Origin of the sequence: Janthinobacterium sp. TB1-E2 (assembly GCF_036885605.1) — a bacterium.
GTDB lineage: Bacteria > Pseudomonadota > Gammaproteobacteria > Burkholderiales > Burkholderiaceae_D > Janthinobacterium > Janthinobacterium aestuarii.
The window spans coordinates 2,527,627-2,754,427 of sequence record NZ_CP142523.1 but is presented as its reverse complement, the minus strand read 5'-3'; the positions used below and the strand labels follow the sequence as shown (position 1 = coordinate 2,754,427).

Below are 226,801 nucleotides of genomic sequence, written 5' to 3'. Positions count from 1 at the left end.
GCAAAACCCCATCGGCCTGCTGCTGGCCACCCTCTTCAGCCTCAAGGGTTTGAAGGGCGAGCGCAGCTACCGTACCCTGATCTTCCTGCCGACCCTGCTGTCCGTCGTCATCATCGGCTTCATCTGGCAGCTGATCTTGTCGCCGCTGTGGGGCGTGGGCCAGTCGCTGATGGATGGCGTCGGCATCGGCAGTTACTTTGCGCCATGGCTGGGCCAGGAATCGACGGCCCTGCTGACCATCGCTCTCATTTCCGTTTGGCAATATATCGGCATCCCCATGATGCTGATCTATGCCGCCCTGCTGGCCGTGCCCGAGGAAATCATCGAGGCGGCCCACGCGGAAGGGGCCAGCGCCATGCGCATCTTCTGGCAAATCAAGCTGCCGCTGATCTGGCCCACCCTGGGGCTGGTGACCATCCTCACCTTTGTCGCCAACTTCAATGCCTTCGACCTCGTGTATTCCGTGAAAGGCGCGCTGGCGGGACCGAACTACGCCACCGACATCCTCGGCACCTTCTTTTACCGCACCTTCTTCGGTTACCAGGCCCAGCTGGGCAGCCCCACCATGGGCGCCGCCGTGGCCACCATGATGTTCCTCGTGATCCTCGTGGGCGTGGGCGTGTATTTCTTTTTCGTGCAGCGCAAGCTGACACGCTACGAACTGTAAGGGCCGCCATGCGTAACGTTTCCACCCGCCCCCTGGGCCGCGCCGCCGTGCATGCGATCCTGGCCGGCTACACCATCATCGCCCTGTTTCCCATCGTCTTGATCCTGATCAACTCAGTCAAGACGCGGGCCGCCATCTTCGACAATCCGCTGGCCTTGCCCACGCCCTCGACCTTTTCGCTCGTGGGCTTTCACAAGGTGCTGGCCAATTCGGACTTCCTGCTGTACTTCGGCAACAGCCTGTTCGTCACCCTGCTGTCGCTGCTGCTGATCGTGCTGTTCGGCGCAATGGCGGCCTGGGCCTTGTCCGAATACACGTTTACGGGCAACCGCCTGCTGACCCTGTACCTGGCGCTGGGCATCATGATCCCCATCCGCCTGGGCACGGTCTCCATCCTGGAACTGGTGGTGCGGCTCGACCTGATCAACACCTTGACGGCGCTGGTGCTCGTGTACACGGCGCAGGGCCTGCCGCTGGCCGTGATGATCCTGTCCGAATTCGTGCGCCAGGTGCCGCGCGAACTGAAGGATGCGGCGCGCTGCGACGGCGTGGGCGAATTCGCCATCTTCTTCCAGGTGATCCTGCCCCTGATCCGCCCCGCCATCGCCACGGTGGCCGTGTTCACCATGATTCCGGCCTGGAACGACCTGTGGTTCCCGCTGATCCTGGCGCCATCGGACCGTACCAAGACCGTCACCCTGGGCGTGCAGCAATTCATCGGGCAATACGTGACGGACTGGAACTCCGTGCTGGCGGCGCTGTCGCTGGCCGTCATTCCCGTACTCGTCATGTACGTCATTTTCTCTCGTCAACTGATCCGCGGCCTGACATCCGGCGCGGTCAAATAATAGGTGCGCCATGGCCCATGTAAGCCTGCAACAACTGACCAAATCCTACGACGGCCGCCACAATGTGCTGGCCGGCATCGACCTCGACATCCGCGACGGTGAATTCGTCGTGCTGGTGGGCCCTTCCGGCTGCGGCAAATCGACCTTGCTGCGCATGCTGTGCGGCCTGGAAAGCATTTCGCAAGGCACCTTGTCCATCGGCGGCAAGGTCGTCAACGACTTGCCGCCGGCCGAACGGGGCATCGCCATGGTCTTCCAGAGCTATGCGCTGTATCCGCACATGAGCGTGTACCGCAACATGGCGTTCGGCCTGAAGATCGCCGGCGCCAGCAAGGACGCCATCGCCCAGCGCGTGCGCCACGCGGCCGCCATTCTGAAGATCGACCACCTGCTGGAACGCCTGCCGCGCGAACTGTCGGGCGGCCAGCGCCAGCGGGTGGCCATCGGCCGTGCCATCGTGCGCGAACCGCAGCTGTTCCTGTTCGACGAGCCGCTGTCGAACCTCGACGCGGCCCTGCGCGTGCAGACGCGGCTGGAAATTGCCAAGCTGCACCGCCAGTTGAACGCCACCATCGTCTACGTCACGCACGACCAGGTCGAGGCCATGACCCTGGGCGACAAGATCGTCGTCATGCATGGCGGCCATATCCAGCAGGCGGGCACGCCTTTGGAACTGTACCAGCAGCCGGCGAACCGCTTCGTGGCCGGCTTCATCGGCGCGCCGATGATGAATTTCTTCGAAGGCAAGGTCGTCGCCGCACAGGACGATGGCGTGCGCGTGGCGCTGGCCAGCGGCCAGGAAATCACGGCCCTCGTCGACCCGGCCGGCCTGCATGCAGGCGACGCCGTCACGGTGGGCCTGCGGGCCGAACACATCCTCGAAAACGGCGACGGCAGCGCCCGCTTCCAGGGCGTCGTCAGCCTGGTGGAACACCTGGGCGAAGCCAACTTCATTTACCTGGCGCTGGACAACGGCCAGGAACTGGTGATACGCGGCGACGGCAACAACCGCGTGCCGCTGGGCCAGCCATTCACGGTCTCGGCCGCCAGCAGCGCCTTCCATTTGTTCGACGCGCAAGGCGTGGCGCGCACGCGGCGCCAGCCCGGCAACCTGATTTCATCGAAACAGATATTGGCCGCCTGAGCCTTTCTGCCCAGGCAGTTCCCCGATTGGATCGGCAGCGATCCGGTACGACGTGCCCAAGCACGCATTTTGATAACGACAAGGAGACTCCATGCAACACCCGATGAAGACCTCGCTGGCGCTGGCCTGCGCCATGCTGCTGGCCTGCGGCGCCGCCCACGCCAGCGATGCCGAAGGCGAATACCACGGCTACTTCCGCGCCGGCCTCGGCTCGAGCACGGACAGCCGCGGCCCGCAAAGCTGCTACGGCCTGGGCGGCAATACCATGCGCTACCGGCTCGGCAACGAATGCGACACCTATGGCGAATTCGAATACCAGAAGGAAATGGCCAAGTCGCCCAACGGCGTCAGCTTCGTCGGCCATATCATGGTGGCCGCCTATACGCCCAGCTCCGCCGTCAGCGATTCGGACCTGAGCATGTCCAAGATGTACGTGGAAGCGAAAAACATCGAAATCCTCAACGGCGGCACGGCCTGGATCGGCAAGCGCTACTACATGCGTCCCGACATCCACATGCTGGACTTGCAATACATCAATATGAACGGCACGGGCGGCGGCATCGACCAGTACAAGCTGGGACCGGGCCGCATCAGCTATGGTTTCTTCAAGGATAACGACAAGCCCGGCAACTCGGCCATCCGGCAAAACCTCGTCTACCAGGGCATCCCCATCAACCAGGATGGCACGCTGGAAGTGCTGACCACCCTGATCACACCCGACAAGAAGGACAGCACCTCGCACAGCGGCTGGCAAGCCACCGTGCTGCACAAGCAGGACAAGGTATGGGGCGGCGCCAACACCTTCGGCATCCAGTACGGCGTCGGGCCGGGCACGGGCGCCGGCGGCCAGTGCTGCAACCGCATGGGCACGACGGGCTCGATCCGCAACGGCAGCGACGTCACGCGCTTGCGCATCTTCAATTCGCTGTGGATACAGCCGACGCCGGAATGGAGCGCGGAAATGATCGCCATCGTGCAGCGCGACAAGTCCGACGCCACGGGCGGCAGCTCGACCTGGACCACCCTGGGCGTGCGCCCCGTGTATGCCGTCAACGACAACTTCAAGCTGCAGTTCGAACTGGGCACGGACCGCGTGACCTCGCCCACGGGCGGCGCCGCGCAGCGCCTGACCAAGCTGACCTTTGCGCCCACCCTGACGGCGGGCAAGGGTTACTGGTCGCGCCCCGAGCTGCGCGCCTTCGTCACCTACGGCAAATGGAACGACGCCGCCACGGCCGCCGTCAACAAGGCCAATGAATCGGGCCCCGTATATGGCAACGCCACCAGCGGCACCTCGTTCGGCCTGCAAGTGGAGACGTGGTTTTAAGAAGCTGTCTTGATATGGCGCAGTGCATACGCCTGTCGGACTGCGCGAAATCGCGTGCCGCGCTATGCTGCACGCGATACCGCTTACTTCGGAGGCCGCATGCACGCCGCATTCCCCCGGGCCGCCGCCGCGCTGGCCCTCGTTTTCACCAGCATGGCCTGGGCCCGCGACGCCGCCGTCGCGCCGGCACCGGTCCTGAGCGCGCGCCAGCAGGCGCTGATGGCCACTGTCGTGGGCAGCGCCGCCCATCCGCGCATCCTGCAGGTGCGCCTCGATGAACTGCATCCGACCCAGCCGGCCATCGGCTACGACCAGGTGTATTACAAGCTGGGGCGCTATGCGGCCGAGGAAAAGCACATCGCCGACATCGCCAAGCCGAAGAAATTCGCCGACCTGTGCGAAGCCAATGGCCAGGGCGACGTCTTGCCCAATACAGCCAATGTACCCGGCGCCACGCTCAGCGCGCCACCGGCCGGCTACCGCTGCAAGGCGGCCGTGGGCAGCCGTCCGGGCGACATGAAGACCGTCGTCATCGGCCCGCGCGGCATCGTGTACCTGACCGATGGCCACCACACGTTTTCCACCTTCCGGGATGCCGATGGCGGGCGCAATCGGCAAATGAAGGTCTGGGTCAAGGTCAGCGACAATTTCAGCGCGCTGGGCGAAGCAGCGTTCTGGGTCCGCATGCGCGAGGAAAACAAGGTGTGGCTGAAAAACGGCCGCAACCAGGCCATCACGCCGCGGCAGCTGCCGCCCGCCATCGGCCTGCAGTCCCTGGGCGACGACCCGTACCGCTCGCTTGTCTACTTTACGCGCGAAATCGGCTACGAGCCGCCGGAACACGCCACAGAATTTCTCGAGTTTTACTGGGCCGACTGGCTACGTGGCGTTCCTGCACTGGACCTGGCACGTGTCGACCTGCGCGATGCCACCGCGTATGCGAATGTGATCCTGCTGGCCGCGCAAGCGATGGTGGCGCTGCAACCGGACGATATCGTCAGCGGCGGCAAGAGCGCGCGCGAACTGGGCGCCCTGCGGGAAGTCAACCGGGAAGCGTTCGATGAACTGATCGACGACAAGGGCAAGCTGCGCCACGCCATCGCCTATAAAAAATCGCTGGCGCAATAAGCGGCTGCGTAAACGACAACGGCCCGCCTGTCATGCGACAAGCGGGCCGTTTTTTATTGCTGGTGCAGCTTAGGCGATGCGCTCGCCGTTGGCCGGATCAAACAGGGCCGCCTTCGACAGGTTGAACGACAGCTGCATGGTTTGCCCCGGCAGCACGGCTTCGCGCGGGTGCGTGCGGCAAGTCACGGCGGCGCCGTTCAACCGCGTCGTCAGCAAGGTGTCCGGGCCGGTCGGCTCGACCAGGTCGATCAAACAACCGAGTTCCTGGCCCACGTCGCCGTGCGCGCTGCTCATGTCCGTGATCTGCTCCGGACGCACGCCCAGGATCACGTCACGGCCTGCATAGCTGCGCAGCTTGTCGGCGGCGAACGGCAAGGCCAGGCGCAAGCTCTTGCCTGCGTTCTCGATGGCAACAAACACCTCGTTGCCTTCGATGACAGGCTTGACGGTGATGAAGTTCATCGACGGCGAGCCGATGAAGCCGGCCACGAACAGGTTGGCCGGATTGTCGTAGATTTCCTGCGGCGTGCCCAGTTGCTGCACCACCCCATCCTTCATGACGGCGATCAGGTCGCCCATCGTCATCGCCTCGATCTGGTCATGCGTGACGTAGACGATGGTGGCTTTCAGGCGCTGGTGCAGCAGCTTGATCTCGGCGCGCATTTCCACGCGCAGCTTGGCGTCCAGGTTCGACAGCGGTTCGTCGAACAGGAACAGCGACGGCTTGCGCGAAATGGCGCGGCCCATGGCGACCCTCTGGCGCTGGCCACCCGACAACTGCGCCGGACGGCGATCCAGCAAGTGCGTGATCTGCAGGGTTTCAGCGACGCGGGCGACGATTTCCTCCTGCTCCGCCTTCGGCACCTTCTTGACGTTCAAACCGAACGCGATGTTTTCGCGCACCGTCATCGACGGGTACAGCGCGTAGGACTGGAACACCATGGCGATGTCGCGATCCTTCGGCGGCAAGTCGTTGACGACCTTGCCGTCGATGAGGATTTCACCGGACGTGACGCTTTCCAGGCCGGCCACCATATTGAGCAAGGTCGACTTGCCGGAGCCGGAGCCGCCGACAAGGATCAGGAACTGGCCATCCTTGATCTCGATGTCGATGCCCTTGAGGACTTCGACGCCATTCGTGTACACCTTGCGGATGCTGCGTATCGATAAACTGGACATATTCTTTCCTTAACCTTTGACTGCGCCTGCGGTCAGACCGCGCACAAAATAACGGCCTGCGACCAGATAGACCAGCAGGGTCGGCAGCGCGGCAATCACCGCGGCGGCCATGTTGACGTTGTATTCCTTCACACCCGTGGACGTGTTGACCAGGTTGTTCAAGCCCACCGTGATCGGCTGCGAATCGCCACTGGCGAAGACGATACCGAACAGGAAGTCGTTCCAGATCTGCGTGAATTGCCAGATGATGCAGACGACGAAAATCGGACCCGAAATCGGCAGCACGATCTTGCGGAAGATCAGGAAGAAACCGGCGCCGTCGATGCGCGCCGCCTTGATCAGTTCTTCCGGCACGCCGATGTAGTAGTTACGGAAGAACAAAGTCGTGAACGCCGTGCCGTACACCACGTGCACGAAGACGAGGCCCGTGGTGGTATTGGCCAGGCCGAATTCGCCCAGCAAACGCGCCATCGGCAGGATCACCACCTGGAACGGAATGAAGCAGCCGACCAGCAAGGCGGCAAACAGGATTTCCGAACCACGGAAGCGCCAGTGTGCGAACACATAGCCGTTGAAGGCCCCAAGGAAGGTCGAGATCAGCACGGCGGGAATCACCATCTTGATCGAGTTCCAGAAGAACGGCTGCATGCCGTCGCAGGTGACGCCCGTGCAGGCCGAAGACCAGGCCTTGGACCAGGAATCGAACTGCCACACGTGCGGCAAGGCCAGCAGGTTGCCGCTGCGGATCTCGTCGAGCGACTTGAACGACGTCGACAGGGTCACATACAGGGGCACGATGTAGTACACCGCGAACAGGATCAGCAGCAGATATAACACCACCCGTCCCAGGGTGAGTTTGTTGTTACGTGTAGGAGTGTGTGTCATCTCATCGCCTTTGCGCTGCGCGTTTCCAGATACATCAGCGGCACGAGCACGGCCACGATGGTGGCCAGCATCATCATTGCCGATGCCGAGCCCAGGCCCAGCTGGCCGCGGGTGAAGGAAAACTGGTACATGAAGATGGCCGGCACGGACGACGAGTTGCCAGGTCCGCCAGCCGTCAGTGCGATGACCAGGTCGAAGCTCTTGATGGCGATATGCGCGAGGATCAGCAGCACGCTGAAGAACACGGGACGCATGGCGGGAATCACGATGCGCCAGTAGATCGTCGGCAGGGATGCGCCATCGACTTGCGCCGCCTTGATGATCTCGTCATCGATACCGCGCAGGCCGGCCAGGAACAGGGCCATGACAAAGCCCGACGACTGCCATACGCCGGCGATCACCACCGTGTAGATGGCCATGTCGGAGTTCACCAGCCAGTCGAAGGTAAACGAGGTCCAACCCCAGTCGTGCATGACCTTTTCCAGGCCCAGGCTGGGATTGAGCATCCATTTCCAGGCCGTGCCGGTGACGATGAAGGACAGCGCCATCGGATACAGGTAGATGGCGCGCAGCGCGCCTTCGGCGCGGATTTTCTGGTCCAGCAGGATGGCCAGGAACAGGCCGATGGCGATGCTGCAACCGATGAACAGGACACCGAAGATGCCGAGGTTCTTGAGCGAGGTCCACCAGCGCTCGTTGTCGAACAGCTCGACGTATTGCACCAGGCCGGCGAACTCGTAGTTCGGCATCAGCCGCGATTCGGTCAGCGACAGCCAACCGGTCAAAAAGATAAAACCATAGACGAATACCAAGCTGGCGATGAGCGTGGGGCCCAACACCATCTGCGGTATCCATCGGTCGAATTGCTTGCGTATGGACATAGGAGAGCCGTAGAGAGAACTGCGTGTGGCGCCGGCCTGGTCGAAGCCAGGGCGGACGCCTGCGATGCATGCAATGCAGCGGGCGCCGGCGAGCGTGCCGGCGCCGTCGTGATTACTTCACTTTTGCCGCTTTGGCCAAAGCTGCAACCGCGTCTTTCGAGCTCATGTTGGTGTTCATGAACTTGGCGATGACGTCGGTCACGGCGCCTTGCGTGGCCGATGGCAGCGCCATGCCGTGGGCGAACGATGGCACCAGGCCGCCGGACTTGTTGGTGGCGTCCATGTCTTCCATCGATTTCAGGGCGCAGGCGTCAAACTTGTCCTTCGAAACGCCGGAACGCACAGGAATCGAACCCTTGTTCAGGTTGAAGATCGACTGGAACTTCGGATTCATGATGGCGTTGGCCAGGGCGATCTGCCCTTTCTTCGCATTCGCATCCTTTTGCGTGAACATGGCAAACGAATCGATGTTGAAGGTGTAGGCCTTGTCCGTGCCAGGCGCTGCCACGCACAGATAGTCCTTGCCCGGCACTTTGCCAGCGGCCGTGAACTCGCCCTTGGCCCAGTCGCCCATGAACTGGAAGCCGGCCTTGTTGTTGATGACCATGGCGGTCGCCAGATTCCAGTCGCGGCCAGCCGCATCCTTGTCGATGTAGGTCTTCACCTTGCCCAGGGTGTCGAACACCTTGAGCATGGTCGGGCCGGTCAATTCCTTCTGGTCCAGCTTGAGGATGGCTTTCTTGTAGAACTCCGTGCCGCCCACGCCCAGCGCGACGGATTCAAACACGGTGGCGTCCTGCCAAGGCTGGCCGCCGTGGGCGATCGCGATGCCGCCCGATTTCTTGATTTTCTCGGCTGCGTCGAAGAACGCATCCCAGGTCGTCGGGGTGGTGGCCACGCCGGCTTTTTTCAGCACTTCCGGATTGACCCACATCCAGTTGACGCGGTGGACGTTGACGGGAGCGGCAACGTAGTGGCCCTTGTACTTCATGATGTCGGCGACGACTTTCGGCAGAACGGCATCCCATTTGCCTGGAATGGCGGCATCATCGATATTGGCCAGCACGCCTTCAGCGCCCCATTCCTGGATCGATGGGCCCTTGATCTGGGCGGCTGTCGGCGGGTTGCCGGAAATGACGCGGGTTTTCAGTGCGGTCGCGGCGTTTTCGCCAGCGCCGCCGGCCACGGCGAAGTCTTTCCAGCCGAAGCCGCTTTCCTTCACGATTTGCTGCAACTGGCCCACGGACTTCGCTTCGCCGCCGGAGGTCCAGTAGTGCAACACTTCCACGTCGGTCGCAAAGGCGCTGCCAGCGAATGCCAGGGTGGTCAATGCGGCCAGTTGGGTAATCTTGAATTTCAGTTTCATCTCCACATTCCTTTTTTGATCAAGCTTTTAGGGGGCTTCGGCATACGGGGGCCGAAAAAGGTGAAATCTGCGCCTGTATCGACGCTCTTGTGCTCAGACCCGCTTGTAAACGGGCATCATCTTGGTGTAAAGACGGCGCCGTGATCCATGACATGACTACATTGCATTTATATCACGGGACGGCGCCAAAAACGCATCCGCGAAGGATGCGCCAGGTTGATCTAGACTTACGACGCCTGCAAACTTAGAACCAGGTTTCTACCTGGAAACCGTAGGAAGTGCCGCTGGTATTGTTGTTATAGATCGGGCCGCCGTTGTTCGACGCATTGACCGAGGCGGTGGCCGCATCGTTCCATTTGCCGTAGGTCACGAAAGCGCGCAGTTCAGGACGCGACCACAGGCCAGGACCGGCGGAGATCGTCGGTGCGATGGTCAGCTTGGTCAGGCGCTTGGCTGGCTGGCCGCCCGATTGCGTCACGCGGTCCGTACCCAGTTCGCCCACCAGCTTGAAGTTGTTGGTGAACGCGTACACAGGACGTACGCCGACCGAGGTCCAGGTCGAGGAACCGGTAGCATTCGACTCGTCTTTTTGCCACAGGGCGACAAATTCCATGCCGAAGTTGGCCATCGGCTGGATCGCCATGTCATTGAAGACGCGCGTACGCTTGCGGTCCGAACCGAAACCGGTGTCGCCCGAAGCGCCGAACTGGCCGTTGCCGGCACCGCCGACGCCAGGACCGACGCCGTACTGCACGCCGAAGGTATTGCCGCCGCCGAAGACTTTCGCTTGACGGTGGAATGCCGACAGCTGCCAGCCGTTATTGCGCTTGCCCAGGATGGCGTCATCCTTGCCTTCGCCGATGATGTAGGTCGCGGCCAGGTCCAGGGTACCGTTTTCATTGACGGGGATTTCGCCGTAGATGAAGTTCTGGCGCACGGCCGATTTCGTGCCCAGGTAGGCGCCAGGTACGCCGCTGCGCGAGCCTTTGTCGTCATCGCGCTGGGCGATGTCGTTGTCCTTGAAGAAGGCGTACGAGAATTTACCAGGACCCATCGGAATGCGGTCCAGGCCGGCGCCCGTGCCGTTCATGTTGATGTATTGCAAGTCCAGCATGTGGATGTCAGGACGGTAGTAGAAGCGTTTACCGACCCAGGCCGTGCCGCCGTTCAGGAAATCGAGTCCCTGCGCTTCGACATAGGCTTTGACGATGCCCAGTTTGTTGTCGCCGAAATCCGAGTTTGGCGCGTAAGCGTTGACCCAGATCGTGGCCAGGAAGTTCACGCCGCCGGATTGGGCAACGGACTTGGTGTAGCCGAACTCCGTGTAGGCGTCGCACTCATTGCCCAGACGATATTTCATGGTGTTGCCACCGAGGCCGAAGCAGCCTTGCGAACCGCCGTCGCCCGACGTATTGCTGCCGGCGCCAGCGCGCAGGTAGCCGTGGAAGCCTTCGGAGTCGGATGGGTACATTGGATCGGCGGCAGCGGAACCGCTGGCGATGGCTAAGACGATGGCAGCTGGCAGTGTCTTCAACACGGCCTTCAACATGTTGCGATGCAGCATGGTAAGTCTCCTCAGTAGTTATTTTTTATCTAGTCATTCGTGGCCGAATGTACTGGCCAGAATTCTTTCCAGCAGGGACATAGTAACTATACTACGAACAAATATCAACATATTATGTTGTAATCCTACGACTACTCTGCGACACTTTATTTGCGTACCGATATACGGGTTGACTGCCCTGCTTTTTCCCGCCGACACCGCAGCATCCGGCACTGTGGGCGGGCATTTGCGCAAGCACCCCGCATTTTTCGGCACGCGGCACGTATACGAATTAAAATCCTTGGTTTTTGCCATAACGACAGTGCGCGGCCACGACCGTGCACGCATACGAGACTAGGCACCGCCATGAAAATTGATGAAAAAATGGAAGTAGCAGGCAGCGATCCGGCGGAGCGTTTCAGTGAAGGCCCGCGCCTGCTGGCCGACATCGGCGGCACCAATGCCCGCTTCGTGCTGGAAACGCGCCAGGGCCACCTGGAAGCGGTCGCCGTGCTGCCCTGCGACGACTACGCGTCGCTGCTCGACGCCATCACCGCATATATTGACAGCGACGAAGCGCGCGCCGCCGGTTCGGCGCGCGTGCGCCATGCGGCCATCGCCATCGCCAATCCCATCGACGACGACAATATCCGCATGATGAACCATCACTGGTTCTTCTCGATCGAGGCGATGCGCGCCGCACTGGGCCTCGACACCCTGCTGGTGGTGAATGACTTCACGGCACTGGCCATGGCCCTGCCCTACCTCCGGCCCGACCAGCGCCAGCAGATCGGCGGCGGCATGGCGCGCGCCGACAGCGTCATCGGTTTGCTTGGTTCGGGCACGGGCCTGGGCGTGTCGGGCATGATCCCCGCGGAAGACCGCTGGATCGCGCTGGGCAGCGAAGGGGGCCACGTCAGCTTCGCTCCGTGCGACCAGCGCGAAATGGACGTGCTGTCCTTCGCCTGGCGCGAGCTGTCGCACGTCTCGGCCGAACGCCTCGCTTCCGGGCGGGGGCTGGAACTGATCTACCGCGCCCTGTCCGAGCGCGCCGGCAAGCCCGATGCGCCGCTGCTGCTGGCAGCCGACATCACCAGCCGCGCCCTGAACAATGAATGCGACGTGTGCCTCGAAGCGGTGGACTGCTTTTGCGCCATCCTCGGCTCCATCGCCGGCAACGTGGCCATGACCCTGGGCGCGCTGGGCGGCATCTATATAGGCGGGGGTATCGTGCCGCGCCTGGGTCCCCTGTTCGAACAGTCGCAGTTCCGCGCCCGCTTCGAACAGAAGGGCCGCCTGAACGAATACCTGGCGCAGATCCCCACCTTCCTGATCACGGCCGAACTGCCGACATTCCTCGGCATCGCCGCCATCCTGGCGCAAAAGCTCAAGCGCGCCCATACCGGCGCGCCCGTGCTCGAATCCGTGCGCCAGGCGCGCGGGCGCATGAGCCCATCGGAATGCAAGGTGGCCGACTGGGTCTTGAAGGAACCGAACGCCATGCTGACCCTGCCGATCGCGGAAATCGCCCAGCGGGTGGGCGTGAGCCAGCCGACGGTGATGCGCTTTTGCCGCTCGATCGGCGTGCAGGGCCTGGCCGACTTCAAATTGAAGCTGGCCTCCGGCCTGACGGGCGGCGCCATCACGGTGGCCCACTGCCACGTGGAGATCTCGGACTCCGACGCCGAATTGGCGCGCAAGGTGCTGGGCAATAATGCCTCGGCCGCGCTGGCCATGCGCGACATGCTCGACGTGAAAGCGCTGACGGCGGCCATCGAACTGCTGCGCGGCGCGCAGCGCGTGGAACTGCTGGCCGTGGGCAGCGCCCGCGTGGTGGCCGACGACATGCAGCACAAGCTGCTCAACCTGGGCATCGTCAGCAGCTTCTTTGCCGACCCGCAGGCGCAGGAAATGAGCGCCGCCATGCTGAAACCGGGCGACGTGGCGCTGGTCATTTCCCGCTCGGGCGCCCTGCCCGACCTGCTGCGCACCGTCAAGGTGGCGCAGGGCTGCGGCGCGCGCGTGCTGGCGATCACTGCCAGCGGTTCGCCGCTGGCCAAGCTGGCCGACGTGCTGCTGACCTTGAACCACCCGGAAGGCAACCTCAATTTCGTGCCCATGATCGTGCGCCTGCTGCAGCTGATGATGCTCGATATCCTGTCGGTGGGACTGGCGCGGCGCGATACGGCGCAGCGCACCAGCGCCGCCGAGCTGGAAGAAGGCCAATTGCACGGCATGCGTATCAGCGGCAAGCTGAAATTCGGTGGCCACCTCGAATAAGGCGGCGCACGCCGCACCAGACACCGCCAGCGGGGCCACCGTGCACGACGTGGCGCGCGTGGCCGGCGTATCGGCCATGACGGTATCGCGCGTGATCAACGGGCGCGCCAGCGTCAGCACGGCCACGCGCGACAAGGTCGAGGCGGCGATCGCCAGCCTGCGCTACCAGCCCAACCTGGCGGCCAGAGCCGCCCGTACGGGCACCCTGCGCATCGGTCTCCTGTACAGCAACCCCAGCGCCGCCTTCCTCAGCGAATTCCTCGTCGGCGCCATGGACCAGTGCCGCCAGGGCGGCGGCCAGCTGCTGCTCGAACGCTGCGAAGACCAAGGCAGCCAGCGCGCCGGCATCGATTGCCTGGTGGCCGCCGGCGTGGACGGCATCCTCGTGCCGCCGCCGCTGTGCGATTCGCCCGCCGTGCTGGCGCAACTGAACCAGATGGGCATCCCCGCCATCGCCGTAGCCACGGCGCGCCCCTCGCCCGGCGTCTCGGCCGTGCGCATCGACGACTACGAAGGCGCGCTGGCCATGACGCGCCACTTGCTCGCGCTGGGCCACCGCGACATCGGTTTCATCGAAGGCGACCCGGCGCACACGCCCGCCCTGCTGCGCCGCCAGGCCTTCGAGGACGCCATGCGGGAAGCGGGCTTGCCAGTGGCGCCGCACAGGGTGGCGCAAGGCTACTTTACGTATCGCTCGGGGCTGGACGCGGCGCGCCAGCTGCTGGCGCAAGCACCGCACCCGAGCGCCATCTTCGCCAGCAACGACGACATGGCCGCCGCCACCCTGGCCGTGGCGCATGGCATGGGCTTGCAGGTGCCAGCGGAACTGAGCGTGTGCGGCTTCGACGACACGCCCGTCGCCACCACGGTCTGGCCCGAGCTGACCACCATCCACCAGCCCATCGCCGACATGGCGCGCGCCGCCGTCAGTCTCGTCATCGACGAAATCCGCCAGCGCCGCGCCGGGGAAACGGCGACGGCCACGCATCATTTGATGGCGTTTACCTTGATGGAACGGGCCTCGACGGGACGCCCGCGCTAGCCAAGCGCATCCATGACGCTCACGCCTGCATGTCGGGCAGCTCGATTTCCGCCTTGCGCGCCGCGATCTGGCTGCCCATGGCTTCCAGATCGATTTCCGCGTCGCGCGCGCGCGGGAAAATCTCGCCCTCCTCTTCCAGCACGTGGTGATCGATTTGCTCGGACAGTACCTTGACCTTGGCGTCATACAAGTCTTCGCCGGGCGCCATGGCGACGATTTGCGCGATCAGCTCCTTGGCTGATGCGTGCTCAACGGTGGCTTCATCGACCAGGTCTTCGTTCGAACGGCTGGCGTCGCGCACGGCGGGATAGAAGATTTCTTCTTCCACCATCGCATGCTTGCTCAGTTCCTCACAGATTTTCAGGGCCAGCTTGCGCTTGCTGACGAGCGAACGGTCGCTGAGGCCCTCATACTGTTCGAACAGTTCTTTGACGGTTTGATGGTCTTGCGTCAGCAGCTCGATCGCGTCCATGTCCGGCATGCCTGCCTGTGTTTGGGAAACGGAAGCTGCCTGAGGTGATTGGGTGGCCATGATGTTGTCTCCAAGTGTCAGCACGAAGTAGACATTGTAGGCAGCACCCTGCGGTAGCCATGTAGGAGCATTGCTTACAACAAGGTAGGCCAAGCGTAAATGTGGCTACCTTGTTGATGCAGATCAGGCCAAGCCAGACTTAACTGACGACCGTGCGTGTCTCGAGCGACTGCACCAGTTCCACCGAAGGCGGCGCGGCGCCGGCCGCCAGGCAAGCACCCGCGCCGGCCGCGACGGCAAAGCGCAAGTGCTGGCCGCCGTCGGCATCCGGGCGGTACATCAGGCTGTACAGCAAGCCGCCGATGCTGGCGTCGCCCGCCCCCACCGAGTCGACTACCTCGATGACGGGTGGCGCCGCCTGCCATGTCCGTTCGCCCTGATACAGGGCCGCGCCCTGCGCGCCGCGCGTATATAAATACGTGGCGTGCGGATTCCAGCTGCGCAGCATGGCAAACGCGCCATCGATGTCGCCGTGGCGGAACAGGCCCGCCAAGTCTTCATCGGACACCTTGATCACGTCGGCCAGCTCCGTCATGCGGCGCAGGGTGGCGTCGTAGCGTTCATCCATCATGATGCGGAAATTCGGGTCGTAGCTGATCTTCACGCCAGCCGCCTTCAGTTCCTGCGCCAGGGCCACCAGCTTGCCCGCCAGCGGTTCGCGCGCCAGGCTGATGCCGCCGAAATGCACCCATTGCGCGCCCTGCATCCAGCCGGCCGGCAAGCGCGCCGCGTCGAAATGCAGGTCGGCGCTATCGTCGCCGATGAAGTAATACGTGGGCGGATGCAGTTCATGCACGATGGCCAGCAGCGGCGACTTCGCATGGCGCTGCAGGAAGCGCATGTCCAGGCCCGCCACGTCGGTGGCAGCGGCCAGCGCATCGCCGAAGACGTCGCGGCTGACGGCGCCCGCAAACGCGCTGGGCACGCCCAGGCGCGCCATCACGCGCGCCACGTTCCAGGTCGAACCGCCCACCTGGCTGCTCCACGTGTCAGGCCCCGTGCGCAGCATGTCCGTCAGCGCTTCGCCAGCCGACACAAAAGTTGGAAAAGAGGTGCTCATGCCGCACCGCCAATCGCGTTCAGCACTTCATAGCAGGCGCCCATGGTATGGTAATCGGTCTTGCCAGCCGGGCTTTTCTCCTTGCTGATTTTTTGGTTCTCGGGCGTCAGGATGCGGTACCAGGCGCCGTGTTCATGGTCGATGAAGTGCTTCCAGCTGTAGTCCCAGATCTTGTCATAGCTTTGCCAGTAGGCCTCGTCGCCCGTGCGCGCGGCCAGCACGGCGGCGGCGGCGAAGCTTTCCGCCTGCACCCAGAAGTATTTGTCGGCATCGCAGATTTCATCGTGCGGGCCGAAACCGTAATGGATGCCGCCATGCGTGCCATCCCAGGCCTTGGCCAGGGCCGTGTCGTACAGTTCGCGCGCGCGCGGCAGCAGCCAGTCGGACGGACCCGCCATGAACTTGGCGTGGCGCTCCATGATCAGCAGCAGCTTGGCCCATTCCGTGAAGTGGCCGGGCTGGTAGCCCCACGGACGGAAGATATTGCTCTTGTCGTGCAGGTTGTAATCCCAGTCGATAGCCCAGTCGGGCGTGTAGTGTTCCCAGATCATGCCGTTCGCCAGACCCGCCTGGCGCACGGTGATGTTGTGCGCCAAGGTTTCCGCACGGTGCAGATAGCGCGCCTCGCCCGTCGCTTCGAACGCGGCCAGCATCGCTTCGCAGGCATGCATGTTCGCGTTCTGGCCACGGTAGCCATCCAGAGTAGACCAGTCGGCGCTGGCCACGTCCGCGTACAAGCCGTGTTCGGGCAGCCAGAAGCGCTGCTCCATCAATTCAAACGTTTCGTCCAGGTAGGCGCGCGCTTCCGGCATCCCCGCCTGCAAGGCGTGGGCATAGGCCAGCAGCACGAAAGCGAGGCCGTAGCAGTGGTTGGCGCCGTCTTCCACCGTCTTGACGCCGTCTTTCCACGACAGTTGCCAGGCGTAGCCGCCCGTGGCCGGGTCGCGGTGCGCGTCGCGCAAGAAGGCCACGCCGTGGCGCAGGGCCGCCTGGTAATCGTCGCCGCCGAAACGGCGGTACGCCATGGCGTAATTGAAGATGAAGCGCGTGCTGCTGACCAGGTGGCGCGTGCTGGCGTCGTACACCGTGCCATCGTCGAGGAAGAAGTGATAGAAGCCGCCGCTCGCATCAATGGCGCGCGGGTGATAAAAGTGCATCGTGTGCAGGATATGCGCTTCGAGCATCGCCTTGGAGCGGAAATCGGGATTCATGGTTCTCTCATGATATTGTTATCGATAACAATGATGATAGCATGCCGTTTCCGCGCCGTCATGCCCGGTCAAGGCGTCTTGGCCAGCTTGAGCTTTTCACGCCACAGTGCGGCCTGCGCGGGGTCGGCCGCCTGTCCCAGCTCGCCCTGATCGTACACCTTGACCAGCCGCTCGATGGCTTCAGCGTCGCCCTGCTTTGCGGCCAGCAGGTACAACTCGAACGGTTTGGGCGCCGGCCCTTGCCGGGTCGGGCCGCCACGGCCCTGCTCCAGCAGCCGCGCAAAGCCCGTCTGGCCCGGCGGGCTTTTGGCGATGGCCGCCATCTCGTACCAGCCCAGGGCCGCTTCGTCGCTCTGCGGTGCGCCCTGTCCCACTTCATACGAGTACGCGACATTGTTCAAGCCCGACGGATCGAGCGCCTTGGCCGACTTCATGTACCAGCCGAACGCTTCCTTGCGCTGCGCGTCGTCCTTCGCCGTCATCATCAGGCGGTAGCCGATTTCATTGTAGGCGGGAATGAAGCCATTCTCGGCGTAAAACTTCAGCCAGTGCAGCGCGTGCGCCTGCTCTTCCGCGCTGCTGTGGATATTTTCAAAGTGCTGCGCCACCATGAAGTTGGCCAGTTCCACGCCTTGCGCGGCGCCCTTGCGCGACCAGTATTCACCCAGCTTGCGGTCGATGGCCATGCCCTGTCCCAAGGTATAGGCCACGCCCAGGAAAGCCTGCGCCGGGCCATAGCCGCCTTCGGCCGATTTCTTCATCCACGCCAGACCGGCGTCAAGGTTGCGCGGCGTGCCCTCACCTTCGTGCAGCATCTGCGCCAGTTCCAGCTGGGCAGCGGCATCGCCCCCTTCCGCAGCGATACGCGCTTTCTCGAAGGCGGCGACCTTGTCCGGCGACAGGTCGGCCGGGCGGTCGATCACGGCCTGCACCTTTGCGCGCATGGCGTCCTGGCCGGACATATCGAATTCCACGAGCGCCGGATGCTGGCGCGGTGCTTTGGCGGACGCTTGTTGCGCCAGGACGGGCTGCGCCAGCGCCAGGCTTAATACAAACACGATGGTCTTCATTTCTTTTCGCTTTCCGCCAGCTTGCCGCGCCATTCGGCCGCATCTTCGGCATTCGCCTGTTGTCCCAGTTCACCGTTGACGTACACATCGACCATGCGCCGCATGGCGGGCACAAAGTGCTGCTCGTTCGCCGCCGCCTTCAGCCAGGTGATGGCCAGCGCCTGTTCTTCGGCACTGCTGCCGCCATTGATGAATTCCAGGGCCAGGATGGTTTGCGCCAGTGCGTCGCCCTGCGCCACGCCCTTGCGCAGCCAGTATTCACCCTGCACGCGGTCGATGGGCACCTTCCCACCCACGGCATAGGCGAGGCCCAAAGCCGATTGCGCCGGCGCATAGCCGCCCTCGGCCGACTTGCGTACCCAGGCCATCGACTGCGCCGTGTCTTGCGGCGCGCCCACGCCCAGCTGCAGCATGCGCGCCAGGTCCAGCTGTGCCTCCACGTCGCCCGTTTCCGCCAGCCGCCGCGTCTCGGCAAATTCGGCGATACTTTGCGGGCTATGGCTGGCCACATCCGCCCTGGCCTTGATGGCGATCAGTTGCAGGTCGAGCAAGGTGGGCGAGGTTTGCGCCAGGACGGGCAGCGGCAGCAGAAAAGGAAGCAGACAGAGTAATTTCTTGGGCATGCGACGGTGTCGGAAAGAAGAAAACACGCATGGTAGCCGATGCCGCGCCAGGAAGGCGCGCACGGTACGGGAAGTTTGACAGGGCACCCCGGCGGGCTTACATTGCACGGGCCCGCCACTGATACAGGAACACTATGAACCATCTATCGAAAACCGCCCTGACCTTGCTCCTTGCCATCGCCGCAAGCGGAGCCGCCAGCGCCGCCGACACACAGCTGGCCGGCTGCGCCGCCAAGCGCGAAAGCATCCGCAGCGAATTGCGCCAGGCCAAAGAACAGGGCTTGTCCGACAAGGTCGCGGGGCTCACGCGCGCGCTCGACGAAGTCAATGCCCACTGCCGTGACAGCACCTTGGTCGAACGCCACAACAAGAAGATCGTCAAGGCACAGGCCAAGGTGAACCAGACGGAGCGTTCGCTGCGCCTGGCCCAGGAAGCCAATAAACAGCCGAAGAAAATCGCCAAGCTGGAAGGCAAGCTGGAAAAAGCCAGGGCGGAACTGACCGCCCTGCAGGCACAGCAACCTTAAGCTTTATCGCCCAATAGCTGATAAATGCTGGAAAAGTCCAGCGCGCCAGATCCCGCCTTGCTGTGCAAACTGTACAAATTGCGCGACAAGGCGCCCAGCGGCACGCTCGCTCCGCTGGCCAGCGCGCTTTCCATGGCCAGGCCCAGGTCTTTCAGCATCAAATCGACGCCAAAGCCGCCCGTATAGCCGCGCGATGCGGGCACGTTTTCGGCCACGCCGGGACACGGGTTGTACACGTCCAGGGTCCAGTTGCGGCCCGAGCTTTTCGCCATCACGTCCGACACCACCTTCGGGTCCAGGCCATTGGCCACGCCCAGGCGTATCGCTTCGCTGGTGCCGATCATGAGTATCCCCAGCAGCATGTTGTTGCAGATCTTGACCGTCTGGCCGCAACCCGAGCCGCCCGCATGGAAGATGGCCTTGCCCATGACGTCCAGATAGGGCCGCGCCGCCGCCAGCGCGGAGGCTTCGCCGCCCACCATGAAGGTCAGGGTGCCGTTGGTGGCGCCCGCCGTGCCGCCGGAAACGGGCGCGTCCAGCATGGGCATGCCCTGCTCCTGCGCCGCGCGGCCCACCTGGCGCGCCGCCTCGGTGGAAATCGTCGAACAGTCGATCAGCAGGGTGCCGGGCCGCGCCTGCGCCAGGATGCCCGCGTCGCCAAGGTAGGCGCCCAGCACGTGGCGGCTGGCCGGCAGCATGGTGATGACGATGTCGGCCTGGCCTATCGCTGCCGCCTGGTCATCGGAGACCAGGCCGCCGCCATCGGCAAACTGCCGCACGCTGGCCGCGACCAGGTCAAAGCCCGTCACCGCATGGCCGGCCCGCACGAGGTTTTGCGCCATGGGCAGTCCCATGTTCCCCAGGCCGATGAAAACGATATTGGTCGCCATGGCGGCCTCCTTATTTCATCGAGATGGTGGTATTGACGCCGCTGCCGCCATCGTCCGGGGCGAACCAGCGCGCCGTGACGGTCTTGGTCTGCGTCCAGAAGTACAAGGCTTGCTTGCCGTTCGGGCCCAGGTCGCCCAGTTTCGATGCGCGCGAGCCCGTGAAACTGAAGTAGGCGACGGGCACGGGAATGGCCACGTTGATGCCCACCTGCCCCACGTCGATCTCGTTCTGGAATTTGCGCCCCGCCCAGCCGGACGAGGTGAAGATCGACGTGCCGTTGCCATTCGGGTTGGCGTTGATGAAGGCGATGGCCTGGTCCAGGGTATCCGTTTCGACGACGCACATGGCGGGGCCGAAGATTTCCTGCGTGTAGACGGAGTTCGATGCGGCGACCTTCGAGAAAATCGTCGGTCCCATGAAATTGCCGCCCTCATAGCCGGCCACCTTGTGACCGCGGCCATCGAGCAGCAGTTGCGCGCCTTCGTCCACGCCCGCCTGTATCAGTTTTTCCGCCCGCTGCATGGCCGCTTTCGACACCATCGGACCCAGGTCGGCCGTGCGGTCGCTGCCCGGCCCCACTTTCAGCGCTTGCGAGCGGGCGACGATTTCCGGCAGCCAGGAGCGGGCTTCGCCCACCAGCACCACGACGGAATTGGCCATGCAGCGCTGGCCGGCCGCGCCGAATGCGGCGCCGATCAGGTTATTGATCGCCTGCTCCTTGTTGGCGTCGGCCAGCACCACGCAATGGTTTTTCGCGCCCATCATCGATTGCGCGCGCTTGCCCGATTCGCTGGCGCGGCGATACACATGCGTGCCCACATGGGTGGAACCGATGAAGGACACGGCCTTGATGTCGGGATGGTCGCACAGCATGTTGACGACGTCCGCGCCGCCATGCACGACATTCAGCACGCCGGCCGGCAAGCCCGCCTGGTACATCAGTTCAACCAGATACATCGACGAGGACGGATCCTGCTCCGACGGTTTCAATACAAAGGTATTGCCGCAGGCGATGGCGATCGGGAACATGAAGCATGGCAGCATGACCGGGAAATTGAAGGCCGTGATGCCGGCGCCCACGCCCAGCGGCTGGTAGATGTTGTACACGTCGACGCCGGTGGCCGCGTTTTCCGCGATCTCGCCCAGCTGCAGGGTGGCGATCGAGCACGCGTGCTCCACCACTTCCAGGCCGCGCATCACCTCCCCTTCCGCGTCGGGCAAAGTCTTGCCGTGTTCGCGCGTGATCAGTTCGGCCAAAGTACCAATGTTTTCGCGGATCAGGTGCTGGTACTTGAGCATGATGCGCATGCGCGCCGCCAGCGGCGTATTGCGCCAGGTCTTGAACGCCTCCTTGGCCGTGGCGACGGCCAGGTTGACTTCGTCCGGCGTGGAAAACGGCACCTTGGCGACGATTTCCTGCGTGGCCGGATTGATGACGTCGCGCCATTCGGTGCTGGTCGAAGCGTGGTGCTTGCCGGCGATGTGCAGGGGGATGGCGGGGATTTGGGTGAGGGCTTGGTTCATGGTTGAGGCTCCGGGTGTGCGATGTTCATAGGACTCGACGGAGCAGCGGAGTACTGGGGTCAGACCCGGCGGGGGAATTTCCCCCAGTGGGGGAAATTCCGATTCCGAAGGAACTGACCCCGGCCTTATGCTGCTCCGTCGATAGACTAAAATTACTTTTTAACCAAATTGCACGCCGCCGCATCCATTGGCTTGAACGCCTGGTCGGCGGGAATGGTCGACAGCACTTTCAGGTAGTCCCACGCGCCTTTCGATTCGGCCGGGGTTTTGACCTGCACCAGGTACATGTCGTGGATCACGCGGCCGTCGGGGCGGATCGAGGCGTTGTTCATGACGGCATCCTTGATCGGCAGCTCGCGCATCTTCTGGGCGACGATTTTCGAGTCGTCGCTCTTCGCGGCCGCCACCGATTTCAGGTAGTGGTAGACGCTCGAATACACGCCCGCCTGCACCATGGTCGGCTTGGCGCCCTTGTTGAGCGCTTCGAAGCGCTTGGCAAACGCGCGGCTGCGGTCGTCGTAATCCCAGTAAAAACCGTCCGCGTAGACGAGGCCCTGGGCCGTATCGAGCCCCAGCGCGTGCACGTCGGACAGGAACACGAGCAAGGCGGCCAGGCGCTGGTCCTTGCCGCTGCCGATACGGAATTCGCGCGCCTGCTTGATGGCAGACACCGTGTCCGCGCCGCCATTGGCCAGACCGATCACCTGCGCTTTCGAGCCTTGCGCCTGCACCAGGAAGGACGAGAAATCGGACGCGTTCAGCGGATGGCGCACGGCGCCCACGACTGTGCCGCCACTGCGCTTGACGACGTCGCTGGCATCCTTTTCCAGCGAGTGGCCGAACGCGTAGTCGACGGTGACGAAGTACCACGATTTTTGCCCCAGCTTGGTCAGCGCCGCCGCCGTGCCGGCCGCCTGCGAATACGTGTCGAACATCCAGTGGAAGCCGTTCGGCGAGCAGTCTTCATTCGTCAGGCGTCCTGTGGCGGGGCCGCTGAACATGGCGATGCCGCCCTTTTCTTTCATCAGCTTTTGCACGGACAGGGCCACCGAGGAATTGGTCAGGTCGGCGATGGCGTCGACCTTGTCGCGGTCTATCCATTCGCGCGCCTTCGAGGCGGCGATGTCGGCCTTGTTCAAGTGGTCGGCCGACAGGATCTCGATCTTCATGCCCTTGCATTCGGCCTTCAAACAATCCTCGACGGCCATCTGGCTGGCGACGACGGAGCCGCGCCCGCCCATGGCCGAATACGGGCCGGACATGTCGGTCAGGATGCCGACCTTGACGACGCCATCGGAAATCTGCGCGTGCGCGCCAAAGGACAGGGTAAGCGCCAGCGCGCCCATGGCCAGAACGGTTTTTTTCATGCGTGTCTCCAGGTGGATGGGTTTTTCTTATATGTGTAGATGCATTCTGCATGTGTAAAAATATGCGCTCAAGTGAAATTAATGCATAATTCCTTTGCAAAAATGCACAGAGAGGGTTTGCCATGCTCGATTGGGACAATGTACGGGTCTTCCTGGAACTGACGCGCAGCGCCGGCCTTGTCGATGCGGCGAAAAAGCTGGGCATCGATCACTCCACCGTGTCGCGCCGCATGCGCAAGTTCGAGGAGCAGGTGGGCACGCAGCTGTTCGACCGCAACTACGTGGGCTACCAGCTGACGCCCGAGGGCCACCGCCTGATGGAATACGCGGAAACAATGGAAAGCACGGTGTTTGCCGCCACCGAGGAATTGGGTGAACACAACCGGCTGCTGTCGGGCCAGGTGCGCCTGGGCGCCACCGAGGGCTTCGGCGCCATCGTGCTGGCGCCCCACCTGGCACAGTTTTGCGGCCGCTACCCGCACATCAGCGTGGACCTGATCGCCGTGCCCCGTTTCGTCAGCCTGTCCAAGCGCGAGGCGGACGTGGCCATTTCCATCGAGCGCCCCCTGTCCGGCCCGTATGTGGTGACCAAATTATCGGACTACCGGTTGAAACTGTACGCCACGCCAGCCTACCTGGCGCGCCACGCACCGATCACCAGCGTGGCGCAACTGGCGCAGCACCCGATCATCGGCTACGTGGACGACCTGGTCTTCAGTTCGGAACTGCGCTACATGGACAACGTGGCGCCCGATTCCCTGCGCGCGTTTCGCAGCACCAGCGTCATCGCCCAGTACCACGCGGCGCGCGCGGGCCAGGCGCTGGCGATCTTGCCCTGCTTCGTGGCCCAGCAGTCGAACGAACTGGTGCCCGTGCTCGACGGCGAGATCGACCTGCTGCGCGCCTTCTGGATGATCTCGCCGAGCGAGCGGCGCAATATCGCCAGGGTCAGCGCCCTGTGGAACTACCTGCGCAGCGCCATCGATTTGAACCACGCCTACCTGATGGGCGAAACGGCCACGCCCAGCTGGCCAGCTTGAGCACGCTGCCGCGCGCTACACTGTCGCCACATACTAATAAGGAGAACGCCATGCTGATGGATGCGAACCAGGCCGTACTGGTCATTGTCGACCTGCAAGGCCGCCTGATGCCGGCCATCCACGATGCGGGCCTCGTGCTGGCGCAAAACCTGCGCCTGGCAAAGATCGCCCGCCTGCTCGACGTGCCCGTGCTGGGCACGGAACAGAACCGCCAGGGATTGGGGCCGAACGTGGAAGAGATCGCCGCCCTGTGCGAACGGACCTTGCACAAGACGCATTTCGGCGCCTGTTTTGATGGCTTGCAGCAGATGCTGCCCGCCGGGCGCAAACAGATCATCGTCACGGGGTGCGAAGCCCATGTGTGCATGCTGCAGACGGCCATCGGCCTGCTGGAACTGGGCTACGAAGTGATCATCGCCATCGACGCCGTCGGTTCGCGCCAGGGAGCCAGCCGCGACGCGGCGCTGGCCCGCCTGGGCAAGCTGGGCGCCCATCTGGTGACGGTGGAGATGCTGGCCTTCGAATGGCTGCGCGACTGCAAGCACCCGCGTTTCCGCGAGGTATTGGCGCTGATCAAATAGCCATACTTTTACGCAGGATCAAGCCCGACTGCTGCCCATTTGCTAGCTTGGTAACAGCGCCGCCATTCCGGGCGGCGCGCCGTCCACATCAGCAAGGGAGCCATCATGGCCTATATCCTGCGAGGCAAGCTATGCGGCTTGATCTGTGTCGAGTGTCCTGAAGCCTTGTCCCACGTCATCGTGCGCCTGTACCGGCCGCGCGAGTCGCAAAACGTCACGGCCCTGGCCATGGCCAGCGCCAAGGAAACCTTCGCCATCCTCACCGACGAGGAAGTGCAGGCGAAAGCGCCGTTCCTGCTGGCGGAAGCGCGCACGGACGAGGACGGCAACTACAGTTTCACCCTGGACGGCGATTACCAGGGCGAGGCCGTGGAAGTCGATATCCTGTGCCCTACCGTGCCGCGGCTGAAACCGGGGCCGAAAGACCCCGTGCCGCTGCAGTTTTCCATCACCACCATCCAGCCCCGCTGGCGCCAGGTCGAGAACGACTTCCTCGCCATCTGGGACTATTGCCTGCCGCAACGCTTCTGGTGCCTGGTGCGCGCCCGCTTCGGCGCCTGGACCATCTGCGGCCGGCTGCGCACCTGCGACGCTCCCCACGCGCCCATCGCCGGCGCCACCGTGCGGGCCTTCGACGCCGACTGGCTGCAGGACGATGCGCTCGGCGTCGCGGTGACGGACGCCAGCGGGCGCTTCCGCATCGATTACCTGACGTCGGACTTCACCTTGACGCCTTTCTCTCCGTTCATTAACGTGGAATTTGCCAGCGGGCCCGATGTGTATTTCACGGCGCAACTGGGCAGCGTGATCATTCTGTCGGAAACGCAGGCCAACGGCCGCCAGCCGGGCCGCGAAAACGTGGGTCACTGTTTCTGCGTGGAATTGTGCTCGAAAGAAGTCTTGCCGCCGGACGTGGAAGGCGTGCCTCACTGGCAGCAGGTGGAAATCTTCGACATCCACCCGTTTCCCTCGCTGGCCGGTTTTTCCGCGCAAGGCTATGCGGGCGGCCCCGGCGCCTCGTATGTATTCGCCGGCGGCGTCACCCTGAAGGGCAATTGCCCGCTGCGCAACAGCGCCATGCCCGCGAACCCGCTCGAATACCGTTTCCTCATCGGCGAATGGTCCTGGCCCGGCGGCAGCGACGACCCGACGGCCATCCCCCCGGTCGCGCCCGCCAGCCTGGCGCCGTTGACGCAAATCCTCGGCACGCACGTCGGCTATGTGTTCTATACGAACGGGCTGGGCCTCGGCGATTCGGCGCCCGTCATCATCGATGCGGGCGATCTGAAACCGGGCGGCTGGATACGGGTGGACGGCAAGCCCGTCACCGTGGACATGCGCGACGGCACGACAGCCATCGTCAACGTGGCGCCCAGCATCTTCCTGCGCACCTTTGACTTGCTGACCGTGAATACGCCGGCCATCACGAGCTTGCATCCGGCCAAGCTGCCGGGCGGCTTGCCCATCCTCGACGCGGGCCGCAGCCTGACGGCGGCCGAAAGCGAACCGATACGCCGCTACCGCCTGGGCTTCGAAGTGCGCGACGGCATCAGCCTGGCGCTGGTGGCCACGGACGGGCTCGATTCCATCGTCTTCGACAACTCGCCCGTCATCGTGGCGCTGGACCTGGAAGAGTTGCGCAGCAATGCCTGCAATCCCATCGCGGGCGGCCTCGTGCATATCCTGTACACGATCGACCACCCGCATCTGCGCTTTTTCAATGTCACGATTTCCAACAACAACGGCATTACGCATCCGCCGCCACCGCTGCCGGCCGCCAGCTTCACGCCGCCACCACCGTCCAGCAACTATCTGTTCCGTGGCGGCGCGGGCGGGCCTCACCTGTCGGGCAACAATGGCGGCTTCCCCGTCAACGTGGCGCTCGATCCGCCGTGCGCCTACCGGGTGGCCATCGGTTGGCAGACGCGGCATTACCTGGCATCGCCGCACAGCATTGACCGCCTCTACTGCAAATAGGCGAGCTTAGAAGTAGCGCACCCAGGCCTGCTTCGAGGTGCGCTTGTAATTGGCGAACGCGCGGCAAGGGAAATACAGCACGGGCATCAGGGCCAGCGCGATCAGCCACACCTGCCAGATGTGCTCGACGCCATAACGGTTGCCGTGATTGGCGCCCAGCACAGCCGTCAAGGTGATGCCGATGGCCAGCAGCAGATACAGGTGCAGCAAATAATAGAACATGGGCGCGCCGCCAAAGGTGGCGCAAGCGCGCGTAAACCAGTTATCGACGCTTTCCAGCCAGGCCATGCCCAGCAAGCCCAGGCCCAGGGTAAACAGCAGGAAATCCAGCGACGGCGGATACTTGGTGAAGTTCAGCACGCTCATGGCCGTGCGCAAGGCCGTGTCGCCGGCCACCCACGGCAAAGTTTCGCCATAGAGATTGAAGCCGCGCAGCACAGCCAGCAGCAGCAAACTGCCGCCGCCCAGCGCCAGCAGCAGGCGACGCCGTCCTTCGGCAGACAGCCCGCGAGCATACAGGGGGCCAGCCGCATAGCCGAGCACGATCACGCCTATCCACGGCAGCAGCGGATAGCTGACCTTGATTTTCATGGCGCCATCGGCGACCAGATAACCGCGTTGCAGCAGCACCGTCAGCAGATAGTAGCCAAGGCTGCCCTCTTCCGCGTGCAGCCAGGTAAACAAATGCTGGCCGGCGATAATCGCCACGCCCAGCACGACCAGCACTTTCAACGGCAGCTTGTGCAGCACGGCCAGCGCCATCATGGCCAGACCGATGACCCAGATCACCTGCAGATACAGGATCGCCGGCGTGAAAGTGCCCATCCAGGCAAAGTTGACGAACACCAGTTCCAGCACGACGAGCAGCAAGCCCCGCTTGAACAAAAAGCCGGTAGCACTGCGCGGACCGGCGGCCGGATGCGCATACAGCCAGGCCGACAAACCCGTCAAAAAGACGAACATGGGCGCGCATACGTGGGCGGCCAGGCGCGTGAAGAACAGGGCCGGGTCGACGTGGGCAGCATCCATCGGGTCGCTGACCTGGTGATGCAGAAAGAACGTTTCGCGCACATGGTCGAACAGCATGATCAGCATGACGAGGCCACGCATGACGTCGATGACGGCAATGCGGGCGCGCAGGGTGGCGGGGGAAGTCAGGGGAGCGGTCATTGGTTGATGTAAAAACTTTAGTGAGTCGACAGTGTTATTTCAGCCCACAGGCAAAAACTGGGGTCAGACCCGCCGGGGGAATACGCCCCAGTGGGGCGCATTCCGATTCCGAAGGAACTGACCCCGGCTCTACGCTGCTGGGTTCAAACAATTCTGTGGCATGTACAGAGTGCCACCGTTAAAACCTGTAATGCGCATTCAACGTCACCATACGCTCCGCCCCCGGCGCCACCCACAGCTGGCTATAGGAACTCGCATAGTAGCTGCGGTTGAACAGGTTTTCCACGTTCAGCGCCAGGCGCAGTTTGGCGTTGGGAGAATACGATGCCAGCAGTTTGGCCGTCGTGTAGGCCGGCAAGGTAAATTTGCTGCTGACGGCGACGTCGCCCAGGCGCTCGCCCACATATTGCACGCCGCCGCCCACGCTGGCCGTGCCCGTACCCAGCGCGAATTGCTGCGTGGCCAGCAGATTGCCGCTGTGGCGTGGCACGTTGGCGAAGCGGCTGCCCGTCACGATCGTATTGTCGCCGCGCGTGACGGTGGCGTTGGTGTAGGCATAGGCGCCCGAGACGCGCAAGCCGCGCGCCATTTCGCCCGACACGTCGAGCTCCAGGCCCCGGCTGCCCACCTCGCCCGCCGCGATGGCGAAGTCCGTGTTGGCGGGATTGGTCGTCAGCACATTGCTCTTGCGGATGTCGTACACGGCCACGGTGCCCGTCAGCTTGCCCGTTTCCAGCTTGGCACCCAGCTCATACGAGCGGCTGCGCTCGGCCGGGAACGCCTGGTTGGCTATGCTGATGCCGCTGTTGGGCCGGAAACCCTTGGCCGCGCTCGCATACAGCGACCACGCTTTCGTCGGCTGGTAGACGAGGCCCGCGCGCGGGCTGGTGGCCGACAGCGACTGGCGGTTGCTCACCTGCAGGCGATTATTCGTCACGTCCTGCGTGTACGTATCGTGGCGCACGCCAACCAGCGCCTTCCATTGCGCACCGAGGTCGATCTGGTCCTGCGCATACAGGCCGCGCGCCCTTTGCCCTTCCTGCGTATCGATGGACAGGGCCAGCGGATCGGCCTTGCCGCCGTACACGGGATTGAAAATATCGATGGCATAGGCATTCGCGGCCGAGGGATTGCGGCGCAGCTGCACCCGGTGGTCGTCGAAATGATAGGCGTCGACGCCGGCCAGCACTTCGTGCGCCAGCACGCCCGTCCTGAACTTGCCCAGCACTTCAACGCGTGCCGACACGTCGGTGGCCGAGAAATCGCGGTGGCGGCGCTGGCGTTGCAGGGTGCGGCCATCGGCCAGCAGCTTGCTCGCCTCGGTCGAATAGCCGCTCAATTCGCTGTCGCGGTAGGACGCGCCCGCCTGCACCGTCCAGTCGTCGGACAAGGCGTGGTGGATGAACAGCTGCTGCCCCAGCGACTTGACCGTCATGGGACCGTCGCCAGGTTCGCCCAGAAAGCGTGACACGGGGACAAGTCCCAGCTGGCCATTTACGGCGACGACGCCGCGGTCGAACGGCGCGCGCTGCCGCACGGCCTCGATTTCATACGACACCGTCGTATGCTCGCCCACCAGCCAGAGGAAGGACGGCGAAAACAGGCTGCGCTCGACTTTCACCGTATCGCGGAAGCTGTGCCCTGCTTCATGCGCCGCGTTCAGGCGGTAGGCGATGGTGCCGCTCAAGGGTCCCGTCAAGTCGACGGCGGCGCGGCGCGTCTGGAAGCTGCCGAGCGAGACATCGGCGCTGTATTCCGGCGCGAACTTCGGCTTTTTCGTCGTGATGTTCACCGTACCGCCCGGTTCGCCCCGCCCGTACAGGGCCGACGCAGGACCTTTCAGTACTTCCACTGCCTGCGTATTGCCGCCGTCACGCATGCCGTTGTAGCCGCGGCTGGAACTGAAACCGTTGACCATGTAGTCGGAACCGAAATTCGGGTCGCCCGTAAAGCCGCGCATGGCGTAGCTGTCCCACAGGCCGCCCAGCGGGCTTTGTTTGGAAATACCGCTGGCCAGGTCCAGCGCGCCGGCCAGGGTCGTCACGCCCGCGTCGCGCAGCAGGTCGCCGGTCAGCACGCGCACGCTTTGCGGCAAGTCCATCAGCAAGGCGTCCGTCTTGGTGGCGCCTGTGGCCGACAGGCTGCGGTAATGCTGGCGCTCGGCCTTGACGGTAACGACGTCATCAGCCTGCGCACCATCGACTGCCAGTGACCAGGGGCTGGCGGCGGCCAGCAAGAGCGCCACGGGGCGGCGTAAAAACACGGACATGGGGATTCCTGACAATGGGCAATTCAATGCAATAGGCTTGCATTATAATTGATAATCAATTCCCATTAAAGCCTTCATCAAACATCTGCGTCAAAAACTCCACGAACACCTGCACCTTGGCCGCGCGCAGCTGACGCGGATGGAACAGCGCCCACAGGTCCGGCCCCCGCGTGCGGAACGGTTGCAGCACGGCCACGAGGCTGCCTTCACGCAGCGGCTGCAGCACGGAAACGGACAACGCCTGCACGATACCGCAGCCGGCCTGGGCGGCGGCAATCATCGATTCGATATGGTCGAAGGCCAGGGCGGCCGGCGGCGTATGCGCATATGCCGCGTCGCCCTCCTCTCCAGCCTTGGCCTGGAACAGCCAAGGCCGCACCTGGCGCGATTTCGGATACAGGAAATGCAGGCAGGCAAACTGGTCCAGCTCCTGCGGCGTGCGCGGCAGGCCATGCCGGGAGACAAAGGCGGGCGAGGCACAGCACAGATAATCCATGTTCAGCAGGCTGCGCGCGACCAGCGACGAATCCTGCGGTTCGCCGATGCGCAGCATCACGTCGATGCCCTCTTCCACCATGTCGACCAGGCGGTCGCTGACGGTCAGGCGCAGGGAAATGTCGGGATAGGCGGCCATAAAGCGGGGCAAGGCGGGCGCCACGAGGTTGCGGCTGATGCTGCTGGGCATATCCACGCGCAAGCTGCCCGATGGTTTCCCGGCCGCTTGTTCAAGACTGGACTCCAGCGCCGCCATATCGGCCAGCATCTGGCGCGCCTGCGCGTGGCATTGCCGGCCTTCGGCCGTCAGCGACATGCTGCGCGTGGTGCGCTGCAAAAGGCGCACGCCGAAGTGTTTTTCCAGCGCCGCCACCTGGTTCGTCACGGATGAGGTCGAGATGCCCAGGCGCTGCGCCGCCTTGCTGAAGCCGCCCGCCTCGACCACGGCGCAAAACACCTGCATCGCTTCCAGCCTGTCCATGCATTCCCCTCCCGTTTGCCTATTATTATCCACGATATCGAAATAGTGCATGGGGCCGCGCCCTGTTTTTCTTTGCGCCATCGCCGCCTAGACTGAAGCATCAACCACAGGAGAATCCCATGCAAGCCCTCGTCCTCACCAGCTTTGCCGCCCCTATGAGCATCGCACACCTGCCCGTGCCGCAGCCCGGTCCCGGGCAAGTCCTCGTGCGTATCGCCGCCAGCGGTGTCAATCCGCTCGACACGAAAATCGCGGCCGGCGCCGCCCCGCACGCCCGGCCCAGCCTGCCCGCCATCCTCGGCATCGACGTGGCCGGCACGGTGGAGGCCGTCGGCGATGGCGTGACGACTTTTCACGTTGGCGCAACAGTGTATGGCATGGCGGGCGGCATCGGCGGCATCCAGGGCTCGCTGGCCGAGTACGGCGTCTTTGACGCCGCGCTGCTGGCGCCCGTGCCGCTTGGGCTGAGCATGCGCGAAGCAGCCGCCCTGCCCCTCGTCTTCATCACGGCCTGGGAAGGATTGGTCGATCGTGCCCACGTGAAGGTGGGCGACAGTGTGCTCGTGCATGGTGGCGCGGGCGGCGTGGGCCACATGGCCGTGCAGCTCGCCGTCGCCCTTGGCGCCACGGTGTTTGCCACGGGCAGCGCCGCCAGCCGCGATGCCATCGAAGCGCTGGGCGCCCGTTTCATCGATTACCGGACCAGCACGGTGGACGACTACGTGGCCGAACATACGGGCGGCGCCGGCTTCGACATCGTCTACGACACGGTGGGCGGCGCCACCCTGGACGCCAGCTTCCAGGCGGCACGCCTATACGGCGGCCACGTCGTCAGCTGCCTCGGCTGGGGCACGTTCGCGCTGAGCCCGCTGACGGCGCGCGCGGCAACGTACTCGGGCGTGTTCACCCTGCTGCCCCTGTTGAGCGGTGAGCATCATGCGCGCCATGGCGCCATCCTGCGCGAAGCCAACAAGCTGATCGAGGCGGGCAAGCTGCAGGTGCGGCTCGATCCACGCCGCTTTACCTTGCACACGGCGCACGATGCGCACGCGGCGCAAATCGACGGCAGCGCGCGCGGCAAGCTGGTGGTGGAGGTGCGGGATTGAACGCGGGCTTGTTACTTGCAAGAGGAAACGTTAATATGCAAGAATAAACTTGCATATTAACGGAGCTCTTGATGCGTGAAAAGCTGGAAAAACTGCTGGCGCAGGGGCGCGACAACGCGCTGCTGCGCTTTGGCCTGGGAGATGCCTGCCTGAAAGACCATGACGCCGAACAAGCAGCCCTGCACCTGGCGCAAGCCACCGTGCAGCAGCCCGGCTATTCCGCCGCCTGGAAACTGCTGGGCAAGGCCTTGCACCAGCTGGGCCGGCTGGACGAAGCGCAGGCCGCGTGGACCACCGGCGTGACAGTGGCCCAGCAGCAAGGCGACCTGCAAGCCGTCAAGGAAATGACGGTGTTCGTCAAACGCCTGCACAAACAGCGCCAGGCGGCAGAGTAAAAAACTTAATGCGCGTGCGCCGCGCCCTTGGCGTCGAGAGGCGCAGGCGCGCCCCGCTCTTTCGCCAGGCGCTTGGCCAGCAAGCCGCCCGCTTCGGCCGCATAGGCGCGGCAGGCGCTGGCGTCGATCAGGGGATTGTCCGATCCGCTGCGCCTGGCGGCCTTGCCCAGCACGTCGGTCGTACCCGGATGCACGGGGATGATGATGTCGCATGGCAAGGCAGCCACCTTGGCGATGCTCGCTTCGAACGAGGCCGAAATATCGGGCGTGCCGCCTTTGCCCGCGCCTTTGCCCGTATAACGGAAATCGCCGCTCGCATATGGGTTCAAGCTATCCGCATACACGACGTCCAGGCAGCGCTGGCCTTCGCATGACGTCCACGTCCACGTCGTGCCGCCGGGGGTGTGGCCCGGCGTCATGTGGGCAGTCAGGGTCAACGGTCCAACCTTGACGGTATCGCCCTCACCCACCAGGCTGACCTTGCTTACCTTGGCCACATGCACGACGGGATCGGCCTGGTATTGCGGATCGTCCTTGCCATTGGTGCCGCTTTGCAGCACGGGGGCGGCCGCCGCGCTGGCCATCACGGTGGCGCCGCTGGCCCGCTGCAGCGCGGCAATGCCGCCCGCATGGTCCCAATGCGCGTGGGAATTGAGGATGTATTTCACGTCCTCGATGCGAAAGCCCAGCCCCTTGATGTTTGCGATGATCAACGGCGCCGATTGCGGCAGCGCGCCATCGAGCAGGATATGGCCTTGCGGACTCGTCACCAGCACGGCCGACAGGCCGGCCGTGCCCACATACCAGGTATTGCCAAAGACATTGAACGGCTTGACGGGCGCGTTCCATTCCTTGCAATTGTCGCAATTAACCGGTTTATCCTGCACAGTCGCCGGCGTCTTCGCCTGCCCCGTACCAGCCGCCATGGTCGCAACCGTAGCCAGCATCAACTTCGCCAATAGTGTCATCTTCATCTCCAGAGTGTAAAAAAAGGGCGCCCGCACTGGCGCGCCCGGGGGGGGTATCAATGCATGCGGCCGGTCCTGTCGGCCAGGGTGTCGCGGATGTGTCCCGCGTCGAGCGAGCGGCGCTGTGCGCCATCGGCGTCCAGCAGTACCACGGTGACGTGCTTGCCGCCGCTGCGCATGCGCATGCTCAGGCAGCTGCCCGCCTCGTGGCTGCTGCCCGTCTTGGACAGCACAATGTCCCAGCCCTTGCCACCGACAAGCGGGTTGGTGTTGTGCAAGGTACGTGTCTTGCCATTGACGGCCACGCTCGCTTGCGGGTGGCTGGTGATGCGCGCGATGTCCGGATAGCGCGCGGCGGCCGCGACGATCTTCGCCACCTCGCTGGCCGTGGACGTATTCGCGGGCGAACTGCCGACGGGGTCCAGCAAGGTGGTGTGGCGCAAGCCCAGGCTGCGGATCTTCGCTTGCAAGGCGTCATTAAAAGCCGCGCTGCCGCCCGGATAGGTGCGCGCCAGCGCGGCGGCGGCGCGGTTTTCGGACGGCAGCAGCGCCAGTTGCAACAGCGCGCCGCGCGACACGGCCACGCCATCGGCCAGCAGGCTGTGGCGCTGCAAGGACGCCTCGCCATCGGCGCGCACGATGCGTACCTGCTCATCATGATCCTGCCCCGCGTCGAGCACCACCATGGCCGTCATCAGCTTGGTGATCGAGGCGATGGGCACGACGGCGTCCGCGTCTTTCGCCATCAGCACCTTGCCGCTGGCGTCATCGAACACCAGCATGTGTTTGGCGCTGACGGGCAAGTCCAGCATGCCGGCGGCGGCTTCAGCCAGGGTCGCCCCGCTGACTTCGGGCTTGCCTTGCGTCTGCAGCAGCAAGGTGGCGCAAGCCAGCAGCAATGCGGGCACGGCCATCTTCCAGCTGCCGGTGTCAAGGCCGGGCGCCATCAAGCGTTCTATGCGCGTGAGCAACGCCCCGCCCCGGGCCGACATCAGCAAGCCGGAGTGCTGCGGCGCCGCCGTCTGCAGGGACAAGGCATGCAGCGCCGTGGCCAGCCGCTGCGGATCCTGCAGCGCTTGCGCAGCCAGGGCATCGGCCACCTGTTCGCGCTCGGCCCGCATGCGCGCCGACAGCCACCAGACGACAGGGTGAAAAAACAGCAGTGCCTCGGCCACGCTTTGCAGCAGGTTGACCAGGTAATCCCAGCGCCGCACGTGGGCCAGTTCATGCGCCAGCAGCGCTTCGAGCAAGGCGACGGGCATGCCGCTCAGCAAGGCGGCCGGCAGCAGGATGACGGGGCGCCAAAAGCCTACCGTCACAGGACTGGCCAGGCCCGCATGCAGCTTGAGCGGCGGCCGCCGGTGCAAGCCCATGCGCAGGGCCAGCGCATCGAGGCGCGCCTGCCAGATGGCCGGGGCGGCCACGGCCTGGCGGCGCAGCTTGCCGACCCACGCCAAGCCCAGGCACAGCCGCAAGCTCATCAGGCCGACGCCGGCGCTCCAGGCCAGCACCAGGGCCGGCATCCACGCTTGCAGCGCGGCGCGCCAGGCGGGCGGCGCGTCCACCGGCAGCTGGGCTGGCGATGTGCCGACCAGCAGAGACAGCAGGTGGAGCGAGGGAATACACAGGCACAGCACTAGGGCCAGCGCGCAGACGGCATAGCGCCAGCGCGCGCTGGCGTCGCGCAGCAGCCACAGCAGGACGGCGGAAACGGCGCCGACGATCACGCCCTGCCAGACAAAATACAGCAGCACCCAGCCCAGCGCAGGGACAAGCTTGCCCAACTCAACGCCCAAGCCCATGTCCAGGTTCATGGCGCGCCGCCGTCCTTGCTGCGCAGGATTTTTTCAATTTCCAAGCGTTCCGCGTCGCTCACGTGCTCGCGCAGCGCCGTCAGCACGAGCGCCTTGCCGGAACCGGAAAACACCTTGCCGATCAAGTCCTTGAGCAAGCTGGTCTGTAACTTTTCCTGCGCTTCGACGGCCGCATACAGCTGGGGACGCTGGCTTTCATCGCGGCTCAGCAAGCCCTTGCCATGCATCAGCTGCAATTGGCGCAGCACGGTGGCGTAACTGGCGTCGGCGCGCTCGGCGGCCAGGGCGTCATACACGGCGCGGGCGTCGGACGGACCGCGCTGCCACAAGATGCGCAGCAGGTCCAGTTCGGCGGCCGTGGGATGGGGAGTGGAGGTATTTTTTAACATGCCGCCAGAATACCGATTCTAGAACTCGATGTCTAGAACTTTTTTTCTAGCTCGTGAAAAACTAAAATTCGCGCAAGCGGTCGAACAAGTCCAGCAACGCCGCCTCATCGACGAGCGCCGCCCCCTGCCCGCCCAATTGCTGCCGCAGCTGCACCAGCAGCTCCGCCAGCACCGAGTAGATTTCCTCGCGCTCGACCGTCTCGATGATGCTCGCGCGCTGCTCGATCTTGTTGAATACATCGACATAGGCGGCGACCATCGCCTCCAGCGCGGCGGCAGCCGCCGTCGCGTCCATGGCGGCATCGATGCCGCGCGTCACGGCCAGCATGTTCTTGTAGGCCAGCGCCGCCTTTTTCGCATACGCAGGAGAAATATGTTCGCGGCCATCCCAGTCGCGGAAGGGGTTGAGCAGGTTGTCCGCCAGCCATTCCGGCTTGCGCGCCTTGGTCACCGACAAGTCCAGTCCCAGCGCCGCCGCCCTCTTGTAGCCGGCCTTGATGGCCTTGGCCACATCGGCGGGCAAGCTGGTCAGCCACAAGGCCGATAGCTGCGGCAATTGCGTGGCCGATGGAAACTCCTCCGCCGTGTAACCGAACAGGTCATAGGCGGTGAACATCCGCAGCTGGCTCAGTTGCGCCAGGCTGGCCATGTGCGACGCCAGCCCCGGCTTGCCCCAGATACGCAATGCCGTCAGATGGGGAAATCGCCGCGCCACTTGCGCCAGGTCGACCTCTTTCATGCTGACCAGCGACAGGCCGCCCAGTTGCTCGATGCCGTGGAACGGCGGCAGCGTCTGCGTGCACTGCAGTGTCAGATGGCGGCCATCGGCGCCATCGTCGATGCGCAGCGCCGGCGATGGCGCGCCGCGCAACGCGAGCAGGCTCAAGCCTTTGTTCAAGACCAGGCTGGTAACGCCATCGGGTTGCAGGATCAGCCGGCTCAAGCCGCTGCCGCTGAAATCGAGCGCATGCACCGTCGATGACTGCCACTGCAGCTCATTGATGAAGGGGTTGCCCTGGATAAACTCGATCAAGGCTTGCGTGCCTTCGCAGGTCTCGATCGACATCAGGCAAGGCAGTTGCTCCAGCTCGGATATGTCGCCCAGCGCCTGCAAGACGCTGTCATCGATTTTCGTCGCGTCCTGCCGCAAGACCTGGCCGCCGACGGTTACTTCACGCTCGTCCGACGCGGCCTTGAATTGCTGGCGCCGCAACGGGTCGATGCGCTCCCAGTTGCGCTGGCGCAGCACGCTGTCGCCCACGTTCCAGCCGCTGCGGTAGCTGTTGACTTCCACATCGACCAGCGGCGCGATATTGCCCACGAGGGTATGGCCAGGCGGCACGTTTGCCGTGGCATAGCAGTGGTCGTGGCGATTATTCCAGAAGAAATAGTCGCACAGCAGCGGCCGCATGGCTTGCACGGCCGCCGCATCGGGCAAGGCGTCGCCGGTCCAGTCCAGCTCCAGCACGGCAGCTACGGGCCTGGACGAGGACGCATCCTTGATGCGGGTGACCTGGCAAGCCACATACTGCTGCAGCTCGGACGAAAACACACTGTAAACATCGCCAACATTCGGTAGCACGCAACTTCCTTTCAAAACACCTGACGGTCGAATGTTGAAAGATAGCAAATATGACAGCGCAGCGTCGTCCTGTTCAGTCCGCGTGCAGCTTGTGGTGCATGCGGCGCAGGCCCAGCCAGACGGCGGCCGCCACGAACGGCACCAGGGCACCGACGAGGATTTCCGGATTCACGGGCAGCCCCATCACCTTGGCCGCCTTGCCCGTGTAGCTGAACAGGCCGATCACATAATAGGAAATGGCGGCAACCGACAGGCCTTCCACCGCTTGCTGCAAGCGCAGCTGCTGTGCCGCGCGCGCGTTCATCGATTGCAGGATTTGCCGGTTCTGCAATTCCTGCACGATGCCAACGCGCGTGCGCAGCAAGTCATTCGTGTTGGCAATGCGCTGCGCCATCGCTTCCTGGCGGCTGGCCATCGCTTCGCATGTATTCATGGCCGGCGTCAGGCGGCGGTCCATGAATTCCTCGACCGTCGGGATGCCTTCGATACGCACTTCGCGCAACTCGTCGATGCGCGCCTTGACGAGGCCCATGTAGGCTTTCGAGGCGGAAAAACGGTAGCTATTGTCGAGTGACAGCTTTTCAATGCGGGCGGCCAGGCGCGTGATGCGGTCGAGCAAGCCTTGCTCGGAGACGCCGTCGTCCGTCTTGGCCAGGCCCGGTGCGTCGTCCGTGTCGACCATGGCGGCGGCCAGGGTCGCCAGTTCGTTTTCGATGGCGTTCAGCGATGGCGCCGCCTGCATGGCGTAGGGCAAGCCCAGCAAGGCCATCATGCGGTAGGTTTCGATTTCCAGCACGCGCTGTACCAATCGGCCCGACTGCTGCGAGCGCATGCCCGCGTCGCGGATGACGAAACGGCTGAAACCGTCGGACTGGATCGTGAAATCCGTCCACAACTCTCCGCCCTGCAATACTTTGCTGCCGGCCAGGGTATTGCCCTCGAACACGCGCGACAAGCCCTGCATGAAGATCTCGGCAGGCTCGGTCGCCTGCTCGAGCACCACGTGGGCCGCCACCATCAGCTTGCCCTTCAAGCCCACCAGCCACTGCTGCGGCAATTGCTCCAGCGGCATGCGCTCGAATGCCTTTTCCAGGGGCAAGGCGGCACCAGGATGCTCGGCAAAGGTAAACGTGGCAAATTCCGTGTGGCATTCCCATTTCAGGCGGAAGCGGCCAAAGTCGTAATAAAAATACTTGGCTTCGGTGCTAGGGGGCGTGACGCCGAAATGCGTACACAGGGCCGCCAAGGTGGCGTGCTGGGCCGCCATATTCGACGCACCGGGCGCCGCGCTGTCATCTTTATACACGGCCAGATGGGTGATCAGCTCGGGGGCATCGAGTTGTAAAAACGGCCGCGAGTGGATTTCCGCAGCCAGCGGCACGCGCAAGGCGTGGTTCAAACTGGAGTTAATCAAGTGCATGATAGCCAAAGGTAAAGTTGCAAAACTGCTTAGACCCACGCGGGTGCTGCGCTGCCGCAGCAGGGGTCTGATTGTCACAGTGTAACAAAGCAGGAAGCATGCCTACCTTTTCAAACCCCGCTCATGCCGCTTTGGCAACCCCGGTAGCACCGTGCGCTGCGGTCTGGCGCGTACCCAGCCACCAGAAAAACGCGGCCAGCACCACGGCCGAGGCTTGCCCCAGCGCCAGCTTGAATGCGCTGTCGAACAGCAATGGTGCGACAAAACCGGACACCAGCGCAAACACCAGCATTTGCACGAAGTTTTGCAAGGAGGCGGCCAGGCCCCGCATCTGCGGGAATATGTCGAGCGTCGACATGGTCATGCCCGGCAAGGCCAGCGACATGCCGAACGCATACAGCATCACGGGCACGACGGCGAAAGGGATGCTGGCCGCGAACCAGTGGTTGTAAGCAATATTGAGCGCGCCCGTGGCCGCCATGGCCAGCAAGCCCCAGCGCACCAGCACGGTGCTTTTCACCGCGTGGGCCAGCCTGCCCGACAGCGCAGAACCCAGCACAAGACCGGCCACCATGGGGATGAACATCCAGCCAAACGCCGTTTCCGGCAGGTGCAGCAGTTCCAAAATAAAATGCGGTGCCGACGCGATGTACAGGGCGAAGCCGCCAAAGGCGAAGGCCACGGCCAGCGAACGCAGCAGGAACGCCCGATGGCGCAAGGCCAGCCAGTAATTGCGCGCGATGTTGCCTGGGTGAAAAGATTGGCGTTGCTCGACAGCCAAACTTTCCGGCAAGCCTTTCAGGCAGGCCAGCAACAGCAGCACGGTGACGGAAAAAGTGAACACGAACGTCGATTGCCAGCCGTAGGCCACATGCAGCCAGCCGCCGATAATGGGGGCGATGGCGGGCGCGATGCCGAACACCATCATGATATTGGCCAGCATCTTTTGCGCGGCCGCGCCCGACAGGCTGTCGCGCACGATGGCTTGGCCGATCACCCTGCCCGCCCCGGCCGAGGCGCCCTGCATGCCGCGGAAGAACAGCAGCCAGCCAAAGCTGGGCGCGAACGCGGCACCGATGGAGCCGGCCGCAAAGATCAGCAGGGAAGCGAGGATCACGGGACGGCGGCCAAACGAGTCGGACAAGGTGCCGTAGAACAAGGTCATGAAGGCATAGGCGGCCAGGTAGATGCTCAGGGTCTGCTGCACCAGCACGCTGCTGACGTCGAAATGCGTGCCGATTGCGGGAAACGACGGCAAGAAGGTATCGGTGGCGAACGGGCCCAGCATGGCCAGCCCGGCCAGCACGAGAGTCAGGTTTCTGGTCTTCATGCAAGCTCCTGCGTAACATGCTGGCGGCGCAAGCCGTCGAGGGCCGCCAGCGAAAACGCGGCGACATGCCGGGCGATATCGGCGATGCCCGCTTCGTCATAGGTGATTTCAGGTACCACCAGCTCATGCACGATGCGCGAACGGGCATAGAACACCACCTGCCCAATCACGCTGAACACGCATTTCTGCACCACGTCGTCGGACAGGGCCGGCCCCACTACGCCACGGATCAGGCGAGTGAACAGCGCATGCTGCGGCCGCACATTGCGCTCGGCCAGCTTGTGGATGGCCGCCGTCGGCTCGATCAGTTCGCGCGCCACCAGGCGGCTGAACAGGGATGCGGAACCGGAGCGCAGCATGTCGGAGACGAGCGCCTCGATAGCCAGGCGCAACTGTTCCACGGACGGCAGCTGCGCCTGCGCGCTGGCGGCGGCCACGTCCGCAGCCGAGGCGCGCGCCAGTTCGCGCGCATGGTCGAAGGCAGCCAGATACAGCTCTTCCTTGCCATGAAAATAGTAATTGACCATCGCCACGTTGACGTGGGCCGCCTCGCAGATCCTGCGCACGGACGCGAGCTTGTAGCCCTCATCGGCAAACAGCTGGACCGCCGCTTGCAGGATGCGCGCGCGCGCCGGTTCGCTTTCTCTTTCGTTTCCCTTGTCTTGCGTCATGCCATTCCCATCATTTAAACAGCTGTTTAATATTGTGCGGAATTATATCAAACAACCGTTTAACTTTCAGGCGGGCGCAAAAAAGCCCGGCGCACCGGGCTTCTGGTCAGAATGATGGCGATCAGTGCTTCATCGCCGGCATCGGGGCCGAGGTGGCGCCCAGCGGACGGGCCACGGCATTGACTTCGATGGTTTCACGGCGCTTGTCCTCGCCTTCGACGACGAGGGTCAGCGGAATCTTGTCGCCCGCCTTTACTTGTCCTTTCAGGTCCAGCAGCATGACGTGGTAGCCGCCCGGCTTCAGCTCGACCGCTTTGCCGGCTGGCAAAGCGATTTCCTTGACCTGGCGCATGCGCATCATATTGTCCGCCATGCTCATTTCATGGATTTCCGCCACGCCGGCCACGGACGAGCGAACTTCCAGCAAACGCATCGCTTTCGGCGCCGTGATCTGCATGAAGGCGCCCGTGGCTTTTTGCTGCGGCACGGTGGCGCGCACCCACGGGTCGGTGATCTGCACGGACGTCTGGGCAGCGGCGGAGAAGGACAGCACGGCCAGGGCCGTGGCCAGCAGGGTTTTCAGATGGGTCATGATTATTTCCTCGCGATGGTTATAAGGTGTATTTCGATTTCATCAGGGTCTTGATGTCCTGCACGCACTCGTCGCCCGTCAGCTGGTGTTTCAAGCCCAGGCGCATGCGCCCTTCCGTATCGAGCACATAGCTGATGGCCGTGTGGTCCATCGTGTACGAACTGCCGCTCGGTACACGGCGGTAGAAGACCTTGTAATTGAAGGCCGTCTGCGCCGTGTTCTTCGGGTCTGTGCGCAAGCCGAGGAAGCTGGGGTCGAAGGCGCGCATGTATTCACCCAGCAACTCTGGCGTATCGCGCTCGGGGTCGATGCTGATGAAGATCACTTGCAGCTTATCAGCGTCCGGCCCCAGCTTCTGGCGGATTTCCAGCGCGCGCGACAGGGCTGTCGGGCACACGTCCGGGCATTGCGTGAAGCCAAAGAAGACCATCACATATTTGCCCTTGAAGTCGGCCAGGGTGTACACCTTGCCGTCGGGGCCGCTCAACTTGAAGTCGGGCTTGTAATCGCCTCCCGTCAAGTCAAGACCGTTGTAATGGGGTTTCGGCGCTGGTTCGCAAGCGGCAAGCGTAAGCAATCCCGCCGTGCCGGCGAGAAGGAAAAGACGACGTTTCATGATAATTCCGGCCCGATGGGCGTAGTGGATACAGTTAAGACGTGGAAGGCGTGGCTGGGCGTTCAGGCGGCCAAAGGGGGACCGCGCGGGCTGGCGGCCAGCCACGCGAACGGGACTCGCGGCGCCTGGTAAAACAAGGGTGGATAGTCGTCGTGGCCCGTGATGACAGGCAGCGGCGCTGAAGACGGCGGCGGCAGGCCCACGCTGCCCGCATGGCTGATGCAGAACGGGCAATGCTCGATGTGGTGCAGCACGGAACCGGTGGTGGATGTGGCGGCAGGCGCCAGATCGGCCTGCGTGTAGACGGCGCCGCTGGCCGAGCAGATGTCGACGGCGGCATTGTTCACGTTCGCGTGCTGCGAAGCAAACGCATAGGACAGGGATGGCGACAGCGCATTGAGCAGTATCGCCAGGCAGGCGAACCACATGTGCCACTGTTTGCGCTTCAATAAAGATCCCATGGCCCCGATTATAACGGAGTCTGGCTATCCGGGCGCCTGGCCGCGCAGGAACAGGCTGGGGCGCACGCCGGCCACATCCACGCAGGCGTCGCAAAACGCGGGGATCGAGGCAAAACCGGAGCCTGCCGCCACTTGCGCCAGGTCGCGCTCGCCGTCTTCGCCATCGGCGCCCGCTTGCGCCGCCGTGTGCAGCGCGTGCGCGAGGCGCTGTTCGCGCACCAGGCTCAATAAGGCCTCGCCCTCGGCAAACAGGCGCGCGCGGGCCTTGTGCGGCGTCACTTGCCACAGGGCCGCCAGGCGCGCCGCCGTCCATTTGCCTTGCGGCGTATCAAAGATGTGCTGGGCCAGCGCCTGGCTCCAGCGCTTGCCGCCGCCGTGGCCGCCATCGGGTTCATCATCTTCCAGCGCCAAGGTGAACACGGCCGGCTTGCCCCGCCCCGGCATCACGTCGCAGGCAAAGCGCAAGAAGGCGGGCACGACGAAACTGTCGCCGCTGGCCAGTTTCTTGGTCGTGATTTCATTGTGCAAGGTCACAAAACCCTGGCGCACGGTGACGCGCAGCCGGAGCGGAAAGCGCAAGCCCAGCAAATGCAAGGGATGATCGGAAACAAGGGCCATGCGTCAGGTCAATATGGTGAACGAGCCGCCAGCATGCCACACATCGCGCAAGCAGTCTGTCATCACAGCGACGCTACGCCATAACGGCGCAAGCCGTCGAGGTCGACCACGCGGATCGACTGGTAGGCAATGCTGATGAGTTTCAATTCGGCCAGATGGCCCAGCGCCTGGTTCACACGCTGGCGTGAAATGCCGGTCAGCAAGCCGATTTCTTCCTGCGACAGCTCAAGCACGCTGGAGGTACGCGGATATAGCATGGGATGGAACAGCTGCGCGATGGCTTGCGCCACTTGCGCGTCGACGGCCAGCAGGCGCTGGTTCTGGATGGTGGCGATGAACTGGCCCATGCGTTCGTTCAGCTGGCGGATGACGAAGGCGTTAAAGGAGAGGCTCTCGGCCAGCAGCAGATGAAACAGGTCCACCGGCACGAGAACGATGCTCGACGCGCGCACGGCCACCACGTCGTAGCGGCGCAGTTCGCGCTTGAGCACGCTGCCCTCGCCGCACCAGCCGCCGGCCGGCACGCCGGAAAACGTGGCGCCGCGCCCATCGGTGTTGTAGACAGCCAGCTTGATCAAGCCCGTGTGCACGCCGATCCAGTGCACGGACGGTTCGCCGCGCCGCGTGATGACGGCGCCCGCCTCGTAATGCCGGAGCACGCTGCCGGCGCGCAACAGGGTCTGATGCCGGGGATCGAGGGCCGCGAACCAGTCGTGGCTGTCGAGTTCCGGCATCGCACGTTCTACACTATCGTTGCTATCCATTCCATCCTTCAGACCTGTCACTAAGATGACAGTGATTTTCCAGCACCGGTGCTATGCTAACCGGTATCAATCCCGAAACAGGGAGCTACAAGATTCTTTTACCAGGAGACAAGCATGACAGCTGATTTCAACACCGGCCTCGGCAAAAACAGCGCCAACTACGCCGCCCTCACCCCGCTCGACTATATCGCCAGGGCAGCCGCAGTATATGGCAATCGCCTGGCAATTGCACATGGCGCCGTGCGGCAGACGTGGCAAGAAACGTATGCGCGCACGCGCCGCCTCGCCTCGGGCTTGATCAAGCTGGGCGTGGGCACGGGCGACACGGTGGCCGTAATGCTGCCGAACACGCCCGCCATGGTGGAAGCGAGCTTTGGCGTCCCCATGGCCGGCGCCGTCCTCAATGCCTTGAACATACGCCTCGACCTGGCCTCATTGACCTTCATGCTGCGCCATGGCCAGGCGAAAGTCTTGCTGGCCGACACGGAATTTGCCGAGCTGGCGCGCCAGATGGCGGCACAGATTCCCGGCTTGCGCGTGATCCAGGTCAACGACGTGCTGGGACCGGAGGTGGAAGCATTTGCCGAGCTCGACTATGAAAGCTTGCTGGCCAGCGGCGACCCCGACTACGACTGGCAGCCGCCGGCGGACGAGTGGGACGCCATCGCCCTGAACTACACGTCCGGCACCACGGGCGACCCGAAAGGCGTCGTCTACCACCACCGCGGCGCGGCCTTGAACGCCCTGTCGAACATCCTGGAATGGGACATGCCCAAGCACGCCGTCTACCTGTGGACCTTGCCCATGTTCCACTGCAATGGCTGGTGCTTCCCGTGGACCGTGGCCGCGCGCGCCGGCGTGAACGTCTGCCTGCGCAAGTTCGAACCGAAGCTCGTGTTCGACCTGATGCGCGAATTGCGCATCACCCACTATTGCGCCGCGCCCATCGTGCACGCGGCCCTGGCCAACGCGCCCGCCAACTGGCGCGACGGCATAGCCTGGACCGTGCGCGGCATGGTGGCCGGCGCGCCACCGCCAGCGGCCATGGTGGCGAAGATCGAAGCCATGGGTTTCGACTTGATCCACTCGTATGGCTTGACGGAAGTGTATGGCCCGGCCGCCATCTGCGCGGAACAGGACGAGTGGGCGGCGCTGTCGCAGGAAGAGCGGGCCGTATTGAAATCGCGCCAGGGCGTGCGCTACCACTTGCAAAGCGCCGTCGCCGTGCTCGATCCGGAAACGATGCAGCCTGTGGCGGCCGATGGAGAACAGATCGGCGAGATCATGTTCCGTGGCAATATCTGCATGAAGGGCTATCTGAAAAATGAAAAGGCGACGCTGGAAGCGTTCGCCGGCGGCTGGTTCCACACGGGCGACCTCGGCGTCATGTATCCGGACGGCTATATCAAGCTGAAGGACCGCAGCAAGGACATCATCATTTCCGGCGGAGAAAACATTTCCAGCGTGGAAGTGGAGGACGCTTTGTACCACCATCCGCAAGTACTGGCCGCCGCCGTCATCGCCCAGCCGGACGAGAAATGGGGCGAGACGCCGTGCGCCTTCGTCGAATTGCGCGAAGGCGGCACGGTGACGGAAGCGGAATTGATTGCGTTTTGCAAGAACAACCTGGCCGGTTTCAAGGTGCCGAAAGCCATTTATTTCGGTCCCCTGCCCCGCACGTCGACGGGCAAGATCCAGAAGTTCGAACTGCGCAAGCGCATGCAGTCGGACAAGGCCATCGACGTCTAGGCGTTTAGCTGCCCTTGCCAGTCAGCCACGCCGGCTGCGCCACCACCAGGCGCGAGAAGCTGGCGATGCTGGCCATGGCGGCGAATCCTACCGCCAGGCACAGCGCATACGTCGTGCCCCGGCTGGCCGAGACCGTGAAGCAATACGCGACCAGCGCCGCGCCCGTGGCTTGCCCGATCAGGCGCGACGTGGCCACCACGCCGCTGGCGCCGCCGGCCCGCTCGGGCGGCGCGCTGCCCATGATGGCTTTCAGATTGGGCGCCTGGAAAAAGCCGAAGCCGATGCCGCACAAGGCCATGCGCCAGCCGATGTCAAAGACGCTCGGGTGCGCCGGTATCCACACCAGGGTCAGCAAGCCGCCAGCCAGCGCCGCCAAGCCAATGCCGCCCAGCACGCCCGGCGAATAGCGGTCGCTCAGGCGCCCGGCGACAGGCGCCATCACGGCCACCAGCACGGCCCATGGCGTCATCAGGAAGCCCGTCTCGACGGGCGAACGGCCCAGCGTCACTTCAAAATAGAATGGCAGAGACACAAACGCCAGCCCCTGCGCGGCAAACGTGCAGATGGCCGTCAGCGACGACAGCAGGAATAATGGACGGCGGAACAGATCGATCGGCAGCATCGGTGCAGCGTGCCCCGCCTGGCGGCGCAGCAGCAAGACAAAGAAGACCGCCACGGCCACCAGTTCCGGCAGCAAGGTCGACAGGGCCGCGTGATGGGCCGCATCGCCAAAGAGCAGAATCAGCAAGCCGAAGGCGCCCACGTTGTACAGCGCCGTGCGCGCATCGAGCGTGTGGCCAGACAGTTTTGTCGCCGGCAACATGCGGCTGGCGAGGAAAAAGCCGGCTACGCCCAGCGGCACATTGATGGCAAACAGCCACGGCCACGAGGCCGTCGCCAGGATCAGCGACGCGGCCGTGGGCCCGATGGCGAACGCGACGGCCACCACCAGCGCATTGTTGCCAAACGCGCGGCCCAGCAAATGTTTCGGGTACAGGGCGCGCAGCAGCGCCGTGTTGACGCTCATCATGGCGCTGGCGCCGACGCCTTGAAAAAGCCGCGCCACCACCAGCGACGGCAAGGACCAGGCCAGTGCGCAGGCGAGCGAGGCCAAGGTAAACAGGAACATGCCGGAGATAAACACGCGCCGGTAGCCGGCGATTTCGCCGAGTGCCGAGAACGGCAGCAAGGTCGCCACCATGGCCAGCTGGTACACGTTCACGATCCACACGGAGGCGGCCGGCGTCGTGTGCAGCTCGCTGGCGATGGCCGGCAAGGCCGTATTGGCAATCGCCGTATCGAGCGAAGCCATGCCCACGCCGATGGCCAGCGCCAGCATGGCCCATAAACGGGCGCCGGGCGGCAAGCCGTCCTCGCCCACCATGACGGCTTGCGTGTGCTGCTTCTGCATAAATACACTACCTGTTCATCTTGCTGATCCGGGCAATACACTAGCATGGATGGGCGGACTCTGCCGGGCAGGCAAGGTCCATCACTTCTGGCAGTCGATGACCTTGAAATCTTTCGAATAACAGATGCGCAACTCGCCCGAGTGCTTTTCATAGCCGAGCCAGCGGCCTTTCAGCTGTGGGTTGTGCTGCTTCATCCACTGGAACAGCTCGTTTTTCGGCATGGTGGAGTCCGGCAACTTCAAGGCCTGGAACAGTTCGCGTTCCTTCTCGAAATATTCCTTCGCCGTATCGAAATCGCAGGCGCCATGCTTTTCCCATTCGCCCTGCAGCAAGGCTTCGCCCGGCTGCATGCACATGTAGGGCAAGATGTCGGACGGCGCCAGTTTCGGCAAATTGCCCTTGCAGTAGCGCGGATGCATGTCCGTCTTGCGCGGCGGCGTCACGGAAATGTCTTCGCACGTGGCGGGATTGTTCGACTGCGCCCACAGCCCATGCACGATCCAGCCGAACTGGTTGCTCTCGGCGCACTGGAAAGCGGCCTTCTTCGACACGGCGCCACGGCGGCGCTGGCTGTCGCAAAAGCCTGGCGACCACGACAGCGCCAGCATGAAGTAATCGGTGGGCACGTTCGTGCTTTGCTTGTAGCACGTGTTTTTCTCGTCCGACGGCTTGACGTCGTAATCGTAATAGCTGACGTTGCGGGGAATGGCGCAGCTGGCGTCGGCCGCATGGGCGGCAGTTGCGGACAGGCTGAGGAAAACGGCGGCCAGCGCAGGCAAGACAGAGCGAATTTTCATCGTAATTCCTTCAAGATATAAAAACGCCGGCAACTGGGTGCCGGCGCGGTATCAGTCAAACGTGTACATCAGCAAACTTTATGCATCCAGCCGTGGGTGTCTGCGGCAGTGCCATGCTGCAAGCCCAGCAGCGCTTCGCGCAGGGCCAGGGTGACGGCGCCGTTTTCATTGTTGTTGATGGTCATTTCAAAGCCATTGGCCTTGGCCACGCCCACAGGCGTGATGACGGCGGCCGTGCCGCAGGCGAACACTTCGGTCATGCGGCCCGAGGCGATGTCGTCGCGCCATTGCTGGACGGACAATTTACGCTCTTCCGTCGCATAGCCGAGGTCTTTCGCCATTTCCAGCAGGCTGCGACGGGTAATGCCTGGCAGCAAGGTACCCGTCAGTTCCGGCGTCACGACGGTGATCTTTTCGCCATCTTTATACACGAAGAACAAATTCATGCCGCCCATTTCCTCGATGAATTCCCGGTGCACGGCGTCCAGCCACACGACCTGGTCGCAGCCCTTCTCTTGCGCTTGCGACTGCGCCATCAGGCTGGCCGCGTAGTTGCCCGCGCATTTGGCTTCACCGGTGCCGCCCGGCGCGGCGCGCACGAAGTCTTCGCTGATCCACACGGTGACGGGTTTCACGCCTTTCGGGAAGTAGGCGCCGGCCGGCGAGGCGAACAGCACGAACAGGTATTCTTCCGATGGACGCACGCCCAGGTAAGGATCGGTAGCGATCATCAGCGGACGCATGTACAGGCTCTCGCCCGTGTTCTTCGGCACCCAGTTGCGGTCTTGCGAAATGAGCGCGTCGCCCGCTTCCAGGAACAGCTCGACAGGAATGGCCGGCATGGCCAGGCGCGCGGCGCTGCGGTTGAAGCGCTCCGCGTTTTGTTCCGGGCGGAAAGTCTTGATGCTGCCGTCCGGCTGGGCAAACGCCTTGTAGCCTTCGAAGATGGCCTGGCCGTAGTGCAGGGACGAAGCGGATGGGTCCAGCATCAGCGGGCCGTAAGCCTTCAGTTCGCCCTGCTGCCACTTGCCGTCACGGTAAGGAATCACCACCATGTGGTCGGTGAAGATGCGGCCAAAGGCGGGATTGACCATGCGCGCGGCGCGCTCGGCGTCGGACAAGGGGTGGGCGGACGGGGTGACGACGAGATTCGGTGTGGAAGTGGTCATGGCAGCAATGGGAACTAGTGAACAGTATCCCTATTGTAGCGCCTATGACGCCCGATCAGGCAAACGGGGATGGCCCCCGCCCCGTGAACACAGGGCACCATCATTTGCGAATGATTCTCGTTTGCGTTAAAATATCAGCCTTCCTTCTTCCCGCCATGCCTGACGTCCTGCATGGCGGCGCTATCGAAAGCCGCCATGACCACTTCCTCCCTCCCCCAGTTGCGCGCCAGCACCGACGCCGTGCCCGCAGTGCGCCAGCCAAGCGCCGCCCCGCAACAACGGCGCTGGCACTGGACCTGGAAGCAGATATGGTTTCAATTGCACTGGTTTATCGGCATCACTGCCGGCACGGTGCTGGTGATCATTGGCCTGAGCGGCGCCACCCTGGCCTTCAAGGAGGAATTACTCGATGTCATGAACCCCGGCGTGCGCCATGTGTCCGTGGAAACCCACGCCCCGCTGACGCCGGCCCAGTTAAGTAGCATTGCCGCAGCCGAACACGGCCAGCGCGTGGCGTCGATCACCATGTATGCGCAAGCGGGCACGGCGCCACGGTTGTTCTTCGCGCCGAAGAACGGCCAGCGGCGCGGCGAGTCCATCTATGTGCATCCGTACACGGGCGCGACCCAGCCTGCGCTGGCGGGGGCGGAATTTTTCGAGTGGACGGAGTCATTGCACCGCTGGCTGCTGCTGCCGCGCGATCCGGGCCGGCAAGTGGCGGGTGCGCTGGCCCTGTGCCTGCTGGGGTTAGCCCTGTCCGGCCTGTATCTGCGCTGGCCCCGCCGTCCGCTGGACTGGCGCACGTGGCTGACCTTCGATCCCGCCCTGAAGGGCCGCTCCTTTTTGTGGAATCTGCACGCCGTGGCCGGCACCTGGTGCCTGATCGTCTACGTGGCGCTGACCTTGACGGGCATTTACTGGAGCTATGACGTGGTGCGCGACAATATCGACGCCTGGGCCGGCAAGCCGCCAAGGATGGCACAGGCACCCGCGAAAAAAGGCGGCGGCAAGGAGAAGGCGCCCGCCGCCGACATCAGCCTGGCCTGGACCAGCTTCCAGCAGCACGCCGCCGGCTGGACCCTGGCCAGCGTGCGCCTGCCCACGCGCGCCGGCGAAGCCGTGCAATTCACGTGGCTGGCGAGCGATGCGCCGCACGAACGGGCGCGCAGCCGCATGAGCATTGCACCGGCCGACGGCAGCATCACGGAAAACGAGCCGTACAGCCAGCAAGCGCTCGGTGCACGCCTCGTCAACATCATTTATCCGCTGCACATGGGCACGTATTTCGGCTTGCCGGGCCGCATCATCGTTACCTTGGCCAGCCTGGGCCTGCCCTTGTTCGCCATCACGGGCTGGATGCTGTACCTGGGCCGCCGCAAGGCAAAGCGAGCTGTCCAGGCGCAGCGCGCCATGCTGGGCGCCGGTGCGCCGGGCAAGACGGACACAGGTTTACCTACCCTCGTCGCCTACGCCAGCCAGTCGGGACAGGCCGAGCGCCTGGCCCTGGAAAGCGCACGCGCCCTGCAGCAGGCCGGGGTCGCCGTCGACGTGCAGTCGCTGGACCGGTTTGATCCCGCGCAATTGCGCCAGTACGAACGGGCGCTGATCGTCGCCAGCACCTTTGGCGAAGGCGAGGCGCCGGACGGCACGCGCCGCTTCGCGCGCCTCTTGCACGCAACATCGGGCACGCCGCTGGCGGGCCTCGAATTCGGCATGCTGGCCCTGGGCGACCGCCATTACAGCGCCTTCTGCGGTTTTGGCCATGCGCTGGCGCAGCAATTGCAAGCGCTGGGCGCCCATCCATTATTCCCGCTGATCGAAGTGGACAAGCACGACCCCGCTGCCCTGGCCGACTGGTCCCAAGCACTGGCCCGCTGCAGCGGCAGCGCCATCGACGCCATCGGCGTACAGGAAGAAGCGTCGTATGCCGAGTGGCGCCTGGCGCGGCGCGTGCTGCTCAACCCGGGGAGCCTGGGCGGCGAATTGCATGAAATCACCTTGACGGGCCCGGCCGGCGCCACCTGGGAAGCGGGCGCGCTGGCGGAAATCATCGCCTGCAACGCGGATGGCAGTGATGGCGATGCAGACCATACCCACCACGCGCCCCGCAGCTATTCGCTCGCTTCGCTGCCATCCGATGGTGAACTGCAATTGCTGGTGCGCCAGGAACGCCATGCGGGCGAGGACAACCAGGGATTTGGCGTCTGTTCCGGCTGGCTCACGCGCTTCGCCCCGCTGGGTGCCAGCATCCGCTTGCGCCTGCAAGCCAATCCCGCCTTCGCTCCCGCCCTGGCCGACGTGCCCTGCATTTATATCGGCAACGGTTCCGGCCTGGCCGGCCTGCGTGCCCACTTACGCGCGCGCCAGCGGGCGGGGCTGGCCCGCAACTGGCTGCTGTTCGGCGAGCGCCAGCAAGCTTTTGACAGCGTCTGCGGCGAAGAGTTGCAAGGCTGGCTCGACGCTGGCCACCTGGCGCGCCTGGACAGGGTCTTTTCGCGCGATGGTGAAACCCGGGAATACGTGCAAGACCGCCTGCGCGCCAACGCTGAAGAGTTGCGCGAGTGGCTGGCGCAAGGCGCCATCGTCTACGTATGCGGCAGCCTGCAAGGCATGGCGGCAGGAATCGATGCTGTACTGCAAGAAGTGCTGGGCCAGGAGGGCCTCGACGCCCTGCTGGCGGCCGGACGCTACCGCCGCGACGTGTATTGACTTAGATCAGCCTGCCGCCCGCGCCGCCCGGCTATGTGGGCAGGCGCACGGTCAGCACCAGCCATCGGACTAGAGTGGAGTCATTCCCACCCACTGTCTGCGAGGCTAGCCATGAAAAATCCCTGGATGAGCATGTACCTGAGCGCCGCCAACCGCATCGCCAACACGGCGCGCGGCCACGCCACGGCCGCCGTCAAGCGCGAGGCGGCGAAAAATACGCGGCAGTTGACGCAAGTGTGGTTCGATTCCTTCCTGCCGCCCGCAAGCAAGCCACGGCGCAGCCGCAAGGCCAAATAGGCCCCTTGCAGCAGGCGAACTGGTGCAGTGCATCACAGCAATAAGTTGAAGTTACGACCAGGTGAACTAAACTGCAAGCATGGTAGTACATAAGGAAGTGACCGGCAGGCGCCGCATCCCCGCGCCGCCGCCGGGACACCGGGAGACGACCATGTTGACGCTCAAAGTGCTGGCCTGCCTTGCCCTGTCGGCCCTGATGCTTGCACCCCTCGTGTTGAGGGATACGATGCAGCTATCCGCTGGGCAGCAGTTGCAGGTGCCTAATGTCGATGCGCATGCCATGTGGAGCCATTGGCCTCGGCAATAAGACGCGTGGCTGAGAAAACACCGCTGACCGCGTTGCCGTGCCTCGTCGTACATTCGTACTGCCTTCGGCACGGCGCCTTGCCAGCGGCGTTTTTCAGCGGCGCTCGGTAACGCGGCGCATCGCTGAAACCGCTTTATTACGGAGGGAAAATTGGTTCCTACATCCATTTGTTTTTGCTTTGTTTTCCTCGCCCCCTCTTCACCATACTTTTGATCCAGGTCATGGATTTCCCTCTTCGCTGCGCCCACACTGGAACAGTCCGCTTCGCACCGCGACGGACTTAACCGGGAGCATCGGCATGGGTAAATCGCATTGGAAGGATGAGATGGCGCTGGGTGTTCCCGTCATCGACGAGGCGCATGAGGCGCTGTTTCAGGAACTGGCGCGGCTGCAGCAATTGGGCGACCAGCATTTCAGCGTGGCGTTTCGCGAGCTGATTGCGGCCGTCGAACGCGATTTCCGCGAGGAGGAGGATTTGATGGAACAAATCGCCTTTCCCTCGCTGGCCAACCACCGCGAACAGCATGCGCGCGTGCTCAGCGGCTTGCACCATGCCTGGGCCGCCGTCGATGAAGGCGACCTGGAACAGGGACGCCATGCGCTGTCGCTGTTGCCGCAATGGCTGATCTTCCACCAGGCCACCATGGACCTGGCCCTGGCGGCGGCGCTGGAACTGGTGCAGCGCCAGCCCAATTAGACGCTACAGCAGCAGCACCGTCGCCTGCTCGGGCATGACCACGCGGTAGTGTCCCGGGTATTTGTCTTCGCCATCGAAAATCTTGCAAAACACGGGCTGGTTGATGTCGTTGACGGCCGCTTCGTTCATGGGCAAGGTGGCAATCAATTGCTCGCCATCCATCAACTGCAAGGCGCTGCCCCGCTCTGCCGCGCAGAAGGCCAGCGATTGCACGTCGCTGGCGAACGGCCGCTTGTACCACGGCGTGATGGCCCGCACGGCGCGCCGGGCGTCGTGCAAGACTTGCCCCACGCGCGTGACGTTCCACGCATCGCGCGCCACGGCGGGCTGCAGGACGATATTCGCCGTCAACTCGCCCCTGCCCTTGTTCACCAGGAAAGTACCATCCTGCGCGGCGATGTCATCGTTGAGCGGCACGACAAACACGCCGCCGTCGGACACCTTGATCGGCATGGGCGCGCCATTGCCTTGCAAGGCCACGCGCACGTCGTCGATGGTGGCGCTCAGCTTGGCAGGAATCAGGCGCAGGGCCATGACCACGCTGCCGCTCGACACTTGCCACACTTTCCTGGCCGTCAGATAACTTTCGCGGTAAGCCGTGAAGCGCACGCGCGGCGCCTTGGCGTCGCTGCTGGCCGTGATCGTCACCGTTTGCGGTGGCAGCGCCTCTTCCGCTGGCGCGGCGGGCGTGACCGGCGCAAGAGGTGCTGGCATGGTATCGGTGGCGGGCGGCACGCTGGCGCTCTGCAGCGGCGCGGGAACAGCCGACGGCGTCGCGTGTTCCTGAGCCTGGCCCAGCGACGCGACACACAACCATCCGGCACAAGCGATCCATGTACGCATGCATTTCTTTCAATGAGGAAAATATTTTGTCAGCGCCTGCATTATCGCAGAAGGCCAGACCTTACGCCGCCATGGGCTTCTGCACAGTTTTGGTGCGCACGCTTGATTATTTGGCAAATACCACCTATATTGATAATGATTCCTATTCATGAAATTGAAGGAAATCGCGCGCCCTTCCTTTCCACTGCCCGTCCGCGCCGGGCCTTGCGGTGGAACTGCTATCCAAGCCAGACCACGGGCCAGCGTCACGCCATCCCCCCAGCTACTGCGCACCTCGCCAGACGAGATAGGAACACTCACGACTAAAAATATTCCAGGAAAATGATGCAATCAACGACAGTCTCCTCTTCTTCGCGCCAGCCCACCTTGCGCCCCCTCCCCCATCTGTTACACATCAGCCTGCTGAGCCTCGCGGCCGGCGTGGCCTTGCCGGCACAGGCTGCCGATGCGGCCGCGGCCGACGTCACCATGCCGGCCGTCACCGTGCTGGGCCAGTCGACGGCGACGACGGAAGGCACGCAGTCGTACACGGCAGGCGAAGCGCGCAGCGCCACGCGCATGGAGCTGACTTTGCGCGAGACGCCGCAATCGGTCAGCGTCATCACGCGCCAGTTGCTCGACGACCTGGGCGCCGTGCGGCTGGACCAGGCGCTGGCGCAGACGACGGGTATCCAGGTGGGCCAGAACGACACCGAGCGCACGCGGTTTTATGCACGCGGCTTCGGCATCAACAATCTCCAGATCGACGGCATGGCGCGCGGCGGCAATGCGCCGCTGCAAGACACGATTTTGTACGACCGCATCGAAGTCGTGCGCGGCGCCACCGGCTTGATGGGCGGCACGGGCGACCCGTCGGCCACCATCAACATGATACGCAAGCGGCCCACGAAGGAGTTCCAGGCCAGTGTCGGCCTCATCATGGGCCGCTGGGACGACCAGCGCTTCGAAGCCGACCTGTCTACGCCGCTGAACGCGGAGGGCAGCGTGCGGGCGCGCACGGCCCTGGCCTGGCAAAAACGCGATTCCTACCTGGACATGTATCACGAGCGCAAGACGGTCGGCATGGTCATCGTCGAGGCGGACTTGCGCCCCGGCACCCTGCTGACGGCCGGTGTCGACTTCCAGGACAACAAGCCCACGGGCGCCACCTGGGGTGCCGTGCCTTACTGGAATGCGGATGGCAGCCTGGCCAACTTGCCGCGCAACACCAGTTTCACGACGCCATGGAGCACCTGGGCCAACAAGCAGCACACGCTGTTCACGTCGCTGGACCAGCGCCTGCCCGGCAACTGGAATATGCATCTGGGCTACGCGCGCACGGAAAGCACGAACCGCACCACCGTCGCCTATGCGGGTGGCGGCCATCCAGACCCGGCCACGGGCGCAGGCATGCTCCTGTGGACGGGCGCCTATGGTCCGGGCAAGACCACCAACGACAATTTCGACCTGTACGCCAGCGGCCCGTTCACCTTGCTGGGGCGCAAGCACACGGCCATCGTCGGCTGGAACGGCGGCAACCAGCGCGCCCGTTCGCTCGGTGGCGAGGCGGACATCGATTACCCGGCCTTCGTTCCCGATTACCGCAGCTGGACGGGCAACATTCCCCGCCCCGTCTTCCATCCGGACGGCTCGCACTCGGAAACCGTCACGCGCCTGGCGGGCGGCTATGTCGCCACGCGTTTGAGCCTGGCCGATCCGCTGCACGTCATCATCGGCGCGCGCACGAGCACTTACCGCACGGATACGCGCAACTACGACACACGGGGCGTGCACACGGACAATAGCGACTTTTCCGAGACGCGCAATGAAGTGACGCCCTATGTGGGCGCCGTGTTCGACATCAACAAACAATATTCGGCCTATGCCAGCTTCACGCAGCTGTTCAACCCGCAATCGAGCAAGGACCGCAACAACAAGTTCCTGGCGCCGGAAACAGGCGACAATGCCGAGCTGGGCATCAAGGGGGAATTCTATGAAGGCAAGCTGAACGCATCGGCCGCCCTGTTCCACACGAAGAAAAAGAACCTGGCGGAACTCGACCGCACGGTGCCGCCCGGCTTCTTGCTGCCCGACGGCAGCCAGGCCATGGTGGCCAACGGCAAGGGCGTGACGGCGAAGGGCGTCGAGTTCGACGTTGCCGGCCAGATCACGCCCGCCTGGGAAGCGGGCGGCGGCTATACCTATCTGCACGCGGCCGAGGCCGATGGCCGCCGCGCCGCCACCACGCAGCCGCGCCATTTGCTGCGCCTGGCCACCAGCTACCGTTTCGACGGCAAGCTGGCCGGCTTGAGGGCGGGCGCCAGCATGACGGCGCAGAGCGCCACCTACAGCGAATCGTGGTATGGCCGCCCGCCCTCGAACGCGATCACGAACATCCCGCAAGCGGGCTATGCGCTGGTCAACGCCATGGCCAGCTACGCGCTCAACCGCCACGCCAGCGTGCAACTGAACGTGAATAACTTGCTCGACAAAAAGTACTACCGCAACGTGGGCTTCTTTGACGGCGTGTTCTGGGGCGAACCGCGCAACATCAGCCTCTCCGTGCGCACTGCGTTTTAAGCACGCCAGTGCGCGGGCGCCGGCAGGGTAAATCCTTCCAGCAAGGGACCGCCCACGGGCGCCAGCACGGCGGCGGCGACTTGCTCGAAGGCGCGCTGGCCGGCCGGCAAGTCGCTGGCAACCAGGCGCAGCGCACCGTCGAGCTGCGCGGCGATGGCGGCGTCAAATGTCTGCAGGCGCCGGAACAAATGCTTGCCGCCGCCGCTCCATTCGCCGGCCGCGCGCAAGTGCAGGTCGGACAGCGCTTCGTACAGCTGGCAAGCGACGGCCAGCGCCTCGCCCGGATGCGTGCTGTCGACCAGGTCTTCCAGCGCGGTGGTGATGGCATAGCGGCGGCGCTGCAGGTTTTCCACGTCGAGCACGGGCGGTCCCGCCGTCTCGATGGCGTGCGCCAGCGCATGCAGCCGGGCGTAGGCGTCGCCGGCAGCGACAATGTTTTCCCCTTCGACCACCATCATCGCCAGCGGCACCTTGCCGCCGGGCGCATCCATTTCCTTGCAAAAATACGTAAACGTGGCCATGTCGTGCCCGAACAGTTCCACCGTGCGCCCTTCGGCGACGAGGGTGTCGCGCCAGGCGCAGTCGACGTGGTCGAACAGCAGCAGCAAGTCGATATCGGAAGTGGTCGTTTGCCGGCCCGTGGCGAACGAGCCGCCGATGATGGCCGCCACGGCCGAGGGATAGCGTTCGTGCACCAACCGCAGGGCAATCGCGCGGATATCGTCATAAGTGGGGATCGTCGTCAAAGCCTGTGCTCCATGCCGAAAACGCCATCCTACACGCAATATGCGGCATGCCGCCATCCTGCTACACTGGCGCCATCTGACCGAGGAACAAACATGGAATACGACTGCATCGTGGTGCCTTCGCCCGTGGGCGAGCTGACCCTGGTGGCGCGCGGGGAAGCCCTGACCGCCATCCTGTGGGAAAACGACAAGCCGAACCGCGTGCGTCTGGGCGCCATGCGCGTCGATGACGGTTGCGCCGTGCTGCAGGAAACGGCGCGCCAGCTGGCTGAATATTTCACCGGCACGCGCCAGCAATTCGACGTGCCGCTCGACTTTGCCGGCACGCCATTCCAGCAGGAAGTGTGGCGCGCGCTGCTGACGATACCGTACGGCCAGACGCGCAGCTATGGCGAGATCGCGCGCCAGATCGGCCGCCCCGCCGCCGTACGCGCCGTGGGTGCCGCCAATGGCAAGAATCCCATTTCCATCATCGCCCCCTGCCACCGTGTCATCGGCGCCACGGGCGAGTTGACGGGCTTTGCGGGCGGCTTGCATGCCAAGGAAACCTTGTTGGCGCTGGAAGGCATCACCCTGTCCAGCGACCGCGAAGCGCTGAAGACGGGCCATGCCCGGCGTCGCGCTGTTCAAATAGATACGGCGCAAGGCTGTCTGTTTTAGGCTGCGGCATCGCTTCCCTTGTGGGATACTCACGCCCTCCACTCAAGCCAACACATCCTATGTCCTATCTTGTCATCCTGTTCTTTGTCGTTCTGTATTTGCTGGCCACGTTCTTTTTCCACATCCCCGTCTTGATCGCCCTCGTGTATGGCGTGCTGAGCCTGAGCTGCTTTGTTGCCTATGCGATCGACAAGTCGGCCGCCAAGGAAGGCCGCTGGCGCACGTCGGAGCGCACCTTGCTGCTGCTGGGATTGTTGTGCGGCTGGCCCGGCGCCGTACTGGCCCAGCAATGGCTGCGCCACAAGTCCAGCAAGCGCTCATTCCGCGTGCTGTTCTGGATCACGGTCGCCATCAATATCGGCGCTTTCGTGTATTTCAGCATGCATTACGCGGCGCCCGATATCGGCACCGAAGTGGCGCCCATCGAGCTGTAAATCTATCAACGCGAAAATGTAACAGTTATTGCGGCGCGTTGTAGGTGAAAAGCTCGCCTGTCAGAATATCAACATATCCGGCAATCAACCTAATTCATCGACACGGGAAAGCACTTTTCGACCATGCGCACTTTGCAAATCCACAATTTCTACTTGTTCCGCCTTGCTGTTGCGATTTGTTTCGCAATCACCTTGGCCGGCTGCACAAGCTATCGCTATATTCCTCCGGATTCGGATGCGGGCCGTCAATGCGTGACGAGCTGCGGGACCAATCAGCAAATATGCATTGCCGGCAAAGAGCAGATTGCGGCGAGCCAGGCACAGGCTTGCGAAATGCGCAACACCAGTACCGTTTCCATCTGCCTGGCCGTGGCGAAAACAGATGCGGACCGCGAACTATGTGCGAAGAAACGCCAATATTGTTCATCCAGCGCATCGACATGGCAATGCGACTCCGACTACAGAGCTTGCTATACGCAGTGCGGCGGCAGGATCGAGGAAAGCCAATAAACGGCCGGAAGGCATATGCCGCTTAACAAGACGCCGGCGCGGCCGGCTAGCTTCGTCTAGTTACTCGCCCAGCAAGCGCAGCGATTCCAGCCAGTCGGCCTTCCATTCGCGCAGCAACGGTTGCGTGGCGAAGGCCTTTTTCAGATGCGCCATCGGCACGCGGTGCACGTCGTGCAAACCGAACGCCAGGGTCACCGGATGCCACAGGTGGCTGTTCTTGCCGCCGCGCGAATTCTTGCGCACGCGCGCGCCATCATCGCCAAAGATACCGACGCCACTAGCCAGCCCCTGTTCCAGGTCAACCTTGCCCACACCGGCAAAGGCAATCAGAATCTGCTCGCGCCCCAGACCCTTCAGGGCGCTGGGCAGAACGGCGGACGCCTTCTCCGCTTCCGCTTCGGCCGGCTGCGGGTGCTGCAATTCCTTGAGCAAACGCAGCAGATCGCGCTCCTGGAAATGCAAGCCGTCCAGCGGCACGCGCAGTCCTGGCGCCTTCAGTTCGATGGCGATGTTGCTTGAATCGCGCGTAAAACGCAGCCACACATCGTCGGCGCCCGAAGCCAGATGCTGCTTGTCGCCGATGAACACGACGGGCGCCGCGTAGCGCGTCACGCCGTCATGGAACAGCTCGGCCCACGCTTCGCTGTAATCGAGCCAGACGTATGGCAAGCCGCCCTGCTCCAGCAAGCGCGCCAGGCTCCAAGGCGTGCCTGTCTGTTGCGCCAGCCAGGCACAGGCCTCAAGTGCGGTGGCGCGGTATGGCAAAGGAAGGGAGGTCATGGCGGTTCCATCGATAAAAGTGGAGCGCAGTGTAGCAGACGCCGCCGCCATCGCTTCGGCAGGCGCATCCGGCGCGCCATTCCTGCACGATGTGCTAGGCTGGAAACAGCAGCACGCGCCACGGCCACCTCGGCAGCGTGGCGCACCACCGCGAGGAGATCATCATGCATTCGAGCACCAACGCCGCCACCGCACCCGCCCCGCCACCGGAGCGCGATTCACCCACGCCGGCCAGCGAAAGCCACGCCGAGGAAATCCTCGATGAAGCGCTGAAGGAAAGCTTTCCGGCCAGCGACCCGATTGCCATTGCAACACCCAAACCGCCGAGCAAGCCACCTGCCGGTAGGTCGTAAGCCGACGACACCACCGTCGCGGCCATCAATATTGTCGGATTACGCGCTTGCGCGCCTCGGCGGCCCCGCTAATCCGACCTACCTCCCCACCGCCAGCACCCCATCCGCCAGCCCGTAGGTCGGCTTAGCGCGCAGCGCGTAAGCCGACGACGCCACAATTGCAAGCTCGCAAAGCCACCACCATGGTGGTTATGCCTGCACCACATCCAAATGACGCTCCCGTGCGTAGATGGCTATGCCACCACCTGATTTGTTACCACGCGGAAAGGGAAAGCCATGCAGCATTACAGCAAAAAGACGGATCCCATGGACCAGCGCCTGTACCTGGCCCAGCGCATCGACCGGGCCGATGCGCGCCTGCGGCGGCTGAACGAGGCGCTGGCCGATGCGGCGGCGCGCGAACGCTGTGCACGCTGGATTACCGCCTGGGCCGTGGCGGCGGGTGCCGACGCGCCGCGCGGCATGAAACTGCGCATCCGTGGCGAATTCATCTTGCTGTAGAAAGCAAAAAAAGCCCCGCCGGGCATTGCGCCGGGCGGGGCTGTTCAGTCCGAACTGCGGCCAGTTGAACTAGTCGCGGTACTGCTCGGGCGTCGTGTCGCCATCGGCGATTTCATACCACATCGCATTGAGTACGGCGAAGGTCGCCGCCAGCGGCAGACCCAGTATCCAGGCGAAATACCACATAGTTAATTCCTTTCGTAAATTCTTAGTAGGCGTGACCGGTTTCGTCTTCGATGGCTTTGCCGTCAACCTTACCCCACAGCACTTTATACACCCACGTCGTGTACGCCACGATGAGGGGAATGAAGACGGCCGTGACGACCAGCATGATGAACAGGGTCATGTGGCTGGACGAGGAATCCCACACCGTCAGGCTGGCGCGCGGGTCGATCGACGATGGCAGGATAAACGGGAACATGGCCGCACCCACGCTGAGGATGATGCCGGCGATGCTGGCCGCGCTGGCCAGCAAGGCGGGCACTTCGCGGCGCGCGCGCAGCAAGGCGAACGCCAGCAAGGGCCCAAGCAAGCCCAGCGCAGGGGCGATCCAGGTCCACGGATGGGTGGCAAAGTTGAGGAACCAGGCACCCACCTGCACTTGCGCCGTTTTCAGCATCGGGTTCGATGGACCGTCGACGACGACGGCGCTGGTGATGCGGTAGCCATCGACCCACAGCCACAGGGCCACGCCGGCCAGCGCATACAGCACGACGGTGGCGATCGCCGCCACGCTGCCGTAGCGGCGCGAGCGTTCAGCCACGGCACCGTCCGTTTTCACTTGCAGCCAGGTGGCGCCGTGCATCACCAGCATGGCCACCGAGACGAGGCCGCATAGCAGCGCGAACGGGTTGAGCAGCGCAAAGAAACTGCCGTCATAGAAGATGTGCATGTCCGGCGAAAAACGGAACGGCACGCCTTGCAGCACGTTGCCAATCGCCACGCCGCAGATCAGGGCCGGCACGAAGCCGCCCACGAACAGGGCCGCATCCCAGCGGGCGCGCCAGCGCGGATCTTCGCGCTTGCTGCGGAACTTGAACGCCACGGGACGCACGATCAGCGCCACGAGGATGACAAACATGGCCAAATAAAAGCCCGAGAACGAGACGGCGTACAGTTGCGGCCAGGCGGCAAAGATGGCGCCGCCGCCGAGGATCAGCCATACTTGGTTGCCTTCCCACACGGGGCCGATACTGTTGATGATGACTCTGCGCTCGAGGTCCGTCTTGCCGGCGAACGGCAGCAAGATGCCCGTGCCCAGGTCGAAGCCGTCCGTGATGGCAAAGCCCACCAGCAAGATGCCGATCAGCAGCCACCATATCAGGCGCAGGGTTTCATACGAAATCATTTCATGCAAAATCATGGTCTGGTCCTCCTCAGGCGCGTTGAGTATGAATGGCTGCGGCCGCTGGCACGGGGGCCGGCGCCGTCTCTTCCGGCCCCTTGCGGATGGCCTTGAGCATGAGCTTCATTTCGATAATCAACAGCACGGTGTAGATGGTGGCAAAGCCGGCAATGGTGATCAGCAAGGTCGAAGCGCCCAGGTTCGAGACGGCCACGGCCGTTGGAAGCACGCCTTCGATGACCCACGGCTGGCGGCCCACTTCGGCCACGATCCAGCCCGCCTCGATCGCCACCCACGGCAGCGGGATGGCGAACACGGCCAGCTTCAGCAGCCAGCGGTGCTTGTCCAGCGTACGGCGCGTCGACAGCACAAAGAACGTGCCGGTCAACAGGATAAAGAACATGCCCAGGCCCACCATCACGCGGAAGGACCAGAACAATGGCCCAACGGGCGGCACGGTATCGAGCGCGGCCTTGCGGATCTGCTCGGGCGTGGCCTGGCGCGGGTCGTCGACATAGCGTTTCAGCAACAAGGCATAGCCCATGGACTGGCCTTTCGATTCGAACATATCCTTCGCGTCCTGCGGCACGGGCGCGCCTGGCGCCACGCTGCGGATGGTTTGCAGCGCGTCATACGCCTTGATGCCATCCTGGATCAGCAGTTCGCCGCGGTCGACCAGTTGCTCGATGCCGGGAATTTCCGTCGTCAGCGAACGCGTGCCGATCAAGCCCATCACCATCGGGATGTGCACGGCGTAATGCGTCTCGCGCGCTTTCGCGTCGGGAAAACCGATGGCCGTGAAGGCGGCCGGGGCCGGCTCCGTCGTCCACATGGCCTCGATCGCGGCCAGTTTCATCTTCTGGTGTTCCGACGACAGGTAGCCGCTTTCATCGCCGAGCACCACCACCGACAAGGTGGCGGCCAGGCCGAACGAGGCGGCCACCGTCATCGAGCGCTTGGCCAGCTGCACGTGGCGCCCCTTCAGCAGATACCAGGCGGAAATACCGAGCACGAAAATCGATGCTGCCGTGTACCCGGCCGACACCGTGTGCACGAATTTCGCCTGCGCTACCGGGTTCGTCAGCACGGCGCCGAAGTCCGTCACTTCCATGCGCATGGTCTGCGGGTTGAAGGCCGCACCGACGGGATTTTGCATCCAGCCGTTGGCGATCAGAATCCACAGGGCCGAGAAGTTCGAGCCTATGGCCACCAGCCAGGTCGTGACCAGATGGCCCCGCTTCGACAGCTTGTCCCAGCCGAAGAAGAACAGGCCGACGAAGGTCGCTTCCAGGAAGAAAGCCATCAAGCCTTCGATGGCCAGCGGCGCGCCGAAAATGTCGCCCACATAATGGCTGTAATAGCTCCAGTTCATGCCGAACTGGAATTCCATGACGACACCCGTCGCCACGCCCATGGCGAAGTTGATGCCGAACAAGACACCCCAGAACTTGGTCATGTCGCGCCAGATGGGACGGTTCGTCATCACGTAGACCGTCTCCATGATGGCGAGCAGCACTGACAGGCCGATCGTGAGCGGAACAAATATAAAGTGGTACAGAGCTGTCAGCGCGAACTGCAGTCTGGATAAAGCGACAATGTCGAAGTCCATATGATTTCCTTGGTATTTCCCTACTGTGTGTAAACTTGCTACCTTTCCAATACTGACCGGTTGCCCGTCAGTCCCCCCGCAAGCCCGCCAGAGCAGTCTCGAAGGCATCCGTGCCACGCCGCGCGTCGCCCACGATACGGCCATCTCGCAGGCTGACCAGCCGGTCCGCCAGCGCCGCTTCGCGCCGCAAGTGGGTTGCGATCAGCAAGCTGCGCCCTTCGCTGCGGGCGCGCAGGCGCTGCAGCACGTCAATCGCCGTCTGCGCATTGAGCGCTTCCGTCGCTTCATCCAGCAGCCACAAGGTCGATTCATGCAGGAACAGCCGCGCCAGCGCCAATCGCCGCGCCTGGCCGCCGGACAAGCCCAGGCCGCCCTCGCCCAGCATGGTGTCCAGGCCGCCCGCAAACGCGCGCACCTCGTCGTCCAGGCCGGCTGATTGCAGCGCAGCCCACAGCTGCGCATCGCTGGCGGACGGGTCGGCCAGGCGCAGGTTGTCGCGCAAGCTGTCCTGGAACAGTTCCGTCTTCTGCGTGAACAGGCAGGCGCGCGGCGCGGCCACCTTGCCCGACAGCGGCGCCAGTTCGCACGCGGCGATGGCCAGCAAGGTCGACTTGCCCGCGCCGCTGGGGCCGATCAAGGCGACGCGCTCGCCATCGGCGATGTGCAGCGATACGTCATGCAAGATGGCATTATTGCTGCCCGCATGCGCGGCGCTGACGTGTTCCAGGCGCAGGCCCGGTGCGGCGTCGACAGGCGGTGCAGTGATCTCTTCAACATCCAGGCGCGGCGCCAGACGCCGTACGGCCAGCAGCATGCGCCCCGCTTCCAGCGCGCCGCGGCGCAGTCCCGCAAATGGTTCCACGGCCGTCAGGGCGATCAGCAAGGCCAGGGCCGCCAGCGGCAAACTCATCGTTTGCTGCTCCACCAGCGCGGCCACGGCCAGCAGCACGGCAGCAAGAGTTGCGCCGCCGGCGACGCCATATGCGGCGCCAGCGGCCGTTTCCAGGCGCAGCAGGGCAAAATCGGCTTGCGCCAGCGAACGGTCGATCTGTCCCAACGCCGCGCATTGGGCGTCGATGCGACCCGCCATCACAAGATCCGTCTGGCCTGCCACGAGGTCGATGGTGCCGGAACGCAATTTTTCGATGGCGCGCGAGCGCACGATGGCGGGACGGCGGGCGCCGCGCGCCACGATCCAGCTGACGCCGCCACCGGCGGCCAGCAGCCACACGGCCAGGCCCAGGCCCAGCTGCCACTGCATCACGCCCAGCGCCACGCCGGCCAGCAGGGCCACGCACAGGGCCGTGAAGGCCGGCACGAGCAGGCGCAAGTACAGCGACTCAAGCGCGTCGATATCGGCCGTCAGGCGAAACAGCAGCTTGGCGGGCTGGCGCAGCAAGCGGCTGGCCGCTTCCGGGCGCGACCAGCCACGGAACAGGCGCACGCGGATGCTGGCCAGCGCGGCGAACGTGGCGTCGTGCGTGACGAGCCGCTCCGCATAGCGCGAACCTGTGCGGCCGATGGCCAGCAGGCGGATGCCGGCCGAGGGGCCGAAGACGTCGAATACGATGGCCGTCGAAGCGTGCAAGCCGGCAATCGACGTGGCCGTGATAAACCAGCCAGACAAACCCAGCAAGGCCATGCCGGCCACCGCCGTCAGGGCCGCCAGCAAGGCGCCCCCGATCAGCTTGCGGGGCTGGGCCAGCAGCAATTGCCGCAGGACGGGGTTCGATATGAGTGAAGTTTTCATGCGCGCAACTCCTGCACTTGGGCATGCGCATCGACCTGCACTGTGCGCTGCAGGCGGCCAGCCAGCACCGGGTCGTGCGTGGCGACGATCATCGTCTTGCCTTTCGCCAGTGCCAGCAGGGCGTCCGTCACGCGCGCCGCCGTTTCGCTGTCCAGGTGGGCAGTCGGTTCATCGACCAGCAGCAAATCGGCATGCGGATGCAGGGCCACGCGGGCCAAGGCCAGGCGCACGGCTTCGCCGCCGGACAAGCCCTGGCCGCCATCGCTGAGCATGACGGCCGGATGCGCCTGCGCCACCTTGGCCAAGTCCGCCAGGTGCAGCGCCTGCGTCACTTGCGCGGCGTTCGCCCCAACGCGGCCCAGGGTCACGTTCTGACTGACGGACGCGGCAAACACGTGCGGGCGCTGGCCCATCCAGGCCATACGCTGGCGCAAGGTATTGACCGTGCTGTCGGTCAGGCGCACGCCGCCGATGCGGATGTCGCCGCCGCTGGCGGGCAGCAAGCCGGCCAGCAGGGACAGCAAGGTGGTCTTGCCGGCGCCGCTGGCGCCCAGCAGGGCCATGTGTTCGCCGGCGCGCACGGTCAGGTCGAAGCCGTCGAACACGGGCGCTTCGCCGGGATGGGCAAAGCGCAATTGCCGGAGTTCCACGGCGGGCGCCGCCGCCACGGCCATAGCGGCGCTGGAAACGGCGGCCACTTCCACACCAAAACCAGGCAAAGGCACGCCATCGGCAGCCAGGTCGTGCAAACCGGCCAGGCCCGCTTCGCCGGCCGCTTTGTCGTGCCAGACGGCGGCCAGTTCGCGCAGCGGTTCGAAGAACGCGGGCGCCAGCAGCAGGATGAACAAGCCCTGCCCCAAGCTCAGCTCGCGGCCCCAGGTGCCGAAATTGATGCTGCCCAGCAGAGAGAAACCGATGAAGGCCGCCACCATGGCCACACCGAGCGCGGAAAACAGCTCGAGCACGGCCGACGACAAAAAGGCGATGCGCAGCACCACCATCGTGCGCCGGCGCACGGATTGCGACGAGGCATCGAGCCGTTCGGCCGTGGCGTCGACGGCGTCGAGCGCGCGCAAGGTAGCCAGGCCGCGCAGGCGGTCCAGCAGGAAGGCGTTCATGCTGCCCATTTCCACCATCTGCGCGCGGCTGGCCGCTTGCGCGCCCATGCCGACGAGGGCCATGAAGACGGGAATCAAGGGGGCGGCGATGAGCAGGATCAAGGCGGCGATCCACGACAGCGGCGTCACCACGGCGAGGATCACGAGCGGCACGAGCATCACTTTCCAGCGCGCGGGTTTGTAGCGCACCAGATACGGCACGATGGCTTCGGCCTGTTCGGCGATGACGCTGGCCGCCTGGCCCGACTGGGCGCGCTGGCGGTCCAGCGGCGAGCGCTGCGCCAGCGCTTGCGCCACCTGTTCCCGCAAGGTGGACAGGTGTGCGCGTGCCGCCGCATACATGCGCCGCGCGCCCCACGCTTCGCAGCCGGCGCGCAGCACGCCCAGCAGCAGCACGCCAACGGCCGGCAACAGGGCCGCGCGCCAGGGTGCACCGTCTTGCATGGCTTGCACGGCCCAGGCCAGCAAGGCCGCCTGCGGCAGCCACAGCAAGGCGGCGCCGCCTTGCGCCAGGCTGGCGGCACGGGGAAGAATAAAGCGGGGCAAGGACAAGGACGTGGTCGGCATCTTCTATACTTCTTGAGTTTTCAGAATTTTCTGTAAATTCGATATTTTGTATAATACTGCGAAACATGACATATATCAATTGACCCCACCAGTATGGCGTGAAAAAATTCAGATAATTATGAAAACTCAACATATCCAAATGACGCCGCTGATCCTGACCTTTGTCAGCCATTTCGGCGAGATGGGCAGCCGCTGGGGCTTTAACCGTACGGTAGGGCAAGTGTACGCCTTGTTATTTGTCGCGGAGCACCCTTTGCACGCAGATGAAATCGCGGAGCACCTGAGTTTTTCACGCTCGAACGTGAGCATCGGCCTGAAGGAATTGCAGGGCTGGGGCTTGATCCGCCAGTCGCGCATTCCCGGCGACCGGCGCGAGTATTTTTCCTCGCTGGGCGATGTGTGGCAAATCTTCCGTGTGGTGGCCGCCGAGCGCCGCCGCCGCGAAGTGGCGCCCACCCTGACGGTGCTGCGCGAAGCGCTGCTGGCACCGGCCACGGAACCGGTGGATCAATATGCGCAGGAACGCATGCGCGAAATGTATGAACTGGTCGACCTGGCCAATACCTGGTTCGACGACTTGCAGCGCCTGTCGCCCGAATCGATGGCGCAGCTGATGAAAATGGGCGCCAAGGTACAAAAGCTGCTCAACGCCAAGGATCGCCTGTTTGGCGTCAGCAACAACAACGACTGAAGCACCCGCCGCCCCCCTCCCAAATAAGCCGAGACGCCGCTAGCACAAGCTGGCGCGCCTTGTCACGCCGTTTCCTAACGTCATGTTGTCTATCGATAACACAAGCAGACATAGCCGTATGCGATGTTGTCAACTGAACCAATAGTATTATTTAAATTGTATTAATTTATATCAAGAGTAAGCTTGCATTTGCGTACTCTCTACGCACAAGAAATAGATAAAAACGGGCAATGGGATGACTTCCCCGGTATGTAGGGACGCGTCCCAACACTATGAAGCGACTGTCTCAAGCACAAGGGGATTTTCATGAAAAGCGTAAAGAGCATTGCCATCAAGGCATCCATGCTGGCCGCAATGACCGTACTGGCAAGTGCGGCCCAAGCCGCCACCTGGGTGGATGTGGGTCCGGCCAGCGGTTTCGTCATTGACGGCAGCACCGTCACTTATTCACCATCTCCGGCACTGCAGGTGAAATATTATGACGACAATCTCGTGCCACAAAGCCCCTCGGACATCCAGGGCTATATCAATGGCGTGTTCGGCACCAGCCTGGGCACCGCCGTCTCGTATTGCGAAAGCGCCACCTCGGGTTGCACTGCCGGCACCACGGCAGGCTTGAGCGGCGGCGTCAATTCGTATACGAGCGCGGCCGCCTATGACTACCTGGCCATCCACTTCGGCCAGGGCGAACTGGTGTTCCACTGGGCCGCACCCGTGGCTGCCGGCACCACCTTCACGATCGAAGGCCTGCCCAAGGACCTGAGCAATTACAGGGCCTTCATTTCAGCCGTGCCGGAACCTGGCACCTATGCCATGCTGCTGGCCGGCCTGGGTCTGCTGGGCTTCATGGCACGCCGCCGCCAGGGAAAGTAAGCGTCATCTGCGGCAGCGGCGCACCAGCGTCCGCTGCCGCCCTCAACGCCAGCGGCCTGTTTGGCCTGTTTACACCACGCTTGCGGCGCAGGCACCGCTTTTTACACCATCTTTAGACTTCCCTCGCTATGCTCGACGGCATCCACTGCTGACCGACGAGGGAGTACTCATGCATGAACAACCGTTTCAGCCACGCGCGCGCAGCGTGATCCGCCAGCACCTGCCCGTGCGGGAACGGCTGCGCCTGGCACGACTGACCAACAGGAAAATCATTTCGGCATGCTCGGCGCTGCTGTGCGCGGCGCCGCTGTTGTATTTGCTGAGCGTGGTGCTGTTTGCGCAGCCGTGACACGGCTTGCAGGCGAGCGAAGAACAGAGATGAAGAGTGATGGCAATGCGACAGGCTGTCGCATGCATGGCCAGCATGAACTGGTCCGCCCAGAGGGAATCGAACCCCCATTCACGGTTTAGAAGACCGTTGTCCTATCCGTTGAACGATGGGCGGAAGGTGCAGTATTTTAATCCATGCGCGCCAGCAATAAAATGCCAGCGCGAAATAGAAAACGGGCTGTCATTTCTGACAGCCCGCTTATGACTTTGGTCGGAGTACAAGGATTCGAACCTTGGACCCCCTGGTCCCAAACCAGGTGCGCTACCGGGCTGCGCCACACTCCGAAGACAAGATAATAACGCCCCCACCCAATTTCGTCAATTGCCATAGACGAATTAGATGGAAATAACTATCGTCCCTGCCCCGTGCCCGCCCCTTAAGCGCCGACTTTATCGGCGATGCGGCGCGCCATGCTCTCGGCCTTCTCCTTGTCTTTCGCTTCCACCATCACGCGGATCAGCGGTTCCGTGCCCGAAGCGCGGATCAGCACGCGGCCCGTGTCGCCCAGTTCGGCCTCGACCAGCTCTTTCTCGGCCACCATGGCGGCATTTTTCTGCCAGTCGAAACCGGGCGCCACACGCAGGTTGATCAGGGTTTGCGGGAACAGCACCAGTTCGGCCAGGCATTGCTGCAGGCTCTGGCCGCTGCGCTTGAGCGCGGACAGCACTTGCAGCGCGGAGACGATGCCGTCGCCCGTCGTGTGGCGATCCAGGCACAGCAAATGGCCCGAGCCTTCGCCGCCCAGTATCCAGCCCTTTTCCTTCATGACTTCCAGCACGTAGCGGTCGCCCACCTTGGCGCGCGCAAAGCCGATGCCCTGCTGCTTGAACAGCACTTCCAGCGCCATATTCGTCATCAACGTGCCGACGGCGCCGGCCACGGGACCCGTCGCCAGGCGGTCCTTGACCATGACGTACAACAACTCGTCGCCGTTGTACATACGGCCCGTGGCGTCGCACATGATCAGGCGGTCGGCGTCGCCATCGAGCGCGATGCCCAGGTCCGCGCCGTGCTCGACGACGGCTTCGGCCATGGCCTTGGTCGCCGTGGCGCCGAAGCCCGCATTGATATTGAAGCCGTCGGGCTTGTTGCCGATGGCGATGACTTCCGCGCCCAGCTCATGGAACACGTGCGGCGCGATATGGTAGGCGGCGCCGTGCGCGCAATCGACGACGATCTTCAGGCCACGCAAGTCCAGTTCGTTCGGGAAGGTGCTCTTGCAAAATTCGATGTAGCGGCCCTGGGCGTCATCCAGGCGTTTGGCGCGGCCCAGCTTGTCCGATGGCACGCAAGCCATGGGTTCGTCGAGCGCCGCCTCGATTTCCAGTTCCACGCTGTCGGGCAGCTTGGTGCCCTGGCCGGAAAAGAACTTGATGCCGTTGTCATGATACGGATTGTGCGAGGCGGAAATGACGACACCGGCCGCCAGGCGCAGCGCCCGCGTCAGGTAGGCAATCGCCGGGGTCGGCATGGGGCCGGCCAGCATCACGTCCACGCCGGCGGCCGACAGGCCCGCTTCCAGCGCCGCTTCCAGCATGTAGCCGGAAATGCGCGTGTCCTTGCCGATCAGCACAGTCGGGCGCGCCTTGCCGCCTTGCGACTTGGCCAGCACCTTGCCGGCTGCATAACCGAGGCGCATGACGAAATCGGGGGTGATCGGAGCCGTGCCCACCAGACCGCGGATGCCATCGGTGCCAAAATATTTACGCGTCATAATTTTCTCTTTTTGTTGTTTATAATGAATCTTACAGGGTCAGTGCGCCATGCGCCAGACCTTCAGTGCATCGGCGGTTTCCGCGACATCATGCACACGGATAATTTCCGCGCCTTGCGCTACCGCAGCCAGCGCGCCGGCCACGCTGCCGGCCAGGCGCTGCTCGACGGGACGTCCCGTGACGGCGCCGATCATCGACTTGCGCGACAGCCCGGCCAGCACAGGCAGGCCCAGTTCGCTGCGCAGCTGGCGCGTGGCGCGCAGCAAGGCATAGTTCTGCTCCACCGTCTTGCCAAAGCCAAAGCCGGGATCGATGCACAGGCGTTCGCGGGCGATGCCGGCCGCCGTCATCGTGTCGATGCGCGCGCGCAAGAAGTCGATGACTTCGCGCACCACGTCTTCATACTGTGGCTGGTCCTGCATGGTTTGCGGCACGCTTTGCATGTGCATGATACACAGCGCGCAGTCGCTGTCCCGCACGGCCTCGATGGCGCCCGGCGCACGGAAACCATTGATGTCGTTGATCATGTCGGCGCCCGCCAGGATGGCTTCGCGCATCACTTCCGGCTTGTACGTGTCGACGGACAAGGGCTTGCCGCAGTCGCGCAAGGCGTACAGCACCGGCATGACACGCGCAAGCTCGTCCTGCAGCGGCAGCGGCGGCGCGCCGGGGCGGCTCGATTCGCCGCCGATATCGATGATGTCGGCGCCGTCAACAATCATCTGCTCGGCGCGCGAGATGGCAAACTCCAGGTGTTGATACTGGCCCGCATCGGAAAACGAGTCGGGCGTGATGTTCAGGATACCCATCACCAGCGCCTGCGTGCCTTGCAGGTTGAAGCCGAAACGGCCGAATTGCAAATAATGTCGCATGTAAATCTTTGTAGTCGTCAGGAAAAAACTGCCGCGGCAACGAAAAAGGGCAAGGATTGCTCCTTACCCTCGTTCTTGCCATACCCTTGCGTGTCGCCCGTCAGGGCGGCCTTTATCAGGCTGGCGCCGTCACGTTTGGCGAGATGCCGCCCGTGCCGCTGTCGCCCGCATTGCGGCGTGGCGGAATGACTTTCGGTGGACGCGGCTCCAGGCCGGCCATGATGTCATTGATTTGCTCGGCATCGATGGTTTCCCATTCCAGCAAGGCTTTGGTCATCATTTCCACCTTGTCGCGGTTGCTTTCCAGCAAGGTGCGCGCCAAAGCATATTGCTTGTCGAGAATGTTGCGGATTTCAGCATCGACCTTTTGCTGGGTCGCTTCCGAGATCGTCTTGGTGGCGCCACCGAAGAAACCTTCGTTTTCGCTGTCTTCGTAGACCATCACGCCCATGCTGTCGGACATGCCGAAGCGGGTTACCATGGAGCGGGCCAGCTTGGTGGCACGCGAGAAGTCGTTCGACGCGCCCGTGGACATTTGTCCCACGAAAATCTCTTCGGCGATACGGCCACCGAACAGGATGGAAATTTCTTCCAGCATCTTGTCCTTGTAGGCGGACAGATTGTCGTGTTCCGGCAACTGCCACGTCAGGCCCAGGGCCCAGCCGCGCGGCATGATCGTAACTTTATGCACGGGATCGGCCTTCGGCAGCAGCTTGGCGACGACGGCGTGACCGGACTCATGGTAAGCCGTATTGCGACGCTCTTCCTCGCGGATGATCATCGATTTACGCTCAGGACCCATGTAGATCTTGTCTTTCGCATCTTCGAAGTCGATCATTTCCACCAGGCGCTTGCTGCGGCGTGCCGCAAACAGGGCTGCCTCGTTGACCAGGTTGGCCAGGTCCGCACCCGAGAAACCAGGGGTGCCGCGGGCCAGGATATCGGCTTTCACGTCGGTACCGATAGGTACTTTGCGCATGTGCACGTTCAAGATCTGTTCGCGGCCGCGGATATCGGGCAAGCCGACGGACACTTGGCGGTCGAAACGGCCCGGACGCAGCAAGGCTTTGTCGAGCACGTCGGCGCGGTTGGTGGCGGCCACGACGATCACGCCGGAGTTCGCTTCAAAACCGTCCATCTCGACCAGCAACTGGTTCAAGGTCTGTTCGCGCTCGTCATTGCCGCCGCCCATGCCGGCACCGCGGTGACGGCCGACAGCGTCGATCTCGTCGATGAAGATGATGCATGGCGAATGCTTTTTCGCGTTTTCAAACATGTCGCGCACGCGGCTTGCGCCCACGCCGACGAACATTTCCACGAAGTCGGAACCGGAAATCGAGAAGAACGGCACCTTGGCTTCACCGGCGATGGCGCGCGCCAGCAGGGTTTTACCCGTGCCAGGAGGACCGACCATCAGCACGCCGCGGGGAATGCGGCCGCCCAGTTTCTGGAATTTGCTCGGATCCTTGAGGAAGTCGACCACTTCGTTGACTTCTTCTTTCGCTTCGTCGCAACCGGCGACATCGGCGAAGGTGACGGTGTTGCTGGCTTCATCCATCATGCGCGCCTTCGACTTGCCGAACGAGAATGCCCCGCCCTTGCCGCCGCCTTGCATCTGACGCATGAAGAATACCCACACGCCGATCAACAGCAGCATGGGGAACCAGGAAACAAAAATAGTTTGCAGGAAAGACGCTTCCTCAGGCGGGCGCACATCGAAATGCACGCCATTGTCGCGCAGGTCGCCGATCAGGCCCTTGTCGAGGCTGGTGGCGGTGGTACGCACCTTGGTGTCGTCCATCAGCTTGGCGGTGATCGACGAACCTTCGATCACGACATCCTTGACGCGCTTGGCTTTGACTTCATCCAGCAAATCGGAATAAGCGATGGCCTTGCTGCCGCCTGTGGCGCCATGACTGTCGAATTGCTTGAACAGCATGAACAACAGCAGCAATACGACTACCCAGATGGCAGATTTGGAAAACATGTTATTCACGAAGACTCCTTGGATGCAGTGCGCATCTCTTTACCTATAGCTAGAAACACGATTTTACTCGCAATAAGCGGGCCGTGCCAAAGCCCGCCGATCCGTGCGCGCGAAAAAATCGCGTTCACGCAAAAAAATGCAGTATAAACAATTTAGGCTTTTATACCATCAGACGCTACTGCACTTCTCGTTCCCATGTGCGGATTCCCTCTTAAATATCAAGGGCGGAATCATCTTCTTCAACGGCATTTTTCAGCGGATTCTTGATTCCACGGCCCATCAGGAAGATTTCCGACGATTTATCGCGGCTGGCCTTGGGCTTTTTCTGCACCACGACCTTGAATTCAGCACGGAATTTCTCCACGATCTGGCTGAAACCCATGTCTTTGAAGCATTTCACCAGCAGCACGCCAGACGGCTTCAGGTGCAATTGCGAAAATTCGATGGCCAGATCGATCAGATGCTCCATGCGCGCGGCGTCGGCCGTGGCGATGCCCGACAGGTTGGGCGCCATGTCCGACAGGACCAGGTCCACCTTGCGGCCCTGCAACACCACTTCCAGCTGACGCAGCACGCGCGCTTCGCGGAAGTCGCCCTGGATGAAGTGGAAATCGGCGATCGGCTCCATTTCCAGCATGTCCAGGCCAATCAGGGTACCATTGACCCCGCCGCCGTCCTTGCCGGCCAGCTTGCGCCGCGTGTACTGAGCCCAGCTGCCAGGAGTGCAACCAAGGTCGACAATCACCTGGCCAGGTTTGATCAGTTTTTCGTCTTCATCGATTTCTTTGAGCTTGTATGCTGCCCGGGCGCGGTAGCCCTCTTTTTGCGCCAACTTCACATATGGATCATTTATGTGGTCGTGCAACCAGTTTTTGTTTAATTTCTTCTTTGCCATTCGCGTAGAATACTGCTTTTAAGGGAATTACTAAATATTATTATGCTAAAACTTACACCCGTAGAGCGCAGCGCACTGCGCGCCGAAGCACACGCGCTGAAGCCTATCGTCATCATTGGCGAAGCGGGCTTGACACCTGCTGTCCTCAAAGAGATCGACCTTGGCCTGGATTCGCACGGTCTGATTAAAGTCCGCGTGTTCGGCGACGACCGCGAAGCCCGCGTCGGAATGTACGATACGATTTGCGGCAATCTCGGCGCCGCCCCGGTACAACATATTGGCAAACTGCTGGTAATCTACCGTCCGAAAAAAGAAGTGGTTAAGGAGAAGGTCAGCGCCGGCAAAGGCATGCGCGAAGTGACCATCGTCAAGGCCAGCGCCAGCGGCACCAAGCGCCCGAGCGTGACGAAAGTCATGATCAAGGGCAATGAGCGCGTTACCGAAGGCGGTTCCATCAAGCGTGCCAAGCCACGTCAGAAAAGCGCCAAGAAAAGCGCACTGGGCAGCAAGTAAGCCTGTCGTTCAGCAGCCGCAAGGCTGTTGAAACAAGAAGCGGAGCACGGGATCTTCCCTGCTCCGCTTTTTTATTGCAATTGCGCTTGTTGGATTACGCGGCGCCAGGGCGCCGCTAATCCGACCTACCGCATCGACCGGTAGGTTGGATTAGCGCACAGCGCGTAATCCGACACACACGGAAACAATTACTGCTGTTTCCAGATCAGCACGCCCGCCAGCAAGCTTTGCACGGCAAAGATCACGGTCGACACGCCATGCAGCATGCCGAAGCGGCTGCGCATGGCCTCGTCCATGATTCCCGACGGGGCTTGCGCCTTGAGTTCGGCCATCAGCGGCGAAATACCAAAATGGCTGAGCAGCGCACACACCAGCATCGACAGCACCAGCGCCCCCAGCAGGCGGCGGCGCTTGAGTTCCAGCGCGCCGGGCGCCCATTGCAGCAAGGCCAGCAGTATCAAGGCGCAAACGATCGACAGCCAGGCCTCGGCGCGGAACATGCTGCCCGCGATATTGCCTGCCAGCACGCGGTCGCTCAAGGTAGCGAACAAGGTCGGCGCCACGATGAAGCCGATGGTCCACAAGCTGCCGGCCCACAGGGTGGCAACGAGGATGCGCACGCGGGCGAGCATCAGATGTACAGTACTTCCAGGATTTCGTATTCGCGCGGGCCGGATGGCGCCTGCACTTCCACCACGTCGCCGGCGTACTTGCCGATCAGCGCGCGGGCGATCGGGGACGTCACGGACACCTTGTTCATTTTCAGGTCGGCTTCATCGAGTCCGACGATCTGGTACGTGACTTTCTGGCCCGACTCCAGGTCTTCCAGGTTCACGGTCGAGGCAAACACCACGCGGCCTTCCGCGTCGAGCGCGGTCGGGTCGATGATTTGCGCTGCGCCCAGCTTGCCTTCGAGTTCGGCGATGCGGCCTTCGACGAATGCCTGGCGTTCCTTGGCGGCATCGTACTCGGCGTTTTCCGACAGATCACCGTGCGAACGCGCTTCGGCGATCGCATCGATGACGATGCGGCGTTCCTTGGTCTTCAAATGATGCAGCTCTTCTTTCAAGAGTTCTGCGCCGTATTTGGTCAATGGGACTGAGGTCATGTTATCTCTACTATCTGCTAGTTATCGGCGCCGTTGCAGTGTGTTGCCACGTTTAACGGCCTTACCAAGTGAAAACCACAGAGGCCGCGCGCTGCTCTGCACGGAACTCTGTGGTTGATAAGCATGCAGTGTACCGCCTAACGGCGGTCACTGCAAATGGCACGCGGACTACGCTTGTTGCAGGGTCTTGTGCAGGCCTTGCAAATCGTACACACGCAGCTCATCCAGGTGACGGATGCCTTCGACGGCCGCTTCCGCGCCCGCAATGGTGGTGTAGGTCGTCACGCGCGACGCCAGGGCCGAGGTGCGGATGGCCCGCGAATCGACGATGGCGCTGCGCTTTTCTTCCACGGTGTTGATCACCAGCACGATTTCATGGTTCTTGATCATGTCGACCACGTGCGGACGGCCTTCGATCACCTTGTTCACTGGCGTGACGGCGATGCCGGCGGCAGCGATCACGGCGGCGGTACCCTTGGTGGCGACCACGGTGAAACCGGACTCGACCAGATCACGCGCCACTTGCACGGCGCGCGGCTTGTCCGACGCTTTCACGCTGATGAAGACCTTGCCCGATTTTGGCAGGTTCACGCCGGCGCCCAGTTGCGATTTCACAAACGCTTCGCCGAACGTCAGGCCTACGCCCATGACTTCGCCCGTCGATTTCATTTCAGGGCCCAGGATGGTGTCCACGCCAGGGAACTTGACGAACGGGAACACGGCTTCCTTGACACTGAAGTAAGGCGGCACGACTTCCTGCGTGATGCCTTGCGAGGCCAGCGACTGGCCGACCATGCAGCGCGCGGCGATCTTCGCCAGTTGCAGACCGGTGGCTTTCGAAACGAAAGGCACGGTGCGCGACGCGCGCGGGTTCACTTCCAGCACGAAGACGACGTCTTTCATTTCGCCATCGATCTCTTGCTTCTGGATCGCGAACTGCACGTTCATCAGGCCGACCACGTTCAAGCCCTTGGCCATCAGCGCCGTCTGGCGTTTCAGTTCTTCAATGGTTTCCGGCGCCAGCGAGTATGGTGGCAGCGAGCAAGCCGAGTCGCCCGAGTGGACGCCAGCCTGTTCGATGTGTTCCATCACGCCGCCGATGAACGTCGTTTCGCCGTCGGAGATGCAATCGACGTCGCACTCGATGGCGTCGTTCAGGAAGCGGTCCAGCAGCACCGGCGAATCGTGCGAGACCTTGACGGCTTCGCGCATATAGCGCTCGAGGTCGCGTTGCTCGTGGACGATTTCCATGGCGCGGCCACCGAGCACGTACGATGGACGCACGACCAGCGGATAGCCGATTTCCTGCGCCAGCGCCAGGGCGTCGGCTTCCGTGCGCGCGGTGCGGTTAGGCGGCTGGCGCAGTTCCAGCTTGTGCAGCATTTGCTGGAAACGCTCGCGGTCTTCGGCAGCATCGATCATGTCGGGCGAGGTGCCGATGATCGGCACGCCATTCGCTTCCAGGTCCAGCGCCAGCTTCAAAGGCGTCTGGCCGCCGTACTGCACGATCACGCCGACCGGTTTTTCGATGGCGACGATTTCCAGCACGTCTTCCAGGGTCAGGGACTCGAAGTACAAACGGTCGGAAGTGTCATAGTCGGTCGACACGGTTTCTGGGTTGCAGTTGACCATGATGGTTTCGTAGCCGTCTTCGCGCATGGCGAGGGCAGCGTGGACGCAGCAATAGTCAAACTCGATACCCTGGCCGATACGGTTCGGGCCACCGCCCAGCACCATGATCTTTTTCTTGTCGGTCGGGTTCGATTCGCACTCTTCGTCGTACGTGGAATACATGTACGCCGTGTCGGTCGAGAACTCGGCCGCGCAGGTGTCGACACGCTTGTAGACGGGACGGATGTTCAGCGCATGGCGCTGCTGGCGCACGGCCGTGTCGGTCGTCTGCAGCAAAAAGCCCAGGCGGCGGTCCGAGAAGCCCTTCTGTTTCAGCTTGTACAGGGTGTTCTTGTCCAGGTTTTCCAGCTTCTGCGTATCGAGCCACAGTTCCAGGTCGACGATTTCCTTGATCTGGATCAGGAACCATGGGTCGATCTTGGTCAGCTGATGCACTTCTTCCAAGGTGAAACCCTGGGCAAACGCGTCGCCCACGTACCAGATGCGCTCAGGACCAGGCTCGCCCAGTTCTTCTTCGATCTTTTCGCGGTCCTTGGTCTTCTCGTTCATGCCGTCCACGCCCACTTCCAGGCCGCGCAAGGCTTTCTGGAACGATTCCTGGAAGGTACGGCCAATCGCCATCACTTCGCCGACGGATTTCATCTGCGTCGTCAGGTGGTGGTCGGCGGTCGGGAATTTCTCGAACGTGAAACGGGGAATCTTCGTGACGACGTAATCGATCGACGGTTCGAACGATGCCGGCGTGGCGCCGCCCGTGATTTCATTGCGCAGCTCGTCCAGGGTGAAACCGACGGCCAGCTTGGCGGCGATCTTGGCGATCGGGAAGCCCGTCGCTTTCGATGCCAGGGCCGACGAACGCGATACGCGCGGGTTCATCTCGATGACGATCATGCGGCCATCGACGGGGTTGATCGAAAATTGCACGTTCGAACCACCGGTGTCGACGCCGATCTCGCGCAGCACTGCCAGACTGGCATTGCGCATGATCTGGTATTCCTTGTCCGTCAGGGTTTGCGCAGGAGCGACGGTAATCGAGTCGCCCGTGTGCACGCCCATCGGATCGAGGTTTTCGATCGAGCAGATGATGATGCAGTTGTCCGCCTTGTCGCGCACCACTTCCATCTCGTACTCTTTCCAGCCCAGCAACGATTCTTCGATCAGCAGCTCTTTCGTCGGCGAAGCTTCCAGGCCGCGCTTGCAGATGGTTTCGAATTCTTCTTCGTTGTAGGCGATGCCGCCGCCGGAACCGCCCATGGTGAACGATGGACGGATGATGGTCGGGAAGCCCAAGGTGCGCTGCACGGCCCACGATTCTTCCATCGAGTGCGCCACGCCGGAACGTGCCGAACCGAGGCCGATCTTGGTCATCGCGTCCTTGAACTTGGAACGGTCTTCCGCCTTGTCGATGGCTTCCGGCGACGCGCCGATCAGCTCAACGTTGTATTTCGCCAGCACGCCATTGTTGAACAGGTCCAGCGCGCAGTTCAGCGCCGTCTGGCCGCCCATCGTCGGCAGGATCGCGTCAGGACGCTCCTTGGCGATGATGCGTTCAACGACCGACCAGGTGATCGGTTCGATGTAGGTGACGTCGGCCATTTCCGGGTCCGTCATGATGGTCGCAGGGTTGCTGTTGACCAGGATGACTTTGTAGCCCTCTTCGCGCAGGGCCTTGCACGCTTGCGCGCCGGAATAATCGAATTCGCAGGCCTGGCCGATCACGATCGGGCCAGCGCCAATAATCAGAATACTTTTAATATCTAAACGTTTAGGCATTTTTCTTTTTCTCCTCCGCAGCCATCAAGTTGATGAAGCGGTCAAACAGGTAAGCAACATCCATCGGGCCCGGCGACGCTTCAGGGTGGCCCTGGAAGCAGAAGGCCGGCTTGTCCGTGCGGGCAAAGCCCTGCAGGGAACCGTCGAACAGCGATTCATGGGTCACGCGGCAATTCGCGGGCAGAGTTGCCGCGTCGACTGCGAAACCGTGGTTTTGCGAGGTAATCAAGACCTGTTTCGTTTCCAGGTCCTGCACCGGGTGGTTGGCGCCGTGGTGGCCGAACTTCATCTTCAGCGTCTTTGCGCCGGAAGCGATCGCCATGATCTGATGGCCGAGGCAGATGCCGAAGGTCGGGATGCCCTTCTCGATCAATTCCTTGGTGGCCGCAATGGCGTAATCGCACGGTTCCGGGTCGCCGGGACCGTTCGACAGGAAGATGCCGTCCGGATTCAGGGCCAGGGCGTCGGCAGCCGTCGCTTGCGCAGGCAGCACGGTGACTTTGCAGCCGCGTGCTGTCAGCATGCGCAGGATGTTGCGCTTGACGCCGTAGTCGAAGGCGACCACGTGGTATTTCGCGTCCGCGTCAGCCAGTTGGCCATAGCCTGCACCCAGCGTCCATTCCGTTTCGCGGTATTCGTAGGCATCCTTGCTTGAGACTACCTTGGCCAGGTCCATGCCGGCCAGGCCGGGGAAGGAGCGGGCCAGTTCCAGCGCTTGCGCGGCGGATGGCTCGTTGCCTTGCGTACCGACGAGGATGGCGCCGCCCTGCGCACCTTTTTCACGCAGGATGCGCGTGAGCTTGCGTGTATCGATGCCGGCGATGGCGACGATATTTTCAGCTTTCAGGTAATCGGACAGGGAGAGGGTGGAACGGAAATTGGATGCCAGCAATGGCAGATCGCGGATGATGAGGCCAGCGGCGTGTACCTTGGAAGATTCGACGTCTTCCGGATTAACGCCCGTATTGCCGATATGCGGATAGGTCAGGGTGACCATCTGGCGGCAATAGCTTGGGTCGGTAAGGATTTCCTGATACCCGGTCATCGAGGTGTTGAAAACAACCTCGCCCGTGGTATGACCGGCGGCACCGATCGAAAAACCTTTAAAGATCGTTCCATCAGCAAGCGCTAATATGGCTGGAACGGCAGGGCCAGAAAAAAATGGCGGCAAGGGCAACTCCTGATAAAGTTACCGTAGCTGCGCCACGTCAGACCGACCGCCTAGATACCCGAGCCAGATGCACTCAGGGTGTTTCAACGGTCATTTTGAATGAGGGGATGGGTAGTCGCTACGGTATATGTGTGATTGGCTAAACCTTTGAATTATAACCAAAAGGAAGTTTTTCCACAAGGAAGAAAATACAGAAGGCCCGGCATTTTTTTGCGCAGCAGCATAAATCCTGCGCCCCATGAAAAAAGCCGCCTGGCTTGCGCGGAGCGGCTGCTTCATTCTTATGAATACGCAATTGCGGTTACTACTTAAATCACAGTTGACGTCACGACACTTGGCAAAACCGTAGCGAGCGGATGTGATTTGTGGCCGAGAAGCGCAACCGTACTCAAGTACGGTGAGCATCGCCGGCCGCAAAGCGCGCCGCGCAGTAGGTTTGGCCAGGCGTCCATCACACCAAGGCGGCGATACCTGCCTTGGCGATTTGTGCATCTTCCGCCGATTTCACGCCCGAGACGCCGACGGCGCCCACGTAGTGGCCATCGAACACGATGGGCACGCCGCCTTCGAGCAAGCCGTCGATTTCCGGCGCGCTCAGGAAGGACACGCGGCCGCCATTGATCATCTCTTCATAGATACGCGATTCGCGGCGGCCCAGCGCGGCCGTCTTGGCTTTCGATGGGGCGATGTGCGACGAGATCGGCGCCACGCCATCCATGCGCTGCAGCCACAGCAGGTGGCCGCCGTCGTCGACGATGGCGATCGTGACCGCCCAGTTATTCTTGACCGCTTCCGCTTCGGCGGCGGCAGCGATTTTCTTTACGTCGTCCAGGGTCAAAATCGGTTTCGATTGCATGGTGCATCCTTGTTATGTTGAAACAAAATTGTATACGAAATGCGGCAGGCAGCCAGCCCTTACTGCTCGCGTTTGGCTTTCAGCTTTTGCTTGAGCTGCGCCATCACGGCAAAGGTCGCCTGCTCGCCCGCCAGGATCGCCTGGTTGCGGCTGTTGAAATCGTTGCCCTTCATGGTGCCCAGGCTGGGCTGGATCACCACGTCCGCATCTTTCAATTCAAACTGATTGATGCGCTGGCCCATGATGGCGAACGTCTGCATCAATACTTCCATCGAGCTGATGGCTTTCTGGGTATCCGTTTGCGACGAAATATTCACGGCGATGATGAAATCGGCGCCCATGTCGCGCGCGAAGCGCACGGGGACGGGAGCGACGAGGCCGCCGTCGACATAGGTGTGGCCGGCAATCGTCACGGGCTGGAACACGCCGGGCACGGCCGACGAGGCGCGCACGGCCATGCCGGTGTTACCGCGCTGGAACAGGATCGGCTGGCCATTTTTCAGATCGGTCGCCACCACGCCAAATGGAATCTTGAGTTTTTCCAGCGGCACGCCGCCGACAGCCTTGTTGACATAGCTTTGCAGCGCTTCGCCCTTGAGCACGCCGGACGACTTGCCGAACAGGGGCAAGGCCCAGTCGGAAATGGCTGCCTCGTCCATGTCGAACGCCATCTTTTGCAGGGCAAAGCCGGAGTTGCCAGCCGCATACATGGCGCCCACCACGCTGCCGGCGCTGGTGCCGGTGACGATATCAGCCTGGATGCCTTGCGATTCGAGTGCCTTGATCACGCCGATATGCGCGAAACCGCGCGCCGCGCCGCCGCCCAGCGCCAGGCCGATCTTGATCTTGCGCGGCGTGACGACGATGGGTTCGGGTGGCGTCAATACTTGGATGGGTTTCGGGGCGGTGGTATCGCAGCCGGCCAGCACGAAGGCGGCCAGGGCAAGCAGGGTCAGGCGTTTAGGGAGCATGGTGGAGAGGGGAAACCGCGCGCGGCAGTGGCAATAAAGGAGAGCCGATTGTAGCGCAAGCGGGGCCGCCCGCACTGAAGCCCGTCTTAAATGTTTACAAATGACAATGTTCCGAACCGTGTGCGCCACGCCGGCTGCTAGACTGGCCCCTGGCGTCCCACCTCCCCCACTTTCATTGAGCGGCTTATGAAAACAGACCTGTTCCATCTCATCGCGCACCCATGCTTGCTCGTTGCAGCCCTGCTGGGTGCGGCCTGCGCCAACGCCGCCCCCGTCGCGGCGACGGAGCGCCAGGATAGCATCGCGGCAAGAATGGAGGGCTTTACTTGTACGGGGAACATACAAATTCCCAATGATACGCAGGAGCACACGATTGAGCTCAGCTTCGACGCCCCCGACCAGCACGGCGCGCAAGGCACCCACCTGGTTGACGGGCGCGGCAAAGCAGGCAACTTTTACGGCTGCCGGCAAAGCGGCGACAGCCTGTCTTGCACATACGACGCAGGGCCGGCCAGCGGCCCGCTGACCATGCGCTTTACTGGCAACTTGACGCAGGTAAAGGGCGAGTTCAATTCCCCTTTTGAAAACAGTGCCACCATGCAATTTTCCGCACGCTGCCAAAAATCGGCGCCGTAGCGGCGTCAAGTCGATTTTACCGAAACGGACCTGCGGAACTTGCTCAAGGAAATAGTATGAATCGACAAGCCCTCGTGACAATCGACTTGAGCGAGATCAACTCGCCGCGCCAGCTGCATGCGGCCCTGGCTACCGCGCTGGCGTTCCCTTCCTTCTATGGCATGAACTGGGATGCGTTCTGGGATGCCGTCACGGGCCTGGTGGACATGCCGCAACAGATCGAGCTGCGCGGGTGGACAGCCTTTGCTGCACGCCTGCCCCACGATGCGGCCATCCTGCAGCGCATCCTGGCGCGCATGGCACAGGAAATGCCCGACGAGGCAGCGCATGTGCTTTACATGTAGCACGGAAACGCTTGACAGCCCGGCCCGACTTCCCTTACATTGAGTGCATGTCCTCCTTCAAACATCCATCCCCTTCCCTGCTGTCGCTATCGCGACTACTGCTAGCACGCGCATAAGTTTGCCGCTTTGCTTCGCCTGGCCACACGCCGGCGTGTTTCAAAAAACCCTGGAAGGTTTGATGATGTTTGCACCATCCCCATTCGTACACGTAATCCCCACTGCGACCGCCCCCGCTGGCATCGCAGCCGCTCTGCTACCGCTACCGATCGCTTGCCTGGCCTAGTGTCTCGTGGCCGCCCGGCAAGCTTGCGCCACAACCATTGATTTCCCCCTATTTTCAGGAGTACCCGATCATGATGTTGCAAAACCCAGCTTCCAAATACCGCGCCTTTCCTCCAGTTAAATTGACAGACCGTCAATGGCCGAACCAGATCATCAGCAAACCGCCGATCTGGATGAGCACCGACTTGCGTGACGGCAACCAGTCGCTGATCGAGCCGATGAGCGCGGAAAAGAAGCTGCGTTTCTTCGAAATGCTTATCGCCATCGGCTTGAAGGAAATCGAAGTGGGTTTCCCATCGGCATCGCAGACGGATTTCGATTTTGTACGCAAGCTCGTCGATGAAGGCCGCATCCCGGACGACGTCACCATCATCGTGCTGACACAGTCGCGTGAAGAGCTGATCCGCCGCACCGTGGAATCCGTCGTCGGCGCCAAGCGCGCCATCGTCCACCTGTACAACTCCGTGGCGCCCGTGTTCCGCAAGGTCGTGTTTGGCATGTCGCGCGAGGAGATCACGAATATCGCCACCACCGGCACCACCCTCGTCAAACAGCTGGTGGCCCAGCATCCGCAAACGGAATGGGGCTTTGAATACACGCCGGAATCGTTCTCGACGACGGAACTCGATTTTTCCAAGCATATCTGCGACGCCGTCAGCGCCATCTGGAAGCCGACTCCCGCCAACAAGATGATCATCAACCTGCCATCGACCGTGGAATGCAGCACGCCCAACGTGTATGCGGACCAGATCGAATGGATGTCGCGCAAGCTGGCGCGCCGCGATTCCATCATCATCAGCGTGCACCCGCATAACGACCGCGGCACGGCCGTCGCGTCGGCCGAGCTGGCCGTGATGGCGGGCGCCGACCGCGTGGAAGGCTGCTTGTTCGGCAATGGCGAGCGCACGGGCAACGTCGACCTGGTGACATTGGCGATGAACTTGTACACGCAAGGCGTGCACCCGGGCCTCGATTTCTCCGACATCGACAGCGTGCGCAAATGCGTGGAAGAGTGCAACCAGTTGCCCGTCCACCCGCGCCACCCGTATGCGGGCGACCTGGTCTTTACGGCCTTCTCCGGCTCGCACCAGGATGCGATCAAGAAAGGTTTCGCCAAGCAACAACCGGACAGCATCTGGGAAGTGCCGTACTTGCCGATCGACCCGGCCGACCTGGGCCGCAGCTACGACGCCGTGATCCGCGTCAACAGCCAGTCCGGCAAGGGCGGCATGGCGTACTTGCTGGAACAGGAATACGGCCTGGTCTTGCCGCGCCGCCTGCAGATCGAATTCTCGCGCGCCGTGCAAGCGGTGGCCGACGCCACAGGCCGCGAAATCGCCGCGCAGGATATCCATGAAATCTTCCAGCAGGAATACCTGGAGCAGACGGCGCCGTACTCCTACGCTTCGCACCGCATGGTGGAAGACACGAGCAGCGACGAATCCGTGCAGATCGACATCAGCCTGTCGCACCGCCAGGCGCCGCTGGCCCTGCAAGGCGGCGGCAACGGCCCCATCGACGCCTTCGTCAATGCGCTCGGTCTCGACATCAAGCTGATGGATTACCATGAGCACTCGATCGGTTCCGGCGCCAATGCGCAAGCGGCTTGCTACGTGGAATTGCGCCTCGACAACGGCCCGACCCTGTTCGGCGCGGCCATCGACAGCAATATCGTCACCGCCTCGTTCAAGGCTGTCTTGTCGGCCGTGAACCGCCGCATCAAGCAGACGGACGCCGAAAAAACAACAGCGGCCGACGTGGCTGACAGCGCCGCCTGAACACGGATCAAGCTTCCCTCATAGGGAGAAAAAGCGGTACGGCTTGATCGCCGTGCCGCTTTTTCATTTCTATAAGGCAATTAGTAGTGCAAATCAGGTATCGCCAGCCGTATAATCATTTCATAACAAGACCACCGGAGACAGATCACTAGCTACCGAGGGAATCAGTATGAAATTGACGGATATGAAGATAGGCGTGCGCCTGGGCGCCGGTTTTGGCGTGGTGCTGCTGCTGATGGCAGTGCTGGTAGGCACAGGCCTTTTCCGGCTGGACAAGATCGGCGCGCTCAGCGAAGCCATCATCGAGAAAGACTGGGCCAAGGCCGACGCCATCGCCACCATCCGCAGCACCACGCGTTCGAACGCGGCACTGGTGCTGGAACTGTTCATCCATGAAGATCCGGCCCGCGCCAACGCCATCCACGGTGAAATCGACACCAACAAGGCCACCATCACCGATGCGCTGACCATCCTCGACCGCCTGATCGTGCTGCCTGAAGGCAAGGAACTGCTGGCCACGCTGAAGCAGCAGCGCAAGGCCTATGTCGTCTCGTTCAGCCAGGCCGACAAGCTGCTGGTGGCGGGACAGCGCGCGGAAGCGGCCACGCACGTGCGCGACGACACCCTGCCCGCCCTGAACCAGTTGCAAAAGACCGTGAACCGCCTGAATGAAATCCAGCGCGGCGTCGTCGTGCATGGCGGCCAGCAAATCCAGCAGAATATTTCCGCAGCCAATGTGCTGATGGCCAGCCTGGGCACGGCCGCCCTGCTGCTGGGCGTGCTCTTTGCCTGGCGGGTGACGCGCTCGATCACCACGCCGATCGCCTACGCCCTGCGCGTGGCGCAAGCGGTGGCCGGAGGCGACTTGAGCAGCAAAATCGTGGCCGACGGCAAGGATGAAGCGGGCCAGCTGCTGCAGGCGCTGCGCGACATGAACACCAACCTGGCCACCCTGGTGGGGCAAGTGCGCGGCGGCACGGGCACGATAGCCGTGGCGTCGAGCCAGATCGCCAGCGGCAATGCCGACCTGTCGGCCCGCACGGAAGCGCAGGCCAGCGCGCTGGAAGAGACAGCCTCGTCGATGATCGAACTGACGGGCACCGTGCGCAGCAACAGCGACAATGCGCGCCAGGCCGACAGCCTGGCCCGCTCGGCGTCGGCCATCGCGCAGCGCGGCGGCTCGGCCATGGCGGAAGTGGTCGGCACCATGGACGCCATCAATGCATCGTCGCGCAAGATCGTCGACATCATCGCCGTCATCGACGGCATCGCTTTCCAGACGAATATCCTCGCCCTGAATGCGGCAGTCGAGGCAGCGCGTGCCGGCGAACAGGGACGCGGCTTTGCCGTGGTGGCCTCCGAAGTGCGCAACCTGGCACAACGCTCGGCCGCGGCGGCCAAGGAAATCAAGGAACTGATCGCCGACTCCGTCGACCGGGTCGGCCAGGGCGCGCAGCTGGTCAGCCAGGCGGGCGCCACGATGGATGAAGTGGTGGCCAGCGTGGGCCGGGTCAGCGCCATCGTCGGTGAAATCAGCGTCGCCAACCACGAGCAAAGCGAAGGCATCGAGCAGATCAATGCCGCCATCATGCAGATGGACCAGACGACGCAGCAAAACGCGGCCCTCGTCGAGGAAGCGGCCGCGGCTGCGGCGGCCATGCATGAACAGGCGGGCGAACTGGAAACCCTCGTCAGCCAGTTCAAGCTGGAACAGAACGCCGGTGCCAAAGTGCCCTCACCTGCCGTCCCGCGCTTGCACTAAGCCGATTACTCCACCTGGCGTGCCAGGCGGATGCCGGAAAATTGCCAGCGCGCGCCGGCCGGGAAGAAATTGCGGTAGCTGGCACGCGCATGGCCGGCCGGCGTGGCGCAGGACGAGCCGCGCAACACATACTGGTTCAGCATGAACTTGCCGTTGTATTCACCGAGCGCCCCGGGCGCCGTGCGGTAGCCCGGATACGGCGCGTAGCTGCTGCTGGTCCACTGCCAGCAGTGGCCGAACATCTGCCGCAAGCCCGTTCCCGGTGCGCCGGCGGCCGCCGGATGCAGCTGGCCAACTTCCACGGCGACGCCTTGCGCCGCCAGTTCCCACTCCGCTTCCGTCGGCAGGCGCGCGCCAGCCCAGTGCGCATAGGCATCCGCCTCGAACAGGGACAGATGCGTGGCCGGCGCCTGCAGGTCGAGCGGACGCAAGCCGAACAAGGTGAATTCCTGCCAGTGTCCGGCATCATCGCGCTGCCAGTACAGCGGACACTCGAGCTGCTGGCTGCGTACCCAGTCCCAGCCTTCGGCCAGCCACAAATGCGCCGTGCGGTAGCCGCCCGCCTCGATGAAGGCGAGATATTCGCCATTCGTCACCAGCGCGCTGGCCAGTTCGAACGGCGCCACGTATTGCGGGTGGCGCGGCAATTCATTGTCGAAACAGAAGCCATCGCCCGCATGACCGATCTGCGCCAGGCCGCCATCGAACGCGAGCCAGGCCGTGGGCTGCGCGTGTTCTTGCGCTAGCGCAGGCGCAGTGTCAAGGTAAGCGGGAAACAGGGCGCTCTGCGCGAGCAGGTGCTTGACGTCCGTCAACAGCAACTCCTGGTGCTGCTGCTCATGCTCGAGGCCCAGCGCCAGCAGCATGGTCAGCCGTTCGCGCTCGCCGCGCGCCAGTTCGCCCGCCAGCAGGCACGCGATGCGCGCATCGACATTGGCGCGGTAAGCGCGCACCTGGGCCATGCCGGGGCGCGTCAGCAAGCCCCGCTGGGCGCGCGGGTGCTTCTCGCCCACGCCGTTGTAATACGAGTTGAACAGCACGCGGAAGGCCGGGTGAAAGGGCGCGAACGCCGCTTCCATGCTTTCCAGAATAAACGTTTCGAAAAACCAGGTCGTATGCGCGAGATGCCATTTCACGGGACTGGCGTCCGGCATCGACTGGGCACCGCAATCCTCGTCGGACAGCGGTTCGGCCAGCAGCAGCGAGTGCTGGCGCACCTTGTTGTAATGATCGATCAGCATCTTTTTCTTAGTCCCTGATCACGCGTGCGTAAATCACGGCAAACCATTGCTGCGGGTCCGTCCAGACTTGCACGGTGGAAAACCCCGCCTGTTCCAGCAAGCCGACGAAGCTGGCGCGCGTGTATTTGTAGCTGTCTTCTGTATGGATGCGCTCGCCTTTCGCGAAACGCCGCTGGCCGCCTTTCCAATGGACAAGCTGCTCGCTGCGCGCTTCCAAGTGCATTTCGACGCGGCGCTCGTCGGCGTTGAAAAAGCCATGGTGCTGCCACGCGCGCACGTCGAAGTCGGCGCCGATCAACCCGTTCACGTGGCGCAGCATGTTCAGGTTGAAGGCGGCCGTGACGCCCAGCGCATCGTCATAGGCGGCGTCGAGGATGGCGTCGTCCTTGATCAGGTCGACGCCGATCAGCAGGCCGCCATCGCCGTCCGCATTCGCGCGCAGGCGGCGCAAAAAGGCGGTCGCTTGCTCAGGCGCAAAATTGCCGATCGACGAGCCGGGGTAGAAGAACAGGCGCCGCGCGTCGCGCACGCTGTCGGGCAAGTCCAGGCGGCTGGAGAAATCCAGGCCCAGACCCGTCATCTCGATGTGCGGAAAGCGCTGCTGCAGCCGGCTCAGCGATTCACTGAGGAAATCGTAGGAAATATCCACGGCCACGTACTGGGCCGGATGCAGCAGCGGAAACAGGCTGGCGGCCTTGGCGCAATTGCCCGCGCCCAAGTCGATCAGGGTGCTGCCCGGCCCCACGGCGTGCGCGATCTCGGCGCCGTGACGGGCGAAGATGGCCGCTTCCGTGCGCGTCGGATAGTACTCGGGCAAGGCGCAGATGGCTTCGAACAACTTCGAGCCGAGCGCGTCGTACAGGTATTTGGGCGAGGTCCAGGCATCGCGCGCCAGCAGGCCGCTGCTGATCTCGGCTATCGTGGCAGGAGTGGCGCTGGCCGCTTCTGCGTTGCTGGTGGGATACAAATTGGACTGCTGTTGCGCAAGTGGCATGGTCATGGGCTGGCGTCGTCAATATTAGGTTCACGAAGGGCTTGCACGGTCAGCCAACGGGCGCGCCGCCCCTGCCATAGCGGTTTGCAGGCGCCTTGCCGATGACTTTTTTCCATCATAACGGAATCCGCACAAGCCAGCCGTGCGGCAGGTAACTTAAGGTCAAACAGGCTGCGCACAGAAAAATTGGTATTACCAAGCAAAAAGCATAAGCCTGTCGTATACTACACATTGCCGGCCAAACAATCCGCGCGCCATTGCAATTCCCAGGCCCCCCTCTCCCCCGCGTGCCTCCCTTTACGGTAACCGTTAACACCATGCTCGAATTGCGCCATCTGTCGAAGTCCTATGCCAATGCCCGTCCCGTGCTGGCCAACATTTCCTGCCGCTTCAAGGCCGGGGAATTCATCGCCATCATGGGCGACTCGGGCGTGGGCAAGTCGACACTGCTGAACCTGATCGCCGGCCTCGATACGCCCGACGCGGGTGCCGAAGCGCACCCTATCCTGGTGGACGGCATTGCCATGTCCAGCCTCGATGACGCCGCCGCGACCCGGCTGCGTCGCGCCCGCATGGGCTTTATCTTCCAGGCGTTCCACGTCTTGCCGCACCTGACCCTGCTGCAAAACGTGGCCCTGCCGCTGCTGCTCAACGGACTGCCCCAGGAGCGTGCCGCCAGCATGCTCGAGGCCGTCGGCCTGGGCGGACGCGGCGGCGACTTCCCGCAGCAATTATCGGGCGGCGAAATGCAGCGCGTGGCCATCGCCCGCGCGCTCGTCCACAAGCCGGCGCTGGTGCTGGCCGATGAGCCGACCGGCAACCTCGACCCGGACACGGCGCACAGCATCCTGCAATTGCTGCGCGCCGAAATCAAGGCCAACGGCAGTTGCGCGATCATGGTCACGCATTCGCTGGCCGCCGCCGAAATGGCGGACCGGACCATGATCCTGACGAAAAGCGGATTACAAAATACAACAATCGTCAACCAAATTGATCAAACAATCAGTTAATTTAACTGACCATCTGTCACAAGTTTTGTTATCGTAGTATTATTTAAAAAACTTGCCTGGTTATCAATGTTGTAACGCGAATGTTGTCACGTCACCCAGACAGCCGTACTGCGATGACGAACTATAGCCGGGACCATATAAAGTGGTCTCGTCCCTTGCATAACCTGAAGGAGGAGTAAATGAACGTTCGGCAAAAGAAGCTGGAAATGATTGAAGCGATGAACCGGGCGCGTGCGCTCGAACCATCGAGTTTTGTGCCCAACAAGCTGCTCGATACCTTGATCGAGAAGTTGAACTTGAAAAATGATGCGGAACTGTGCCGTGTCCTGGAAGTTCAGCCTCCCATCATCAGCAAGATTCGGCACGGCAAACTGTCGGTCGGTGCAACGATTTTATTGCGCATGCATGAAAAATCGGACATCACCATCCGCGAACTGAAGGAACTGTCCGCCACGCCAGTCCATTAACTTGCCCGCTGTTGTAATGCCATGCCAGGCACCCCAGGTTCCCGGCGCAATGAACTTTTGCCATACAATTCGCGTAGTTCGCTCACCGCACAACATCCGAGCACGATAGCGAAGAGACCCAGCCCAAACCATGCTGACCGTTTCTCTGCCCTCCCGCTCCGGCACGCCTGCTCCAGCTTCTCCCCTGCATTTCCACGCAAACTTGATCTGACACAACACGCATAGTCCGCGCAGGCATCAAGGTCAGCTTTTAACCAGCGATCCCAACCGCATGTCCAGCGATCCTCTTGCGCCGCCCGTGCTGCGCCTGACGCTCACGCGCGATCCCCTCGCCAGCGCCGGCGACTGCCCCGCCGCGCCCGGCTGGCACGCCGAAACCCATGTGCTGTCCAGCGCGCGCGGCATCGGCAGCTGCCGCACCGTGCTCGATATCGGCCCGTCCGACGTCGTGCAACTGCTGCTGTGCGACGGCAGTTCGCTGCTGGCGGGCAGCCTCGACCTGCCACGCTACCTGGGGCCGGCCACGGTGGCGCGCGACGGCGCGCCCGCCAGCATCGAAGTGGGACTGGCCCTGCGCCCGCAGGCGGCGCGCCAGCCGCCCGGCGCCAGCCGCGACGGCCTGGGCGCCTGGATGCTGCGGGCCGTGCGCGTGTACCGCTGCGGCGCCGCCGCCATGACGGCGCTGGCGGCGGCGGGCGCCTTCCAGGACCGCCAGCTGGAACAGCGCCTGGGCCTGTACCGCTGCGGCATCGAGGCGGGCAGCATGACGGCCGCCGCCAGCCTGCCCGCCGGGCCGGAACCGGTGCTGCTGCTGTTGCACGGCACGGCCTCGTCGACCCAGCGCAGCTTTGGCGGCCTGTGGCGCAACGGCCTGGCGCCGCAACTGGCGGCGCAATACGGCAACCGCATCTACGGCTATGAGCACCGCAGCCTCAGCGACAGCCCCATCGAGAATGCGCTGGCCCTCGTGCGCCAGCTGCCGCACGGCGCCGTGCTGCACCTGCTGGCCCATTCGCGCGGCGGCCTGGTCGGCGAATTGCTGGCGCGCGCGCAGCGCATCGACAGCCGCGGCGCCGTCGACCTGGCCGGCGACGGCCTGGAGCGGTTGAGCGAAAACACCGTGGGCGGCGAAGCGTTCAACAGCCACGATATCGAACACTTCACGGCCCAGGCGCGGCTGGGCGGACGCGGTGGCTACGACGAAGATGCGGCGCGCCTGCGCGCACTCAGCGTGGAACTGAAGACGCGCGCCATCCGCATCGCCCGCTTCGTTCGCGTGGCGTGCCCGGCGCGCGGCACCACCCTGATGTCGGGCCGGCTCGACCGCTGGGCCAGCGTGATGTTCAACCTGCTGCTGCATGGCGGAGTTCCCGATGGCGCCATGGCCTTCCTGCTGGCCGTGGTGCGGCAGCGCTGCGACGCGCGCATCCTGCCCGGCCTGGAAGCGATGATGCCCGATTCGCCGCTGGTGGCCCTGCTCAACGCGCCCGACGTGCGCGTGGCCAGTCCGCTGCACGTGCTGGCCGGCGCCTGCAGCGGCGATGGCTTGCTGGGCTGGCTGGGCGACTGCCTCGGCAACCAGCTGTACGGCGGGCAGAACGACCTGGTGGTCAATTGCGCCTCGATGGCCGGCGGCGCCACGCGCAGCACGCCGGTGCGGCAACTGCTGCTGCGCGGGCCGCACACGCACCACATGAACTACTTCGAGCGCGCGCCGTCCAGCCAGGCCGCCGTGCAGGTGCTCACCGGCGACGAGGCAGCCTACCAGCCGCTGCCCGGCATCGAGCACGGCCCGCTGGCGCGCGGCGGCGAAGTGCCGAAACGGCGCGCGCACGCGCCCATCGCGCTGCTGCTGCCCGACATCATGGGCAGCCACCTGCAAGTGGGCAGCAACCGCATCTGGTTCGATCCCGTCAACCTGGTCGAAGGGCGCATCGAACGCCTGGCCGTGGGCCAGCCGCACATCGTCAGCGCCGGCTGGATCGAGTCGTGCTATGAACCGTTTGCCCGCTTTCTCGCGCAAAGCCAGGAAGTGCGGCCTTTTACCTATGACTGGCGATTGTCGCTGCAGGAGTCGTGCCGCGCCTTCCTGCCCGTGCTCGACGACGCCATGCGCGACGCGGAACAGCGCGGACAACCGTTGCGCATCGTCGCCCACGGCATGGGCGGACTGGTGGCGCGCCTGGCCCTGAAAGACCGCTGGCAGCGCTTCGGCGCCCTGCCCAGCAGCCGATTGCTGCAGGTGGGCACGGCCAACCGCGGCACGCAGGCGATGGTGCAAGTGCTGCTGGGGCGCGACCGGCTGGTGCAGATGCTGGCGTGCTGGATAGGCTGGAAGCACACGCGGCGCCAGTTTCTCGGCTTCGTGCGCGCCTTTCCCGGCGTGCTGGACATGCTGCCGTGGCCGCAGGCGGGCGGCATCGATTATTTCGACCCCGAGGCCTGGGCGCAGCTGGCCGCCGGCGACGCGCAAGCGAACCTGCCCGGCGGCTGGCAGGCGCCCGAGGCCCAAGCGCTGGCTGCGGCGCGCGTCACCGTCGCCCTGCTGGAAGCGGCCCCGCTCAACGCCCGCCTTTGCAGCTACCTGGCCGGCTGCGCCGACACGCCGGTGGCGCTGCGCCTGCGCGACGGCGGCATCGAGACGGCCTGGTCGCCCGACGGCGATGGCCGCACGGCCTGGCAAGGCGCGGTGCCCGACGGCGTGGCGGCCTGCTACCTGCCCGTGGCGCATGGCGACCTGCTGCTGCAAAAAGACTACTACCCGGCCATCGCGCAGCTGCTCGACAGCGGCCAGGCCGCAGCCCTGCCACGCCACCCGCCGCACGCGCCCGGCGGCGCCCCGCCCCGCTTCCATCCCTACGTGCCCGAGGCAACGCCGCTGTACCCGCAGCCGCAGGAATTGCTCGACGCGGCCATCGGCGCCGCCGGCCCGGCCAGCGCGCCGGAAAGCCGCGCGCCGCAGCTGAGCCTATCCGTCATCCACGGCAGCATGGCCTCGGCCGACGCGCCCGTCATGAGCGGCTGCTACGCGTCCGAATCGCTGCGCGGCAGCATGAGTTTTCTCGACCGCCTGCTGGCGGGCAAGCTGCAGGAAATCCACGCGCTGGGCCGCTTTCCGCAACGCCCCGACTCCGCCCTCGTGGTGCTGCAGCCCGACGCGGCGCGCCGTCCCGGCGGCGCCATCGTCATCGGCCTGGGCGCGCTGGGCGAGCTGACGCCGGGCGAACTGGCGCGCGCCTTTGCCGGCGGCCTGCTCGAATACGCGTGCGTCTGCCTGCAGGTGCGCGCCGCCGGCCACGTGGCCGCGCCGCCGATGGGCGAACACGGCTTGCGCGTGGCCAGCCTGCTGTCCGGTTCCGGCTATGGCGGCTTGAGCATCGCCCTGTGCGCACGGGCCCTGATCGACGGCGCGCGCAGCGCCAACCGGCGCCTCGAAGACGCGGGCATGGCGTGCCGCATCGGCCACATCGCCATCTATGAACAGTCCGAGGCGCGCGCCATCGCCGCCGCCGTGGCCATCGAACAGATCATGGCCGAAGCGCGCTACCAGGGCAGCTTCACGTTCGAGCGGCGCATCCGCCACAGCCCCGGCGGCTACCGGCGCATCCTGCCCAGCCTGAGCGGCGACAATGGCTGGCGCCGCGTGCAAATCGTCGCCGCCGATCTCTCCGGCGCCCTGCGTTTCACCGTGCTGACGGACCGCGCCCACAACAGCGTCGACGAGGAGCCGAACCAGCGGCAGGCCGTCGATGGCCTGATCATGGACGCCACCGACAACACCACCGACCAGCCGGGCCTGTCGCGCGCCCTGTACGAACTGATGCTGCCCAATGGCCTGAAGGCGGCCATCCCCGAGATGCGCGGCCTGATCCTGGCCGTCGACCAGAGCGCCGCCATCTATCCGTGGGAGCTGATGCGCGACGAGGCGGGCAGCGAGGAAAGCCCGCTGTCGACGCGCATCGGCATGGTGCGCCAACTGGCCAGCCTGCGCGAGCAGCCGCCCGCCGTCAGCCCGCCCAGCAACAGCGTGCTGGTGATCGGCGACACCGATTCCGGCCTGCCCGAACTGCCCGCCGCGCAGGCCGAGGCGCAAGACGTGGCGCACATGTTCAGCACGTACGGCTACCAGGTGCGCGAGCTGCTGCGCCCGCAGGCCCAGCGCGTGCTCGTGCACCTGTTCGACGAGCGCTATTTCGCCATCCACCTGGCCGGCCACGGCGAAGTGGCCGGCCCCGGCATCGCCCATACGGGCCTGGTGCTGGGACCGAAGACGCGGCTGACGGCGGCGCAGGTGGGTAAATTGAAGCGCGTGCCGCAATTCGTCTTCATCAATTGCTGCCACCTGGGCGACATGCGCCCGGACGCCATCGCGCCATGGTCGAAACTGGCCGCCAGCCTGGCCACGGCCTTCATTGAAATGGGTTCGCAGGCCGTGATCGCGGCCGGCTGGCGCATCGACGACCAGGCGGCCAGCATCTTCGCGCACAGCTTTTATCACGCCATGCTGAGCGGCGAATATTTCGGCGACGCCGTGCGCCTGGCGCGCGAAGCGGCCTACCTGCAGTTCCGCGCCTCGAACACCTGGGGCGCCTACCAGGCGTATGGCGACGACCGCTACCGCTTTCCGAACACCCAGAGCCGCCCCTGGCAAGCGCCCGACTACCACTACCACGGCCATTTGCTGGCCGACCTGGAAACCCTGCACGCGCGCCTGGCCGGCGCCGATCCTGGGCGCCGCGCGGCCATCGAGGAAAAGCTGGCCAGCATCGAGGAAGCCGTGCGCGCCCGCTTCTTCGGCTGCGCCGACATCCGCGAAAACATGGCCGCCACGCGCGCCGGCCTCGGTGGTCTGGAGAACACCCTGCGCGCCATCGAACATTACCGGGCGGCGCACAGCGCGGCCGACGGCAAGGTGGGCTTGCGCGCGCTGGCGCACTGGGCGGAACTGGAAATACGCCAGGGCGCGGCCCTGTGCGGCCTCGATGCGGGTGCCGGCATCGAGGTGCCGGCCGTGCCCGATATGGCGCAGGGACGCCAGTTGCTGCAGGATGGAAAACAGCATATCGACCTGCTGGTGGCGCTGGCGCCCACGGCACAGCGCCTGGCCCTGCTGGGACGCTACTGGGCCTTGCAGGCACGCCTGGCCTGCCGCGAAGGAAACCCGGGCGCGCCGGCCCTGCGCGCCATGACGGATGCCTGCCTGGCCGCGCTGGAAGAAGCGCGGCGGCGCAGCGGCGTGGCCGACTGCGACCTGATTTTCCAGGTGCTGGCGGGCGCCCTGCTGCTGAAAGCCCATGGCGACGGCGGCGCCTGGCGCGCGCTCGATCCGCAGCTGGGCGACTTGCTGCACGACGCCATCGCCTATGCGCGCCAGCGCCACGCGGACGAACACCGCGCCATCGACGCCGGCGCCCCCGTGCGCGCCGCCCTGCTGGCGGCCCTGTGGCAGGTGCCGGACGGCCAGCCCTTCGACGCGCCCGCGCGCGCCGCCTTTCTGGCCCTGTACCACGACGCCGTGCGGCGCCACGGCAGCATCGGCGAACCCGAAACGATCACGACGCCGCTGCGCTTCCTGCTCGAACTGCTGCCATCCGACAGCCCGGACACCGCCTTGCGCAGCGCCGTGCAGGCGCTGGCAGGCCAGCTGCAGGCATCATTCCCCGCTATCAGCCAGGTACCACCCCGTAATGGCGCGCATAGCGTTCGTCCAGATTCGCCAGCGGCATCATCATGAACATGTCGGCGCTTTCGAAATCAGGATCCCACGCCGGTTCGCCGCAAATCCAGGCGCCCGAACGCAGATAGCCCTTGATCAGCGGCGGCACTTGCGGCTTGTGCGCCGCTTCCACCTGGTGGATGGGGAAAGGCAGGTGCGGCGTGACGCGGTATTCGCTTGGAGCCATGTGCTTTTCGGCCAGCGCCTGGTACACGGCGACGGCGTTATGGCCGCCATCGGCCAGGCTGATGCTGGCGCAGCCGACCAGGTAATCGCAGCGCTCGCGGCGCATGTACTCGGCCAGGCCCGACCACAGCAGCATGATCACGCTGCCGCCCCGGTATTTCGGGTGGATGCAGGCACGGCCCGCTTCGACCATGCGTCCGCGCAGGTTCTTCAGGCGGCTCAGGTCGAACTCGTTTTCCGAATACAGCCGGCCGATCTTGGCCGCCTTGGCCGCGCTCAGCACGCGGTAGGTGCCCACCACTTTCAGGGTGTCGGCGTCGCGCACGATCAGGTGATCGCAGTGCGCGTCGAATTCATCGCTGTCGAGGCCATCGGCGTTGGCCAGCGACGTCAGCCCCATGGTCTCGATAAACACTTTGTAACGCAAACGCTGCACTTCGCGCAATTCCGACGCTGTCGTGGCCTGGCTCAGCACCAGTTGGACCGGACGGGCCTTGGCTTCGTTTGATGCGATTATGTTTTGCATGGTTTCATCCCTGTGATCAAGACGACTCCAGCGTACTTGCCTAATATGTCAGGAAAATGACAGCCGAATGTCATTTCCGTGACGCAAGTCAATGTCATTCGGGGATCGTGCATAATTACCACACTCGCCCAGCCGAAAGAGCCCATGAAAGACCAGGACGCACCGCACATCACGCCCTACACCAAGCCGGCCGCCGGCTGGGACGCCCTGAAACACGTGGCCATCAGCCTGCGCCAGGAACGGGTCGCGCCCGAGAACCTGAAGGCGCTGCTGGCGCAAAACCAGCCGGACGGCTTCGATTGCCCCGGCTGCGCCTGGCCCGACCGCAACCACGCTTCCACGTTTGCCTTTTGCGAAAACGGCGCCAAGGCCGTCGCCGCCGAAGCGACCAGCCGCCGCGCCGGCCCCGAGCTGTTCGCCAGCCATACCGTCACGCAGCTGCTGGAGCAATCGGACTACGCGCTCGAACAGCACGGCCGCCTGACGGAACCGATGGTGTACGACGCCGCCAGCGACCGCTATGTGCCGATTTCCTGGGACGACGCCTTTGCCCTCGTGGGCCGCCACCTGCGCGCCCTGCCCGACCCGGACCAGGCCGCGTTCTACACCTCGGGCCGCGCCAGCAATGAAGCCGCGTTTTTGTACCAGCTGATGGCGCGCCTGTACGGCACGAATAACTTCCCCGACTGCTCCAACATGTGCCACGAGGCGACCAGCCGCGGCTTGCCGGCCACCGTGGGCATCGGCAAGGGCACGGTGACCCTGGCCGACTTCGAACTGGCCGACACCATCCTCATCTTCGGCCAGAATCCCGCCACAAACCACCCGCGCATGCTGGGCGAACTGCGCGACTGCGCGCGCCGCGGCGGCAGCATCGTCTCCATCAATCCCCTGCGCGAACGGGGCTTGCAGCGCTTCATGGACCCGCAAAGCGCGCTGGAAATGGCGACCCTGGGCAGCACGCGCCTGGCCGGCCTGTTCGTGCAACCGACCCTGGGCGGCGACTTCGCCCTGATCAAGGCCGTCGCCAAACGCGTCGTCGAGCATGACGATGCGGCGCAGGCGGCCAGCGCGCCCGCCGTCATCGACCACGCTTTCATCGCTGAACACTGCAGCGGTTTCGACGCCTTCCGCGACGACCTGCGCGCAGAGAATTGGCAACTGCTCGTGGCAGAATCGGGCGTGAACCGTGCGCAGATCGAGGCATTGACCGACATCTTCATCAAAGGCCAGCGCGCCATCGCCACCTGGGGCATGGGCCTGACGCAGCACAAGCACAGCGTGGCGGCCATCCGCATGCTGTCGAACCTGATGATGCTGCGCGGGCAGATCGGCAAGCCGGGCGCCGGGCTATGTCCCGTGCGCGGCCACTCGAACGTGCAGGGCGACCGCACGGTGGGCATCGAGGAAAAGCCGACGGCGGCCTTCCTCGACCGCCTGGGCCAGGTGTATGGATTCGCGCCGCCGCGCGCGCATGGCCACGACGTGGTGGCCACCATCGCAGCCATGCAGCGCGGCGAGGTAAAAGTGTTCATTGCGCTGGGCGGCAATTTCGCGGCCGCCACGCCCGATACGCCGCTGACCTTTGCCGCCCTGCGCCAGTGCGCGCTGACGGTGCAGGTGGCCACCAAGCTCAATCGCAGCCATCTGGTCATCGGCAAGGAAGCGCTGCTGCTGCCCACCCTGGGGCGCACGGAAATCGACCTGCAAGGCGGCGTGGCGCAGGGCGTGACGGTGGAAGATTCGATGAGCATGGTGCATATCTCGTACGGCCGCAATGCGCCCGCTTCGCCGCAGCTGCGCTCGGAAGTGGCCATCGTGGCCGGCATGGCCGAAGCAGCGGTGGGGAGCAGCCTGGTCGACTGGCGCGCCTATGCGGCCGACTATGCGCGCATCCGCGACGACATCGAAAAGGTGTTTGACGATTTTTACGACTACAACGCCAGGGTGGCGCAGCCGGGTGGCTTTCACTTGACGGTGGCGTCGCGCGAACGCGTGTGGAAGACGGCCAGCGGCAAGGCCAGCTTCCTCGTCGCCCCGCTGGACCTCGATACGCCGTTGCACCGCGCTCGCGCGCGCCACGGCGAGCGCCTGATGGTCTTGATGAGCACACGCTCGCACGACCAGTACAACACCACCATCTACGGCATGGATGACCGCTACCGCGGCGTGTACGGCACGCGCAAGGTCGTCTTCGCCAACGCGGACGATATCGCCATGCTGGGCTTTGCCGATGGCGACATGGTGGACTTGACCGGCGCCTGGGACGATGGCGTGGCGCGCCGCGCCGATGGCTTCCGGCTCGTCGCCTACGACATCCCGCGCGGCTGCCTGGGCGCGTACTACCCGGAGACGAACGCGCTGGTGCCGCTGGCCAGCACGGCCGACGGCGCCGGCACGCCCACATCGAAGTCCGTGCCCGTGCTGCTGGAGCGCAGCGTAAGTTACAAGGTAATGCCGGGCGTGTAGTCGACGTAGGCATCCTGGCGGCAGAATCCCGCCAGCTTCATGCCGGCCTGCGTGGCGATGGAAATGGCCAGCGAACTGGGGGCGGAAATCGTCGCCAGCAGCGGAATCCGCATGCGCGCCGCCTTGCGCGCCAGCTCGTAGCTGCCGCGGCTGGACAGGAAGACGAAGCCGCGCCGCATGTCGATACCGTGCAGCGCCAGATGGCCGATCAGTTTATCGAGGCCGTTGTGGCGGCCGACATCCTCGAACACGTGCACGATATCGCCATCGGGCGTGCACCACGCGGCCGCGTGCACGCCGCCCGTTTCCCGCATCAGCGTCTGGTGCTCGCGCAAGCCGGCGGAGGCACGCGCCAGCGCGGCCGGCAAGTCGACGCGGATCAGGGGTGGCGGCAGCGGCGCCGGCTGCAAGTCGAGCATGTCGATGCTGTCGATGCCGCACACGCCGCAGCCCGTGCGGCCCGTCAGCTGGCGGCGCCGGTCCTTCAGGCGCACGAAATCCTCCTGGGCGATGCGCAAGGCCACTTCGGCGGAATCGGGACGCAGGAACACTTCGCAATCGAAGATGGCATCGGCGGAAGCGACCACGCCTTCCGTCAGCGCGAAGCCGTAGGCAAACGCTTCCAGGTCGCGCGGGGTGGCCATCATGACGACGTGGGAAATGCCATTGAAGACCAGCGCGACGGGGATTTCCTCGGCGACGTGGTCGATGGCGGGGGTAGCAGCGCCCGCCTGGTGGCGGACGATGGCGCGCTCGACGAAGCCGGCGCGTTCGATCTCTGTATCTTCTGACATGGCAACCATGGGGGAACTTTCACAGGCCCCATGGTAAACCAGAACGGCCAGGCAGGGGGCGGCCCCTGCCCGCGCCATCAATCCTTCTTCGGACGGCCCGTTTTCAGCTGCGGCAAGCCGGCCAGCACGTTTTGCAGGGTGGCCAGGTCGATCTGGCTGATCAGCGCCACGCCGATGCGCAGCAATTCGCTTTTCTTGATCTCGAAACCGGCCTTCAGGCAGGCTTTCTTCACCTGGCCCAGGACTTCGTATTCCGCTTCCGGCATGGTGAAGCTGTCGCGCACGAGTTTCGGCTTGCGGGCTTTTTCCTTGACGGCGGCGACCTTGGCGGCCGGCGCTTTTTTCGCTGGCGCAGGCTTGGCGGCTGGTTTGGCTACCGCTTTGACGGCGGCTTTCGCTGCCGGCTTGGCGGCGGGCTTGGCAGCGACTTTGGCCGCTGGCTTGGCAACGGCTTTCACTGCCGCCTTGGCGGCTGGTTTGGCGACGACGGCCTTGGCCGCCGGCTTGGCGGCTGGCGCCTTGGCAGCGGCAGGCTTCGCTGCTACTGGCTTCGCTGCTGCCGGCTTCGCTGCGGCCGGTTTGGCGGCCACTGGCTTGACGGCGGCTTTTGCCACCGGCTTGGCTGCGGGCTTGGCTGCAGGCTTCACTGCAGGCTTGGCGGCAGGTGCGGCCTTGGCCGCTGCCGCATTGATCGAGGCGCTGGTAGGGAACATCGATACGGGCGCGCTGTCGGGCTTTTTCGCTGGGACGGTTTTGGTCATGGATTTTCCAATCTAGTAAATAATATAAACAATATATACTGTTTTTAAAAATCTTGCTTGCTGCACATCAAGTCATGCGCATGGCATGACCCAATGATCCACTACGCGCTGGCGCGGATGGTGAAATCGACTCCCACCTCGTCCCAGAATTCCTGCTCCTTCTCGATCCAGAACGACACGGTCGGATGGTGCGCCACCCAGCCGCGCTTGATATCGAGCTCGATGCGGTTCTTCATGCGCAGGCGCAGTTCGCTGAAATCGGCTTCAATGCGCGCATGCATGAGCAAAATCGACAGGCGCAGCGCCAGCACGGCCTTGGCGAAATCGGGGTCGGACAGCACTTCGCCGATCTTGCGCAAGTTGCCCTTCTGCGCCAGGATCAGCCGGCTCATGGTCTTCTGTTCGCGCGTGGTAAAACCGGGCAAGTCCGCGTTTTCCACGATGTAGGAGGCATGCTTGTGGTAGCCCGTCTGCGACACGGCCAGGCCCACCTCGTGCAGCAGGCTGCTCCAGCGCAGGCATTTCACGAGGGCGTCGGACGTGGGCTTGAGCTGCGCGTACATGGCCAGCGCCTGCTCGGCCACCCGGCCGGCGCGCTGCTGGTCGATATGGAATTTCTCCATGCAGCCCTGCACCGACTGTTCGCGGCGGTCGCGCTTGGTCGAACGCAGGTACAGATCCCACATCACGCCCATGCGCAAGCCCGCCTCGATCGGCGTCATGGCGGGAATGGCCAGTTCACGGAACAGGCCGATCAAGATCGCCAGGCCGCCGACGATGGTGCTGGCGCGGTCGGGCCGCAAGCCGGGCATGTCGATGCGGCTCGTGTGACCGAGTTCGATGAAGCGGCGCGCCAGCGCGTCGAGGCTGGCGCTCGTGAGCAAGCCGTCACCGAGCTTGTTGCGGGCGATGATGTCGGCGATCGTGCGGATGGTGCCGGAAGAACCATAGGCCGTCTTCCAGTGCTGCGGATGGTATGGCGGCGCCGCATCCTCGAAATGGCTGCGCGCCGACAGGATGGCCGCCTCGAACGACGGCGCGTCGATGCGCCCGCCGATGAAGAACGACAGGCTTTGCTTGACGGTGCCCAGGCTGAACGACTCGACCCGCTCGATATCGTTGCCGCGCCCCAGTATCAGTTCCGTCGAGCCGCCGCCGATATCCATCACCAGCCGGCGTTCGCCGGGTATGGCCAGCGCATTGGCCACGCCCATGTAGATCAAGCGCCCCTCTTCCTCGCCCGAGATGATTTCGATCGGGTAGCCGATGGCTTGCTCGGCCAGCGGCAGGAAGACGGCGCCGTTGCGCGCCACGCGCATGGCCGACGTGGCCACCACGCGCACGGCATCGAGCTCGAAGCCCGCGAGGATGGCGCGAAAGCGCTGCAGGCAGGCCAGCGCGCCCTGCATGGCCGCCTCGGTCAGGTCGCCATTGGCATCCAGGCCGGCGGCCAGGCGTATCGGATCGCGCACGCTCTTGACCACGCGGATCGTGTCGCCATCATGCTTGCCGACGTGTAAACGAAAACTGTTGGACCCCAGGTCCACCGCTGCATACATACTGGCCTCTTGTCTTGTCATTGCTGTGCCAACTGAAAAAGTTGGCAAACTCAGTTGCTAAACTATATAAATCATTTAAACAATTTAAAAATCCTACCACACTACCCCCATCGTATGACAGCGGCGTGACAGGATTGTGACAAAACGGCAGCCGTGCGGCAGCTTACGGCACGATGGTGGTAAATAAATATACGGCGAAAATCACCAGGTGCACCGTGCCCTGCATGACCGTGGTGCGGCCCGTGCCCAGCGACAGGGTGGCCACCATCAGCGACAGCAGCAGCAGCACCGTCGACTTGATATCGAGCCCCAGGGTAATCGTCAGGCCCGTGGCCAGCGACACCACGACAACGGCCGGTATCGTCAGGCCGATACTGGCCAGCGCGGAGCCGAGCGCCAGGTTCAGACTCGTTTGCAGGCGGTTGGCACGCGCGGCGCGCACGGCCGCCAGGCCTTCTGGCAGCAGAACGATGGCGGCGATGACGATGCCGACCAGGGTTTTCGGCGCGCCCATGGCGGCAATCGCCGTCTCCAGCGCGGGCGCCAGCGACTTGGCCAGCAGCACCACGGCGCCCAGGCACACGAGCAGCGCACCGGCGCTGACCCAGGCGACTGTTGGCGTGGGCGGCGCCGCATGCACCTCTTCATCACCGACGGCTTCCTTGGGCAGGAAGTAATCGCGGTGGCGCACGGTCTGCACCAGCACGAAGGTGCCATACAGGACGAGGGAAATAACGGCGATGAAGATCAGTTGGCTGGAATTGTAGAAGGGGCCGGCGGCGCTCGACGTGTAGTTCGGCAGCACCAGGGTCAGAACGGCGATGGCCGCCAGGGTGGCCAGCGAAGCGCTCACGCCCAGCAGGCCGAAGGTCTGCTCACGGTGGCGCCCGGCGCCCAGCAGCAGGCAGATGCCGACGATGCCGTTCAGGATGATCATGATGGCGGCAAACACGGTGTCGCGCGCCAGGCCCGTCGTTTCCGGTCCGCCGGCCAGCATCAGCGAGACGATCAGCGCCACCTCGATCAAGGTCACGGCCAGCGCCAGCACCAGGGTGCCGTACGGTTCGCCGATGCGGTGCGCCACCACTTCCGCGTGGTACACGGCGGCCAGCACGCTGCCGATCAGGCCAGCGACCAGCAGGATCTGGTAGGCGCCGCCGACATTGAAGGTGGAACCGAACAGAAACAGCCAGCCGGCAATCGGGGCGGCAAGCGGCCATACAGGCAGGGATTTAAGCATTTTCATTATGGGCCTGGCAAGAGTAAAAAAGGGGAACTGCGGTGCGGACAGCAAAGGACAACAAGGGCAGCCTGGCGTGCATGCCACAGCATAACTTGCCTAGCTTAAATGAAAGTTAGGGAATGCACATGTTCCGGTGAAGGCGCTCCACGCCTGGTTCACCGTTCAATCACCTTGCCGCGGCGCACGTGCTTGCTACCAGCAACTATAGTCCCTTTGGTAACATGCCGTTGCAATTTCCTTGTCTTTTTGCTTCCGGCCGCCGTCATAATGCAGGATCCGCCTTCGCGGCACCGACCAAGGACCAACCATGATTTCCATAAACAGCACAGCCATGCGCACGTTCTTCTTCGCGGGCAGCTTGCTGTGCGCCGCCGCGCACGCGGACACGCCACCAGCGGACGCCGCGCAAGTTGACGCGGACTGGGCCACTGCGGCCGCGCCGGCAACAGCGTCAGAGTCACGCTGGCAAGACAGCCTGCCGCCCGCGCCGCCCGTGGCGCCACGCGGAGAAAAGATACTGCCCAAGAGCGAATGGCTGACCGTCGAGCCGATGAAGGCGCCTGACCGGCGCTGCGATCCGGGCCTCGACGCCCTGTTCCTGCCCAAGGAATGCGGCAAGGAACCGAGCTGGCTGGGCTCGCACAAGAAGTAATCCGATTTAAATATCGAGAGTGCTGGCAGCTTGCGCCTCGACGACGCGGTTGCGGCCCGCCTGCTTGGCCGATTGTAGCGCCTCGTCGGCCCGCTTGAACAGGCTGACGGTGCTGTCTTCGGCGCGGATGGTGGTCACCCCCAGGCTGGCCGTCAGCTGCAGCACGGCGCGCTCCGTCTTGACGGGCAGCGCTTCGACAGCGGCGCGGATCCGCTCGGCCACCATCAGCGCATCGACCAGGGTCGTGCGCGGCAGCTGGATGGCGAATTCGGCGCCGCCAAGGCGGCCCATCAGGTCGCTGTCGCGCAACTGCTGGCGGCAGGTGTCGACGATGGTTTTCAGCACAGCATCGCCGACGGGATGGCCATAGCTGTCGTTGACTCGTTTGAAGTGGTCGATATTGAGCACCACCAGCGCCGTCGGCAAACCGGGCCGGCGCGCCAGCGCCATCCATGGCGCCAGCGCCTGGTAAAAGCCGCGCCGGTTCGGCACGCCCGTGGCCGCGTCGAGCACTTCCAGCCGCGCCAGCTCGCCGCCCAGTTTTTCACGCGACAGCAGCAGATAGCCGAAGGCGTTCGTCAGCATCATCAGGTACAGGGCGCCGAAGCCGGCCAGCTGCATCAGCTCCGCGTCAAAACCGGGGACGGCGGCGGCCAGCACGCCGCGCGCGGCGATCAGCAAGGACAGCAGGCCCATGCTGACGACGAGGAAGCGGCGCAGCATGCTCGCCTCGCGCCACTTCAGGCACAGGGCCGCCACGCCGGAGAGGAAGAAACCGGCCACGATCAGCGAACCGCCGGCGCTGCGCAGCAGCGGCGCCACGTCGAACAGGTAGCAGGCGGCAAACAGTCCCACCGACAGGCCCAGCGCCGGCAGCACGGTGCGGCGCCAGCCGTTGCGCCCGGCCGCCTGCCACAACGCGCCCGCATCGAGCGCCATGCCGGCAAACAGCAGGCTGTTGCCGAGCAGGATGGAGAGGAAATCGGGCAGCACGCCGCGGAAATACAGCAGACACCAGGCAATGGCCTGGCATTGCTTGGCCACCGCCCAGGTGGACATGCTGAGCGACTTCTTGCGCTCGTACTCGAAGAAGAACAGGGCGGCGCACAGGCTCAGGTTGCCGAGCGCCAGGGCCAGTACCAGGGTCTTGATGTCCATGGGCTACGCGATCGATGCGCAGGCGCGGCGCGCCAGGTCAGATTTCGTGTTCGACATTGGTGCTGCCGTCGCCGATCTTGCTGGCCCACGCCTGCACGAAATACTGCTTTTCCACTTCGCTGGGCGCCTCGTGCCAGAACACGATCAGGGTGCCCTTGTGGTCGTGAATTTGCGCCACTTTTTCAATGAATCCGACATTGGCGGCCTGGTCGGCCAGCGCCGCCGCGTAACCATACACGCGCGTCAGCCGCTCGATGCGGTCAGGCTCCGTGAAACTGTTCGTCGCCGTAATGATGGGGTGATCCAAAAACATGCTTGTCTCCATGGTGCCCGACTGCGCGGCCGTGCCGCCGCGCGCCGTACATATACGCATGCTCGGCGCGGATTAATCGGGTATGCTCACGGGAGCTTATCAGATTTCTCTGAATGCAACAAAGCATCTCCCCCAGCCTACTCAGCGAAGTCGTCCCATGCCGGAAAACAGAAGCACCACCCCACTTTCCCCGCAGGTGCATACCTGTGGCGACCGGCGCCGCCTGGAATTCCAGCCCGGCATGATCCAGAGCGAAATGCTGCTGTCGCGCCCCGACCATCTGCTGCTGCGCTATGCGCGCGCCATGATGTGTTTTACGCTGTTCGTGCCGCGCCCGCGGCACATCCTGATGGTGGGACTGGGCGGCGGTTCGCTGCTGAAATTCTGCCACCGCCACCTGCCCGAGACGTGCATCACGGTGCTGGAATTGCGCGCCGACGTGATCGCCCTGCGCGAGCAGTTCATGCTGCCGCCCGACGATGCGCGCCTGCGCATCATCGAGACGGATGCCGTCAGCTACATCCGCCAGCATCCGGGCTGCGCCGACGTGCTGCTGCTCGACGGCTACGACGAAACGGGCTTGCCGCCAGCCCTCGGCAGCGCCCGCTTCTACGCGGACTGCCTGCGCGCCCTGCTGCCCGGCGGCGTGCTGGTGGCCAACCTGTTCAGCTATGACGAGCACTACCCCGCCATGCTGGCGCGGCTGATGCTCACCTTCCGCGGCGCCGTCTGCCACTTCGATGGCATCGCCGGCAATAACCGCATCGTCTTCGCCGCCAAGCCCGGGCAGGACCCGGGCGCTGGCGGCCGCGCCGTGCGCGTGGTGCGCCTAGTGCGCTGGCGCCGGATGGCCGGCCTGGCGTTCCTGAACCGCTTTCTGCCGGCATGGCAATTGTGGCGTTTGCGCCGTCAGTCCGGCGCGGGCAGCGACTGAAAGTCATCTTCCCCGGCCAGAGATATTGTTGCTTATTTGCAGTGTTTTGGTGCAAAATCAGCATGCCGGATGTGGTTTATGACAAACTACGGCCTGCGTGGGGCCGGCAGGCGCTGCGGAACCCAAGTGACCATGAAGTGAGATAGGAAAAACCATGCTGCGTGGCCGCCTGCCATTGTCGATTTCCGCCGCGGCCGCGCTGACCTTTGCCTGCGGCGTCAGCGTGACGGCCGTGCTGTTCGCCGCCATCAGCCAGCTCGAATACGACAAGATGAGCCTGAGCCTGCAGCAGCGCGCCGGCGCCAGGGTGGCCGCCATCGAGCAGGGACTCGACGATGCGGTCGAGGTGCTGACGACGACGAACCAGCTGTTTGCCGCCGTCGTGCCCGTCACGCGCGAACAGTTCCATGACTTCACCACGCCGCTGCTGCGGCGCCACCCGTTCATCCAGGCCTTCAATTTCCACCGCATCGTGCCGCATGCGCAGCGCGCCGCATTCGAAGCGGAGCTGCGGCGCATCGTGCCCGACTACGCCATGACGGAAATGCGCGACGGCGTCGTCGTGCCCGCGACGACGCGCGCCAGCTACCTGGTGGTGGACTACCTCGAACCCTTGCAGGGCAACGGCCCAGCCTTCGGCCTGAACGTCAGCCCGAACGGCGTGCTGGCGCGCGCGCTGGAACAGGCGATCATCAGCGGCCAGACCACCGCCACCGGCTTGCTGGCCCTGGCGCAGGGACCGCGGCAAGGTTTCGTCATGGTGCATCCCGTGTACCGCCACGGCGCGCCCCTGCAGACGGTGCAGCAGCGGCGCGCGGCGCTGATCGGCGATACGGCGGCCGTCATCCTGGCCGGGGAACTGGTGCAGAAAATCCTCGCCGGCGCCGACCTGCTGGGCGACCCGCAGCTCGAACTGAGCGTCTACGCGGACGCCGGCGCCGACCCGCGCCAATTGATCTTCCGGCATGGCCAGGCGCCCGCCAACGAAGCTGGCGGCGCCTGGGAATCCTTGCCGCGCTGGCTGCACTTTGCCTACCACGACCATTATGACCGGGCCTTTACTTCCGCCGGCCGGCCCTGGCATGTGCGCGTGGTGGCCCATCCGCGCCCCTTCCTGGCCGACCATCTGGGCTCATTATTCACCGTGATCACGGGCTTGCTGTTCAGCTTGCTGACGGCCGCTTTCGTGCAGTCGCTGACGCAGCGCTCGCGCCGCGTACAGTTGCTGGTGGAGCAACGCACGGCCGACCTCAAGCGCAGCAACGAGCTGCTCAGCGCCGACGTGCGGGCGCGCCAGCGCACGGAGCGCGCCCTGCAGGAAAGCGAGAAGCGCTTCCGCCGCCTGCTGGCCCTGTCCTCGGACTGGTACTGGGAACAGGATGCCAACTTCTGCTTTACCCACATCACCAGCGGTTTCACGGACAAGTCGAACATGCCGCTGGAACGCTTCATCGGCATGACGCGCTGGGAAAACAATCCGGAGATGCGCAATTCGCGCTGGGGCAAGCAGCATATCGCCAACCTGGAAGCGCACCTGCCCTTTTCCAACCTCGAATATGCGATGCACGACCGCGACGGCCAGCTGCGCTGGTTCAGCATCAATGGCGAACCGCTGTTCAACGAACTCGGTGAATTCCGCGGCTACCGGGGCACGGGTTCCGAAATCACGGAACGCAAGCTGGCCGAGCAGCAAATCCAGCACATCGCCCACCACGACGTGCTGACGGGCTTGCCCAACCGCGCCCTGCTGCGCGACCGCCTGGCGCAGGCGATGGCCCTGTCGCGCCGCAAGAACCGCGCATTGTGGGTACTGTTGATCGACCTCGACCGCTTCAAGTTCGTCAACGACAGCCTCGGTCACAAGGCTGGCGACCTGCTGCTGAAAACCATCGCCACGCGCCTGCAGGCCAGCCTGCGCGAAAGCGATACGGTGGCGCGCCTGTCGGGCGACGAATTCGTCGCCATCCTGTGCGAACAGGCGGACGAAGTGCTCAGCAGCGCCATCGTGCAGCGCGTGATGGATGCCGTGGCCCAGCCGGTACTGTTGGATGGCAAGGAATTCTTCGTCACCTGCAGCATCGGCGTGGCCGTCTACGACATGTCGCGCTACGACGCGCCCGGCGACGTGACCCTGAATGGCGAGACGCAGAACCTGATCGAGCAGGCCGACATCGCCATGTACTGCGCCAAGAAACAGGGCCGCAACAACATCAAGTTCTACACGACGGCCATGAACCAGGCCACCCTGGAGCGCCTGCGCATCGAGACGGCGCTACGCAACGCGCTAGAACGCGAACAGTTCGTGCTGCACTACCAGCCGCAGGTGGACCTGGCCAGCGGGCGCATCGTCGGCGTGGAAGCGCTGCTGCGCTGGCAGCATCCGGACCTGGGCATGGTGGCGCCGCAGCGCTTCATCGCGCTGGCGGAAGACACGGGCCTGATCGTGCCGATCGGCGCCTGGGTCATGCGCGAAGCGTGCGCGCAGGTGAAACGCTGGCATGCGGCGGGACTCGATACCTTGCGCCTGGCCGTGAACCTGTCGGCGCGCCAGTTCAACGAGCCTAACCTGGTGGCATCGATCGCCGAAGTGCTGCTGGAAACGGGCTTGCCGCCCGCCTGCCTGGAGCTGGAACTGACGGAAAGCCTGTTCATGCACGACGTGGCGCTGGCCGTCAGCCAGCTGCACGACATGAAGGCGCTGGGGGTGCAGCTGTCGATCGACGACTTCGGCACCGGCTATTCCAGCTTCGCCTACCTGCGCACCTTCCCCATCGACGTGCTGAAGATCGACCGCAGTTTCGTCGGCGACGTGGCGCGCGACGCGGACGACGCGGCCATCGTCGTCTCCATCATCGCGCTGGCGCACAATCTGAAACTGCGCGTGGTGGCCGAAGGGGTGGAAACGGCCGAGCAGCTAGATTACCTGCGCCGCCATGGCTGCGACGAGGCGCAAGGCTATTACTTCAGCCACCCGCTGCCCGCGCATGAAGTGGAAGCGCTGCTGCATACGGCGGTGCAAGACAGCGGCGTCCTGACTTGAACATATGGCGCGGGCCTTACAGCTTGTGCTGCAGGAATTCGAGGAAGCAGCTGATGCGCTGCGCCAGCTGCGTGTTGCGGTAGTAGACGGCGTGGATCTGCTGGCGGTAGCCCGTATAGAACGGCTGCAGCACTTTCACCAGGCGGCCGGCCGCGATGTCGTCCTTCGTCATGAAGTCGGACAGGCAGACGATGCCCTGGTCGTGCAGGGCCAGCTGGCGCAGGGTTTCGCCGCTGGACGCGGCCAGCGCGGGCACGATCTGCAGGCTGTTGCCCGTCTCGTGGCGCAGCGGCCAGTTGTTCCCCAGGTCGTACTGGGCAAAGCCCAGCAGCGCGTGGCCGGACAGCGCTTCCGGCGTGGCCGGCTCGCCGTGGCGCGCCAGGTAGGCGGGCGTGGCCAGCACGTGCAGCGGGCTGGCAGTCAAGGCGCGCGCATGCAGGGTCGAATCGACCAGGGCGCCGATGCGGATGGCGATATCGGTGCGGTGTTCGAGCAGGTCGGCGATCTGGTCGTTGCTGGTCAGTTCCAGGCGGATGTCCGGGTACATGGCGCGAAATTCGGCCACGTGCGGCACCACGCAATGGAGCATGAAGGGTGAAGCGGCATCGACGGACAGGCGCCCGGCCGGCTTCTGGCGGCGGATGCGGATAGATTCCTCCACGTCTTCCATCGAGGCGAGAATGGCGCGTGCCTTGTCCAGGAACAGCTGCCCCTCTTCCGTCAGCTCCATGCGCCGCGTCGTGCGCGTCAGCAAAGAGGTGGCCAGCTTGTCTTCCAGCCGCGACAGGGCACGGCTGACGCCCGACGTGGTTTGCCCCAGGTGCACGGCGGCCGCGCTCAGGGTGCCGCTGTCGATGACGGTGACGAAGATTTTCAGATCGTCCGAATTGATATCCATTGTTGCCTTATTATTGCCGCATTGTTGCGCGATCTTCACATATCGCGCCATTATAATGGAACCATGGCAACAGTGAGGGCAGGCAACAACGTCAGGCAACGTAGAACAAAATGGCGACAAAATGGCAGCTACTGCCGGCCAGCACGAACAGATGCCAGATGCCGTGGCCATGGCGCAGCTTGTGGTCGGTGGCATAGAAAGCGATGCCGCCCGTGTAGCACAGGCCGCCAGCCACCAGCCACAGGAAGCCTTTCCACTCGAGCGCCGCCAGCAGCGGCTTGATGCCGATGACGATCAGCCAGCCCATGGCCACGTAAATGACCAGCGACAGGATGCGCGCGCCTTTCGCGTACACATATTCCTGCACGATGCCAAACAGGGCCAGGCCCCAGACGACGCCGAACAGCGACCAGCCCCACGGCCCGCGCAGGGTCACCAGCATGAACGGCGTGTAGGTGCCCGCGATGAGCAGGTAGATGGCGCAGTGGTCGAGCCGCTGCAGCACGGCCTTGGCCTTGCCCCGCACGCTGTGGTACAGGGTGGACGTCAGATACAAGGTCAGCAGCATGGCCGCATACACGCTGCAGCTGACGATTTTCCACGGGTCGCCCGTGCGGGCCGCCACGACGATCAGGATGACGCCGCCGATGGCCGCCAGCGCGGCGCCCACCGTATGGGAGATGCTGTTGAAGCGTTCGCCGTGGTACATGGCTTAATACCGCTTTGCCAAGACGCAGCAGACACCCGGGGTCAGACCCGCCGGGTCTGACCCCAGCTTTACTCTGCGGGGTTCAATCAAGCCGCTTCCGCCTTCTTGCGTGCCGGACGGCGCGCTGGCGTCTTGGCTGGCTTGTCTTCCGCTACAGGCGCGATTTCCACCGGTGCCGCTTCGACGACAGGAGCCGATTCCACGGCGTCAGCCGCCTTCTTGGCCGGCTTCTTCGCCGCTGCCGTCTTGCGGGCCGGCGTGCGCGGCTTGGCCTTCGGCTTCGCTTCGGCGACGGCTTCCACGATCGCTTCAACTACCGGCTCAGGCATGGCTTCCACAGCAGCGACTTCGACAACTTCGGCGCGCGCTTCGCGGGCGCCATCGCCATTCTTGCGGCCGCCACGGCCATTGCGGCGCGAACCGCGCTTGGCGTTGCCTTCTTCGGCCACCACCTCGGCGGCGGCTTCTGCTACTTCGTGCTGCACCTCCGGCTGCGGCGCCGGCGCATACTGTTCGACGACTGCTTCGGCGTCGGCCACCGGCACGAAGGCCTGTGGCGCGGACTCGCCGCGGCGTTGTTCGTTCTGCTTGCGGCCGCCACGTCCATTGCGGCGCGAATCGCGGCGGCTGCCGCCTTCGCGCTGATTGCCCTCTTCCGCCGCCACGCCGGTCTCGCCGGTGACGATGGCTTCGCTGGCCACTTCCCCGCTCACGGGCGCAGCGACAGGCACCAGGCCGCTGCTGCGGTAGACATAGGCGCCCGATTTTTCATCGCGGCCAAATTCCAGCAAGCCGCGCGTCTGCGCTTCTTCCAGCAGATTGCCGAAGGTGCGGAAACCGTAGTACGACTCGCTGAAGTCCGGCTTGCGGCGCTTGATCGCTTCTTTCAGCATCGAGGCCCAGATCTTGCCGCTGTCGCCGCGCTCCGAGACCAGCGCGTCGAAGGTGGCAACGGCCATCTCGATCGCTTCCGTCTTGCGCGACTCGTATTTTTCCTTGCGGCGCACTTCTTCGTCGGGCGAACGCTTGGCGGCCGGGGTTTCGCGCGCATCACGCTTGGCGGCCGTGCGGCGGCTCTCGCGCACCAGGTCATCGTAGAAAATGAATTCGTCGCAGTTGGCCACCAGCAGGTCGGAGGTCGACTGCTTGACGCCTACGCCGATCACCTGCTTGGCGTTTTCGCGCAGTTTCGACACGAGCGGCGAAAAGTCGGAATCGCCGCTGATGATGACGAAGGTGTTGACGTGGGCCTTGGTGTAGCACAGGTCCAGCGCATCGACCACCAGGCGGATGTCAGCCGAATTCTTGCCGGACTGGCGCACGTGGGGAATTTCGATCAGCTCGAAGTTCGCCTCGTGCATGGTGCCCTTGAAACTTTTATAACGGTCCCAGTCGCAATATGCCTTCTTGACAACGATGCTGCCCTTGAGCAGCAAGCGTTCGAGGATGGGCTTGATATCGAATTTTTCGTAATTTGCATCTCGCACGCCGAGCGCGACGTTCTCGAAGTCGCAAAACACGGCCATGCTGAGGTTTTCTGGGGATGACGCCATAGGGGTGAATTCTCGCTGATGATAAGGGCGGACGGGAAGCGCAACGCCTCCCTTTTCCCCTAGTATATTCGCCCATCCCCCGTTTCGGCGACAACTATCGTGCGCGGCGGCCTATTGCGCGCCGCCGGCGGCGCTCGCGCTGGCGCCGTCGACGGGCCAGACGACGCTTTCATCGACCGAATACAGCTGGCACGGCAGGCTGCTGCGCCGCTGGCACGAAGCGAGGGCGCGCACGTCGGGGCTTTCGCCCTCCTCGGCCCAGGCCCAGGCACCGCTGGCCGACAGGGCAAAGGCGCGCGGCGCGGTTTTCTCGAGGAAGTCGCGGTAGGCGGCGCGGCCCTGCTCTTCCAGATACGGCACGGCGGCAATGTCGTCCTGCGGCGCGAAATGCGTGGCCGGCGGCGACGGCGCATCGGCCACGCGGTAGACCTGGCGCACCGGCATGCCGATTTTCTGCAGGAAGCGCTCGGTGGCAGGCAGCCACACGGCCACCCCATCGCGGCTGCCCAGGGTCAGGTGGGCGTCGCGCTTGAACGGGCCATAGGCGACCAGTTGCGCCTGGCCGCCGGAACCCGTAAACGAGCGAAACAGCCGCTGCGCCAGAACCGGCCCGAAATAGGAATCGTTGGCGCCATACAGCCACAGGCTGGGAATGTGGTTGTAGGCGCCCAGGGTGGCGAAGGTCTTGGCCAGCGCCCCTTGCCAGTCGCAGCCTGGCATGTCGACGCGCAAGCCGCCGGAAAAATTGAGCACGCCGCGCACGCCGGGCACCACCCGGGTGGCCAGCGCCAGCGCCGCCATGCCGCCATACGACTGGCCCGCGACGACGATGCGCTGCGGGTCGACCCAGCTCTGGCGGCGCGCATACGCGAGCGCGGCCAGCATGTCGCGCGCCTGGCCCTGCGCGTTGCCCAGCATGTCGCAGCCGAAATCGCGGTAGGCGCCCGTGGAACGGGCAAAGCCGGCGCGCATGGGCAGCATCACCGCATAGCCGCGGCGCACGAATTCGGTGGCCATATAGATAAAGCGCTCGCGCTGCTGCAGCCGGGCCGGGCCGGCCTGCTTGCCGTGATTCATCAGCAGCAGGGGGAACGGGCCGGGGCCGGCGGGACGAAACACCGTCGTCTCCAGCACTTCGCGCAAACCGTCACCGGCCGGCACCATGATGACTTGCTCGTTCAGGCGCGCATCGAGCGGCAACGGCGAGGGGACAAGCTGGGCTTTCAGTGGCAGACAAGGCAGGCTGAGCAGCAAACCCAGCAAAATGGGGCGAAACAGGTGAAAAATGGCGGACTCCGTGGATGACTTCCCTGCCAGTCTAGACAGTGAAATGCCACAGAACAATATAAAAAAATTACGTGACGCACATATTTTTTACGGCAACCACCTGGGGAAAAATTGTTGCCTTGCACCAACCACTTTTCCTGTTGACGGGAGTACACTGGGCGCATACTGAAGGAGTTGCCATGTCCATATCCGCCCTTACCACCGGTACCTCGGGGCTGACCGCCAACCAGCGCGCGCTGGATGTGGCCGCCAACAATATCGCCAATGCGAATACGCCGGGTTTCCAGCCGCAAAAGGCCGAATTCCAGGAAAGCAGCCCGGCCGGCACGGGCGTCAGCCTGTCCATCGAAGGGCGCAAGCTGGCCGCCAGCGAAAGCGTCAGCGGCGCCAATGCGAATGCGGCCAAGGCGGCCGAAAGCCGGCCAAACGGCGTGGGCCTCGCGTCCGAACTGACGGATAACCTCGTCTACAAGGCCGGTTTTAATTTATCGGCGAATGTCGTCAAGGCAGCCGACCAGGCCTTGGGCAGCCTGATCGACGTCAAGACTTGAACCTGAAGGCTATCGATTAGGTAGCCTGGTTTTTCATTTCCAGCACCAAAGGCGCCATCGCCGGCCGTATCAGCGCCAGCAGCCGCTCGGCGGGAATGCCGTCGCGCGCCTGCACCGACAAGCCATGCAGCAGCGCCGCATAATAGTCGCCCAGCGCCTGCACGTCCGCTTCGCCTTTCAATTCTCCCGCCAATTGCGCCGCGCGCAGGCGCTCGATGACGGCTTGCGTGCGCGCGCGGCGGTGCTGCGCCAGCCAGTCGGCGATGCCCGCGTTTTCCGCGCTCGTGTTGGTGGCGGCCGTGACCACCATGCAGCCTTGCGGCTGGCCGCTGCGCGTGTACAGCAGCACGGCTTCTTCCAGCATGCGCGCCACCGCGTCGCGCACATTCAGGCTGGCGGCCAGCGCGTGCACGGCAAACGCGCCCTCACCCGTTTCATACAGTTCCACGGCTTCGCGGAACAGCTGCTCCTTCGAGCCGAAGGCCGCGTAGATGCGCGCCGAGGCGATGCCCAGCGCCGCCACCAGGTCGGCCATCGACACGCCCTCGTAGCCGCGCATCCAGAACGCGTCGCGCGCTTTTGCCAGCGCCAGCGCGCGGTCGAATTCCCTCGGTCTTCCTGCCATTTCTATCCTCTGCTTGCGAACTGGCGGCCAGTATAACGCCTGGCGCCGACGGTGCGTTCGCCAATTATTTTGCATGACCGCCTTGACCGCGGAAAAAATTTCGCCTATTCTTTGTCGATCGACAAACAATAGGAGCCGATATGAAAACCATTCAAGGACCGAGCCTGCACCTGGCCCAATTCGCCGCCGACACGGCGCCCTTCAACACCCTGCCCGCCATCGCCGAGTGGGCGGCCGGCATGGGCTTCAAGGCCCTGCAGATTCCTGCCTGGGATGCGCGCCTGTTCGACGTGGCGCAGGCCGCACACAGCCAGCAATACTGCGACGATCTGGTCGCCATGCTGGCCGGCCATGGCCTCGTCATCAGCGAACTGACGACGCACATCTTCGGCCAGCTGGTGGCCGTGCATCCGGCCTATGACGCGCTGTGCGACAGCTTCGCGCCGGCACACCTGCATGGCCAGCCAGAAGCGCGCACGGCGTGGGCCATCGAGCAAGTCAAGCTGGCGGCCATGGCGTCGAAACGCCTGGGCCTCAAGGACATGGGCACGTTTTCCGGTTCCTTCGCCTGGCCCTACCTGTTCCCGTTCCCGCAGCGCCCGCCCGGCCTGATCGAAACGGCCTTCGACGAACTGGCGCGCCGCTGGCTGCCCATCCTCGACGTGTGCGAGGAACAGGGCGTCAACCTGTGCTACGAAATCCACCCGAGCGAAGACCTGCATGACGGCATCAGCTTCGAGATGTTCTACGAGCGCGTGGGACGCCACCCGCGCTGCAAGATGCTGTTCGACCCCAGCCACTTCGTGCTGCAGCAGCTGAACTACCTGGAATTCATCGACATCTACAAGGATCACATCCGCATGTTCCATGTGAAGGATGCGGAGTTCAATCCGACAGGTCGGCAAGGCATCTACGGCGGCTACCAGTCGTGGGAAAACCGCGCCGGGCGTTTCCGCTCGCTCGGCGACGGCCAGGTCGACTTCAAGGCGATCTTCTCGAAGATGGCGCAAAACGACTACGCGGGCTGGGCCACGCTGGAATGGGAGTGCTGCCTGAAGGACCAGGAGGTGGGCGCGCGCGAAGGCGTGGCCTTCATCAACGCCCACATCATTCCTGTGACCGACAAGATCTTCGACGACTTCGCCGGCGCCCCCGTCAGCGCGCAACAGATCCATCAATTGCTGGGCATCCGGCACAACTAATCAAGGAAACCTTATGAACGACTTCATTCACGACTACGTCCGCATCGACGGCCAGCGCCTCCATTGCGTCATCGCGGGTACCGGCAACGGCAAACCCGTGCTGCTGATCCCCGGCTGGCCGCAGACCTGGTATGCGTGGCGCCACGTGATGGCGGCGCTGGCCGCCAGCGGCTACCGGGCCATCGCCATCGATCCGCCGGGGAGCGGTCATTCGGACCGCCCGGCCGGCGGCTATGACACGGGCGCCGTGGCGACCACCCTGCACCGCGCCATGCTGGCCCTGGGCCATGCGCAGTACGACGTGGTCGGCCACGACATCGGCATGTGGGTCGGCTATGCGCTGGCCAGCGACTTCCCGCAAGCCGTGACGAAACTGGCGCTGACGGAAGCCGTCATTCCCGGCCTGGCGCCCGCGCCGCCGATTTTTGTTGCGCCGTCCGACAATATCTTCCTGTGGCACTTCATGTTCAACCAGGTGCTCGATTTGCCGGAGATGCTCACGGCGGGCAAGGAGCGCGAGTACATTCGCTTCATTTTCGACCGCTGGTCGTACCGCCGCGACAAGGTGGCCGTCGACGTGTATGCGGATGCCTACGCCACGCCGGGCGCCCTGCGCGCCGGTTTCGCCTACTACCGCGCCATACCCGAAACCATCAAGCAAAACCTCGAGCGGGCCAAGCGCAGCCTGGCCATGCCCGTGCTGGCCATCGGCGCCGACCATGCGACCAACGACGCGCCCCTGCTGACCATGCAGGGCAAGGCGGACAATCTGCAAGGCGCCATCGTCGCCGAATGCGGCCACTTCATCATGGAAGAACAGCCGGAAGCATTCATCGCCCACCTGCTGCCCTTCCTGGCCGGAGAGCTGGCGTGAGCCTCGATCCGCTGATCGCCGCCTGGCTGGAGGAAACAAAGGATGCGCCGCCGCCCGCCTCGCTGGCAGCGCTGCGGGCGGCCACGGAAACGGGACTGCGCCAGCTGCACGGGCCATTGGAAGACGTCACGGCCATCAAGGATTACGTGCTGCCCGGCGAGCCTGCGCTCACCGTGCGCGCCTATGTGCCGGCCGGTGCGGACACGGGCCAGCCCTTGCCGGCCATCGTCTTTGCGCATGGGGGAGGATGGTGTCTGTGCTCGCTGGACCTGTACGACAACCCGTGCCGCGCGCTGGCCAACGCCACCGGCTGCGTGATTTTTTCCGTCGACTACCGGCTGGCGCCCGAGCACAAGTTTCCCGTGCCGCTCGACGATTTTTACCGGGCAGTGTGCTGGGTCGCCGAGCATGCGGCGGCGCTGGGTGTCGACGTGAAGCGCCTCGCCGTGGGCGGCGACAGCGCGGGCGGCAACCTGGCGGCGGCCGCCGCCCTGATGGCGCGCGACCAGGCCGGGCCCGCGCTGGCGCACCAGTTGCTGCTATACCCGGCCCTCGATTTCGCCTTCGACACAGCTTCGTATCAGCGCCATGCGGAAGGCTTTTCGCTGACACGGGAAGCCATGCGTTTTTGCTGGTCAGCCTACCTGAACGAACCGGCCGATGGCATGCAGCCTTATGCGGCGCCGCTGCGGGCAGCTTCGCTCAAGGACTTGCCGCCGGCAACCGTGCTCGTGTGCGAGTACGACCCGCTGCATGACGAAGGCGTGGCGTATGCGCGGCGGCTGCGCGACGATGGCGTGGCGGCCGAATGCGCGCAGCTCGACGGCATGATCCATGCGGCTATGCACATGCCGGGATTGACGCCAGCGGCGCGGGGATTGTTCGACGTGGCTGGCCAGGCGATGCGAACAGCGCTGGGAGTGTAAGAAAAATCCGCCGCCGGGAATGGCTCCACGGCGGCGGCCTGCTGGGCCGGCATCACGGCGTCTCCAATAGCCATGGTGTTCCCTTCCGACGTATACCGTCTAGTTTGGCGATGCTCAGGCGACAAGCGCCGAAACGCTTGCGTACGTCAATTTTTCAGACATTTCTCCCGCACCGTTCATGCACCGCACCATTTCGCTGTGCGAACGAATGTTTCACAAAACGGTTGACATGCACAATTTGGCTAGGCAAACTGGTTTCCAGGGAGCCTGAAAATGAATGCAAATATGACCAATATTCAGACCGCAGCAGATCCGGAACTCATCGTCTTCGGCGATGACGAGGAAGGCAAGGACCGCCAGTTCGTCAACGCGCTGGCGCGTGGACTGGAAGTGCTCCGTTGCTTTCGTCCCGGCGAAGTCTATCTGTCGAACGCGGACATGGCCAAGCGCACGGGCATCCCGAAACCGACCATTTCGCGCCTGACCTACACGCTCACCAAACTCGGTTACCTGAACTACTCGGACAGCCTGGGCAAGTACCAGCTGGGCGCCGGCGTGCTGGCCCTCGGCTACCGCATGCTGTCGAACCTGGACGTGCGCAAGATGGCGCGCCCGCTGATGGAGGAACTGGCGGAACACGCGCAAGCGTCAGTCTCGCTGGGCACGCGCGACCGTCTCAGCATGGTCTACGTGGAGACGTGCCGCAGCAGCGCCAACGTCACCTTGCGCCTCGATGTCGGCTCGCGCATTCCCCTGATGACGACGGCCATGGGCAAGGCCCTGCTGTGCATCCTGCCGCAGGCCGAGCGCGACTACCTGATGGACCACGCCAGGGTGCACGAGACGGAACGCTGGCCCCGTATCAAGGCCGGCATCGAACAAGGCTTCAAGGATTACCAGGACCGGGGCTTTTGCATCTCGGCCGGCGAGTGGCAGAACGACGTGCATGCCGTGGGCGTACCCATGCTGGGCGCCGACGGCGAACAGGTGATGGCCTTCAATTGCGGCGGCCCCGCCTTTTTGCTGTCGCGCGAAAAGCTCGAATCGGACCTGGGACCGCGCCTGGTGGCCCTCGTCAAGACAGTGGAAAAAAACCTGGGCCGCGGTTAGACTGCGCGCCCCCTCTCAACGACAGATCAAATCAAAGCGCCGAGGAAACCGATGATACGCGACGAAGAAACCCTGAACATCCTGCTCGACAGCATCGCCCGTTTCGTGCGCGAAGTGCTGGTGCCGAACGAGGCGCTGGTGGCTGAAACGGATACGATCCCGCCCGCCATCGTGGCGCAGATGCGCGAACTGGGCCTGTTCGGCCTGTCGATTCCGGAAGCGTACGGCGGCCTGGAACTGAGCATGGAAGAAGAAGTGCGCGTCGCTTTCGAGATCGCCCGTACCTCGCCCGCCTTCCGTTCGCTGATCGGCACCAACAACGGCATCGGCTCGCAAGGCATCGTCATCGACGGCACGGAAGCGCAAAAACAATACTACCTGCCCAAGCTGGCGGCGGGCGAGATCATCGGCTCGTTCGCCCTGACGGAAGCGGGTTCCGGTTCCGATGCGGCCTCGCTGCGCACGACGGCCGTGCGCGATGGCGACTTTTATATCCTCAACGGCAGCAAGCGCTATATCACCAACGCACCGGAAGCGAGCATCTTCACGGTGATGGCGCGCACGGACCCCGTCAAGCGCGGCGCCTCGGCCATTTCCGCCTTCATCGTGGAAAAGGATACGCCAGGCCTCTCGCTGGGAAAAGTCGATAAAAAAATGGGCCAGCAAGGCGCGCATACCTGCGACGTGATCTTTGAAAATTGCCGTGTCCCGGCCGCGAATATCATCGGCGGCAAGGAAGGCGTGGGTTTTAAAACAGCCATGAAGGTGCTCGACAAAGGGCGCCTGCACATCGCCGCCGTCTGCGTGGGCGCGGCCGAACGCATGCTGACCGACGCCCTCGCCTACGCCATGGAGCGCCAGCAGTTCGGCCAGCCCATCGCGGAATTCCAACTGATCCAGGCCATGCTGGCCGACAGCAAGGCCGAGATTTATGCGGCGCGCAGCATGGTGCTCGACGCGGCGCGCCGGCGCGACAACAAGGAAGACATCTCGACGGAGGCGTCGTGCTGCAAGCTGTTCGCCTCCGAAATGTGCGGCCGCGTGGCCGACCGCTCCGTGCAGATCCACGGCGGCGCCGGCTACATCAGTGAATATGCGGCCGAACGCTTCTACCGCGACGTGCGCCTGTTCCGCATTTACGAAGGCACGACGCAGATCCAGCAGATCGTCATCGCCCGCAACATGATCAAGGCAGCGCAAAAGTGAAGGAGGCCGCGATGGACATTCCTTCCCTGCTGGCCGGCCTGCCGGCGCGCCTGTCGGCCATCCCCGCCTACTGGGCGGCGCGTGCGCCCGATGCGCCGGCGCTGCATGAAGGTGGCCGCCACTGGACTTACGCGCAGCTGCAGCACTGTGTGGAACATGCGGCGCTGCTGCTGCGCCAGCTGGATGTGCGCGCCGGCGACCGCCTGATGGTGGTGGGCGAAAATGGCGCGCTGCAGGTGGCGCTGATCTTCGCGGCCGCCAGCATCGACGCGTGGATCGTCAACGTCAATGCCCGCCTGTCGGCACGCGAGATCGATACCATCGCTACGCACAGTTCCTCACGGCGCGTGCTGTTCCTGGCCGGCGCCTCGCCGGAAGCGGCCGCTCATGCGGCGCGGCGCGGGGCCAGCCCCGTCACCGTCGATGGCATGGGCGAGCTGCTGGCGGGCGGTTTGAACGAGACGGCCATCGCGGAAGACACGGTTCCCGGCAACGAACAGGTGGCCGCGCTGATCTACACGACGGGCACGACAGGGCAGTCGAAAGGCGTGATGCTCACGCACCGCAACCTGCTGTTCATCGCCGCCGTCTCCAGCAACTTGCGCGGCTTGACGCGCACGGACCGCGCCTACGGCGTGCTGCCGATTTCGCACGTGTACGGCCTGGCCTCGGTGGCACTGGGCACGCTGTATGCGGGCGCCGCCTTATATCTGGTGCCGCGCTTTTCCGTCGATGGTTTGCTGGCCGCATTGAAAGACGATGAATTGACCATCGTGCAGGGCGTGCCCGCCATGTACGCCAAACTGCTGCAAACCCTGGGCGGGGCCGATACGCCGCTGCCGACGCGGCTGCGCTTTGCGTATGCGGGCGGCTCGCCGCTGGCGCCATCGCTCAAGCACGAGGTGGAAAAGCTGCTGGGCACCGCGCTGCACAATGGCTACGGCATGACGGAAAGCGCGCCCACCATCAGCCAGACGCGCCTGGAAACGCCACGCCGCGACGATTCCGTCGGCATGCCGATCCCCGGCGTGGAAGTGCGCGTGGTGGACGTGGCCGGCCTGGATGTGGCGCCGGGCGAGCCGGGAGAGCTGTGGATACGCGGGCCGAACATCATGGCCGGCTATTACCGCGAGCCGGCCATGACGGCGGCCGCCATGCGCGACGGCGGTTGGCTGAACACGGGCGACATGGCGCGCCAGGATCCCGACGGCGCGCTGTTCATCGTGGGACGCACCAAGGAATTGATCATCCGCTCCGGCTTCAATGTGTATCCGCTGGAAGTGGAAACGGCCCTGAACGCCCACCCGTCCGTGGTGCAGTCGGCCGTGGTGGGACGCACCCTCGCCGATGGCAACGAGGACGTCATCGCCTATGTGGAACTCGACCCGCGCCAGCCCGCCAGCGTGGCACAATTGCAGGCCTGGCTGGCGCAGACCCTGTCGCCGTACAAATGCCCGTCCGCCATCATCGTCATGGAAGCGCTGCCGGCCGCCGCCACGGGCAAGATTTTGAAGGGGCAACTGCGGCAAATGGCGCAGAATACCCTGTGAATTAACCCTGCTGTACCAGACCCGACAATAAAACCAAGCCACATCACCGGAGGAGACACGATGAAACGCACCTACACACGCATCGCCATGGCAGCGCTGGTTGCCAGCGCCTGGATGGCAAACGCCAGCGCCGACGAATTCCTGGTCGGCGCGGAAATCCCGTTGACGGGCAACCTGGCGCGCGTCGGCGCCGGCATGCAGGAAGGGATCATGGTCGCGGCCGAGGTATTCAACAAGACCAACGGCAAGCACACGATCAAGATCATCACCGTCGACGACGAATCGGCCCCCGCCAAGGCCATCGCCGCCGTGGAAAAGCTGGCCAGCCAGGGCGTGGTGGCGATCACGGGCGGCTATGGCTCGAACAATATCTCGCCCGCCTCGGACACGGCGAATAAACTGGGCCTCGTCTACATCACTTCGGGCGGCGTGGACGACAGCCTGGTGACCAGCGGGCGCAAGAATTTTTTCCGCATCAATAACACGGCCGGCTACGAAAAAGCCATGCTGGGATTGCTGCAGGACGTGGGCGCCAAGTCCGTCTCCATCGTGTATTCGACCAAGGACGCCACCACGGGCCTGGCGAAAGACGTGGAAAAAGCCCTGGCCGCCAAGGGCGTGAAAGTGACAACGCACTCGTTCGACCCGGCCATTACCGACTTCAAGCCCATCATCAACAAGATCAAGCTGCAGGACAAATCGGAAGTCGTGGCCATGGTCGGCTACGAAAACGATTACGTGGGCATCATCCGCGCCGCGCGCGTGCTGAAACCGAAGATCAAGGCCATGGTGGGCGTGTGGTCGCTGGCCACGCCGAAGATGGCGGCCGACTTCCCCGACCTGATGCCGAACGTGTTCGGCACGGCACTGCTGCCCTTCCCCACGGAATTCAAGACAGCCGACGGCAAGGCCTTCAGCGACGCCTACAAGCAGTTGTACAAGAAGGAGCCGGACTACCTGGGCCAGTTCGGCTATGTGCAATCGATGCTGCTGTTCGAGGCGATCGCGCGCGCGGCCGACAAGGGCACCATCAAGAAAGGCGGCGTGGCCGAGGAAATGCGCAAGACGGACCGCGAAACCCTGATCGGCCGCGTGCAGTTTGCCGCCAATGGCGACAACCAGAACTTCGTGCACCGCATGGCGCAGCACCAGGACAAGAAAGTGGTCATCGTCTGGCCGAAGGAACACGCGACGGGCAAGCTGGCCTATCCAGCCCTGCCCTGGTAAACGGCAGCCTCCCGCTGCACACGCGCGCGCCCGCACGGACGCGCACCGATGAACGGCCACCCTGGCGCATCTTCGCGATGCGCCAAAGTGGCCTGACGGGATGACGACATGACAGAATTAATCTTGCAAGCCCTGTATTCGGGCTTGCTGCAGGGCGGCTCCTACGCCCTGATCGCACTGGGACTGGCGCTGGTCTTCGGCACCATGAAAGTGATCAATCTGGCGCACGGCGAACTGGTGCTGCTGGCCGCCTACATCGCCTACAGCGTGGAATCCGGGCTTGGACTCGGCCCCATGTTCGCCATTCCCATCGCGCTGGTGATCGTCAGCCTGACGTCCGTGGGCGTGTACCTGATCGTCAGCCGCATCAAGAAAGACCGCGAAATCAATTCGCTGATCCTCACCTACGGCATCGGCGTGATCCTCACCAATTTCATCCTGCTCGTATGGAAGGCGGACATCCGTTCGACGTCGTCGAGTTGGCTGCAGGAAGGCATCGAGATCGGCCCGTTTTTCAGCATGCGCAGCGAAGTGATTTTCTTTGGCGTCAGCCTGGTGCTGATGGCGGCCCTGTGGCGCTGGCTGTCGACCAGCTGGTATGGCCGCGCCGTGCGCGCCGTTTCCAGCAACCGCGACGCGGCCAAGCTGATGGGCATCGACCCGGGCCGCACGGAACTCGTGTCCTTTCTGGTCGCCGGCATCCTGGCCGCCTTCGCCGGCGTCGCCCTGTTCAGCTATGGCGTGATCCAGCCCGCCTACGGCGGCGCGCTGACGGTCAAAGCCTTCATCATCACGGTATTGGCCGGCATCGGCTCGATCCCCGGCGTGCTGCTGGCCGCCGTGCTGCTGGGCGTGGCAGAAGCGCTGACCGTCACCCTGGCCAGCTCCGCGCTGCAGGAACTGTCGGGCATGGTGCTGTTCCTGCTGGTGCTGTTCATCATGCCGAACGGCTTGTTCGGCGCACAACGGAGGCGCGGATGAAGCGCTCGACTTTGATTTCAACAACGGGCCTGCTACTGGCCGCCTATATCGCTGTGCCGCTGGCCCTGGGCGCCAACCAGTACGTGATGAGCATGGTGGTGGCGGCCCTGATCATCGGCGGCGTGGCCATGTCCTGGGCCCTGCTCGGTAACTTGGGCGGCATGGTCAGCTTCGGCCATGCGGCGTTTTTCGGCGTGGGCGCGTATGTCTCCGCGCTGGCCACCGTGAAACTGGGCTTGCCCGTGTTTGCCGCCATGCTGCTGGGCGGCGCGGGCGCGGCCATCGCCGCCGTCATCATGCTGCCCGTGCTGCGCCTGCGCGGGCCGTATTTTGCGCTGGCCATCCTCGCCTATGCGCACATCTTCCGCATCCTGGCGACGGAATGGAGTTCCGTCACGGGCGGCGCCGGCGGCATCAACAATATTCCCACCTTGCCCACCGTCTTGGGCTTCGATCTGGCCAGCAAGACGGGCGCCTACCTGGTCGTACTGACCTTGGTGGTGGCATGCGCATTTGCCTACAGCCGCATCCGCGCCAGCCATTACGGCATCGCCCTGCGCGCCATGCACGACAGCGAAGACGCCACGCGCGTCGTCGGCGTCAACAGCACCTTGCTGAAAGGCGCGATGCTGCTCGTGTCGGCGTTCATGGCGGGCCTGTTCGGCGCCTTCAACGCCCACTACATCAACTTCCTGGAACCGGACTACGCCTTCAACAGCCTGTGGGTGACCTTGCCGATCGTGGCGGCCATCTTCGGCGGCTACCGCACGATACTCGGCCCCGTGCTGGGTGCCGTGGTGGTCTACCTGGTCGACCAGCTCATTTTCAAGTCGCTGATCCCCACGGGCCACCAGCTGGTGCTGGGCGTGCTGCTAGTGGCGATGATCGTCTTCAGCCCGAACGGCTTGCTGCCGCTACTACGCAAAATGTTCAAAGCAAAGGAGAAAGCACATGCTTGAACTCGATAATGTGTCCGTGCGCTTTGGCGGCCTGACGGCCGTCGATTCCGTCACGTTGAAAGTGGCCAGCCATGACGTGATCGGCCTCGTGGGCGCGAATGGCGCCGGCAAGACCACCCTGTTCAATGCGATCTCGGGCCTCGTGCGTCCCACCAGCGGCAGCATCCGCTTCGAAGGACGCGACATCATGGCCACGCCCATGTACCAGCGCGCGCGCCTGGGACTGGGGCGTACCTTCCAGATCCCGCAACCGATGCATGAATTGACGGTGCGCGAAAACCTCGTCGTGGCGCAGCGCTTCGGCACGGGCAAGGTCGACATGCGCAAGATCGATGAAATCCTCGATTTCACGAGCCTGCTTGACAAGGCCGGGCGCGACGCGGCCAGCGAACTGGCGCTGACGGAATTGAAAGCGCTGGAAGTGGCCAAGGCGCTGGCCACCAATCCGAAACTGCTACTGCTCGACGAAGTGCTGGCGGGCCTGGAAACGAACGGCAAACGCCGCTTCATGGGCATGCTGAAGGACTTGCACGCCGCCTTTGGCGTGGGCATCGTCATGATCGAGCACGACATCGAGACCATCAGCAATCTGTGCCAGCGCGTGGCCGTGCTCAATTTTGGCCAGCTGATCGCCGACGGCACGCCCGACGCCGTCTTCCGCGACCCGGCCGTCATCGAAAGCTATACAGGGGCAGCCCATGCTTAAAATTGAAAACCTGCGCGCCGGCTATGGCGCCATCAATGTGCTGTGGGATGTGTCGCTGGCTATCCAGAAGGGCAAGCTGACCACCATCATCGGCCCGAACGGCGCCGGCAAGACGACCCTGCTGCGCGCCATCATGGGCTTGCTGCCGGTCGGCGCGGGCAGCATCGCGCTCGACGGCCAGTCCATCAACGGCACGCCGACGTGGAAGATGAGCGACGCAAGGGTCACCATGATTCCGGAAGGGCGCATGACGTTCCGCGACATGAGCGTGGAAGAAAACCTGATCATGGGCGCGTTTCCGAAGGAGCACCGCAGCCACATGCCGGCGCGCCTGGCCGAAGCCTATGCCATGTTCCCGCGCCTGCACGAACGGCGCAAGCAGCTGGCCGGATCGCTCTCCGGCGGCGAGGCGCAGATGCTGGCCATGGCGCGGGGATTGATGTCGGACCCGTCGCTGCTGATCATCGACGAACCGTCGCTGGGCCTGGCGCCGCTGGTGGTCAACGAGCTGTTCGAGATTCTCGCGCGCCTGAACGACGGCAAGCGCACCATCATCCTCGTGGAACAGAACACGGCGCGCGCCGTGGGCGTGGCCGATCACGTCTACCTGATGCAAAGCGGTAAAGTGGCGCTGTCGCAGGCGGCGCTTGACGTCGACCTCGAGCACCTGCACGAACTGTATTTTGCGCGCTGAGTGACATCGGCCGCACGCGGTTGCCATCAGTCCTCGTCGTCGGCCAGTTTGCCAAACGCCAGCAGGGCGTTCTTGTCGAGTCCGCTCGTCACGAAAGGATCGTCGGCGGGGAAGCGGCCCGTATCGGCCAGCATGCGCAGCTTGCTCAAGCGCTCACCCAGCGCCAGCGCTTGCGCCTGCGGATCGGCATCGGCTTGCCCCACCTGCCCGATCGCGCGGGTCACGGACTGGGGAAACTCCCACAATTCGGCGATCCGCACCGACAGGATGCGCGCTTGCGCAAACACCTGGGCAATGAAGGCGTCCGATTGCGGGAAGACATCGGGCGCATGCATCTGGTCGATCAGCCGGAACGCCACCACCAGGCCGACGTTGGCCATCAGTCCCGCGAGATAGGCGTCGAAGGCGTTGGCATGCATGGCCGGCGCGACGAGGCTGGCCGCCAGCGCACATTTCTCGGACTGGCGCCAGATCAGCGGCGCCGTGCGCACAGTCAGCCCGCCGCTTTGCATGCTGACGATGGGGCGGAAGGCGACGCGGGCGAGCAGCATGCGCATGCCGTTTTGCCCGAGCAGCATGATGGCGCCGTCCATATTGTTGATCGAAGGGCTGGCGTTATAGCGCGACTGATAGCAGGGCCGGTTCGCTTCGCGGTAGACCTCGGCGACCAGCAGCACGTCCTGGGCCAGCTGGGCCGACAGCTTGGCCGCGCTCATGTTTTCATCTTGCAGGGTACGCATCAACTGCGGAATGATGGCTGGAATGCGCGGTACCAGCGCAGCGCCAGCGATCGGTTCACGGACCAGGCGCGCCAGCTCGTCCAGAATCTGCTGTTCAGTCTGCTCCGGGGCCTGCGCCGCACTCGCGGCCGCCAGCCAGCGGTAGTACATGGCATCGATTTCAGTGATGGTGGCTGGCTGCCGTACCGCTTCGGCAGCCGCCGCTGCCGAGACTGCCGCAGGCTTGCTTTTTTCGTCGCCGCCGTTCAGTAATTTTCCTATCCAGCCCATTTTGCTATCCAAGCCCTATCTGCATCACTATCGCGCAATCCGCCCCACGATTTTACTTGATGATGGCAGCGCTGGTGCGGCTGGCGTGAGCGCTTTGTCCATCTGCCGCAACATGCTAAAGTGGCATTGCAAAACCCTGCCCTGCCCGACAAGCGATCCATCATGAACAATCCACTTGCGCACTACCTCACCAGCCAGGCGTACAACAACGCCTGGGCCAACCACCGCCTGCTGAAGGCGTGCGGCCAGCTGACCCAGGCCGAATTCCAGGCCACGCGCGTCAGCTTTTTTCCCACCATCCAGTTCACCCTGAACCACATCCTCACATGCGACTGGTTTTATCTCGACGCGCTCGAACGCGAGCTGCGCGGCGAAGCGCCGCATGCCGACTGCTACGTCTTCTTTGAACAGGATGAACCGTTCAGCGATTGCGCGGCCCTGCATGCGGCGCAGCGCGCATCGGACCAGCGCCTGATCGCCCATTGCCGCAGCCTGTGCGATGCGGACCTGGCGCGGCCCGTAACGATATTGCGCGATACACCACAAGTCGACACGCGCCAGCGCCTGCTGGCACACCTGTTCCAGCACCAGATCCACCACCGGGGGCAAGTGCACGCCATGCTGGCCGGCACGCGCATCGCGCCGCCCCAGCTCGACGAATTCTATTGCGCCGGGGAAGCGGATGAGCGGGCGCAGGATTTCCTGGAACTGGGCTGGACGGAAGACGACGTCTGGGGTCCGCGCTGAACTATTCCTCCGCGTGGCAGCAGACGCACAGCTTGTTGCCGTCGAGGTCGCGGAAGTAGGCGCCATAGTAATGGGCGTGGTAATGCGGGCGCAAACCGAGCGGCCCTTCGCACACGGCGCCCAGCGCCAGCACGGCCTGGTAGCAGCGGTCCACCTGCGCGCGGCTGGTCGCCAGCAAGGCCGTCATCTGGCCATTGCCTGGCGCGGCCGGCAAGCCGTCATGCGGTGCCGTCAGCACGAACAGGGGCCGCGGCGCCTGCTGCGCCATCCAGCCCGCCCAGGGCTTGGCCGTATCATGAAATTTCTCGATCAGACCGAGTTCTCCCAGCAGGGCCGTATAGAAAGCGTAGGCGCGGGGAAAGTCGTTGGTGCCGAGGCAGATATGGGACAGCATGCTGCTCCTTCTTGAGTTCAAACGGGTGTGCGGCGCAATGCGCGAGCTGATTATAATGGCGCATCGCTTTCCGACACGCTCCCATGCCAGACCTCGACCGCCTTCAGCTGCACCCGCCCTCCAGCGCCGACCTTCCCGCTTTGCTGGCCTTCGAACTGGACAACCGCGCGTATTTTGAACACTGGGTCACGGCCCGCGCGCCGTCCTACTATCACCAGGAAGCCATCGCCGCCGCCATCGAGCAGGCGCAGCGCGAACGCGAACAGGACCGCGCCTACCAATACCTGGCCAAGCTGGACGGGCAAATCATCGGCAGGGTCAACCTGACGGGCGTCACGCGCCCCTATTTCAACAAGGCAGCGCTCGGTTACCGCATCGGCGAACGGTTCGGCGGACGCGGCTACGCCACGCGCGTGGTGGCCCTGCTGCTGGACGAAGCGTTTGGCGCGCTGGACCTGTGGCGCCTGGAAGCGACGGCGCGGCCGCAAAACCTGGGCTCGGTCGCCGTCATGCAGCGCAACGGCTTTCATCAGTATGGCAAGTCGGAACAAGCCATGTTTTTCCAGAATGCCTGGTCGGACTTGCTGTATTTTGAGCGGCGCAACACGCAAACCATGGCCTGAGATGCCGCATTTTTCCGGCAGCAACGCGACTTTTATCCTATCAGGGGCGACTTTGTCACAGCGCAAAGCTGCACCATGATGGACTGATAACGTCAAGGCTCGGGAATCTTCCCAACCTTGCCAAGTCCAACATGAAACTGCGGCTACGCCTGTTCGAACATGTGCTGCTGGTGCTGGCCTTGGCCATCGTCATCTTTGCCGCCGCCATCGTGCTGGCGCGCATGACACAGTGGGCGGAAGCGCGGGAGCTGCCCGCCTATCTCGTGCAGGGCATGCACCTGGTGGGCAAGGTGCTGTTTTTCCTGGACGGCTGCATCGTCATCGCCGTCAGCAGCATCCTGGCCGCCCGGCTGTTCCGCATGCTCACCAAGGAGGATTTATGAACGATCTTCACTACCTGCTGACGCTCCGGCATCCGCGCCGCTTCTGGTGCAGCGCCATCGTCATCGCCGTGGCCTCGGCCATCGTGCTGGGCCCTTGGCTCGACAGCATTCCATGGCTGGTGGCCATCCCCTTCGTGGGTGGCGGCTTGCTGGTGGCGCTCGGTGAGCTGTGGGATGACATGCATGGCAAGCGCCTGCACAATGGCGACGATACGCAGTCACCATGCCGCCATCCTTGAAACCGGCATGGTGATGCGTGCACGCAACAGCAGTCATACCATGCCTGCCATTTGCCTGCGCAGTGCGCCTATTTAAGACTGGCTTCAGCCTCGCCGTGCATCGTGAACAGGTCGCCAGCAGCCATGGCGTTTCCCTTCACCATCACGGGCACAGCCCAGCGAAAGAGCCGACATGAGCACATGGATGCGCGCCAACAAAGGTTTTTTGATGTTTCTCCTGCTGTTCGGCGTGTTCCGCACGGCCGTGGCGGACTGGAATCCCATACCGTCGGCATCCATGCGCCCCAATCTGCTCGAGGGCGACGTGGTCTTCGTCAACCGCCTCGCCTTCAACCTGAAAGTGCCGCTCACCGATATCGTGCTGCAGCGCCTGGGGGAACCGCAACGGGGCGACATCGTCACCTTTTCCTCGCCGAAAGACGGCACGCGATTGATCAAGCGCATCATCGCCCTGCCCGGCGACACGGTGGAAATGCGCAATGAACAGCTGGTCATCAATGGCCAGCCCGCCCAGTACACGGCGCTCGACACGGCGCCTGAAACCATCGCCCACGTGGGCCAGCTGACGGCGCAGCGCATCAGCGAACGCAACCAGACGGAACAGCACCGCATCCAGGTCTTGCCGCAAATCGCAGGCGCGGCCCGCAGCTTCGCCCCCGTGACGGTGCCGGCCGACCATTTCCTCATGCTGGGCGATAACCGCGACAACAGCGCCGATTCGCGCTACTTCGGTTTCGTGCCCCGCGCATTGCTGATTGGCAAGGCCGAGCGCATCCTTGTCTCGGCCAATATCCAAGAGCATTGGCAGCCGCGGCTGCAGCGTTTCGGCATGAAACTGGAGTAATCGCCGTCCCGTGCAACAGCGCCATGCTTTTCGGTTAGCATGGCGCATCATGCAAAACTTTTCCTCAGCCAGCCTGCAGCCAGCCAGTCAGCACTACGCTCTCGATCAACTGGCCCAGTTCCTGCAGCGCCATCCCGACGTGTTGCTGCTGACGGGCGCCGGCATCAGCACGGCGTCCGGCATACCGGCCTACCGCGACACGGAAGGCGTACGGCGCGGCAATGCGCCCGTGCAAGGACCCGATTTTCGCCGCCAGGAAGCCGTGCGCCGCCGCTACTGGGCGCGCAGCATGGTGGGCTGGCCGACCCTGGCGCGCGCCACGCCGAATCCCGGCCACCTGGCCATCGCGCAACTGGCCCAGCGCCAGAGAATAGGCGGCCTGATCACGCAAAACGTCGATGGCCTGCATCAGCAAGCCGGCAGCGCCGCCGTCACGGAGTTGCACGGCAGCATACATGGCGTCGTCTGCCTCGATTGCCGGGCCCGCCACACGCGCCGCCTGATCCAGGAGCAACTCGAACGCGACAATCCCCAACTGCTGGGCGCCACGGCCACGCCGGCGCCCGATGGCGACGCCTTGCTCGAGCCGTCCCAGCTGGCCATTTTCCACGTGCCGGTCTGTCCCCGCTGCGGTGGCACCTTGCAGCCCGACGTGGTGTTTTTCGGCGATGGCGTGCCCGCCGCCTGTGCGGCCGAGGCCGAAAGCAAGATGCACACGGCCAGCGCCCTGCTGGTGGTGGGCTCGTCCGTGATGGTGTATTCGAGCTTTCGCCTGTGCCGCATGGCGGCCGAAACGGGCAAGCCCGTGGCCGCCATCAACATGGGCAAGACGCGCGCCGACCATTTGCTGGCATTCAAGGCCGATGCCCCGGCACAAGACATCTTGCCTGCATTAGCGGCCATGCTGGGCTGATCCCGTGCCGGCCCCGCGCCGCTCTGGCTATACTGTGGCATTAACGAGGAGAATTCATGCTGGAACTGTTGAGTGAACACGCCTGTTTTGGCGGCGTACAACGCTTTTATCGCCACGACGCGCAAGCCATCGGCTTGCCCATGCGTTTCTCGGCCTTCATTCCCGACACGGCGCCGGGCGCCACGGTCACCACCAGGCGCCCCGCCCTGTTTTACCTGGCGGGCCTGACCTGCACGGAAGAAACGTTCATGATCAAGGGCGGCGCGCAGCGCGTGGCGGCCGAGGAAGGCTTGATCCTGATCGCCCCCGACACCAGCCCCCGTGGCGCGAACATCGCGGGCGAAAGCGACTCCTGGGATTTCGGCGCGGGCGCCGGCTTTTACGTGGACGCCACCGAGGCGCCATGGAGCAGCCACTACCGCATGTACAGCTACCTGCTGGAACTGCACGCCCTGCTGGAGCAGGAACTGGCGATCGATGCGCAACGCACGGGCATTTTCGGCCATTCGATGGGCGGCCATGGCGCACTGGTGCTGGCCTTGCGCAACCCGGAACTGTTCCGCTCAGTATCCGCCTTCGCCCCCATCGCCGCACCGAGCCAATGTCCATGGGGCAAGAAAGCATTCACGGGCTACCTGGGCGGTGATGCCGCCAGCTGGCAGCAGTACGACGCCAGCGCGCTGATGCGCGGCCTGCAGGGCCAGCCGCCGCTGTTCCCCGAAGGCATCTTGATCGACCAGGGCCTGGCCGACAAATTCCTGCCCGAACAACTGCACCCCGATGTCTTCGAAGCGGCGTGCCGCGACGCCGGCCAGCCATTACGGCTGCGCCGCCATGCCGGCTACGACCACGGCTATTACTTCATCGCCAGCTTCATGGAAGAGCACGTGCGCTTCCATGCGAGGAATCTGCGCGCCATATAGGCGCCAGTGAAACATGTCACAGTGCCAGGACTATGGAAATTTTCGATACGGGCGAGGCGCGTGGAAAAACTCAGTCCTTGCCGCTGCCGAACACGGCGACAGAAAATTCGATGAAGCTGCGCAGCTTCGGTGTCATCTGGCGGTCTGGCGCATACAGCAAGTGCAGAGGCCTGTCAGGGGCCCGGTATTTCGGCAACACGCGCACCAGCCTGCCTGCCGCGATGTCGGCTTCCAGCAATTCCGCCGGCTGCAGCATGACACCCATGCTGGCGCGGGCGGCCATCAGGAGGGCCTCGCCGCTGTCGATCATCAGGCGGCCCGTTACCGGCACCGTCACCGGGCCGTCCGGACCGTCGAAGCTCCAGTGGCTGCGCAACTCCGTGTAGGCAAAGCCCAGGCATTCGTGGCTGGCCAGGTCCATTGGCGAGATGATGGGCGGGTGTGACGCCAGATAGGCGGGCGAAGCGCAGAGAATCAGCCGGTACGGCGCCAGGCGGCGGGCAATGCGGCTGCTGTCGGCCAGCTCGCCTACCCGGAACACGACGTCCGCCCCCTCCTCGATTGCATCGACATACCGGTTCGTGAGCGACACCTCGACCTGCACATCCGGGTAGGTCGCCATGTATTCGGTCAGGCGTGGCATCAAGGCGTGGATTCCGAAGGTGAGCGGGGCGTTGACGCGCAGGCGGCCGCTGGGACGGGCATGGCTCTCGGCGGCCAATCCCTCCGCAGCGGCCACCTCGGCCAAAATGACTTTCACCTTTTCGTAATAGCTTGCCCCGATTTCCGTTAAATGCTGGCGCCGCGTGGTGCGGTTGAGCAAGCGGATGCCCAAGTGCTGCTCCAAAGTCAGCACATGCTTGCCCACCAGCTGCGGCGACATGCGGAACACGTCGGCGGCAGCGGAAAAGGAGCCCAGCTCGACCGCCTTGGCAAACACGGTCATGCTCAGTAGTCGGTCCATCGCATCCACCCATTACAAACGCCACATTTCAAGTGACCAATTTTAATCGACATTTATCTTCTGGCGTTTATAGTCCAAAGTAGCGGCATTCTCTTTCCCGGGCATAAGCATGCACCGCTTTAATCGCTCCTCCGCAGACGGCCTTGCTTTGCCCTCGTACGCCGCCCCGGCCGGCGCGCCCCGCGCCCACCTGTCGGGCGAGGACGTCGTGTTCACCAATCCGATCGCCGGTCGGCCATCCATTTCAGATCGATCATTTCACCACCAGCGGCAGCATCAAGCCAGGCAGCACAAGTGCATACGCACCTTAAACCACTCATATCGTCGATAAAGGAGTATTACCATGACATCGGAAGCAAACAGGCTCACCATGCAGAAGTTTGTTGAGTTCATCAACACCGCCAGCCAGGCACTGGCTGACGAACTCATCTCGACAGACGCAATCTTTCACGTACCGGGAAGTCCGGAGCCCATGCGAGGGCCGGCTGGATATCTCGCCATCATCGCCATGATGCGTGAAGGCTTCCCCGACATCCAGTGGACCCTGGAAGAAATGGTGGCCGAAGGTGATAAAGTCGCCGCCCGGTTCATTATGCGCGGCACACATCAGGGAACGTTCTTCGGTGTGCCGCCTACCGGGAAGCAGATTGCGGTGCAAGCCATGAACCTCTACCGTCTGTCCGACGGCAAGTTCGTCGAGGAGCGCGGCCAGCCCGACATGCTTGGCTTATTACAGCAAATCGGTGCCGTGCCGTCGCATTGAGCAGCCATAAGTGCTGCTCTGTCCCACTACTGCGCCGTACTGGTATGCCCGTTGAAATGGCGCGTGTACCAGTCCGTGGCCAGCAGGGCGGCCTGGTGGCGCGTGTCGGGGCCGCTGGGCGCGGCGATCTGTTCCAATTGCTTGTCGCAGCGCAAGGTGGCAAATGCCATGCGGTTCAGGCCGGCCACGTCGGGGTCGCGTCCGCCCACGATCAGCAGAGACGGCACGCGCACGTTTTCAAGCGCCGCCTTGCCCGCCATTTCCACCTGCCCATCGCAAACGGCCAGCGCGGCGATTTCCGCGCTGCGCCAGGCCGCCAGTTGCATCACGACGGCCGCGCTGGTGCCATAGCCATACAGGCCGCAGGGCAAGCGCCGCGTGGACGGGTCCACTTGCAGCCAGCCCAGGGCTTTTTCCAGCTGGCGCGCGAGCAGCACGATATCGCTGCGCACGAAATACGCGTGGCCATTGCTGCCGCCGCCAGGCTCGATACCGCCCTGGTCGAAGCGCAGGGTAGCGATGCCCGCTCGCAAAAAATCCTGGGAGGTGGCGTGGCTGGAAGCGCCAAGGTAGTCGCTATCGGCGCCCGCGCCGTGGGCAAACAGGACGATGCCCACGGGCCGCTCGGGCATTTCAAGCACGCCGTCCATTTGAAGTTCATCGGCCGTGATGCTGACAAATTGTTCTTGCATGGCTGCCTCCGCTATCGAGCTGGAATGACGCTGACATCAAGCTGAAATCACGCTGCTAGTACGCTGATCGGCAAGCATCAGTGTACCAGCCTGCGCCCGTTCACGCGCGGCGCACGTCAAATTCGCCACGCGCGCCCATCAGACGGCGCCGTGCCGGTCCAGCCCCTTGAGCACGGCTTCCGGGCGGATCGGCAAATGCCGCACGCGCGAGGCCACGGCGGCAAAGATGGCGTTGCCGATCGCCGGCGCCACGGCCGTCGTGGGCGGCTCGCCCATGCCCGTCGACGTTGCCGTGCTGGCCACGAATTCGATGTCGAGCTCGGGCACGTCGGCCATGCGCAGCGGCGTGTAGGTATTCAGGTTGATATCCTTCACCTGGCCGTTGAGGAAAGCCGTGCCTTCATGCAAGGCCATGCTCACGCCCCACAGGGCGCCCCCTTCCGCCTGCGCCAGCGCGCCATCGGGGTCGACGATGCTGCCCGCGTCGATCACCATGAACAGCTTTTCGACTTTCACCATGCAAGTGCTGCGGTCCACTTTCACTCTGGCAACGCACGCCGTCCACGTGGGCATATCGCGTTCCTGGCCAAACGTGGCGGCAATGCCCAGGCCCGTGTCGGGCGGCATGGCCGTACCCCAGCCCGCCTTGTCCGCCACCCGGCGCAATACATGAGCCAGGCGCGCGGCGCCGCCGACGGCGTTCGGCGCGCAGCCCGCATTGCGCCCCGTCGCCTGCAACAGCGACAAACGGAACGCCAGCGGATCGACCTTGGCCGCCTGCGCCGCCTCGTCCATGAAACTTTCCACAGCCCAATTCGTCCAGCCGGGCCCCACGGAACGCAGCCAGCCGGGGCGAAAACTGCTGTTGGCCAGGTCGTTCGACACGGCCCGCACGCGCTGCGCACCCACCGAATACCAGTGGTCGGCGCCGGCGATGGCGAACGGGTCATACGGATGGCCCTGCTTATCCTTGGCCAGGAAGGCGGGGATCATCGCTTGCGTGGGCCAGCCCGCGCTCGCTTCGTGCACCATCGCCGACACCTTGCCTGTGTCGTCGAACGCCATGCGCACGTGCTGCACGGACGGCGAACGGGGCGAATCGAAACGGGCGTCGTCGGCCCGCGTGCATATCATCTTGACGGGGCGCCCCACGGCTTGCGCGGCCAGCGCGGCCGGCACGCAATAATCGCCATTCAGGCGACGGCCGAAGCCGCCACCGAGCAGATAAGTGTGCAGCATGACATGGCTCTCGGGCACCTTCAACGCCTGCGCCAGCACGGGCAGTATCAACGATTGCCACTGGTTGCCCGCATGAATGTGCCAGACGCCGTCGATTTCCTGCGCCAGGGCATTCACGGGTTCCAGCTGGAAATGCAACACGGTACTGGTCGTGTAGTGGCGTTCCAGCTGCAGGCTGGCCTCCTTGAACGCTTGCTCCACGCCATCGTCATCGACGACGCGGGCGCCCAGGCTCGCGTCGGCCAGCTGTTTGGTCGCGTAGTTGACAATATCCTGCTCCGCCACGTGGGCGGCCGCGCCGGCCCGCCATTTCACTTGCACGAGCTCGGCCGCGCGCATGGCGGCCGCATACGTTTCGGCCACCACCATGACCCAGCCGGGCACCGTGCCGCTGGGGTCTTGCAGGGCTACACTGCGCAGGTAGCCCGGCACCTTCCTGGCCGCCGTATCATCGATGGACACCACTTTCGAACCGTAGCGCGTGGGCGGGATCTTCGGGCGCGCAAACAGCATGCCCTCGACTTCCGCATCGATGCCGTACATGGCCGTGCCATTGATTTTCGCGGGGATGTCGAGCGCCTGCACGTTCTGGCCGATCAGGCTGCGCTGCTGCGGCGTCTTCAGCACGATGGCTTTCAATTGCTCGGGCGAGTACTGGCGCGCCAGCTTGCCACGGCGCACGATGTCGCCATAGCTGATCGACCGCCCCCGGCCATGCACGACGCCCAGCCTGGCGTGGCAGGCGGACACGGGCACGCGCAGCAGGCGCGCGCCCTCCTCGACCAGCGCGAGGCGCCCGGCCGCGCCGGCGCGGCTGAGCGGGTCGAAATTCTGCCAGACGGACCAGCTGCCGCCCGTCACCATCAAGCCCCATTTCGGGTCCGTGTCCACGTAATGCAAGCGTACTTTGCTCCAGTCCGCTTCAAGCTCCTCGGCCACGATGCGCGCCAGGGCCGTGCCGATATGCTGGCCCATTTCCGCCTTGGCGATGTTGACGGTAACGATGCCGTCGCGGCCGATCTCAAACCAGATGCTGGGATCGAACACGGGCGCGGCGCTTTGCTTAGACTGCACGGGCGCCGCCTTGCCTGCGGCCAGGGAGCTGTCGGCGCGCAGGAAGGCGAGGGTAAATCCCGTACCGGCGGCGGCGATCAGGAAACCGCGCCGTCCCAATGGGCTGGGGCGGGCAGCTGAATTTTCTTTCGGTAACTTAAACACCGGGCGCCTCCTGCATGCCGGCCGCCAGTTTGATGGCCTTGCGGATGCGCACATACGCCATGCAGCGGCACAGGTTGCCGCTCATGACGGCGTCGATATTCGCATCGGTCGGCTGCGGATAGTCTTTCAGCAGGGTGGCCGCCTGCATGATCTGGCCCGACTGGCAATAGCCGCACTGGGGCGCCTGCGTGGCGAGCCACGCCCGCTGCAACGGGTGCGTGCCATCGGGCGACAGGCCTTCGATGGTGGTGATGGCGCAGCCGGCCACGGCGGCAATCGGCGTGATGCACGAGCGCATGGCGCGGCCATCCACGTGCACGGTGCAGGCGCCGCACATGCCGATGCCGCAGCCAAACTTCGTGCCTTTTAATTTAACTTCGTCGCGCAGCACCCACAGCAGGGGCGTCTCGGCGTCGCTCTCGGTGCCGAAGGGCTGGCCATTCACGGTCATGTTGTACATAGAGTCTTTCAGTAATTACTTGCCGGCGCGGGCGCGTGCCACGGCCGCTTCCAGATTTGTCCAGGCCGGCTGGTGGCTGCGGCTGCGGCGCAGATAGGCGGCCAGCTGAGCCACGTCGTTGTCCGTCAGCGAGGCGGCAAAGCCGGGCATCAGCACGCCGGGCATGGCTTCGTCCTTGCTCAAGCCGTGCAGGATCACCTGGATCAGGTTGGCGGGATCGGGCGCGCTGACGGCGCTGTTCAGGCTCAGTTCCGGCCGCAGCGCCGCGGGCTTGCCATCGCTGTTCGAATGGCACGACGCGCAGGCGGCCACGTACAGGCTGGCGCCACGGTCGTTGTCGACCAGGCTGACGCGCTGCGAACGCTTGATGCCAGCTTTTACCACGGTATCGGTATCGACCTGGCGTTGCTCTGCACCGGCCACGCCCGCAAAATACACGGACAGCGCGCGGATATCGCTATCGGGCGAGGCGCCCATGCCTTCATGCACGACAGCCGACATGGGCCCGGCCGCCACGCCGTGCAGGGACGTCGCCCCCGTGCGCAAAAAGGCGTACAGCTCGTCCTGCGTCCACGGCAGCGGGGCCGTGTTGGCGCTGGTCAAGGCCGGCGCATACCAGTGGTCGATGGCCGCGCCCAGATAGGATGAGCCGGCAAGTTCGGCGCCCAGCGCATTGCGCGGCGTGTGGCAGGCGGCGCAATGGGCCAGGCCCTCGGCCAGGTAGCGGCCCCGGTTCCAGTCCAGCCCTTGCGCGGGATTGAGTTGATAGCTGGCCGGCTTGAAAAACAGCAGCTTCCAGCCTGCCTGCAAGGGCCGCAAGTTCAGGGGGAAAGGCACGCTGTTGGCGGGCGCTGCCGCATACACGGGCGGGCGCGTCATGAAATACGCGTACAAGGCCGCCAGGTCGTCATCCGAGACGAGGTTGAAATGGGTGTACGGAAAGACGGGATACAGATGGGCACCGTCGCGGCCCACGCCTTCGCGCATGGCCCGCTGGAAGGCGGCCTGCGACCAGCGGCCGATGCCCGTTTGCCGGTCGGGCGTGATATTCGTCGCATAGATCGTGCCGAACGGCGTGGCCAGGCCGTGGCCGCCCGCGTACTCGGCGCCGCCCTTGGCCGTGTGGCAAGCGGCGCAATTGCCCATGCCGGCCAGGATGCGGCCCCGCTCCACCACTTGCGGGGGAAATGCCGTGGCGGCAGGGGGATCGATGGGCGCCAGCGCGGGACGCCAGTAATACAGATACGCGGCCAGGGCCGCCACGATGAGCAATGCCAGCGACAGCAGCAAGCCGGTGAAGATTTTCTTGAGCAAAACAGGAGTCCGGTAAAAGGCCAAGCACGCGCCTGCCGCGCACGGACGGCGGCAGCAGGGCAGATTGTGGCAATGAATGGGAGAATCTTACCGCGATTGTGACTTGTTGTATGTACGCAATGACACGCAGGTGCCGCCTGCAGGCGGGCTGCGCCTTATAATCAGCGTTTCAGCACGCCGCCGCTCCTTCATGCATACCGTTACCATCATCCTCATCCTCGTGTTGACCGTCGTCCTGTGCGGCTTTCTCGCCCGCTCGCGCTGGGTCAAGCTGCCACTGCCCCTGATCCAGATCGCCGGCGGCACGGGATTGGCCGTGTTTGGCGTGCAAGTGCCGCTCGATCCCGACATTTTCTTCCTGCTCTTCATCCCGCCGCTGCTGTTTCTCGATGGCTGGCGCATTCCCAAGGGCGCCTTCTTTTCCGACGCGCGCTCGATCCTGATGCTGGCCATCGGCCTCGTGCTGTTTACCGTGCTGGGCATGGGCTTTTTCATCGACTGGCTGATTCCCAGCGTGCCGCTGGCCGTCGCTTTCGCGCTGGGCGCCATCCTGTCGCCGACGGACCCCGTGGCCGTCTCGGCGATCGCCGCAGGCAATCCGATCCCGCCGCGCCTGATGCACATCCTCGAAGGCGAATCCCTGCTCAACGATGCGTCGGGCCTCGTCTGCTTCACTTTTGCCGTCGGCGCCATGATGACGGGCGGCTTTTCCATCGGCGCCGCCTCGCTGAGTTTCCTGCAGGAAGCAGGCGGCGGCATCATCATCGGTCTGGCCATCTCATGGGGCGTGGGCCTGGCGAATAAATGGCTGGTGAGCAAGGTCGGCGAAGAACCGGGCCTGCAAATCCTCATCAGCATCCTGATCCCGTTTGCCGCCTACCTGGGCGCCGAGCAAATCCACGGCTCGGGCATCCTGGCCGCCGCCACGGCGGGCGTGTCCATGCATTATGCCGACCTGATCGGCCGCCCGCTGGCCGCCACGCGCACCCAGCGCAAGGCCGTGTGGGATACCGTGCAACTGGTCTTGAATGGCGTGATCTTCGTCATGCTGGGCGCGCAGCTGCCCACCACCGTTGCCGGCTTGCCGGCCGCCTCGGCCGAGATCGGCGCCGGCAGCGCCTGGAAACTGCCGCTGTTCGTCATCGCCATCACGGTGGGGCTGACCTTCATGCGCTTCCTCTGGGTCTTCATTTCCATGAAGCTGACCCTGTTCAAGCACCACAAGAAGGTGGCGGGCGAACCGAAGGACGCGGCGCTGCTGGCCCGCCCCAGCCTGCGATTGCTGCTGGTGGCGTCGTTCGCGGGCGTGCGCGGCGCGCTGACCCTGGCCGGCATTTTGACCCTGCCCTTGTTCCTGCCCGATGGCACGCGCTTTCCCGCGCGCGACCTCGTCATCTTCCTGGCCATGGGCGTGATTTTGCTGTCGCTGCTGCTGGCCAGCGTCACCCTGCCCCTGCTGACCAAGGGCCTCGTCTTCGCGCCGCCCGCGCGCCGTTCGACGGAAGAGCGCAACGCCCGCGCCGCTGCCGCCGAAGCGGCCATCGCGCGGCTGGAAAAAGTGTGCGAAGGCATCGACAAGAATGACAAGCAGCAAGTCGTCACGGAAGCGGCCAACCGCCTGATCGAAGCCTACCGGCGCCGCCTCGCGTATGGCGAAAGCAGCAACGACGAGGCGATGCGCTTGCAGGAACTGGCCAGGGCCGAACGCTCGCTGCGCCTGGAAGCGCTCAATGCGGAGCGCGATGAACTGTTCCGCCGCCGCATCTCGGGCGAGCTGGACGATACCATTCACTTGCGCCTGCTGCGCGAAATCGACTTGCTGGAAGCGACACTGGAAGAATAGCAACACTCTGGCCCGCCTAGGCAGTGTTGATAAGTAATTCTCATGGTAAAGAATGCAAGTTTTCACATTCGTGTTTATAATGCAAGGTTTATGGCGTCATGCCGTGATTTACTTTCAACATGGACTTCCGTAGAGTCTGTGTTGCGAAGTAACTATTTGAATAGCCACCGACCTGCATAAAGACACCGACGCCGTGCCCTTCTCCCCTCGCCACCGGCAGCGCCCCGCGCCGCCCGTCCTGCTCGCTGTCGTGCTGCTGGCCTCCCTGCTCGCCTGCGGTGCGCTGGCGCCGTGCGCGGCGTGGGCGCAAACGGGCGCGGCTGCCGACGCCAGGCGTCCCGCCGAAGTGGCGCAGGTCCTGTTCGGCATCATCAGTTATGTGCGCTGGCCCGTGGCGCGCCAGGAAGTGCGCGTCTGCATGCTCGGTGCGCCACGCTACGGCGCGTCCATCGTCGACACTCCCGCTTCCAGCCTGGGCCAGCGCATCCGCGTGAAACTCCCGGCGATGGCCAGCGCGGCCAGCGAATGCGACGTCGTCTACCTGGGCAGCCTGCCCGAGGGCGAACGCGAGCATCTGCTGGCGCAGATCATCGGCAAACCGATTCTATCGGTCGCCGAACCGGGTACTTCCTGCGCCGTGGGCACGATGTTCTGCCTGCGCCTGACCGAGGCGCAGATCGGTTTTGACGTCAACCTCGACGCCATCGCCCGCAGCGGCCTGCGCGTGCATCCGAATGCCTTGCAAATTGCACGTCGCAAGGGACCGCCGCCATGAGCGCCCGCATGAGCAACAAGCACGCCCGCCAGCCCCGCCGCACGCTCGACAGCGTGCTGCGGCGCGCCCACCTGAGCGTGTCGCTGATCGCCGTGCTGGCCGCCGGCCTGACCCTGACGGCCGTGGCGCTGCTGGCCCTGCGTGTGTATTCGGACCAGAACCTGCGCCTGGTGGCCCGGTCGATGAGCTACACGGTGGAAGGGGCCGTCGTCTTTGGCGACTCCATGGCCGCCAGGGAAGCGCTGGCCCTGATCGGCGTCAATGAAGATATCGACCAGGCCCAGGTAAGCGACCAGGCCGGCAAGGTGCTGGCCCGCTGGGAACGGGGCGAACACGGCACGCGCTACTACATCGAGCGTGCGTTGACGGGCTGGATGCTGCCCGATTCGCTGACCTTCCCCATCATGCGCAATGACCAGGCCATCGGCAGCATCAAGCTGGTGCCGCACAGCCGCAGCCTGCTGCCCTTCCTGCTCAGCGGCCTCTCCTGCCTGCTCGCCTGCCTGGTGCTGAGCCTGGTCGTTGCCGTGCGCCTGTCGCGCAGCATGGAAACGGAAATCACGTCGCCCCTGCGCCACCTGGCGGAAACGGCCCACCGCGTGCGGCGCGACCGCTCGTTCGAGCTGCGCGTGCCGCCCGCCAATATCGCCGAGCTGAACCAGATCAATGACGACTTCAACGCCCTGCTCGACGAACTGGAAGCGTGGCAAAGCCATCTGCAGAAGGAACACGCCTCGCTGTCGCACCGCGCCAACCATGACAGCCTGACGGGCCTGTCGAACCGCGCCTTCATGGAAGCGGAACTGGAACGCGCCATCCTCGACGCGCGGGTGGGCAATGGCAAGGTGGCCGTGCTGTTCCTCGACAGCGACCGCTTCAAGTACATCAACGACACCTTCGGCCATGCCTCGGGCGACCGCGTGCTGGTGACGATCGCCGCGCGCATCAAGCAGCAATTGCGCGAAGGCGACCTGGTAGCGCGCCTGGGCGGCGACGAATTCGCCATCGTGCTCAAGCCGCTGCGCAACAGCAGCGACGCCATGCACATCGCCGACAACATCATCGCCGCCATGGCGCAAGCCATTGAACTGCCCACCGGCAACAGCATCGTCAGCTCGCTGACCATCGGCGTGGCCGTCTTTCCCGATCACGCCATCGACGCCATCTCGCTGGTCGGCGCGGCGGACGAAGCCATGTACCGCGCCAAGCAGGCGCAGCGCGGCACGCGCCAGGTGGCGCGCCTGCCGCAACCCCATACTCACCCCTGAACCAAGGAGCAACACCATGCAATTCATCTACACGCAATTACGCCGCGGCTTACTCGGCTTGTTCATGCTGGGCCTGCTGGCCGCCTGCCAGAGCACGCCAGAAATCAAACCGCTGTTCAATGCCGAGCAAGTCGCCACCTTGAAGGAGCAAGGCTTCAACCAGACGGACGAAGGCTGGGAACTGAGCTTTACCGACAAGCTGCTGTTCGAGTTCGACGCCGCCAAGCTGATCGCGCCCAGCCGGGGCGCCATCCAGAAAATCAGCGCCGCCCTGCTGAAAGTGGGCATTACCCACATGCGCGTGGAAGGCCATACGGATAACGAAGGCACGGAAGCGTACAACAACAAGCTGTCGCTGGCGCGCGCCAACGTGGTGGCCGACGCCATGAGCGCATCGGGCATTCCGCGCGAGAACATCACCGTCAAGGGCCTGGGCATGAGCAAGCCCGTGGCCTCGAACGCCAGCAAGACGGGCAAGGCGGAAAACCGCCGCGTCACCGTCATCGTTTCGGCGCCTTGACCATGGGCGTGCCCGCCGTGCGCTGGGTCGTGATGGGCGTGTCCGGCTGCGGCAAGAGCGCCGTCGGCAGCCTGCTGGCCGGCGCCTTGCACGTGCCCTACGTCGAAGGCGACGAGGTGCATCCACCGGAAAACGTGGCCAAGATGGCGGCCGGCATTCCCCTCGACGATGCCGACCGGGCCGGCTGGCTGGCCGCCCTGCGCGAGCGCATCGCCACGGCCCGCGCGCAAGGCAGCGGCCTCGTCGTCTCGTGCTCGGCCCTGAAGCACGCCTACCGCGACGTGCTGCGCGAGGGCGACCCGGCCCTGCGCTTTATCCACCTCGATGGCCCGCGCGACGTGCTGGAAAGCCGCTTGCAGCGCCCCGGCCATTTCATGCCGGCCAGCCTGCTCGACAGCCAGCTGGCCGCCTTGCAGCCATTGCAGCCGGACGAGGCCGGCATGGTGCTCGACATCCGCCAGCCGCTGCCCGTGTTACTGGAACAAATCCTGCAGGCGCCCTGACTGGCGGCTGCGCGGCTGGACAGCCCGCGGCCCCCTGTGTAGACTGGCGCGCACTTTCATGAGGGATTTTTATGAGCACACCAACGACAAAACCAGCACCGGGCCCGGAATTCTGGGAACGCGCCGACCAGGTCATCGCCCTGGCCAATGAGCAATGCATGCACAGCGGCGGCAATGAAGTAGCCACCTCGCTGCTGTACGCGGCCGCCCGCTTCAACGCCTTCCTCGTCGCCAGCAAGAGCAACGACGTGGCCAAGATGCAGGAAGAAAAGGAAGGCGCCGTGGCCTTCTTCACGGAACAGTACAAGCGCATGCTGACCGACAACTTCAACGACTACATCACCAACTTCGACAAATACACGCAACCATCGTCGGCCCCCAAGGCCTGATGACGGCGGCCAGCCTGGATGGCCACCGCGCCCGCGCCACCCACGCCGATAGCCTGCTGCACGGCACGGTGCGCTTTGCGCCTTTACCATCGCTATGGCTGACGGCCATGCTGGCCGGCGCCGTGACGGGCGCCCTGTTCTTCTTCAGCTGGACCGGCCTGCTGCTGTTCGTGGCCGGCACGGCCATCGTCCTGCTGTTCGGCCACTCGCTGGGCAGCCACCGCAAGCTGATCCACGACAGCTTTGAATGCCCGCAATGGCTGGAATACCTGCTGGTGTACCTGGGCGTGCTGGTGGGCCTCAGCGGTCCGTTGGGCCTGCTGCGCCAGCACGAACTGCGCGACTATGCGCAGCGCCTGCCCGACTGCCACCCGTATTTGCGCCACGGCGCCGGTTTCTGGCGCGATGCCTGGTGGCAATTGTTCTGCCGCCTCGACCTCGACCACCCGCCGCACATCGCCATCGAGCCGCGCATCGCGCACGACCGCCTTTACCGTTTTCTGGAAAGAAGCTGGATGCTGCAGCAACTGCCATGGGCCCTGCTGTTCTTTGTCTGGGGCGGCTGGGGCCTGGTCTGCTGGGGCATCTGCGCGCGGGTCAGCGCCGGCGTGCTCGGCCATTGGTTGATCGGCTACTTCGCCCACAACCATGGGCAGATGCATTTTCATGTCGACGGGGCCGCCGTGCAGGGCCGCAATATCCGCCTGACGTCGCTGCTGACCATGGGCGAATGCTGGCACAACAACCATCATGCGTATCCGGGCTCTGCGAGGCTGGGCCTGCTGCCGGGCGAATGGGACCCGGGCTGGTGGATGCTGCTGCTGTTGCGGCGCCTGGGGCTCGTCTCCGGCCTGCGCCTGCCGCAAGACCTGGCGCCGCGGCCGGAACTGCGCGAAACGGCTGGCCGCAGATAGTTATTGACCAATCGTTCACCAATGCATATAGTGGTGCCAGAAACAGGGCATCCCGCCCCGTCGTACCCATCGCCTACCTACCATGGCCAGACCACGCAACTTTGACGAAGCGACCGTCACCAGCCAGGCTGCCGCCGTCTTTGGCAGCCTGGGCTACAACGCCGCGTCGATCGATGACCTGGTCAAGGCGACGGGTTTGCTGCGCGGCAGCCTGTACAAGGCTTTCGGCTCCAAACGCCATCTGTTTGAGCGCGTGCTGACACAAGCACTGCAGCCTGGCTGGCCGGCGCGGGAAGAAGCGGTCGATTTGCTGATCATCGCCTTGAAGGAACTGGCGCCCTCTGACGCCGCCATCACGGCGCTGTGCCGTGCCGCCGTACTGGACACGGGTGCCGATACGTCCCGCCTGCTGGGCGAACGCCTGTTAAGCCATCTGGATCAACCAACGAAGGAGACACCATGCCTAGCCTCGAATTGAACGACGATGCACTGACCATCCGCCTGGCCCTGTGGGAAAAACTGGCGTCCTTTCAGGGCAACCTGTGCATTCCCCTGCAACATGTGCGTGGAGCCACCGACGATGACGGTTTCCGCGGCGCGGCCCTTGGCTTGCGCGCACCGGGCACCAACCTGCCGGGAGTCATTTCGGCAGGCACGTATCACAAGGGCGGCGACCGCCAGTTCGTCTTCATGACGCGTGGCATGCAGCCACTGGTCATCGAATTGCAAGGCGAAAAATGGGCGCGCCTGGTGCTGGGCGTGCCTGATGCACGCGCCATGGCGGCGCGCATCAATGCACTGGCCATGGCGCCAGGCTGAAGCATCAGCCCGGTTCGCCAAGCAGGTAGTTGTTCTTCACGCGCACATAGTGCTCGGCCGAATAGCGCAGGTAGGCGATTTCCGCTTCCGTCAGCGCGCGTACCTTGGCGGCGGGGCGGCCCACGTACAGGTGCCCGCTTTCCAGCACCTTGCCCGGCGACACCAGGCTGCCCGCCCCCAGCATCACGTGCTTTTCCACCACCACGTCATCCATGACGATGCTGCCCATGCCGATCAAACACTCGTCGCCAATCGTGCAGCCGTGCAAGATGACGGAGTGGCCGATGGTCACGTACTTGCCGATGGTCAAGGGTGAACCGTCGGGCTTGGCCGCGTTCCTGTGCGACACGTGACCCATGGAAAAGTCCTGGATATTGCTGCCTTCGCCGATGACGATGCGGTTGACGTCGCCGCGCAGCACGCTGTTGCACCAGATCGAGCAGTCGTCGCCGATCTGCACGTCGCCAATCACTTGCGCCGTGTCATGCAGGTAGACGCGCTCGCCCACGACGGGGCGGGTATTCAGGTAGGAACTGACAGGCATCGCTTTCTCACTCTTCATTAAATTGAAACAACAGGATTCACACCCAGCCGGCGGCCAGCGCAAAAATCGCCAGGCCATGGGCCAGGGATGCGCCCAACAAGCCGGCACGGCAATATACCAGCCCCGCCACCACGCCTTCGATCACGGTGAAGACGACGATGGGCGCACCCACCTGCGTGACGGTGGTGGCAAGGAAGGCGTGGCACAAGCCAAACAGCAGGCCCGACACCAGCGCCGCGCGCCAGGCCGGCAGCCAGGCACGCAATTGCTGCTGCAGCAAGCCGCGAAACAGCAATTCCTCATAACAGTTAGCCGCCAGCGCAAAGGCCAGCAGCAAGGGTAGCAGCGATGGCGCGACGGGCGGCAGGGACGGCAAGCCGAACAGCGCCTTCAAGCCCGCCGCCAGTGCGATGATCAGTGCGGCGCCCGCCACGCCCAGCAGCACGGACAGGACCGGCCGCATGCCGAACCAGCGGATCTGGCGGCGCGCCTCGCTTTCCAGGCAGCACGTGCTGGCCACCAGCCCCAGCGACATGGCGCCCAGCGCCAGCAAGACCAGCGGCGGCGCCGTGAAGCGCAAGCCGCCCGCCGCCACTTGCCAGTAGCCATGCGCCGTCATCGCGTCGCGCGCCAGCACGAAAAACACGATGTGCACGAGCACGCGCAGCAGCGGCACCGAGCGCGGCACCGCCAGCAGCAAGGCGGCGCAGACGAGGAAGGCGGGCGTGATCGCCAGCAGATACTGCGCCAGGAAAGTCAGGTCGGCCATCGCTCACATCGGGAAAAGACGGTGCCAACGGGCACGGGCGCAGCAATTGTATGCGGCGGCTGGCAAAATGGGCAAATATCCAGGCTATGCCGCCTTGCGCCAGCCATGCGTCAGCCCATGCGCCGCCAGTCCCGCCGCCAGCCCCCACAGGGCGCCGCCCACACCCAGCAGGGTCACGTTCGCAGCCGTGGCCAGGAATGTGATCAAGGCCGTTTCGCGCATGCGCACGTCCGCCATCGCCTGTGCCAGGCTGTTGCCGATGGCGCCCAGCAAGGCCAGGCCCGCCAGCGCCGTGATGAAGGAGCGCGGCAAGACCATGAACAGGCTGGCCAGGGTGACGCCGAAGATACCCACGAGGATGTACAGCACGCCGCACGCCAGGCCCGCGACATAGCGTTTCGACGGGTCCGCATGGGCATCCTTGCCCGTGCAGATGGCGGCCGTGATGGCGGCCACGTTGAAGGCGTGCGCGCCGAACGGCGCCATGAGCAGCGAACCGAGCCCCGTCACCGTCAAGATAGGATTGGCGCTGACGTTGTAGCCGTCGTTGCGCAGCACCAGCATGCCGGGCATGTATTGCCCCGTCAGGGTGATCAGGAACAGGGGCAGCGCCACGCCCAGCAGGGACGTCACGGAAAAACGCGGCATCTCGAACACGGGCGCGGCCAGGGCCAGTTCGATGCCTTGCGCATCGATGCGCCCCTGCGCCAGCAGCAGGGCCAGGCCGATCAGCATGATGCCCACCACGGCAAAGCGTGCCGTGAAACGGCGCAGCACGGCGTACGACAGCAACACCACCACCACCAGCAGCGGATCGGCGCTGGCGCCGCCAAACGCGTTTACGCCAAACTGCAGCAGGATGCCGGCCAGCAAACCGGCGGCGATGCCGCCAGGAATCAGCCGCACGAGACGTTCGAAGGCGCCGGACATGCCCAGCAGAATGAAGGCGATGGCGGAAATCATATAGGCGCCGATCACCTCGGCATACGGCGTGTGCGGCATGACGGTGGCGAGAAAAGCCACACCGGGCGTGGACCAGGCCGTGATAATGGGCGCGCGGTAGCGGTAGCTGAGCCAGATGCCCGTCACGCCCACGCCGATGCTCAGCGACCAAACCCAGGACGCCGTCTGCGCGGCGCTCAGCTGGGCCAGCTGGGCCGCCTGGAACACCAGCACGAAGGTGCCGCCATAGTTGACGAGGACGGAAATGAAAGCGGCCATGGCGGGGGACGCCAGGTCGCGCCAGCGCGCCCGGTCGGCCATGGCGGCGGTTGTTGTGGTTGTTGTCATGTATATGCCTCTGCCATTGAAAGCCAGCATACTAATGCTCACATGGACTGCTGAAGCAGGCCAATTCAAGCAAATACAGCAGACCACTTTGACAGCATTAACCGAGCGCGCGGGCCAGGCGGACGATGCCGCTGTCGATCTCGTGCGGGGTGAGCGCCGCAAAACCCAGCAGCCAGCCGCCGCGCGCCGGCGGCGTCGCGTACAAGCGGCTCAGGCCCGGCAGCACGATGCCCGCCTGCGCCGCCAGGCGTATCGTTTCCAGCTCCACCCTGCCCTCGTGCAGCAGACAGGGCATCTGCAAGCCGCCCGGCGGCAGTTGCGCCGTGACCACGTGCGGCAGGTGCCGCTGCACGGCCTGCGCCATCGCATCGCGGCGCACGGCGTATACCTTGCGCATGGCACGCACATGGGCAGCGAAATGGCCATCGGCGATGAAACGGGCCAGTGTCAGCTGATCGAGTTGCGGCGTGTGGCCATCGAGGATGCTGCGTGCATGGGTCATCGGTTGCACCAGCGGGGGCGGCAGCACCATGTAGCCGATGCGCAGGCCCGGATACAGCGACTTGGCGAAGGTGCCCAGGTAAATCGTGCGCTGCTGCGCGTCGAGCCCCTGCACGCACGCCGTCGGCAAGCCCGAGTAGTGGAACTGGCTGTCGTAATCGTCCTCGATGATCCAGCCCTGGCGCTCGTCCGCCCAGGCAGTCAGGGCCAGGCGGCGCTCGAGCGCCAGGGTGGCGCCCGTCGGATATTGATGCGACGGCGTGACGTACACCGTGTTGGCCCCGCTCGTGTCGGCGCGCAGGCTGGCCGTGCACAATCCCTGCGCGTCGACGGGCACAGGTACGACGCGTAGCTGCGCCATCTCGAACGCCTTGCGCGCGCCGAAATAGCCGGGGTCTTCCATCAGGATCGGGCCATGTGCATCGGCCAGCACCTGCCCGCACAGGTACAGGGCCTGGCGCGTGCTGCTCAGTACCAGCACCTGGCCGGCCGTGGCCCGCGCGCCCCGCTCCAGGTTGACATAGTCGGCGATGGCCTGGCGCAAAGGCTCGGCTCCTTGCGGGTCGCCGTGCAGCAGCACATGGTGTTCGCTGGCCGCCTGGCGCCGCAAGCGCTCCCACACGTCAAGCGGAAAAGCCCGCGTTTCCGGCAAGCCCGTGGCGAAAGCTTTTACGGTCTGCTGGTCGGCCACGCCGCCGCTGGCGAGAATCTGTGCGCCGCGCGCGCTGAGCGCCACCGTCTGCGTGGACAAGGGCGGCAGCGTCATCGCAGACTTGCCCAGCAAGCTCGCGCCTATCGTCGGCGACACAAAACTGCCCGATCCCGCCTGGCGCTGGATATAACCGTCCAGGCGCAGCTGCGCGTACGCCATTTCCACCGTATCGCGCGACACGCCCAGCGATTGCGCCAGCGCGCGCGTGGCCGGCAGGCGCAGGCCCGGTGCCAGCACGCCATCGAGTATCAACTGGCGCAGCGCGCGCTGCACGCGCACGCGCAAATCGAGCGCCGCCAGTTCGGGCGCGGCGATGCGGATTTTCAGGGTATCGAGTTCGAACTGCGGCGTCATGTGGCCTTGGCGCGGACGGCATCCACGGCAGCCATGCTGCTGGCCAGCGAAAAACCGTGCTGCTGCAGCACGGCCACCAGCTGTTCGCCGGCGCAGCCCAAACGCAGGTTTTCCGCCACCCAGTCCCGCCAGGCGGCGCCGATCTCCGGCATCGCTTCCTCTTCCAGCGTAAGACCGAGTATGCACTTGGCCAGCAAGCCGTTGATGCGCTTCGTGTCGATCAGGTGCTGCACCACGGCGTGGCCCGAGTGCGGAAACGGGTGCAGGGTGCATTGACCATAGGCGGCCAGGCGCTGCGCGTGCATGGCGTCGAGGTTGACCGATTCGCTGGCGCTGGCGCCAAGGTTAGCTACATCCGGTCGGGCCGCGTCGGGCCGCGTGCCGAACACCAGGTGCAGCTGCGTATGCTCAGTTGCCCTGGCGCGGCACAGGGCCGCCAGGTCGTAATAGCCGGAGGCTGGCGGGTCTTGCGCCAGCGATTCCATCACGGGCAGCCAGCGCAGCTCATGGTACAAGCGCGCCTGCTGCACGTCGAGGAAGGACAGCGGCCCGAAGGCGACGATCTGCTGCGCGTCCAGCAGCAAGCCATACATGACGGCCGCGTACGCACCCATGGACTGGCCGACGGTCGTGACCTGGCTGGGCGCGATGCGGCGCACGAGTTCGCGCAAGGCTTGCGCCGTCTCGTCGACATGGTTGCCCAGGCCTGCGATGCGGCGGTGGTACCAGGCATTGCCCGAATCGCGCACGAGGATTTTGTTCAGCGGCTGCCCGCTGGCCTGCTCCAGCTTTCTCAGGCGCCCGTAAAAATCGAAGGCGGGACGCGTGGTCCACGAAACGAAGCCGAAGGCGACGACCAGCGGCGCGCCGGGCACGATGCGGTCGACCAGCACGTCGTCGTCAGTGGTGGCCACCAGTCGATTATCCAGCGCTTGCGCTTGCAGCATCGGCCCGGCTCCCCGATCAACGTTAAAGAAAGCATGAGTTTAATGCCAGGACTGGCAAAATGGAAACGATCACCGCTGCCGTGCGCTGAGCGGCGCAAAAAACCTGCTAGTCTGCAGGCATTCCCCCTCACAGGAGCATCCCATGCCGCATCGCCTGAAATACCTTCCCCTCGCCGCCGCCATCGCCATGGCCGGTGGCTGTGCCGCCACCAGCGACAGCGCCAAGCCGAACGCCAGCCTGGCGCCGCAGGCCAGCCTGACGAATACCTACTGGAAGCTGACGCAGCTCGATGGGACTCCCGTGGCGATGGCGCCGCAGCAGGAACGCGAAGTGCGCATCACCCTTACCGCCGATGGCAAGGTCACCGGTTTCACAGGCTGCAACCGCGTCATGGGCGGCTATACGCTGGCCGGCACGGCCCTGCGCTTCACGCAACTGGCCGGCACGCGCATGGCCTGCCCGCCCCCTTTGATGCAGCTGGAAAGCGCCGTACTGACCAATTTGAACAGCGTGACGGGCTACCAGATCGAAGGCGAGAAGCTGATCCTGCTCAAGGATGGCGCGCCCGTGGCCAGGTTTGAATCGGTGTACCTGTAGGCTGTCGTCCGGCAGCAGGTCAGATGACCTTGAAGATTTCCAGCCCCCGCTGATTGCGCAAGCAGTACACTTGCTCAGATTGAAATGAGACGACAAATTTGCAGGGGCTCGATTCCACCAGGCAGGCAACGACTTCGCGCAAGGTGCTGCTGCAGGCATTGTATTCATCGCTGTTGTAGCGGAAATTGATCCTGTACTCCACCCGCCAGTCCTGCGGCGACGGCAGAAATTCGGCAAGCACGCAGTCAGGGCTGGCGCTTCCCATACCTTGCTCAATGCTCCTGATACGGACATAAAAACTCAGGCCCGACTCGGGGAACCAGCCATTGAAGCCCCTGTCGCTCGGCTCGACGTCCTGCGCCCCGCAGCGCGTCAATACGTCGGTCAATACCCCTTGCTCCAACTGCGCATCCGCTTCCAACGAAAACTCGATTGCCACTATCTGTCCTTGTCCGTATCTTGCCGGCCACGATGACCGGTGCGCTGAATGTAGCACAGCACGCATATTGCGCTTTCACCTTACAATGGGCGCTTGCAAAAAAGCCTCAACCAACCCGCCTGGAAGGAAGCCATGTCCGCACTGCCCTCGCCGTCTTCATCCCCGACACCATCGGCCGCCGGCCGCTACCGCGCTTTTCTGTTCGACATGGACGGCACCGTCATCAATTCCATCGCCGCCGCCGAACGCATCTGGGGCACGTGGGCGCAGCGCCAGGGCCTCGACGTGGCGGCCTTTTTGCCCACCATCCATGGCGCGCGCTCGGTCGACACCATCGCCAAACTGCGCTTGCCCGGCGTCGACGCGCAGCGCGAGTCGCAGGGCATCACGGATGCGGAAATCATCGACGTGGAAGGGATCATTGAAATCGCGGGCGCGCTGCGCTTTTTGGAATCGCTGCCGCCCGCACAATGGGCCATCGTCACCTCGGCGCCGCGTGCGCTGGCGACGGCCCGCCTGAAGGCGGCCGGCATGCCGATACCGGCCATCATGGTGACGGCGGAAGACGTCAAGGCGGGCAAGCCGAAACCCGATTGCTACTTGCTTGCGGCTGAAAAACTGGGCGTGGCGCCCTCCGACTGCCTCGTGTTCGAAGACGCGTCGGTCGGCATCGAGGCGGGCGAAGCGGCTGGCGCGAAGGTCATCGTCGTCACGGCCACGCATGCGCACCCGCTGGCCACGCGCCACCCGGCCATCGACAATTATGAAGCCATCGTCGCAACCGTCGATGCCGACGGCTTTATTGTCCTGGCCGAGACGGCTGCAGCACGCGCGACAAGATAGACTGCTCCAGCGCGGCGAAGGCCGCATGGCCGCGCTGGCGCGGGCGCGGCAAGTCCACCGGCACGTCCATGGTGATCTGGCCACCCTCGATCAGCAGCACCCTGTCGGCCAGGGCCACGGCTTCGGCCACGTCGTGCGTCACCAGCACGGCCGTGAAACCGCGCGCCAGCCATAGCGACTCGATCAGCTGCTGCATCTCGATGCGCGTCAGGGCGTCAAGCGCACCTAGCGGTTCGTCGAGCAGCAGCAGTTGCGGCTCGTGCACGAGGGCGCGCGCCAGCGCCACGCGCTGCTTCTGCCCGCCCGACAGGGCAGATGGCCAGTCGTTTGCCCGTTCGGCCAGGCCCACCGTCCACAGCGAGGCGGCCGCCGCGCCGACGGAACGGGGCAGGCCCAGGGCCACGTTATCGAGCACCGTTTTCCACGGCAGCAGACGCGATTCCTGGAACATGATGCGGATGTCGGGCGCGCCCACGCCGCTGCCGATGGCGATTCTGCCGTCATCGACGCTTTCCAGTCCCGCGATCGAGCGCAGCAAGGTGCTCTTGCCGCAGCCGCTGCGCCCCACGATGGCGACGAACTCGCCCGCTTCCAGCTGCAGGTCGACGTTCTTCAAAACAGGACGTTCGCCATAGGCCTTGCTCAATTGCGTCAGCTCCAAAGGCACGCCACGGCGCGCCAAGGGAGCTTGCGGCGCGGCCTTGGCCTGCGGCGGCGCACTGGCCGGGTCGTATTGCACGAAATGCGACAAAAAATCCGTTTCGATCTGGATGGGGGCGAGCAGCATGGTGTCTTCCTTCGTCATTTCGTCACTATCGGTAAGCGGGATTCCATCGCAGGCAGTGGCGTTCCAGCCGGCGCGAGAACAGATCGGCCAGCTTGCCCAGCAAGGCGTACAACAAAATCCCCACCAGCACCACGTCCGTTTGCAAAAATTCGCGTGCATTCATCGTCATGTAGCCGATGCCGGCCTGCGCCGAGATGGTTTCGGCGACGATCAGCAGCACCCACACGAGGCCCAGCGAAAAGCGCACGCCCACCAGAATCGAGGGCATGGCGGCCGGCAGGATCACGTCGCGGTACAAAGGCCAGCCCGAGAGGCCATAGCTTTTCGCCATTTCGATCAAGCCCTGGTCGGCCGAGCGGATGCCGTGGAAAGTATTCAGGTAGACGGGAAAGAAGACGCCGACGGCCAGCAGGAACAGCTTGGCCGTTTCATCGATGCCGAACCACAGGATCACCAGCGGAATCAGGGCCAGCGCGGGGATGTTGCGCACCATTTGCAGGGTCGTGTCGAGCAGGGTTTCCGCGTGGCGGAAGCTGCCCGTCAATAAGCCCAGCAGCAAGCCCAGTCCCGCACCGACGGCGAAACCGACCGTCGCGCGCCACAAGCTCGTTTTCAGGTGCAGCCACAATTCGCCCGACACGGCCAGGTGCCAGAACGCCTTCGCCACGGCCCACGGCTCGGGCAGGATGCGGCTCGACAGCCAGCCCCACTGCGCCGCCAGCTGCCAGGCCAGCAGCAGCGCCACGGGCAAGGCCCATGGCGCCAGCGAATCACGCCATGGCGCGGCGCGTGCCCGTCGTATGGAGCCGGCCGCCATCTCAGGCCGCCTTTTTCTGCGGCGCGGCAGGCACGATATTGCTGGCCATGACTTCGCCGAAGGGCCCCGTCAGTGACTGCTCACCCACGGCCTTGCCCTTGCCCAGCAGCGGGAACACCAGTTCGGCAAAGCGGTACGATTCTTCCAGATGCGGGTAGCCCGAGAAAATGAAGGTGTCGATGCCCAGGTCCGCGTATTCCTGCATGCGCGCCACCACGGTCGGCCCGTCGCCGACGAGGGCCGTGCCCGCGCCGCCGCGCACCAGGCCCACGCCGGCCCACAGGTTGGGCGACACCTCGAGCTTGTCGCGCCGCCCGCCATGCAGGGCCGCCATGCGCTGCTGGCCCACGGAATCCATCTTGCCGAAGGCCGCCTGCGCCTTGGCGATGATGTCATCATCGAGGTGGCTGATCAGTTCATCGGCCGCGCGCCAGGCCGCCTCGTTCGTTTCGCGCACGATCACGTGCAATCGGATGCCAAACCGGACTGTGCGGCCTTTTTTTGCGGCGCGCGCGCGGATGTCGGCGATTTTCTCGGCAACGGCGGCGGGCGGCTCGCCCCACGTCAGGTACACGTCCATCTGCTCGGCCGCCAGTTCATGCGCCGGTTCCGACGAACCGCCGAAATACAGCGGTGGATACGGTTTCTGCACGGGCGGATACAGGGTTTTGGAACCCTTGACCTGGATATGCTTGCCCTCGAAATCGTAGCCGGCCGCACCGCCCTCGCCCGCCAGCGTGGCGCGCCACACCTTGATGAATTCATCGGAAATTTCATAACGCTTGGCGTGGTCGGCAAACAGGCCGTCCGCTTCCAATTCTCCCTGGTCGCCGCCCGTGACGACGTTGATCAGGAGGCGCCCGTTCGACAGGCGGTCAAACGTGGACGCCATGCGCACGGCCAGGCCGGGCGTGGACAGGCCGGGACGGATGGCGACGAGGAATTTGAGCTTTTGCGTCACGCTGATCAGCGACGACGCCACCACCCACGCATCTTCGCAGGAGCGCCCCGTGGGCAGCAGCACGCCGTCGTAGCCGAGCGTGTCGGCGGCCACGGCCACCTGGCGCAGGTAATCGGCATCGACAGGACGCGCGCCCTGCGACGTGCCCAGGTAGCGGCTGTCGCCGTGGGTAGGGATAAACCAGAAGACATTCAATGACATGGTATTCGTTCCTTATTTTGCGCTGGTGGCCAGCTGGCGCGCCGGCAGCAGCGCATCCTTGACGACAATCGGTTTCGGGATCAGCTTCAGGCTGGAAAAGGCATCCGCCACCCTTTGCTGCGAAGCGATGACATCGACCGACACGGGTTTGACGCCATACGCATAGCGCGAGGCGGCCAGCGCCACGACATCCTTGCCCAGCCCCGTCTGTGCCGACAGGATCGTCGCCACTTCGTCCGGATTGTTGCGGCCCCAGTCATCGACCTTGGCCACTTCATCGAGCACGATGCGCAGGATCTCGGGATTTTTTTCCGCATACGTGCGCGAAGCCAGGTAGAACTGGTAGTTCGCCACCAGACCCTTGCCATCGGCCAGCACGCGTGCACCCAGCTGCTTTTCGGCGGCCGCCAGGAACGGATCCCAGATGGCCCACGCATCCACGCTGCCCCGTTCAAAAGCGGCGCGCGCATCGGCCGGCGGCAGGAACACGGGCTGGATGTCGGCGTACGCGACACCGGCCTTTTCCAGCGCTTTCAATAACAGGTAGTGCACGTTCGAGCCCTTGTTCAAGGCGATTTTCTTGCCCTTCAAATCGGCCAGGGTGCGCAGGCCGGAACCCTTGGGCACGACGATGGCTTCGCTGGCCGGCGACGCCGGCTCATTGCCGACGTAGACCAGGTTGGCGCCGGCCGCCTGGGCAAAGATCGGCGGCGCCTCGCCCACGGTGCCGAAATCGATGCTGCCCACGTTCAAGCCTTCCAGCAGCACGGGGCCGGCCGGAAACTCCGTCCATTTCACGCCCACGCCCTGTTCGGCCAGGCGTTTTTCCAGGGTGCCGCGCCCCTTCAGCAGGGTCAAGGTGCCGTATTTCTGGTAACCGATACGCACCTGCACCTGGACCTCCCCTTTGGCCTGCGCCTGCGCCGCGGCCGGCATGCCGGCCGCCATCACGCCGGCAGCGGCGGCAAACAGCAGGCCCAAGGTGGTACGGCGCGAAAGTCGTTGTGCGTGGCGGTGTGTCATGGCAGTTCCTTGGTCGGTGAATAATCAGGCGGCTTGATAGTGAGGCGCATACGGCTGGTCTTGCAGCGAACGTACGGGGTGCGGGATCTCGGCTGGCGCGGGCGGACGCTGTCCCTGCAGCACGAACAGGCCGGTGGACAATTCCTCGATGCCGGCCTGCACACGGTCGGCAATCGGCGCGTCCAGGCTCAGGCCCCCTTCTTCGTGCCATGCCAGCTGCTGGGCATTGGCATAGATGCTGGTGAACACTTGCTTGGCGCCCAGCGCATGGAGCACGGGACGCAGCGCATAGTCGAGCGCCAGGGTGTGGGCATGGCCACCGCCCGTGGCCAGCGGCAGCACCAGCTTGCCGGCCAGGCCATCTTGCGGCAGCAGGTCGAGGAAGGCTTTCAGCAGCCCTGTATACGATGCCTTGTAGATGGGTGTGGCGATCACGATGGCGTCCGCATCGGCCACGGCGCGCACGGCGCGGGCGATCGCCGCATCGTCGTAGTCGGCCAGCAGCAAAGCGCGCGCCGGCAAGTCGCGCACATGCAGCTTGGCGTAGCTGTGGCCTTGCAGCGCCAGCTGTTCGCCGATATGCAGCAGCAGGCGGCTGGAACTCGATGGGAGTTGCGGGCTACCGCCCAATAACAAGATGCTCATGTGATGCCCGTCCCTGTAAGTGATCGAAAGTGGCGTTGCTCGGATGCTTGCAGCCTATCGCCATCAGAAGCCCAGTAAAACGAATGCTTTCGCGCTTTGATATGCGTTTTTTGACTATCCGGGCCTGACGCCCCGCAAGCGAAGGTGCCGGTCCCCGCATGGCTTTTTTCGCATATCCATGCGCGGTTTTCTTCGTGTACGGCGCACGCGGGGCGGTGCAATATCGGCGTCATCGTCTTTCTGGAATCTCACTCATGTCTAGCGTTTTTCTCCATGCCGCCCGTCCCCAGCCGCCTGTGCCGGAACCCCTGCAGGACGCCATCAGCATCGCCACGTCGCTGGCCGCGCGCCTGGCCGAAACGGCCAATGCCCGCGACCAGGCCGGCGGCCATGCGGCGCAGGAACGCGAATGGCTGCGTGAGTCGGGCTTGCTGACCTTGTCGATTCCCGTGGAATTCGGCGGCCAGGGCGCGTCGTGGCCCCTCGTCTATCAAGTGATCCGCATCCTGGCGCGCGCCGACAGCGCGCTCGCGCATGTCTTCGGCTTCCACCATTTGCAGCTGGCCGGCTTGCAGCTGTATGGCAGCGCGCAGCAGCAGCGCCGCCTGCTCACCCTGACCGTCGACGAGCGCCTGTTCTGGGGCAATGCCTTGAACCCGCTCGACAAACGGGTCACGGCCACCGACAGCGGCGACGGCTATATCCTCGACGGCATCAAGAGCTTCTCTTCCGGTTCCGTGGGGTCCGACTGGCTGACCGTCTCCGCCTGGCACGCGCCCACGCAAACGGCGCTGATCGCCGCCCTGCCCACGCGCCAGGACGGCGTGACCGTGCAGGCGGACTGGGACGCCTTCGGCCAGCGCCAGACGGACAGCGGCAATGTGCATTTCCACGGTGTCGCCCTGCCGCGCGACCTCGTGCTGCAGGCGCCCGCGCAAGCGGCCACGCCGCAAGCGACCGTCCGCTCGCAGATCGCGCAACTGATCATGAGCAACCTCTATCTGGGCATCGCCGAAGGCGCGTTCGACGCGGCGCGCCAGTACACGGACGAGCAGGCAAAAGCCTGGTTTGCCTCGGGCGTGGCCAGGGCAACGGACGACCCTTTGGTGCAGCACCGCTATGGCCAGCTGTGGCTCTTGCTGCGCCCCGCGCAAGTGCTGGCCGACTTGGCGGCGCAGGAACTGGAAAAAGTGTTCCGCAAGGGAGCGCTGGTGACAGCGCGCGAACGGGGCTTGCTGGCCGTGGCCGTGGCCGAAGCCAAGTGCCTGGCGCACAAGGCGGGACTCGAGATCAGCAGCCAGATGTTCGAATTGACGGGCGCCCGTTCCACCTCGGCCCAGTATGGCTACGACCGCTACTGGCGCAACGTGCGCGTGCATACCCTGCACGACCCCATCGACTACAAGCTGCGCGACCTGGGACGCTTTGCCTTGAACGGCACGGTGCCCGAGCCGACGGCTTACTCGTAAAACCACGGCTTGGGCGAATCGATACATTTACGCCGTAGGCTATTCAGCGGACTTCCGGGGTCAGTCGCTTCGCGATCGGAATACGTCCCATTGGACGTATTTCCCCCGGCGGGTCTGACCCCAGTTCTTCACTATGCAGGAGTTAACATGACCATCACCCGCCGCAGCATCATCCTCACCGCCCTGACCCTCGCCCTGGGCAGCGGCTTCGTCCACGCCAAGGACCCGAAAGACATCACCATCGGCACCAGCGCCGGGCCGTATGCGGACCAGATCAAGCTGGGCATCAAGCCTATCCTGGAAAAGCAGGGCTACAAGGTCAAGCTGGTCGAGTTCAATGACTACATCCAGCCGAACTTCGCGCTGGCCGAGGGTTCGCTCGACGCCAACGTGTTCCAGCACATCGTCTACCTGAAGAAATTCGCGCTGGAGCACAAGCTGGCCCTGACGGACCTGATCACGATCCCGACCGCGCCGATTGCCATCTACAGCAAGAAGCACAAGACCCTGGACGACGTGAAGGAAGGCACGACGGTGGGCTTGCCGAACGATCCGACCAACCAGGCGCGCGCGCTGGTGCTGCTCGACCAGCTGGGATGGATCAAGCTGCGCGCCAGCTTCGACCCCGTGCGCGCGTCGGAAAAGGATATCGCCTTCAACACGAAGAAAATCAAGCTGCTGCCGCTGGAAGCGGCGCAACTGCCACGCTCGCTGGGCGACACCGACTACTCCTTCATCAATGGCAATTACGCGCTGGCCTCGGGACTGAAACTGACGGAGGCGCTGGTGGCCGAGAAAATCTCGCCCAACTACATCAACCTGGTGGCCATCCGCACGGCGGACAAGGACAAGCAGTTCGCGAAAGACCTGGCAGCCGCCTACCGCTCGCGCGAATTCCTCGACATCACAAACAAGCACTTTGCCGGCTATTCGAAACCCGATTACCAGCAAGCGTTGCAGACGGCGGCCAAATAAGCCATGGCCAAGACGATACGCTTCAATGCCTTCCAGATGAACAGCGTCGGCCACCAGTCGCCGGGGCTGTGGACGCATGCGCGCGACCGCAGCCACCGCTACACGGATCCCGCACACTGGACGGAACTGGCGCAGCTGCTGGAAGCGGGCCTGTTCGACGCGGTGTTCCTGGCCGACGTGCTGGGCGTGTACGACGTGTACCGGGGCAGCCTCGATGCGGCCCTGGAACACGGCGTGCAGGTGCCGCTGAACGATCCGCTGGCGCTCGTGCCCATCATGGCGCAGGCGACCACGCACCTGGGTTTCGGCGTCACCTGCGCCCTCACCTACGAACACCCGTATACGTTCGCGCGGCGCATTTCCACGCTCGATCACCTGACGGGTGGGCGCATCGGCTGGAATATCGTCACCGGCTATTTAGACAGCGCGGCGCGCAACCTGGGCTTGAGCCAGCAGCTGGGCCACGACGAGCGCTACGACCTTGCCGACGAATACCTGGACGTCGTCTACAAGCTGTGGGAAAAGAGCTGGGATGACGACGCCGTCGTCAACGACAAGGCGCGCGGCATCTACGCCGATCCGGCCAGAGTCCATCCGATCAACCATGCCGGGCGCCACTACCAGGTGCCCGGCATCCATTTGTGCGAGCCGTCGCCCCAGCGCACGCCGCTGCTCTACCAGGCGGGCACCTCGCCGCGCGGCACGCGCTTCGCGGCGCGGCACGCGGAAGCGACCTTTGTCAGTGGCCCCAGCAAGACGGTGGTGAAACGCTACGCCGACGACTTGCGCGCCGCCGTGCGGCAAAGCGGGCGCGATGGCGACGCGCTGCTGATCTACGCGCAGGCGCTGGTCATCACGGGCGCCACGGAAGAAGAAGCGCGCGCCAAGCATACCAGCTACCTGCGCCACGTAAATATCGAGGCGGCCCTCGTGCTGCTGTCGGGCTGGACGGGCGTCGATTTCAGCCGCTACCCGCTCGACGCCACCATCGACTACATCGATTCCCCGGCCGGCCGCTCGGCGCTGGCCTCGTTCAGCCAGGCCGATCCGGATCGCACGTGGACGGTGCGCGAAGCGGCCGAATACATCGGCCTGGGCGGGCGCGGCCCCGTGCTGGTGGGCGATGCGCGCCAGGTGGCCGACCAGCTGGAAAGCTGGCTCGATGAAACGGGCATCGACGGCTTCAACCTCGCCTTCGCCGTGGCCCACGACAGCATGGCCGACGTGGTGGCCCACATCGTGCCGGAACTGCAGCGGCGCGGCCGCTACCGCACCCGATACGAGGAAGGCAGCTTGCGTCACAAGGTCTTCGGCCAGGGCCCGCGCCTGCCTGCCGATCACGCGGGACGCCTGGTCAGCATCGCACCCGCCGCCGACGCCCTGGCAGCGGCATGACATATCCGATTCCCCGTTCAAGGACACCATGAAACGCAGAACCATCTTGCAACTGGCCGCCAGCGGCGCCACCCTCGCCGCCTTGCCCGGCCTCACCCGCGCCGCCGCGCAAGCGCCGCTGAAGGAGCTGCGCCTCGATTACGCCTATTATTCGCCCACCAGCCTGGTGCTGCGCCGCTTCGGCTGGCTGGAAGAAGCATTCAAGCCGGACGGCACCAGCATCAAGTGGGTGCTCAGCGCGGGCAGCAACCGCGCGCTCGAATACCTGAACGCCAACAGCATCGACATCGGTTCGAGCGCCGGTCTGGCCGCCCTGCTGGCCCGCGCCAACGGCAATCCTATCCGCGCGCCGTATATTTTTTCGCGTCCCGAATGGACGGCGCTGGTGGTGCGCAAGGATAGCCCCATCCGCAGCCTCGCCGACTTGAAGGGCAAGAAGGTGGCCGCCACCAAGGGCACCGATCCGTATCTGTTCCTGCTGCGCGCATTGAAGACGGCGGGCCTGAAACGCGGCGATATCGAACACGTGAGCCTGCAGCATGCCGACGGCCGCGCGGCGCTGGAGCAGGGCAAGGTCGATGCCTGGGCCGGGCTCGATCCGCACATGGCCGCCAGCGAACTGGAAGCGGGGTCGCGCCTGATCTACCGCAACGTGGCGTTCAATACCTACGGCTTCCTGAACGTGCGCGAGGAATTCCTCGCCAGCCGCCCCGCCGAAGTGGGCAAGGTGATACAGGCCTACGAACGGGCGCGCGCCTGGATACGCGCCAACCCAGCCGAGGCGGCGAAGATCCTGTCGGAGGAAGCGAAGGTCAGCCTGCCGGTAGCGCTGCTGCAGGTGAAGCTGCGCAGTGACTTCAGCAATCCGCAGCCGTCGAACGAACATGTGAAGGCCCTGCTGGTGGCCGCGCCCATCCTCGTCGATGAAGCGCTGGTCAAGCCCGGCGCCGACTTGAACCGCGCCATCGCGGACCTGGTCGACACGCGCTTCGCCGCGCCCTTCATCGGCAAGGCGTAAGCGGCCATGGCCAGAGACACGCTCGCCGCGCCGGCACAGGCCCACGACACGGTCGTCCGGCGCAAGCTTCCTCCCTTGCCGCGCGCGGCGCTCGGCCTGCTGCTGCCCGCCCTGGCGCTGCTGGCGGCGGAACTGGGCGTGCGCACGGGCGCCATTCCCGCCAACCTGCTGCCGGCGCCCAGCGACATCGCCGCCACCATCGCCGGACTGGCACGCCAGGACCTGGCCGGCCATGTGCTGGCCAGTACCGCGCGCGTAGTCATCGGCTTTGCGGGCGGCGCGCTGCTGGCCATCGTGCTCGGTGCGGCCGTGGGCTTGAACCGCACGCTGGAGGCGCTGCTCGACCCCACGTTCCAGGCCTTACGCGCCATTCCCTCGCTGGCCTGGGTGCCCTTGCTGCTGCTGTGGCTAGGCATCGATGAAGCGCCGAAACTGGTCCTGATCGGCATCGGCGCCTTCTTCCCCGTCTACATGGGCGTGGCGTCGGGCATCCGCGACGTGGACCGCAAGCTGATCGACGCGGCCCGCATGTACCGTTTGAGCCGTCCCGCGCTGGCGCGGCGCGTGCTGCTGCCGGCCGCGCTGCCCGCCATCTTCACGGGTCTGCGCAACGGTTTGAGCCTGGCCTGGATGTTCATGGTGGCGGCTGAGCTGATCGCCGCCAGCCGGGGCCTCGGCTATCTGCTCAGCGACGGGCGCGAAACGAGCCGCGCCGACATCGTGTTGGCGGCCATCGTGCTGCTGGCCGTGCTGGGCAAGGCCAGCGACAGCCTGATGCAGCGCCTGGAGACCCGTTTGCTCGCCTGGCGCGACAGCTATGCCACCACCTGACGAAAGCACCCACGCATGACTGCCTTGCTTGACATTGCCATCCACGACAAATCCTATGGTGCGCGGCGCGTGCTGCACAATCTGCAATTGCAGCTGCACCGGGGTGAGATCGTCAGCCTGATCGGCGCCAGCGGCTGCGGCAAGAGCAGCCTGCTGTCCATCGTGGCCGGGCTCGATACGAGCTTTCGCGGCACCCTGCGCATGGGCGGCAAGCCGCTGGCCGGCGTGCACGCGGACATCGGCCTGATCTTCCAGGAACCGCGTTTGTTTCCCTGGCTGACGGTGGCGCAAAACATCGCCTTCGGCCTCGGTGCCGGTGGCGAAAATGATCCCAGGGTCGCGCAGCTGCTGGAGGAAGTGGGCTTGCAAGGCCACGCGCACAGCCTGCCCAAGCAGCTGTCGGGCGGCCAGGCCCAGCGCGCGGCGATTGCCCGCGGCCTGTTTGGCCAGCCCCGCATCCTGCTGCTGGACGAGCCGTTTTCCGCCGTCGACGCTTTTACGCGCATGAAGCTGCAGGACTTGCTGGCCGCCGTCGCCGCGCGCCATGGTTTGAGCGTGCTGCTGGTGACCCACGATATCGACGAAGCGCTGCACCTGAGCGACCGCATCGTCATGCTCGATACGCGCGCCGGACCGCGGCGCGCCCATTACGACGTGGCCGCGCCGCGCCCCCGCGTGCGCACGCCGGCGGCGCAGGCGCAATTGAAGGAGACCATCCTCGGCGAACTGCACGCCGCGCACGCGATCTGAGGCTGGCTCGCCGCCCCAGTGACAAGCCTTGTCATTCATGTTAGCTTGCCATGTTGAAAACAAACAGGCGGCTACGTGCACCTTTCCCTACTTACCGTCCTCGCCATCCTGGCCCTCGGCCACAGCGCGGCGCACGCCGATGCGCCGGCCGACACCGGCCAGGCCGTCCACGTCAACAGCATCCGCAATCCGGAATTGAAATCCTACCGCGTGATGGCTGCCGGCCTCGATGCCTTTGACGAGTACCATGCACTGGCGCCCAAGGCGCGCGAAGTGCGCTTCCAGCTGATTCCCGGACCCGACGCTCCTGCGGACGCCATGCAGGACGTGACCTTGCGCATCGCCGGCAACGACACCACGATCACCGTGCCCCTGTCGGCCGATGGCAGCTTTGTGCTGCCCCGCAGCGCGCAAGCCGACAGCGAAGATGCGGACCTGGTCACCAACAGGAAGCAAGGCCAGTTCCGCTGGCAGGCCAGCGTCCGCAGCGACGGTGTGCCGCCCGGCATGCGCCGCCTGGGCGACCTGCGCCTGCAATGCCAGGTGACGGTCGCCATCGCCAAGAAAGAGATCCCATTTTTGATACGTACCCTGGTCGCCACCAAGCTGCGCACCACCGACTGGTGCTCCGCCGACGCGCTCAAGATGGGCACGCACAGCGATCCGGCCATCGCCAGCGCCACCCTGCTCGATGGGGAGCGTCGCGTCGCGCTGCAGGTGAAAAATGGCGGCACGTCCTTCCTGGCGCCCGTGGGCGATACCCGCTATGCGGACGATACCCTGATCGAACTGGTGTACAAGGACACTGGCGATGCGCCGCCCGCATCGTTGTGATGTTTGCGTCCAGCCCCGTTCCATGTCAGCATACGCCACCTTGGCAACACGGATAAGGATCGCAATGCCCCCCACTCTTACGCGCGCGCCGGCGCTGGCACTGGCGCTGCTGCTGGCCGGCCCCGTCGCCCGGGCGCAGACGCCAGGTTGCGACATCTGCGCCACCTGGAACGCGGACCAGGCGCCGTTCCGCATCTTCGGCAATACCTATTATGTAGGCGTGAAAGGCCTCAGTTCCGTGCTGGTGACGTCGCCGCAGGGCCACGTGCTGGTCGACGGCGGCTTGCCGGAATCGGCACCCAAGATCATCGCCAATATCGCCGCCCTGGGCTTTCGCATCGAGGACGTGAAACTGATCCTCAATTCGCACGGCCATATCGACCATGCGGGCGGCCTGGCCGAACTGCAGCGGCGCAGCGATGCGCTGGTGGCGGCCAGCCCGTCGGCCGCGCTGGACCTGGCGTCGGGCGAAGTGGGCCCGGACGATCCGCAATACCACGCGCTGCCCAAGTACCCGCCCGTCAAGGACATGCGCCTGGCGCGCGACGGCGGCCAGTTCAATGTCGGTCCCGTCAACGTGACGGCGCATGCCACGCCGGGCCACACGCCCGGAGGCCTGAGCTGGACGTGGCAATCGTGCGACGGCCCCCGCTGCCTGAACATGGTCTATGCGGACAGCCTCAACGCCGTTTCGCGTCCCGGATTCAAGTTCAGCGCCAGCAGCGAATATCCGAACGCGGTGGCGGACTTGCGCCGCAGCTTCGAGACCCTGGAAAAACTGCCGTGCGACGTGCTGATCTCGGCCCACCCGGAAGCATCGCAGCTGTGGGAAAGGCTGGAAGCGAGCACCACGGCCGGCAGCGAGGCGTTTGTCGACCCGCAGGCTTGCCGCGCCTATGTGGCGGCGGCGCGCACCGTGCTCGAGTCCCGGCTGGAACAGGAAAAACAGCAGTGAACTTGCCAGCGAGCTTGTCAACCGTGCACGCTGGCGCGGCGCCGATCTGCTACGCTGGCGGCTATCATTTATCACCTTAACCAGGAAATACCATGTTCACACTCGCCAGACTGATTCCCCTCGCCGCCATCGTCGCCATCACGGCCGGCTGCGCGCAAACGCCCGTGCGCAGCGACGCTGCCGCCGCCGCGCCGGGCGCCACCTCGCCCGCCAAGCCGGCGCCGAAGCTGACGGGCACGCGGTGGAAACTGAAGGAATTGAAGGGCAAGCAAGTGGTGCGCAAGGCGCCCGAGCAGCGCGAAGTGACCCTGCAGCTGGCTGAAGGCCGCGCCAGCGGCAACAGCGGCTGCAACCAGATGATGGGCGGCTACACCAGCGATGGCGTCAGCACCTTGAACTTTGGACAGATGGCCGGCACCATGATGATGTGCCAGCCGCAGGACATGGACCTCGAGCGCCTGCTGCTGGCCACCTTGGGCGAAGTCAATGGCTACCGCTACGCCGACCAGGAATTGCTGCTGCTGAAGGATGGCGTGCCCGTGGCGCGGTATGAAGTGCTGACGGCGAAGTAAAACTGTGGGGTCAGTCGCTTCGCGATCGGAATCCGCCCTTTGGGGCGCATTCCCCCGTCGGGTCTGACCCCAGCACTAACTCTGGAGTCAAGCCCCTTCCGCCGCACCTAATCGTTACGCATCTGCGCCTGCGATACATTGCTGTTAGCTGGCACGCTCTGCGTCAGCCACACATTCCCCCCGATAGTCGATCCCGCGCCGATGGTGATGCGCCCCAACACGGTCGCGCCAGCGTAAATGACCACGTCATCCTCGACGATGGGATGGCGCGGCGTGCCCTTGATCAGCGCACCGGAAGCATCCGCCGGAAAACGCTTGGCACCCAGGGTGACGGCCTGGTACAGGCGCACCCGCTGGCCGATGATGGCCGTCTCGCCGATCACGACGCCCGTGCCATGGTCGATGAAGAACGAGGCGCCGATGCGCGCGCCCGGGTGGATGTCGATGCCCGTCAGGGTGTGCGCGATATCGGCGATCAGGCGCGCAAGGAATGGCGCACCGAGCGCGTGCAGCTGGTGCGCCAGGCGGTGGTACAAAATGGCGATGGTGCCCGGATAGCACAGCATGATCTCGGCCACCGAGGTGGCGGCCGGGTCGCCCGCGTAGGCGGCCTGCACGTCCGACACGAGCAGCGCACGGATATCGGGCAGGCTGGCGGCAAACGCACGGGTGATGTCGCGCGCCTGCTGCGCCAGGGCCGCATCGTCGCTGGCGGCATCGCCCTCATCACCGGCCGGTACGGAAAAGAGCAAACCGCGCCGCACCTGTTCGCTGAGGCGGTTCAACGTGGTATTGAGCGTGTCGCCGACAAAGTAGTCGATGCTTTCGTCCGTCAGGTTGGGCCGCCCGTAATGCGTGGGGAACAGGGCCGCCGACAGGCCGTTGACGATGGTGGTGAGCGCTTCGCGCGACGGCAGCTCGCGCACCCTGCCGTTATGACGGATCTTGTGCTTGTCTTCGCGCGAGCTGCGCAAAGCCTGGATCACGGGCCCCAGGTTCCACTGGGCCGTGTCGTCGGCGGGCGCTGCGGGATAAATGCTGTGCATGGGTATCGCTTCCAGAAAACGGCAAACAAGCCGGGTCGCCCCAGATTAGCGGCCAGGCAGCGCGATTCCAACGAAGAATTCCAAGATTGCATATACGAAAAACGCATATCGACCACGTGGCAGCCTGCGATCAAACCCGATTGTTGCCACTAGCGTAAAATGACGGACTAACAAAAACACTGTTCAACATGACTAAATTATTAACATGGATCTTGGCGGGCCTGGCGATGGTCGGACCGCTTGCAATTGACACCTATCTGCCGTCGTTCCCCGCCATCGTGCAAGATTTCAATGCCAGCCCCCTGCTGGTGCAGCAAACCCTGAGCTTTTTCCTGTTCACGTTCGCCTTCATGATGCTGTTTTACGGCACCCTGTCCGACTCGTTCGGCCGCCGTCCCGTGATCCTCGTCTCGCTGGTGCTGTATGTGATCGCCTCCGTGGGCGCCGCGCTGGCGCCGTCGCTGGGCTGGCTGCTGGCCTGGCGCGTACTGCAGGGACTCTCGGCGGGCGCCGGTTCCGTCATCGGCCGCGCCATCGTGCAAGACCGCTATTCGGGCGCCGCCGCGCAGAAAATCCTCTCGCACATCATGATGGTGTTCGCGCTGGCGCCGGCCATCGCGCCCGTGCTGGGCGGCTGGCTGCAAGTAGGCCTGGGCTGGCGCTGGATCTTCTGGTTCCTCACGGCGTTCGGCGTGCTGATGTTCGTCGTCGTCTGGCGCGCACTGCCGGAAAGCTTGCCGAAGGAGCAGCGCCAAGCCTTCCACCTGGGCGACATCGCCGTCAATTACTGGAAAGTGCTGTGCCACCGCCAGTTCCTGCTGCTGTCGACGGCCATCGGCGCCGCCTTTGGCGGCTTCGCCCTGTACATCGGTTCGGCCGCCTACTTCATCATCAACATCCTGCACCTGCCGGAAACGGCATTCGCCTGGCTGTTCATTCCCCTGATCAGCGGCATGGTGTTCGGTTCGGCCCTGTCGGCGAAAATCGCCCACCGCTACAGCCAGCGCCAGATGATCTGGGCCGGTTTCATTTTGATGCTGGTGGCGGCCGCCGCCAACATCGGCTACAACTATGTCTTTGCCGCCGAAGTGCCGTGGGCCGTGCTGCCGCTGTTCTTCTACTCGTTCGCCCTGTCGATCGCCATGCCGCCGATGACCCTGATGGCCTTGAACCACTTCCCCAATAACAGCGGCCTGGCCTCGTCGATGCAGTCGTTCATCCAGATGCTGCTGTTCGCCCTCGTCTCGGGCCTGGTGGCGCCGCTGCTGTTCGACAGCGCCTTGAACCTGGCGTATGGCGTGATGGCGGGGCTGCTGGTGAGTTTGGTTTGCTGGGTGTTTGCGCAAGGCAAAAGCGACGCGTAGGTCGGATTAGGCCCGGAGGGCCGTAATCCGACAACATTGTTGGCGGGTGACGTCGGATTACGCGCAAGCGCTAATCCGACCTACGGCCACGGCGCTGGCGTCACATCCAGGTACTGCGCCCCGCCCTGCTCCGGTTCCGCTTCATCCTTTTGCGACGGCTGGTTCAACGACCCCGCCGGCGAACGCAGACTCAAGATCTCCTTGCGCGTCTCGACGAAGTCGGCGGAACTGAGCGGGTGCTGCTGGTCGGGCCAGTGGCTGACAGCCCACTCCTGCAAGGCTTCGAAACGCCGCCACAGTTCGGCGATGAATTCGCGGCGCGCTTCTTCCTGTTGCTCGGGCGTCTTGTCGGCGCCTTCCCCGATAGGTACTTGCATGGCTGCTCCCTGGCTGATCAATCGTCCTGCCAGCCTACGCAGGGGCAAGCCATGCGTCTGTTCGCGAACGAACAAAGAACTTATTCCGGCATCTTGCGAAAGCCCACGGCCAGGCGGTTCCAGGTATTGATGGAGCCGATGGCCAGGGTGACGTTGACCATTTCCGCCGGCGTCAATTGTTCCGCCAGCGCAGCATAATCTTCATCGGACGCGTGATTCTGCGGCAGCAGGGTCAGCGCTTCCGTCCAGGCCAGCACGGCCCGCTCGCGCGGCGTGAAGAACGGCGTTTCGCGCCAGACGGACACGGCATACAGGCGGCGCTCCGTTTCGCCCGCCTTGCGCGCGTCGCTCGTGTGCATGTCCACGCAAAAGGCGCAGCCATTGATTTGCGAGGCGCGCAGGCGGATCAGCTCGAGCAGCGAGTGTTCGACGCCCAGCTTGGCGATCGCCGCTTCCAGCGCATACATGGCCTTGATGGCATCGGGCGAAGCTTGCACAAAGTCGAGTCGTTGCTGTGTCATGATGGCATTCCTTGATAAAGTAGAGATACATCATTGTAGAAGCGCAAGAAGAGTGTGCGGCAGGCCAATCTCCCCGAAAAACAGCAGACCACCAGCAGACACACCATGGAATTACATATCCTGATCGACGGCACGCGCGACCTGGGCGGCCAGCTGTACCGCCAGCTCAGCGAGGCCATCCGCTCGGGCCGGCTGACGGACGGCCAGCAATTGCCGCCCTCGCGCCTGCTGGCCAGCCAGCTGGGCCTGTCGCGCAAGACGGTGTCCGACGTGTATGACAAGCTCGGCTATGAAAAACTGCTGGTCGGCAAAGTGGGCGTGGGCAGCTTCGTGCAGACGCCGCACGCCTCGCCGCAGCGCCGCCACGCCAGCGCGCCGCTGGCCAGCGCGCAGCGCATCGCCCGCTGGGAAGCGACGCCCACGCCCTTGCGCCGCGCCAGCCAGGAAACGCCGGCGCGCTACGCCTTCATCGGCGGACGTGCCACGCCCGCGCACTTCCCGCAGGATGAATGGCGCGCCTGCATGCTGCACGCGCTGCGCCAGGGTGGCCAGGCGCGCGGCCGCTATGGCCCCGTGGAAGGCTTGCCCGCCTTGCGCGCGGCGATTGCCGGCCATGCCGCCTTCAGCCGCGGCATCCATTGCACCGAGGAGCAAGTGCTCGTCACCAGCGGCGCGCAGCAAGCCTTGCACCTGCTGGCGCAAACCTTGCTAGAACCGGGCGACACAGTTGCCGTGGAAGAACCCGGCTACCCGGTGGCGCGCGCTGTGTTCGCCAGCCAGGGCGCGCGCGTGGTGGGCATTGAAGTGGACGAGGATGGCCTGATGGTCGGGCAAATTCCGGACGGCACGCGGCTGATCTATGTCACGCCCGCGCATCAATTCCCGCTGGGCATGCCGATGAGCATGGCGCGCCGTCACGCCTTGCTGGAGCGGGCGCAACAGCTGGGCGCCATCATCATCGAGGACGATTACGACAGCGCGTTCCGCTACGAGGGCCGGCCCGAGGATGCGCTGCAAAGCATGGACCGCTACGGCATCGTCGCGCATGTGGGCAGCTTTTCCAAGATCATGCTGCCGGAACTGCGGCTCGGCTATGTGGTGCTGCCGCAAGCCATCGTGGCCGCCGTGCAGACGGTGAAATACCTGAGCGATTGCCATACGGCCAGCCTGGGCCAGCATGCGCTGGCCAAGTTCATCGGCGACGGCCATTTGCTGCGCCACATCCGGCGCTGCCACGATATCTATGCGGGGCGGCGCGAGCGTCTGCTGCACTGGTTCAACGGTCCGCTGGCGCCGTGGTTCCGCCTGGTGCCGGCCAGCGCCGGCTTTCACGTGGCGGCGCTGGCCCAGGCGCCGCTCGATATCGCCGAATTGCAGCGCCGCGCGCGCCAGGCCGACATCAGCCTGTATGCGCTGGCCAGCTTTTACCATGGCCCCGCCCGCCATGAAGGCCTGTTCCTCGGCTATGGCGCCATCGACAAGCTCGATATCGACACGGCGCTGGCCAAGGTGCTGGCGATCCTGCAGGAAATAGCGCCCGTATCCGTCAGCGCGGCTGCCAGCGGTAGTGTCCCGTGATCGGATAGCTGAACAGAATATTTTCCTCGCGCGCGCCCTCGCCGATGTTGTGGATGATCAGCGGCACGCCGCCCCACGACTGTTTGTCGCTGACGATGCCGATGTGCGTGAGGTTGCCCGGCAGGCGCCACGTGACGATGTCGCCCGCGCGGTAGGCCTTCTGTTCCTTGCTTGGCGGCAGGCTGGTGCCGTGGCGGGCAAAGTAGGTGCCCAGGTTCGGCACGCGGCGGTGGTCGATATTGCGGTCCGGTCCCTTCATCTGCCAGCGTCCCTGCTGCTGGTACACCTGCCACGCCTTGCGCATGTCTTCGTGTACGAGCACCTGCAAATCCTGCCCCAGCTGGCGGTAAGCGCGCACGACCACGTCCGTGCACACGCCCCGCTCGAGCGGCACGTCGCCGCCCGGATAGGCGAGCCGTTCGTAGCGCGGATCGTACTGCACGGTCACGCCCACCTGCTTGCGGGCGGCGGCGACGAGGGCTTGCGGGGTGGCAGGGACTGCTGACGCCAGCATGGGCGCCAGGGCAAGCAACAGGGTGGAGAGCAGTTTGGTTGGCATCAACGTCAGTGTTCGGATGGAAATGCCAACTTTACCGCAGCGGCAAGGAAAACGCCGTACGCTTAAACTGCGGCCAGCTGCGCCAGGTGGCCAGGGAAATCCACGGCCGTGCCAGCCGCATTGACGGTGTCGAAGTAATCATGCCAGCCCGTGCCGGCGATGCCCGCCAGCAAGGCGTCCAGTGCCGCCCCGTCCGGGAAGCGCCAGACGGCATAGAATTGCTGGGCAGCCGCGTGCAGCTTGCCGCCATCGATGGCGCCCATGGCCAGCGCTTCGGCGCCCATGCCGGACAAAGCCGCCATGCCGGCGCCGACCCTGTCGAAATACGCCTGGCGCGCGGCGCCGTCGAGGGCCAGCCAGGCCGGTTTCGGGCTGTACAGTTCTAACAGATAATGCATGTTTTCCTCCCAATGATTAAGAAAGCGAGCGCTGGGCGCGCTTGCAGATGCGTTGCGTCGCGGCAGCGGGGCTTTCCTGCAGCCATTGCGCGCACAGGCTGCGCACCCAGTCCGGCTGGCTCTTGGCCGCATCGTTGAGCCAGTTGGCCACGGAATCCTGCACGTAGATGGCCGGGTCGGCGCGCAAAGGCTGCAGCACGGGCAAGGCCAGCTGCGGCTGCGCCTTTAACTGGGCGATATGCGCGCACCACACGCCGCGCGGACGCAGCGCTTCGCAGGCAAAGCGGCGCACCCGCTCCGACGGGTCCGCCGTCCACGGCGCCAGCAAGGTGATGGCCTCGTCAAGATGCGCCGCCAGATGGGGGCGTAACGGCAGCCAGGCCCATTCACGCACGCCGAAGTGGCCATCGTCGGCCAGCGGCCGCATGGCAGCCAACCGCTGCGGCAAGCTCAATCCAGCCTGGGCGGCGATGGCAAAGCAGACCCAGCCCCGTACCGTGTCGGATGGGTGGGCTTGCAGCAAAGCCAGATCGGCCTTGGCGTCCAGCAGCAATTGCGCCGCCAGCGCCATGCGCCTGGTGATGCCGTCTGCCGCCTGCGCGCGCATCTGCTCCAGGCGGGCGGCGCCAATACCGGGCACGGCCGCGGCCAGCAGCTGGGCGAAATCGATGGCCAGCCCTTCCGTCAGGGTGGCGCTGGGCACATTGCCCCCGTTCAGCAGGGCCAGGCGCGCGGGCGCGATGTCGGCGATGCCGCGGCTCATGCGGCACCCCGGTCCGTCTTGCGCCAGGCTTTTTCCAGCAGCGCACTCAATAGCTGCATTTCTGCCGGCGTGAAATCGGCAAACAGGCTGGCGATCCACTGCGCGTGCTCATCGACCAGGGTCGCGGCGGCCGCTTCTCCCTTGGGGCTCAGGCGCACCAGCAGCTTGCGCCGATCAAGCTGGTCAGCATGGCGCGCGAGGAAACCGTCGCGTTCCAGGCCGTCGAGCAAGCCCGTGATGGTGCCGCGCGTCACGCCTGCCCGCTCGGCCAGTTCGTGCGGCGAAAGTCCGTCGGGCACGTCGCGCAACAGGGACAGCAGCACAAATTTCCCTTCCGACAAGCCATGCCGGCCCAGGCGCACAGCGCAATCGCCATCGATGGCGGACGCCAGGCCCAGCACTTCAAAGCACAGGCGCAAGCGCGCCGTGGACTGGATCATGTCGAGACCGCTGGCGCGGCGCTGCACGTCACCGAGCAAGGCCGTGTATTTCTGTTCGAGTTTTATCATATGGCGCAATATAATATGGCGCCATATTAAATGTCAAATGGAAAACCTCGACGGTTTTCTCTGGATGTTTAAAATCGTGCCTTGTCTCGTGCCCACGCGACGATGGCATTCGCATCGATGGCGCCCGGCTGGCGCGCCACTTCCACGCCTCTACGGAACAGGGCCAGGGTGGGAATGCTGCGGATATTGAAACGGCTGCCCAGGTCCGGCGACGCTTCCGTATTCACCTTGACGACGCGAAACGCCGGCTCCAGGGTCTTGGCGGCTTGCACATAGAATGGCGCCATGCTGCGACACGGGCCGCACCAGGGCGCCCAGAAGTCGACCAGCACGGGAATGTCGCTGCGTTCGATATGCTTGAGGAAACGGGCGCTGGCCAGGTCCACGGGCTGGCCCGTGAATAAATCCTTCTGGCACTTGCCGCAAGTGGGCTGTTCCGCGAGCCGCGCGGCCGGCAAGCGGTTGACGGCGTCGCAATGGGGGCACACGATGTGCAGGGAGTCTGGCGTGTTGGTCATGGCATTCCTGGAAAGCATAGCGTCAAGTTGACAGCTATTCTACGGGGAATTGCCGCGCGCCGCAGGCAGGCTGCGGCGCTTGTCCCGCTTACAGGAACAGCGAGGCGGCGATGGCCCACATGACGAGGGCAATGATGCCGTCGAGCACGCGCCAGGCCATGGGCTTGGCAAACACGGGCGCCAGGTAGCGGGCGCCAAAGCCCAGCAGGAAGAACCACAGGGCCGATGCCATGATGGCGCCGCCGGCGAAGTAGAAGCGTCCCACGCCTTCATGCTGGCCGCCGATCGAGCCGAGCAGGATGACCGTGTCGAGGAAGGCGTGCGGGTTCAGCAGGCTGAACGCCAGCGCCGCGCCGATCACGGCCCAGTAGCCTTCGGGCGACTTGGCGGCCGACACCGTCAGGGCCGTTGGGCGCCAGGCGGACTTCGCCGCGCGCAAGCCGTAGGCGATCAGGAACGTGGCGCCGCCGGCCTTGGCCCACAGCAGGAAATTCGGGTTGTCGGCGATGAACGTGCCCATGCCGGCCACGCCGGCCGTGATCAACATCGCGTCGCACACGAGGCAGACCAGGATACAGGTGAGCACGTAGTGGCGCTTCAAGCCCTGTTTGAGCAAGAAGGCGTTTTGCGTGCCGATGGCCACGATCAGGCTCGCGCCGAGCCCCATGCCTTTCAAGAAGATTGCGCTGTCCATATCGATTCCTTTATTGCTTTCCATCACGCGCACGGCCGCCCACGCTCTGCCGGCAAAGGCAAAGTCATCAGAGGTAGGTGGAGGGTGGTGCGGAACCAGGAGGACCGCGCGGCAGAGTGGAGTTGTTACCCTATTTCAACAGTGTAAAGAAAAAGTAAATATAAGTATAATGAATGATTCTAACCATATATAAGAGAAACTTATGCGTGTCGTCGATTACCGTGGATTGGCCGCCCTCGACGCCGTGATCGGACTGGGCAGCTTTGAAAAGGCCGCGCAGGCGCTGGCGATCAGCCAGCCGGCCGTGTCGCAGCGCATCCGCACCCTGGAAAATCTGGAAGGCACCCTGCTGATCATCCGCAGCCACCCGCCCCTGCCGACGGAAGCAGGCCAGCGCCTGATCGCCCATTACCGGCAAGTCAAGCTGCTCGAAGCGGCGCTCGACGCCCAGCCCGGCCCCACCACGCAATTGCCGGCGCTGGCCATCGCCGTCAACGCCGACAGCGCCGCCACCTGGATTCCGGAAGCGCTGGGGCCGCTGCTGTTGCCGCCGTCCTGCCTGCTTGATATCCGCCTCGACGACCAGGACCACACCCTGAGCCAGCTGCGCGAAGGGCGCGTGTTTGCCTGCGTCACCAGCGCCAACGACCTGGTGGCCGGTACCACGGCCACGCCGCTGGGCGGCATGCGCTACCTGTGCGTGGCCTCACCAGGGTTCGCGCAGCAGTGGTTTCCCCATGGCTTTACGGTGGAAGCCGTCAGCCAGGCGCCCGCCATCACGTTTGGCAGCAAGGATGCGCTGCACGAGCGCTACCTGCAGCACCGGCTCGGCTACACGGGCCGCTATCCGCACCATGTGCTCGGTTCTGCGCGCGACTTCGTACGCTTCATCGAAGCGGGCTATGCTTATGGCATGGTGCCTTTGCTGCAGGCGGAAACGGCGCTGGCCGCCGGCCGGCTCATCGACGTGGCGGCCGGGCAAGCGCTCGACGTGCCCCTGACCTGGCATGCCTGGGATATCCAGACACCCCTCACGCGCACGCTGTCGGACGCCGTCATCGCCACGGCGCGCAAATGGCTGTTACAGGATTGATTGACGCATGCAACATTTATCTATGCCAGAGAGCAACTTTCCCATGTGCGCCCTGCCCAGCCTGGCCTACACTGCAAGCATCATCCACCACCATCGGGAGCTTGCATGACGATCCTGCGCACCACCCTGCTCGGCGTGCTGGCGGCCATCCCGCTCGCTGCCGGCCTGGCCGCCTGCTCGCCCTTGACCGCCATCAATGCCTTGTCGTCCGGCAGCGCCTCGCAAGTGACGCGGGGCCTGGCCTACGGCCCCCTGCCACGGCAGAAACTCGACGTGTATGCCCCCAAGGCCCGCACGGGACCCGTGCCCGTCGTGGTGTTCTTTTATGGCGGTAACTGGACGACGGGCGAACGCGCCGACTATGCCTTCGTCGGCCACGCGCTCGCGGCGCGCGGCTACCTGGCCGTGATCGCCGATTACCGGTTGTATCCGGACGTGCACTACCCCGAGATCTTGCAGGATGCGGCTCGCGCCGTAGCCTGGGCCGCGATGGAATCGCGCCGCCATGGCGGCGACCCGACGCGCCTGTTCGTCATGGGCCATAGCGCCGGTGCCTACAACGCGGCCATGCTGGCGCTCGACGCCAGCCTGCTGGCGCGCCACGGCATGCGCCCGCACGACTTGCGGGGCTGGATAGGCTTGGCCGGCCCCTATGATTTCCTGCCCATCGAAAATATCATCACCCGGCCCGTCTTCTTTTACCCGGACACGCCCGCCGCTTCGCAGCCCATCCACCATGTGACGGCCGACGCCCCGCCCGCCCTGCTAATCGCCCCGCTGCCCGGCAAGGACAAGCTGGTCAATCCGCAACGCAACACGGGCGGCCTGGCCAGCGCCTTGCGGGCGCTGCACCGGCCCGTGACGGAAACCTATTTCGACCACGTGGGCCACGCCACCCTGGTCGCCACGCTGGCCGGCCCCTTGCGCGGGCTGGCACCCACCCTGGATGCCGTCAGCGCCTTCATCGATGCGAACAGCGGGACCGGGAGCGGTGACGCGGCCTCGTCCGCAGTCTTGTCCGCGGTCTTGTCCAATACAGCCTTGCCGGCAGGCATAGCCTTGCAGCCTCACGTATCTGGCGCGGCCATGCCGGCGCCTGAGCCGCACGCCTACGACAAAACGCCCGCCCCGTGAAGGGCGGGCGTTCTGCCTGAACCAATACGCACGATACCGCGTGCCGTCTGGCCGCATAGCAAGGCTCGGCCCTCGCGATGCGGCTCAGCTGCAAGCAGCCTCGTGCTTACTCTTTGCGGCTGGCGCCGCTCTTGCTTTGTGCAGAGCCCGCTTGCGAGGCGCTGCCGCTGGCCGAGCCTTCGCTGCCGGCCGACTGCTGGCTGCCCTGGTGGCTGGCGCTTTGCAGGCTTTGACCGTCACGGCTTTGCGCACCACGTTGCTGGTCGCGGTTGGCGCCGTTTTGCTGATAAGCCTGGAACGGTTCAGCCATGCGCTGCATCGCTTCCTGCTGCTTGCGCACGTTTTTCTCCGTTTCTTCCGAAGCGGTGCGGGCCACTTCTTCGGCCAGGGCCTTGGCGGTACGGCTCGTTTCATTCACATGACGCTCTGCCACATTGGCCAGTTCGACCTGCGTATCGGCGGCCAGGCGCGACACCTGTTGCTGGTACTTGCGCAATTGCTCGGCGGCTGGCTGGCCCGATGCGGCAGCCACCTGGAACGCATCTTCAGCGCGCTCGACCGTCAGCAGGTTCTGGCTGGTGACCGTGGTTTCTTCCAGCAAGCCTTGCGCCAGTTGCATATTCAGGTCACTGAACTGCTGCATCGATTGAAACAGCGACTTCGACAGGCCATTGAAGAAAGCCAGTTGTGCTTCCAGGTGGTTTTTGGCGGCGGGGGTAACACTACGGGAATATGGATACATGGAGTTCCTCATTAAATAGCGGTTGGGTGGACATATGGCGGCACCACCGGCTGTCGAACGGATAGGCAGACGGCCGGGCTACGCCACGAAACGCGAAAAAACATATCCGGTTGGTGGGAAGATGCTTTGCAACGCGAGTCCCAAGGCTACGTGAGCACCACAGGTGAGGGATGATCTGGATCAAAGGTGCGCCAGGCAGCGCAGAAAGTTTGTACTGGACAGCCTGCCCTTGGCAAACGTCAGTAACAGAGGGGGAAATTTGTGCCAGGCAGGCTCAGCCAACGGCGCCCGTGCCTGGCACGACGGGCTTGTAGCCATGGCTGCGCAGCGAGGCTTCCAGCCAGCGGTTGCCATACCAGCCACGCGCCAGCAGGTAACTGAGTTCCGCGCCGGCCATCAGCAGCATCATCGGGCCGATGCGCATTCCGGTGGCGAGATGACTGCCAAACCACAGGCAGGCATCCATCGCCAGCATGAGCAGCAACAGCCACCAGCGGCGCTTGGCGACGGCCCAGAACGAGCCCAGGAACAGGGCCGGCCAGGAAAAACCCGCTTTGACGTAGGCATAGCGGCCGGCATCGTCGGCAAACAGGGTGGCGCTGTGCTTCATGCTGCTCTCTTCAGGTAATGCCCGGCGTCAAGACTCGGGACGGTGGCAGACGGCTTCGACATTGTGGCCATCGGGCCCCAGCACGAAAGCGCCATAGTAATTCGGGTGGTACAGGGCGCGGATGCCTGGCGCGCCATTATCCTTGCCGCCCGCTTCCAGCGCGGCCTTGTAGAATGCGTCCACCTGGGCGCGGTTGTCCGCCGCGAAGGCCAGATGCATGCCGGCATGCGGCTTGTCGCCCACGCCGAACCAGAAATCGGGCTTGCCATCCTTGCCCATGCCAACCCAGCCCTGCTCTTCCATCACCACCGATACGCCCAGTGGCGCCAGGGCGGCCGAAAAGAAGGCCTTGCTGGCCTGTGCATCGCTGACATTCAAACCGATGTGATCAAGAATCATGGTGGCGCTCCCTGGAGGTAGTGGAATAGAAAATACAGTATGCGCCAATATTGCTTTTTAGGCAATCACGACTGTATATCCGCCGCAGTTACTCCAGGAAGCGCCATGCGCCAGCCTAGCGCAGGTTGCCCGTATGGCCGAGCGAATAGCGGCCCGGCTGCGGCCACACGGTCAGGCCGTGCGGCTCCTGGCCGACTTTGACCTTGGCAACGTCGCCGCTGTTCGTATCGATGCGGTAGACCACGTCGTCGAAACGGCCGGACAGCCACAGATATTTGCCGTCGGCGGACACATTGCCCATGTCGGGGCTGCCGCCGCCGGGTATCGGCCAGTTCGACACGACTTTTTCCGTCGCGAAATCGATCACGCTGACGCTGCCCTTGCCCTTCGGCTTGCCATGGATGCGGTGCGTGCCGCGGTTGGCCACGTACAACTTTTTGCCGTCACGGCTAGGGTACAGACCGTGCGCGCCCACGCCCGTCTGGATGAAGCCGATTTCCTTCAGGGTGGCGCCATCGACGATGTGCACGCCGTCGGCGTCCATGTCGGCGATAAAGAATTTCTTGCCGTCTGGCGAGATCCGTATGTCTTGCGGCATGCCTTTCTTGACGCTGCAGATTTCATTCGCCGGGCCGCCCACAGGACCGGACTCGGCAAAGCGCTTGGCCGGCATCTGCAATTTCAGGTAGCCGTCGACCTTGCGGCCCACCAGATCGATCTTGGCGATGGTGCCGTCGAACTCGCAGGTGAACATGGCGTAGCGGCCGTCATTCGAAAAGTCCGCATGGTTGATGCCGCCGCACTGGGGCGTGTCGATCGAATACTGCACGGCCATGGTCTTCGGATCGCGGAAATCGAGGCGGTGGCGCGCTTCGGCCACGACGATGGCGGACTTGCCATCGGGCGTGTAGTACATATTGTAGGGGTCATCGACGGGCACTTCCTTGCCCGGCTTGCCCGTCAACGGGTCGATTGGCGTCAAGCTGCCCTTGTCCGTGCGCTCGGCATTGTTCGCCACCCACAGGGTGCGCAAGTCCCACGACGGCACGACGTGCTGCGGGCCGCTGCCGACCTTGAACTTGTCGACCACTTTCAGGCTCTCCTGGTCGATCACGTACACATCGTTCGAGCGCAGATTGGGCACGTAGACGCGGCGCAAATGATCCTTGACGACGGGGCTCATATTGCTGCTGGCGATGCTGCCGTACACGTTTTTCGGATCCACCAGCGGCGGCATGCCCGGCAGCGGCGAATAGGCGGCGGCCGGCGCTACGGCGGCCGGGGCCGGCGTGCTGGCGCCGATGACCTGGCTGGCCACGCCCAGGCCGGCCAATGCGGCAGCCAGGGCGGACAAGGTGACGATGGTGCGTCGTTGAGATTTTTTCATGTAATTTCGCGTCGTTTCGTTGCAAAAGCTGGAAGTTCAGCACTTCCAGCGGAATTATTTAGTACGTTGCAGCAGCTGCTTGATGGCAGCCACCGACGTGTCCACCTGCAGCTTGATACCGATCTGGCCCAGTTCAGCCGTCGCCCGCGAGGCGTCGCCGCGCACGCCGTCCGCCACGCCGGGCTTGGGTCCGTGCGCCATGGCCTCGCTGCGCACCAGCGACGGGTCCGTCGCCAGCATCAGCGCCGCGTCCGCCAAGCCCGCATGCAGGCCGATCTCGGCGCTGCTGTGGCCGCGCTTTTGCAGCTCGGCAATATACGCCGATTGCGTGATGTCATAGTAGTCGAGCAAGGCGTAAGCGCGCGCATCCTTGGCGGTGGCGGCTTTGCCCCAGGCACGGTTGAGCTTGTTGGCTACGTTCTGCTCGTTTTTTTGATAGCCGCCATGGTCGCCGAGAAAGATGATGTCGCGGAAACCATGCTGGCGCAGGCTGGCGGCCGCCCCTTCCAGCACGGCTTCGAAGGCGGCGGGCGGTATCGAGATGGTGCCGGCAAAGCGCATATGGCCGGCCGGCGGTACAATCGCGCCTTCGGGCACATAGGAAACGACGGGCGCGACGATGGTATTGCCCAGCTTTTGCGCAATCTGCCGCGCCAGCAGCCCGGCGCGCACATTGTGCTTGCCCAGCGCGATATACGGCCCGCTCTGCTCGACGCCACCTATCGGCACCAACACGGTCGTGGCGCCGTGGTCGATACGGCTGCGCAACTCCGTGCTCGTCAGCTCTTCCAGCATGACGCTGCTGCTGGCGGGCGCAGCCGCCATCACGGACGCGGCTGGAATCAGGCAGAACAGGGTCAGGGCAAACAGGGAGCCGAGTGGCTGGGACCGACTCGATGGCGCGCAAGGCGCAAGAGGTACATTCGGCAGGGGGAACTGCAGAGTCATAAGCAAACATCTTTCCGAGGTCAAAGGCGCCGTGCCCGGCATTGCCAGGCAAGCTGGCTGCCACGCAAGAATTGTATTCCATCATGAGGGGAACGGCACGTTAATTTGACGCGGCAGTTTGCAAGGAATTGACGAGGGGAAACTATCTATCAGGCTGTTGTCGCGCTGGCCCCGCCGCTTCACCATCATGGGGAGTCTTGTTGCGCTTCTCGGCATAGGCCTTGAGCGAGCGCATCGTCCTGGGAAGCCCGTCCCGGACTTGCCTGGCAACGCCTGGCCCGAACAAAAAGGCAAGCGCTCCCGTAAACCACACGCGGTGAACGACTTCCGATCCGCCATCTGCGGCAACCACCGTGTGCTCGAAATGGATGCGGAACAAAGGGATGTAGCCTTCGACGGTGAACGAGCGGCCCGCGGAGCGCTCCGTGACGAGCATGGGAATGCCCATCCCCTTGCTGGGAACGATACGGCCATGTGTTCCCACCGCAAATGGCCCATTGAGCCGGGCTTGCTTGGTGTCCGGATCCCACTGATGCCATCGGTCAACCTCGCTCCAAATCTGATCGACGACCGTGGGCGGGACTGCAATGTGGATGCTTTCTTCAATTTGCATCAGTGGGTATCTCCCTATTAATATCAATATAATTGCATTCTGGCTGTACAAACAAATGACAAGGCATGTATCCACACCTGGGCACGATGCTACCCTAGAAACGCTGGCCAAGAGCCCTTAGATTTTGAAAATTATGAATGCAACACATTGGAGGATTCAGGAGCTGCAGCATCACTCGGCCGATATTGCCTGGCTGGATGCCGAGGAAGCTCGCCGTGCCTATGATTTGGTTGGTCTTCATGACTCGAAGACGCATCTGGGCCTGAACGTTGACACCGTTGACTCAATCGAGCGGCTCGCCTCCGGAGACGATGTGGCCGTCGCAAGCAGCTGGTTACGTGCCCGTATGCCGGGAATTCAGCAGGTCGTCGTGGTGTTTGGAGAAGACGAATGCTTCGTCTGCAGCAGTGCGTTCCTGATCGAGAACTGGCCGGATATTTTTGTGCCGTCACGTGACGACGCGATGATCTATTCGAAGGACACGCCGCTTATCCTGTTTTATTGCCATGAGAATCAATTCGAGCTGGGGCAGCGGATTGTCTTTGATTGAACGGCCATAAGCCGTCATTGAAAGGAAAAAAATGAACAGTACTGATGGGAAGTTACAAGGTTCATGCCATTGTGGATCTGTACGATTTCAAGTTCGACTTAGCGACGGACTCAAGACAGCAAGGCGCTGCAACTGCTCCTATTGCCGCATGCGCGGCGCGATAGCGGTTTCTGCGGCGCTTCAGGATATAGAGATCACTTCTGGAGAGGAATTGCTCACCCTCTATCAGTTTCACACCATGCAAGCGAAGCACTATTTCTGCTCAAAATGCGGGATATACACACATCACCAACGCCGGTCAAAACCCGATCAATTCGGGATCAATGTAGCCTGCCTGGAAGGAATCAGTCCGTTTGACTTTGAAGAGGTAGCAGTCAACGAAGGCCGACTCCATCCAAAAGACAAAAGTGCTGGAGGCGGACCTGACATCGCTGGATACCTGCGCTTTTTTCCTAATACCGCCCCTTAAATGAACCGGAGCGGTCAAAAGATTTAGCCGCGAGCACTACGTCCCGGCAGCGCCACCCGCCGGCTGGCGGCAGCTGTTGCCGGCGCCGGCAAGCCGCCCGCCACTTTCAACGCCTTCCCTTGGGCATCGCCACGCAGGCGGAACACGGCGACCACGTCGACCAGCTCGACGGCGCGGTCTTGCAGCGAGGATGCTGCGGCGGCGGCCTCTTCCACCAGGGCCGCGTTTTGCTGGGTGACCTGGTCCATTTGTGAAATAGCCTGGTTCACTTGCTCGATGCCGGCGCTTTGCTCGTGGCTGGCGTTGGCGATGTCGCCCATGATGTCCGTCACGCGGCGGATGCTGGCGACGATTTCTTCCATCGTCGCGCCCGCCTGATCGACCAGCGCGCTGCCCGTGTTGACTTTATCCACGGAATCCTCGATCAAGCCTTTGATTTCCTTGGCGGCCGCCGCAGAGCGTTGCGCCAGATTGCGCACCTCGGTGGCCACCACGGCGAAGCCACGGCCCTGCTCGCCCGCACGGGCCGCTTCGACGGCCGCATTCAGCGCCAGAATATTGGTTTGGAAGGCAATGCCGTCGATCACGCCGATAATGTCGGCGATCTTCTTCGCCGATTCGTTGATCGACCCCATCGTGCCCACCACTTGCGCCACCACGGCGCCACCCTTGCGTGCCACGTCCGAGGCGGACACGGCCAGGGTATTCGCCTGGCGCGCATTGTCCGTATTCTGACGCACGGCCGAGGTCAGCTCTTCCAGGCTGGACGCCGTTTCTTCCAGCGACGACGCCTGCTGCTCGGTGCGCACGGACAGGTCCGCGTTGCCGGCGGAAATCTGCGCGGCCGCCACGCTGACCGTATCGGCCGAAGCGCGCACGGTGGCGATCACGCCGACGATGCGCTCGAGGAACTTGTTGAAGGCCGTGGCCGTGCGGCCCACTTCATCCATGCGCTCGACGGGCATGGCGGCGGACAGGTCCAGCGAGGCGCTGACTCTTTCCAATGTATGTTCGATATTGCCCAGGCCGCCGCTGATGGTGCGGTAGATATGCCAGGCCAGCGCGCCTGTCAGCAGCACGGCCACGCCCAGCACGGCCAGCATGGTGCTGAACGCCGTGTCGTAGGCGGCCAGGCTTTCCGCCTTCACGTCATCGACCAGCTTGTTGTTGTAGGCGATATGGTCATCCATGCTCTTTTTCGCTGCGGCGGCCGTGATGGCCAGCGGCGTGCCGGCGAGCAAGGTGGCGCGCACGCCATCCATGTCGCCCGCGTAGGCGGCGGCAAAGAATGGCGCCAGCGCGCGGCGGTAGGCTTCCATGGCGGCCTGGTCGGCGTCGAGCATCTTGCTGTCCGTCGCGTCGTACAGGCGCTCGGCGCGGTAGGTGGCGATGACCTTGTCAAAATTCGTGTTGGCGTCGGCCACGGCCTTGTCCAGCGCCGTCTTGTCGGCCAAATTCGAGAACACGGACAGGCGGTAGCCGGCCAGGCGCGAATCGGCAAGGAAACCCTTGGCAGCATTCAAGCCCTGGATGCTGGGAATGATACGGTTTTGCACAGTGTCAAAACGCTCCTGGGCGCGCTGCAGCTGGATGGCGCCGCCGGCGCCCAGCAATAGCAGGGCCAGCAAGGCGATGGTGAGGGTCAGAATTAATTGCTTGGTGATATTCATGGTGTGTCACAGTAAAAAGGTAGCCTGGCAAGGCCAGGCGGGATAAGAGCTGCCGATCAGGTGGCCGGGATCGCTTGCAAGCGGCTAAGCTGCCATTGGGGCGGCGTCAGGCGCGCGGCGCAGCAAGTCGCCATGCTGTCGGCAAAACGCCAGGCCCGCCTTGTGGCCCACGTCGAACAGCAGCTGCATGTTCGAGCTGGACCAGTCCAGGGTGTCGGGCCAGTGCTGCTCCGGGATGCCGCCCATCAAGTCGAGCTTGAGCAAACGCCGCTTGGGCTGGCCCGTGCGCGCATCCGTGTTGTGCTCGAGCTCAAACAGGCGCAGCTCGCTCTTGGAAATTTTCACCAGCGGCGTGATGATGGAGCGCACCCAGGCGTCGTACAGGTTGCGCGGCTTGCGCAGCAAGCGCTCGTCACCGAGGATGTCGAGAATGACCAGGGTATCGGCGTCATGGTGCTCGCCCTTGCCTTCGATAAACGGGTCGAAATTGAGCGTATCGAGGGCCGCGCCTTCGATGTAGTCGTCGCCGGCGATGGTCGTCGGTGCATACAGGAACGGGAACGACAGGGCCGCACGCACGTGGATCGGTTCGATCTCGTGCTTGCCCCAGATTTGCATGCGGTGCTCGCTGAGGTTGTAGGCATTGATGTAGAAATCGGGACGCATGCGCGCCACGCCCGAGAAATCCACGGCTTTTTCCAGGAAGGGCAAATGCGCGCACAGGCCCAGGCTTTTCGCCGACAAGTCCGATGGCGACAGCGACGACACCATCAGCTTGCCCCAGTCCGACCAGGCCGTGGGCACGCCAGCAAACGTTTGCTGGAACGCCTGAAAAAAAGGATTGTTGGCCGGCGGCTGGAAGGCATCGCGGAAAGTGCTCGCATGCATGCCCGGCTTCTGGAAGACCTTGTAGTTGATCGGGATCATCTTGTAGATGCTGTCGGCCACGCCCGTGTCGGCCCAGCTTTGCAAGGCCTGGCGCGGCGTGGCTTCGTGCGGCGTCGTGTAAAGCAAGCCCATCAACACACCGGCGCCCGAGGCGGAAATGACGTCGAATTCGATGCCCTCATCGAGAAACGCGGCCAGGGCACCGGCGATCAAGGTGGAATTTGGTGCGCCGCCACCGAGCAGCAGACCCGTTTTGCGGGCCGGTTTCGCTGTCGCGGCTGATGCCGGATCCGGCGGTGTCGTCGTGACTGTCTTCATGCACACTCCCTGAACGGAACGGGACTATCATCCCTTAATTGTTGGTTACTACACGCTGATGGCGCCTAATCCTGCCCATGTCCCCGCAAGCGGCGAGCCGATGCAATGTTGCAGAAACAGATATGAAATTAACATAAATAAATTCCTTATGGCAATTTCCATAACGAATGATGGGTATTCAGAAAGGGTATAAGTTGATGCCGTGCGGCATAGCTTGATGCGGTGCAGCAAATATAAATTCGGCGACGTTAGGAGTAATCGCTTTAGGGTAGGAATATTCCCCAAGCAGCCGCCAGCGCGGCGGCCAGGGGCATCAAGGGAGTGGCGCGGGGCCGGGAGGGAGTGAAGAGAAATGCAAGTGGGTACACAAATGGTCAACAAAGACGCGAATCTTCGGCGACAGATGGCGGCTTGACGGCCACAGCACCCAGAACTTGCTCGAGTGCAGCAAGTAGCCGGTCAGCACGGCTTGCAGTTCGCCGCGCGCGATGGCGTCGCGCACGATAAAGTCAGGCAGATAGGCGAGGCCCACACCCTGTGTGGCGGCGCCGATCAAGGCTTCGATATTGTTGCAAGTCAAGGCGGTCGGCAAGCGCAACTCCCCGCCGCTGTCGCCCTCGGCGCGCTGCAATGCCCATTCCTGCAACTTGCCCGTGGTGGGAAATTTGTAGCGCACGCAAGCGTGCTCTTCCAGCGCGCGCGGCGTGGCCGGCACGCCATGGCGGGCGAAATACGCGGGCGAGCCGACGATGGCAAAGGCAAACGGCCCCAGTTCGCGCGCCATCAGACGCGAATCGGTCAGCGTACCGCTGCGCACGGCCACGTCGACGCCTTCGGCCACCACGTCGACAAGGCGGTCGTTGAAATCGAGGTCGAGTTCGATCTCCGGGTACAACCGGGTAAATTCCGCCAGCAGGGGCAGGATGATGCGGTAGCCGATCACGGGCAGGCTGACACGCAGCTTGCCGCGCGGCGCTTCTGCCAGGTGCGACAGTTCCGCCTCGGCATCGCCGAGGTCGGCAAGGATGCGCTGGCAACGCTCGTAGAACAGCGCGCCTTCGTTGCTCAGGCTGATGCGCCGCGTACTGCGGTTGAGCAGGCGCACACCCAGCTTTTCTTCCAGCCGCGCCACGCTCTTGCCCACGGCCGAGGCCGACACACCGAGCAGCCGCCCGGCCGCCACATAGCTGGAAGTTTCCGCCGCGCGCACGAAGGCGGCAATGCCATTCAGATTATCCATGCGATCTCGCTGTCTCTATTAGGGAATATTTGTCCGTTATGAGCGGATTTTCAGCCACTTTTTCACAGATTACGTCCATATTATCATCGGATTCCCTCTTTCTGGAATCATTCCCATGGATACGACTCTTCCCGCGCAAGCCCCGGAACCAGCGACTGCACGGCGCACGCTGGTGCTGGCAGCCGTCTGCCTGGCCGCGCTATGCATGCCGCTCAGTTTTACGGGGCCGGCCATCGCCATTCCCGCCATCGCCGCCGACCTGCACGGCACGCCGCTGGCGCTGGCGTGGATCACGAATGCCTTCATGCTCAGCTTTGGCGGCTGCCTGATGGTGGCCGGCGCGCTGGCCGACCGCTATGGCCGCAAGCGCGTCTTCCTGCTGGGCATGGCCGTGTTTTCCGCCGCCGCGCTGGCACTGGCGGCCGCGCCCGGCATTGTGTGGCTCGACGTGCTGCGCGCCGTCCAGGGCCTCGGTTGCGCCATGGCCCTGTCGAGCGGACTGGCGGCCCTGGCGCAGGAATTCGACGGCCCCGCCCGTGCGCGCGCCTTCAGCCTGATCGGCACGGCCTTCGGCGTGGGCCTGGCCTTCGGCCCCTTCCTGGCAGGCACCTTGATCACGCACACGGGCTGGCGCGCCATTTTTGCGGCCACGGCCGCGGCCGGCCTGGCCGCCCTGCTGGCCGCCGCGCGCGCCATGCGCGAATCGCGCGACCCACAGGCGCAAGGCGTCGATTGGCCGGGCGCCCTGACGTTTACCGGTGCGCTGTCCCTATTTACCTATGGATTGCTGCAGGCGCCCGATAGTGGCTGGGGCAGTGCCGCCAGCCTGGGACTGCTCGGTGGCGCGGCCTTGCTGCTGGCCGTTTTCATCCGTGTGGAGCGGCGCGCGGCGCGCCCCATGCTGGACTTGACCCTGTTCCGCCTGCCCGCCTTTGCCGGAGTGCAACTGCTGGCCGCCGCGCCCGCGTTTTCCTTTGTCGTGCTGCTGGTCTTACTGCCGGCCCGTTTCATCGGCATCGAAGGCTACAGCGCACTCGAGGCGGGACGCATGATGATCGCCCTGTCGGCGCCCATGCTGGTGCTGCCGATCCTGGCCGGCATGGCGGCGCAGCGCATCGCTGCCGCGCACATCTGCGCCAGCGGCCTGCTACTGGCGGCCGGTGGCTTGCTGTGGCTGTCCACCTGCGCACCGGGCCAGGCGCCCGCTACCTTGATCGGGCCGCTGCTGCTGATCGGCTGCGGCATCAGCCTGCCGTGGGGCTTGATGGATGGCCTGGCCATCAGCGTCGTGCCCGTCGAGCGGGCCGGCATGGCGGCCGGCATCTTCAACACGACGCGCGTGGCGGGTGAAGGCCTGGCGCTGGCCATCGTCAGCGCGCTGCTCGGTACGCTCACGATGGCGGCCTTGGGCAAGGTGCCCGGCCTCGCCCCCGAGCAGGCGGCGCTGGCGGCGCCCTTCCTGGCACTGGGAGAATTACGCCATGCAGGCGTTCTGTTGCCGCAGGCCGGCGCCGCCGAACTGGCGCAAGCGTATGGCGCCGCTTTCCGCCACTTGCTGTATGTGCTGGCCAGCATTACGACGGCCTCGGCCCTGCTGATCCTGGCCTTTTTGCGTCATCCAGCTGGTGCAGCAACGGGCACGGCCGCCCTGCCCGCCTGCAAGGCGCAGCAATAAGTCACGACCATCACCATTCCTCCTGCCGTACACGGCGGCGTCCACGCGCCGCCGCCCGCCTTGATGTTTCTCCGCAACACCTCAAAAGTTTCAAGGAATAAAACTAGTTTACTGATCAAAGCGCTTTGAACTATACTCAAAGCGCTTTGAAACATAACTAAAGCGCTTTGGTTGTGCGAAATTACGCGCGCTAATCCCACACCTATAAAAACACTGGAGACACAATGAACAAATTTTTCTTGAAAGCGTTGCCAGCGGCAGTGCTCATGGCCTTGAGCGCGTCGGCCCAGGCCGCCCTGCCGATCGACTTCGGCGGCTACATCCGTTCGGGCTTCGGCACCAGCAGCGAAGGCGGCAAGGAAGCGTGTTTCGGCCTGGCTGGCGCATCGTCCAAGTATCGTCTGGGCAATGAGTGCGAAACCTACGGCGAGCTGAAATTCGGCGGCGAAGCCTTCAAGGCAGCCAACGGCACCACTTTCCGCATCAATACCCTGGTGGCGTTTTCCGTCAATCAGAACCAGGACTGGGAGCAATCGGACCCGGCGTGGCGTGAAATGAACGTGGTCGCCGACAAGATCGGCACGGGCGCCTTCGCCGAAGCGCGCGCCTGGGTCGGCAAGCGCTACTATGACCGCCAGGACGTGCACATCACCGATTACTACTTCTGGAATAACAGCGGCCCGGGCGCCGGCCTGGAAAACATCGACCTGGGCGCCGCCAAGCTGGCCTACGCCATCGTGCGCACGGCCGACGACGGCGACAGCAATCGCATGGGTCTGTCCCACGATTTGCGCTTCTCCGGCATAAAGGTCAACCCCGATGGCGAACTGACCCTGGGCTTGCAATTCAACCAGAAACGCAATGCGCAAGGCGCGGCCCCCATCGCCAGCGGCCACTTGCTGACCATCATGCATACGCAAGGCAATCTGCTGGGCGGCTTCAACAAGGTGGCATTGCAGTACGGCAAAGGCAGCGCCGCCAACACGGGCGGCTTCAGCCTGGGCGCCGGCAAGGATGACAAGGTCGTGCGCCTGACGGAACAGATCATGATCCAGCCCAAAGGCGCCTGGTCGGGCATGGGCACCTTCGTCTACGAAGACAAGGAAACGGCAGGCGTGAGCAGCAAATGGACGTCGATCGGCGCACGTCCCGTCTACCACTTCTCGGACAACTACAGCCTGGCCGTGGAACTGGGCCACGACATCGTCAAGCCGGAAGGCGGCGAGAGCCGCAACCTGACCAAGCTGACCTTCGCGCCGCAACTGTCGGCCGGCAACAGCTTCTGGTCGCGTCCCGTGCTGCGCGCCTTCTACACCTACGCCAAATGGAACAAGGCAGCCCAGTCGGCCGCCGCCGCGGAATCGGCGCTGTCGTCGACGGGCGTGTTTGGTGGAAAAACAAACGGCAGCTCGGTTGGTTTCCAGGTCGAGTCGTGGTGGTAAGAGCATCGAACACTGGCTGACGCCGCAAGGCGCCAGCCAGTGGCAGCAGCACCGCCCGCTCATTCAGGGGCAGGTAGTAACCGGACCCACCATTTCGCCGCTGCACGCGATGGCCGGCAGCTTCAATGTAGTGATTCAGCAGTATCCTCTTTTAGCGCGGGCGCCCCTGGGTTTGCCCGCGTATTTTTTTGGGCGCCGCCGCCGCTTGCCATACCTCTGATCATTCCGGCATTTATCAGATAAACTACCCTGCATTGCACGGCACCGCACCGCTCCCGACCCACCCCGACTGCAGCATCCATGAACCTCAAAAATCTCGCCAAAACGCTAGGAATATCCGAAACCACCGTCAGCCGCGCCTTGAATGGCTATCCGGAAGTAAGCGAACGCACGCGCGAGCGGGTGCTGGCCGCCGCGCAGGCGGCCGGCTACCGTCCCAATCCCATGGCGCGCAGCTTGGCCGTCGGGCGCACGAATATCGTCGGCATCATCTACCCGCTGATGCCGAACGACCTGGCCGACCCCATGTTCATCGACATCGTGGGCGGCATGTCGGAAGCGCTGGAAGCGCAGCAGATGGACATGATGATCGCGCCCGCTTCGGCCACCAATGAATTCCACACGTATGAGCGCATGGTCAAGGGCCGCCGCATCGACGGCCTGATCGTCGGGCGCACGAAACCGTTCGACGAGCGCATCGCCTACCTGGCGCAGCAGGGCATGCCGTTTGTCGCGCATGGCCGCACGCAGCTGAACCAGCCGCACGCGTGGTTCGACTACGACAACGAGGCGGGCATGCGCCTGGCCGTCGAGCGCCTGGCGCAGCTGGGCCACCAGCGCATCGGCCTGATCAGCGCAACGCCGGACCTGAACTTCGTGCGCCAGCGCGTCGAGAGTTTCCAGCACGCCATGCAGGCGGGCGGCCTGGCCGTCGACCCGGACAACCTGGTCGACAACGCCCACGACCGCCGCGCCGGCTACCAGGCCATGCAGCGCCTGCTGGCCCGCTCGCCCCGCCCCACCGCCGTCATCGTCGACAATCACATGTCGGGCGTGGGCGCCGTGCGCGCCCTGCTCGACGCGGGCATCGCCATAGGCAGCGAGATGTCGCTGATCGTCTGGGGCGTGATGGAAGATTCCCTGGCCGGCCACAACGTCACCACCGTCGTCCAGCCCGACCCGCGCGGCGCCGGCGCAAAAATGATCAACATGCTGCTGGCCCTGATGGACGGCACGCCCGTCACCGACTTGCAGGAACTGTGGCCGTGCGAACTGTTGCCGGGCGAGTCGGCGGGACCGGTAATTAGGTAGTTAAATATTGCATTGGCCCGCAGCAGAAAGCTGGGGTCAGTCACTGCGTGATCGGAATGGGTCCCACTGGGACCATTCCCCCGCCGGGTCTGACCCCGGTCCTCCCACCTTGTTGTCCTGAATCACCCTCATAAAAAAATCGTATGTCTGGAGCGTGTATCGCTTTACTTTTCAAAGCGCTTTGAACTATACTCATTTCATACCCAAAGCGCTTTGAATTTTAAAATAAGACGTTCGCCTACCAACCAGCAGCGCCGCCCTGATAGCCAACGCTACAGGCAACTTTTAAGAAATCATTCATGCCGACCATCCAGAACAATCTTGCCCACCTGCCCGCCGACTGGTGGCGCAGCGCCGTCATCTACCAGGTGTATCCACGCAGCTTCCTCGACAGCAATGGCGACGGCATCGGCGACTTGCCCGGCATTACCTCCAAGCTCGATTACATCGCCGCCCTGGGCGCCGACATCGTGTGGATCTCGCCCTTCTTCACGTCGCCGATGAAGGACTTCGGCTATGACGTGGCCGATTTCTGCGACGTCGACCCGATGTTTGGCACCCTGGCCGATTTCGACCGCCTCGTGGCGCGCGCCCATGAACTGGGCTTGAAAGTGATGATCGACCAGGTGCTGTCGCACTCGTCCGACAACCATCCGTGGTTCGTGGAAAGCCGCTCCAGCCGCGACAATCCCAAGGCCGACTGGTATGTGTGGGCCGACCAGAAACCGGACGGCACGGCGCCAAACAACTGGCTGTCCGTGTTCGGCGGTTCCGCGTGGCAATGGGAGCCGCGCCGCGGCCAGTATTACCTGCATGATTTCCTCGTCAGCCAGCCCGACCTGAACTTCCACAATCCGGCCGTACAGCAGGCCCAGCTGGACAACCTGCGCTTCTGGCTCGAGCGCGGTGTCGACGGCTTCCGCTTCGATTCCTGCAACTTCCCGTATCACGATCAATTGCTGCGCGACAATCCGCCAGCCGCGCAGCGTGATGCGAGCAGCGTGTCGGCCATCAACCCGTACGGCATGCAGGCGCACGTGTACGACAAGACGCAACCGGAAAACATCGCCTACCTGCAGCGCGTGCGCGCCGTGCTCGACGAATACAAGGCCATCTCCATCGGCGAAGTGGGCGACGACAATGCGCTGGCCACCATGGCGGCCTACACGGGTGCCGACAAGCTGCACATGGCCTACAGTTTCAACTTGCTGACGGCGGAGTTTTCCGCCGCGCACATCCGCAAGCAAGTGGAAGAGTTCGAAGCGCAAGTGGCCGACGGCTGGGCTTCCTGGTCCGTGGGCAACCACGACAGCGTGCGCGTCATGACGCGCTGGGGCGGCGAGAACCCGTCGCCATCGCTGGCCAAGGTCGTGCTGGCCGTGCAGGCGGCGCTGAAAGGCACGCCGTGCCTGTACCAGGGCGACGAGCTGGCCCTGACGGAAGCGGACATTCCTTTCGAAGCGCTGCAAGACCCGTACGGCATCCCGTTCTGGCCCCAGTTCAAGGGCCGCGACGGCTGCCGCACGCCGATGCCGTGGGTGGCCGAAGCGCCGCATGGCGGCTTCAGCACCACCACGCCGTGGTTGCCCGTGCCGCCCGAGCATCTGGCGCGCGCCGCTGACGTCGAAGAACACGATAGCGGCTCGGCGCTGCGCTTTGCGCAAAACATCCTCGCCTGGCGCCGTACCCTGCCGCAATTGCTGCGCGGCGATATCGTCTTCTTCGATGCACCGGAACCTGTGCTGGCCCTGCGCCGCGACTTGCCCGGCCAACCGTCCGTGCTGGCTGCCTTCAACCTGGGCACCGAGGCCGTCACCTTCACTTGGCCAGACGCGGCGCCAGCGGCCGACCTGGCCGGTCATGGATTGCCAGGTAGTAAAGATAACCAACAGCTCAGCCTGCCCCCGCATGGCGGCTGGTTCGGCACTTTGGCGTAAATCGCAGGCTTTGGCGGCCATGCCGCCAATTACAATAACGAGCCCCGCGCATCAGCGGGGCCAAATTGAGAGAACGAGGACGACATGGCTGGACTGAAGTTAACAGGCCTGAAGAAGGCATATGGCGACGTGCAAACCCTGCACGGCATCGACCTGGAGATCGCCGATGGCGAATTCATGGTCTTCGTGGGCCCGTCGGGTTGCGGCAAATCCACCTTGCTGCGCAGCATCTGCGGCCTGGAAGAAATCAGCGGCGGCGACTTGTTCATCGGCAAGACCCGCATGAACGACGTGCCGCCCGCCAAGCGCGGCATCGCCATGGTGTTCCAGAGCTACGCCCTGTATCCGCACATGAGCGTGGCGCAGAACATGGCCTTCGGTCTCAAACTGGCCGGCATGAGCAAGGTGCAGATCGCCGACGCCGTGCAGCGCGCCGCGCAAATCCTGCGCATCGAACCTTTGCTCGAGCGCAAACCGAAGGACTTGTCGGGCGGCCAGCGCCAGCGCGTGGCCATCGGCCGCGCCATCGTGCGCAAGCCCGACGTCTTCCTGTTCGACGAACCGCTGTCCAACCTCGACGCATCGCTGCGCGTGCAGATGCGCATCGAACTGGCGAATTTGCACCGCGAATTGCGCTCGACCATGATTTACGTCACGCATGACCAGGTCGAAGCGATGACCCTGGCCGACCGCATCGTCGTGCTCAACGCGGGCCGCATCGAACAGGTGGGTGCACCGCTCGAGCTGTACCACCACCCCGCCAACCTGTTCGTGGCCGGCTTCCTCGGTTCGCCCCGCATGAACTTCCTCAAGGGCAAGATCCACAGCTATGCCGACGGCGTGGCCACCATCGCCACCAACGCGGGCGGCATGCTGCAAGCCGTCTTGACGCAGCCATTGGCCAGCGGCACCCCGGTCACCGTCGGCGCGCGTCCCGAACACGTACAGGCATGCGCGCCCGGCGCCACGGCCGCCATCACGGCCACCGTGCAGGCCGTGGAAAAACTGGGCGACATCAGCTATCTGTACGTGGACGTAGCAGGCGGCGACGAGCCGCTGGTGGTGCGCGCCGATGCGGAAACGGACTGGGCCATTGGCCAATCCGTGGCGCTGCAAGTGGCGCCGGCCCGCGTCCACGTGTTCGACGAGCACGGCCAGACCCGTACCTGACACCCCGGCTTTAAGGGGCCAGGCGCTACAGGCGCCGCCTGGCCTGGTTGTATCGTTTCAGCCTTGATACTCAACATAAACTTAGCATAAAAAAAGATACTGGAGATTGACATGTCCTTCACGCACCCGAAACGCAGCTTCATCAAAACCACCCTGATCGCCGCCGCCCTGGCCGGCATCGGCAACCTAGCCGCCGTCAGCATGGCGAACGCGGCCGAAGCAGGCACCCTGCTGATCTGGATCAATGGCGACAAAGGCTACAAGGGCCTGGCCAAGGTCGGCGAAGAATTCACCAAGAAGACGGGCATCAAGGTCGTCGTCGAGCATCCGGAAGATGCGCCAAACAAATTCCAGCAAGCGGCGGCCGCCGGCAAGGGTCCGGACATCTGGATCTGGCCGCATGACCGCATCGGCACCTGGATCGACGCCGGCTTGCTGCAACCATTGACGCCAAGCAAGGAAGCGCGCGCCGCCATCCTGCCGCTGGCCTGGAACGCCTTTACGGTGAGCGGCAAGACCTGGGGCTACCCGATCTCCATCGAAGCCGTCGCCCTCGTCTACAACAAGGACCTGGTGCCGACGCCGCCAAAAACCTTCGAGGAAATCGCCGCGCTGGACAAGAAACTGTCCGCACAAGGCAAGAAAGCCATCCTGTGGGATTACACGAATACCTATTTCACGTGGCCTTTGCTGGGCGCGGGCGGCGGCTTCCCGTTTGAAGTCAAGTCCGACGGCCGCTACGATGCAGCCAAGACGGGCGTGAACAATGCCGGTTCGCAGGCGGGCGTGAATGCGCTGATGACCCTGATCAACAGCGGCGCCATGCCGAAGGGCGCCGGCTACGCGGAAATGGAAGCGGGCTTCAACCAGGGCAAGATCGCCATGATGATCAACGGCCCATGGTCGTGGGACAATGCGCGCAAGTCGAAGATCAATTTCGGCGTGGCAACGATCCCTACCGTGGCAGGCAAGACGGCCACGCCATTCGTGGGCGTATTGGGCGCGATGATTTCGAAAGCCAGCCCGAACAAGGACCTGGCCACGGAATTCCTGGAAAACCAGATGCTGCAGATCAATGGCCTGAAAACCATCAACGCCGACGTCCCGCTGGGCACGCCAGCCAACAAAGTGCTGTTCGCGGAACTGAAAGCCAATCCGAACATCCAGGCAACGATGGAAAGCGCACAATCTGGCCGCCCGATGCCGAACAACCCGGAAATGGGCCGCTTCTGGTCGTCGATGCAATCGGCGCTGGAAAACATCACGCAAGGCCGCCAGACGACCAAGGATGGCCTGGATGCGGCGGCGAAGCGGATTACGACGGCGAATTAATAGAGGTTGGTTGGTCGGAATTTAATTTTCGACCATCAGCAGAAATCCGGGGTCAGACCCGCCGGGTCTGACCCCAGCTCTCCGTTGCGTACAAGTTCAACGCAAACAGCATCCATCTTCACAGGTATCCATCGTGCGCAAGTTTATCGGCCCTACGGTATTGACCATCAGCATGGCGCTGGGTCTGTATCTGCTCTTCATGTTGTACATTTCCGGCCAGACCATGCTGGCCGCCGTTTTCCTCGGCTTGCTGACCCTGACGACGTTCGTCTTCACGTCGCCGCGCGCCTATGCCTACCGTTACCTGTTTCCCGGCATCACGGCGGTGATCGTCTTCGTGCTGCTGCCGATGGTGTACACGGTGTCGATCGGCTTTACCAATTTCAGCTCGCGCAACCTGCTCACCTATGAACGGGCCACGCAATATCTGCTCGACGAAACGCAGCGGGTGGAAAGCGCCGGCTATGCGATGACCGTGCATGCCGACAATAAAGAATACCGCTTGCGCCTGGAAAGCCCGGACACGGGCGAAGTGCTCTTGACGCAGCCGCTGGCCCTGAAGCGCGCCGTGCCCCTGAACGTGGAGGTCGCACCGGTCGATCCCGTGCAGGCGCCCGTACTGGCCGCTCCGCTGGGCATCAAGGACATCATCGCCCTGCAAAAGGATTTGAAACTGCTCACCCTCGTGCTGCCGAACAAGATCGAGCTGCGCATGGTGGGCTTGCGCGAATTCGGACCTGTCGCGCACGTCTACAAGCAACTACCGAACAAGACCTTGAAGAAGATCGCCACGGGTGAACTGGTGACGCCGAACTTCAAGACGGGCTTTTATGAAATGCCGGACGGCACGAAACTGGAACCGGGCTTCAAAGTGAACGTGGGCTTCGCCAACTTCGTCAAGATTTTCTCCGATGAAGCGTTCCGCGGCCCCTTCCTGCGCATTTTTGTCTGGACCATCGTTTTCGCCCTGATCAGCGTGGCCACGACGACAGGCCTGGGCATGGTGCTGGCCGTGCTCCTGAACTGGGATGCGCTGCGCTTCCGCGGCCTGTATCGCACCCTGCTGTTCCTGCCGTACGCCGTGCCGGGCTTCATTTCCATCCTCGTCTTCAAGGGCTTGTTCAACAATAACTTTGGTGAAATCAACCTCGTGCTCGACGCCCTGTTCGGCATCAAGCCCGCCTGGTTCTCGGACACCACCCTGGCCAAGGCCATGATTTTGATCGTGAATACCTGGCTCGGCTACCCTTACATGATGGTGGTGTGCATGGGCTTGATCAAGGCGATTCCGTCGGACCTGTACGAAGCCTCGGCCCTGGCCGGCGCGGGACCGCTGACGAATTTCTTCAAGATCACCCTGCCCCTGATCATCAAGCCGCTCACGCCGCTGATGGTGGCCAGTCTCGGTTTCAACTTCAACAATTTTGTGCTGATCAGTTTGCTGACGGGCGGGCGTCCCGATTTCCTCGACACCACCTTGCCGGCCGGCACGACGGACTTGCTCGTGTCCTACACCTACCGCATCGCGTTCGAGGATTCCGGCCAGAACTTTGGCCTGGCCGCCGCCATCTCGACCCTGATCTTCTTCCTCGTGGCCGCGATTTCGCTGGTCAACATGCGCCTGACGCGCATGAACAAAGCATAAAGGACAGCCATGGCTATCGTTGTCGACCGTTCCAACCGCTGGCGCATCCTGGCGGCCCACGTCGCCGTGATCGCGCTGATCGCGCTGGTGATGTTCCCCTTCCTGATGATCTTGTCGATCTCCCTGCGGCCCGGCAATTTCGCCTCGGGCAGCCTGATACCACCCGAGATCAGCTTCGAGCACTGGCGTTTGGCGCTGGGCATGTCCTACCAGGCGCCCAACGGTGCCCTCGTCGAACCGGATTTCCCTGTGCTGCTGTGGCTGTGGAATTCCATCAAGGTAGCCAGCATGAGCGCCACCGTCACCGTGCTGCTGTCGACCACCTGCGCGTATGCGTTCGCGCGCATGCAGTTCCGTTTCAAGTCGCAGACGCTGTCCGCGCTGATGCTGCTGCAGATGTTCCCCGCCGTGCTGGCCCTGGTGGCCATCTACGCCATCTTCGACGTGCTGGGCAGCTACGTGCCATGGCTGGGCATCGACCACCACGGCAGCCTGGTGCTGGCCTACACGGGCGGCATCGCCCTGCATATCTGGACCATCAAGGGCTACTATCAAACCATCCCCATCGAGATCGAGGAAGCGGCCAAGGTCGACGGCGCCACCCAATGGCAAGCGTTCGTCTACGTGCTGCTGCCGATGACGGTGCCCATCCTGATGGTGGTGTTCCTGCTGTCGTTCATCGGTGCCATCATCGAGTACCCGATCGCTTCCGTGCTGCTGCATGAACAGAACAACCTGACCCTGGCCGTCGGCTCGAAGCTGTTCCTGTACGAGCAAAAATACCTGTGGGGCGACTTCGCCGCGGCCGCCATCTTGTCCGGCCTGCCCATCACGGCCGTGTTCCTGCTGGCGCAAAAATGGATGATCTCCGGCCTGACGGCTGGCGGCGTGAAAGGCTGACCATGCGGCGCACCCTGACTACGCTGGCCGCCCTGCTGTTGTGCGCTTCGGCGCAGGCAGGGAGCTTTGCCGAGAATCCGATTGTCTACTTCGCCGTGACAGACCGTTTCGCCAACGGCAATCCCGGCAACGACCACAGTTATGGCCGCGCCGCCGACCCGCAAGGCGGCGACGTCGGCAGCTTCCACGGCGGCGACATCGCCGGCATCACGCAGAAGCTGAAGGCCGGCTATTTCAGGGAACTGGGCGTCAACGCCCTGTGGATCACGGCGCCGTACGAGCAGATACACGGCTGGGTGGTGGGCGGCAAACAGCAATTCCAGCACTACGCCTACCACGGCTACTGGGCGCTCGACTACACGACGATGGACGCCAACATGGGCACGCGCGAGGAATTGCGCGAAATGATCAACACGGCCCACGCGCAAGGCATCCGCGTGCTGTTCGACGTGGTGCTGAACCATCCCGGCTATGCGGACCTGCGCACCCTGGCGCAGTACAAGGTGCCCGTGCTGTGGCCCGGCCACGAAAAGGCCGTGCTGCGCGACTATCACAGCTTCATCGACTACAACAACTTCGCATTCGCGCAGTGGTGGGGTCCGGACTGGGTGCGCGCCGGCTTGCCCGGCTACCCCGACGGCGGCAAGGATGATTTCACGATGCAGCTGGCCTACCTGCCCGACTTCCGCACGGAAAGCGGCAAGGCCGTGGGCTTGCCTCCCATCCTGCAACGTAAAAGCGACACGCGCGCCGTGGCCCTGCCCGACACCACCGTACGCGGCTACCTTGTCCACTGGCTGGCCGACTGGGTGCGCGAATTCGGCGTCGACGGTTTCAGGGCCGACACCGTCAAGCACGTGGAGCCGGCCAGCTGGCTGGCGCTGCGCGCGGCGGCCACCGACGCACTGAAAGACTGGAAGGCGCGCCACCCGCAGCAGAAAATCGACGACGCACCATTCTGGATGACGGGCGAAGCATGGGGCCATGGCCCCGAGCGCAGCAGCTGGCATGACGCGGGATTCGACTCGATGATCAATTTCGATTTCCAGAATCGCGCGGGCGGCGACTGGAAAAGCATCGACGGCGTCTACCGCCAGTATGCGGGCTTGCTGAACAAAGCCTCGGGTCCCCGCTACGACATCCTGTCGTATATCTCGTCGCACGACACCAGCCTGTTCCCACGCGACCGGCTGAAACATGGCTTGAGCGCCCTGCTGCTGGCGCCGGGCGGCGTGCAGCTGTTCTACGGCGATGAAAGCGCGCGCCAGCCTGGCACGGCGCCTGTCGGCGACGAACAGCAGGCGACACGCTCCGACATGAACTGGAAGACGCTCGATGCGGCCACCCTGGCGCATGCACGCAAGCTGGGCCAGTTCCGGCTGCGCCACCCTGCCCTGGCGCGCGGCGAACACCGGTTCATCAACGACAAGCCATATGCGTTCGCCCGCGTGATGCAGGATGACGCCATCATCGCCGTGCCCGAAGCGCAAGGCGCGCTCGAACTGAAGGTACACGGCGTGTTCACCGATGGTACACAACTGCGCGACGCCTACACGCATCAAACTTATATCGTCAAGGAGGGTGCCGTCGCCGTGAACGCGGCCGGCGCCGTCCTGTTAGAAAAGGCAGCACCATGAGCAACTATGACATCTTAGTGGTCGGCGGCGCCGGCATCGACACGATCGTGCGCGTCGCCGACCTGCAACTGCCCGTCGCCGACTCCGTCCACGTGCCGCCCATCCGCGATTACGTGGCGCACACGGGCAATGGCGTGGCGCTCGGTTGCCACGCGCTGGGCTTGCGCTGCAAGTTCATCGACTTCATCGGCGACGATGCACAAGGCGCGGCCATCCTGCAGCGCTACAAGGAAGCCAAACTCGATTTCTCGCACATCGTCGAACCTTCGGGCACGCGGCGCAGCGTCAACCTCGTCGACCCGCAAGGACGCCGGCTGTCGCTGTATGACGGGCGCCACCCGGAAGACGTGCGCATGCCTGCCGCCTTCTATCTGCCCTACCTGGGACCGGCGCGCCACGCGCACTTTTCCATCATGGGCTGGGTGGCCCAGCTGTTTGACGATGCACTGACGTGCGGCACGACGGTATCGACCGACCTGCACGACTGGGATGGCGTCAACCCGCACCATAAAAAATTCGCACTGCGCGCCGACCTGGTCTTCCTCAGCACGGCGGCGCTGGGCGAGCGCCGGGACGACGTCATGCACGCGATTATTTCGGAAGGCCGCGCGCAGGCCGTCATCGCGATGGCGGGCGCGGATGGGGCCTACCTGCTGGAACGGAACGGCGCGTCCGTGCGCCACTATCCGACGGCGGGCTTGACGCTGCCCGTGGTGGACACGAATGGCGCCGGCGACTCGTTTGTCGCCGCCTTTTTGCATGCCTGGCTCGATGGTGCAGGCATCGACGCCGCCATGCGCCGCGGCGCCATCGGCGGCGCGTTTGCCTGCGCCCAGCATGGCACGCATGAACGTTTCATCGGACCGGCGGAGCTGCATGACTTATATCAAGACCGCACTAGCTTATGACTTAATATTCTATCAAGCGTAGCAACGCGCTAATGGTCGCATGGCACAATGGCTGCGGATTTCACCACACAGACTATTGAAACCGGAGACCACATGAGAATCGAAACCCTGGCCGTGCACGCCGGCTATACCCCCGACCCGACCACCAAGGCGGCCGCCGTCCCCATTTACCAGACGGTGGCCTACGCCTTCGACAATGCCCAGCATGGCGCCGACCTGTTCGACCTCAAGGTGGCAGGCAATATCTATACGCGCATCATGAACCCCACGCAAGACGTGCTGGAAAAACGGGTCGCCGCGCTGGAAGGCGGCGTGGCCGCGCTGGCCGTGGCGTCGGGCATGGCGGCCATCACCTATGCGATCCAGACGATTGCCGAAGCGGGCGACAATTTCATCTCCGCCAGCCAGCTGTATGGCGGCACCTACAACCTGTTTGCCCACACCCTGCCGCAGATCGGCATCGAAGTGCGCTTCGCCGACGCGCGCCAGCCGGAGACCTTCGCCGCCCTGATCGATGCGCGCACCAAGGCCATCTTCTGCGAATCGATCGGCAACCCGCTGGGCAATGTCACCGATGTGGCGAAACTGGCCGAGATCGCGCATGCGCACGGCATCCCGCTGATCGTCGATAACACGGTGCCCAGCCCCTATCTGTTCCGCCCCATCGAGCATGGCGCCGACATCGTCGTCCATTCACTGACCAAATACCTGGGCGGTCACGGCACCACCGTGGGCGGCGCCATCGTCGACAGCGGCAAATTCCCGTGGGCCGAGCACAAGGAACGCTTCAAGCGCTTGAACGAGCCGGACGTGTCGTATCACGGCGTCGTCTACACGGAAGCGTTCGGCCCCGCCGCCTTCATCGGCCGCGCGCGCGTCGTCCCGCTGCGCAACATGGGTGCCGCGATTTCCCCCTTGAGCGCGTTCCAGCTGATCCAGGGCATCGAGACCCTGGCCCTGCGCATGGACCGCATCTGCGACAACACGCTGGCACTGGCCAAACACCTGAAACAGCATCCGAAGGTCGCGTGGGTCAATTACGCGGGCCTGGAAGACCACCCGGACCACGCGCTGGTGAAAAAATACATGCACGGCCGCGCCTCGGGCATCTTGTCCTTCGGCCTGAAACTGGCGGCTGGCGAGGATCCGCGCGCGGCAGGCGCCCGCGTGCTCGACGCCCTGCAGCTGTTCACGCGCCTGGTCAATATCGGCGACGCCAAGTCGCTGGCCACGCATCCGGCGTCCACCACGCACCGCCAGCTCAATCCCGAGGAACTGGCCAAGGCGGGCGTGTCGGAAGACATGCTGCGCCTGTCCGTGGGCATCGAGCATATCGACGACTTGCGCGAAGACCTGGAGCAGGCGCTCAACGCCGCTTAATCGCTGGCTTTGACGCCATAGCGCGATGCCGGCTTGCCGCGCATCGCGCCCGCGAACAGGGCCAGGCGGGCCGCATCGAACTGCTCCCACAAGACCTGGTCTTCCACCGAAGGCAAGGTCACCAGCTCGCCCTGGTCCAGGCCCGCCAGCGCCGCATCGACGCAGTCTTCCGCGCGCATGATGGTCGCCTGGTCCAGCTGCGACAGCGGCACGCCGCTCAATTCCCAGATTTCCGTCGCCGTCGACGCGGGCAGCACCAGCTGCACCGTGATGCCCGTGCCGGCCAGTTCCTGCTGCAAGCCCCGCGTGAAATTCATCACATAGCCCTTGGTGGCGCTGTAGATCGTGCTGACGGGCAGGATGTGGAAGGACAGCACGGAGCCGATGTTGATGATGGTGCCCCGGTTGCGCTGCTTGAACTGCGGCAGCACGGCGTACGTCAGTTGCGCCAGCGCCGCCACGTTGACCTGGTCCATCGCGGCGATACCCTCGCGTGGCGAGTCCACGACGGCGCCCAGGGTCGAGACACCCGCGTTATTCACCAGCATGGTGATGGCTGGGTTGCTGGCCAGTTCTTCGACCACGCGCTGCAGGTCGGCCGGTGCGGCCAGATCGGCCGCCATGGCGCGCACGGCCACGCCATATTTTTCCGCCAGCGAGGCAGCCAGGGTGCCCAGGCGCTCGACCCGGCGCGCCACGAGGATCAAATCGAAGCCGCGCGCGGCCAGGCGGTCCGCATACACGGCGCCCAGGCCGGACGAGGCGCCGGTGATGAGGGCCGTGCCTTGGGTAGTAACTGCATTCATGATCATTCCTTCTTGAGTATGGGGTGGGTTGAGGCCATCAAACATGATAGCCATCATGCTTCAACACATTAAATATGACGGTCATCATGTTTAATGTGTTGAAGCATGACGAACATCATGTATGATGTCAACCATTATTTTTTGAATCGCGATCAGGAGCTTGCCATGCGTTATCCCGCCGAAGAAACCGCCGAAAAGCACCAGCGCATCCTGACGCAGGCGGCGCGGCTATTCCGTGAAAAGGGTTACGACGGCGTCAGCGTGGGGCAGATCATGCAGGCGACGGGACTCACGCACGGCCCCTTCTACAACCATTTCGCCTCGAAGGAAGCGCTGATGGCGGAAAGCACCCTGCACGGTTCGGAACACTCGCGCGTGGCGCTCGATGCGGCGACCATCAGCCCGGAAGCGATGCGCCAGTACGTGCGCGATTACGTGAGCGCAGCCCACCGCGACGCACCGGGCGATGGCTGTCTGCTGGCGGCGCTGGCGGGCGACGCGCGCAAGCAGCCTGCCGTGCGCCCTGCCTTCACCTTCCACCTGAAGTCCATCATCGGCAAGCTGGCAGCGCATTTCCCGTGGAAAAAGAAAAACCATGCGCGGCAGGACGCCATCGTCATGCTGTCGGCCATGGTGGGCGCCGTGGCGCTGGCGCGCGCCGTCGACGATGAAGCGTTTTCCGATGAAATCCTGAAAGCCGTGAACACAGCTTTTACGACGTAGGTCGGATTAGCGGCGCAGCCGCGTAATCCGACAACATTGTTGACGTATGTGGTGATGTCGGATTACGGCCCTTCGGGCCTAATCCGACCTACGCGCAAGCAACTGGGCGACTTGCCTGACCCTCTCGGCCACCGTGCCTGACACATTGACATAGACAATCCCCCGCCGCGCCAGTTCGGCCTGGTACCACGCATGCTGGCGCGCACGGAAATCCTCGTCGCGGCGCGTGCCATCCTGGATGAAGGGAAAATCGGGGGCGCACAGCAGCACCAGGTCGTAGCGGTGTTCGGCCAGCTGCGCCAGTTCCTGTTCGGCCTTGCCGAACATCTCGACGCAGTAGAAATACGTGGTCATGGGCGAGGTGTCGCAAAACAGCCAGCGCCGCGCGGCCAACAGCGCCTGCGCTTCGCGGCGCAGCTGTTCCCGGCCGATCTTCAGCAGATCATCATAAACCAAAATACCATCCTGACTTTCCCACAATTCGCGGCCATACTCGGCCACCCAGGCCGTCTCGAAATGCGCCGCCAGCGCGGCCGTCAAGGTGGTCTTGCCGCTCGATTCGCCACCGAGCACGCACACGCGCGTGACAAAATCGGCGCGCACAATCGGCGACAGGAAGGCGCTGTGCGCATGCGGATCTTGCCGCGCCACGGTGCCGGACACGGGCACCAACGTTCTCGCCTGGTCCACGCTCACGTGGGCCACCGGCCCGCTCGCATAATGCCGTTCCAGCACCCGCGCGAAGCCGGGGCCGTAATCTTCGCTGGTAAACACGGCATCGACAGGCAGTTCCAGCACCGTCCAGCACAACCAGCCCATGAAGTGGCGATGCAGCTCGCCATCGTCGTCGTTATGCGGCAGCGAGCGCGCAGGCACGCCGCGCGCCGCACACAGGGCAGCCAGGCGCGCATCGTCCAGTACGACGATCTGCGCCTGCGGGAACTGCGCGCGCAGCCAGCGTTCCCGGCGCGTCGGCTCGCAGCCGGGAAATTCAGGTTTCGTGTAGCTGACCACCAGCAGTTCTTCGCTGGCGTCTTGCGCACGATGAATCAACAGTTCGTGGCCTTGGTGCAGCGGGCAGAATTTGCCGACCACGAGACCGCGCTTGTAAAGGTTCATGCTGCCGCTTCCTGCAAATCCGAGGTGTATTGAATGATCTTGTCTTCCGCCAGCAAAGTCTCGACCGTGATGGCGCCGAAAAAAGGCGCGAGCAAGGCGCGCGCCCGGTCAGCCTGCGGCATGGCGCCCGGCGCCAGGCGCAGTGCGATGGCGCCATCGCCATGCTGGTGCACGCCGAACAGGGCGATGGCCAGCGGTTTCAGGGCGTGGGTGATGTCGATATTATTGATCCATTCGCCGTTGACCGTGCGATAGCGCAAAGGGCTGCGTCCCGCCAGCCCCACCAGCACGGGGCCGTGCGGGCCATGCGCCAGCGAAGCGTAGTCGCCCGTGCGGTAGCGCACGAGGGGCAGGCAGAAATTGAAGCCGCCCGTCACCGTGATTTCGCCGCGCGCGCCCTCGGGCACGGGCTGGCCCGCAGCATCGAGGATTTCCACGTACAGCCGGTGCTGCAGCAGTACATGCCCGCCCGCCTGTTCGTCGTAGACGGCGACGGGCCCCACTTCATTGAGCGAATAGATGTCGAGCACGGGGCAGCCGAAACGCGCTTCCAGGCGCGCGCGCATGCCGGGCAACAGCATCATCGACACAGACATCAGCGCGGCCGGCTTGTGCGCCATGGGCAGGGCCAGCAGTTCGGCAAACGAGATGGGGTCGCCCGCGATCAGCTCCGGCGCCATGGCGTCCAGGTAGCGCGCGCGGTCGTCAGGGTCGCGCCAGTCGTCCACGTGCAGATTGATCTTCGCCAGGCCCGATTCATGCATCGTCGGCGTGACGGAGACATAGGTGAAGCAGCTGCGCTGGTGCCCCAGCAGCATCACGCCCACCTGTCCCGCTCCATGGCGCAGGGTCACGCCGAAGCGGCGCAGCGCGCGCTTGTGGAAGGCCAGGTAACGGCCCGCCACCAGCGGGTGCGAAGCGATCAGCAGCGGATGGCCCGTGGTGCCCGTCGTCTGGAAGTTGATCATGCGCGCCAGGTCCGCATCGTCGGGCACGAAGGCGGCGATGTCGTGCGCCAGCTCGGCGCGGCTGATGGGCGCCACGTCCGCGAGACGCGCGGGTGGCGAGCCGCAGGCGCGGTAATGCGGCACGGTGGCATAGACGGTCCTGAGAAAATCGGCCAGCCAGGGCGGCGGCGCATCGGCGCCCCAAGCGACTACCGCGTCCATGACTTCCTGCTCGTAGGTGCGCAGTGATTCCACCTCCGCTGCCAGCAGCTTGTTGCCGCTGCGGTTGCGGTAGACAGGGGCGCTAGGATGATTGCGCAAGTGCGCCAGCATGCGCGCGCCCGCCGGCGTCAGGGTGGGACAGTAGTCGCGGTCCGATTCCCAGGCGCCGCCAGGCAGGTTGACGTCAGGTTTGCCAGCGAGCGTCATTCGCGCGACCACTTGTCGGCCGATTCCTCGGCCGCCTTCTTCGCCAGCGCTTCGCGGATTTCACGCGCGCGCTGCTCGGCCAGCCGGCTCGCTTCGAGCAGGCGGCGGCGTTCCGTGCCGCTGATGGCGGACAATCTGTCCGTCGCCTGCGCCACGCTTTCGTCGCGGGGCCGAAAACCGAGGCGCGCCAGCACGATGCGCGCCAGTTCCTCGCGCCGCTCGGGGTCTTGCGTGAACTGGTGGGCCGGCGTGGCAGCGGCCAGTTCGCGTGCCGCCTCGCCCAGCACCTGCAGCAAGGCTGGCTGCGGCAATTGCTGGCCGGTGAACCAGTCGTCGGCCAGCAGCCAGCACACGATCATGGCCAGCGCCAGCCGGTTGCGGTCCGCCTTCACCTGCGCGCCGATAAACCCGTGCAGGGACGCGGCCGGCGCACGGGCGCCATGCAGCAGCAAAATGTCGTTGACGAGCGCGGCAACGGCCACGGCCTGCGCATTGGCGACGCCGGCAATGCGGGGCTCGGCGAGGAATTCGACGGGCGTGTCGGCCAGGCGGTGGGTCAGGGTTTCGAGGTGGGGACCAGAGATATTCATGGGCCTTTTCTTAATACAGTGATGCGCAAATTTAGCCCCAAAAGCAAAGGCTGGGGTCAGACCCGGCGGGTCTGACCCCGGATTTAAACATAGTGGCGCCGGCTGAACGCCCGTGCAAAGTCCAGCAAGTCCTCGTAGCGCTCGACGGCGTGGATATCCCAGCCCTGCTCGCGGCGCGCGCGCTTCAAGTCGTCATAGGTTTTCTGCAGCCACTTGTTAGCCGCCGCGCCCTCCCATTCGCGCTCCAGGTTCAGGGCCATGGTGCCGCCCGCGCCCCCCTGCGCCAGCGCCTTGGCGGAAATATCCCAGCCGCTGTTGCCCAGTTCATCGTTGTCGAACATCGTGGTGATGCCATCGTCGGAAATCATCAAAATGTGCGCGGGCCGTTCGCGCTTTGCCGCATAGGTCTGGCGCAGGCGGTGGATGGGGAAGCATGTGCCGCCGCCGAAAAACTCCGTCAGCACGCCCAGGATCATGTCTTCATCGCGCACGAAACCCGGCGTTTGCATCACCTCGTTCTTGCCGCTCCACAGGGTCACCTGCACTTTCGCGCCGGCGCGCAAGGCCGATAGCGCGATGACGGCGCCAGCCAGTGTCAAAAACGAGGTATGCGCCTGCGGGTTCGGCATGGAACCGGAACTGTCCACGTACATATCGAGGTCGACGGGCACGGCGTCGATGGCGCGCGCCGGTTCGCGGCCATACACGCGGCGCACGGTGGTCACGCCCGGCACGGGGCGTGGCGACTGCATCACCGATTGCAGCCAGTCGATGTCTTCGAGCGGGTCACCGATTTCCCACGGTTCCAGCCCTTCCATCTGCGGTTCCTGCGATTCGGGCGCGGGGCGGCTGGGGAACGCCACCAGGTGCGGCAAGGCCCGCTCGCGGTAATAGCGGATGGCGATTTCATGGTCGCTCAGGTCCACGCCCGACGCCTTTAGAATGTCGCCCAGCTCGAACGGTTCGCGCAGCTGGCCGCCGCCCTGCCTGGCCGCCGGCTCGGCAGGCGGCTCATCCCCATCGAGGCCCGAGATGCGCTTGTCGTGCACGGGATGGATGGCACCGTCCTCCTCGTCATCCTCGATCTGCTGCGCGCCATACGTCTGGCAGCCACGGGCCGCATCGCGCGTGTCGAGCAGATAGCGGCTCGGGCTCAGAGCGTCCGTGTCTTCCACCAGGTAAGGCAGCAGCAAGGTGGCGAAGCGGCCCGCCGCCAGCATCCAGTCGTTCGCATACACGCGTATCAGGCGCGCACCAAGCCAGGCGTCCGTGTCCAGCCGTTCGTCAGCCTCGCCGCCGCCCAGCTCACCCTTTTCCAGCTGCCACAGGTTTTCATAGATGCGCATGTACAGGGTCCATACACCGCCGCTGGCCTTGGCGTCCACAGAGCGTCCCTGCTCAAGCTTGCGGTAGATATCGGCCATGCGCAGGTTCGCCTGGCGCTGCAAACGGTCGTTGATGAACAGGTCCGTGTACAGATTGGCCACCATGGGCGCGTGCTGCTCCAGGGTCGGCAAGGCGCGGCGCATGCGCGCCAGCAGACGGAACTGGTCGCTTGCGCTGCCCGGCGCGAGGATATGGTGGCCGATTTCATGGGCAAGCACTTCCAGCGCATAGTCTTGCAGGCCCAGCTCCGTCACCAGCGGCAAGTCCACCACGACGCTCTGGTCCAGCAAGCGGATCATGGCGAAGCTGCCGGACAAGCCCTGCTTGCTGGCTTCGACGCGGCTGGCGCACAGGTTCGGGTCGCGCAAGCGCGTAAATTTGCTCCACACGGCCAGGGCCTCGGGCCAGGCGGCGCGCCAGCTGTCGATCAGTACCGTGTCGGCGGTCGTCTTCATGCGAGCGGCAGCAGGCGGATCGCGTGCGTCCACGGCGACGTGATGGCGAGCGTGTGCGCATTCGCGGCAAGCGCGATGTCGCCGGCCGGCAGGTCGAGCGCGATACTGCGCGCGCCGACGTGCACGGTCGCCCCATCGAGACGCACGGACGATGGCATGCCGGTAGTGGCCTGCTCATACTCCTGCGCCGTGGCGCTGTGCAGCACGGCGCCATAGGCGTCGGCCACCAGCAGGTAATGGCGCTCGGCGCTGCGCACGACAAAACCGTCGTTTGTTGCACGCACCTGCGGCGGCGTGCCGAAGTCGCCACCGAGGCCGCTGAAGCTGCCGAACTCCCTGCCCTCTGGATTGCCGCGCCAGGGATAGTCCAGCAACTGCGCATGCACTTGCGGCCATTGCGCACCCGGCTCGCCAAACGCGGCCAGCGCCAGCGCGGGCGGCAAGGTGTCGGCGGCGGCCAGCGCGCCCTGGCGGAAATGCGCGACGCCGGCGCGCCAGGCCAGCACCTGGCCCATGGCGCGCAGCTGCGCGACGCTGCCGACTTGCGGCGCCACGGCGGCCAGCTCGCACTGCCACTGCGCGGGCCGCGCGCCAGCCACAGAGGCGATGTGGATGGCGGCGTTGCTGAGCATGCCCAGCACGTCGACGGGGGCCGTCGCCAGCAGCGGAGCAAACAACGGCGCCAGTTCGCACCACACGGTATTGAGGAACGGGTTTTTCGCCGCGGGGCCGGCCAGGCCGTGGCCCACCAGTTCCAGTGCCATGTCATAGGCGGCCAGGGTGGCGCCGCCCACGCGCTCGGGCGCAGCGGCGGCCACGGCCAGCACCAGCGGATCGACGCCGTCGTGCAAGAAGGCGCCGAAGGCGGCCATGTCGAGCGAGGGGAAACGCCGGCGCGCTTCCGCCGCGCGCGCATTGAACTGGGCGCGGCCGCTGGCAAGTATCGAGGCGAAGGCAGGAGAAATCATCGCAGCCTTTCAGTCGCTGTGCGACAAGTGCAGCAGATAGCGTTCGCCATCACGCTCGAACGCGATCTCGTCCCAGTGGATCGCGTACCACATTGGCGGCGTCATCGTCACGGCGTGCAGGGAAAATCCACCGAGCGCGTCGTCGATCGATTCCATGAAGGAGGCCACCAGCTGCGCGCGGAAGCGCCCCGGTGGCGCCGCCTGCATGTGCCGCGACGAGAAAAACCAGCGCTGGCACACCTGCTCCAGCTGCGCGCGCCCGCACGGCACCGTCTTGATGTGCCACAGCGCGGCCCGCAAATCGCGCGCGGGGGCGATGACGTGCAAGGCATGATCTTCCACGCGCAAGCCCAGCGCCGTGGCGAGATCGGGCGCATCGGGCAGGCGCCGCAGCTCGTAGCTCGCGCACAGGTCGCTCGCTTCGCCATTGAGCAGGGCCAGCGCTTCCAGGAAGCCTTGACAACGCAGGACGCTCATTGCGAACGCAGCCAGCTGCGGTAGTTGGTATAGCGCTGGTGCAGGTACTTGAGCTTCAACAGGTCGTCGTACAGGGGACCATACAGTTTTCTCCCCTTCGTGCGTTCGGCGATCAGCTTTTCGATGCGGTTCAAACGCGCCAGGGTTTCGCGTTCGCTGACGCCGTCGAGGCCCAGGTCGAATTCGGCCGACAGCACGCCGACAGGATCGTCGCGGTCCAGGTCCAGGCGGTTGAATTCATCATTCGACAGGTCGAACAAACGGCGCAGCCAGCCCAGTCTGTCGCTGCGGTAGGCGGCGTTTTCCGGCAGCGCGAAAAATGGCGCGTCCGGGTCCGGCTGCAGCTTGTTATGCAGGACGAATGGCAGCACCTGGCGCAAGTCTTCCAGCTCCACCTCGCCATTGCCGCGGAAATACGCCATTGCCTTGGCGTAGATCATCAGCGCCATCAGGGTGCGCACGGAGATGCCGTTCAAGGTCTGGCAGCCCAGGTCTTTCAGGCGGTCACGCCCATTGTCGGCCGCCTGCGCCTGCCCCCGGTCGGCGCCGGCCAGGCGAGCCGTGTCCTTGGTCATGTATTCGAACTGGCCGCCGGCCGTCTCGAACAGCTCGAACTGGCTGGCGAAGAATTCCAGGCGCCGGCGCACGGCGTCGGGGATACCCACCTGGCGGATCGCTTCGCCGATCTGGTCCACCTCCCCTTCCGTGAAGATGATATCGGGCGGCACCAGCTCTTCGGGGCGCACGTTTTCTTCCACGCGCAGCAGCAGTTCATTTAAAAAACGCGGATTGAAAGCGAGCGCCTGCACCGTCACGTCGACCCGGTCGCGCAGCGCCTCGATCACCTGGTAGGTGCCGCCGCCCTGGTCGTCGTTGGCCGTCAGATACCAGGCCGCTTCCGGGCATTCGTAAATATGGTTCAGCACTTCCGCGTAATTGTCGCCCATGACAGTGAGCAGCGCGCTTTGCGTGCGCGTAGGGATGCGGTTGTATTCATCGACGATTTTCACGCGCATGCCCAGCCAGGCGCGCCAGGCGATGCGGATATCGTCCATGCTTTGCGCGTTCACCAGATCGGCGGGCAGCGGATTGCCCAGCAAATCGGCCACCGTCATCTGCGGGTGGCCATGCTGCATGGCGCGTTTGACTTCCTTGACGGTGGAGCCGGCCAGAACGCCCATCAGCAAGGCGCTGGCCGTCTTGCCCCGCCCCGGCCCGCCGACGAACAGGCATTTGCGGCGCGTGGCGAACGTCAGCAACGGCAGCAGAATGAAACTGGAATAGCTTTGCGCCGACGGCAAATTCAGGGTGCGGCGGCTATCGCCCACGGAATACGTCTGCGACGGGCCGTCGTTGTATTCGATATCGTAATGGGGACTGATGATGGCGTGGTTGACGATCCAGAAGTAGGCCTGGCGCAGCTTTTCATCGAAAGGCCGCGCTTGCGTCTCGCCTTCCGCTCCCAGCGCGATGGGTCCCTGGTACAGGTCGGCCACGTCGAACTGCCGCGCAACGGGCGCGGACTTGGGTTTGGTGGGGGCCTGGGACAGGCGCTGGAACAGATTAAAAGACGGCATGGCAATACTCTTCCGTTAAGGAAATGAAATTATTGCACAAGCCGCCTGCAATGACCGGTTCGGATGAAAGCAGATTAGCCCGCCATCGGCGTAGCCAGAAACACCGGCTGCCGCTCGGCCTGCGCCGTCAGCGCGGCCACGGCCGGATAGTCGCCGGCCGCCATCACGTCGGGCACCATCTGCTGAGCAAAACTCCAGGCCACCGCAATGGTGATGCCGGCAATACTCAGGCAGTCCGGCGCCTCTTCGCGCAATGACGCTTCCAGCTGCCGCCAGGCGCCATGCAATTGCAGCTGGATCCGGTCCAGCCAGGGCTGGTGCTGTTTTTCCTGCGGGCGCAAGCGCCGCTCATAGACGATCTGCACGGCCTTGTCGCAGGCCGCCAAAGCATAGCTGGTCTGGCACAGCGCGCGCAGGCGTGCAGGCTCCGGCCTGATGCGGGGAGCATGCTGGGCCAGCGCCTCCAGATATGCGAGGATCAAGGTCGAGTCCATCAGCACCTGGCCGTCGCCGGTGACCAGGGTCGGTACTTTGACGGCAGGATTGATCGCTTGTACCTGGTCGAAATCGGAAAACACCGACAGGGGCCGGTGTTCATATTCCAGGCCCAGCACTTTCATGCCAATGGCAACGCGCCTGACGTAAGGCGAATCGAGCATTCCGATCAATATCATGGTCCCCTCCTCTCCATCTGATGAATAAACGCGATCACTTGTGCCGCGACGGCCGCTGGCGCATCTTCCATCAGGAAGTGCCCGGCCTCGTCAAACAGGTGCAAGGTGGCGCCGGGAATATCGCGCTGCAGGCGATGGCCATACGCGACCGGCTGCCACTCGTCCTGCTTGCCCCATAAGACCTGTACCGGCAAGGTCAACTGCGGCAGTTTTTCGGTAAAGTCCATCGTATGGCAGGCGTTATAGTGCGCCACCTGGTGCTGGTAAAACGAGGGCTGCCCCACCACGCCGCACAGCGGCTCCAGGTAACACCGCAAAAGCTCGCCCTGCATCGTGTCCTTGTGAAAAACGGCCATGCCCAGCTGGCGCGCCATCGTGGCGCGATGCTCGCTGGCCGGCATCAAAGCATACCGGGCGAAGTCATCGCGCAGATGCTTCCAGGTAGGCGATGGCCAGGAATCGTAGCTGGGCGCGTCGGCGATGCTCAAGCTGCGCAGGCGCGCCGCATGGTCGAACGCCAGGCGCAGTGCAATGGCGCCGCCGATATCGTGGCCGAACAAGTGGGTGGTCGGCAGTTGCCAGTGGTCGAGCAAGGCAGCCAGCAAGGTCACCTGCGCCGCTACCGAGGTGTCGGCTTCGACGGGCCGCTCGGATCGTCCGAAGCCCAGCAAGTCATACAGGTGCACGTGGAAACCGGCATCGACGAACAGCGGCACCAGTTCGCGCCAGATAATGCTGTGCGCCGGCGTGCCATGTACCAGCACCAGCGGCGTGCCTGCGCCATGGATGCCGGTGGCGATACGCTGGCCGTGGATCAGGGCGTGGCCATTCAACAGCGGTTCTTGACTCCTCATCAGATGTCCTTTTGTTTGCAGAACCTGCAGGCTAAGGCTAGACTGGACATGACGCCAGTGACATTCTTTTTACTTTCAATCCAACTTTTGTCATAACCCATGAATTTACGTCTATCCGTCGATGCCCTGCGTGTGTTCAGGGCAGTGGTACAAACCGGCAGCATGAGCCTGGCCGCCAGCTTGCTCCATCTGAGCCAGTCGGCCGTCAGCTGGAAAATCAAGCGGCTGGAGCAGCAGCTCGATTGCCAGTTGCTGGCGCGCAGCGGCGGGCTGTTTGGCACGACCGACCAGGGAGCCGTGCTGCTGCGGCATGCGCTCAACATACTCGACGCCCACGATGACGCCGTCGCCCATTTTTCGCCATCGGCGATACAAGGCCGGCTGCGCATTGGCGTGACGGAGCAGATTTCATTGGCCGACGTGTGCGCGGTGCTGTCGCAGTTCTCGCATCACCACCCCAAGGTCGATGTGCAGCTGGTGGTGGAGCAAAGCCAGGTATTGCGCGAGCGCTTTGCCGACGGCGTGCTCGATGTGATTTTGCACCAGGATTTTGCCGGCAAGGCGGCGCCGGGTGACGCGCTGTTATGGACAGAAACGCTGCATTGGTGCGCAGCCACGGCAGAGCAGGCTTTGCCGGGAGAGACCGTCAAGCTGATCACCTACGGGCCGCACTGCTTTTACCGCCGTCTGGCCGAGGAAAAGCTGGGCCAGGCCGGCATGGCCTGGAGCGTGGGCCTGGAATGCCCATCGGTGGCGGGCATGCTGACCGCCGTTGCCGCCGGCCTGGGCATGGCGGTGGTCAATGAACGCAACTTGGGCCAGGGCGTGCACCGGCACGTGGTACTGGAACGGCTGGCACCGCTGCCCCGCGTCGACAGCCTGCTGCGGGCCAATGACAACCTGCCCGACCCGGTGCGTGACGGTTTTTGCCAGCTGCTGCTGGCGGCATTGCAGAAAGCATGATGGATCCCGTCGTTAACGATACGGCAGTTGGGGCTCCAGCTCTTTCCCTAGTTGCGTGATCACCGTTGTTGGACGATGGGCGCTGGCGTCTCGGCGCGCCAGCGCCACCAGCCCAGCGCCACGCAGGCTACCAGTAGGGCCAGCAAGCCCGCCACTTCATGGCGGATTTCATACAGCGAGGCCCCCATCTGGTTCAGCGCGACAAAACCCTGGATGCCGGCCGTCGATGGCAGCAGCCAGCGCAGCCATTGCAGCACGACGGGCATGGACGACACGGGCCAGGTCAGGCCCGCCAGGAACAGCACGGGCATCGAGGTGGCGATCATCAGCTGCGTGCCCCGTTCGCGCGTGCGGAACAGCATGCCCAGCAGCATGCCGAAGGCCGCTTCCGCCAGCGAGAACAGCACCAGCAACAAGAGCATGCCGCCGAAGTTGCCGCCACGGGGATAATCCTGGAACCAGAAGACAAAGCCGAAGAAATAGCAGCAGTTCAAAAACGCCACGCAGGCAAACGCCAGCAGCATGCCCATATATCCGCCCGCCGTGCGCGTGCCGGCCACAGGGAAACTCTTGCGCTGGTACCAGGTGCCGAACAGCATGGTCATGCCGATCAGCAAGGTCTGCTGCACGATGAGAGTAGCCACGCCCGGCACGACATACGCGCCATAGCCTTCCTTGACGTTAAACAGGGGCACGGCGTCGAAGGCGATGGGCGAGCGCTGCTCATTGGCCTGGATGCCCGACGGTGTGCCCGCCCCCAGACGTTTCAATTCGATACCGGCCGACACCGTGCCCACCACTTCGGCCAGGCCATTCAGGGCCACCTTGTTGAGCATCAGATACAAGCCGTTGCCCGCCACTTGCGCGTGGGCGGCGCGGCCGGCCAGCACGTCCGTCTGCAAGCCGTCGGGAATGATCAGCACGCCCATGACCTCGTCGCGCCACAATAAATCCTGTGCGACGGGCAGGTCCGGCGTGACGGCGATCACTTGCAGCGACGGATGGGCCATGGCAAAGCGCGTCAGCTGGCGCGACATGGCGCTGCGGTCCTGGTCGACGACGGCCACGGGCACGCGCTGGACGATTTCCGTCGAGTATGGCAGCGGATAAAAGAAGGAATAGATGATGCCGCCGATGAACAGCAAGGTCAGCGCGCCCTTGTCCGTCAGCATGGCGCGCCAAGTGGCGAGGAAGGATTTCCACATCATGTGCGTCCCCAGGCGGCAGGCGCATTCGCGCGGCGCGCCAGCAGGAACACGCCCACGGCGCCGCAGCCGATGGCGATACCGGCCAGTATCAGCATTTCCTGTACGCCATAACGCCATGGCGCACCAGCCAGCCAGTATTTCGTTTGCAGCTGCAGATAATGCGTGAGCGGCAAGGCTTCCGCCCAAGCGCGGGCCGGCGCCGGCATGGCCATCAGGGGAAAGGCCTGGCCCGCAAACGCGAAGGCCGGCGCCGTGATGAAGGCCGCGCCCGACAGCGCCAGACGCAGCGACAAGGTCGCGGCGATAAGCAAGGTGGCCAGGCCGCAATAGGCCAGCACCAGCAGCAGCATGCTCAGTAGTAACGCCGGCAAGCTGCCTGCCACGGCCCAGCCCCGCGCCAGGCTGAAGAACAGCAAGTACAGCAGCGCCAGCACGCAATAGGCGATGAGGGGAAACAGCAGCTTGGCGCCGATGGCGCGCAGCCAGCTGCCACTGGCCGAGGCCAGCCATTGCGGCGCCGTGCCGTCGCGCAACTCGCGGCCTATGCTCGTGACGACGGCGACGACGATGAAAATCTGCAGCATGGCCGGCATCAGGGCCAGGGTCAGAAACGCTTCATAGCTGATGTTTTCGTTGTATAAACTGTTCAAGGTCGTGCGTATCGGTTCGAACTGGGCGGCAGCCTGCACGCCCGACATGCCTTTTTTCGCGCGCGCCGTCATCTCGATGCCGGCCGACAAGGTCGTGCTGACCGTGCGCACGTCGCGCAGCAAGGCGCCCGCGTGCGAGGAAAACTGCGCGTTGTACAACCATTGCACGGTGGCTTGGCGTCCGCCCAGCAATTTCTGCTCGAAATCGTTCGGGATCAGCAGGTAGCCAAACGCCGTGCGCTCGCGCAAGCGATGCAAGGCTTCGTCGCTGGACGCCACTTTCGCCGCCACCTTGATGCCGGGCGAGGCGTCGAGCCAGCGCGTGAGCTGGCGCGACAAGGTGGAGTTATCGTTGTCGATGACGACGATGGGCAAGTCGCGCGCGATGCCGGCGGAAAACACCAGCCACAACATGCCGCACAGCACGACCGGAATCCAGCTGAGCATGCCAAAGTCCCAGAAGTCGCCGCGCAAGCGCCGCCACTCGCGTGCCAGCGCCGAAACCGGCTCTTTATCCGCTTCGTTCATCTAGTATCAGAGCGGTGGAAACACGACCGACATGCCCGGACGCAAGCCCTCGACCTTGATGGCGGGACGCAAGCGGATTTCAAACGTGCGCAAATCCGTGCCGCCCGGACGGGCCGCGCGCCACGTGGCGAAGTCCGGCAGCACGGCCACGGAGCTGACCTTGAAGCTGACCTGCTGTTTCAACGCCGGCACATTGGCCGTATGCGTGCTGCCCATGCCAAACGCGGCCATTTCATCTTCGCGCACCTGCAGCACGGCCCAGGCGTCGTCGAGGTTCACCAGGGTGATCACGGGGAAACCTTGCGGCGCCAGCTCGCCTGGCTGTATCTGGATCTTGCTCACCTGCCCGGCCACAGGCGCGGCAATCTTCGTTTCGGCCAGGGCGACCTGCGCTTCCGTCAGCACCGCGCCCACCTGGCGCGCCTGGGCGGCGGCCGCCGTCTTGTCTTCGGGACGGGCGCCCTTTTGCGCCATGTCATATTGCGCGCGGGCAGCCTGCGCCAGCTGGTCGGCGGCGCGCCATTGCGCTTGCGCCTCGTCGCGTTTCTGCTGGGCGATCACGCCTTGCTCGTACATATTGTTGACGCGGATGTACGTCGTTTTGGCAATGGTGGCCCCCGTCTGCGCCCGCTCCCAGTTGGCTTTCGCGGCCGCGACTTCTTCCGGACGCGCACCGGCTTGCGCCTTTTGCGCCACGGCATCGGCCGCTTGCGTGGCGGCCGTCGCTTGCGCGATCTTCGCATCCACTTCCGGGCTCGTCAGCTGGAACAGCAGCTCACCTTTCGGCACCGTCTGGCCCAGTTTGACGTACAGCTCGCCCACCCGGCCCGGCACTTTAGACGAGACATTGACTTCCTGCGCATCCATCTGTCCCTGCAAAGGCAGGCGCTGCGGCTGGAAGGCCTGGTACAAGCCCCAGCCGACGAAGGCCAGCACGATGACGGCGGCGCCGATGGCCAAGGGTTTTTTGGAGGTACTCATTATTATTTGTCCACAGGTAATTGGATATCGGCCGCGGCGGCCAGGCTGCCCAGGCGTTGCGTCTCGCCCGTCGCTTCCAGCAATTGCGCCAGCCCCATCACATAGTTATAGGCAGTCTGCGCGCGCTGGGTCTCGACCTTGGCCAGGTTCAGGCGCGCGTCGACCACTTCCAGCGACGTCACCTGCCCTTGCTGGAAAGCCACCGTTTGCAAGCGGATATTCTCGCGCGCCAGTTCGACCGACGAGGCCGTTGACAAATACTGGATGCGGGCGTTTTCCAGCGCGCGCCAGTTCTTTTCGATCAGGGTGGGAATGTCGCGCTCGGCCTGGCGCGCCACCACTTCCACCCGCTCCTGGTCGAGCTTGGCGGCGGCGATCATCTTGCCCGTATTGATGCGGTGCACGAGCGGCACGGACACGACCAGGCCGATGGCCCAGTTCGAGCGCACGATTTTTTCATTGCCTCGGTTCAAATTGTAGTTACCGATGGCAAACACGGTGGGCGCGTATTCCTTGCCATGCAGCTTCAACGCTTGCTCGGCCTGCACGCGCTTGCTGTCGATCTTTTTCCAGTTCGCATTTTCGCGCATGCCCGTGCTGATAAACGATTGCAAGGTACCGACCGGCAAGCTGTTGACGAACAGCGGCGTGCTGGGAAGCACTTGTGTGTTGACGGCAAGCAAGCGGTCGAGCGCCACCTGGGCGATTTCCTCGTCGCTGCGGGCCTGCGCCTCGTCGCTGCGGGCGCTGTCGAGAGCCACGTCGGCGCGCAGGCGTTCCGCGCGCGAAATCAGGCCGCCCTTTTCCAGCTTCGCCGCGTCGCGCTGGTGCTGCGTCACGCCGGCCGTCACTTCGGCCCGCACGGCCACCACTCTTTTGGCCAGCAGCAACTGGAAATAGCGCTGCGCCACCAGGGTGGCCAGCTGCTCTTCCGCTTCCGTGCGCTCGGCCTGCGCGGCCAGGGTCAGGCTCGATGCGAGGCCCTTGACGGCGTCCAGGCGCCCGCCCGTGTAGATGGGCCACATGCCCAGCAAGCCGAACGACGTCAAATCCGTCACCACTTCGCGGTTCAGGGAATTGGGAATATGCGGCGTGGGCAAGCCGGGAATCGGCGGCAGCACGGATTCGATGCCGCCCACCACGCCGGCCAGGCCGCTCGTATCGATATTCAAGTCCGTCGACAAACGGCCGCGAAACGCCGTCAAGTCCACGGATGGACCATCGATATTCGATAGCGCCTCGGCTTTGAGTGTTTTTGCCCGTACGTCGAGCGCGGCGCCCTGCACGGCGCCCGAAGCCTTGGCCGCTTGCTGCAGTGCTTCGTTAAAGGTCAGCGGTTCCGCCTGGGCGGGCATGGCCGCGCCCAGCGCGCTGGCCAGCAATAATGATAAGTGTCCTTGCAATCTGCCCATGTAGCGTCCAGTCAATGAATGAGGGGAAAGCACGGGGTTGCCATGTTTATACTTTCACAATAGCAATTATATCTACGGATGTCCATTCCAGCCTGCACTATTGGTTACCTGGACTGGCACATGAAAACGGGCGCCTCTTGCGGGGCGCCCGTTGCGGTCAAGCCTTTACCAAACTAATTATTTCTTCGCCTTCTTGCTACCCTTCTCTTTTTCCTTTTCAAACACGGCAAAGAACTCGGATGCCATGTTGCGGATGGCGCGGCCGATGTTGGCGTAGTCGTATTCGTTCAGGTTGGCCAGCGATACGCGGCCGGACGGGTGCGTGGTGCCGAAGCCGCGGCCCGGCAGCAGGATGACGCCCGTTTCCTCGGCCAGGCGGAACAGCGCTTCATTCGGTTTCAGCTTTTTCAGCAGCCACTGCGAAAACTCCACGCCATGCATCTGCGCGGCCAGCGATTCCATGTCCAGCAAGTGGTAATAGCGCACGGAATTGGCGTCGTGCACCATCGGCAAGCCCAGTTCGCGGTACAGCGCTTCCTTGCGGCGCAGCACGATGCGCTTCATCGACTGCTTGTACTTTTGCTCTTCATCCATCAGCGAGAACAGGGAGAACAGGGTCATCTGCGCCTGCACGGGCGTGGACAGGCCGGCCGTGTGGTTCAGCGCCACGGTGCGGCTGTCGGCCACCAGGCGGTCGATGAATTTCAGCGCGCGCGGCTCCGTCGTGATCGAGTGGTAGCGCGCATCGAGCTGCCTCTTGATGGTTTCCGGCAACTTGGCAATCTTGGCGTCGAGCACATTGTCTTCATGCGTGGCCACCACGCCCATGCGCCAGCCCGTCGCGCCGAAGTATTTCGAGAACGAATACACGAGGATGGTGTTGAACGGGCAGATGGCGAACAGCGAGACGAAATTGTCGGCAAAAGTGCCGTACACGTCATCGGTCAAAATGATCAGGTCCGGGCGCTTCTTGATGATCTTGGCGATGTATTCCAGGGTCTCGTCATCGATCTTGACGGACGGTGGATTGCTGGGGTTGACGAGGAAGAAAGCTTTTACTTTCGGATCGAGCAGCTTGTCCAGCTCCTTCTTCGTGAATTGCCAGTTGTTCGATTGCGGCGCATCGATGTGCACGGTGTTCAGCTTGTAATCGTTCAGCTGGGGAATCTCGATGTACGGCGTGAAGATCGGCATGCCCAGGGCGATCGTGTCGCCTTCCTGGATGATGTGGTTCGATTTCAGGCTGGCGAACAGATACGTCATGGCGGCCGTGCCGCCTTCGACGGCGTACATGTCGAAGTTGCCGACGAAGGGATGGTCGCCCACCATTTCGCGGTGGATATACTGGCCGACGATTTTCTCGGACAGGCGCAGCATGCGGTCGGGCACGGGATAGTTGCAGCCGAGGATGGCTTCGCACATCTCGTAGAGGAAGTCGCCCGCGCTCAAGCCCAGCTGGTCGCGCACGTACGACACGGCCGCCTCGATGAAATGCACGCCCGGGTTGCCTTCATGCTTGCGCACGAAGATTTCAAAGCGCGCCTCGATGCCGTCGCGCGTAGGGAAACCGCCCACGTCGTCCATGTACACATAGGAACGTTCCGCTTCCGTCATGGCGAACTGGCCGAACTGGAAGAAGCCGTGGCGCGGCGTGGTCGCCAGGAAATTCGGGTTGCCGCGGCCCGCATTGAGCATCAAACGGTTGCTTTGCTTGGCCGTCTGGATCAGCGCATCCTTCAATTCGAATGGGCTCAACAGGGCGAGTTTGCTTGGGTTACTGAAATCCATTTTTGCTACTCCTTTAGACAGACAATGTGCAGGGTTCTTGCAAATACGTGCAGACTCAGACGAAGGCCACGATGAGCGGCCCCAGCAAGGTCAGGAAAACGTTGGCCAAGGCATACGTGATGGCAAACGGTACGGTGGGAATCGAGTTTTGCGCCGCGTTCAGCACTTCGCCGAACGCGGGATTGGCGCTGCGCGAGCCGGACAAGGCGCCCGCGAACACGGCCACGTTGTCATAACGCAAGATGTAGCGGCCGATCAGCATGGTCAAAATCATCGGCAGGATGGTGACCACCACGCCGACGCCAAACAGTGTCAGGCCATGTTCGCGCACGGTTTGCACGGCTTGCAGTCCCGACGTGAGGCCGACGACGGCAACGAAGCCGGCCAGGCCCAAATCCTTGAGGATTTGCACGGCGCCGCTGGGCATGTAGCCGAACGTCTGGCGCTTGGCGCGGAACCAGCCGAATACCAGGCCCGACAGCAACACGCCGCCGCCGCTGCCGAGGGTCAGCGGAATCGAGCCGATGCGCGCCACCAGCAAGCCCACGAGCAGGCCGACGACGAGGCCGGCGCCCATGTAGACAAAGTCCGTCTTGGCGCTCGGCACGATCATATAGCCCACTTCGGCCGCCACGCGCTTGACGTCCTGTTCGGCGCCATAGATGGTCACCACGTCGCCCGTCTGCACGACGGTTTCCGCCTGCATGGGCAAAATCTTGCCCATACGGCTCAGTTGCACGACAAAGATGCCGTGACGCACACCCGGCGCCGTCGCGCTGCGGATCTCGCCCACCGTCTTGTTGTGGTAAGCCTTGTTGGTCAGCACCATGTCGCGGCGCTGCATCACCAGTTCCATGCCTTCGACGGCAAGCAATTCCTTGCCCAGTTGGGAAGACACGCTGAGCATGGCTTCGCGCCGGCCCACCAGCAGCACGATATCGTCGGCCGCCAGCACCAGGTCCGGGCTGACGTCGATGATCTGGCCATTGCGTTTCACGCGCTCGATGGTAATGGCCGTGTTCGGATGGGCGCTTTCGATCTCCTCGACGGAACGCCCGGCACCGGGGCCCACGTCGTAGATGCGGCCAATCAAGTCGGGTGCGGCCGGCGTCTGGCCCGGCCCCAGCACTTGCACGCCCGCCTGCAGCGCCGTTTCCGCCTTGATCGCATCTTCGCGGATGGTGCGCCCCATGAGCTTTGGCAAGATGTTGACGCAAACGATGATGGCGCCAAACGAACCGAACACATAGGTCACGGCATAGCCGACGGCCACGTTCCCCTGCAAGCGCGCCACTTCGTCGGCCGCCAGGCCCAGCTTGGTGATCGCGTCGCCTGCCGTGCCGATGATGGCCGACTGCGTCAAGCCGCCCGCCGCCACGCCGGCCGCCAGGCCCTTGTCCAGGTCGAACATCTTGGCCAGGATGACCACCGTCAGCAGCGCCGTCACGGCCAGCACGACGGCCAGGATGATTTCGCGCACGGACTGGCGCCCCAGGGAATTGAAGAACTGTGGTCCGCTTTCATAGCCGACCGCATAAATGAACAGCGCGAACAGCACCGACTTGACGCCAGGATCGATGGCGACGCCTACCTGGCTGACGAGTACCGCCACCAGCAATGAACCGGCTACCCCGCCCAGCTGAAACGAGCCGAACTTGATCTTGCCGATGTAATAACCCACTGCCAGGGAGAGAAACAAGGCAATTTCAGGCGACTTCTTGAATAACTCATGCAACCATTCCATGCGGACCGCCTTTCATGTTGAAGGAATTCTTTACTGCTTGTGCTCTTGCAAGCTGTTCATGCGTGCACCGACCCGGCCAGGGCCACGATCAGCGGCCCCAAGAGGGGCAGCACCACGTTCGAAATCGCATAGGTAATCGTGTAGCCGAGCAAGGGCGTGGAATTGCCGGCCGCGTTCTGCACGGCGGACAGGGCCGGCGTGCTGCACTGCTGGCCGGCGATGGCGCCCAAGAGCACGGGCGCTTCCAGCTTGAGGAAAAAGTGACCGACCAGCAGGGACAGCGAAGCGGGGATGACGGCGATCAGCACGCCCATCAGCGGCAGCGACAGGCCGTACTGGCGGATCAGATCGATCGCCTGCGGCCCCGACGCCAGGCCCACGCAGGCGATGAAGGTGGCCAGGCCGATATCCTTCATCATGTCGAGCGCGCTGGGGTGGATGCCGGGCATGCCCGGTTTGCGCGCCTGGTACCAGCCGAACACGAGGCCTGTGAGCAAGGCGCCGCCGCCCGTGCCCAGCGAAAACGGGATGCCGCCCAGCTTGGCACTGAAGCCGCCGATATACACACCCAAGACGATGCCGATGCTGGCGTAGACGATATTGCTGCGGTCGCCCGTCGGCACGCGCTTGCCGATGGCGGCCAACGCCGTGTTCAGTTCGCGCCCTTCCGTCGTGCCGTACAGGCGCAGCACGTCGTTGCGCTGCAGGGACAGATCGGGCAGCGGCGGCATGCTGTGCTCGCCACGGACGACGGCCGCCACGTGCACGCCCGAAGGCAAGGCCAGCTGGCGCAAGGGCTGGCCGACCAGTGCGGCTTGCTGCAGCACCACTTCGACGGCGGAAACCGCCATGTTCAAGCCCGTCGTGTCGGCAAATTCCTCGCCCAGGATGGCTTCGGCCGCCACCAGCGCGGGACGGTGGCCGATCACCAGCACTTCGTCGTTGTTGCGCAGGCGCAGCGCGGGTTCCAAGGGCAATACCTTGCCATGCCGGCGCACGCGCGTGATGCTGGCGCGGCCCGCGAAAATATGCTGCAAGGCGTCGAGACGGCGGCCCGCGCCGCGGCTGATGCGGTAGGCGCGGCCCACCATTTCCGGCGTCGCCTGCACGCCGTCGCCATCGGTCTGCGCGCCGCCCATCTTTTCCCACAATTTATCGGCTTCCTCGCGCAGATTGACGCGCAGCAGCAGCGGAAAAATCTGACTGGTGACGATGACGATGGCGATCAGGCCGAAGATATACGTGATCGAATACGCGGTGACCACGTTGGCCTGCAGCTCGGCGATGCGGCCGGCCGGCAGCGCCAGTTTCGAGATGGCGTCCGTGGCCGTGCCGACGACGGCCGATTCCGTCGCCGCGCCCGCCATCATGCCGGCCGCCGTGCCCTGGTCCAGGCCCAGGAAACGCGTGGCCAGCAGCACCAGCGCCAGCACCACCACCACTTCGATCAGGCACAGCAGGCCCAGGCGCAAACCCTTGGCATTGAGGTTGGCAAAGAACTGGGGACCGCCCGCATAGCCGAGGGCAAAGATGAACAGCATGAAGAAGACGTTCTTGACGCTGGCGTCCAGGGTGATGCCCAGCTGGCCGATCAGCAGCGCGGCGATCAGGGTGCCGCACACGCCGCCCAGCTGGATGGGACCGAAGCGTATCTGCCCTACCGCATAACCGAGCGCCAGCGCCAGGAACAGGGCCAGTTCCGGCACCTGGTGCAATACCGACGTGATCGACTCGAGCATGGGCAAACCTTCGAAAAGATAACGGATGGTTACAAGGGAACAGAGCGTTCGGCGGCTGGCGGCAGCTGGCTGTTGAACGGGCGCACGGGTCCCACACGACACCTGCGTATCACCGCTTGTGCTGGGAACGTATTGCAAAAGTGTTGCAACGTGGAATTATGTTCGGCGAAGATTCTATTTATGTCAACAGGTGTTCTGTTGAACTCGCTTTGCGTTTCATCAAACATCGTGCGCACGATTGAAGCGCTTGTTTGACACTGATCAATAAAACTATTAGTAATGTTTTGGACGATACCAAAGTGCTTTGCGCGCCAGCGGCGTCTCTTCGGGCAGGTCGGGATTGGCCAGCTCCAGCACGTAACGATGGGGCAGCTTCAGGCCCTGCGCGAGGCGGCCGAAATGGCGCTGGAACAGCTGCGCGAAACTGCCATCGGCCAGCATTTTCTCCAGCCCGATTTCAATATGGCGCGCCAGTTCCGGCCGGTGCTTGCCGACAAAAAAGTACAGCGCGGCCGGGTAGCGAATGACCAGGTGAGTATCGAGCGCCAGCGGCAATTGCGCATGGCTGGCCAGCTCGCTTTGCGCCTCGATCACGGAACGGGGAAAGTAGTCGATGCGCCCCGCCGCCAGTTGCTGGAACAGGCCTTCATAGGTGCTCGAAGTATCGAGGCGCAAGCCGTTCGCCTGGAGGATGGCGGAATCGGGCCAGTCGCTCATCTGGCCGGCCGACAGCCGCGCCAGGGCGGCGATGCTGCGCACGTCGCGCAGCAGTTGCGGCTGGCGCGCGTGGATCAGGGCCACTCGCCAGCCGATCAGGCCACGGTCGATGGGGATGCGCACCGGCAGCAATTGCGTTTCGCGCGCGCGGCTCGTCATCGTCCAGACGACGTCGACGCTGCCCGACGCCGTGGCGATTTCCTGCATGGCGCGCGTCTGCACCATGCGCAGCGCGGAGCGGCGCAAGGCATAGGCCTGGCCCGAACGGGCCAGCGCCTGCAGCAGCAGGGCCGTCACATAGCCTTGCTGCGGATCATCGATCGCCTGGTGGCGCGGATACACGAGCGGCCAGCGGCGACGACTTGCCGGCGGCGGCAGCGCCCAACGGCCACAGGGCGGCAAGCTTGAGCAGGGGGCGGCGCTGCATGGGCCCTCCTTTCCAGCGCTTTCATCAGCGTTCTTATCAGAATGACAGTATCGCGCAGCAGAGTACGCTTGTCGACTGGAATACGGCAACTGTGTATAAAACAACAGCACTTTCAGGCTGGCCAGCAGCGGTTGAAATTAATCCAGATCAATAAAACCGCAAATAGAAAATAAATCTTGCGTGCGGCTCTGGACGGCATGCTTGCCCCTCGCCTACGCTGTTTTTTTATCTGAAAAACAAGAGGAACCCATGCAGACAGCGCGCTTGAATATCATTGGAATGGATCACGAAGGCTGCGCCGACAGGCTGACGGGCGCGCTTGAAGCCGTCACGGGCGTGGCCACCGTCTGCGTCTCGCTGGCGCGCCACGGCGCCACGGTGCAATTCGACGAACGCCTGGCCACGCAGGAACGCCTGCTGGCCGCCGTCAACGATGCCGGCTTCATGGGCGAAGCGACGGATGAAGTACAGCTGGCCTCGTGCAGCGGCGCCTGCGGCCACTGCCGCCATTGAGTGCCGCCACTGCGCGCAGCCAGTTCTCCGCCTACCCTCCCCGCGCGCCCCGGTCACGCAGATGCGCCAGCACCCGGCGCGGTCCCAGCGCCTGCAGGTCGAACGGCGGCAGCTCGATGGCATCGAGCGTATTCTTGAACAGCAAGCCCAGTTCCGTATCACCCTCCAGGCTCAAACGGCGGCTGAAGAACAGCGTGTCCGGATCTTCCTGGCGCCGCGCCAGCAGCATCAAGTCATGCACGCTGGCGGCGATGCACAGGTCCGGTACGTCGACATAGCGCTCGGCCACAAACACCG

The 226,801-nt window shown here is 64.0% G+C and carries 217 protein-coding genes and 2 tRNA genes (2 of these 219 running past the window's edge); 99 read left to right on the top strand and 120 right to left on the bottom strand.

The window, feature by feature from the left end:
* From OPV09_RS12525 to OPV09_RS12505, 5 genes are all read left to right on the top strand, one after another.
* Positions 1–667 carry the 3' portion of a carbohydrate ABC transporter permease gene (locus tag OPV09_RS12525; RefSeq protein ID WP_034758088.1) on the top strand. It extends 248 nt beyond the left edge of the window, so only the last 667 of its 915 coding nucleotides appear in the window; the start codon falls outside the window, past its left edge; its stop codon occupies positions 665–667.
* 8 nt (positions 668–675) lie between these two features.
* Positions 676–1,515, top strand: coding sequence for a carbohydrate ABC transporter permease (locus OPV09_RS12520; RefSeq protein ID WP_046684851.1), 840 nt, complete (start codon positions 676–678; stop codon positions 1,513–1,515).
* 10 nt (positions 1,516–1,525) lie between these two features.
* Entirely contained in the window at positions 1,526–2,659 is a 1,134-nt protein-coding gene (locus OPV09_RS12515) for an ABC transporter ATP-binding protein (protein WP_070303052.1), read from the top strand.
* Between the two features lie 91 nt (positions 2,660–2,750).
* Positions 2,751–3,986 (top strand): maltoporin, encoded by a 1,236-nt coding sequence (locus OPV09_RS12510; RefSeq protein ID WP_034757610.1) that lies wholly within the window; start codon positions 2,751–2,753, stop codon positions 3,984–3,986.
* 99 nt (positions 3,987–4,085) lie between these two features.
* Positions 4,086–5,114 (top strand): ParB/Srx family N-terminal domain-containing protein, encoded by a 1,029-nt coding sequence (locus tag OPV09_RS12505; protein ID WP_338681948.1) that lies wholly within the window; start codon positions 4,086–4,088, stop codon positions 5,112–5,114.
* 69 nt (positions 5,115–5,183) lie between these two features.
* Here OPV09_RS12505 and OPV09_RS12500 read toward each other — a convergent pair whose 3' ends face one another.
* The 5 genes from OPV09_RS12500 to OPV09_RS12480 all read right to left on the bottom strand — a co-directional run bounded on the left by OPV09_RS12500 (position 5,184) and on the right by OPV09_RS12480 (position 10,989).
* A complete protein-coding gene (locus OPV09_RS12500) occupies positions 5,184–6,293 on the bottom strand; it encodes an ABC transporter ATP-binding protein (RefSeq protein ID WP_070303050.1) in 1,110 nt (369 codons plus the stop codon).
* 9 nt (positions 6,294–6,302) lie between these two features.
* On the bottom strand, positions 6,303–7,178 hold the full coding sequence (locus tag OPV09_RS12495) for a carbohydrate ABC transporter permease (protein ID WP_034757607.1): 876 nt from the start codon (positions 7,176–7,178) through the stop codon (positions 6,303–6,305).
* Positions 7,175–8,059 (bottom strand): carbohydrate ABC transporter permease, encoded by an 885-nt coding sequence (locus tag OPV09_RS12490; RefSeq protein ID WP_010397323.1) that lies wholly within the window; start codon positions 8,057–8,059, stop codon positions 7,175–7,177. Before OPV09_RS12490 ends, OPV09_RS12495 begins: the two co-directional genes overlap by 4 nt.
* A 112-nt stretch (positions 8,060–8,171) precedes the next feature.
* On the bottom strand, positions 8,172–9,425 hold the full coding sequence (locus OPV09_RS12485) for an ABC transporter substrate-binding protein (protein ID WP_034757604.1): 1,254 nt from the start codon (positions 9,423–9,425) through the stop codon (positions 8,172–8,174).
* Positions 9,426–9,669: 244 nt separating this feature from the next.
* The gene (locus tag OPV09_RS12480; protein ID WP_080698777.1) at positions 9,670–10,989 is read right to left on the bottom strand and encodes a maltoporin; all 1,320 of its coding nucleotides are present in this window, start codon (positions 10,987–10,989) and stop codon (positions 9,670–9,672) included.
* Between the two features lie 345 nt (positions 10,990–11,334).
* On the opposite strand from OPV09_RS12480, the gene OPV09_RS12475 reads away from it, so the two are divergent.
* Both OPV09_RS12475 and OPV09_RS12470 read left to right on the top strand, forming a co-directional pair.
* Positions 11,335–13,248, top strand: a complete 1,914-nt coding sequence (locus OPV09_RS12475; protein ID WP_070304396.1) for a glucokinase — start codon at positions 11,335–11,337, stop codon at positions 13,246–13,248.
* The gene (locus tag OPV09_RS12470; protein WP_338681945.1) at positions 13,232–14,290 is read left to right on the top strand and encodes a LacI family DNA-binding transcriptional regulator; all 1,059 of its coding nucleotides are present in this window, start codon (positions 13,232–13,234) and stop codon (positions 14,288–14,290) included. The genes OPV09_RS12475 and OPV09_RS12470 overlap by 17 nt, the downstream gene beginning before the upstream one ends.
* A 19-nt stretch (positions 14,291–14,309) precedes the next feature.
* Here OPV09_RS12470 and OPV09_RS12465 read toward each other — a convergent pair whose 3' ends face one another.
* The 5 genes from OPV09_RS12465 to OPV09_RS12445 all read right to left on the bottom strand — a co-directional run bounded on the left by OPV09_RS12465 (position 14,310) and on the right by OPV09_RS12445 (position 18,786).
* A complete protein-coding gene (locus tag OPV09_RS12465) occupies positions 14,310–14,762 on the bottom strand; it encodes a hemerythrin domain-containing protein (protein ID WP_235432905.1) in 453 nt (150 codons plus the stop codon).
* Positions 14,763–14,961: 199 nt separating this feature from the next.
* Positions 14,962–15,882: a carbohydrate kinase family protein gene (locus OPV09_RS12460; protein ID WP_034757596.1), complete on the bottom strand. Its 921-nt coding sequence runs from the start codon at positions 15,880–15,882 to the stop codon at positions 14,962–14,964.
* Positions 15,879–17,093 carry an AGE family epimerase/isomerase gene (locus OPV09_RS12455; RefSeq protein WP_338681943.1) on the bottom strand — a complete coding sequence of 405 codons (1,215 nt, stop codon included), beginning with the start codon at positions 17,091–17,093 and terminating at the stop codon, positions 15,879–15,881. The genes OPV09_RS12460 and OPV09_RS12455 overlap by 4 nt, the downstream gene beginning before the upstream one ends.
* Positions 17,094–17,161: 68 nt before the next feature.
* Positions 17,162–18,163 carry a tetratricopeptide repeat protein gene (locus OPV09_RS12450; RefSeq protein ID WP_338681942.1) on the bottom strand — a complete coding sequence of 334 codons (1,002 nt, stop codon included), beginning with the start codon at positions 18,161–18,163 and terminating at the stop codon, positions 17,162–17,164.
* Entirely contained in the window at positions 18,160–18,786 is a 627-nt protein-coding gene (locus OPV09_RS12445; protein ID WP_338681941.1) for a tetratricopeptide repeat protein, read from the bottom strand. The genes OPV09_RS12450 and OPV09_RS12445 overlap by 4 nt, the downstream gene beginning before the upstream one ends.
* 134 nt (positions 18,787–18,920) lie before the next feature.
* On the opposite strand from OPV09_RS12445, the gene OPV09_RS12440 reads away from it, so the two are divergent.
* Positions 18,921–19,313, top strand: coding sequence for a DUF1090 family protein (locus OPV09_RS12440; RefSeq protein WP_338681940.1), 393 nt, complete (start codon positions 18,921–18,923; stop codon positions 19,311–19,313).
* Here OPV09_RS12440 and mmsB read toward each other — a convergent pair.
* The 3 genes from mmsB to OPV09_RS12425 form a co-directional block, all read right to left on the bottom strand.
* Positions 19,310–20,203 (bottom strand): 3-hydroxyisobutyrate dehydrogenase, encoded by an 894-nt coding sequence (gene mmsB / locus OPV09_RS12435; protein ID WP_338681939.1) that lies wholly within the window; start codon positions 20,201–20,203, stop codon positions 19,310–19,312. The two genes, OPV09_RS12440 and mmsB, sit on opposite strands and share 4 nt — an antisense overlap.
* A 10-nt stretch (positions 20,204–20,213) precedes the next feature.
* Complete coding sequence (locus OPV09_RS12430; protein ID WP_219311272.1) at positions 20,214–21,728, bottom strand: CoA-acylating methylmalonate-semialdehyde dehydrogenase; 1,515 nt, start codon at positions 21,726–21,728, stop codon at positions 20,214–20,216.
* 152 nt (positions 21,729–21,880) lie between these two features.
* Positions 21,881–23,095 (bottom strand): ABC transporter substrate-binding protein, encoded by a 1,215-nt coding sequence (locus OPV09_RS12425; protein ID WP_338681938.1) that lies wholly within the window; start codon positions 23,093–23,095, stop codon positions 21,881–21,883.
* Between the two features lie 122 nt (positions 23,096–23,217).
* Here OPV09_RS12425 and OPV09_RS12420 point away from each other — a divergent pair, with 122 nt between their 5' ends.
* The 3 genes from OPV09_RS12420 (at position 23,218) to OPV09_RS12410 (ending at position 26,693) form a co-directional block, all read left to right on the top strand.
* Positions 23,218–24,135, top strand: coding sequence for a LysR family transcriptional regulator (locus OPV09_RS12420; RefSeq protein ID WP_034757572.1), 918 nt, complete (start codon positions 23,218–23,220; stop codon positions 24,133–24,135).
* 50 nt (positions 24,136–24,185) lie between these two features.
* On the top strand, positions 24,186–24,716 hold the full coding sequence (locus tag OPV09_RS12415) for an isochorismatase family protein (protein ID WP_219328351.1): 531 nt from the start codon (positions 24,186–24,188) through the stop codon (positions 24,714–24,716).
* Positions 24,717–24,821: 105 nt separating this feature from the next.
* Entirely contained in the window at positions 24,822–26,693 is a 1,872-nt protein-coding gene (locus tag OPV09_RS12410) for a hypothetical protein (protein WP_338681937.1), read from the top strand.
* Between the two features lie 6 nt (positions 26,694–26,699).
* Here OPV09_RS12410 and OPV09_RS12405 read toward each other — a convergent pair whose 3' ends face one another.
* The 3 genes from OPV09_RS12405 to OPV09_RS12395 all read right to left on the bottom strand — a co-directional run bounded on the left by OPV09_RS12405 (position 26,700) and on the right by OPV09_RS12395 (position 31,108).
* Entirely contained in the window at positions 26,700–27,863 is a 1,164-nt protein-coding gene (locus OPV09_RS12405) for a DUF1624 domain-containing protein (protein ID WP_338681936.1), read from the bottom strand.
* Between the two features lie 178 nt (positions 27,864–28,041).
* A complete protein-coding gene (locus tag OPV09_RS12400) occupies positions 28,042–30,132 on the bottom strand; it encodes a TonB-dependent siderophore receptor (RefSeq protein WP_338681934.1) in 2,091 nt (696 codons plus the stop codon).
* Between the two features lie 55 nt (positions 30,133–30,187).
* Positions 30,188–31,108, bottom strand: coding sequence for a LysR family transcriptional regulator (locus OPV09_RS12395; protein ID WP_338681933.1), 921 nt, complete (start codon positions 31,106–31,108; stop codon positions 30,188–30,190).
* 119 nt (positions 31,109–31,227) lie between these two features.
* Between OPV09_RS12395 and OPV09_RS12390 the strand changes: the two genes are divergently transcribed.
* Together OPV09_RS12390 and OPV09_RS12385 are read left to right on the top strand one after the other, a co-directional pair.
* Positions 31,228–32,214, top strand: coding sequence for a zinc-dependent alcohol dehydrogenase family protein (locus tag OPV09_RS12390; protein ID WP_338681931.1), 987 nt, complete (start codon positions 31,228–31,230; stop codon positions 32,212–32,214).
* A 71-nt stretch (positions 32,215–32,285) separates the two neighbouring features.
* Positions 32,286–32,609, top strand: a complete 324-nt coding sequence (locus tag OPV09_RS12385; RefSeq protein WP_338681929.1) for a tetratricopeptide repeat protein — start codon at positions 32,286–32,288, stop codon at positions 32,607–32,609.
* Positions 32,610–32,614: 5 nt separating this feature from the next.
* On the opposite strand, the gene bla (OPV09_RS12380) is transcribed toward OPV09_RS12385, so the two are convergent.
* From bla (OPV09_RS12380) to OPV09_RS12325, 12 genes are all read right to left on the bottom strand, one after another.
* Positions 32,615–33,577, bottom strand: coding sequence for a subclass B3 metallo-beta-lactamase (gene bla, locus OPV09_RS12380; RefSeq protein WP_338681927.1), 963 nt, complete (start codon positions 33,575–33,577; stop codon positions 32,615–32,617).
* A 56-nt stretch (positions 33,578–33,633) separates the two neighbouring features.
* Positions 33,634–35,391, bottom strand: a complete 1,758-nt coding sequence (locus OPV09_RS12375; protein ID WP_338681925.1) for a M56 family metallopeptidase — start codon at positions 35,389–35,391, stop codon at positions 33,634–33,636.
* On the bottom strand, positions 35,388–35,780 hold the full coding sequence (locus OPV09_RS12370) for a BlaI/MecI/CopY family transcriptional regulator (protein WP_034757543.1): 393 nt from the start codon (positions 35,778–35,780) through the stop codon (positions 35,388–35,390). Before OPV09_RS12370 ends, OPV09_RS12375 begins: the two co-directional genes overlap by 4 nt.
* Positions 35,781–35,841: 61 nt before the next feature.
* Positions 35,842–37,362 (bottom strand): hypothetical protein, encoded by a 1,521-nt coding sequence (locus tag OPV09_RS12365; RefSeq protein ID WP_338682419.1) that lies wholly within the window; start codon positions 37,360–37,362, stop codon positions 35,842–35,844.
* A 73-nt stretch (positions 37,363–37,435) separates the two neighbouring features.
* The gene (locus OPV09_RS12360; protein ID WP_338681923.1) at positions 37,436–38,782 is read right to left on the bottom strand and encodes a DUF3422 domain-containing protein; all 1,347 of its coding nucleotides are present in this window, start codon (positions 38,780–38,782) and stop codon (positions 37,436–37,438) included.
* A gap of 121 nt (positions 38,783–38,903) precedes the next feature.
* Positions 38,904–40,112: a multidrug effflux MFS transporter gene (locus tag OPV09_RS12355; RefSeq protein WP_338681921.1), complete on the bottom strand. Its 1,209-nt coding sequence runs from the start codon at positions 40,110–40,112 to the stop codon at positions 38,904–38,906.
* Positions 40,109–40,783: a CerR family C-terminal domain-containing protein gene (locus OPV09_RS12350; RefSeq protein ID WP_072454614.1), complete on the bottom strand. Its 675-nt coding sequence runs from the start codon at positions 40,781–40,783 to the stop codon at positions 40,109–40,111. The genes OPV09_RS12355 and OPV09_RS12350 overlap by 4 nt, the downstream gene beginning before the upstream one ends.
* A gap of 121 nt (positions 40,784–40,904) precedes the next feature.
* Positions 40,905–41,375, bottom strand: a complete 471-nt coding sequence (locus tag OPV09_RS12345) for a copper chaperone PCu(A)C (protein ID WP_072454615.1) — start codon at positions 41,373–41,375, stop codon at positions 40,905–40,907.
* A gap of 19 nt (positions 41,376–41,394) precedes the next feature.
* Complete coding sequence (locus OPV09_RS12340; protein ID WP_034757529.1) at positions 41,395–41,991, bottom strand: SCO family protein; 597 nt, start codon at positions 41,989–41,991, stop codon at positions 41,395–41,397.
* Between the two features lie 62 nt (positions 41,992–42,053).
* Positions 42,054–42,440 carry a DUF2946 domain-containing protein gene (locus tag OPV09_RS12335; RefSeq protein ID WP_338681918.1) on the bottom strand — a complete coding sequence of 129 codons (387 nt, stop codon included), beginning with the start codon at positions 42,438–42,440 and terminating at the stop codon, positions 42,054–42,056.
* 36 nt (positions 42,441–42,476) lie between these two features.
* On the bottom strand, positions 42,477–43,070 hold the full coding sequence (locus tag OPV09_RS12330; protein WP_051991869.1) for a hypothetical protein: 594 nt from the start codon (positions 43,068–43,070) through the stop codon (positions 42,477–42,479).
* Between the two features lie 62 nt (positions 43,071–43,132).
* A complete protein-coding gene (locus OPV09_RS12325; protein ID WP_425324044.1) occupies positions 43,133–43,834 on the bottom strand; it encodes a Crp/Fnr family transcriptional regulator in 702 nt (233 codons plus the stop codon).
* A gap of 114 nt (positions 43,835–43,948) precedes the next feature.
* Here OPV09_RS12325 and OPV09_RS12320 point away from each other — a divergent pair, with 114 nt between their 5' ends.
* Positions 43,949–45,583 carry an acyl-CoA synthetase gene (locus OPV09_RS12320; RefSeq protein WP_338681914.1) on the top strand — a complete coding sequence of 545 codons (1,635 nt, stop codon included), beginning with the start codon at positions 43,949–43,951 and terminating at the stop codon, positions 45,581–45,583.
* Positions 45,584–45,587: 4 nt separating this feature from the next.
* Here OPV09_RS12320 and OPV09_RS12315 read toward each other — a convergent pair whose 3' ends face one another.
* From OPV09_RS12315 to OPV09_RS12305, 3 genes are all read right to left on the bottom strand, one after another.
* Entirely contained in the window at positions 45,588–46,994 is a 1,407-nt protein-coding gene (locus OPV09_RS12315; RefSeq protein ID WP_338681913.1) for an MFS transporter, read from the bottom strand.
* Positions 46,995–47,075: 81 nt separating this feature from the next.
* Positions 47,076–47,792, bottom strand: a complete 717-nt coding sequence (locus OPV09_RS12310) for a ribonuclease T2 family protein (RefSeq protein WP_080698773.1) — start codon at positions 47,790–47,792, stop codon at positions 47,076–47,078.
* A gap of 68 nt (positions 47,793–47,860) precedes the next feature.
* Entirely contained in the window at positions 47,861–48,961 is a 1,101-nt protein-coding gene (locus OPV09_RS12305; protein WP_058050799.1) for a branched-chain amino acid aminotransferase, read from the bottom strand.
* Between the two features lie 195 nt (positions 48,962–49,156).
* On the opposite strand from OPV09_RS12305, the gene OPV09_RS12300 reads away from it, so the two are divergent.
* The 4 genes from OPV09_RS12300 (at position 49,157) to OPV09_RS12285 (ending at position 52,971) form a co-directional block, all read left to right on the top strand.
* The gene (locus tag OPV09_RS12300) at positions 49,157–51,670 is read left to right on the top strand and encodes a sulfite reductase flavoprotein subunit alpha (protein WP_338681912.1); all 2,514 of its coding nucleotides are present in this window, start codon (positions 49,157–49,159) and stop codon (positions 51,668–51,670) included.
* Positions 51,671–51,781: 111 nt separating this feature from the next.
* Positions 51,782–51,967 (top strand): hypothetical protein, encoded by a 186-nt coding sequence (locus OPV09_RS12295; RefSeq protein WP_139143467.1) that lies wholly within the window; start codon positions 51,782–51,784, stop codon positions 51,965–51,967.
* A gap of 151 nt (positions 51,968–52,118) precedes the next feature.
* Entirely contained in the window at positions 52,119–52,274 is a 156-nt protein-coding gene (locus tag OPV09_RS12290; RefSeq protein ID WP_161781522.1) for a hypothetical protein, read from the top strand.
* A 298-nt stretch (positions 52,275–52,572) separates the two neighbouring features.
* Entirely contained in the window at positions 52,573–52,971 is a 399-nt protein-coding gene (locus OPV09_RS12285; protein WP_070304367.1) for a bacteriohemerythrin, read from the top strand.
* Positions 52,972–52,974: 3 nt separating this feature from the next.
* On the opposite strand, the gene OPV09_RS12280 is transcribed toward OPV09_RS12285, so the two are convergent.
* Positions 52,975–53,814, bottom strand: coding sequence for a hypothetical protein (locus tag OPV09_RS12280; protein WP_338681910.1), 840 nt, complete (start codon positions 53,812–53,814; stop codon positions 52,975–52,977).
* A gap of 324 nt (positions 53,815–54,138) precedes the next feature.
* On the opposite strand from OPV09_RS12280, the gene OPV09_RS12275 reads away from it, so the two are divergent.
* Positions 54,139–56,373: a TonB-dependent siderophore receptor gene (locus OPV09_RS12275; RefSeq protein ID WP_338681908.1), complete on the top strand. Its 2,235-nt coding sequence runs from the start codon at positions 54,139–54,141 to the stop codon at positions 56,371–56,373.
* On the opposite strand, the gene OPV09_RS12270 is transcribed toward OPV09_RS12275, so the two are convergent.
* Positions 56,370–57,119 carry a nucleotidyltransferase domain-containing protein gene (locus tag OPV09_RS12270; protein WP_319992765.1) on the bottom strand — a complete coding sequence of 250 codons (750 nt, stop codon included), beginning with the start codon at positions 57,117–57,119 and terminating at the stop codon, positions 56,370–56,372. The genes OPV09_RS12275 and OPV09_RS12270 overlap by 4 nt on opposite strands.
* Positions 57,120–57,212: 93 nt before the next feature.
* On the opposite strand from OPV09_RS12270, the gene OPV09_RS12265 reads away from it, so the two are divergent.
* From OPV09_RS12265 to OPV09_RS12255, 3 genes are all read left to right on the top strand, one after another.
* The gene (locus OPV09_RS12265) at positions 57,213–57,779 is read left to right on the top strand and encodes a methylated-DNA--[protein]-cysteine S-methyltransferase (protein WP_338681907.1); all 567 of its coding nucleotides are present in this window, start codon (positions 57,213–57,215) and stop codon (positions 57,777–57,779) included.
* Between the two features lie 59 nt (positions 57,780–57,838).
* Positions 57,839–58,213, top strand: a complete 375-nt coding sequence (locus OPV09_RS12260) for a DUF1294 domain-containing protein (protein WP_034757483.1) — start codon at positions 57,839–57,841, stop codon at positions 58,211–58,213.
* 123 nt (positions 58,214–58,336) lie between these two features.
* Complete coding sequence (locus OPV09_RS12255; RefSeq protein ID WP_139143464.1) at positions 58,337–58,723, top strand: hypothetical protein; 387 nt, start codon at positions 58,337–58,339, stop codon at positions 58,721–58,723.
* A gap of 60 nt (positions 58,724–58,783) precedes the next feature.
* On the opposite strand, the gene OPV09_RS12250 is transcribed toward OPV09_RS12255, so the two are convergent.
* Entirely contained in the window at positions 58,784–59,503 is a 720-nt protein-coding gene (locus tag OPV09_RS12250) for a hypothetical protein (RefSeq protein ID WP_338681905.1), read from the bottom strand.
* A gap of 164 nt (positions 59,504–59,667) precedes the next feature.
* On the opposite strand from OPV09_RS12250, the gene OPV09_RS12245 reads away from it, so the two are divergent.
* Both OPV09_RS12245 and OPV09_RS12240 read left to right on the top strand, forming a co-directional pair.
* Entirely contained in the window at positions 59,668–59,856 is a 189-nt protein-coding gene (locus tag OPV09_RS12245; RefSeq protein WP_070304418.1) for a hypothetical protein, read from the top strand.
* A gap of 276 nt (positions 59,857–60,132) precedes the next feature.
* Entirely contained in the window at positions 60,133–60,357 is a 225-nt protein-coding gene (locus OPV09_RS12240) for a hypothetical protein (RefSeq protein ID WP_034757471.1), read from the top strand.
* 69 nt (positions 60,358–60,426) lie between these two features.
* Here OPV09_RS12240 and cydX read toward each other — a convergent pair whose 3' ends face one another.
* The 5 genes from cydX to cydD all read right to left on the bottom strand — a co-directional run bounded on the left by cydX (position 60,427) and on the right by cydD (position 66,746).
* On the bottom strand, positions 60,427–60,543 hold the full coding sequence (gene cydX / locus OPV09_RS12235) for a cytochrome bd-I oxidase subunit CydX (protein ID WP_034757467.1): 117 nt from the start codon (positions 60,541–60,543) through the stop codon (positions 60,427–60,429).
* 22 nt (positions 60,544–60,565) lie between these two features.
* Positions 60,566–61,720, bottom strand: coding sequence for a cytochrome d ubiquinol oxidase subunit II (gene cydB, locus OPV09_RS12230; protein ID WP_338681904.1), 1,155 nt, complete (start codon positions 61,718–61,720; stop codon positions 60,566–60,568).
* A gap of 13 nt (positions 61,721–61,733) precedes the next feature.
* Positions 61,734–63,311, bottom strand: a complete 1,578-nt coding sequence (locus tag OPV09_RS12225; RefSeq protein ID WP_338681903.1) for a cytochrome ubiquinol oxidase subunit I — start codon at positions 63,309–63,311, stop codon at positions 61,734–61,736.
* A 67-nt stretch (positions 63,312–63,378) separates the two neighbouring features.
* Entirely contained in the window at positions 63,379–65,061 is a 1,683-nt protein-coding gene (locus tag OPV09_RS12220) for an amino acid ABC transporter ATP-binding/permease protein (RefSeq protein WP_338681902.1), read from the bottom strand.
* Complete coding sequence (gene cydD, locus OPV09_RS12215; protein ID WP_338681900.1) at positions 65,058–66,746, bottom strand: thiol reductant ABC exporter subunit CydD; 1,689 nt, start codon at positions 66,744–66,746, stop codon at positions 65,058–65,060. The genes OPV09_RS12220 and cydD overlap by 4 nt, the downstream gene beginning before the upstream one ends.
* Positions 66,747–66,885: 139 nt before the next feature.
* On the opposite strand from cydD, the gene OPV09_RS12210 reads away from it, so the two are divergent.
* The 3 genes from OPV09_RS12210 (at position 66,886) to OPV09_RS12200 (ending at position 68,659) form a co-directional block, all read left to right on the top strand.
* The gene (locus OPV09_RS12210) at positions 66,886–67,437 is read left to right on the top strand and encodes a GbsR/MarR family transcriptional regulator (RefSeq protein WP_230517562.1); all 552 of its coding nucleotides are present in this window, start codon (positions 66,886–66,888) and stop codon (positions 67,435–67,437) included.
* Positions 67,438–67,743: 306 nt separating this feature from the next.
* Positions 67,744–68,310 (top strand): PEP-CTERM sorting domain-containing protein, encoded by a 567-nt coding sequence (locus OPV09_RS12205; RefSeq protein ID WP_051991862.1) that lies wholly within the window; start codon positions 67,744–67,746, stop codon positions 68,308–68,310.
* Positions 68,311–68,479: 169 nt separating this feature from the next.
* Positions 68,480–68,659: a hypothetical protein gene (locus OPV09_RS12200; protein WP_072454631.1), complete on the top strand. Its 180-nt coding sequence runs from the start codon at positions 68,480–68,482 to the stop codon at positions 68,657–68,659.
* Between the two features lie 81 nt (positions 68,660–68,740).
* Here the strand turns inward: OPV09_RS12200 and OPV09_RS12195 are convergent.
* The 6 genes from OPV09_RS12195 to OPV09_RS12170 all read right to left on the bottom strand — a co-directional run bounded on the left by OPV09_RS12195 (position 68,741) and on the right by OPV09_RS12170 (position 74,170).
* Positions 68,741–68,815: transfer RNA gene (locus tag OPV09_RS12195), tRNA-Arg, on the bottom strand.
* Between the two features lie 93 nt (positions 68,816–68,908).
* A tRNA-Pro gene (locus OPV09_RS12190) sits at positions 68,909–68,985 on the bottom strand.
* Positions 68,986–69,077: 92 nt separating this feature from the next.
* A complete protein-coding gene (gene glmM, locus OPV09_RS12185; protein WP_072454632.1) occupies positions 69,078–70,415 on the bottom strand; it encodes a phosphoglucosamine mutase in 1,338 nt (445 codons plus the stop codon).
* Between the two features lie 39 nt (positions 70,416–70,454).
* Positions 70,455–71,288 carry a dihydropteroate synthase gene (gene folP, locus OPV09_RS12180; RefSeq protein WP_338681897.1) on the bottom strand — a complete coding sequence of 278 codons (834 nt, stop codon included), beginning with the start codon at positions 71,286–71,288 and terminating at the stop codon, positions 70,455–70,457.
* A 115-nt stretch (positions 71,289–71,403) separates the two neighbouring features.
* Entirely contained in the window at positions 71,404–73,284 is a 1,881-nt protein-coding gene (gene ftsH / locus OPV09_RS12175) for an ATP-dependent zinc metalloprotease FtsH (protein WP_034757438.1), read from the bottom strand.
* A gap of 202 nt (positions 73,285–73,486) precedes the next feature.
* Positions 73,487–74,170, bottom strand: coding sequence for an RlmE family RNA methyltransferase (locus tag OPV09_RS12170; RefSeq protein ID WP_034757436.1), 684 nt, complete (start codon positions 74,168–74,170; stop codon positions 73,487–73,489).
* A gap of 42 nt (positions 74,171–74,212) precedes the next feature.
* On the opposite strand from OPV09_RS12170, the gene OPV09_RS12165 reads away from it, so the two are divergent.
* Positions 74,213–74,683, top strand: a complete 471-nt coding sequence (locus OPV09_RS12165) for a YhbY family RNA-binding protein (protein WP_010397237.1) — start codon at positions 74,213–74,215, stop codon at positions 74,681–74,683.
* 188 nt (positions 74,684–74,871) lie between these two features.
* Here the strand turns inward: OPV09_RS12165 and OPV09_RS12160 are convergent, their stop codons facing one another.
* The 6 genes from OPV09_RS12160 to OPV09_RS12135 form a co-directional block, all read right to left on the bottom strand.
* The gene (locus tag OPV09_RS12160; RefSeq protein ID WP_331777799.1) at positions 74,872–75,315 is read right to left on the bottom strand and encodes a DUF4149 domain-containing protein; all 444 of its coding nucleotides are present in this window, start codon (positions 75,313–75,315) and stop codon (positions 74,872–74,874) included.
* Entirely contained in the window at positions 75,315–75,791 is a 477-nt protein-coding gene (gene greA / locus OPV09_RS12155) for a transcription elongation factor GreA (RefSeq protein ID WP_034757428.1), read from the bottom strand. Before greA ends, OPV09_RS12160 begins: the two co-directional genes overlap by 1 nt.
* Before the next feature lie 168 nt (positions 75,792–75,959).
* Complete coding sequence (gene carB, locus OPV09_RS12150; protein ID WP_034757425.1) at positions 75,960–79,196, bottom strand: carbamoyl-phosphate synthase large subunit; 3,237 nt, start codon at positions 79,194–79,196, stop codon at positions 75,960–75,962.
* Complete coding sequence (carA, locus tag OPV09_RS12145) at positions 79,189–80,367, bottom strand: glutamine-hydrolyzing carbamoyl-phosphate synthase small subunit (protein ID WP_034757422.1); 1,179 nt, start codon at positions 80,365–80,367, stop codon at positions 79,189–79,191. Before carA ends, carB begins: the two co-directional genes overlap by 8 nt.
* A gap of 451 nt (positions 80,368–80,818) precedes the next feature.
* Positions 80,819–81,223 (bottom strand): GlcG/HbpS family heme-binding protein, encoded by a 405-nt coding sequence (locus OPV09_RS12140; RefSeq protein ID WP_034757420.1) that lies wholly within the window; start codon positions 81,221–81,223, stop codon positions 80,819–80,821.
* 59 nt (positions 81,224–81,282) lie between these two features.
* Positions 81,283–82,194, bottom strand: a complete 912-nt coding sequence (locus OPV09_RS12135; protein ID WP_070304351.1) for a patatin-like phospholipase family protein — start codon at positions 82,192–82,194, stop codon at positions 81,283–81,285.
* Positions 82,195–82,380: 186 nt separating this feature from the next.
* Between OPV09_RS12135 and OPV09_RS12130 the strand changes: the two genes are divergently transcribed.
* The 4 genes from OPV09_RS12130 (at position 82,381) to OPV09_RS12115 (ending at position 86,996) form a co-directional block, all read left to right on the top strand.
* On the top strand, positions 82,381–82,830 hold the full coding sequence (locus OPV09_RS12130; RefSeq protein ID WP_070304350.1) for a hypothetical protein: 450 nt from the start codon (positions 82,381–82,383) through the stop codon (positions 82,828–82,830).
* A 56-nt stretch (positions 82,831–82,886) separates the two neighbouring features.
* Positions 82,887–83,174 (top strand): barstar family protein, encoded by a 288-nt coding sequence (locus OPV09_RS12125; RefSeq protein ID WP_331777797.1) that lies wholly within the window; start codon positions 82,887–82,889, stop codon positions 83,172–83,174.
* A 353-nt stretch (positions 83,175–83,527) separates the two neighbouring features.
* Positions 83,528–85,234: a 2-isopropylmalate synthase gene (gene leuA, locus OPV09_RS12120; RefSeq protein WP_338681887.1), complete on the top strand. Its 1,707-nt coding sequence runs from the start codon at positions 83,528–83,530 to the stop codon at positions 85,232–85,234.
* Between the two features lie 169 nt (positions 85,235–85,403).
* Positions 85,404–86,996, top strand: a complete 1,593-nt coding sequence (locus OPV09_RS12115; RefSeq protein ID WP_338681885.1) for a methyl-accepting chemotaxis protein — start codon at positions 85,404–85,406, stop codon at positions 86,994–86,996.
* Positions 86,997–87,001: 5 nt separating this feature from the next.
* On the opposite strand, the gene egtB is transcribed toward OPV09_RS12115, so the two are convergent.
* Together egtB and egtD are read right to left on the bottom strand one after the other, a co-directional pair.
* Positions 87,002–88,237 carry an ergothioneine biosynthesis protein EgtB gene (egtB, locus tag OPV09_RS12110; RefSeq protein ID WP_338681883.1) on the bottom strand — a complete coding sequence of 412 codons (1,236 nt, stop codon included), beginning with the start codon at positions 88,235–88,237 and terminating at the stop codon, positions 87,002–87,004.
* Between the two features lie 7 nt (positions 88,238–88,244).
* Entirely contained in the window at positions 88,245–89,237 is a 993-nt protein-coding gene (gene egtD / locus OPV09_RS12105; protein WP_083292867.1) for an L-histidine N(alpha)-methyltransferase, read from the bottom strand.
* Between the two features lie 311 nt (positions 89,238–89,548).
* On the opposite strand from egtD, the gene OPV09_RS12100 reads away from it, so the two are divergent.
* The 3 genes from OPV09_RS12100 to OPV09_RS12090 all read left to right on the top strand — a co-directional run bounded on the left by OPV09_RS12100 (position 89,549) and on the right by OPV09_RS12090 (position 96,442).
* The gene (locus tag OPV09_RS12100) at positions 89,549–90,241 is read left to right on the top strand and encodes an ABC transporter ATP-binding protein (RefSeq protein ID WP_034757401.1); all 693 of its coding nucleotides are present in this window, start codon (positions 89,549–89,551) and stop codon (positions 90,239–90,241) included.
* 179 nt (positions 90,242–90,420) lie between these two features.
* On the top strand, positions 90,421–90,708 hold the full coding sequence (locus OPV09_RS12095) for a hypothetical protein (RefSeq protein WP_034757399.1): 288 nt from the start codon (positions 90,421–90,423) through the stop codon (positions 90,706–90,708).
* A 271-nt stretch (positions 90,709–90,979) separates the two neighbouring features.
* Positions 90,980–96,442 carry a DUF7379 domain-containing protein gene (locus OPV09_RS12090; protein ID WP_338681878.1) on the top strand — a complete coding sequence of 1,821 codons (5,463 nt, stop codon included), beginning with the start codon at positions 90,980–90,982 and terminating at the stop codon, positions 96,440–96,442.
* Here the strand turns inward: OPV09_RS12090 and OPV09_RS12085 are convergent.
* Entirely contained in the window at positions 96,375–97,136 is a 762-nt protein-coding gene (locus tag OPV09_RS12085) for a GNAT family N-acetyltransferase (protein WP_034757395.1), read from the bottom strand. The two genes, OPV09_RS12090 and OPV09_RS12085, sit on opposite strands and share 68 nt — an antisense overlap.
* A 144-nt stretch (positions 97,137–97,280) precedes the next feature.
* Between OPV09_RS12085 and OPV09_RS12080 the strand changes: the two genes are divergently transcribed.
* Positions 97,281–99,605 carry an FdhF/YdeP family oxidoreductase gene (locus tag OPV09_RS12080; protein ID WP_338681877.1) on the top strand — a complete coding sequence of 775 codons (2,325 nt, stop codon included), beginning with the start codon at positions 97,281–97,283 and terminating at the stop codon, positions 99,603–99,605.
* Here OPV09_RS12080 and fdhD read toward each other — a convergent pair.
* The 4 genes from fdhD to OPV09_RS12060 form a co-directional block, all read right to left on the bottom strand.
* Positions 99,581–100,408, bottom strand: coding sequence for a formate dehydrogenase accessory sulfurtransferase FdhD (gene fdhD / locus OPV09_RS12075; RefSeq protein WP_338681876.1), 828 nt, complete (start codon positions 100,406–100,408; stop codon positions 99,581–99,583). The genes OPV09_RS12080 and fdhD overlap by 25 nt on opposite strands.
* Before the next feature lie 68 nt (positions 100,409–100,476).
* Positions 100,477–101,160: a hypothetical protein gene (locus tag OPV09_RS12070; protein WP_338681874.1), complete on the bottom strand. Its 684-nt coding sequence runs from the start codon at positions 101,158–101,160 to the stop codon at positions 100,477–100,479.
* A gap of 101 nt (positions 101,161–101,261) precedes the next feature.
* Positions 101,262–102,719, bottom strand: a complete 1,458-nt coding sequence (locus OPV09_RS12065; protein ID WP_034757385.1) for a Ppx/GppA phosphatase family protein — start codon at positions 102,717–102,719, stop codon at positions 101,262–101,264.
* A 163-nt stretch (positions 102,720–102,882) separates the two neighbouring features.
* Complete coding sequence (locus OPV09_RS12060; RefSeq protein ID WP_034757382.1) at positions 102,883–103,965, bottom strand: calcium:proton antiporter; 1,083 nt, start codon at positions 103,963–103,965, stop codon at positions 102,883–102,885.
* Positions 103,966–104,269: 304 nt separating this feature from the next.
* Here OPV09_RS12060 and OPV09_RS12055 point away from each other — a divergent pair, with 304 nt between their 5' ends.
* Positions 104,270–104,614 (top strand): hypothetical protein, encoded by a 345-nt coding sequence (locus OPV09_RS12055; RefSeq protein ID WP_338681872.1) that lies wholly within the window; start codon positions 104,270–104,272, stop codon positions 104,612–104,614.
* A 6-nt stretch (positions 104,615–104,620) separates the two neighbouring features.
* Here OPV09_RS12055 and OPV09_RS12050 read toward each other — a convergent pair whose 3' ends face one another.
* On the bottom strand, positions 104,621–105,772 hold the full coding sequence (locus tag OPV09_RS12050) for a GGDEF domain-containing protein (RefSeq protein ID WP_219328310.1): 1,152 nt from the start codon (positions 105,770–105,772) through the stop codon (positions 104,621–104,623).
* A 37-nt stretch (positions 105,773–105,809) separates the two neighbouring features.
* Complete coding sequence (locus OPV09_RS12045) at positions 105,810–106,085, bottom strand: hypothetical protein (RefSeq protein ID WP_034757372.1); 276 nt, start codon at positions 106,083–106,085, stop codon at positions 105,810–105,812.
* Positions 106,086–106,242: 157 nt separating this feature from the next.
* Here OPV09_RS12045 and OPV09_RS12040 point away from each other — a divergent pair, with 157 nt between their 5' ends.
* Both OPV09_RS12040 and OPV09_RS12035 read left to right on the top strand, forming a co-directional pair.
* A complete protein-coding gene (locus OPV09_RS12040) occupies positions 106,243–107,019 on the top strand; it encodes a transferase spermidine synthase (RefSeq protein WP_338681870.1) in 777 nt (258 codons plus the stop codon).
* Between the two features lie 154 nt (positions 107,020–107,173).
* On the top strand, positions 107,174–110,059 hold the full coding sequence (locus OPV09_RS12035) for a bifunctional diguanylate cyclase/phosphodiesterase (RefSeq protein WP_070304342.1): 2,886 nt from the start codon (positions 107,174–107,176) through the stop codon (positions 110,057–110,059).
* A gap of 16 nt (positions 110,060–110,075) precedes the next feature.
* Here OPV09_RS12035 and OPV09_RS12030 read toward each other — a convergent pair whose 3' ends face one another.
* The 4 genes from OPV09_RS12030 to OPV09_RS12015 all read right to left on the bottom strand — a co-directional run bounded on the left by OPV09_RS12030 (position 110,076) and on the right by OPV09_RS12015 (position 114,482).
* Positions 110,076–110,957: a LysR family transcriptional regulator gene (locus OPV09_RS12030; protein WP_319992747.1), complete on the bottom strand. Its 882-nt coding sequence runs from the start codon at positions 110,955–110,957 to the stop codon at positions 110,076–110,078.
* A gap of 91 nt (positions 110,958–111,048) precedes the next feature.
* Complete coding sequence (gene trhA / locus OPV09_RS12025; RefSeq protein ID WP_070304340.1) at positions 111,049–111,666, bottom strand: PAQR family membrane homeostasis protein TrhA; 618 nt, start codon at positions 111,664–111,666, stop codon at positions 111,049–111,051.
* An 86-nt stretch (positions 111,667–111,752) separates the two neighbouring features.
* Complete coding sequence (locus tag OPV09_RS12020; protein ID WP_338681868.1) at positions 111,753–113,219, bottom strand: NYN domain-containing protein; 1,467 nt, start codon at positions 113,217–113,219, stop codon at positions 111,753–111,755.
* A 111-nt stretch (positions 113,220–113,330) separates the two neighbouring features.
* Positions 113,331–114,482: a dienelactone hydrolase family protein gene (locus tag OPV09_RS12015; protein WP_338681866.1), complete on the bottom strand. Its 1,152-nt coding sequence runs from the start codon at positions 114,480–114,482 to the stop codon at positions 113,331–113,333.
* A gap of 203 nt (positions 114,483–114,685) precedes the next feature.
* Here OPV09_RS12015 and OPV09_RS12010 point away from each other — a divergent pair, with 203 nt between their 5' ends.
* Complete coding sequence (locus OPV09_RS12010; protein ID WP_219328306.1) at positions 114,686–115,057, top strand: flagellar basal body protein; 372 nt, start codon at positions 114,686–114,688, stop codon at positions 115,055–115,057.
* Positions 115,058–115,073: 16 nt separating this feature from the next.
* On the opposite strand, the gene OPV09_RS12005 is transcribed toward OPV09_RS12010, so the two are convergent.
* Positions 115,074–115,682: a TetR/AcrR family transcriptional regulator gene (locus OPV09_RS12005; RefSeq protein ID WP_219328305.1), complete on the bottom strand. Its 609-nt coding sequence runs from the start codon at positions 115,680–115,682 to the stop codon at positions 115,074–115,076.
* Between the two features lie 140 nt (positions 115,683–115,822).
* Between OPV09_RS12005 and OPV09_RS12000 the strand changes: the two genes are divergently transcribed.
* The 11 genes from OPV09_RS12000 to OPV09_RS11950 all read left to right on the top strand — a co-directional run bounded on the left by OPV09_RS12000 (position 115,823) and on the right by OPV09_RS11950 (position 127,117).
* A complete protein-coding gene (locus OPV09_RS12000) occupies positions 115,823–116,884 on the top strand; it encodes a sugar phosphate isomerase/epimerase (protein ID WP_338681864.1) in 1,062 nt (353 codons plus the stop codon).
* Between the two features lie 13 nt (positions 116,885–116,897).
* Positions 116,898–117,758: an alpha/beta fold hydrolase gene (locus tag OPV09_RS11995; protein WP_034757345.1), complete on the top strand. Its 861-nt coding sequence runs from the start codon at positions 116,898–116,900 to the stop codon at positions 117,756–117,758.
* Positions 117,755–118,684, top strand: coding sequence for an alpha/beta hydrolase (locus tag OPV09_RS11990; protein ID WP_338681863.1), 930 nt, complete (start codon positions 117,755–117,757; stop codon positions 118,682–118,684). Before OPV09_RS11995 ends, OPV09_RS11990 begins: the two co-directional genes overlap by 4 nt.
* 285 nt (positions 118,685–118,969) lie before the next feature.
* Positions 118,970–119,794 carry an IclR family transcriptional regulator gene (locus OPV09_RS11985; RefSeq protein WP_035817702.1) on the top strand — a complete coding sequence of 275 codons (825 nt, stop codon included), beginning with the start codon at positions 118,970–118,972 and terminating at the stop codon, positions 119,792–119,794.
* Between the two features lie 51 nt (positions 119,795–119,845).
* On the top strand, positions 119,846–121,000 hold the full coding sequence (locus OPV09_RS11980) for an acyl-CoA dehydrogenase family protein (protein WP_338681862.1): 1,155 nt from the start codon (positions 119,846–119,848) through the stop codon (positions 120,998–121,000).
* Positions 121,001–121,011: 11 nt separating this feature from the next.
* A complete protein-coding gene (locus OPV09_RS11975; protein WP_338681861.1) occupies positions 121,012–122,550 on the top strand; it encodes a class I adenylate-forming enzyme family protein in 1,539 nt (512 codons plus the stop codon).
* Positions 122,551–122,610: 60 nt separating this feature from the next.
* Complete coding sequence (locus OPV09_RS11970) at positions 122,611–123,777, top strand: ABC transporter substrate-binding protein (RefSeq protein WP_072454650.1); 1,167 nt, start codon at positions 122,611–122,613, stop codon at positions 123,775–123,777.
* A gap of 108 nt (positions 123,778–123,885) precedes the next feature.
* Entirely contained in the window at positions 123,886–124,758 is an 873-nt protein-coding gene (locus tag OPV09_RS11965) for a branched-chain amino acid ABC transporter permease (protein WP_034757323.1), read from the top strand.
* The gene (locus OPV09_RS11960; RefSeq protein WP_338681859.1) at positions 124,755–125,717 is read left to right on the top strand and encodes a branched-chain amino acid ABC transporter permease; all 963 of its coding nucleotides are present in this window, start codon (positions 124,755–124,757) and stop codon (positions 125,715–125,717) included. The genes OPV09_RS11965 and OPV09_RS11960 overlap by 4 nt, the downstream gene beginning before the upstream one ends.
* Entirely contained in the window at positions 125,710–126,423 is a 714-nt protein-coding gene (locus OPV09_RS11955) for an ABC transporter ATP-binding protein (RefSeq protein WP_034757316.1), read from the top strand. Before OPV09_RS11960 ends, OPV09_RS11955 begins: the two co-directional genes overlap by 8 nt.
* The gene (locus tag OPV09_RS11950; RefSeq protein WP_338681857.1) at positions 126,416–127,117 is read left to right on the top strand and encodes an ABC transporter ATP-binding protein; all 702 of its coding nucleotides are present in this window, start codon (positions 126,416–126,418) and stop codon (positions 127,115–127,117) included. The genes OPV09_RS11955 and OPV09_RS11950 overlap by 8 nt, the downstream gene beginning before the upstream one ends.
* A gap of 26 nt (positions 127,118–127,143) precedes the next feature.
* On the opposite strand, the gene OPV09_RS11945 is transcribed toward OPV09_RS11950, so the two are convergent.
* The gene (locus OPV09_RS11945; RefSeq protein WP_338681856.1) at positions 127,144–128,139 is read right to left on the bottom strand and encodes an HDOD domain-containing protein; all 996 of its coding nucleotides are present in this window, start codon (positions 128,137–128,139) and stop codon (positions 127,144–127,146) included.
* Positions 128,140–128,289: 150 nt separating this feature from the next.
* Between OPV09_RS11945 and OPV09_RS11940 the strand changes: the two genes are divergently transcribed.
* Entirely contained in the window at positions 128,290–128,874 is a 585-nt protein-coding gene (locus tag OPV09_RS11940; RefSeq protein WP_338681854.1) for a DinB family protein, read from the top strand.
* A 1-nt stretch (position 128,875) separates the two neighbouring features.
* Here the strand turns inward: OPV09_RS11940 and OPV09_RS11935 are convergent, their stop codons facing one another.
* Positions 128,876–129,268 carry a VOC family protein gene (locus tag OPV09_RS11935; RefSeq protein ID WP_338681852.1) on the bottom strand — a complete coding sequence of 131 codons (393 nt, stop codon included), beginning with the start codon at positions 129,266–129,268 and terminating at the stop codon, positions 128,876–128,878.
* Between the two features lie 83 nt (positions 129,269–129,351).
* Here OPV09_RS11935 and OPV09_RS11930 point away from each other — a divergent pair, with 83 nt between their 5' ends.
* From OPV09_RS11930 to fghA, 6 genes are all read left to right on the top strand, one after another.
* A complete protein-coding gene (locus OPV09_RS11930) occupies positions 129,352–129,891 on the top strand; it encodes a GNAT family protein (RefSeq protein WP_338681850.1) in 540 nt (179 codons plus the stop codon).
* Positions 129,892–130,022: 131 nt separating this feature from the next.
* Positions 130,023–130,274, top strand: coding sequence for a hypothetical protein (locus OPV09_RS11925; RefSeq protein ID WP_338681848.1), 252 nt, complete (start codon positions 130,023–130,025; stop codon positions 130,272–130,274).
* Positions 130,271–130,513: a hypothetical protein gene (locus tag OPV09_RS11920; RefSeq protein WP_070304326.1), complete on the top strand. Its 243-nt coding sequence runs from the start codon at positions 130,271–130,273 to the stop codon at positions 130,511–130,513. The genes OPV09_RS11925 and OPV09_RS11920 overlap by 4 nt, the downstream gene beginning before the upstream one ends.
* Before the next feature lie 172 nt (positions 130,514–130,685).
* Entirely contained in the window at positions 130,686–131,357 is a 672-nt protein-coding gene (gene lepB, locus OPV09_RS11915) for a signal peptidase I (RefSeq protein ID WP_070304325.1), read from the top strand.
* 49 nt (positions 131,358–131,406) lie between these two features.
* On the top strand, positions 131,407–132,270 hold the full coding sequence (locus OPV09_RS11910; protein ID WP_338681847.1) for an NAD-dependent protein deacetylase: 864 nt from the start codon (positions 131,407–131,409) through the stop codon (positions 132,268–132,270).
* Between the two features lie 56 nt (positions 132,271–132,326).
* On the top strand, positions 132,327–133,193 hold the full coding sequence (gene fghA / locus OPV09_RS11905; protein WP_338681845.1) for an S-formylglutathione hydrolase: 867 nt from the start codon (positions 132,327–132,329) through the stop codon (positions 133,191–133,193).
* A 70-nt stretch (positions 133,194–133,263) separates the two neighbouring features.
* On the opposite strand, the gene OPV09_RS11900 is transcribed toward fghA, so the two are convergent.
* Complete coding sequence (locus OPV09_RS11900) at positions 133,264–134,157, bottom strand: LysR family transcriptional regulator (protein WP_072454659.1); 894 nt, start codon at positions 134,155–134,157, stop codon at positions 133,264–133,266.
* A gap of 343 nt (positions 134,158–134,500) precedes the next feature.
* Between OPV09_RS11900 and OPV09_RS11895 the strand changes: the two genes are divergently transcribed.
* Positions 134,501–134,920, top strand: a complete 420-nt coding sequence (locus OPV09_RS11895) for an ester cyclase (protein WP_072454661.1) — start codon at positions 134,501–134,503, stop codon at positions 134,918–134,920.
* A gap of 26 nt (positions 134,921–134,946) precedes the next feature.
* On the opposite strand, the gene OPV09_RS11890 is transcribed toward OPV09_RS11895, so the two are convergent.
* From OPV09_RS11890 to OPV09_RS11875, 4 genes are all read right to left on the bottom strand, one after another.
* Positions 134,947–135,612: an alpha/beta hydrolase gene (locus OPV09_RS11890; protein ID WP_338681844.1), complete on the bottom strand. Its 666-nt coding sequence runs from the start codon at positions 135,610–135,612 to the stop codon at positions 134,947–134,949.
* A gap of 138 nt (positions 135,613–135,750) precedes the next feature.
* Positions 135,751–138,069 carry a xanthine dehydrogenase family protein molybdopterin-binding subunit gene (locus tag OPV09_RS11885; protein WP_338681843.1) on the bottom strand — a complete coding sequence of 773 codons (2,319 nt, stop codon included), beginning with the start codon at positions 138,067–138,069 and terminating at the stop codon, positions 135,751–135,753.
* Positions 138,062–138,529: a (2Fe-2S)-binding protein gene (locus tag OPV09_RS11880; protein ID WP_072454663.1), complete on the bottom strand. Its 468-nt coding sequence runs from the start codon at positions 138,527–138,529 to the stop codon at positions 138,062–138,064. Before OPV09_RS11880 ends, OPV09_RS11885 begins: the two co-directional genes overlap by 8 nt.
* Positions 138,530–138,544: 15 nt before the next feature.
* A complete protein-coding gene (locus tag OPV09_RS11875) occupies positions 138,545–139,843 on the bottom strand; it encodes a cytochrome c (RefSeq protein WP_219328293.1) in 1,299 nt (432 codons plus the stop codon).
* A 190-nt stretch (positions 139,844–140,033) separates the two neighbouring features.
* Here OPV09_RS11875 and OPV09_RS11870 point away from each other — a divergent pair, with 190 nt between their 5' ends.
* From OPV09_RS11870 to OPV09_RS11830, 9 genes are all read left to right on the top strand, one after another.
* Positions 140,034–141,686 (top strand): Na+/H+ antiporter, encoded by a 1,653-nt coding sequence (locus OPV09_RS11870; RefSeq protein WP_128139749.1) that lies wholly within the window; start codon positions 140,034–140,036, stop codon positions 141,684–141,686.
* 193 nt (positions 141,687–141,879) lie between these two features.
* Complete coding sequence (locus OPV09_RS11865) at positions 141,880–142,461, top strand: YfiR family protein (RefSeq protein WP_338681836.1); 582 nt, start codon at positions 141,880–141,882, stop codon at positions 142,459–142,461.
* Between the two features lie 8 nt (positions 142,462–142,469).
* Entirely contained in the window at positions 142,470–143,729 is a 1,260-nt protein-coding gene (locus OPV09_RS11860; RefSeq protein WP_072454860.1) for a diguanylate cyclase domain-containing protein, read from the top strand.
* Between the two features lie 16 nt (positions 143,730–143,745).
* Positions 143,746–144,249 (top strand): OmpA family protein, encoded by a 504-nt coding sequence (locus OPV09_RS11855; protein ID WP_070304319.1) that lies wholly within the window; start codon positions 143,746–143,748, stop codon positions 144,247–144,249.
* A gap of 2 nt (positions 144,250–144,251) precedes the next feature.
* Positions 144,252–144,752, top strand: a complete 501-nt coding sequence (locus tag OPV09_RS11850; protein ID WP_338681834.1) for a gluconokinase — start codon at positions 144,252–144,254, stop codon at positions 144,750–144,752.
* 71 nt (positions 144,753–144,823) lie between these two features.
* Positions 144,824–145,141: a DUF3144 domain-containing protein gene (locus tag OPV09_RS11845; protein WP_034757267.1), complete on the top strand. Its 318-nt coding sequence runs from the start codon at positions 144,824–144,826 to the stop codon at positions 145,139–145,141.
* Entirely contained in the window at positions 145,141–146,055 is a 915-nt protein-coding gene (locus tag OPV09_RS11840; RefSeq protein ID WP_338681833.1) for an acyl-CoA desaturase, read from the top strand. The genes OPV09_RS11845 and OPV09_RS11840 overlap by 1 nt, the downstream gene beginning before the upstream one ends.
* 82 nt (positions 146,056–146,137) lie before the next feature.
* Entirely contained in the window at positions 146,138–146,533 is a 396-nt protein-coding gene (locus OPV09_RS11835; RefSeq protein WP_072454667.1) for a helix-turn-helix domain-containing protein, read from the top strand.
* Entirely contained in the window at positions 146,515–146,874 is a 360-nt protein-coding gene (locus tag OPV09_RS11830; RefSeq protein ID WP_034757252.1) for a hypothetical protein, read from the top strand. Before OPV09_RS11835 ends, OPV09_RS11830 begins: the two co-directional genes overlap by 19 nt.
* 4 nt (positions 146,875–146,878) lie before the next feature.
* Here OPV09_RS11830 and OPV09_RS11825 read toward each other — a convergent pair whose 3' ends face one another.
* The 5 genes from OPV09_RS11825 to OPV09_RS11805 all read right to left on the bottom strand — a co-directional run bounded on the left by OPV09_RS11825 (position 146,879) and on the right by OPV09_RS11805 (position 151,991).
* Positions 146,879–147,418 carry a gamma carbonic anhydrase family protein gene (locus OPV09_RS11825; RefSeq protein WP_070304316.1) on the bottom strand — a complete coding sequence of 180 codons (540 nt, stop codon included), beginning with the start codon at positions 147,416–147,418 and terminating at the stop codon, positions 146,879–146,881.
* A 37-nt stretch (positions 147,419–147,455) separates the two neighbouring features.
* The gene (locus OPV09_RS11820) at positions 147,456–148,187 is read right to left on the bottom strand and encodes a CPBP family intramembrane glutamic endopeptidase (protein WP_338681829.1); all 732 of its coding nucleotides are present in this window, start codon (positions 148,185–148,187) and stop codon (positions 147,456–147,458) included.
* 84 nt (positions 148,188–148,271) lie between these two features.
* Positions 148,272–149,450, bottom strand: coding sequence for a benzoate/H(+) symporter BenE family transporter (locus OPV09_RS11815; RefSeq protein ID WP_425324052.1), 1,179 nt, complete (start codon positions 149,448–149,450; stop codon positions 148,272–148,274).
* 124 nt (positions 149,451–149,574) lie between these two features.
* A complete protein-coding gene (locus tag OPV09_RS11810; protein WP_338681826.1) occupies positions 149,575–151,044 on the bottom strand; it encodes a PLP-dependent aminotransferase family protein in 1,470 nt (489 codons plus the stop codon).
* Positions 151,041–151,991, bottom strand: coding sequence for a hypothetical protein (locus OPV09_RS11805; protein ID WP_338681824.1), 951 nt, complete (start codon positions 151,989–151,991; stop codon positions 151,041–151,043). Before OPV09_RS11805 ends, OPV09_RS11810 begins: the two co-directional genes overlap by 4 nt.
* A gap of 142 nt (positions 151,992–152,133) precedes the next feature.
* Here OPV09_RS11805 and OPV09_RS11800 point away from each other — a divergent pair, with 142 nt between their 5' ends.
* Positions 152,134–152,589 carry an META domain-containing protein gene (locus OPV09_RS11800; protein ID WP_338681823.1) on the top strand — a complete coding sequence of 152 codons (456 nt, stop codon included), beginning with the start codon at positions 152,134–152,136 and terminating at the stop codon, positions 152,587–152,589.
* 19 nt (positions 152,590–152,608) lie between these two features.
* On the opposite strand, the gene OPV09_RS11795 is transcribed toward OPV09_RS11800, so the two are convergent.
* Positions 152,609–153,028, bottom strand: a complete 420-nt coding sequence (locus OPV09_RS11795) for a hypothetical protein (RefSeq protein ID WP_072454672.1) — start codon at positions 153,026–153,028, stop codon at positions 152,609–152,611.
* A 132-nt stretch (positions 153,029–153,160) separates the two neighbouring features.
* On the opposite strand from OPV09_RS11795, the gene OPV09_RS11790 reads away from it, so the two are divergent.
* On the top strand, positions 153,161–153,871 hold the full coding sequence (locus OPV09_RS11790; RefSeq protein ID WP_331777759.1) for an HAD-IA family hydrolase: 711 nt from the start codon (positions 153,161–153,163) through the stop codon (positions 153,869–153,871).
* On the opposite strand, the gene OPV09_RS11785 is transcribed toward OPV09_RS11790, so the two are convergent.
* From OPV09_RS11785 to ssuE, 5 genes are read right to left on the bottom strand one after another with little or no spacing between them, the layout of a single operon-like run.
* Entirely contained in the window at positions 153,828–154,658 is an 831-nt protein-coding gene (locus OPV09_RS11785) for an ATP-binding cassette domain-containing protein (RefSeq protein WP_338681821.1), read from the bottom strand. The genes OPV09_RS11790 and OPV09_RS11785 overlap by 44 nt on opposite strands.
* 25 nt (positions 154,659–154,683) lie before the next feature.
* Positions 154,684–155,475 carry an aliphatic sulfonate ABC transporter permease SsuC gene (ssuC, locus tag OPV09_RS11780; RefSeq protein WP_338681820.1) on the bottom strand — a complete coding sequence of 264 codons (792 nt, stop codon included), beginning with the start codon at positions 155,473–155,475 and terminating at the stop codon, positions 154,684–154,686.
* A gap of 1 nt (position 155,476) precedes the next feature.
* Positions 155,477–156,637 carry an FMNH2-dependent alkanesulfonate monooxygenase gene (gene ssuD / locus OPV09_RS11775; protein ID WP_072454674.1) on the bottom strand — a complete coding sequence of 387 codons (1,161 nt, stop codon included), beginning with the start codon at positions 156,635–156,637 and terminating at the stop codon, positions 155,477–155,479.
* Positions 156,638–156,649: 12 nt separating this feature from the next.
* The gene (locus OPV09_RS11770) at positions 156,650–157,660 is read right to left on the bottom strand and encodes a sulfonate ABC transporter substrate-binding protein (RefSeq protein WP_072454675.1); all 1,011 of its coding nucleotides are present in this window, start codon (positions 157,658–157,660) and stop codon (positions 156,650–156,652) included.
* Between the two features lie 24 nt (positions 157,661–157,684).
* On the bottom strand, positions 157,685–158,305 hold the full coding sequence (gene ssuE, locus OPV09_RS11765; RefSeq protein ID WP_338681817.1) for an NADPH-dependent FMN reductase: 621 nt from the start codon (positions 158,303–158,305) through the stop codon (positions 157,685–157,687).
* Between the two features lie 254 nt (positions 158,306–158,559).
* Here ssuE and OPV09_RS11760 point away from each other — a divergent pair, with 254 nt between their 5' ends.
* The 9 genes from OPV09_RS11760 (at position 158,560) to OPV09_RS11720 (ending at position 167,104) form a co-directional block, all read left to right on the top strand.
* Positions 158,560–159,774: an acyl-CoA dehydrogenase family protein gene (locus OPV09_RS11760; protein ID WP_338681816.1), complete on the top strand. Its 1,215-nt coding sequence runs from the start codon at positions 158,560–158,562 to the stop codon at positions 159,772–159,774.
* 147 nt (positions 159,775–159,921) lie between these two features.
* Positions 159,922–160,749: a MetQ/NlpA family ABC transporter substrate-binding protein gene (locus tag OPV09_RS11755; protein ID WP_338681815.1), complete on the top strand. Its 828-nt coding sequence runs from the start codon at positions 159,922–159,924 to the stop codon at positions 160,747–160,749.
* A gap of 3 nt (positions 160,750–160,752) precedes the next feature.
* Positions 160,753–162,144 carry an LLM class flavin-dependent oxidoreductase gene (locus OPV09_RS11750; protein ID WP_034757186.1) on the top strand — a complete coding sequence of 464 codons (1,392 nt, stop codon included), beginning with the start codon at positions 160,753–160,755 and terminating at the stop codon, positions 162,142–162,144.
* Positions 162,145–162,172: 28 nt separating this feature from the next.
* Positions 162,173–163,162 carry an aliphatic sulfonate ABC transporter substrate-binding protein gene (locus tag OPV09_RS11745; RefSeq protein ID WP_338681813.1) on the top strand — a complete coding sequence of 330 codons (990 nt, stop codon included), beginning with the start codon at positions 162,173–162,175 and terminating at the stop codon, positions 163,160–163,162.
* 6 nt (positions 163,163–163,168) lie between these two features.
* Entirely contained in the window at positions 163,169–163,993 is an 825-nt protein-coding gene (locus tag OPV09_RS11740; protein WP_338681812.1) for an ABC transporter permease, read from the top strand.
* Between the two features lie 15 nt (positions 163,994–164,008).
* Positions 164,009–164,743 (top strand): ABC transporter ATP-binding protein, encoded by a 735-nt coding sequence (locus OPV09_RS11735; protein WP_338681809.1) that lies wholly within the window; start codon positions 164,009–164,011, stop codon positions 164,741–164,743.
* A gap of 75 nt (positions 164,744–164,818) precedes the next feature.
* Positions 164,819–165,577 carry a hypothetical protein gene (locus OPV09_RS11730; protein ID WP_338681808.1) on the top strand — a complete coding sequence of 253 codons (759 nt, stop codon included), beginning with the start codon at positions 164,819–164,821 and terminating at the stop codon, positions 165,575–165,577.
* 64 nt (positions 165,578–165,641) lie between these two features.
* Entirely contained in the window at positions 165,642–166,532 is an 891-nt protein-coding gene (bla, locus tag OPV09_RS11725; RefSeq protein ID WP_338681807.1) for a subclass B3 metallo-beta-lactamase, read from the top strand.
* A gap of 92 nt (positions 166,533–166,624) precedes the next feature.
* A complete protein-coding gene (locus tag OPV09_RS11720) occupies positions 166,625–167,104 on the top strand; it encodes an META domain-containing protein (RefSeq protein ID WP_338681805.1) in 480 nt (159 codons plus the stop codon).
* A 107-nt stretch (positions 167,105–167,211) separates the two neighbouring features.
* Here the strand turns inward: OPV09_RS11720 and epsC are convergent, their stop codons facing one another.
* Entirely contained in the window at positions 167,212–168,150 is a 939-nt protein-coding gene (gene epsC / locus OPV09_RS11715; RefSeq protein ID WP_072454684.1) for a serine O-acetyltransferase EpsC, read from the bottom strand.
* A 188-nt stretch (positions 168,151–168,338) separates the two neighbouring features.
* Here epsC and OPV09_RS11710 point away from each other — a divergent pair, with 188 nt between their 5' ends.
* A complete protein-coding gene (locus tag OPV09_RS11710; RefSeq protein WP_072454685.1) occupies positions 168,339–169,514 on the top strand; it encodes a multidrug effflux MFS transporter in 1,176 nt (391 codons plus the stop codon).
* Positions 169,515–169,594: 80 nt separating this feature from the next.
* Here OPV09_RS11710 and OPV09_RS11705 read toward each other — a convergent pair whose 3' ends face one another.
* Both OPV09_RS11705 and OPV09_RS11700 read right to left on the bottom strand, forming a co-directional pair.
* On the bottom strand, positions 169,595–169,891 hold the full coding sequence (locus OPV09_RS11705) for a hypothetical protein (RefSeq protein WP_051991917.1): 297 nt from the start codon (positions 169,889–169,891) through the stop codon (positions 169,595–169,597).
* An 80-nt stretch (positions 169,892–169,971) separates the two neighbouring features.
* Positions 169,972–170,412 (bottom strand): carboxymuconolactone decarboxylase family protein, encoded by a 441-nt coding sequence (locus OPV09_RS11700; protein WP_034757156.1) that lies wholly within the window; start codon positions 170,410–170,412, stop codon positions 169,972–169,974.
* A gap of 105 nt (positions 170,413–170,517) precedes the next feature.
* On the opposite strand from OPV09_RS11700, the gene OPV09_RS11695 reads away from it, so the two are divergent.
* On the top strand, positions 170,518–171,990 hold the full coding sequence (locus OPV09_RS11695; protein WP_338681803.1) for a PLP-dependent aminotransferase family protein: 1,473 nt from the start codon (positions 170,518–170,520) through the stop codon (positions 171,988–171,990).
* Here OPV09_RS11695 and OPV09_RS11690 read toward each other — a convergent pair.
* The 6 genes from OPV09_RS11690 to OPV09_RS11665 all read right to left on the bottom strand — a co-directional run bounded on the left by OPV09_RS11690 (position 171,959) and on the right by OPV09_RS11665 (position 175,431).
* Entirely contained in the window at positions 171,959–172,549 is a 591-nt protein-coding gene (locus OPV09_RS11690; protein WP_338681802.1) for a DUF1287 domain-containing protein, read from the bottom strand. The two genes, OPV09_RS11695 and OPV09_RS11690, sit on opposite strands and share 32 nt — an antisense overlap.
* 62 nt (positions 172,550–172,611) lie before the next feature.
* Positions 172,612–172,947, bottom strand: coding sequence for a DUF6616 family protein (locus OPV09_RS11685; RefSeq protein ID WP_338681801.1), 336 nt, complete (start codon positions 172,945–172,947; stop codon positions 172,612–172,614).
* A 16-nt stretch (positions 172,948–172,963) separates the two neighbouring features.
* Entirely contained in the window at positions 172,964–173,710 is a 747-nt protein-coding gene (locus tag OPV09_RS11680; RefSeq protein WP_338681800.1) for a DNA alkylation repair protein, read from the bottom strand.
* Positions 173,707–174,216, bottom strand: a complete 510-nt coding sequence (locus OPV09_RS11675; protein ID WP_338682280.1) for a MarR family transcriptional regulator — start codon at positions 174,214–174,216, stop codon at positions 173,707–173,709. The genes OPV09_RS11680 and OPV09_RS11675 overlap by 4 nt, the downstream gene beginning before the upstream one ends.
* A gap of 71 nt (positions 174,217–174,287) precedes the next feature.
* Positions 174,288–174,737, bottom strand: coding sequence for a thioredoxin TrxC (trxC, locus tag OPV09_RS11670; protein WP_338681799.1), 450 nt, complete (start codon positions 174,735–174,737; stop codon positions 174,288–174,290).
* Between the two features lie 88 nt (positions 174,738–174,825).
* Positions 174,826–175,431 (bottom strand): LysE/ArgO family amino acid transporter, encoded by a 606-nt coding sequence (locus OPV09_RS11665; RefSeq protein WP_034757131.1) that lies wholly within the window; start codon positions 175,429–175,431, stop codon positions 174,826–174,828.
* A gap of 202 nt (positions 175,432–175,633) precedes the next feature.
* Between OPV09_RS11665 and OPV09_RS11660 the strand changes: the two genes are divergently transcribed.
* Entirely contained in the window at positions 175,634–176,524 is an 891-nt protein-coding gene (locus OPV09_RS11660) for a LysR family transcriptional regulator ArgP (protein WP_046683652.1), read from the top strand.
* Positions 176,525–176,629: 105 nt separating this feature from the next.
* A complete protein-coding gene (locus OPV09_RS11655) occupies positions 176,630–177,658 on the top strand; it encodes an alpha/beta hydrolase (protein ID WP_338681797.1) in 1,029 nt (342 codons plus the stop codon).
* Between the two features lie 106 nt (positions 177,659–177,764).
* Here the strand turns inward: OPV09_RS11655 and phaP are convergent, their stop codons facing one another.
* The 6 genes from phaP to OPV09_RS11625 form a co-directional block, all read right to left on the bottom strand.
* Positions 177,765–178,400: a TIGR01841 family phasin gene (phaP, locus tag OPV09_RS11650; protein WP_034757122.1), complete on the bottom strand. Its 636-nt coding sequence runs from the start codon at positions 178,398–178,400 to the stop codon at positions 177,765–177,767.
* A gap of 274 nt (positions 178,401–178,674) precedes the next feature.
* Positions 178,675–179,010, bottom strand: a complete 336-nt coding sequence (locus OPV09_RS11645) for a hypothetical protein (RefSeq protein WP_051991844.1) — start codon at positions 179,008–179,010, stop codon at positions 178,675–178,677.
* 27 nt (positions 179,011–179,037) lie between these two features.
* Complete coding sequence (locus OPV09_RS11640; RefSeq protein ID WP_081368210.1) at positions 179,038–179,409, bottom strand: VOC family protein; 372 nt, start codon at positions 179,407–179,409, stop codon at positions 179,038–179,040.
* A 115-nt stretch (positions 179,410–179,524) separates the two neighbouring features.
* Entirely contained in the window at positions 179,525–180,796 is a 1,272-nt protein-coding gene (locus OPV09_RS11635; protein ID WP_331777747.1) for a YncE family protein, read from the bottom strand.
* A 54-nt stretch (positions 180,797–180,850) separates the two neighbouring features.
* The gene (locus tag OPV09_RS11630; RefSeq protein ID WP_338682278.1) at positions 180,851–181,744 is read right to left on the bottom strand and encodes a creatininase family protein; all 894 of its coding nucleotides are present in this window, start codon (positions 181,742–181,744) and stop codon (positions 180,851–180,853) included.
* Positions 181,745–181,886: 142 nt separating this feature from the next.
* A complete protein-coding gene (locus OPV09_RS11625; RefSeq protein ID WP_338681794.1) occupies positions 181,887–182,357 on the bottom strand; it encodes an SRPBCC family protein in 471 nt (156 codons plus the stop codon).
* Between the two features lie 133 nt (positions 182,358–182,490).
* Between OPV09_RS11625 and OPV09_RS11620 the strand changes: the two genes are divergently transcribed.
* On the top strand, positions 182,491–182,907 hold the full coding sequence (locus tag OPV09_RS11620; RefSeq protein ID WP_338681793.1) for a hypothetical protein: 417 nt from the start codon (positions 182,491–182,493) through the stop codon (positions 182,905–182,907).
* 31 nt (positions 182,908–182,938) lie between these two features.
* Positions 182,939–183,376 (top strand): GFA family protein, encoded by a 438-nt coding sequence (locus OPV09_RS11615; protein WP_338681791.1) that lies wholly within the window; start codon positions 182,939–182,941, stop codon positions 183,374–183,376.
* Between the two features lie 23 nt (positions 183,377–183,399).
* On the opposite strand, the gene OPV09_RS11610 is transcribed toward OPV09_RS11615, so the two are convergent.
* The 3 genes from OPV09_RS11610 to OPV09_RS11600 form a co-directional block, all read right to left on the bottom strand.
* Positions 183,400–185,046, bottom strand: coding sequence for a methyl-accepting chemotaxis protein (locus OPV09_RS11610; RefSeq protein ID WP_338681789.1), 1,647 nt, complete (start codon positions 185,044–185,046; stop codon positions 183,400–183,402).
* Between the two features lie 84 nt (positions 185,047–185,130).
* Positions 185,131–186,252: a patatin-like phospholipase family protein gene (locus tag OPV09_RS11605; protein WP_070304287.1), complete on the bottom strand. Its 1,122-nt coding sequence runs from the start codon at positions 186,250–186,252 to the stop codon at positions 185,131–185,133.
* A gap of 313 nt (positions 186,253–186,565) precedes the next feature.
* Entirely contained in the window at positions 186,566–187,492 is a 927-nt protein-coding gene (locus OPV09_RS11600) for a LysR family transcriptional regulator (protein WP_219328260.1), read from the bottom strand.
* Positions 187,493–187,607: 115 nt separating this feature from the next.
* On the opposite strand from OPV09_RS11600, the gene OPV09_RS11595 reads away from it, so the two are divergent.
* The 11 genes from OPV09_RS11595 (at position 187,608) to OPV09_RS11545 (ending at position 202,829) form a co-directional block, all read left to right on the top strand.
* Entirely contained in the window at positions 187,608–189,167 is a 1,560-nt protein-coding gene (locus tag OPV09_RS11595; RefSeq protein ID WP_338681788.1) for an MFS transporter, read from the top strand.
* Between the two features lie 224 nt (positions 189,168–189,391).
* The gene (locus OPV09_RS11590) at positions 189,392–190,609 is read left to right on the top strand and encodes a carbohydrate porin (RefSeq protein WP_338681786.1); all 1,218 of its coding nucleotides are present in this window, start codon (positions 189,392–189,394) and stop codon (positions 190,607–190,609) included.
* 300 nt (positions 190,610–190,909) lie between these two features.
* Positions 190,910–191,920: a substrate-binding domain-containing protein gene (locus OPV09_RS11585; protein ID WP_319992692.1), complete on the top strand. Its 1,011-nt coding sequence runs from the start codon at positions 190,910–190,912 to the stop codon at positions 191,918–191,920.
* A gap of 299 nt (positions 191,921–192,219) precedes the next feature.
* Positions 192,220–193,857, top strand: coding sequence for an alpha-amylase family glycosyl hydrolase (locus tag OPV09_RS11580; RefSeq protein ID WP_338681784.1), 1,638 nt, complete (start codon positions 192,220–192,222; stop codon positions 193,855–193,857).
* 84 nt (positions 193,858–193,941) lie between these two features.
* Positions 193,942–195,027, top strand: a complete 1,086-nt coding sequence (locus tag OPV09_RS11575) for a sn-glycerol-3-phosphate ABC transporter ATP-binding protein UgpC (protein ID WP_338681782.1) — start codon at positions 193,942–193,944, stop codon at positions 195,025–195,027.
* A 111-nt stretch (positions 195,028–195,138) separates the two neighbouring features.
* Positions 195,139–196,359, top strand: coding sequence for a maltose/maltodextrin ABC transporter substrate-binding protein MalE (malE, locus tag OPV09_RS11570; protein ID WP_338681780.1), 1,221 nt, complete (start codon positions 195,139–195,141; stop codon positions 196,357–196,359).
* Between the two features lie 133 nt (positions 196,360–196,492).
* Positions 196,493–198,004 (top strand): maltose ABC transporter permease MalF, encoded by a 1,512-nt coding sequence (gene malF / locus OPV09_RS11565; RefSeq protein ID WP_338681778.1) that lies wholly within the window; start codon positions 196,493–196,495, stop codon positions 198,002–198,004.
* 9 nt (positions 198,005–198,013) lie between these two features.
* Positions 198,014–198,904 carry a maltose ABC transporter permease MalG gene (malG, locus tag OPV09_RS11560; RefSeq protein WP_034757081.1) on the top strand — a complete coding sequence of 297 codons (891 nt, stop codon included), beginning with the start codon at positions 198,014–198,016 and terminating at the stop codon, positions 198,902–198,904.
* Entirely contained in the window at positions 198,862–200,541 is a 1,680-nt protein-coding gene (locus OPV09_RS11555) for an alpha-amylase family glycosyl hydrolase (RefSeq protein ID WP_338681776.1), read from the top strand. The genes malG and OPV09_RS11555 overlap by 43 nt, the downstream gene beginning before the upstream one ends.
* Entirely contained in the window at positions 200,538–201,449 is a 912-nt protein-coding gene (locus tag OPV09_RS11550) for a carbohydrate kinase family protein (protein WP_338681774.1), read from the top strand. The genes OPV09_RS11555 and OPV09_RS11550 overlap by 4 nt, the downstream gene beginning before the upstream one ends.
* 93 nt (positions 201,450–201,542) lie before the next feature.
* Positions 201,543–202,829 (top strand): O-acetylhomoserine aminocarboxypropyltransferase/cysteine synthase family protein, encoded by a 1,287-nt coding sequence (locus tag OPV09_RS11545; RefSeq protein WP_070218279.1) that lies wholly within the window; start codon positions 201,543–201,545, stop codon positions 202,827–202,829.
* Here OPV09_RS11545 and OPV09_RS11540 read toward each other — a convergent pair.
* Entirely contained in the window at positions 202,826–203,635 is an 810-nt protein-coding gene (locus tag OPV09_RS11540; protein ID WP_338681771.1) for an SDR family oxidoreductase, read from the bottom strand. The two genes, OPV09_RS11545 and OPV09_RS11540, sit on opposite strands and share 4 nt — an antisense overlap.
* 165 nt (positions 203,636–203,800) lie before the next feature.
* Here OPV09_RS11540 and OPV09_RS11535 point away from each other — a divergent pair, with 165 nt between their 5' ends.
* Positions 203,801–204,358 (top strand): TetR/AcrR family transcriptional regulator, encoded by a 558-nt coding sequence (locus tag OPV09_RS11535; RefSeq protein ID WP_072454868.1) that lies wholly within the window; start codon positions 203,801–203,803, stop codon positions 204,356–204,358.
* A gap of 78 nt (positions 204,359–204,436) precedes the next feature.
* Here OPV09_RS11535 and OPV09_RS11530 read toward each other — a convergent pair whose 3' ends face one another.
* The 9 genes from OPV09_RS11530 to OPV09_RS11490 all read right to left on the bottom strand — a co-directional run bounded on the left by OPV09_RS11530 (position 204,437) and on the right by OPV09_RS11490 (position 213,834).
* A complete protein-coding gene (locus tag OPV09_RS11530; RefSeq protein ID WP_338681768.1) occupies positions 204,437–205,477 on the bottom strand; it encodes an AAA family ATPase in 1,041 nt (346 codons plus the stop codon).
* Complete coding sequence (locus OPV09_RS11525) at positions 205,474–206,853, bottom strand: capsule biosynthesis protein CapK (RefSeq protein ID WP_338681766.1); 1,380 nt, start codon at positions 206,851–206,853, stop codon at positions 205,474–205,476. Before OPV09_RS11525 ends, OPV09_RS11530 begins: the two co-directional genes overlap by 4 nt.
* The gene (locus OPV09_RS11520; protein ID WP_034757062.1) at positions 206,850–207,443 is read right to left on the bottom strand and encodes a hypothetical protein; all 594 of its coding nucleotides are present in this window, start codon (positions 207,441–207,443) and stop codon (positions 206,850–206,852) included. The genes OPV09_RS11525 and OPV09_RS11520 overlap by 4 nt, the downstream gene beginning before the upstream one ends.
* Before the next feature lie 83 nt (positions 207,444–207,526).
* The gene (locus OPV09_RS11515) at positions 207,527–209,284 is read right to left on the bottom strand and encodes a VWA domain-containing protein (protein ID WP_338681764.1); all 1,758 of its coding nucleotides are present in this window, start codon (positions 209,282–209,284) and stop codon (positions 207,527–207,529) included.
* Positions 209,281–210,252 (bottom strand): hypothetical protein, encoded by a 972-nt coding sequence (locus OPV09_RS11510; protein ID WP_338681763.1) that lies wholly within the window; start codon positions 210,250–210,252, stop codon positions 209,281–209,283. The genes OPV09_RS11515 and OPV09_RS11510 overlap by 4 nt, the downstream gene beginning before the upstream one ends.
* Before the next feature lie 9 nt (positions 210,253–210,261).
* Positions 210,262–210,729: a hypothetical protein gene (locus tag OPV09_RS11505; protein WP_338681762.1), complete on the bottom strand. Its 468-nt coding sequence runs from the start codon at positions 210,727–210,729 to the stop codon at positions 210,262–210,264.
* On the bottom strand, positions 210,726–212,306 hold the full coding sequence (locus tag OPV09_RS11500) for an AAA family ATPase (RefSeq protein ID WP_338681761.1): 1,581 nt from the start codon (positions 212,304–212,306) through the stop codon (positions 210,726–210,728). Before OPV09_RS11500 ends, OPV09_RS11505 begins: the two co-directional genes overlap by 4 nt.
* A 74-nt stretch (positions 212,307–212,380) precedes the next feature.
* Positions 212,381–212,980, bottom strand: a complete 600-nt coding sequence (locus OPV09_RS11495) for a glutathione S-transferase (RefSeq protein WP_338681758.1) — start codon at positions 212,978–212,980, stop codon at positions 212,381–212,383.
* On the bottom strand, positions 212,977–213,834 hold the full coding sequence (locus OPV09_RS11490; protein WP_338681756.1) for an alpha/beta hydrolase: 858 nt from the start codon (positions 213,832–213,834) through the stop codon (positions 212,977–212,979). Before OPV09_RS11490 ends, OPV09_RS11495 begins: the two co-directional genes overlap by 4 nt.
* 99 nt (positions 213,835–213,933) lie before the next feature.
* On the opposite strand from OPV09_RS11490, the gene OPV09_RS11485 reads away from it, so the two are divergent.
* Entirely contained in the window at positions 213,934–214,797 is an 864-nt protein-coding gene (locus OPV09_RS11485) for a LysR family transcriptional regulator (RefSeq protein ID WP_338681755.1), read from the top strand.
* A gap of 59 nt (positions 214,798–214,856) precedes the next feature.
* Here OPV09_RS11485 and OPV09_RS11480 read toward each other — a convergent pair whose 3' ends face one another.
* The 8 genes from OPV09_RS11480 to OPV09_RS11445 form a co-directional block, all read right to left on the bottom strand.
* Positions 214,857–216,005: an ABC transporter permease gene (locus OPV09_RS11480; protein ID WP_338681754.1), complete on the bottom strand. Its 1,149-nt coding sequence runs from the start codon at positions 216,003–216,005 to the stop codon at positions 214,857–214,859.
* Positions 216,002–217,183: an ABC transporter permease gene (locus tag OPV09_RS11475; RefSeq protein WP_338681752.1), complete on the bottom strand. Its 1,182-nt coding sequence runs from the start codon at positions 217,181–217,183 to the stop codon at positions 216,002–216,004. Before OPV09_RS11475 ends, OPV09_RS11480 begins: the two co-directional genes overlap by 4 nt.
* Positions 217,184–217,189: 6 nt before the next feature.
* Positions 217,190–218,164 (bottom strand): HlyD family secretion protein, encoded by a 975-nt coding sequence (locus OPV09_RS11470; RefSeq protein WP_338681750.1) that lies wholly within the window; start codon positions 218,162–218,164, stop codon positions 217,190–217,192.
* Between the two features lie 2 nt (positions 218,165–218,166).
* Positions 218,167–219,576, bottom strand: a complete 1,410-nt coding sequence (locus tag OPV09_RS11465) for a TolC family protein (RefSeq protein WP_338681748.1) — start codon at positions 219,574–219,576, stop codon at positions 218,167–218,169.
* 177 nt (positions 219,577–219,753) lie between these two features.
* Positions 219,754–221,364: a bifunctional aspartate transaminase/aspartate 4-decarboxylase gene (locus tag OPV09_RS11460; RefSeq protein ID WP_338681747.1), complete on the bottom strand. Its 1,611-nt coding sequence runs from the start codon at positions 221,362–221,364 to the stop codon at positions 219,754–219,756.
* A 55-nt stretch (positions 221,365–221,419) separates the two neighbouring features.
* Positions 221,420–223,108, bottom strand: coding sequence for an aspartate-alanine antiporter (gene aspT, locus OPV09_RS11455; protein ID WP_034757016.1), 1,689 nt, complete (start codon positions 223,106–223,108; stop codon positions 221,420–221,422).
* A gap of 56 nt (positions 223,109–223,164) precedes the next feature.
* Positions 223,165–224,847 carry an aspartate-alanine antiporter gene (gene aspT, locus OPV09_RS11450; RefSeq protein ID WP_338681745.1) on the bottom strand — a complete coding sequence of 561 codons (1,683 nt, stop codon included), beginning with the start codon at positions 224,845–224,847 and terminating at the stop codon, positions 223,165–223,167.
* Between the two features lie 273 nt (positions 224,848–225,120).
* On the bottom strand, positions 225,121–225,906 hold the full coding sequence (locus OPV09_RS11445; protein WP_338681743.1) for a transporter substrate-binding domain-containing protein: 786 nt from the start codon (positions 225,904–225,906) through the stop codon (positions 225,121–225,123).
* A 334-nt stretch (positions 225,907–226,240) separates the two neighbouring features.
* On the opposite strand from OPV09_RS11445, the gene OPV09_RS11440 reads away from it, so the two are divergent.
* Entirely contained in the window at positions 226,241–226,504 is a 264-nt protein-coding gene (locus OPV09_RS11440) for a heavy-metal-associated domain-containing protein (protein WP_070304264.1), read from the top strand.
* 31 nt (positions 226,505–226,535) lie between these two features.
* Here the strand turns inward: OPV09_RS11440 and ubiT are convergent, their stop codons facing one another.
* On the bottom strand, positions 226,536–226,801 hold the 3' portion of the coding sequence (ubiT, locus tag OPV09_RS11435) for a ubiquinone anaerobic biosynthesis accessory factor UbiT (protein WP_080698764.1). The gene runs 262 nt beyond the window's last position; 266 of the gene's 528 nt are visible here — the last part of the coding sequence; the start codon falls outside the window, past its right edge; the stop codon is at positions 226,536–226,538.

Bases quoted from the DNA above. Each gene is read 5' to 3' on its own strand.
- OPV09_RS12280 (WP_338681910.1), bottom strand. From the start codon at position 53,814: ATGCGTACATGGATCGCTTGTGCCGGATGGTTGTGTGTCGCGTCGCTG.
- OPV09_RS11870 (WP_128139749.1), top strand. From the start codon at position 140,034: ATGCATACCGTTACCATCATCCTCATCCTCGTGTTGACCGTCGTCCTG.
- OPV09_RS12415 (WP_219328351.1), top strand. From the start codon at position 24,186: ATGCTGATGGATGCGAACCAGGCCGTACTGGTCATTGTCGACCTGCAA.
- OPV09_RS11515 (WP_338681764.1), bottom strand. From the start codon at position 209,284: ATGAAGACGACCGCCGACACGGTACTGATCGACAGCTGGCGCGCCGCC.
- OPV09_RS12090 (WP_338681878.1), top strand. From the start codon at position 90,980: ATGTCCAGCGATCCTCTTGCGCCGCCCGTGCTGCGCCTGACGCTCACG.
- OPV09_RS12165 (WP_010397237.1), top strand. From the start codon at position 74,213: ATGCTAAAACTTACACCCGTAGAGCGCAGCGCACTGCGCGCCGAAGCA.
- OPV09_RS11615 (WP_338681791.1), top strand. From the start codon at position 182,939: ATGAACAGTACTGATGGGAAGTTACAAGGTTCATGCCATTGTGGATCT.
- phaP (WP_034757122.1), bottom strand. From the start codon at position 178,400: ATGTATCCATATTCCCGTAGTGTTACCCCCGCCGCCAAAAACCACCTG.
- OPV09_RS11975 (WP_338681861.1), top strand. From the start codon at position 121,012: ATGGACATTCCTTCCCTGCTGGCCGGCCTGCCGGCGCGCCTGTCGGCC.
- epsC (WP_072454684.1), bottom strand. From the start codon at position 168,150: ATGCACAGCATTTATCCCGCAGCGCCCGCCGACGACACGGCCCAGTGG.
- OPV09_RS11800 (WP_338681823.1), top strand. From the start codon at position 152,134: ATGCCGCATCGCCTGAAATACCTTCCCCTCGCCGCCGCCATCGCCATG.
- OPV09_RS11475 (WP_338681752.1), bottom strand. From the start codon at position 217,183: ATGAACGAAGCGGATAAAGAGCCGGTTTCGGCGCTGGCACGCGAGTGG.
- OPV09_RS12125 (WP_331777797.1), top strand. From the start codon at position 82,887: ATGAATCGACAAGCCCTCGTGACAATCGACTTGAGCGAGATCAACTCG.
- OPV09_RS11760 (WP_338681816.1), top strand. From the start codon at position 158,560: ATGTCTAGCGTTTTTCTCCATGCCGCCCGTCCCCAGCCGCCTGTGCCG.
- leuA (WP_338681887.1), top strand. From the start codon at position 83,528: ATGATGTTGCAAAACCCAGCTTCCAAATACCGCGCCTTTCCTCCAGTT.
- OPV09_RS12010 (WP_219328306.1), top strand. From the start codon at position 114,686: ATGTCCATATCCGCCCTTACCACCGGTACCTCGGGGCTGACCGCCAAC.
- OPV09_RS12205 (WP_051991862.1), top strand. From the start codon at position 67,744: ATGAAAAGCGTAAAGAGCATTGCCATCAAGGCATCCATGCTGGCCGCA.
- OPV09_RS11580 (WP_338681784.1), top strand. From the start codon at position 192,220: ATGCCGACCATCCAGAACAATCTTGCCCACCTGCCCGCCGACTGGTGG.
- egtB (WP_338681883.1), bottom strand. From the start codon at position 88,237: ATGCTGATCGATCATTACAACAAGGTGCGCCAGCACTCGCTGCTGCTG.
- OPV09_RS12360 (WP_338681923.1), bottom strand. From the start codon at position 38,782: ATGCACTTGATTAACTCCAGTTTGAACCACGCCTTGCGCGTGCCGCTG.
- OPV09_RS11850 (WP_338681834.1), top strand. From the start codon at position 144,252: ATGGGCGTGCCCGCCGTGCGCTGGGTCGTGATGGGCGTGTCCGGCTGC.
- OPV09_RS12285 (WP_070304367.1), top strand. From the start codon at position 52,573: ATGGGTAAATCGCATTGGAAGGATGAGATGGCGCTGGGTGTTCCCGTC.
- OPV09_RS12000 (WP_338681864.1), top strand. From the start codon at position 115,823: ATGAAAACCATTCAAGGACCGAGCCTGCACCTGGCCCAATTCGCCGCC.
- OPV09_RS11610 (WP_338681789.1), bottom strand. From the start codon at position 185,046: ATGAATATCACCAAGCAATTAATTCTGACCCTCACCATCGCCTTGCTG.
- OPV09_RS11930 (WP_338681850.1), top strand. From the start codon at position 129,352: ATGCCAGACCTCGACCGCCTTCAGCTGCACCCGCCCTCCAGCGCCGAC.
- OPV09_RS11965 (WP_034757323.1), top strand. From the start codon at position 123,886: ATGACAGAATTAATCTTGCAAGCCCTGTATTCGGGCTTGCTGCAGGGC.
- OPV09_RS12455 (WP_338681943.1), bottom strand. From the start codon at position 17,093: ATGAATCCCGATTTCCGCTCCAAGGCGATGCTCGAAGCGCATATCCTG.
- OPV09_RS12325 (WP_425324044.1), bottom strand. From the start codon at position 43,834: ATGGATAGCAACGATAGTGTAGAACGTGCGATGCCGGAACTCGACAGC.
- OPV09_RS11950 (WP_338681857.1), top strand. From the start codon at position 126,416: ATGCTTAAAATTGAAAACCTGCGCGCCGGCTATGGCGCCATCAATGTG.
- OPV09_RS12245 (WP_070304418.1), top strand. From the start codon at position 59,668: ATGCATTCGAGCACCAACGCCGCCACCGCACCCGCCCCGCCACCGGAG.
- OPV09_RS11940 (WP_338681854.1), top strand. From the start codon at position 128,290: ATGAACAATCCACTTGCGCACTACCTCACCAGCCAGGCGTACAACAAC.
- OPV09_RS12055 (WP_338681872.1), top strand. From the start codon at position 104,270: ATGATTTCCATAAACAGCACAGCCATGCGCACGTTCTTCTTCGCGGGC.
- OPV09_RS12315 (WP_338681913.1), bottom strand. From the start codon at position 46,994: ATGCAGAAGCAGCACACGCAAGCCGTCATGGTGGGCGAGGACGGCTTG.
- OPV09_RS11585 (WP_319992692.1), top strand. From the start codon at position 190,910: ATGAACCTCAAAAATCTCGCCAAAACGCTAGGAATATCCGAAACCACC.
- OPV09_RS12370 (WP_034757543.1), bottom strand. From the start codon at position 35,780: ATGTTAAAAAATACCTCCACTCCCCATCCCACGGCCGCCGAACTGGAC.
- OPV09_RS11805 (WP_338681824.1), bottom strand. From the start codon at position 151,991: ATGCTGCAAGCGCAAGCGCTGGATAATCGACTGGTGGCCACCACTGAC.
- OPV09_RS12385 (WP_338681929.1), top strand. From the start codon at position 32,286: ATGCGTGAAAAGCTGGAAAAACTGCTGGCGCAGGGGCGCGACAACGCG.
- OPV09_RS12240 (WP_034757471.1), top strand. From the start codon at position 60,133: ATGCAGCATTACAGCAAAAAGACGGATCCCATGGACCAGCGCCTGTAC.
- OPV09_RS12260 (WP_034757483.1), top strand. From the start codon at position 57,839: ATGTCCTATCTTGTCATCCTGTTCTTTGTCGTTCTGTATTTGCTGGCC.
- OPV09_RS12480 (WP_080698777.1), bottom strand. From the start codon at position 10,989: ATGCTGCATCGCAACATGTTGAAGGCCGTGTTGAAGACACTGCCAGCT.
- folP (WP_338681897.1), bottom strand. From the start codon at position 71,288: ATGCGACATTATTTGCAATTCGGCCGTTTCGGCTTCAACCTGCAAGGC.
- bla (WP_338681807.1), top strand. From the start codon at position 165,642: ATGCCCCCCACTCTTACGCGCGCGCCGGCGCTGGCACTGGCGCTGCTG.
- malE (WP_338681780.1), top strand. From the start codon at position 195,139: ATGTCCTTCACGCACCCGAAACGCAGCTTCATCAAAACCACCCTGATC.
- fdhD (WP_338681876.1), bottom strand. From the start codon at position 100,408: ATGGTTGCCATGTCAGAAGATACAGAGATCGAACGCGCCGGCTTCGTC.
- OPV09_RS11605 (WP_070304287.1), bottom strand. From the start codon at position 186,252: ATGAAGACAGTCACGACGACACCGCCGGATCCGGCATCAGCCGCGACA.
- OPV09_RS12400 (WP_338681934.1), bottom strand. From the start codon at position 30,132: ATGTCCGTGTTTTTACGCCGCCCCGTGGCGCTCTTGCTGGCCGCCGCC.
- OPV09_RS11550 (WP_338681774.1), top strand. From the start codon at position 200,538: ATGAGCAACTATGACATCTTAGTGGTCGGCGGCGCCGGCATCGACACG.
- OPV09_RS11985 (WP_035817702.1), top strand. From the start codon at position 118,970: ATGACCAATATTCAGACCGCAGCAGATCCGGAACTCATCGTCTTCGGC.
- ssuD (WP_072454674.1), bottom strand. From the start codon at position 156,637: ATGTCATTGAATGTCTTCTGGTTTATCCCTACCCACGGCGACAGCCGC.
- OPV09_RS12390 (WP_338681931.1), top strand. From the start codon at position 31,228: ATGCAAGCCCTCGTCCTCACCAGCTTTGCCGCCCCTATGAGCATCGCA.
- OPV09_RS11745 (WP_338681813.1), top strand. From the start codon at position 162,173: ATGAAACGCAGAACCATCTTGCAACTGGCCGCCAGCGGCGCCACCCTC.
- egtD (WP_083292867.1), bottom strand. From the start codon at position 89,237: ATGACCATGCCACTTGCGCAACAGCAGTCCAATTTGTATCCCACCAGC.
- OPV09_RS11840 (WP_338681833.1), top strand. From the start codon at position 145,141: ATGACGGCGGCCAGCCTGGATGGCCACCGCGCCCGCGCCACCCACGCC.
- cydX (WP_034757467.1), bottom strand. From the start codon at position 60,543: ATGTGGTATTTCGCCTGGATACTGGGTCTGCCGCTGGCGGCGACCTTC.
- OPV09_RS12050 (WP_219328310.1), bottom strand. From the start codon at position 105,772: ATGGACATCAAGACCCTGGTACTGGCCCTGGCGCTCGGCAACCTGAGC.
- OPV09_RS12100 (WP_034757401.1), top strand. From the start codon at position 89,549: ATGCTCGAATTGCGCCATCTGTCGAAGTCCTATGCCAATGCCCGTCCC.
- OPV09_RS12375 (WP_338681925.1), bottom strand. From the start codon at position 35,391: ATGAACCTGGACATGGGCTTGGGCGTTGAGTTGGGCAAGCTTGTCCCT.
- OPV09_RS11645 (WP_051991844.1), bottom strand. From the start codon at position 179,010: ATGAAGCACAGCGCCACCCTGTTTGCCGACGATGCCGGCCGCTATGCC.
- OPV09_RS12515 (WP_070303052.1), top strand. From the start codon at position 1,526: ATGGCCCATGTAAGCCTGCAACAACTGACCAAATCCTACGACGGCCGC.
- lepB (WP_070304325.1), top strand. From the start codon at position 130,686: ATGAGCACATGGATGCGCGCCAACAAAGGTTTTTTGATGTTTCTCCTG.
- OPV09_RS11685 (WP_338681801.1), bottom strand. From the start codon at position 172,947: ATGCATTATCTGTTAGAACTGTACAGCCCGAAACCGGCCTGGCTGGCC.
- OPV09_RS11680 (WP_338681800.1), bottom strand. From the start codon at position 173,710: ATGAGCCGCGGCATCGCCGACATCGCGCCCGCGCGCCTGGCCCTGCTG.
- ssuC (WP_338681820.1), bottom strand. From the start codon at position 155,475: ATGGCGGCCGGCTCCATACGACGGGCACGCGCCGCGCCATGGCGTGAT.
- OPV09_RS11935 (WP_338681852.1), bottom strand. From the start codon at position 129,268: ATGCTGTCCCATATCTGCCTCGGCACCAACGACTTTCCCCGCGCCTAC.
- OPV09_RS12135 (WP_070304351.1), bottom strand. From the start codon at position 82,194: ATGCTCCCTAAACGCCTGACCCTGCTTGCCCTGGCCGCCTTCGTGCTG.
- OPV09_RS11995 (WP_034757345.1), top strand. From the start codon at position 116,898: ATGAACGACTTCATTCACGACTACGTCCGCATCGACGGCCAGCGCCTC.
- OPV09_RS12430 (WP_219311272.1), bottom strand. From the start codon at position 21,728: ATGAACCAAGCCCTCACCCAAATCCCCGCCATCCCCCTGCACATCGCC.
- greA (WP_034757428.1), bottom strand. From the start codon at position 75,791: ATGACCTCAGTCCCATTGACCAAATACGGCGCAGAACTCTTGAAAGAA.
- OPV09_RS12445 (WP_338681941.1), bottom strand. From the start codon at position 18,786: ATGCCCAAGAAATTACTCTGTCTGCTTCCTTTTCTGCTGCCGCTGCCC.
- OPV09_RS12460 (WP_034757596.1), bottom strand. From the start codon at position 15,882: ATGAGCACCTCTTTTCCAACTTTTGTGTCGGCTGGCGAAGCGCTGACG.
- OPV09_RS11825 (WP_070304316.1), bottom strand. From the start codon at position 147,418: ATGCCTGTCAGTTCCTACCTGAATACCCGCCCCGTCGTGGGCGAGCGC.
- OPV09_RS12345 (WP_072454615.1), bottom strand. From the start codon at position 41,375: ATGACCCATCTGAAAACCCTGCTGGCCACGGCCCTGGCCGTGCTGTCC.
- OPV09_RS11755 (WP_338681815.1), top strand. From the start codon at position 159,922: ATGACCATCACCCGCCGCAGCATCATCCTCACCGCCCTGACCCTCGCC.
- OPV09_RS12115 (WP_338681885.1), top strand. From the start codon at position 85,404: ATGAAATTGACGGATATGAAGATAGGCGTGCGCCTGGGCGCCGGTTTT.
- OPV09_RS11510 (WP_338681763.1), bottom strand. From the start codon at position 210,252: ATGATTTCTCCTGCCTTCGCCTCGATACTTGCCAGCGGCCGCGCCCAG.
- trhA (WP_070304340.1), bottom strand. From the start codon at position 111,666: ATGTACCACGGCGAACGCTTCAACAGCATCTCCCATACGGTGGGCGCC.
- OPV09_RS12140 (WP_034757420.1), bottom strand. From the start codon at position 81,223: ATGCAATCGAAACCGATTTTGACCCTGGACGACGTAAAGAAAATCGCT.
- OPV09_RS12475 (WP_070304396.1), top strand. From the start codon at position 11,335: ATGAAAATTGATGAAAAAATGGAAGTAGCAGGCAGCGATCCGGCGGAG.
- OPV09_RS11540 (WP_338681771.1), bottom strand. From the start codon at position 203,635: ATGAATGCAGTTACTACCCAAGGCACGGCCCTCATCACCGGCGCCTCG.
- OPV09_RS11520 (WP_034757062.1), bottom strand. From the start codon at position 207,443: ATGAATATCTCTGGTCCCCACCTCGAAACCCTGACCCACCGCCTGGCC.
- OPV09_RS12420 (WP_034757572.1), top strand. From the start codon at position 23,218: ATGCTCGATTGGGACAATGTACGGGTCTTCCTGGAACTGACGCGCAGC.
- OPV09_RS12170 (WP_034757436.1), bottom strand. From the start codon at position 74,170: ATGGCAAAGAAGAAATTAAACAAAAACTGGTTGCACGACCACATAAAT.
- OPV09_RS12410 (WP_338681937.1), top strand. From the start codon at position 24,822: ATGGCCTATATCCTGCGAGGCAAGCTATGCGGCTTGATCTGTGTCGAG.
- OPV09_RS12320 (WP_338681914.1), top strand. From the start codon at position 43,949: ATGACAGCTGATTTCAACACCGGCCTCGGCAAAAACAGCGCCAACTAC.
- OPV09_RS11980 (WP_338681862.1), top strand. From the start codon at position 119,846: ATGATACGCGACGAAGAAACCCTGAACATCCTGCTCGACAGCATCGCC.
- OPV09_RS11960 (WP_338681859.1), top strand. From the start codon at position 124,755: ATGAAGCGCTCGACTTTGATTTCAACAACGGGCCTGCTACTGGCCGCC.
- OPV09_RS12355 (WP_338681921.1), bottom strand. From the start codon at position 40,112: ATGAAGACCAGAAACCTGACTCTCGTGCTGGCCGGGCTGGCCATGCTG.
- OPV09_RS12085 (WP_034757395.1), bottom strand. From the start codon at position 97,136: ATGCAAAACATAATCGCATCAAACGAAGCCAAGGCCCGTCCGGTCCAA.
- OPV09_RS11530 (WP_338681768.1), bottom strand. From the start codon at position 205,477: ATGAACCTTTACAAGCGCGGTCTCGTGGTCGGCAAATTCTGCCCGCTG.
- OPV09_RS12160 (WP_331777799.1), bottom strand. From the start codon at position 75,315: ATGCTCGCCCGCGTGCGCATCCTCGTTGCCACCCTGTGGGCCGGCAGC.
- OPV09_RS11600 (WP_219328260.1), bottom strand. From the start codon at position 187,492: ATGGATAATCTGAATGGCATTGCCGCCTTCGTGCGCGCGGCGGAAACT.
- OPV09_RS11490 (WP_338681756.1), bottom strand. From the start codon at position 213,834: ATGAGGAGTCAAGAACCGCTGTTGAATGGCCACGCCCTGATCCACGGC.
- OPV09_RS12265 (WP_338681907.1), top strand. From the start codon at position 57,213: ATGGAATACGACTGCATCGTGGTGCCTTCGCCCGTGGGCGAGCTGACC.
- mmsB (WP_338681939.1), bottom strand. From the start codon at position 20,203: ATGGCGACCAATATCGTTTTCATCGGCCTGGGGAACATGGGACTGCCC.
- OPV09_RS11575 (WP_338681782.1), top strand. From the start codon at position 193,942: ATGGCTGGACTGAAGTTAACAGGCCTGAAGAAGGCATATGGCGACGTG.
- OPV09_RS12200 (WP_072454631.1), top strand. From the start codon at position 68,480: ATGCATGAACAACCGTTTCAGCCACGCGCGCGCAGCGTGATCCGCCAG.
- OPV09_RS12130 (WP_070304350.1), top strand. From the start codon at position 82,381: ATGAAAACAGACCTGTTCCATCTCATCGCGCACCCATGCTTGCTCGTT.
- bla (WP_338681927.1), bottom strand. From the start codon at position 33,577: ATGACACTATTGGCGAAGTTGATGCTGGCTACGGTTGCGACCATGGCG.
- OPV09_RS11630 (WP_338682278.1), bottom strand. From the start codon at position 181,744: ATGACTCTGCAGTTCCCCCTGCCGAATGTACCTCTTGCGCCTTGCGCG.
- OPV09_RS12510 (WP_034757610.1), top strand. From the start codon at position 2,751: ATGCAACACCCGATGAAGACCTCGCTGGCGCTGGCCTGCGCCATGCTG.
- OPV09_RS12310 (WP_080698773.1), bottom strand. From the start codon at position 47,792: ATGAAAATTCGCTCTGTCTTGCCTGCGCTGGCCGCCGTTTTCCTCAGC.
- OPV09_RS11880 (WP_072454663.1), bottom strand. From the start codon at position 138,529: ATGTACAACATGACCGTGAATGGCCAGCCCTTCGGCACCGAGAGCGAC.
- OPV09_RS11500 (WP_338681761.1), bottom strand. From the start codon at position 212,306: ATGCCGTCTTTTAATCTGTTCCAGCGCCTGTCCCAGGCCCCCACCAAA.
- OPV09_RS12490 (WP_010397323.1), bottom strand. From the start codon at position 8,059: ATGTCCATACGCAAGCAATTCGACCGATGGATACCGCAGATGGTGTTG.
- malG (WP_034757081.1), top strand. From the start codon at position 198,014: ATGGCTATCGTTGTCGACCGTTCCAACCGCTGGCGCATCCTGGCGGCC.
- OPV09_RS12220 (WP_338681902.1), bottom strand. From the start codon at position 65,061: ATGAAAACTTCACTCATATCGAACCCCGTCCTGCGGCAATTGCTGCTG.
- OPV09_RS11700 (WP_034757156.1), bottom strand. From the start codon at position 170,412: ATGACACAGCAACGACTCGACTTTGTGCAAGCTTCGCCCGATGCCATC.
- OPV09_RS12395 (WP_338681933.1), bottom strand. From the start codon at position 31,108: ATGGACAGGCTGGAAGCGATGCAGGTGTTTTGCGCCGTGGTCGAGGCG.
- OPV09_RS12505 (WP_338681948.1), top strand. From the start codon at position 4,086: ATGCACGCCGCATTCCCCCGGGCCGCCGCCGCGCTGGCCCTCGTTTTC.
- carB (WP_034757425.1), bottom strand. From the start codon at position 79,196: ATGCCTAAACGTTTAGATATTAAAAGTATTCTGATTATTGGCGCTGGC.
- OPV09_RS11660 (WP_046683652.1), top strand. From the start codon at position 175,634: ATGCGTGTCGTCGATTACCGTGGATTGGCCGCCCTCGACGCCGTGATC.
- fghA (WP_338681845.1), top strand. From the start codon at position 132,327: ATGCTGGAACTGTTGAGTGAACACGCCTGTTTTGGCGGCGTACAACGC.
- OPV09_RS11620 (WP_338681793.1), top strand. From the start codon at position 182,491: ATGAATGCAACACATTGGAGGATTCAGGAGCTGCAGCATCACTCGGCC.
- OPV09_RS11920 (WP_070304326.1), top strand. From the start codon at position 130,271: ATGAACGATCTTCACTACCTGCTGACGCTCCGGCATCCGCGCCGCTTC.
- OPV09_RS11830 (WP_034757252.1), top strand. From the start codon at position 146,515: ATGCCTAGCCTCGAATTGAACGACGATGCACTGACCATCCGCCTGGCC.
- OPV09_RS11470 (WP_338681750.1), bottom strand. From the start codon at position 218,164: ATGAGTACCTCCAAAAAACCCTTGGCCATCGGCGCCGCCGTCATCGTG.
- ssuE (WP_338681817.1), bottom strand. From the start codon at position 158,305: ATGAGCATCTTGTTATTGGGCGGTAGCCCGCAACTCCCATCGAGTTCC.
- OPV09_RS11465 (WP_338681748.1), bottom strand. From the start codon at position 219,576: ATGGGCAGATTGCAAGGACACTTATCATTATTGCTGGCCAGCGCGCTG.
- OPV09_RS11495 (WP_338681758.1), bottom strand. From the start codon at position 212,980: ATGATATTGATCGGAATGCTCGATTCGCCTTACGTCAGGCGCGTTGCC.
- OPV09_RS12070 (WP_338681874.1), bottom strand. From the start codon at position 101,160: ATGACCAAAACCGTCCCAGCGAAAAAGCCCGACAGCGCGCCCGTATCG.
- OPV09_RS11695 (WP_338681803.1), top strand. From the start codon at position 170,518: ATGGAATTACATATCCTGATCGACGGCACGCGCGACCTGGGCGGCCAG.
- OPV09_RS12030 (WP_319992747.1), bottom strand. From the start codon at position 110,957: ATGGATATCAATTCGGACGATCTGAAAATCTTCGTCACCGTCATCGAC.
- OPV09_RS12305 (WP_058050799.1), bottom strand. From the start codon at position 48,961: ATGACCACTTCCACACCGAATCTCGTCGTCACCCCGTCCGCCCACCCC.
- OPV09_RS12210 (WP_230517562.1), top strand. From the start codon at position 66,886: ATGACGCCGCTGATCCTGACCTTTGTCAGCCATTTCGGCGAGATGGGC.
- OPV09_RS11690 (WP_338681802.1), bottom strand. From the start codon at position 172,549: ATGCCAACCAAACTGCTCTCCACCCTGTTGCTTGCCCTGGCGCCCATG.
- OPV09_RS12255 (WP_139143464.1), top strand. From the start codon at position 58,337: ATGCGCACTTTGCAAATCCACAATTTCTACTTGTTCCGCCTTGCTGTT.
- OPV09_RS11640 (WP_081368210.1), bottom strand. From the start codon at position 179,409: ATGATTCTTGATCACATCGGTTTGAATGTCAGCGATGCACAGGCCAGC.
- OPV09_RS11845 (WP_034757267.1), top strand. From the start codon at position 144,824: ATGAGCACACCAACGACAAAACCAGCACCGGGCCCGGAATTCTGGGAA.
- OPV09_RS11770 (WP_072454675.1), bottom strand. From the start codon at position 157,660: ATGACACACCGCCACGCACAACGACTTTCGCGCCGTACCACCTTGGGC.
- OPV09_RS12005 (WP_219328305.1), bottom strand. From the start codon at position 115,682: ATGGCAGGAAGACCGAGGGAATTCGACCGCGCGCTGGCGCTGGCAAAA.
- OPV09_RS11555 (WP_338681776.1), top strand. From the start codon at position 198,862: ATGGATGATCTCCGGCCTGACGGCTGGCGGCGTGAAAGGCTGACCATG.
- OPV09_RS11635 (WP_331777747.1), bottom strand. From the start codon at position 180,796: ATGAAAAAATCTCAACGACGCACCATCGTCACCTTGTCCGCCCTGGCT.
- OPV09_RS11895 (WP_072454661.1), top strand. From the start codon at position 134,501: ATGACATCGGAAGCAAACAGGCTCACCATGCAGAAGTTTGTTGAGTTC.
- OPV09_RS11485 (WP_338681755.1), top strand. From the start codon at position 213,934: ATGAATTTACGTCTATCCGTCGATGCCCTGCGTGTGTTCAGGGCAGTG.
- OPV09_RS11710 (WP_072454685.1), top strand. From the start codon at position 168,339: ATGACTAAATTATTAACATGGATCTTGGCGGGCCTGGCGATGGTCGGA.
- OPV09_RS11545 (WP_070218279.1), top strand. From the start codon at position 201,543: ATGAGAATCGAAACCCTGGCCGTGCACGCCGGCTATACCCCCGACCCG.
- OPV09_RS12465 (WP_235432905.1), bottom strand. From the start codon at position 14,762: ATGGACGCGATCGAGCTGCTGACGCAAGACCATCAAACCGTCAAAGAA.
- cydB (WP_338681904.1), bottom strand. From the start codon at position 61,720: ATGATTTTGCATGAAATGATTTCGTATGAAACCCTGCGCCTGATATGG.
- OPV09_RS12405 (WP_338681936.1), bottom strand. From the start codon at position 27,863: ATGACCGCTCCCCTGACTTCCCCCGCCACCCTGCGCGCCCGCATTGCC.
- OPV09_RS12020 (WP_338681868.1), bottom strand. From the start codon at position 113,219: ATGGCGTCATCCCCAGAAAACCTCAGCATGGCCGTGTTTTGCGACTTC.
- OPV09_RS12250 (WP_338681905.1), bottom strand. From the start codon at position 59,503: ATGACCTCCCTTCCTTTGCCATACCGCGCCACCGCACTTGAGGCCTGT.
- OPV09_RS12095 (WP_034757399.1), top strand. From the start codon at position 90,421: ATGAACGTTCGGCAAAAGAAGCTGGAAATGATTGAAGCGATGAACCGG.
- OPV09_RS12500 (WP_070303050.1), bottom strand. From the start codon at position 6,293: ATGTCCAGTTTATCGATACGCAGCATCCGCAAGGTGTACACGAATGGC.
- OPV09_RS11910 (WP_338681847.1), top strand. From the start codon at position 131,407: ATGCAAAACTTTTCCTCAGCCAGCCTGCAGCCAGCCAGTCAGCACTAC.
- OPV09_RS12060 (WP_034757382.1), bottom strand. From the start codon at position 103,965: ATGAAAATGCTTAAATCCCTGCCTGTATGGCCGCTTGCCGCCCCGATT.
- OPV09_RS11900 (WP_072454659.1), bottom strand. From the start codon at position 134,157: ATGGACCGACTACTGAGCATGACCGTGTTTGCCAAGGCGGTCGAGCTG.
- OPV09_RS11480 (WP_338681754.1), bottom strand. From the start codon at position 216,005: ATGATGTGGAAATCCTTCCTCGCCACTTGGCGCGCCATGCTGACGGAC.
- OPV09_RS12495 (WP_034757607.1), bottom strand. From the start codon at position 7,178: ATGACACACACTCCTACACGTAACAACAAACTCACCCTGGGACGGGTG.
- OPV09_RS11705 (WP_051991917.1), bottom strand. From the start codon at position 169,891: ATGCAAGTACCTATCGGGGAAGGCGCCGACAAGACGCCCGAGCAACAG.
- OPV09_RS11855 (WP_070304319.1), top strand. From the start codon at position 143,746: ATGCAATTCATCTACACGCAATTACGCCGCGGCTTACTCGGCTTGTTC.
- OPV09_RS11820 (WP_338681829.1), bottom strand. From the start codon at position 148,187: ATGGCCGACCTGACTTTCCTGGCGCAGTATCTGCTGGCGATCACGCCC.
- OPV09_RS11925 (WP_338681848.1), top strand. From the start codon at position 130,023: ATGAAACTGCGGCTACGCCTGTTCGAACATGTGCTGCTGGTGCTGGCC.
- OPV09_RS12425 (WP_338681938.1), bottom strand. From the start codon at position 23,095: ATGAAAAAAACCGTTCTGGCCATGGGCGCGCTGGCGCTTACCCTGTCC.
- OPV09_RS11750 (WP_034757186.1), top strand. From the start codon at position 160,753: ATGGCCAAGACGATACGCTTCAATGCCTTCCAGATGAACAGCGTCGGC.
- OPV09_RS12045 (WP_034757372.1), bottom strand. From the start codon at position 106,085: ATGTTTTTGGATCACCCCATCATTACGGCGACGAACAGTTTCACGGAG.
- trxC (WP_338681799.1), bottom strand. From the start codon at position 174,737: ATGACCAACACGCCAGACTCCCTGCACATCGTGTGCCCCCATTGCGAC.
- OPV09_RS11665 (WP_034757131.1), bottom strand. From the start codon at position 175,431: ATGGACAGCGCAATCTTCTTGAAAGGCATGGGGCTCGGCGCGAGCCTG.
- OPV09_RS11785 (WP_338681821.1), bottom strand. From the start codon at position 154,658: ATGCTGCTCGCCCCCATCCAGATCGAAACGGATTTTTTGTCGCATTTC.
- OPV09_RS11595 (WP_338681788.1), top strand. From the start codon at position 187,608: ATGGATACGACTCTTCCCGCGCAAGCCCCGGAACCAGCGACTGCACGG.
- OPV09_RS12330 (WP_051991869.1), bottom strand. From the start codon at position 43,070: ATGGCCCTTGTTTCCGATCATCCCTTGCATTTGCTGGGCTTGCGCTTT.
- glmM (WP_072454632.1), bottom strand. From the start codon at position 70,415: ATGACGCGTAAATATTTTGGCACCGATGGCATCCGCGGTCTGGTGGGC.
- OPV09_RS11970 (WP_072454650.1), top strand. From the start codon at position 122,611: ATGAAACGCACCTACACACGCATCGCCATGGCAGCGCTGGTTGCCAGC.
- OPV09_RS11535 (WP_072454868.1), top strand. From the start codon at position 203,801: ATGCGTTATCCCGCCGAAGAAACCGCCGAAAAGCACCAGCGCATCCTG.
- OPV09_RS12065 (WP_034757385.1), bottom strand. From the start codon at position 102,719: ATGTATGCAGCGGTGGACCTGGGGTCCAACAGTTTTCGTTTACACGTC.
- OPV09_RS12340 (WP_034757529.1), bottom strand. From the start codon at position 41,991: ATGAAACGTCGTCTTTTCCTTCTCGCCGGCACGGCGGGATTGCTTACG.
- OPV09_RS11860 (WP_072454860.1), top strand. From the start codon at position 142,470: ATGAGCAACAAGCACGCCCGCCAGCCCCGCCGCACGCTCGACAGCGTG.
- OPV09_RS11590 (WP_338681786.1), top strand. From the start codon at position 189,392: ATGAACAAATTTTTCTTGAAAGCGTTGCCAGCGGCAGTGCTCATGGCC.
- OPV09_RS11460 (WP_338681747.1), bottom strand. From the start codon at position 221,364: ATGGATTTCAGTAACCCAAGCAAACTCGCCCTGTTGAGCCCATTCGAA.
- aspT (WP_034757016.1), bottom strand. From the start codon at position 223,108: ATGGAATGGTTGCATGAGTTATTCAAGAAGTCGCCTGAAATTGCCTTG.
- OPV09_RS12035 (WP_070304342.1), top strand. From the start codon at position 107,174: ATGCTGCGTGGCCGCCTGCCATTGTCGATTTCCGCCGCGGCCGCGCTG.
- OPV09_RS11815 (WP_425324052.1), bottom strand. From the start codon at position 149,450: ATGGCCGACCGGGCGCGCTGGCGCGACCTGGCGTCCCCCGCCATGGCC.
- OPV09_RS11440 (WP_070304264.1), top strand. From the start codon at position 226,241: ATGCAGACAGCGCGCTTGAATATCATTGGAATGGATCACGAAGGCTGC.
- OPV09_RS11955 (WP_034757316.1), top strand. From the start codon at position 125,710: ATGCTTGAACTCGATAATGTGTCCGTGCGCTTTGGCGGCCTGACGGCC.
- aspT (WP_338681745.1), bottom strand. From the start codon at position 224,847: ATGCTCGAGTCGATCACGTCGGTATTGCACCAGGTGCCGGAACTGGCC.
- OPV09_RS11655 (WP_338681797.1), top strand. From the start codon at position 176,630: ATGACGATCCTGCGCACCACCCTGCTCGGCGTGCTGGCGGCCATCCCG.
- OPV09_RS11735 (WP_338681809.1), top strand. From the start codon at position 164,009: ATGACTGCCTTGCTTGACATTGCCATCCACGACAAATCCTATGGTGCG.
- OPV09_RS12225 (WP_338681903.1), bottom strand. From the start codon at position 63,311: ATGGACTTCGACATTGTCGCTTTATCCAGACTGCAGTTCGCGCTGACA.
- OPV09_RS12295 (WP_139143467.1), top strand. From the start codon at position 51,782: ATGAAAAATCCCTGGATGAGCATGTACCTGAGCGCCGCCAACCGCATC.
- cydD (WP_338681900.1), bottom strand. From the start codon at position 66,746: ATGCCGACCACGTCCTTGTCCTTGCCCCGCTTTATTCTTCCCCGTGCC.
- OPV09_RS11505 (WP_338681762.1), bottom strand. From the start codon at position 210,729: ATGAGCGTCCTGCGTTGTCAAGGCTTCCTGGAAGCGCTGGCCCTGCTC.
- OPV09_RS12440 (WP_338681940.1), top strand. From the start codon at position 18,921: ATGAACCATCTATCGAAAACCGCCCTGACCTTGCTCCTTGCCATCGCC.
- OPV09_RS12450 (WP_338681942.1), bottom strand. From the start codon at position 18,163: ATGAAGACCATCGTGTTTGTATTAAGCCTGGCGCTGGCGCAGCCCGTC.
- OPV09_RS12290 (WP_161781522.1), top strand. From the start codon at position 52,119: ATGTTGACGCTCAAAGTGCTGGCCTGCCTTGCCCTGTCGGCCCTGATG.
- OPV09_RS11625 (WP_338681794.1), bottom strand. From the start codon at position 182,357: ATGCAAATTGAAGAAAGCATCCACATTGCAGTCCCGCCCACGGTCGTC.
- OPV09_RS12040 (WP_338681870.1), top strand. From the start codon at position 106,243: ATGCCGGAAAACAGAAGCACCACCCCACTTTCCCCGCAGGTGCATACC.
- OPV09_RS11835 (WP_072454667.1), top strand. From the start codon at position 146,138: ATGGCCAGACCACGCAACTTTGACGAAGCGACCGTCACCAGCCAGGCT.
- OPV09_RS11890 (WP_338681844.1), bottom strand. From the start codon at position 135,612: ATGCAAGAACAATTTGTCAGCATCACGGCCGATGAACTTCAAATGGAC.
- OPV09_RS12520 (WP_046684851.1), top strand. From the start codon at position 676: ATGCGTAACGTTTCCACCCGCCCCCTGGGCCGCGCCGCCGTGCATGCG.
- OPV09_RS12300 (WP_338681912.1), top strand. From the start codon at position 49,157: ATGACCACTTCCTCCCTCCCCCAGTTGCGCGCCAGCACCGACGCCGTG.
- OPV09_RS11740 (WP_338681812.1), top strand. From the start codon at position 163,169: ATGGCCAGAGACACGCTCGCCGCGCCGGCACAGGCCCACGACACGGTC.
- OPV09_RS12350 (WP_072454614.1), bottom strand. From the start codon at position 40,783: ATGACGCAAGACAAGGGAAACGAAAGAGAAAGCGAACCGGCGCGCGCG.
- OPV09_RS12080 (WP_338681877.1), top strand. From the start codon at position 97,281: ATGAAAGACCAGGACGCACCGCACATCACGCCCTACACCAAGCCGGCC.
- OPV09_RS11810 (WP_338681826.1), bottom strand. From the start codon at position 151,044: ATGACGCCGCAGTTCGAACTCGATACCCTGAAAATCCGCATCGCCGCG.
- OPV09_RS11525 (WP_338681766.1), bottom strand. From the start codon at position 206,853: ATGACGCTCGCTGGCAAACCTGACGTCAACCTGCCTGGCGGCGCCTGG.
- OPV09_RS11790 (WP_331777759.1), top strand. From the start codon at position 153,161: ATGTCCGCACTGCCCTCGCCGTCTTCATCCCCGACACCATCGGCCGCC.
- OPV09_RS12485 (WP_034757604.1), bottom strand. From the start codon at position 9,425: ATGAAACTGAAATTCAAGATTACCCAACTGGCCGCATTGACCACCCTG.
- OPV09_RS12275 (WP_338681908.1), top strand. From the start codon at position 54,139: ATGCAATCAACGACAGTCTCCTCTTCTTCGCGCCAGCCCACCTTGCGC.
- OPV09_RS11720 (WP_338681805.1), top strand. From the start codon at position 166,625: ATGTTCACACTCGCCAGACTGATTCCCCTCGCCGCCATCGTCGCCATC.